The organism is Pseudomonas sp. AC247 (assembly GCF_979258015.1).
In genome coordinates this window covers 1703906-1934591 of sequence record NZ_OZ409829.1, presented here as the reverse complement: position 1 = coordinate 1934591, position 230686 = coordinate 1703906, and the positions used below count along the sequence as shown (strand labels likewise).

Sequence of the window (230686 nt, the reverse complement as noted above, 5' to 3'; positions counted from 1 at the left end):
AAGGTCACATCGTATGCCGGCGCCAGTCTCCACTGACCTTCTTTCGACATGATGTAAGAGAAGTTTTTCGGATGGTCGTCTCTGTTGTTGAACGCAACATTGAAGACGGCACGCTCGAAGGCCAGCGCCATCTCTCGCACGTCGTTGGTACAAATCTGCGTCGCCCGTATGAAATTGACGTAGTCCAAAACGCCTGGAGACCTGTAATTGGCGCCAGTGAAGGCCGCGAGACTCTGCATGGGCACGCGCATGCCGTCCTGACGATCAAAGCGCTTGCTTGCAAACGCCGCTAACCCATTTGGCAGACTAAAGTACGCCGTTTCAGGAGTCTCGATACCGCACAGACGCAGGCATTGGGCGTAGACCATTTCAATAGCACACACCTCGGCATGCTCTTCCTTGGCTGGGAACTTGACCAGCCAAGCTTCAAAGCCCGGTGTAACAGCCGTAGTAAAAGCGTCGGTTTCGCGGTTGCGATAAACCAGCGCCTTTGGCCTTGCACCTTGAGGCGAACCACCCACTAGCATCAGTGTCTGCAGGAACTCGCCACCTTCTCCGTGGAGCACGCTCTTCACTTCGGCGGCAAGCTGCTCCAACGGAATGTGGACCTCTGACTTCTGACCTTCGGGCGCCACGGGTTCAAACGTCATGGCGCCCATCGCATTGCTACCAATGTAGGCCAGCCGCTGCAGTGCGCCGATGCGCGCCGTTGAGAGATGACGACTGCGGAACATACGGTCCATCAGCAGCATGCCCCACCCGTCCGGCAACGAGTCATAAACAGGCCCTGGCAAGTCCAATTGATAGTCGGGAAAATGTTGACGCAACTGGGGGCCTTTCAACGGCAGCCTGTAGGACGATAACTCCAATCCACTTTGCTTGGCTTCGTTGCTGTACTCGAACACGATCTTTGGGCGACCGGTCAAAGTTGTAGACACCAGCGTGCCCCAATGCCATCGCTCTCCCCAGCCCTCGTAAAAGACATTCACTTGTTCAAGCAAGACCAGGACTCCTCTTCACACGCATACGCTTGGCACTGGTCTCATAGCGCTTGATGTCCTCGATGCTCTCCAGCTTCGGCAAGAACAGGCTTTCAAGCTCTTTGGTTCGACCAAGGGCGATGGCGATCCGGACAACGTTCTCAAACCCGACATTGCGCCCGGCTTCCAGGTTGGACACGGTGTTGGCTGCAATGCCAGCACGCCCGGCTAAGTCGGCTTGAGTCATGTCCAGCGCCAGGCGCTCTGTGCGCAAGCGATCGCAGAGGCGCTTCACGACCTCGCTCGGCTTACTAAAGCTTAAATCCAACATAGTGTGCATCCAACCCAATAAATGGCAGTCAGTAACCGAATCATAGGTTTTATGCGCAATCCAATCAATGAGCCCAATACCAATATAATAGGTCTTATGGCGAATTAATCCAGCCAAAACCACAAGATAATGGAGTTATGTTGGGCTTCTCGTTCCAGTCGCCGGCTCGACTGAATGCGGTTCAGATAACCGTAGATGTAGATCTTCAGGAGGACAGCGGGATGGTAAGCCGGCCTGCCAGTATCTGCCGGCATGGCGCCTTCAAAACCCAGTTTGATCAGGTCAAGTTCGTCGACAAAAACGTCGAGTACGCGCACCGGATTGGTATCCGTGACGTAATCGTCGAGGCACTCTGGATGGACGTTGCTTTGGCCTCGATGCTCACCTTGGATAAAGCGCTTCATGGGCGATCCTTGCGATGAAATCCTCAGAAGTCATAGCAAGGTTTGCGAAGCCTTTTTTACACACTCTTGGCCACCAAGGGTCAAGCCTTTTTGCAAAACAAACCTTGAGGCGAGCCATTCTCGAACGTTACATCGCACGCTTCAACGTATCCCTCTACAGGCGCAAGAGGAGTAACTTCGAAGGTCAATACAAGCCTACCTTCCTTAAACTCCCCTTTTTTTAATTCAACCTCAGAATACCCATCAATTAAATTTTTTCCATCTATAGAGCAAAACTCTTTTTCTTTAAATATTTTTCCGTCACCACCAGGAATAAACGTTTGCACCGTGACACACGGAGTAGCAAAAGATGTCAAATACCTGACTATATATTTATCTACCTTGCCGGTATCTGCTCGATACACTTGCTTATAGTCAAACTCAGCAGCAATTGCGCCACTCAAACAAGACGGCAGGAACGATATAAAAATCACTAAGAAAACAGACTTCATCACTGACCCTCCAAGTAACGAACCCTTTCGGAGAATCTCTCCGACGGCACGCTTTCCCAATTACTTTTTCTGGAAATCTCTTGCTTGATCTTCTCCAGATCATTTTCAACAAATGGCTTCTGAATAAACTTTCGGGACGGCTTGTGATAGTCGCCGCGATATCGTAAATCGATGATTATATCTTGTATTTTTTTACTAACCGAATCCCAAGACAAAATACCGTAATCCTTCTGATTGACTCCTCCTCGGGATATACTCAGAACGCTTTGCTTCATAACCTCGTAGACACTAATAAAAAGTTTATATTGCTGTTTTCGAGTAATAGTATGAAGCCTGATTTCTTTGCTGGCATTGTTCAGATAGGCCTTTGCAGCTTGCCCCTGCTTTCCTTTAGCCCCAACCAGCCACGACAGCAACGGTTCCCTTACGCCGGCATTGGCAAGATCGGTCTTTGGATCAGCTTGTTGACCCAGATCGTATCCACGACCGATTGTCACTCCAGAAACGCCCCCTGGCCAGTGAACTATTCGACTGAAATATCGATGTGAAGGATGGCTAGCGTCCTCAAAGTCGTTCCCTTCCACGTCAAACGTCAACTGACCATAAGGCACATCAAGCCACTTCAAATCGTTCTCATCGGCTGGGTATGTGAAATTGCCAAGCAATCCCATCAGGTGAAAGTGCCAAGCTTTCCCATCGCTTGGTAAGCCGGACTCTTTCCACCACGATAATTTTTCAATCCTTTTTTTCTCATTAGCCCAGTCCAAATTAGGCTCCAAGGGCGTGTGATTCAGAAGCAGATCGAGTTCATTCCACTTTTCAGCATCCCAAAACCATTCACTTTCATACCGCGTTATAAGTTGCGATATCGATTGTGCGTGCCAGAGTTTACCCAACGCAGAGTGAATCTCCTTGAGGCTGAATTTCTTGTCTTTGTCGGTATCTATGATGTCGTAGAGTCTTTGCTTGAGCGGGCCTGTATCCGCCTGGCTAATTTTGACGCGATAATTTTCACGCTCTTCATCATTGAGCAGACGGCGTGCATCAAGAAGATGGGCTAGGTGATCGACAGGCTTACCATTCTCTTCAATAAAGTCGAAGCCCTCCCAATCCCACGGGCTGTGACGGGTGGTGATCAGATCTTGCTCTGCTAGCCAACCATTTATGGGGTTACCCTTTTCGTCCTCCAGCAAGTTATCCAGCCGCCACCATTGAGTGGCTTGCGCTGCCGAGCCTGAGGCAAAGGTCTTGGTGTCAGTTAACTGATGAGAAGCTGGCAGATCTTCCAAGACTCGTTGAGGAACGATAAGGTCGACACCGACGATAGAACCTTTCTTGCAAATGTCAGGTGGTTTTTTGGCACTGATGTCGTCCTTGTGCTCAATCAGACGACTCGCACCTTTATGGATCTTCAGCAACGGCTTCTGCTTTTCTTCCATGCCCTTCGCATGGCTTCGACTTTTACCTATGAAGGCTGGCACGTCATCGCAGCTAAAGATCTCCAGATGCAACAGCGATCTGACGTCACTATCTTTGGCATTTTGATAAGGCCCCAGATGCCCGACGACTTCTCCGGCCTTGATGTCATATGGCTTAGGCAATAAGTAAAAGGTATCGGTTACAGGCTTGCTGGGTTGGGCCTGTAACGCGCTAAAAGCCACATATCCATGGATATTTTTCGCAATTTCAGCAGTCAACGGCGGCGTATTCGTGCCCTCGCTCAACGTACTGATTTTTCGATATTCACCGCTGCCTTCATCCAACGTCAGCTTCACACCTTGGGGAAGAACAGCCGTGACTGAGTGTTTTTGCTTGCCCTTCGCAGTTTTGTATACGTTCAAACCTTTACCGGGCAACAGTTCGGCATTGGAGTCATCGGCTTGTACGGAAACTACATAAGTATCCGGACCAACAGACTCCAGCTCTCCGGTATTCACCCATGCATCACCGATCGTTTGAGGAAAGGAACGGCCATCGAGAATGCTGCTCAACCTCTTCCACTTGCTGTTGGATGTCGGAGCGGATTCAGCTGTTTGGATTTTGGTACCTTTGGGTAGCAAGCCATTCTTTACCCGATGCGCCGGTGTTCCCGGAGCTCCCGCTCTGGTGCTCAATCCGAGGAAATCATCGACCGCTTTCTGTGCCTTGAGGCCATAGGACTTTGGACCGAAGAATGCGGGAGTCTCTAAGGCATCGTTTTTGAGGTAGCCAGCCCAATCAAGCAAATGCATGTAAAGACTGTAAAACGTCAGCTCACCTACCGGAGGCTTATCTTTGGCTTGACCGCTATCGTTGCCAGGTATTTCAAGTCGATGCCTGACCAATACAAGCCCTGTGGAATAAGGGGCATGCACTACACGCATATGCTCACCAAAGCATTCTGTAGTGGGGGCATGCTCATCTACCCGGTACGCAATGACCTGCCCATCGGCAATACAGCGTACGGAGGACTGATCGAGAAACTTACCCGTCTCGTTATCGAAATGAACGCCCCCATGCCAAGAGCCATTAGTACCCACTGGATAGAAACCACCAAGGGCCTTCGCTAATGCTTCGTGATATTGCCGGGGATCCTGAGCCTCAGAGGCTTGTGAACTCCCACTCTTCAGTTTGAAAGGGTATGCCCAATGCTCAACTTTTTTCTGCTTTTCCATGACCCAAACCTGCTATCCGTGTCCTTTTGCCTGCCTGCTGAATTATCCAGTCGCGTTGGCCCTTGCTTGCGAGAAGCGCGCAGATAGTAGAGTCCATGGAAGCTCCAATCAAGTAATCGCACCCATCGGTAGCAGGCGATCTGCCAGTATGAAGAGTCCACGTACTGAAGGATCAGGGCATTAGGTTTTTCCTGAGGCTTATTGAACGACCGCTATTGGTGCAGATTGTGTAAAAACGCCTTCGCGGATACGAGCTAAGTCAGCTAATACCAGATATTACGAGGAGAATGCTGACAATTTAGTTGAGAGAACTGGAGACTGACGGGGTCACTCACTCGCGCCATTGGTGGGTGCAATGCGAGAATGGGGAGCAGTGCATGAGCGCACGATCCTGGAGCTCAGACGTTCTACCGAATGTGACGAAAAGTCAGAATCTCTGGCTTGAGTTTTAACGCAGGGCGACGCTGGGTTGGCTCACAACCCAAGGTTCACGCGGGGATGATGTAGTTCCGCGCGACCCTCACTCGAAGAATCGTAGAATCCAGGAAACACACACGCACACTTTCTTCAAACGTATTGATTACCAAGCTGATTGAACGAGTACCGCCCTAAGTAGCCAGGGCGCAATGCCCTGGCAGACAGCAGAGACTACTTTTTCTTCTTCGCCGGTTTTTCGGCCTTCTCTGATTTCTCAGATTTCTTGGCCTTTTCGGGCTTGCTATCAGCTTTCTTGGCAGACTTTTTCGGTTCGGCGTCTTTTTTCTTGTCTTTCTTATCCTTGTCGGAGGATTTCGAAAGAGCCGAAGCGGCCGCAGCCTTCTTCGTCGGTGATGACTTCTTGTCTTTCAATTCCTTACTGGCTTTGGAAGCTTCACCTTTGCTTTTCTTATCGTCTTTAGCCACGTTGACCACCTCTCGGAGCATGCCGGTATTGGCAGATCGCCTGTGGAATTATCCATGGGCTAATCATTAGGTGAGCGTGCCCGGGAGCGGTTCAAATTGTTTTGCGGCGTGTTGACGTGAGTGCGTCGTTCGGAGATGAGTGACTGACTCCGACTATTTTGCCGCCGAATGCCAGCACCTAGTCCTTGGCCAGCCGCTTCTGCCAATCGCCGCCCTGAATGTTCTGACACTCTTACTCCGAGTCGAAGCGGACATTGCGATCGGTAAGCTTCAGCTCGATACCAGCCTCGTTCAACGCGATAGCCGTCAGCTCGAAGATCCGCTCTTTCGCCTCAATTTGGGCGAGCTGTCTGTCGGCCAGCGTTTCAAACACCCAGATCACTTTCAGGGTGTGAGCCACTGCATTCAGGTCACCCGTGTGGGTAAGCCAGGTAAAGCCTTTGATTTCACCTTTTGCTGTTTCGCACGCCTCGGTCAGCGTGGTGATCAGCAGGCGCTCCAACCGCGCCAGTTCACGTTTGCCTGCAGGCATTGCAAGTTCCTTCCAAAGATCAACAAGGGAAGCGGCATCCCAGGTTTTCTGATCGAGGAGTATACCGACGATATCCCTCATCAACGTTGATGCCCGCGGGCTGAATACTGCCCTCCAGACCAACCTGCTAATCTCTCTCCATGAAAACCGCCATCATCTCCGACACCCACGGCCTCCTCCGCCCCGAGGCGCTGACCGCGATCCAGGGCGTTGAACTCATCCTCCACGCCGGCGACATTGGCAGCGCGGAGATCCTCAGCCAATTGGCGCAAATCGCCCCAGTCCACGCCGTGCGCGGCAACAACGATCTGGATCTGCCTTGGGCAAATGACCTCCCCGACCACCTCGCCCTCGACCTCAACGGCTGGCAAACCCTACTCATCCACGACATCGCCGACGTCCCCGCCCTCCTCGACAACCATACCCGACTGATCATCACCGGCCATTCCCACAAGCCCTTGATCGAATGGCGTGGTGAGCGGCTTTACCTGAACCCGGGCAGCGCCGGTCGCCGTCGTTTCAAATTGCCGGTGACGCTCGCCCTGCTCGACGTGGGCGCTGATGCTCTGCAAGCACAACTGATCCACCTCCTGCCCTGACCCGCCAATTCGGATGTGCCTTGGCGCGCTCGCACATCATCGTTTTCCGAGCCAAAATTGCCCCACTCCCCAATCAACCCCAGGAAAGCCACGACCGAACATGAGCGAACTCCCCCGATCCAACGCGAGGCATGACGCGGCGAAACGAAAGAAAATCCACGCAGCGGTCACGGCGAGAAAATTGGCAAGTGCGGCGAACACAACCAAGTGGGATGAACTGATCGACCATTTCCGCAGGCTTGAGGGCTGGCGTCCGTCCTATCGATCCAAGTACGTCAACGGATATATCTCGGAATGGGACGTCGAGTGGTTCTACCATTTGCCGTTTCCCTTTGCGGGCGTCGAATGGTTCGACATCGGCTTATGGGAACTGGCCCCCTCGGAAGGACGACTGCTGGCACGCAAGATCATCGACCACACCGACGAGATATCGAAGGCTGTGGCGCACATTGGATTCGAGTTTGAAGTACGCGCAGACATCCTGAGAATCTGGGGATACTTGCCCAAATCCTATGACGACTTTCCTAGTGCTCCAGCGTCTTCGCCATGATGATCGTGCGCTCCGCCTGATGGTACTCATCCCGGACTTTCGTGAAGCCCAGCGCCGCGTAAAAGCCTTCGGCAGTAATCGACGAGGGCACACGCAGCAGGTCGATACCTGCGCTCAGGGCGGCTGTTTGAAGCTGCTCCATGAGGTGTCTGCCGACCGCCAGCCCTTGATGGCGTGGATCGACAAACACGCTGCGAACAACGTCGTGATCAAGGCTCGCGGTGGCCACGACATGACCGTCGAGCGTGGTCACGAAGACCTGACGCCGGGCCAACAAGTCCAGGACTGCTCGCGGCGAGAAACTTTGCTCCACCTGATCAATGATGTCAGATGAGTAGTCCAGCGCGTTGGACTCGCGAAGCGTATGGATAATGACCCGGCTGATCGCCGAGGCATCTGCGGGTGTCGCGGTGCGAATCAGGTAATCCATTCTGATAAGTCCTCCCAATCATTGGCGAGACGAGTGCCGCGCAGCCAAATGACAGCCATTACAGCGGTTTAGTCTGTAATCACAAAACCAGCGTTGAGCCCGTGCTACGGCTGATATAAAACATTTTGGCAGCATTTTGCGCCATTGCTCATTTCTTACCTGCCGTGAAACTTTTCCGCCCCATCCGGCCTGATCACCTAACCTCTTAGGTTGTGTGTTAATCGAGAGTCGGCCTGCCCCATGCGCCACACCCTGAAGTCGTTGTTTCTTATCGTTTTCATGCTGCTCGCCGCCGGCAGTCCATCGCTGTGGGCCGCCGATCTGCCGGCGCCTGCCGCGACCGCTGCCGCCCCGCTCCCGGTGATCTCGCAAAGTGACTTGCAGGCCCTGCAACAGCGCCTCGATGGCCTCAAACAGCAAATCTCCGCCGCGAACAATTACAACCAGCTCGAAGGCCCGCAGGATCGGGTGCAGGCGTTTATTCTGGACGTCGACAAATTGTCGGCGGCGTTGCTGCCGCAGCAGGCGCAGTTGGCGGTGCAATTGGGCGTGCTGGGCGCGGCGCCAGATACGGAAATCGCCGCCGAGCAAGCGGACATCGTCGCGCAGCGTGCGGCGTTGACGGAGCAAAAGAACAAGGTTGATGGGACGCTGAAAAGTCTGGCGGCGCTGAAGCAGAGTGCGGCGGATCTGATTACGCAAATCGCCGGGATTCGGCGCACGTTGCTGGAGAGCGAACTGACGCTGGGCACGCAGAGTGTGCTGAACCCGGACTTCTGGACGCCACTGGTCAAGCCTTCGCTGGACGATCGTCAGCGCTTCGGCTTTTTCGTCGATCAAGTGGCCCAAACCTGGGCCACGGTGTGGGCACCGGGGCGCTATTTCTTCACCTTAGTGCTGGTGTTGCTGGCGCTGGTGGTGTGGACGTTCGGCCGGCGTCTGGCCGAGCGCGGGCTGACCTGGCTTTGCATTCATCGCGTGCCCGAGGGGCGCTTGCGCCGCAGTGCACTGGCGTTTGCTTCGGCGCTGGCGACGATTGCGACCACCGCCCTCGCCCTGCATTTGCTGTTTTACGCGCTGACTCGCCACGCGCCGCTGACGCCCGTGCTGTCGACGTTTTCCGAAGAGTTCGAAAAGGCTGTGTATGCCTGCGTGCTGATCACCGGGCTGAGTCGTGCGTTGTTGTCGATCGATCATCCTTCATGGCGGCTGCCGGCGATTCATGATCAGGTGGCGCAAGCGCTGAAACGCTTCCCGCGTATTCTCTCCGGCACGTTGCTGGTGCTGGTGACGCTGGTGCAGGTATGCAACGCCACCGGCATGAGCAGTCAGATCGTGCTCGCCGGGCGCGGTGTGACGTCGATGGTGGTGATGGTCATCGTCGTGACGCTGCTGTTGCGCGTCGGCAAAGTGCGCAAGGCGTTGGTGGCCGGCAATGACCCGCAAGCGAACAGTACGTTTGCCGGGGTGATGTACACCATTGCCAGTATCGCGATGTTTGTCTCGGCGATTGCACTGCTCACCGGCTACGTGTCGCTGGCGCGCTTCATCACCTATGAAGTGGTCTGGGCCTACATTGTGCTGTCGGGCTTCTACCTGCTGATCCAGGTGATCAAGGACGGCTGCGAGTACGCTTTTTCGCCCAAACACGCGAGCGGCAAGGCGCTCAAGCAGTTACTTGGCATCGGCGATCGGCGTCTCGATCAGATCTCGATTCTGTTGTCCGGATTCAGCCGCGCCGCCCTGTTGCTGCTGGCGGTGATTGCGTTGTTCGTCGGTGGCATCGGCACCACGCTCGGGCAGTTGGCGAGCAACATCATGGCCATCCTCGGTGGCGCCGGGTTGCGCAAATTCAACATCGTCCCGGCGCATCTGCTCAACGCAGTGCTGGCGCTGATGATCGGCATCTGGCTGATCCGCGCCTTGCGCCGTTGGCTCGACAATGAATTCTTGCCCAAGACCGACATGGACCCGGGCATGTGCGCGTCGTTGAGCACGCTGTTTTCCAACATCGGCTATGCCTTTGTGATCCTGCTGACGCTGTCGTCGCTGGGCGTGCAGTGGACCAACCTGGCGTGGATTGTCAGTGCGCTGTCGGTGGGCATTGGTTTCGGTTTGCAGGAGATCGTGAAGAACTTCGTTTCGGGTCTGATTCTGCTGACTGAGCGGCCGGTGAAGGTCGGTGATTTGATCAGCATCAGTGGTGTCGAAGGCGATATCCGGCGGATCAACGTGCGCGCCACGGAGATCCAGCTCAGCGACCGCTCGATCGTGATCGTGCCGAACTCGCAACTGATCTCGCAGAACCTGCGCAACGTTACGCTGGGTGGCAGTGCTCAGGGCGTGGCGTCACTGGAGTTGATGTTTCCGCTGGATATCGACCCTGAAGAAGTGAAGGAACTGCTGTTGGGCACCTACCGCGAGAACGAAACCATCCTCGATAAACCGGCGCCGTTTGTACGGTTCAGCAAACTGTCGCCGGACGGGATCACGTTGACGGTGACCGGGTACGTGGGCAGCCCGAGGATTGTCGGTGTGACCAAAAGTGATCTGCTGTTCGAGATTCTCAAGCGTTTGGGCACGGCGGGGATTGCGCTGGCCAAGCCGCCGAGTGCGTAGCAGACACAAATCCCTGTGGAGCGGGCTTGCCCGCGAAGGGGCCAACCCATTCAAAATCTCCAGCGACAGACACACCGCTATCGCTGGCAAGCCAGACTCCCACAGGTCATGCGGCGTGAATGCAATCTCCTACAGGTCATGCGCTGTGAATGCAATCTGTGCCACGCCACAAATCCCCTGTAGGAGTGAGCCTGCTCGCGATGGCGCCGTGTCAGCTAATAATGAGTTGGCTGACACACCGCTATCGCGAGCAGGCTCACTCCTACAGGGGGGGGTGTGAATCAGTTATGCCCGAAGCGCCTATCAGGCTGCTTTTTAGGTCTTTATTGACGATCAATGGGCAACCTTATACTCGCCATGTTCACCCACCGTTCAATAAGGATGTTCCATGCCTCAACGTCTTTTGCTGGCGGCACTGTTCCTCGCAGTCGCCGGTTGCGCCAGCCCTCCTCCTGTGTCCGTTCACACCCATGATCCCGCCAGCTCAACCCTGCAAGGCGACGCCGCACGACCGGCGCAGGCGCAATGGTTGCGCACCGAGTTGTACTTCTCGGTGGGGTCGATTGATGGCAAGGACGGTGCAGTCAACCCGGCGCGCTGGCGTGAGTTTCTCGACAAGGAAGTGACGCCGCGCTTTCCCGACGGCTTCAGTGTGCTGGACGCGTATGGTCAATGGCGGGACAAAGGCGCGAAAGAGCCTGAGCGGCTGAGCACCAAAGTCATTGTGATCTTGCATGAGAACAGTGCGAAAAACGGCGACAACATCGAAGCGATTCGACTGGCGTACAAACGCATCACCGGCGACCTTTCGGTCCTCCGGCTGTCGCAACCGGCGCGGGTTTCGTTCTAGTCCGAAAGCGGTTCAGGAGCTTGCCGAGGCGTCAACGCCACGCGACTCAACCCCACAAGAATCAACGCGCCCACCAGCAACACGCCAATCCCCAGAAAAGCCCCATACCCGACCACAGTCACGCTGGAATACAGCATGTACAGGCACAACCCAAAAAACAGCAACGGCAACAGCGGATACAACGGCACCCTCACCGGCCTCGGCACCAGCGGAAAGCGCCGGCGCAAAATGATCAACGCGACACTGCTCAAACTCAAAAACAACCAATACACCGGGGTCAGGTACTCGACCATGGTGTTGAAGCCGCTCTGGGTAAAACTGCCAAACAACACCAGCAACAACGCCACCGCGCCTTCGGCCAGCAACGCCTTGCGCGGCACGCCATGACGATCATCCCAATCCCCAAAACTGCGCAACTGCGGCACATCGCGAGCAGCAGCGTAGGTGGTGCGAGCACCCACCAGCAGCGTCGAGTTGATGGTGGCGATGGCGGCAATGCCCACCATCAGCAAAATCAACATAACCCCCGGAGCGCCAAAAGCGCGGTTCAGCAGCTCCACTGCCGGCGCATTGCTCGCCGCCAGCCCGGCGAATCCCAGGCCTTGGACGAACGCCCAATTGAGCGCCAGGTAGATGATCATCAACACGCTCAGCGCCCCCAGCATGGCGATGAAAATCCCCCGCCGACCGTCACGCACTTCCGCCGATAACGTTGCCGCATCGCTCCAGCCACCAAACGCCAGAAACACGAAAATCATCGCCGCCGAAAACCCGGCCATACCGCTGTTTTCAGGCAGCACCGACACGTTGGGCACCGGCGGTTCAATACCTTGCCAGGCCAGAAACACACCGGCGCTGGCGATGCTCAAGAAACCCAGTGCAAGCAATCCCACCAGCAATGTCTGCGTGATGAACCCGATGTGTTTCCCCGTCAGATTCAGCAGCACCAACGCCGCTATCACCGCACCAGCAAACAGTCCCGAGCCATACTGTCCCAACGGCACAACCGCATTGAAGTAATCGGCAAACATGAACGCCGACAGCGCAATCCAGCCCGTGTGCATCACCGAAAACCGCGACCAGGCAAACAGAAACCCCATGCGTTCGCCATACGCCGTGCGCAGAAAATGGTAGTCGCCACCCGGATGCGGAAACGCCGTGGCCATTTCGGCAAAACACAGCGCGCCAATCATCGACGCCACACCGCCGAGCACCCACACCAGGTAGAAATGCTCCGGCCCGACGTTGAGCGCCACGGTCGGCGCGGTTTTCAGGATATCGGTGGTGATCACCATGCCCAGCGTGATCAGCAGCGCCTGAAAAACCGGCAGATGCCGCCCCGGCCCCGCGTTAGAAACCATAGGTGGCGCGGGCGTAGTAGTAAGCACCGTTGGTGCCGATCGGTGAGAGCACGTCGTACGGCAGGTTGCCGCCGTAGTTGATCGCCGAACCGGAACGCTCCGGGTAATTGTCGGTGAGGTTGTTGCCGCCCACGGCGATGTTGAATTTCGGCGTGAATTTGTAGGCCACCTCGGCATCCAGCTGCCACACCGCGCCGTAGGTTTGCTCCGGTTGCGAATCACCGAAATCAAACACCCGAGTGGTCTCGCCCTGACGCGTCAGGCGCCCGAGCAAACCCCAATGCTCGCTGGCCCAGTTGGCGGAAAAGATGAAGCGGTCCTTCGGCGCCGCGTCGGTCAGGGTGTTGGTTTCTTCGACGCCAACCAGTGCGTCATTGCCGATGCCCAACGCCGTCAGTTGCGATGGCGTGCCCTTGGTGCTGGTGACTTTGGTGTGGTTATAGGTGTACGCCGTGGTCAAGCCGAGTTGCCCTTCATAGAACGGCTGATGATAGTTGAGCACCAGTTCGGCGCCGTGGGTGCTGGTGTCGGCGGCGTTGGTGAAGAAGTTGACGTCGTGCACGCCGGCCACGCCGAAGTTGTCGTTGATGTAGTTTTCCAGCGCATCGCTGCCAATACGTTGCGACAGGGTGATGCGGTCTTTGACGTCGATGCGGAACACGTCCAGCGACGCATCAAAGCGCTCATTCAACTGGAAGGTCAGGCCCAGGCTGAAGTTCTTCGAGGTTTCCGGATCGAGCTTTTCCGCGCCCAGTGCGCGGGCGATCGGGTCGTTCACCGAGAGCACACGAATGTCAGTCAACGTGCCGCCGTCACCAAAGTTGCTGGTGGTGTTCTGGAAGCCACTCTGCGCCAGGGACGGCGCGCGGAAGTTGTTCGAGACCGCACCGCGCAGGGCCCATTGCTCGGTCAGTTTGTAGCGACCGCTGAGTTTGCCGGTGAGTTTGCTTCCGGCGTCGTCGTAATGCTCCCAACGCGTGGCGGCGTCGACGAAGAAGCGGTCGGTGAGATCGCCGGACAATTCGGCGTAAGTGCCGAACACATTGCGATCCAGATCCGACTCTTCGCTCGGGCGCAGGCCGTTGGCACCATCGGCGCCGGAGCCGATGTAAGAAGCTTCGTCGCCGGCGTAGGTCAGGTAATTCTCGTAGCGATATTCACCGCCGACCGCGAGCACAAACGAGCGCTCGCCGAGGCGCAATTCGCGGCTGAAATCGAGGTTGGAGGTGGTCTGGCGCAGCTCGTAATCGCCGGTATCGAACTTGGTCGGCGAGTCTTCGCCGAGGCTGACGTTGAGGGTGCGTCGGGTCGATCCATCAAAGCGGTTGCGACCATGGGTGACGCTACTGTCGAAGTCCCAGTCGTCGCCGATCATGCCTTTGAAACCGGCGGTGGCCGAGACGTCCTTGTTGTCGCCGAGCGATTGCGGCAGGTAGCCGTTGGGGTAGAACTGTGGCTGTTCGTAGGGGTAGCGATAGAATTCGGCGCCGGTGGTGTGGCGCTGGTTGTAGGTGCCGAAGCTGTAGGCCTTGCCGCCGGCCAGCGGCAGCTCGCTGTTGAACCAAAGGTTGACGTCCCGCGCGAGGCCGTCGCCCATCACGTAGTTGCGCTGGTTCGGGGTGTCGTCGAAGCCATCAAAACCGGCGCGGTTGGTCGGGTTGCGATCCTTGTACTCGGTGCCGCCACGAATGAAGCCGCCCTCTTCGCCCAGGCGCGTACCGATCTTGGCGGTGGTCACGCTGTTCTGGCCGTCGGTGGTGGTTTTGCCGATAGCGTCCTGATGGGTGTGAAAGGCGCCGTAACTGGTGGTCACTTCGCCGCCTTCAGGGGCGTCGTCGAGGATGATATTGATCACCCCGGCAATTGCATCGGAGCCGTATTGCGCGCCGGCACCGTCACGCAGCACTTCGATGCGTTTGATCGCGCTGATGGGGATTGAGTTGAAGTCGACCGGCGCGGTGCCCCGACCGATTTTCGAGGAGTCGTTGACCACCGCCGAGGTGTGGCGGCGTTTACCGTTGACCAGCACCAGCACCTGATCCGGGCTCATGCCACGCAGTTGTGCGGCGCGCACGTGATCGGCGCCGCCGGAGTTGGACTGGCGCGGCAGGCTGAAGGACGGCAGCAGTGTCTGCAAGGCCGCGCCCAGTTCACCGTCGGCAGCGCCGGCGGATTTGAGGTCTTCGGCGGTCAGCACATCGACTGGTACCGGCGAATCGAGCACGGTGCGCGCGGTGCCTCGGCTGCCGGTGACCAACACCGTGTCCAGGCGCGCGCCCTCTTCGGAACGCGCAGCGGATTCTTCGGCTTTGGCGGGCAGTTGCCAGATGGCGGTCACGACAGCGGCCGCCAGTAATGAACGGGAACGGTAATGCATGTAACAGCTCCTTGAATCGCAGCTAATACCCGGCCCCGCCCACCAAAAGTTGGTCGGCAATCAGTGCACGGCAATGTCTGCTGTAGTTTTAGAAACGCGCTAGGCAGTGCAACGGGTTAGTTGCCAGACAAGCAAGCAAGTCTCTGAACCCCAAAGTCAAAAAAACGCCCCATGAGCCCATGCTAGAGGAGCCGCGCGCCCGCTCAAAAGAACCAATAACGCTTAGGTTATATCGCCCTTGCCGACTGTATAGGGCGCAACACAAGTGTTGCTGGAGGAACACTAAAAGCAACTAAGCAGCAACTTTCAGAGAAACTGCTGGCCATAAAAAACCGGAGCCAGGCTCCGGTTTTTTTATTATCAGTGGGTTCTCATTCCCGCCGCGTACATCGCCAGTTTCAGCAGGCTTGCGACAATCGCCAGCGACGCCACGCTGCCAAACCAGATCAACAACAGCCAGCCCAGACGCTTGTACCAGCGGCTGGTTTTCACTTCACGCGAATCAATGGTAGCCATCGCCAATCCTCACTTTGCCGCGGAATACGTAGTAGCTCCAGAAGGTGTACATCAGGATCACCGGCAGGATGAACAGCGCGCCGATCAACGCGAACAACTGGCTCGATGGCGGTGACGCTGCGGCCCAGATGCTCACCGACGGAGGGATGATATTCGGCCAGATGCTCAGCGCCAGACCGATGTAACCGAGGAACATCAGCACCAGGGTGAACACGAACGGCCAGTGCGTATGACGCTGCCGCAACGAGCGCAGTAAGCCGAACACCGCCAGCAGCGCCAACACCACCAACCCGGCAAACACTTGCAGATGGCCGTGGGTCGACCAGCGCGTCGCAAGCTCCGGATGCAGTTGCAGCGTCCACACGCCAATCACCCCTACCATCGCCATCAGCAACCAGGCCAGCGGACGTGTGTAATGACGCATCCGCGATTCGAGCATGCCTTCAGTCTTGACCAGCAACCAGGTGCTGCCGAGCAACGCATACGCCACCACCAGGCCAACGCCACACACCAGCGGGAACGGCGCCAGCCAATCGAGACCGCCACCGGCAAACTGCCGATTGAGCACCGGAATCCCGGCCACGTACGCGCCGATCGCCACGCCCTGCGAGAACGTCACCAGCAGCGAGCCGCCGATGAACGCCTTGTCCCACCAGTGGCGTTTCTGCGGCGAAGACTTGAAGCGGAACTCGAACGCCACACCGCGAAAAATCAGCCCGCAGAGCATGAAGATCAGCGGCAGGTACAGCGCCTCCAGAATCACCCCGTACGCCAGCGGAAACGCGCCGTACAATGCCGCGCCACCGAGCACCAGCCACGTTTCGTTACCGTCCCAGACCGGCGCGACGGTGTTCATCATCACATCGCGTTCCTGCTCGTCCGGGATCAGCGGAAACAGGATCCCGAGGCCCAGATCGAAACCGTCCATGATCACGTACATCATCACCCCGAAGGCGATGATGACGCCCCAGATCAACGAGAGATCGATACCTTGAATACCCATGACTCAATGCTCCTTTATCAGTGGACCGAGGTCGTGGATTCGAGGGGAGTGTTCGCGGCCGAAAGCGGTCGACGCGGTGTCTGTGTCTGGTCGCCTTCAGGCGGATGTTCGTGGTGCGGCTGCGGGCCTTTTTTCACCAGTTTCATCATGTAGCCGATGCCCACGGTGAACACCGTGAAATAGATCACCACGAACAGCGCCAGCGATGTGCTCATCTGCGCCACCGAGTGATGCGAGGCGGCATCGTGAGTACGCAGCAAGCCATAAACCACCCACGGCTGACGCCCGACTTCTGTGGTAATCCAACCGGCCAGCAGCGCAATCAAGCCGCTCGGCCCCATCACCAACACCAGTCGCTGAAAGCCGCGATGACCGTAAAGCTTGCCGCCACGACGCAGCGCCAACCCCAGCAAACCAACGAGGATCATCAACATCCCCAGCCCGGCCATCACGCGAAAGCTCCAGAAGATCACGGTCGAGTTCGGGCGGTCTTCTTTCGGGAAACTCTTCAGCGCCGGGATCTGCTTGTCGAGGCTGTGAGTGAGGATCAGGCTGCCCAGGTAGGGGATTTCCAGCGCGTATCTGGTCTTCTCCGCCGCCATGTCCGGGATACCAAACAGCACCAGCGGCGTCGGGCCGTTGTCGGCGTTTTCCCAGTGGCCTTCGATGGCCGCGATCTTCGCCGGTTGATGCTCCAGCGTGTTCAAACCGTGGGCGTCACCGACCACCGCTTGAATCGGCGCAACGATTAACGCCATCCACAACGCCATGGAAAACATCTTGCGCACCGGCGCGGTGTTGTTACCGCGCAGCAAATGCCAGGCAGCGGACGCACCGACAAAAAACGATGTCGCCACGAACGCGGCAATCGCCATGTGCGCCAGACGGAACGGGAATGACGGGTTGAAGACGATGGCCAGCCAATCCAGCGGCATCACTCGGCCATCGACGATTTCGAAGCCCTGCGGCGTTTGCATCCAGCTGTTGGACGCCAGAATCCAGAAGGTCGAAATCAGCGTACCGATCGCCACCATCACTGTGGCGAAGAAGTGCAAGCCACGGCCGACGCGGTTCCAGCCGAACAGCATCACCCCGAGGAACCCCGCCTCAAGAAAGAATGCGGTCAGCACTTCATAGGTCAATAGCGGCCCGGTGATGCTCCCGGCGAAATCCGAAAAGCCGCTCCAGTTGGTGCCGAACTGGTACGCCATGACCAGCCCCGAGACCACGCCCATGCCGAAGTTGACCGCGAAAATCTTCGACCAGAAATGGTAAAGATCGCGGTAGGTGTCGTTACGGGTTTTCAGCCACAGGCCTTCGAGTACCGCGAGGAAACTCGCCAGGCCAATTGTGATCGCCGGGAAAATAATGTGGAACGAAACCGTGAACGCGAATTGAATGCGCGCCAGGTCCAGTGCCTCCAGGTTAAACATGATGATGTCCTCATCCAGGCTGAAAAGCGGCAGCACGAACCCGGGCCACCGCCAGGCGCGAACGCCTGCAGCCAGTCAAATTGCCAGTGTTTTTATGGGTTGCGGGTTACGCCGCCGACGACGGGATCAGGTTGCTGACCTTAGCGGCTTCGAGGCGGATCGCCACGAACTTGGAAGTCGGCGTGTACGTCCGCTCGCCATAGCTTTCCAGCGGCACCAACGGGTTGGTCTCCGGGTAGTACGCAGCCGCCTGCCCTGCCGGAATGTCGTAGGCGATCAGGGTAAAACCGCTGACCCGACGCTCGCGTTCGTCGTCCCACAGCGCCACCAGATCAACCTTCTGCCCCGGTTCGAAACCCAGGCGCTGAATGTCCTGCTCGTTGGCGAAGATCACGTCGCGCATGCCGTAAACCCCGCGATACCGATCATCGAGGCCGTACAGCGTGGTGTTGTACTGATCGTGGGAACGCATGGTCTGCAGGATCAGATGCGGCTTGACCGGCAGGTTGCGCACGCCTTCGCTGATCAGGTGTTCCGGCAGCACGCACGGAGTGAACTGGGCCTTGCCGCTGGCGGTGTTCCAGACTCGATCCGAGGCGTCGTTGCCGAGGTGGAAGCCACCCGGAATCAACAGTTTTTCATTGAAGTTTTCGAAGCCCGGAATCACATCGGCAATCAGGTTGCGGATGCGCCCGTAGTCGCCCACCACCCATTCCCAGTCGATCGGATGCTTGCCCAGCGTCGCGGCGGCGATCCCGGCAATGATCGCCGGCTCGGACTTCAAGTGCGCCGACTTCGGTTTCAACTGACCGAACGACAAGTGCACCATGCTGAACGTGTCTTCGACGGTCACCCCTTGCGGACCTTCGGCCTGGATATCGATGTCGGTACGCCCCAGGCATGGCAGGATCAACGCGTCGTGACCGGTGACCAAGTGGCTGCGGTTGAGCTTGGTGGCGATGTGCACCGTCAGGTCGAGTTTGCGCATGGCGGCGTGGGTGCGCGGGGTGTCCGGCGTGGCTTGGGCAAAGTTGCCGCCCAGACCGATGAACACCTTGGCTTCGCCACGTTCCATGGCGCCGATCGCCATCACCGTGTTGTGCCCGTGCATGCGTGGCACGTCGAAGTTGAAGCGTTTTTCCAGCGCGTCCATCAAGTCTGCCGGCGCCAGTTCGTTGATGCCCATGGTGCGGTCGCCCTGCACGTTGCTGTGCCCGCGCACAGGGGAAAGCCCGGCGCCCGGACGGCCGACGTTGCCGCGCAGCAGTTGCAGGTTGATGACTTCCTGCAAGGTCGCCACCGAATGCACGTGCTGGGTCAGGCCCATGGCCCAGCACATGATCACGCTTTTGGCGCGGCCATACATGCGCGCGGCCAGTTCGATGTCATGCAACGGCACGCCGGATTGTTCGAGAATATGCTCCCAAGTGGTCGCCTCGACTTCCGCCAGATAGCTGTCCAGCCCCGTGGTGTGCTCGGCAATGAACGCGTGATCGAACACCGGTTCGCCGCCAGTCGCCTGCGCTTCGCGCTCCCACTGCAGAAGGAATTTGACCATGCCGCGAATCATCGCCATGTCGCCACCCAGCGCCGGGCGGAAGTACGCGGTGTTGGTCGCTTCCCAGCCGTTGCTGAGCATTTCCAGCGGGTTTTGCGGGTTCTGGAAACGCTCCAGGCCACGCTCTTTCAGCGGGTTGATGCACACCACCTGAGCGCCGCGCTTCACCGCTTCACGCAGCGGTTCGAGCATGCGCGGGTGGTTGGTGCCGGGGTTCTGACCGATGACGAAGATTGCATCGGCGTGGTGCAGATCCTCGTAGACCACGGTGCCTTTGCCGACGCCCAAGGTCTCGTTCATGCTCACCGCACTGGCCTCGTGGCACATGTTCGAGCAGTCGGGGAAGTTGTTGGTGCCAAACGCCCGGACGAACAATTGATAGAGAAACGCCGCTTCGTTGCTGGCACGGCCCGAGGTGTAGAACTCAGCCTCATGAGGCGATTTCAGATTTTTCAGGTGGTCGGCGATCAGTGCGAAAGCGTCCTCCCAGCTGATTTCCACATAGCGGTCGACCCGCGCGTCGTAGCGCATCGGATGGGTCAGGCGGCCCTGATATTCCAGCCAGTAGTCGCTCTGCTCGGCCAGGCTCGACACCGTGTACTTGTTGAAGAATGCCGGATCGACCAAACGCCCGGTCGCTTCCCAGTTCACCGCTTTGGCGCCGTTCTCGCAGAACTTCAACATGCTCGCCCCCGGCGCCTCACCCCAGGCGCAGCCCGGGCAGTCGAAGCCGCCGTTCTGGTTGGTCTTGAGCATGGCGCGGATGTTTTTCAGGGCGTTTTCGCTGCCCAGCCAGGATTTGGTCAGGCTGATGACAGCGCCCCAACCGGCAGCGGCGCCTTTGTAGGGTTTGTAACGGTCGACTTGTGACATGGGACTCTCCATGACGATGCACACAGGTATAAACCTGATTCGGTTAAACAACGACGGCCGACTTTCAAGGGTAAAAAAGTCGTCGTTTGATTTGCCGGGGCAAGGATATGAACCGATACAAATTATTGTCTAATCGCTATTAATGACTGCACTATCGAAAACATCTATCACGCAGAAAAACCCTTTATTTACGGTACCTTGCGAAACTAAATCAGCAATTTTTCGCGAAAATAATTTCATCATCGACGGCATCAATCAGCCAGTCATTAACAGTGATTGGACGCCTTGAGAAGTTACTCATAACCTGCGCTGACTCACCCTTTTCATCCGCTGTTTTGATACTTGCGAGGCTGTCATGTCAGAGCGTGTCTTGATCGATGGTTACAACCGCCGCGTCGACTATCTGCGCATGTCGGTGACCGACCGCTGCGACTTTCGCTGCGTTTATTGCATGGCGGAAGACATGCAGTTTCTGCCACGCCAGCAAGTGCTGACGTTGGAGGAGATCTATCAACTGGCGCAGAGTTTTGTTGCCCTGGGCACCCGCAAGATTCGCCTCACCGGCGGCGAGCCGCTGATCCGTCCGGGCGTGGTCAAGCTGTGCGAGCAAATCGCCGCCCTGCCCGGCCTGCGTGAACTGTGCATGACCACCAACGGTTCGCAACTGGGCAAACTCGCGGTGCCGCTGTTCGATGCCGGGGTCAAGCGTCTGAACATCAGTCTCGACAGCCTCGACCCGCAGCGCTTCCAGCAGATGACCCGCACCGGCGATCTGGCGCAGGTGATCAACGGCATCGATGCCGCACGCAAGGCCGGTTTTACCCGCACTAAACTCAATGTCGTGGTGATGCAGGGGCGCAACGATCAGGAGATCAACGACCTGGTCAGCTTCGCGATCGACCGCCAGCTGGACGTCTCCTTCATCGAGGAAATGCCCTTGGGGATCATCAGCGAACACAGCCGTGCGGAGTCGTTTTTCTCCAGTGCGCAGGTGCGCGAAAAGATCGCCGAGCGCTACACCCTGATCGACTCTGCCGAGTCGACTCAAGGCCCGTCACGCTACTGGCGGCTGGCCGAGGCGCCGGATATTCGTCTGGGTTTCATCTCGCCGCACAGCCACAATTTTTGCGGCACCTGCAACCGCGTGCGGCTGACGGTTGAGGGTCGCCTGCTACTGTGTCTGGGTAACGAGCACTCGGTGGACTTGAAGGCCGTGTTGCGCGCGCATCCGGGGCAGCCGCAGCGGTTGGAGAAAGCCATCATCGAGGCGATGAAACTCAAGCCCTATCGGCACAATTTCGAAGTCAACGACGACGTCCAGGTCGTACGTTTCATGAACATGACCGGCGGCTGAACCGCCATTTTCCATGGGCTATCGGAACCGCACAGCATGATCATCAGACCCAAGGTCAACCAATTCGCCATTCTCTTCACCCTCAAAGGCTCGATTGCCAAGCGCATCGCCCTGCGCACCTTGATGGTCACCCTGCTGGCCTCGGCCATTGTGCTGATCGAAATCCTGCACCCGAGCAACTTCACCAAGGTCAACGCCACGCCGTTCACTTTGCTGGGGTTGTCGCTGTCGATCTTCATGAATTTTCGCAACAACGCCTGTTATGACCGCTGGTACGAAGCGCGCAAGGCCTGGGGCGAGGTGATCGTGCACATTCGCTCGGTGATCCGCGAAACCCACGTCATCCGTGAGTCTGCCGAGCGCAAGCCGTTGCTGCTCAACCTGTGCGGTTTCGCCCATGCGCTCAACGCACACCTGCGCAAAGAGAGCGAAGCCGACGCCAGCAGCGCGTGGATCACGCCCAAACCGGATGCGCAGACGCCCGATTACAGCGGGCGAATCCTGCAGACGGTCGGCCAGCAATGTTCCGATTTGCATCAAAACGGTGAACTGAGCGAGTGGCGCTACATGCTGCTGGCCAACCATCTGACCAGCCTCACCCAGGCGCAGGCGACCTGCGAACGAATCAAGAATACGCCGTTGCCCTTCCCCTACACCTTGCTGCTGCACCGGACGATTTATCTGTTCTGCATCCTGCTGCCGTTCGCCATGGCCGAACCGCTGGGCTGGCTGACGCCGCTGTTCACGGCGATTGTCAGCTACACGTTTTTTGGTCTGGATGCGATTGCCGATGAGCTGGAAGACCCGTTTGGCCGCGATGAAAACGATCTTCCGACCGATGCGCTGGTGCGCAGTATCGAGCGCGATGTCCTTGCGGAACTGGGGGCAGAGGTGCCGCCGGCGCTGAAACCGGTCGATTACGTTCTGAGTTGAGGATGTAAAAAAAGATCGCAGCCTGCGGCAGCTCCTACCTTTATCTCTGTAGGGGCTGCCGCAGGCTGCGATCTTTAGATCTGGCTATTTAAGCCGTCAGCGAATAAATCAGCGCCGAAATCGCCACCAAGCCTACCGCGGTAACAAACACGTTGGACGCCTGACCACGATAGCGTGCCATTGCCGGCACTTTACGGATGGCGTACATCGGCATCAGGAACAGAATCGCCGCGATCACCGGGCCACCGATGGTCTCGATCATGCCCAGAATGCTCGGGTTCCACGTTGCCACGATCCAGCACACCACCAGCATGAACGCTGCCACGATGCGGTCCAGCGCCTTGGCGCTCGGGCGGTTGCCGCTCTTGATGATCAGGCCTTTGAGGCCTTCGCTGGCACCGATGTAGTGACCGAGGAAGGATTTGGAGATCGCCACAAACGCAATCAACGGCGCCGCGAAGGCGATGGTCGGGTTGCTGAAGTGGTTGGCCAGGTACGACAGGATCGACAGGTTCTGCGCCTTCGCTTCCGCCAGTTGCTCAGGCGACAGGGTCAACACGCAGCTGAATACGAAGAACAGCACCATCAGCACCATCAATGCGTGGGCACGGGACAGGATCTGCGAGCTGCGCTCTTCGGCATGCACGCCATAACGACGCTTCTGATCGACCGCGAACGCCGAGATGATCGGCGAGTGGTTGAACGAGAACACCATCACCGGAATCGCCAGCCACAGCGTGTGCAGCAACGCCGACGGTGCGGGCACGTGCGAAGCGGTGGCGAGAATGCCGCCGTTCCAGTGCGGAATCAGGTACACCGCAAGGAACAGCAGCGCGACGATAAACGGATAAACCATCAGGCTCATGGCCTTGACGATCGCCTGCTCGCCGCAACGCACCACGGCCAGCAGGCCGAGGATCAGCACCAACGACAGCCAGACGCGCGGCGGCGGTGTGATGTGCAGTTGGTGTTCGAGGAAACTGGCGACCGTGTTGGTCAGGCCGACGCTGTAGATCAGCAGGATCGGGAAGATCGCGAAGAAATACAGCAGCGTGATCAGCGCACCGGCCTTGATGCCGAAATGCTCTTCGACCACATCAGTGATGTCGGCGCCTTCGCGGCCGGACAGCACAAAACGGGTCAGGCCACGGTGAGCGTAGAACGTCATCGGGAACGCCAGCAGCGCGAGGATCACCAGCGGCCAGAAGCCGCCCAGACCCGCATTGATCGGCAAAAACAGGGTGCCGGCGCCGATGGCCGTCCCAAACAGTCCCAACATCCAGGTGGTGTCCTGGCGATTCCAGCTCGACAGCTCGGCTGGTGCTGCTGCTTCAAAGCGCTGGTCGACGCTTTTGGCCTGATCATTCATCCGGTCGGATCTCCGCATTCCGGTCACTTGCCACTCGGTCAGGACGCGTCGGAAAAAACCGACAGACATGCTCCGGCCGAAACAGGGGCGCGATTCTCCGCGATAAATCAGCAGAAGCAAAGACTTAGCTGAGGAATGGTTGTACGGATCAGATCGGCGGGATGTCGTTTTTGGGAAAATGGCTGTCGGCAATGAGCACGTCAAATGTCGTTTTCAGACCCGTTTCTGTTCCCGGTCTGCTCAGGACACGTTTCAAAGCGAACGGAGCACTATCGTCCCGAGGGTGAGCACCACCAAGGCAAATAATGCGCCCATGCTGAACCTGAACAGCTCGGAACGAATTTCCGCTGGGGAAAGGTCTTGCGCTCGTTCGGCAAGTTCAACGTCCTCTCGATACAGACGTTCAATTCTGGCAACGCGTTCTTCCAGGGTCATGATCATTCTCCTCTGTGGGTTTGGTTAGAGCTTTGCCAAAAGGCTGAATACTGCGGCAATCGCGGTTAACACCCCGGTACCGACGGCAACGGGATACCAGAATTTTTCTCGCTTGAACTTGCGTTCCTCCGCCATGAGCTTGAGTCTCTCGACAACGAGTTTGCGTATTTCATTTTGCAGCCGTTCGAGTTCAAGATTTTCCCGATCATTCTGAAGCATGCGCCTTCCTTGGCTGTTGGCACTGACTGCCTTTTGCTTTGTGCCCCTCAATAGTTTCGTATTCATCACCTGCCAGATAGCGGATGAATCCGGCGGTTTTGTAGGCAATGTCCTAGAGTCAGGTAGGCCGTCTCATACGACGTTGCCATAGCCAACCATCAGCGAATCGTCTGACGTATTGCACGAAAAGAACGGTGCTGAAGGCTGCCGGCCCCATCGCTGGCAAGCCAGCTCCCACAGGATTCGGGGGTACATCCATAATCCTAGGCGACACAAAAAACCTGTGGAAGCTGGCTGCTCGCGATGAGGCCAGCCCAGCCGACATCCTCATTGGCTGAACCAACGCCATCGCGAGCAGGCTCACTCCTACAGGGTTCGGGGGGTAGATCCATAATCCTGAGCGACAGAAAAAACCTGTGGGAGCTTGCTTGCCAGCGATAGCGGTGGGTCAGATGACATCGATTCAAGCTGTGCCGACGCCTTTCCCACAATGATCAGCACTGTTGCCACAGTCTCTGCTCAAACAAATCCCTGTAGGAGTGAGCCTGCTCGCGATGAGGCCAGCCCAGCCAACATCCTCATTGGCTGAACCAACGCCATCGCGAGCAGGCTCACTCCTACAGGGTTCGGGGGTAGATCCATAATCCCCAGCGACAGCAAAAACCTGTGGAAGCTGGCATGCCAGCGATGGCGGTGGATCAGATGGCATCGATTCAAGCTATGCCGACACCTTTCCCACAATGACCATCACTGTTGCCCCTGTCTCTGCTCAAAACAAATCCCTGTAGGAGTGAGCCTGCTCGCGATGAGGCCAGCCCAGTCAACATCCTCATTGGCTGGACCAACGTCATCGCGAGCAGGCTCACTCCTACACCGTTCGGGGGTAGATCCATAATCCTGGGCGACACAAAAAACCTGTGGAAGCTGGCTTGCCAGCGATGGCGTCCGGTTGAACAGCCGACTCTTCAAATCTGGTCCAAATGGTCTAGCGTGAATGAGTCCCCTGCCCCACGGAGTTTCCACCCATGCCCCTCGTTCGCGTCGAAATCAAAAAACATCCCGATCCGACCTTCGCCAAACGCATCGGCGAGCAGATCTACGCCGCCATGCGCACAGCCATCAACGTCCCCGACCACGACAACTTCCAGATCCTCAACGAGCACGACGCCAATCACTTCATCTTCGACCCCGAATACCTCGGCATCCAGCGTACCGACCAACTGGTGATCATCCAGATCACCCTTAACGAAGGCCGAACGCTGGAGCAGAAGAAAGCCCTGTACCAAACCATCGCGCAGAACCTCAACACACAACTGTCGATCCGCCTCGAAGACGTGTTCATCAATCTGGTAGAAGTGAAAAAGGAGAACTGGTCCTTCGGCAACGGCATCGCCCAATACGCCAATTGACAGCGGCACGGCGTAAACAGCATGATCGGCCTCATGAACCTTCGCGCGCTGCACCTCACCCGTACCACCACGACCGCCACCGGCGGGTCGTGGTGTTTGCGCCTGAGGTAAATCCAGCGCAGCAAACCCAAGGCCCCGCCAGCAATGGACGGGGCCTTGTTGTTTCTCCCGTCCGTGCGGCATTTTCAGCACCCAAGGAGAAACACCATGCCCGCAGCAATGTTGATCATCGATATGCAGGTCGGCCTGTTCCATGGCCCGGAAAAACCTCACGAAGGCGAACGCAGCCTCGCCAACATCCAGCAGTTGATCAAAAAAGCGCGCCTGCAAAACGTGATGGTCTTCGCCGTACGCCACACCGGCCCGGAGGGTTCGCCGATTGCTGCCGGCAGTCCATTCTGGCAATTGCTGCCTGAACTTGGCCTGGACGCAGAAATCGATGTCCTCTTCAACAAATCCCGGCCCAACGCCTTCCACGGCACTGAACTGGCGCAGCAACTCACTGCCGCGCAGATCGACGACCTGTACATCGTCGGCATGAAAAGCCAGTTCTGCATCGACAGCACCTGCCGCGCCGCTGCCGACCTGGGCTTCAAACCGCTGCTGGTGGCCGACGCCCACACTTGCATGGACACTGCGGCGCTGCCCGCGCAAGCCATCATCGACCACCACAACGCAACCCTCGGCGGTGCGTTCGCCCGGCTGATCAACAGCGCCGACGTGACGTTCTGACGAAGCGCCCGCGCGCGCCCCGTTTCAGCTCCTACACTGGCTGATACGGGGCAGCGGCCACCCTTGCCAAACCGCTCTGGAATCAGCACTCTGACACGACTTTTCGCGACCGACACAGCGACGATCACAGGAGCCGCGCAATGCCCGCCACCGTTCTGGTACTGGTTGAAACCATCAATGATTACTTGCCGATTCTCGAACATCAGGGCTTTCACCTGATTCTGGCGCCGACACCGGCTGAACGGGCACAAGCCATCGCCACCCACGGCGCGCGCATCGATGCGGTGCTGACCCGTGGCCCGCTGGGCCTCACTGCCGAGGAAATCGCCGCCCTGCCCGCGTTGAAAATCATCACGGTGATCGGCGCCGGTTACGAGCAGGTCGATCTGCAAGCGGCCAGCGATCGCGGGATCACCGTGACCAACGGCGCCGGGGTCAACGCCTCGTCGGTGGCTGACCACGCGATGGCGATGCTGTTGGCGTTGGTGCGCGACATTCCACGGTGCGATGCCGCGGTGCGTCGGGGCGAATGGCCGAAAATCATGCGCCCGTCGCTGGCCGGCAAGCGCCTGGGGATTCTCGGGTTGGGGGCGGTGGGCATGGCGATTGCCAAACGGGCGAACCTGGGTTTCGACATGCACATCAGCTATCACAGCCGCCAGCTGCGCAGCGACGTGCCTTACGCGTTCTGCTCGACGCCGACCGAATTGGCGCGGGCCTCGGACTTTCTCATCGTCGCTACGCCGGGCGGGATCGGCACGCAGCACCTGGTGACGCGCCCAGTCCTCGACGCACTCGGCCCCAAAGGTTTCATCGTCAACATCGCCCGCGCCAGCGTGATTGCCACGGCGGACCTGATCACCGCGCTTGAACAGCGCAGAATTGCCGGCGCCGCGCTGGACGTCTTCGACCATGAGCCGCAAGTGCCCGATGCGTTGAAAACCCTGAGCAATGTGCTGCTCACCCCGCATGTGGCGGGTCTGTCACCGGAAGCCACCCAAGGCACGGTCGAGTTGGTGGGCAAGAATCTCGCGGCGTTTTTCTCCGGTCAGCCGGTGCTGACGCCAATTGCGCTGCCGCCGAAACTCAACAACCAGCGCGTGCACTAAAGCACCCCGAGCAACGTCCACAATCGTCGCGATTCGGCATCGGCCGAGATCAATTCACCGAGCAGTTCGCTCAGCGGCTTGTTGCCCCACTCGACCCCGCGCCGAATCAGATACGGCACGGGACTGTGAGGCTCGGTGCGCGCCAGATACTCAGCGATCAACAGCAATTGCCGGTAGGCCTCTTCGCGGTTGGCCGGTTCGCGAAACACCTGCGCGATCGGCGTCGCTTTCTCAGGCTGCTCTGCAGCGGCAGGCACCTCGACCCGTGGCGGTGGTGAAGCCGGTTGCTGTGGGTGCATGGCGATGAATTCCTCAACCAGTGTCAGCAGCGCTTGAATGATGTCCTGCAGCGGTCGCACGCCTGGCCCCTGTTCACCCAGGTAGGCTTCACTCCAAGTGTCGAGCCGTTGCAGGTGTTGCAGGCTCAACAACAGATTGCCCTGGGTGCGCAGCCAGAACGCCAAGGGCGTTGCGCGCACCTGATCGTTGAGTTTCTTCTGTTCGTTGCGCGCGGTTTCCGCCGAACTCTTGGCTTTCTTGCTGTCATTGGCCTGCACCTGCTGAACCTGCAAACGGCGCCAGACTTCCAGCGTACAACTCTCGAAATCGCTGTTGCGTGTACCGAACAACGGCACGCGCGTGAGCAAAATTTCACTGTAGCGACGCACCAGCCATTCCAGCGGAATCACCCGCCATGACTGATCGCCGTCCTCGGCCTGCGGATGCAGATGCTCGGGAAAGCGCTCACACAATCCGGCGATCAGCGCCAGGCTGCCGGGCAATCCATCCAGCGCCTGCAAGTGCAGCCAGGCTTCGCCGAGCCAGGCGCTGAGCATCAGGTCCTTGCTGCGTTCGAGCAACAGCTGCGTCGTGAGCTTCTCGACTTCCGACCAGTTGGCCCGCTTCAGTGTCGATTGCCAGACACCGGTTGGCAGGCTGGCGTCGTCCTCTCGGCGCAGGTCGCGCAACTGGTCGAACTCGCGCTCGTAACGCAGATCGACCCCACAGGGCGCCTGCGTGCTGATGGGCGCAAGCAATTGCTCAATCAAGTCCGGCAACGTGGTCGATGGCAGGCTCACAACCCCTCCTTCTGCGATTCAATGGCGGCGGTGCTGCTGGTCGCCTGAAACGGCGAACGCGGTGCGCGGGTGGGCAGCGGTGCAATCGACAGCGGCAATTTCGAGCCCTGACTCATCAACGACAAGCGCACGAACATCCGCGTGAATTCGCTGGTGACGCTGTCGCTGGACGCGGTCACCGGCAAACGCAAGGCCAGCGGAAACTCGGTGTAGTCCATGCTCGGCTGACGCTGCACCGAGAAATGCGCGCGCATCATGCGCAGCAGCGACCAAGGCCCGCCGTACTCCCAACCGGCTTCGAGGTCGCGCACCACCAGGTTCGGTTGCAGCGGATCGTTGACCGGGCGCTCCTTGCCGTTGCGCGCCCAGCGCAGGGTCAGGCGGATCGGCTGGCCGACCATCCAGCGCAGATTGGCTTGTTCGCCGGGCACCGGATAATTGATCTGTTGATTGCCGGCCAGCAGCCCGCCCGCGATCACTTGATCAGCGCCCTTCTCGTCATCGCGATCAGTGCGCCAGCGCACGTCCAGTTCGACGCCGAGAATGCCGCTCTTGTCGCGCACGAACAGCGGCGCCAGCCACGTACTGGCCTGCTTCAGACGATTGAGAAAGTCTGCCGCCGCCACCCGCTCCGGGGTCTGATTGGAAGCCAGTCCCGCCTGCGCCACCGGCAAGCGTTTGTCGATCAGTTCCAGTAAATACTGGACCCGCGCCGGGTCGGCATCCTGCGCCTGCACACCGTTGGCAAAAGGAAACCGATCCGCCAGGTATTGATTGAAGTAGTTGGCCAGTTCATTCCACGCGGCCGCCGCTTGTTGCACCTGGAGCAACTGGCAGCGCTGCATGGCCGTCTGTTGCAGCTCCAGTGCGCGCATTGCCAGGGTGCCGCGGCCGCCAGACAGATTGGCGGTCTGCAGCATCTGCAAGCACGTATCGGTGTCCATCTCGACGAAATCGCGGCTGACCAGTTGCTCGATCTGCGCCGGCGAGCTGGCCGGATTGGCTTCCTTGTACTTGAGCAATTCGTCGTTGAGCGCACTGAACTGCGTCACGCGTTCGTAATCGAGCGCGGACAGATTGGCCTGCTGCGTCATCAGCCACTGCAACGAGGTGGCTCGCCGCTCGATAATGCCGAGCATGGTGTTGAACTGCTGCTTGAGACTCAGTTTGAGGTCCTGCACATCGTTGGCACCGAACAATTGCAGGCCGAGGTTTTTCGCGCCGTTCCATTGGCTGATTTCAGTGCGTCCACCGAACAGCGGTTGCGCGGTGATTTCATCCAGACCATTGATGATCTGCGCCATGGCGCGGCGGTTAAGCGCGGTTTGCAGGCGCGTCGCCAGGTCCGTGCGATGGACTTCGACAAAGGCCTTTTGCAAATCCATGGCTTGTTCGGCCCGCACATTGAACACGGCATAGGGATGCGCCTGATCGTTATGATCCTTGAGGCTCATCCACATGGCCTGGGCGGCGGCGCTCTCGGCGGTTTTCATCATCGCACTGCGATAATCCGGCGGTATGCGCGGCAGCTCTTCGGCGATGTAACTGTTGTAATCGGCGAAATACTTCAGCGACTCATTAAGGTCATCGCCGTCTACGGTCTGCCCTTGCAGATTGACGTTGTCCTGGCTGTCACGCAGGGCCACCGAGACAAAATCACGCTTGAATAACCCCTGAATCGCGTTATGCAGCTTCACCACTTGCTCCTGCAACGCCAATTGCCCGCTGGCCTGTTGCACCAGCAAATTGTCCCGCGAACCGACCTGGGCGATCCATTGATCGCGAAAGCTCTGCTGCAACTGTGCCGCCTGAGTGTCGAGGTCTTGCCCGACCTGCTGCCCCAACAACGAACTCTTGCGCACCTTGTCGATGAAATCGCGATAGCCCGGCACCAGTTCCTGGCCCTTGCCGCGACTCCAAGTGGAATTGGTCAGGGCAATCGCCGCTTGCAGGTCGTCGATCAGCGCGCCCAGGTCTTCCAGTTCGCGCAGGCTATTGCCGCTGCCGGCCTGCAGTTGATTCAGGTGCAGTTTCAGGTAACCGGCGCGGCTGACAAAGTTGTCGGCGAGAAAGTACTGATCGAGCCAGCGCTGCATCAGCCCGGAAAAGTTGCTGACGATCTGCGGACGGTCGACGCTCAGGTCGAGTGCCTGCAAATTGTCGCCGTTGCTGTCGCCGGCCACGAGCAATCGATTGTAGAACGGCGCGTAGGGCAAGGTCGCGCTGTTGAGGTTCAGCGACAGCGCGCTGTTGCTCAACTGCACCAGATCATCCAGCGGCGCGTGCTGATCGGTCTGCACCTGATTGAACAATTGGTTCTGCTGCTCCAGCCGCAACGCGCGATCGACCAGATCGTTGGCTTTTTGATAATTCTGCCATTGCGCCGGGTCTTCGCTCTCGACGCTGCTGCGTCGGTCGGTGCTGCGGATCGTCTTGATGGTTGCCAGATCGGCGCTCAGCAATTGATGCAGAGGCAAGAGAATATGCCGTTGGGTCGACTGGAAGACCTCTTGCTCCAGTTGCGTGTCGAGCGAAGAAAACCACGAGGTCGGGAACACCAGCGAGACATAGTTCCAGTGCGGCGCCTTCTCCAGCACCCGCCAGAACGACTGGACGTTGCGCCGGGTCGGCTCGATGCGATGCGCCTCATCGGTGACCGCCACGTAGCTTTTCTGTGCGTTTTGCATCTGCCGCGCCAGCTCGTGCGCGTCCCTGACCGAGACATGCCAGACCCAGACCATCGCCACCGCCCAGACCACCCCGACCACCAGGGCAACGCCGGCGGTCAGCCGTTGCCAACGCTGGCGCAGACGCAGCAGGCGCGGCACGCTCTGCGCCAATCCGCGTTCCCCGACCAATCGCTGCCGCCATAACTGTCGCGCAAACGCGCTGCGCTGCAGACCGCTGTCGTCGGCGGAGAAACCATCCTGCGCATCGTCCCCGGCAATGTTGGCGGTGAAATACACACCACGAAAGCACGGTGCTTCGCCCTGTGCATTGCCCTGAAAAACCGGTTCGAGAACATTCTGCAAACCACGCCGCAATGTCTCCAAGCGATCAGGCAAAGCGTACAGATCCGCACTCAATTGCCCGCAAAGGGTGCCGATTTCGATCACCGCTTCGGCCACCGCCCGGTGCAGGCGATCCAGCGCCTGATCACTCCATTGCCCCTGCCAGACGGCGTCACGCGGGTACGGTGACGACCAGCCCAAGGTGCGTTCGCGCGCCTCTTCCGGCAGCGCGCCGATCAACTCCTGAAACCCCGGCAAATCTTCCAGGCCGGTGACAATCACGTACACCGGCACGCTCAGGCCGAAGCGTTGCAGCAAGTCGATGAAACGTCGGCGCGCGGCCAGGCCAAGACTGGTGGCCTGCTCCAGATTGCTCAGGCGACTGGCCGGCACCGTCCAGATCACCGCGTCCAGTGGCCGTTTGCTGCGCAACCGCAGGATCAGCCCGAGCAGGCGCCACCAGCCGCCGCGTTGCAGGTGCATGCCGTCATCCGGCAGAAACAGCGCCTGCGGCACCACCAGCACCGCGCCTTCGGGGTCTGACCACCAGCGGCCGAACCAGGCGGGTTTGTCGGTCGGCTGCAAGCGCCATTCGCTGACCAGTTGCGTGCCCTGGGTTTCATCGCCGAGCATCAGCAGCCACGGCATCTGATAACGATCCTGACTGCCCTGCTCCTGCTCCATGTGGCGCACCGACGCATAAAAACTACGGATCGCCGCGCCGCTCTGGGTGCGCAACCACCACACCGCCACGGCGATGATCACCAGCAGCAGTAACAGCGCAACCACCCACGCAACAATCGTCAGCGGGCTCATGAGCCTTGCTCCGGTGCGGCGACCACATCGCTGGTTTGCAATATCGGTTGCAACTCCTCGGCGATATCGCGCCACAACCAATGGCCCAGACCCGTCAGCAACAGCAGCATCGCCAGAATCCCCAAGGCCAGGCGAAAGCCGTCCGGCAGCGCCGTGCGCACCGGCAACTGCAAGGGGGTCGCCAGCGACGGCTGCACCAGACGCCGACTGACATCGTCATACGTGGCTTCGTCCTGCCAGGCAAAATTGAACAGCGCCAACCGCCACTTGGCCAATTGCGCGAGGCTGTGTTCACCGCGCAGGCGGCCATGGAAACCCAGAATCAGACATTGCAAATAGACGTTGGCCAGATCGCGAGTGATCGGTTGCTGGTCATCGAGCAGACTTTGAATCGCCGCCGGCACCTGCTCGCCCGCCTGACGACTGGCGTACAGCCGCGACTCCAGTGGTTTGTCCTGCCACGCCGCCTGCCCCGGCCATGGCTCGAACAACAGGGTTTCATCGATCAAGGCGACGAAGGCGTAAACCAGCGCCTTGACCTGCTCGGTCGCCGAATCGCCGACCCGTGAATACGCCGTGCGCCATAACCGTTGCGACGCCTGCGTCGACAGCTCGACCACGGTCTCGACCAGCGCTGTTTCGTCCTCACTGTCCTTGGGCAGATGCACCCAGTCGTGTTGCCATTGCTGCCATGCCTCGCGGAACGCGCTGCTCAACGGTGCGTCCTGCAACCCAAGGCTTGCGGCACTTCCTTGCGACATACGGCGTTCCTTGTGTGATCAGGCACTTTCACTGTTCTGGGCAATAAACAGCACTACTTGCCACGGGCTGCTGGTCAGCTTCGCAGCCGGGGCGGCGATCATCAGCGGCAGTTGCGCGTCAAACCAGGCACCTTCGGCGCTGATCACAAACAGCCGCGTATCTTCGCCGACGCTATACGCCACCTGCTCGCTGCGGCTCATCACTTGATGGCTCAAACCGCTCATGCGCTGCCGACTGAGCAAGGCAATGTGCGGTGCCGACGCGATGATCGCGCTGCGCAACCAGTCAATCGCCGCTTGTTCACTGGCGCCGTTGGGCATGCGCAGGCCGATGACCAGGCGCTGGCTCGGTTGTTCATCAGGCAGTTGAATGGAAAAACTCTGCTCGCCACGTTCGAACGGCAAGCTGCGATAGCCGGCGCGGATCAGTTCGAGGGTGGTTTCCAGCCATTGCAGGACGGCGTCATAACCGTGCTGCAACTCGACAAAGTCCAGCGGTGCGAACGCCGGCACGCCGGCCAGCGGATCAAGCGCTGACCACGCGCCGGCCACGCCCAACAGTTGCACATAGAGCGTTTGCGGCTGGGCGATGCGACTACTGAGCGTGCCTTCGACTTCCGGCAAGCGTGCCCACAGCGCGGTCAACTGGCGGCGGATTTCCAGTGCATCGTCCTGATTGCCGGCCTGTTGTGCCTGACGCAAGCGACCACCGAGGAACAGGCATTTCTCCCGCGCCCGCGCGCAGAGCCCGGCGATGCGTCGACCGAGTGCAGATTCCGGCAGCACGATTGGCGTCGGTGGTGTGTAAGCCAGCGGCAGGAAACCGCCGCCCTCCTTGCGGATTTTCAACAGCGGCAAACAGATCGAATCGGCCTTGTTCTGCTGCGTGCACAAGCGTGGGTTGGGGCGCCACACGGTAATCGATTCAGGGAATTCGCCGCTGGTGAGATCCGGCAGCGCCTCGCCGAGCACCGACTGCAAGCGGCCCTTGAGCGGCAGCAACTGGCCGGCACGCCACAGCGGACTGATCGCCAGGTACACAGTGACGGTAGCGTCGTCGCTGGCATCGATCGCCGCACTGACATCCAGCTCCAGTGTCGGCCCGACCCCGGCCTGCAAATCCACCGGCAGACCATCAGGCATGGTGCCCTGCAGCGATAACACGCGCACTACGCCGGCGCTGAGTGCCGACGGGTCGAATTCCATGTGGCTGACGCCCCAGAACCACGGATTGCATGCCTGCGCCAGATGCGCGCCCAAGGCTTCAGCCCGCAGCCCTTGCAACTGAAAATGCTGCGGCAGCAATTGCATGCCTTCGTGCCAGCAAACCGCGTCAGGTAGCAGACTCATACGACTCCCTTCGACAAGACCGCGATCCGGCGGCAGCGGTGGTATTTCAGTGCTCGGTGTTGTTCACCAGGGTCATCTCGCGACTGTCGAATTTCAGCCACGCCTCACTCTGGTCGTCGAGGCGCAATCGGTGCGCTCCGGGAGTGTTATAGCTGGCGAAGACTAAAAGTCCAGCGGCCTTCTTGCCCCCCAGCGGGAAGGGTTGACGATCGATGAATTGCCCCGGCACCAGCTCAAGCCCCCACACACTCATCAGTTGCCGATAGTCGCGCTGATACTGCTCGCGCCCGGCGAACCACTGGCTGGCGCTGATGCCCGACAGTTGCTTGAGCAGATCGGGGTCGTTGACGGCGATGAAATCCACGGCAATCGGTGTGTCGTCGTTGGCTTTGGGGGCGACATCGAGGGTGAGGCTGTCGAGGTCGACCTTCGGCCCGAAAAAGGAGCAACCGCTGAGGCACACCAGCAGCAACGTTATAAACAATCGTCTACGCAAAATGAATTTTCCTTTTCGCGAGCCTGTCCAAAAATGTTTTTGCTTGCATTTTTATAGACCTGTTCTAGCGTCTTGGGTAGTTCGGTTCCTACAGCCGAATGAGGAAGGTTTGTCAAAGGAACGACAGGTCATCTGCCTCCCTTTCTAACCTACGGTCCAGCAAGGGAAAGCGATGAACGGGCCATCCCGATGCATTGCGCCCGCTCATCGCATCGGAGTTCGCCGACATGGCAGAAAGTACTCAGCACAAGCTCGACCGGGTGCGCCCGCCCCGAGTGCAAATCACCTACGACGTCGAAATCGGCAACGCCATCGAGAAAAAGGAATTGCCGCTGGTGGTCGGGATTCTTGCCGATCTGTCGGGCAAGCCACTTGAGCCATTGGCAAAACTGAATGAGCGGCGTTTTACCGAAATCGACCGCGACAACTTCAACGAGGTGCTCGCCTCGATCAGCCCGCGCGCCACACTGCAGGTGAACAACACCCTCAGCGGCGACGACAGCAAGCTCAATATCGAACTCAACTTCAAGCACATCGACGACTTCGACCCGGTCAAGGTGGTGGAGCAAGTCACGCCGCTGCGGCGCCTGTTCGAGGCCCGCCAGCGTCTGCGTGATCTGCTGACCAAACTCGACGGCAACGATGACCTGGACAAGCTGTTGCGCGATGTCATCGCCAACACCGAAGGCCTGCAGGAAATCAAGTCGGCCCGCCCGGACACCGCTACCCCGGCAGCTGATGCCGAGGCTCCGGCCGAACCGCAAGCCTGATCGTCCACTTAATCGAGGGGAGAATTCGCCATGCCCGCTTCTGCTCAGAAACAAGCCAGCGACAGTACGACCGAGACACTTTCCCTGCTCGACCAGATCATTCTCGACGGCCGCATGGCCCACGATGACAGTCAGCAGGATTACGCCCGCGACATGCTCGCGGAATTCGCCACCCAGGTACTCGACGAAGGCATGGCCATCGACAAGGACACGGTGGCGATGATCAACGACCGCATCAGCCAGATCGACGAGCTGATCAGCGCGCAACTCAACGAGGTGCTGCACCATCCTGACCTGCAAAAACTCGAAGCCTCGTGGCGTGGCCTGCACATGCTGGTGCAGAACACCGAAACCAGCACGCGGCTGAAATTGCGCCTGCTCAACGTCACGCAGAAAGAGCTGCAGAACGACTTGGAAAAAGCCGTCGAATTCGACCAGAGCGCGCTGTTCAAGAAGATCTACGAAGAGGAATACGGCACCTTCGGTGGCCATCCGTTCAGTCTGCTCGTGGGCGATTACACCTTCGGCCGTCACCCGCAGGACATTGGCTTGCTGGAGAAACTGTCAAACGTTGCCGCCGCTGCCCACGCACCGTTCATTGCCGCCGCCAGCCCGCGCCTGTTCGACATGAACAGCTTCACTGAGCTGGCAGTGCCGCGTGATCTGTCGAAAGTCTTTGAGAGCCAGGAGCTGATCAAGTGGCGCTCGTTCCGCGAGAGCGAAGATTCGCGCTACGTCTCACTGGTGCTGCCGCACTTCCTCCTGCGCCTGCCGTATGGCCCGGACACATCGCCGGTGGAAGGCATCAACTACGTCGAAGACGTCAACGGCACCGACCACAGTAAATACCTGTGGGGTAACGCCGCGTGGGCGCTGTCGCAACGTATCACCGAGGCGTTTGCCAAGTACGGCTGGTGCGCGGCGATTCGTGGTGCTGAAGGCGGCGGCGCGGTAGAGGGTTTGCCGGCGCATACCTTCCGCACCAGTTCTGGCGACTTGTCGCTGAAATGTCCGACCGAAGTGGCGATCACCGACCGTCGTGAAAAAGAGCTCAACGACCTCGGCTTCATTGCCCTGTGCCACAAGAAAAACAGCGACGTGGCGGTGTTCTTCGGCGGCCAGAGCACCAACAAGGCGAAGGTCTACAACACCAACGAGGCCAACGCCAACGCGCGGATCTCGGCGATGTTGCCGTATGTGCTCGCGGCGTCACGTTTCGCTCATTACCTGAAGGTGATCATGCGCGACAAGGTCGGCAGTTTCATGACCCGCGACAACGTGCAGACCTACCTCAACAACTGGATCGCCGACTACGTGCTGATCAACGATAACGCCCCGCAGGAAATCAAGGCGCAGTACCCGTTGCGCGAAGCGCGGGTGGACGTCACTGAAGTGGCCGGCAAGCCGGGCGCCTATCGGGCGACGGTGTTCCTGCGGCCGCACTTCCAGTTGGAGGAGCTGACGGCGTCGATCCGCCTGGTGGCGACCTTGCCGCCACCGGTTGCCGCTTAAAGCTCAAACACAAACCCTTGGTGGTGAGGGGATTTAGCCCCGATGGGCTGCGTAGCGGCCCTGGATTTTGGGGCCGCTACGCAGCCCATCGGGGATAAATCCCCTCGCCACAGGTTCAGTACGCAGTGCTCAGTACTGAGTACTCAGTGCTCAGTACTCAGTACTCAGTACTCAGTACTCAGTGTTCAGTGTTCAGTGTTCAGTGTTCAGCGTTCAGCGTTCAGCGTTCAGTGCTCAGAACCCTGAGCCCAGTGTTCAGCCCATTTGCCTAATGTGATTTTCTTCAGGAGTTTCAAGCGATGGATGCAATCATTCTCGACCTCGGCGGCGACATCAAAGGCGACAGCCTGCTCGAAGGTTTTGCGGACAAGATCGAAGTCATGTCCTACAGCCACAACGTCGCGATGCAAGTGACCAACGACGTCAGCAACTCGGAGCGCACTTCCGGTAAACCGCACATCGGCGAGTTCACCCTGACCAAGTTCGTCGACAGCTCGACACCGTCACTCAACGAGTACTGCTGTGCCGGTAAACCGATCCCTGAAGCCACGATCACCATCGGTCGCAACGCCGCCGAAGGCAGTGGACAGTTGATGCCCTTCATCGTCTACACCCTGACCAACGTGGTGATTTCCAACGTCAGCGTCAGCGGCGGCACCGGCGGCAAACCGGTGGAAACCCTGTCGCTGAACTTCACCAAGATCAAATGGGAGCTCACCGCACAGAAAGACGACGGCACCAAGGAAGGCACGGCCGCATCGACCTGGGACATGGCCGCCAACAAGCTTGTCAGCTAAGCCGGCGTCGCGGCCATGGCAGGCACCGGCATGCTCCCCCCGCTGTTCGAACGCCTCGCTTCGAGCGAGGCCGACGACCTGCGGGCGTTCGATCGGCAGGACTTGCTCGACTCGGTACACGCCGAACTCGGGCGCCTGTTCAATACCCGGCGTGGCCCGCGTACACTGACCCAGCCACCCAGCGTGATCGACTACGGCATCGCCGACTGGAGCGCTTTGCAACAACAGCGCAGCGATGACCGTCGTCGTCTGGCGCGGGATATTCGCGAAGCCATCACCTGGTTCGAACCGCGTCTGAAACTCGGCGAAGTTCAGATCAACCCCCTGCCCGATCAGCCGCAACGCATGAGCATTCGCTTGCTCGGTGAGCTGCGCAGCGGTCAGCAACACTGGCCGGTAGCGTTTGTCATCGAGCCCGGCGGCCAAGGGCTGGAGGTGCGCCATGAGCGACTCGATTGACCCGCAACTGCTCGACTATTACCAACGCGAACTGACCTGGCTACGGCATGCCGGCAGTCAATTCGCCGAGCGCTATCCGAAAGTCGCGCGGCGCCTGGAACTGTCACCCGGTGAATGCCCCGACCCGCATGTCGAGCGTTTGCTCGAAGGTTTTGCGCTGCTGGCGGCGCGTCTGCAACGACGCCTGGATGACGACTACGCCGAGTTCAGCGATGCGCTGCTCGAACAGCTATACCCCTTGGCGATGCGTCCGCTGCCGTCGTGCGCCATCGTCCAGTTCGAACCGGACCCGAGCAAGGGCAACCTTGATGGCGGCTATCCGCTGCCCCGCGACACACCGCTGTTCGTCACCACCGACAAGGGCCAGAGCATCCACTTTCGCACCTCGGCCGCAGTGAATCTGTGGCCGATAGAGGTCAGCGAAGCGTTGCTGCTGGGCAGCGACGAGGCACAGGCCCTGACCGGCGTGGCGCAGTCGCGTTCGGCATTGCGTCTGAGTTTGCGTTGCCTGGGCGACAGCCAATGGTCAACGCTTGCCATCGAACAACTGCGCATTCATTTGGCCGCCTCGCCGGTAATCAATGCCTGCCTGTATGACCTCCTCGGCGCGCACGCGGTGCAAGTGCTGGCGGGCTCGCCGGGCAGTGTGCCGGTGGCGGTAAAAGGCTTGCCGACCATCGTCGGCTTCAGCGACGACGAGGTGCTGTTACCCGATGAGGATGGTGTGCATCCGGGCATGCGTCTGCTCGCTGAATACTTTGCCTTCCCCGACAAATTTCATTTTTTCGACCTGCCGCTGCGCGGTGTCACCAGCGACAGTCAGACGCTGTACCTGTACATCGTGTTCGACCGCGCCCCCGGCAGTCGCCTGCATTTGCAAGCCAGTGACATTGCCCTCGGTTGTGCACCGGTGATCAATCTGTTCCCACGCACCTCGGAGCCGCTGCGCCCCGACGGCACCCGCAGCGAATACCGCTTGATCGCCGACAGCCACCGCGAAAACAGCGTCGAAATTCATAGCATTCGCGGCATGCGCGCCAGCTCCAGTACCGGCGTGCAAAGGCTGCCCGCCTACTACGGCAGTCAGCACAGCGGCGGCGATCAACAGCGGTACTGGCATGCGCGGCGGGTCAACGGCATGACGCCCAACCGACTGGGCAGCGACTTGTTGGTGAGCGTGGTCGACACCCGTTTCGAGCCGCAAACCGATCTGCCCGAGTACAGCCTGACTGCCGAGCTGCTCTGCACCAACCGCCACCTCGCGCAAAGTTTGCCGGCGGGTACACCCTTGGGTTTCGAGCGCCCCGGCCCGGTCGCGTGGGCGCGTTTGCGCAACCCGCCGAGTCCGCAGAGTTTGCCGCGCCTGGACGGCGATTCACGCTGGCGCTTGGTGTCGCAGCTGACCCTCAATCACCTGTCGCTGGTTGAAGGTCCACAGGCGCTGGATGCCCTGAAAGAGATTCTGCTTCTGCACAACCTGCGCGATGAAGCCAGCGCGCTGCGGCAGATCGACGGCTTGCTGAGCCTGCGTTGCGAACGTGTGATCGGCCATGTCGGCGTCGATGCCTGGCGCGGCTGGCGCAATGGGCTTGAGGTGCAATTGCAACTCGATCCAGAGCATTTTGTCGGCAGCAGCGCGGTGCTTTTTTCCGCGGTGCTGGCGCAGTTCTTTTCGGTGTACGCCACGGCCAATCGCTTTGTGCGCACAGTCCTGATGCAGTCCGACAAGGAGGTCAAGGCATGGCAACCCCAAGCCGGCATGCCCCTGTCGCTCTGACACTGAGCCAGCGCCTGCGCCGCGATCCGCAGGCGTTCGAGTTGTTGCAGGCATTGTTGCTGCTGGAGCGCGAACAGCCGCAAGCCGATTCCCTCGGCAGCGGTACTTCGCCTCAAGCCGAAGCGGTGAAACTGCGCGGGCCATTGACGCCGATGTTTGCCGCCAGCCAGATCGAAGCCCTGCGCGAAGAACCGGGTGAACCGCTGACCCTCGACACGCCCGTGTTCGGCCTCGGTGGCCCGGACGGCCCCCTGCCCTACGCCTATCAGGAATGGCTGCAACAACGGGCGCGCGCCAAGGATCACGCGCCGGCCGAGTTCCTCGATCTGTTCCAGCATCGCTTGCTCAGCCTGCTCTACAAAGTGATGCGCAAACACCGCATCGCCCTCGGGTTTGTAACGCCGGGCGCTTCGCCGGTGCAGGCGCAATTGCGTGCGCTGACCGGGTTGTTGCCCAAATCGCTGCAGGAACGCCAGGCGATTGCCGATTGCGCGGTGCTCGCCTGCACTGCGCTGTATGCCGATGGCCGCCGCTCACTGGCCGGGTTCGCGGCGATTGTTCGCGAGCAGTTTGCGCTGCCCGTCGAACTGAGCGCTTACGAAGGTGCCTGGCGCGACATTCCGTCAGCGAGCCGCAGCGTGATGAAGGCCGGTGGACGCAACCTGCAACTGGGGCGCAGCGCCGTCGCCGGCACGCGGGTCTGGGATGAACATGCCGGTATTCGTCTGACACTGGGGCCGCTGCCCTCGACGCAGGCTGGACGATTTTTGCCGGACGGCGAAGCGCATCCGGCGCTGGCCAGCCTGGCGGCGTTGTACTTCGGCCCGGATCTGGACATCACCCTCGTGCTGCTGGTACGCGGTGCCGGGCCGATGAAACTCGGGCGTCAGGCCCCGGCGCTGCTGAGCTGGAACGGCGGGATACAGCGTCAGGCCAGTCTCGCGGTGCAACGCATCGAAACCCGTCTTCGTCAGCTGGAGATCACCTGAAATGGAACTGGCCAGCCTGATCGGACGCCTCAACCCGGACAACCGCCGCGCCCTCGAACGCGCCGCACAGCGCTGCTTGCAACGCGGCCATCACTTTGTCGAGATCGAGCATTTACTGTTGGAGTTACTCGACATCGAGGGTGGCGATTTTGCTTTTCTGCTGCCGCGTTTTGGCCTTGAGCGGGATGCGCTGACGGCGGAAATCAACAAGGCGCTGGATCTGTTCAAGGCTGGCAGCACGCGCACGCCGGCGTTGTCTGCGCACACGCTGGGATTGCTGGAAGACGCAGTGGTGCAGGCCAGTGTGCTCGGGATCGACAACATCCGCTCGGGGCTGCTGTTACTGGCGCTGATTGATCGAGATGAGCGCCGCAGTCTGTTGCTCAACAGTGCGTCGTCGCTGCTGCGAATTCCCAAGGAAGCCCTGCGCGCCAACCTGCTGGAGTGGACGGAAAACTCGCGCGAACATGTCGGCCCACGCTCAGTGTCGTCTGGCAATCCTGCGCCACGGCAAGACACCGTGCTGGATCAATACACCCAGGATCTGACCGCCGATGCCCACGCCGGACGCATCGATCCCATTGTTGGCCGCGACGGCGAGATCCGTCAGTGCATCGACATTCTTCTTCGGCGCCGGCAGAACAATCCGATTCTGGTCGGCGCACCCGGCGTTGGTAAAACCGCCGTAGTCGAAGGCCTGGCGCTGCGTATCGCCGCTGGCGACGTACCGCCGTCGTTGCAGGAAGTGAGTTTGCGCGTGCTCGACCTTGGCCTGTTGCAGGCCGGCGCCGGGGTCAAAGGCGAATTCGAACAGCGCTTGAAAGGCGTGATCGACGCGGTGCGCAGTGCCGACAAACCGATCATTCTGTTCATCGACGAAGCCCACACGCTGATTGGCGCAGGCGGTGCCGAGGGCGGCAGCGATGCGGCCAACCTTCTGAAACCAGCGCTGGCCCGTGGCGAGTTGCGCACCCTCGCTGCCACCACATGGATGGAATATAAAAAATACTTCGAGAAAGACCCGGCCCTCGCCCGCCGTTTTCAGCTGGTGCAGGTGGAGGAGCCCGACGAAATAACCGCCGTGGAAATGCTCCGTGGCGTCGCCGCCAAACTCGAACAGCACCATGGCGTGCAGGTGCTCGATGCCGCAATCCATGAAGCGGTGAAACTCTCGCATCGCTACATTTCCGGTCGCCAGTTACCCGACAAAGCCATCAGCGTGCTCGACACCGCGTGTGCCCGCGTCGCCCTCGGCCAGCACGACGTGCCGCCGCCTCTGGAAAGCCTGCGCCACCGGCAAAACAGCCTCAAGGATGAAGTCGAACGTCTGCGTCGCGAGCAGGCTACCGGCCTGGATCACAGGGAACGCATCACCCTGCTGGAAAATGAATCGAAAACCAATGTGCAAGCGATCCGCGAACTGGAAACCCGCTGGAGCGAAGAACGCGTGGCCGTGCGCGAACTGCTCGATACCCGCCGTGAGCTGCTGGCGTTGAGCGAACGTGCCGACAGCGACAAACCCGATGAAGCCACCGACAGTCGCATCGATCATCTCGCCGCCGAGCTGCTGCGTCTGGAGGCTGGACTGGACGCCATCCGCCAGGACGATCCACTGGTGCCCGAGCAAGTCGACACCAAAACCGTCGCCGCTGTCATCGCCGGCTGGACCGGCATCCCCGTCGGCAAAATGCTCGCCGACGAAGCCCACGCAGTGCGCACCCTCGGTCAGCGCATGGGCCAACGGGTGATGGGGCAAAGCACCGCGCTCAATACCATCGCGCAACGCTTGCAGGCCTATCGCGCCGGACTGACCGATCCACAGAAACCGGTGGGTGTGTTCCTGTTGGTCGGCCCTACCGGTGTCGGCAAAACCGAAACCGCTTACGCCTTGGCCGATGCCCTGTACGGCGGCGAACGCAATCTGATCAGCATCAATCTGTCGGAATATCAGGAGGCGCACACCGTCAGCCAACTCAAAGGCGCCCCACCCGGTTATGTCGGTTACGGCAGCGGCGGCGTGCTCACCGAAGCGGTTCGGCGCAAACCGTATTCGGTGGTTTTGCTGGATGAAATCGAGAAGGCCCACCCGGATGTACTGGAGGCGTTTTACAACGTTTTCGACAAAGGCTTGATGGAGGACGGCACCGGTTTGGTGGTGGACTTCAAGAACACCGTGATGCTCGCCACCAGCAATGTCGGCGCTGAGCTTTTGCTTGATACGCCAGTCGCGCAACTCGGCAGCGAAGCCTTCAACGAAGCGCTGCACAAAGTCCTCCTGCAAGCCTTTCGCCCGGCGTTTCTGGCGCGCATGACTGTGGTCGCGTATCGGCCGCTGGATGAGGCGACGCTGGAAGGGATTGTGCTGGCCAAGTTGGAGAAATTGCGTGGCCGTTATAAAGCAGCGACCGGCAAGCAGTTCGAGTTTGATTCAGGAATAGTCAAGGCAGTGCTCGCCAAGTGCAGCGCGGCCGGTGCGCGGGATGTCGAGAATGTGTTGATGACGCAAGTAACAGGGAAGTTGGCGGAGTGGGTGTTGGAGTGAACAGCACAGGCGAGATTCACGAAGCCAGCATAAAGAGATCTAGCTACAAAAAATGGAACACAGTCATGATCACAGTCAAAACCTTACACGGCGACACAATCCTTTATTCAGGAAAACAAGCTGACTTCGACGATCTGCGTAAGGGATCACCAGACCTCGACTTAGAAAGGTTTTGCAAACCTTTACAACAGTCAGCGAACGATTTCTGGGATTCAAACATCACTCCGTTACTGGAGCAATACGATCCAAACGTCACGAAGAAATTCAAGGATACTTACTATGAGTGGGTGTCCGCCCCCATCCATTTAAAACCAAAACGTGCAACAGGGATAAACATCCAGAGCGAAAAAAAAGCGCCCACGCTGCGTTTTTTCTCCATGAACTCGGACGTTCGCTTTATCCCGACGGCCGTATTGGGCCTTCACAGTACCCAAGACAAATTTTTCAGTTCACCTGAAGCATTGTTTCAAGCACTCAAAGGACATAACAAAGCGGCATTCAACAGAAAAAAAGAAGAAACGCTGGCGCTTGAAGTACTTGCCAATTTTCCGACTTTTGAGATAACTGCTATTGACGCGATCATAAACAAGATGCACAACACCAGCGTCGGCCCTTCACCCACATTCAAGAGACCGGCGAAGAATCGTTCCGCCTATGGCCTCGGTGCGAATATCGACTGGGGGTGCTCAGATACCGCCAACGTCCCCGGTACCAGCCCTCTGTTGCAGGGGATAGACGCTGGTCTACTAAAGGAACCGCTGTCTCGTCTCTATAAAAAAATAGCTGCCATTCATGACTTTTTTCAAACGAACAGTCAGCGCGCCAAAAAGCCGAGTAGCGACTCGGACACTAACGGCTCCCCTCATACAACCGTGATAGATGTAGACCGTGGCAATCACCATAAAATCAGAATCAACAAATACAGTCTGGATGAAGATGATAAAGACGTCATCAAGGACAGATTAAATGGCAATTCGATATGGGCGGGAAAATCAGGCAGCACGATAGACATAATTAGCACCGCGAAAGCGTTGGGATTTACCGAAACCGTCACTCTTGCCAGATTGGCTTATTGCACGTTTGCTTTCTTTCACTACATGCCAACTTCCGTAAGTTCCACGCACACCTACCACGAAGTCATGCGAGGAGCGATATCGGCGCATGGTGAATTACAAAATTTTTACACAGAAAACTTCGTCCCCGACCATATCCCCAGAGAACTATTCCTACAGGCAAAGTTATAAGGCAACGCTCAGCAGCTAAAAACATCTAACTGTTCAGGGAGAATAATGATGTTAGGACTCATCCCCTCCATCAATCAGTTCCAAAACCTCTACAACACGGCGATTTCGTACCTGAATCATTCACCTTTCGCCCAAGAGGTCATCTCCAGCCTCGACAACTCCCCGTTGCACATCGGGATCATGGTGATCGATCACGGCGGTTCGGAATACATTCCTCCCTACAGCCGAAAGTGCCCCCACTACCTCGACGGCGGGATGATCTGCTGGAACCACACTCAGTCGGTAGACACTACGGATTTCGCTTCTAACGACCCCCGATTGGGGCCGGGTGAAAGTCATCGCATTGATGCGCCATGGAATAGAGAGCAGCGTTGGGGCGCATGGATTCTGGAAAGCGTTTTTGGTCCACGCACACGTACGGGTTTCTTGACGCCGGCAGTGTGCCTGCTACATGAAATGGGCCATGCACTGCAGTACATATCAGACCCGGCACAGTTCCAGTTGCTGGCTCAAGGAAACATTGGCGAGCTGGAAAATCTGAATGTCAGGGCAATCGAAGCCACGGTCGTCCAAGAGTTGCGAGGCGCGGGTTTAACCGAAACCGCGCGCTGGGATTATATGCACCAAGGACACTCACCCGGCGGGAATGCCTGGCCCAACTGGCTGCGCTGGTTTTCAGGTTGATCGCGGAAATCAAGCCAGAAAAAATCGATTCCCCACACCTCGCAAACAGGAAGGCGATATGGGCATCACCTACGACAAGACCACAGATACTTTCCTCTCAGATCATTCTCGTCCCGGCTCACACTTGAATCTGGGGGTTCTGCAAGTGCTGGTTAAAGAGATCATCAACACCACACCACTTAATGACGCAGAGCAACTTTTGCTCGACACCCTCGACCCTCATTCAAAAAACAACCCCTACACAATTGCCCAGCAGATGAAAAGCAAAAAATTCCTCTCAACCTACAATTGCGCCGTTTGCCACAAAATTCCTTACTCGGCGGTTGAGAAAAGCTTTCTGAAACTTGTTCAGACTAACCCGGCGCCTCATACACCTGCCTGGTCGCACCTCGAATCGCTGCTGCAAGGGCTCTACGGACACGGTTTTGCAAGCGCCGCGGCACAGGAAGTTGCACTGTTGCAGAAAAATCTGGCCAACCCGGCAACCAAGCCACAAGTGGCGATTGAGATAACCCGGATGTTACGAGAATTCGACACGTCTACGGACAACTTGTACGTGGGCTTTGCCCAGACCAACTCCAGCATCGGTGACCGCATCGACAAGCACTACGACGTGATCTCGCCGGGCACCGCTCCGGTTGCAGCCACGCCCAGGGGCGCCAACCTGGAACAACTGCTCAACTATCTGGAAGGCAGCCTTTCGCTTGGAAAGACAAAGCCTATCCAACAGGTAGTGAAGGGTCTCAAGTGGGAGGAGTCCAGCAACGTCAGTGATATCGGCTGGTTAGTCGTCGTGTGAATGACTGCGCGATGCAAGGAACAATTTGCATTTCAATAAGGAGCCCGACATGTTGAAAGAGCGCCTGGAACGAGAGAACAAACACTTATATCTGAACATCGGCCACGCCCATGTCGCAAGAATCACAGTCGAGTTTGAAGCGATGGATCAGCTATTGAGCGCCAATCATCCCGGCCCCCATGAGGCATATTTCCTTCCATGGAAAGAGGATCAGGGGTTGTATATCGATCTGCCTGTGCCACCCACCGGCAACGATCCTGTTCTGTTCCTTACGGCAAACCTCTCGGGTTGCTGCGTTGGCGTGCAAAATTTTGGTGGGTTCATCAGAGTTCGTCATTACAACCTGGCGACGACTGAAACCGATCGACCGATTTTCATGAATGATGACTTGTTCAGATATGGAACCAATACGGCGTGGTTGCTGCCATCGGACAAATACAACGTCAGTAGCGTACCCAAGGCCCATGGCTATACCCACGCCGGGATCGGAGGAAACGAGGCTGCTTTTTGGGGAGAGTATGAGGCCAGGTATTGGCCATTTACGTCAAAATGGCACTTCTATTACCAGAACGGAGGCTTCGATACGGTCATTCATGAGTTGAACTATCAGTGAAGGCACTCCGATGACGCGCTTCAACGACAGCACTACCTCCTTATTCCTGACGGCCACCTCGCTGGCGTCGCTTTACCCTGAGTCACTCTCAGGCGACGAATCGCTCAACCTGTTGAGTTCACAAATCATCAACGGCCTCAATGACGGCGCCTCGCTCACCTTGACCAGCGCTGTCGCCAGCCACGTCACCACGACCCTGCACAACGATGCCCTGGTCCGCCCGTTCGACGCGCTGGTCGCCGAGATACGTCAACTCCCCGCCGACGCCACCGCCGAGCGCTATCAACTAATCCTGCGCCCGTGGCTCTGGTGGTTGACCCTCGCCAGCAACAACCGCGTGTTCCAGAACCTCGCCACTTCAGACATCGTCACCACGATCTTCAAGGCCCACGGTTTCAGCGATTTCAAACTCTCGCTGACCGGCAGCTACACCCCCCGCGAATACTGCGTGCAGTACGGCGAAACCGATTTCGCTTTCGTCTCGCGGCTGCTGGAAGAGGATGGCATCTTCTGGTTTTTCACCCACGACGCCGGCAAGCACACACTGGTGCTCGGCGACAGCAATGACGCCTTCGTGCAGATCCCCAACGGGCCGAAGGTCAGCTACCTGGGGCAAGGACTGGGGCAGCGCGAGTTGCACGGCATTCGCTCAGGGCAAGTCTGTTTGCAGGCGGTGGCCGGGGTGTATCGGGCGACCGATTATGAGTTCACCACGCCGACCACATCACTTTACGGTCAGGCCGAAGCGGTGGCCGGGCCGCTGTCCATCTATGAACATCCGGGTGGTTACAACGCCAAGGCTCAGGGCGATGCGCTGACCAAACAGCGAGTTGACGGCTTGCGCAGTGAAGAGAAACGCTTTGTCGGCGAAAGCGACTGTCGCTGGCTGATTCCGGGGCACTGGTTCACCCTCGACGGCCACGACGATGCGAGCCTGAATATCGATTGGGTGGTGACGCGTGTGACCCATGACGCCAGCCATGAAAGCTATCGCAATCGCTTCGAGGCCATCCCCAAAGCCACGCCGTTTCGCCCGCAACGGATGACACCGAAACCGCGCATGCACCCGCAAACCGCCATCGTCGTCGGCAAGTCCGGCGAAGAAATCTGGACCGATGAATACGGCCGTATCAAGTTGCAGTTCCCCTGGGATCGCGACGGCAAGAATGACGAAACCAGTTCCTGCTGGGTGCGTGTGGTGTTGCCGTGGAGTGGCAAGGGCTTCGGCATGCAGTTCATTCCGCGTATCGGCCAGGAAGTCATCGTAACGTTTATCGACGGCGATCCGGATCGTCCGCTGGTCACCGGGTGCGTCTACAACGGCGACAACGCCCTGCCCTACGCATTGCCGGCCAATCAGACGCAATCGGGGATCAAGACCCAGTCGTCCAAGGGTGGCGGCGGCTTCAACGAGTTGCGCTTCGAGGACAAGAAGGACGCTGAAGAGGTGTTCTTGCAGGCGCAGAAAGACCTGAAGATCAACGTGCTCAACGACACCACCGCTACGGTCGGCCATGACGAAACCCTCACCGTACAAAACGCCCGCACCCGCACGGTGAAGGACGGCGACGAGACCGTGACGCTGGAGAAAGGCAAACGCAGCGTCACCATCCAGACCGGCAGCGACAGCCTCGATGTGAAGGACACTCGCACGGTAAAAGTCGGCGCCGACCAGAACCACAGCACCGGCGGCAATTACACCGACAAGGTCACCGGCGATTACAGCCTGACGGTGGACGGCAATCTGACCATCAAGGTCAGCGGCACCCTCACCCTGCAAAGCGGCGGCAGCTTCACGATCAAGAGCGGCGCCGACCTGGCGACATCGGCCAGCACCTCGATCACGCACAAGGCCGGCACTGCCTTGACCAATCAGGCCGGCACTTCGCTGGACAACAAGGCCGGCACCACATTGACCAATGACGCCGGAATCAGCCTTACCAACAAGGGCGCCGCCTCGCAGACGGTCGATGGCGGCGGCATGCTGACCATCAAGGGCGGGCTGGTGCAGGTCAACTGACTAGGAGAAGCCATGGCGATCACACCGCTGGATCTGCAGCAGGACGACAAGCAGCTCAAGGGGCGTCTGCAGGACGGTCAACTTGACGGTGCGCTGAACATCAAGGATGACGGACGCAAACAGGCCGATCTGCATTACAGCCAGGGTGAACTGCAGGGCCTGTCGCTGCTTTATCACCCGAACGGCAAGGTCTCGGCGCAGATGCCGTTTGTGCGCGACAAGCTGCAAGGGGTCGCGAGTTTTTACGCACCCGAGGGTTTTTTACAGCGCAAGGCGACCTATCGGCGAGGATTGCTGCATGGCGAGGCGTTCAATTACTTCCCCGATGGTCAAGTAGCGGAGGCGGAGTTTTACCGCGAGGGCGTGCGTGAAGGGCGTTATCAGCGCTTTCATGCCAATGGCAAACCGGCGCTGGAAGCGCGCTATGTGAATGGCCAGTTGCTGGAGCCTGAGCAAGGGTTTGCCGAGGATGGGCGGCCGTTGGGGGCGGATGGCAAGCCGATTTCGCGGGTGCGCTGGTGGTATCGGCAGTGGGCGGATCCGCAGCAGGCCTGAAGTTTTCCGGATGTATCGACTGGCCTCATCGCGGGCAAGCCCGCTCCCACAGAGTTTGTTGGTCACCACCCCCTGTAGGAGCTGCCGAAGGCTCGGGCCGCGATCGGACGATCTTTTGATCTTGTTTTTATAAAAGCAACATCAAAAGATCGCAGCCTTCGGCAGCTCCTACAGGGGTCCAGGGGGGTCAGGGGTTCAGGGGTTCAGGGGTTCAGGGGATCAGGGGATGAGCATCTGCATTTGCCCTGGCATTGCGATTTTGATCACCCCGGCCCAGTTGCACATCAGCGTGCTGTTGGCATCGATCGCCGGCATCCCGCCGAGCAGCAAGGTCGGCGCGCCACCGGGAATCCATGGCGTGGCCGTCGCCGGAATGCACGGCATCGGTGTCAACACACCCAGCGCGGCTGCTGTCGCGGCGGCCACCATGGGATTGGCCATGCTCATGCACACACCGAACGGCAGGATGTTGACCAGCGGAATGTGATCCATGATGTTCGCCGCCGGCATCCCGCCGGTCAGCGTGCGGTTGACCGGCAGCACGTTGAGCATTGACGGCGCGGCGCCGAAGCTGCATTGCAACGTGGCCGTGGCACAGACTTGCGGACAGCCCATTTCAAAGCTCCTTTTTGCCCATGGCATACCCGCTAAACCTTAGTCTGCGCTGGCCGTTCGCGCACATTCCCCAAGGTGATTATCCGGCAACACGCTAACCTATAAGACCGCCCCGCGCTTGTGACCACCCGTGCGCGCCATTAGATTAGCCAATGATGTCTGGCCTCCAAAATAAGCAGAAGGGATAAGCATGGCGCTTACTGACCAGTCCACCCGTATCCGCTCTGGCGAAGAACTCGATGCCAGCCTGATCGATCCGTACCTCAAGGCGCACATTCCGGGCCTGAGCGGTTTGCCTGCGATCAGCCAGTTTCCTGGCGGCGCGTCGAACCTGACCTATCTGCTGGAATACCCGGAGCAGGAATTCGTCCTGCGCCGTCCGCCGTTCGGCCACAAGGCCAAATCCGCCCACGACATGGGCCGCGAATTCCGCATTCTCAATCAGCTGCGCGACGGCTTCCCGTATTGCCCGAAAGCCTATGTGCACTGCACCGATGAGTCGGTGATTGGCGCCGAGTTCTACGTGATGGAACGGGTCAAAGGGATCATCCTGCGCTCGGAGCTGCCGCCGGAGCTGGGCCTCGATTCGGCAAAAACCGAAGCGCTGTGCAAAAGCTTCATCGACCGTTTTGTCGAGCTGCACCGCGTCGATTACAACGCCTGCGGTCTTGGCGACCTGGGCAAACCAGAAGGCTACGTCGCCCGCCAGATCAAAGGCTGGAGCGAGCGCTACGAAAAAGCCCTGACCCCGGACGCACCGCACTGGGAGGCGGTGAAAACCTGGCTCAACGACAAGATGCCGGCCGACCATCCGACCTCGAGCATCGTCCATAACGACTATCGCTTCGACAACGTCATCCTCGACCCGCACAACCCGATGCAGATCATCGGCGTGCTCGATTGGGAACTGACCACCCTCGGCGATCCGCTGATGGACCTGGGCAATACTCTCGCCTATTGGATCGAGGCCGACGACCCGGCGCCGGTGCAACTGTTGCGTCGCCAGCCGAGCCACGCGCCAGGCATGCTCACCCGCCGTGAGTTCGTCGATTATTACGCCGAACGCTCGGGCATCCAGATCGACAATTTCGACTTCTACTACACCTACGGCCTGTTCCGCTTGGCCGGCATCGTGCAGCAGATCTACTACCGCTTCTACCACGGCCAGACCCAGGACAAACGCTTTGCGCAGTTCATTCACATGAACAAACTGCTGGAGCAGATGAGCCTGCAGGTCATGGCGAAATCGAGCCTCTGACGGCCCACAACCAGGAACCCTTATGTCCAAGACTCAGTTGTTCGACCTCGACGGTAAAATCGCTTTCGTTTCCGGCGCCAGCCGTGGCATCGGTGAAGCCATCGCCAAACTGTTGGCCCAGCAAGGCGCCCACGTAATCGTTTCGAGCCGCAAACTCGACGGCTGCCAGCACGTCGCCGACGCGATCATCGCCGCTGGCGGCAAAGCCACGGCGGTGGCCTGCCATATCGGTGAAATGGAGCAGATTGCCCAGGTGTTCGCCGGGATCAAGGAACAGTTCGGCCGCCTCGACATTCTGGTCAACAACGCCGCAACCAATCCGCAATTCTGCAACGTGCTGGACACCGATCTCGGTGCGTTCCAGAAGACTGTTGACGTGAACATTCGCGGTTACTTCTTCATGTCGGTGGAAGCCGGCAAGCTGATGCGTGAAAACGGTGGTGGCAGCATCATCAACGTCGCGTCGATCAACGGTATCTCGCCGGGAATCTTCCAGGGCATCTACTCGGTGACCAAGGCGGCGGTGATCAACATGACCAAGGTCTTCGCCAAGGAATGCGCGCAGTTCGGCATCCGCTGCAACGCCCTGCTGCCGGGCCTGACCGACACCAAGTTCGCCTCGGCACTGGTGAAGAACGATGCGATCCTCAAGCAGGCACTGACGCAGATCCCGCTCAAGCGCGTGGCCGATCCGAGCGAAATGGCCGGTGCGGTGTTGTACCTGGCCAGTGATGCGTCGAGCTACACCACTGGCGTTGCGCTGAATGTCGACGGTGGTTTCCTCTCCTGACCCCCACTGAAACACAACCCTGTAGGAGCTGCCGCAGGCTGCGATCTTTTGATCTGTCTTTTAACAACAAGATCAAAAGATCGCAGCCTGCGGCAGCTCCTACAGGTTGTGGGGTCAGACCTGCACTTTGGGCAGTTGCCAGCCGAAATGCACCGAGAGCAAGCGCAAGGCCAGACACGCCGCCCCCGCCAGCAAAGCCGCCGCTACCGGCGATACACCCAGCCTGCGGCCGATGATCAACACCGCCGCGCCGACAAACGCCGAACTCGCATATAAATCCGCCTGCAGCACCACCGGTATACGCGCCAGCACAATGTCGCGAATCACCCCGCCACCGACGCCAGTGACCGTGCCCATCAACATCGCCACAAACGGCGTAATTCCGAAGTTCAGTGCCTTCTGCGCCCCGGCCACGGCAAACAGCGCAAGCCCCGCCGCATCCAGCACAATCAACGTCGAACCGGACCAGCTCAGCACCTGTTCATGAAAGACGAAAGCCAGCCCGCCCATGAAAAACGCCAGGGCCGGATAGCGCCAATCCGCCACCGCATTGGGCGGCGTGGCGCCGATCAACAGATCACGAGTCACCCCGCCGCCGAGGGCGAAGATGAACGCAATCACCATGACCCCGAGCAGGTCGAGCTGACTGCGCATCGCCGCAATCGCACCCTCCACGGCAAACACTGCCGTGCCGGCCAGATCGGCCACCAACACAATCCGCTCAACCCGGGACTTACGCCCCGCCGGCGCTATTGCGTGACGCAACGCGTGGTGGTGATGTGGCGAGTGACTTGCCCGTCGACATACATATCGCCCGCGACCTCAGTGTTTTCCAGCACCTGACACGTGCGTTCGGGCGGTGGTGGAGGCGCTACGGGTGGAGGCGGTGGCGGACTGGCACAACCCGCCAACAACACAGCAAAAAAAGCCAACGGCAACACGCGTTTCCCAAGATTGTTCATAGGACGACCCGCGAGAAATGAGAGACAAACTCCCGCAATCAAACCGACCACGGGAGACCTGACCACTCATTCTTTATAGCCGAGGTGGCTGCAAGCGCCAGAAAACCGGGTGGATTGCGGGGAAGTGGCTGTCGATTTTGGGGTGGGGGGATTTGTTTGACCGTTGCGCCGCCATCGCCAGCAGGCTGGCTCCTACAATTGGATTGGGTGTATTCAGTTAAAGACTGGGCGGCTCGAAGGCCGCCATCGCTGGCGAGCCAGCTCCCACAGAACTGCAGAAGCAGAAGATCGCAGCCTTTGGCAGCTCCTACATGGGTTCGGGGTTTCGGGAGGAGCGCAGGGAATTGCTTTCGAGCTCATAACGCAGCTCTTCAATTAAAGCTTCGACAGACTCAGGTGTACGCAAGCCATTGAGTTTCAACCCGCTGATCACCAGATCTACCTGCCCTGATACCGGATGATAAAGCTTCACCGTCAGCGAATGATCACCATCCACCAGACACTCACACGCCAGCGGCGAAAAACTCTGCTCAAGCTGAGCGCGCAACTGCGCAAGATTCATCATTGAGGTTGTTCCTTTAGCTGCTTCGAAGGGACACGATCACGCAAAAAAAGACACGCACCGTACCCCACCAGACTAAGAACCACCCGCCCCCATCAGAACCTCAATTTGCACCGGATCAACTAGTGCATTTGCACCCTAGCGCTGCCCCCGCCACTCACCGGAAAACAGCCCACGCTCCCGAGCCCAGACAATCGCCTCGCTGCGGCTGTGCACATCGAGCTTGGAATACACCGTCGCCACATGGTTACGCACCGTGTTCGGCGCCAGTTTCAGCCGCGCGGCGATCTCCTTGTCCGCCAGCCCCTCACAGATAAGCCCCAGCACATCACGCTCACGCGCCGTCAGATCGGTGAACGACACACTCGGCAGTTGCGGCGAATTGACCTTCTTCACATTGGCCAGTTTTTCGATCAACGTGCGGCTGAACCATGAGGCGTCTTTCATCACCTCTTCAATGGCTGCCACCAGCTCAAGCTCGGTGCGCTTGCGCTCGGTGATGTCCATCAGCACCAGCAAATAGCACGGCACATCATGAATGTTCACCGTGTCGGCCGACAGCGCGCACTCCAGCAAGTCGGCGTCTTTGGTGCGCACCCGCACATCCACCCGATCCACCCGGCCGTTTTTCTCAAGCGCCGCGAGCAAACGCGTGCGTGCCCCGTTGTCATCGATAAAACCAATCTTCGTCACGGTCTTACCGAGTACATCGTCACTGTCAAATGTCAGCGTATCGAGAAACGCCTGATTGACGTCGAGCACCCGTTGTTCATCCGCCGTGCAGATCAGGATCGGTACCGGCGTCAGGCGAAACGCCTTGGCAAATCGCTCCTCACTCTGACGCAGCGCCACTTCGGCCTTGTGCCGCAGTTCCATGTCGACAAAGGAAAACAGCATGCAGTCTTCATCGTTGAGCAGCAGCGGTTGCCCGGCGACGATCACCTGTTTGCTGCTGCCATCGGGCAAGCGCAATTCAGCCTGCATCTGCGGAATGGTCTCGACATCGCGCAGGCGTTGAATCGCCAGATCGCGCTTCTCCGCCTGCTCGTAGATGTCGATTTCATAAGCCGACGTGCCGATCACCTGCTCGCGGGTATAACCGGTCATCTCCAGAAATCCGGGATTGACCTTGATGTAACGCAAATCGCTGATACGGCAAATCACCGCCGGCGCCGGGTTGGCATTGAAGGTCTTCTCGAAGCGCTGCTCGGCATTGGCCCAATCGGTGACGTCGCTCATGATCAGCACCAGCGACTCGGGCTGACCTTCGCGGTCGGTGAGAATCATGCTGCGCACGCTGTGTACCCAGACGCGTTCCGGATCATCCGCCGCATTCACTTCGATCAGCACATCATTGAACGCCTCGCAGCGGGCCACGCGGCTGATCGGATAATTCTCGGGCGCCAGCGTGTGGTTGTTGCGATAACGCAGGTTGAAACGCTGCGCGTATTCGGTGGCATTGTGGCCCAGCTCACCGATCCGGCTGACGCCATGCATGGCCAGCGCGGCCTCGTTGGCCCAGAGGATGCTTTGATCCCGCTCCAGCAGAATCACCCCGTCGGACAACCCGGCGATGATCTGCTGCAACTGGCGGCGATTGGTTTCGGTGGTCAGGACTTCCTGGCTCATTGGATCTCCACAAGTGATGCGCCATGTGATGAGTACGACCGCAGCCACCTCTGATCGTGCCACCCTTTTTGCACACACCAAGTCCCCCTGTAGGAGCTGCCGAAGGCTGCGATCTTTTGACTTTGATTTTAAAGATCAAGATCAAAAGATCGCAGCCTTCGGCAGCTCCTACAGGGGTTGGGGGTTTCCGTTGAGTTCGCGGAGGGTGTCGAGGAAGAGTTTCAGGACTGGGGAGGCATCATCCGCGCGGTACGTCGCGTACAACGGCACTTCCGGCAATGCCGGGGTCAGCCGCCGAAACACCAGCCCCGCCGGCGCCAACTGTTCAATGGACGCCGGCAACAGCGCCACGCCGAACCCGGCGCGCACCAGGCTCAGCAGCGTCTGCACCTCAATCACCTGCTGCCGTATCTGCGGGGTAAACCCGGCCTGAATGCAGCACTGATAGAGAAAATTGGCGAACCGCGACTGCTTCAGCTCCAGCGCCACAAATTGCTCCTGCGCCAGATCCGCCGGGGCTAGCACCTCGCGCTGCGCCAGCGGATGATCCGCCGGCATCACCACATGAATCGGCTCATAAATCAGCAGTTCATTGCGCAACAACGGATCGTCATAACCCACGCGAAACACGCAGGCATCAATGCGCTTCTCCTTCAACGCCTTGACCTGCGCCGCCGGGGTCATTTCGTGCAGGCGCCAGTTGACCTGCGGATAACGCTCACGAAACAGGTGCAAGGCCTTGGGCAGCACGCCAACCATCACCGAACTGATCATGCCTATTTCCAGTTCGCCGAGCTGACCGCGCCCGGTTTGCCGGGTCAGATCCAGCGCCCGCTCAAGTTGCTCGAACACCAGCGGCGCCTGCTCCTTGAGCATCTGCCCCGCCGCCGTCAGTTCAACCCGATGATGGCTGCGCTCGAACAATGGCGTGCCCAGTTCCTCTTCCAGCAAACGAATCTGCTGGCTCAGTGGCGGTTGGCAGATGTGCAGGCGTTCGGCGGCGCGACCGAAGTGCAACTCATCGGCCAACGCCATGAAGTACCGCAGCAGGCGCAGGTCCATAGCGATTTATCCCAGGTTCAGTGGCGTCGAACGCTGACGGACGCCGGTCAGCGCGAACAACGCATTGGCGATGGCCGGCACCACCGAAGGACTGCCCAACTCGCCGACGCCACCGGGTTTGCTCGGCTCACCGTCGAGCACGAGGATGTCGGTGGCCGGCATGTCGGACATGCGCGTGACGCGATAGTCGTGGAAATTACTCTGCACCACCCGGCCCTGTTTGATGTCGAGCCGGTCGAACAGCGCGTGGCCCAGGCCCCACATCAACCCGCCGTAGATCTGTTCTTCGACACCGCCCGGCGACACTGCCAAACCGCAATCGACCACGCAGGTGAGCTTCTCGACTTTCGGCTTGCCGTCGACTGTCGTCACGCGCGCGACCACGGCGATGAAACTGGTGTAACCCTGATTGGTCGCAATCCCCAGCGCGGTGCCCGGTGGCAACGGCTGCCCCCAACCGGCGCGCTCGGCGGCTTGCTTGAGCACCGCCACATGCCGTGGCCGCTCCTGCATGTTAGCGAGACGAAACTGCAGCGGATCGGTACCCGCCGCATGCGCCAGTTCATCCATGAAGCTTTCCACGGCAAACACGTTGGGGATGAAGCTCACCGAACGATACCAGCCGCTCGGCACCTCGCTTTCGTGCTTGACCCAGTTCAGTTCCAGATGCGGCGGACGGTAGGCGAAGTCCCACGCGGTGATCGCTTCGGTGGTGCTGTAATCCATCTTGTCCGGGCGTTCGAAGTAACCCGGTTCCCACTGTTCCGGCGAGGCCGGCGATACCGCGTGCAATTGCAGCGCGCTGAGTTTGCCTTGGGCATCGAGCGCGCCTTTGACCCGATGCAAGGTTGCCGGATGATTGAACAGCGCGTGCATTTCATCTTCGCGGCTGTTGAGCAGTTTTACCGGCACGCCGGTTTTCTGCGCCAGATACGCGACTTCAAACAACCAGTATTTGGCCTCCCGCGCACCGAAGCTGCCGCCCGAGACCAGCTCATGAATGGTCACGTTGGCCTTGTCGATCCCGCACACGGTTTGCGCCGCTTCCAGCGCCGAGGACGGCACCTGTACGCCGCCCCAATAGGTGATTGCCTTGTCCTTGACGTGCGCGGTGATGCAGATCGGTTCCAGCGGGTTTTGCACCTTGTAGGGCATGGTGTAATCCGCTTCGATCAGCTTCGCCGCACCCGCCCATTGCCCGGCGACATCACCTTGGGTCATGGCTTTGACGGTTTGCGCTTGCGGATCGCCGATGACCTTGGCTTGAGCGCTGAATAACTGCTCGCTGTCGAACCCGGCCAGCGCTGAATCGCTCCACTTGATCTCCAGCACTTTGCGGCCCTGCTGCGCAGCCCAGAACGTATCCGCCAACACCGCGACGCCTTCCAGATTGCCGCCGAGCACGTCGGGACGGCCCGGTATCGCCAGCACCTTGCGCACGCCCGGCACTTGCAAAGCTGCGACTGAATCGACGCTCAGCACTTTCGAGCCGACCACGGGCGCGCGCTGAATCACCGCCACCAGCATGTCCGGCAATTGCACGTCGATGCTGTACTTGAAGCGCCCACACACCTTGGCTGCCGCATCGCGCTTGTGGCGCAATTTGCCGATGTATTTGAACTGCGCAGGGTCTTTCAGCGTGACCTTTGCCGGGGCCGGCAGATGCGCGGCCACGCCGACCAGTTCGCCATAACCGAGGCTGCGTTTGCTCGCCGCGTGCATCACTCGACCTTCCTCGGTGATGCAACTGTCGGGGCTGACTTTCCACTGTTTCGCGGCAGCGGTGATCAACAGCGCCCGCGCCGTGGCACCGGCCATGCGCAAGCGATCGTATTCAAGGGAAACGCTGGTGCTGCCGCCGGTCGAGAAGACTTTCCAGACCGGATGAATGTAGGTTTCGAAGAACGGGTCTTCCGGGGTGATGACCTGCACGGTCATCGGGTTGACGTCCAGCTCTTCCGCCACACACGCGGCCAATGCCGTTTGCGTGCCGGTGCCGGAATCGTGCTTGTGCACTACCAGTTTCACCGTGCCGTCGGGAAAGATGCGCACCCAGGCATTCGGTTCGAACTCGTTGGCCGGCGCCATCCCTTTCGGATCCGTGGCCGCTATGCCGCCCGGCAGGTACAGGGCAATCGCCAGGCCGGAAGCAACAGTCGCCGCTTGCTTGAGAAAAACCCGTCGCGGCAGTTCAATGCGGGTGTCGTCGATGAGGCTCATCACGCCTCCTTCGGCGCATTCGCCGCGCGTTTGATCGCTTTGTTGATGCGCCCGTAGGTGCCGCAGCGGCAGATATTTCCGGACATGGCATTGCGGATCGAATCGTCGGTGACTGCCGCACCGGTGTTGAGCAGCGCGGCGGCGGACATGATCTGCCCGGATTGACAGTAGCCGCATTGCGGCACATCTTCGGCGACCCAGGCCAATTGCAACGGATGGTTCTGCGTCGGCGACAAGCCTTCGATGGTGGTGATGCTATGGCCCGCGACGGCGGCCGCCGGCAATTGGCAGGAACGCACCGCGACGCCGTCCAGATGCACGGTGCAGGCACCGCACAGGCCCATGCCGCAGCCGAACTTGGTGCCGCTGAGTTTCAGCTGATCACGCAAGACCCATAACAAGGGCATGGAGGAGGACGCTTCATCCAGCTCGCGTCGTTCGCCGTTAACCGTGAATGCAATCATTGTCAGGCTCCAAAAGAGCGGCCCGTCTTTGTGCGGGCCTGGTCACCGATTATTGGAACCCTGAGCCACACGCGGCCAGCGACGATTTCTGCCAACCGCTGTAAGCAGGACTAACAACATGTACAAGCGATACCCGTCGGTGCAGTCCATGAGCGCGTTTATCCACGCGGCGCGCAGCGGCAGTTTCTCCAGCGCTGCGCGCAAACTTGATCTGACCCATAGCGCGATCAGCCAGCAGATCCGCGCTCTGGAAGATTTCATCGGCCAGCCGTTGTTCGTGCGTGAAGGCGGCGGCAGCAATCTGACTGATGCCGGGCAGTTGTTTGCCAGTGTCTTGTCGGATGGTCTGGCGCAGATTGACCGGGCAATCTCGTCGGTGAAAAACCGTAGCGTGGCGCAGCGTTTGACCCTCGATGTCGACAGCGAACTGGCGCAGAGCTGGCTCAATCCGCGCCTGCCGCAGTTGCTTGATGGGCTGCCGGATTATGAGGTGACGCTGCTGTCGATGCCGCGCAGTGATCGCAGTACGTTTGAGCGCGTCGATCTGGCGCTGCGTTATGGCTATGGCGATTGGGATGACTGCGAGATGACGCAGATTTGTGGCGATCGGGTGTTGGCGGTGGCTTCGCCGGATTTGCTGGAACGGTATGGGTTGCAGGTGCCGTTGAGCCCGGCGCAGATTCTTCAGTTGCCGTTGTTGGGCTATACGCGAAGGTCGTGGATTCCGTGGCTGGATGCGGCAGGGATGACGCCGACCGAGCCGCCGGCACGGGTGATTTTTGATAATGCGGCGAATTTGATTGCGGCTGCCGAGGCTGGCGTTGGCGCGGGGCTGGTGCGTGGATTGTTGGCGGCTGATGCATTGCGCAGTGGGCGGTTGGTGGCGTTGAACGAGGCGCAGATTGCCGCGCATTACAACCTTTACGCCGTGTGGCCGCATGGACAGGCGGAGCGTGTGGCGCCGGTGGTTGAAGCGATCAAACAGTTGGCCCTGCGGACACAATCCTGACGACAGCGCTGGCACTACCATTGAAGATCAAAGATCGCAGCCTTCGGCAGCTCCTACATTGAACGGTGTAGGAGCTGCCGAAGGCTGCGATCTTTTGATCTCGATGCAGCCCATATCGAACGCATATCACCACCCCGCCCAATTAATATTGTACGAACCCCTCCCCCCTTTCCAATACTCGCCCTCAGCAGCCACCCACCCGGGCCGGATGCGAACAGGCGAGGGAATGCGCGAGTCTTGCGCATAGCAACGGCCGATTGCCCGGGACGTGGATGCCGAGAGCCGCAAGGCTCCCTTCCCCGCTATCAGGAGATCGACTGCAATGATCATCGATATCAGCTGCTATCCCACGGATCTCGTGGACCTCGCCTGGAGGCATGACGGTGACCCGTTCACCGGCGAGCGTCTGCTGGAGATGATGGATGGCCCGTACATGGTCAACGGCAAGCCTCGCCGCATTGACAAAGCCTTCATCCAGCCGCCGCAAGGCAACACGATTTACACTTGGACCGACGGCGACCTGACCGGCCGTGAATCCATCGACGCCTACATGGCCTACACCCTGAAAATGGTTCAGACCTATCCGGATCGTTTCATCGGCTGCTTCGTCTACAACCCGCGCTGCGGCGTAGAAAACGGCGTCGAAGCGATCGAGCGCTACGTCAAGGAACACGGTTTCGGCATGGTGCAGATGCAGGCCAACATGCACGCCTACCGTCCTGACCGTGCACTCGACTGGGTGCGCCCGTGCTTCGAGAAATGCGCCGAGCTGGGCATCCCGGTCAAGCTGCACACCGGCGACGGGCCTTACAGCATCCCGTCGGAATGGGTGCCGATGATCAAGGAATTCCCCAACGTCAATTTCATCATGGCCCACTTCGGTGTGCAGACCGGCGGCGTCTACGTGTTCGAACCGATGCAATGGGCGATGGAGTTGCCCAACGTCTACTGCGAATCCGGCTGGTGCCTGCAATCGCGGATCGTCGAGTTCGCCAAGGTCTTGCCGACGCACAAGATCCTCTTCGGCACCGACACACCGCCGAACGAGCCGGGCATGTGGCTGCGCCTGCTCGAAGTGCTCTGCCACGAACCGCCGCAAGGCCTGAACCTCGACGAGGACACCCTCGAAGACTATTTGGGCAACAACACCGCGCGGATGATCGGCCTCGAACCAACCCCGCCACCCCGTTCCGTTTCCGAAGCAGAGGCGCAACTCAAGCGTCCCGTCACCACTCAACTGGCCAGGAGCTGAACCGATGATTATCGACACCCATCTGCACCCCACCAACCTGGTCGACGAGGCCTGGCGCCACACCGGCGAACCGTTCACCGGCGAGCGCATGCTCAAGCTGATGGACGGCCCGTACATGATCAACGGCAAACCACGCCGCATCGACATGGGTTTCATCCAGCCGCCACCGGGCAACACCGGTTATCGCGACGGCAACCGCCGGGGCCGTGAAGGCGTGCGCGACTACATGTCGTACATCGCCGAACTGTGCATGAAGTACCCGGATCGCTTCATCGGCAACTTTAACTTCAACCCGCGCTGGGGACCGGAAAACGGTGCGGCGGAGCTGGAATTCCACATCAAGGAATACGGCTTCAAGATGCTCAAACTGCACGCCAACATGCACGGCTATCGCCCGGATCGCGCGCTCGACTGGCTGCGTCCGGCGATGAAAGTCTGCGCCAAGTACAACATCGTCGTGCTGATCCACACCGGCGACGGCCCGTACACGATTCCGACGATGTTCTACCCGATCATCCGCGAGTTCCCGATGGTCAATTTCATCATCGGCCACTTCGGTATCCAGACCGGCGGCAACTACTCGTTCGAAGCGTTCTGGATGGCGATGGACACGCCGAATGTGTACTGCGAATCGGGCTGGTGCTTCCAGTCGCGGATCGTCGAATTCGCCAAGGAACTGCCGCGCAACAAGATCGTGTTCGGCACGGATTCACCGCCGAACGAGCCGGGGATGTGGCTGCGGGAACTGGAGGTGTTGTGCTCGCCGGCACCGCAGGGGTTGGGGATTGATGAGGATCATCTCGAAGACTACCTGGGCAACAACATCGCAAGGTTGTGCGGGATCGAACCGACGCCACCGCCGAAGGATCTGGCCGAGGCCGACATACGTCTGACTACAACGTACCTCTAACCTTACGCAAACCCTGGTGTGGAAATGGAGTTTCCTGTGGTGAGGGGATTTATCCCCGATGGGCTGCGAAGCGGCCCCAAAACCTGCGACCGCGTTGTATCAGGCAGATCGCGTTTACTGGTTTTACGACTGCTTCGCAGCCGATCGGGGATGAATCCCCTCGCCACAAGGGATCTGTACACAGAGCACACAGCGACTTTACAGGCACGAAGATGACCCGGCGTGCGTTCGACCGGCAGGCCAACGGCTGGCCGCGCGAACGCCCTCTCACCCCTGCGTGCCTGCTTTTTACGAGGTGACACCATGACCCGTTCGACGCTCGGCGATTCTCAGGACTTTCACGTGTTCATCGACGCCTATCGCCGTGAGTACCCGGACGATGTGCTGACCGTCACTCAACCGATTTCTGCCGATCAGGACGTCACCGCCCTGGTCGATGCCCTCGCCGCCCAGGGACGCGATCCACTGCTGATCTGCGAAAACGTCGGCCACCTCGGCGTGCCGGTGGCGACCAATCTGTTCGCTTCCCGCACCCGCATCGCCCGGCTGTTCGGCGTCACCCCGGCGCAACTGCACGAAACCTTTCAAACCCGCGCCAACCAACCCATCGCTCCGCATTATGTAGAAAGCGGCCCGATTCTCGATGAAGTCTTCGAAGGCGAAGCGCTGGATCTGGCGCTGCTGCCGATGCTCAAGCATTTCGACAGCGATCGCGGCCCGTACATCACCAACGCGATCATCATCGCCGAAGACCCGCTGACCGGCATCGCCAACATGAGCTATCACCGCTCGATGCGCCACGCCCGCCAGGCCCTCGCCACCAGCCTGCATTCACGCGGCCACCTGTGGCGGATGCTGCAAACCGCGCGCGAACGCGGCGAAGAATTGCGTGTGGCCATGGTGGTTGGCGCGCACCCACTGTTCATGCTCGCCGCCGCTGCACGCTTGCCCTATGGCGCCGATGAACGCGCCGTCGCCGGAGGGCTGTTTGGTGCGCCGCTGGAACTGGTGAAAACTCCACGCTACGGCATCGGTGTGCCAGCGTATGCCGAGTTTGTTCTGGAAGGCGCGATCGACCCGGCGGCCTACGCCGAGGAAGGCCCGTTCGGCGAATTCAGCGGTTATTCCTCGGATCGCTCGACCAACAATGTGCTGCGCGTCGACACCCTGTTAAAGCGCAAAGACGCCTGGCTGGTGGACGTGATGGGCGGCCGCTATGCCGAGCATCTCACTCTCGCCCGTCTGCCGCGCGAAGCCGAGATGAGCGAAAAACTCAAAGCGCGTTTCCCCGCCATCACCGCTGTACATTACCCGAATTCCGGCACGCATTTTCACTGCTACGTGGCGCTGGATCAGAGCCGCGATGGCGAGGCGCGGCAGATCATGCTGGCCCTGCTCGGCTGGGATCCGTACCTGAAAACCGTGATCGCGGTGGACAGCGATATCGACATCAGCGATGACAGCCAAGTGTTGTGGGCGCTGGCCACGCACTTTCAGCCGCACCTGGATATTTTCACCATTGATGGTTTGCCCGGTAGTCCGCTCGATCCATCGTCGTCGGTCAATGGCACGACGTCGCGGATGGGCCTGGATGCGACTCGCGGTTCCGGGTTTGACGGGATCAAGGCGCAGCTTGATCAGGATGTACTCGAACGCGCGCGGGTTTTGCTCAAAGGACTGGAATCGTGAACCGGCAACGGATGGTCGTCGGCATCAGCGGCGCGTCCGGGTTTATCTACGGCGTGCGCTTGCTGCAATTGCTCGCTGAACTGGACATCGAAAGCCACCTGATCATCAGCCGCGCGGCGCTGCTGACCATGGCCCACGAGACCGACTACAAACTCGCCGACGTGACTGCGCTGGCCAGTCATTACCACCGCGCCGATGACGTCGCCGCCGGGATTGCCAGCGGATCGTTTCGCTGCCTCGGGATGGTGGTTGCGCCGTGTTCGATGAGGACGCTGGCGGAGATTGCCACCGGCACGTCTTCGGGGCTGATCGGCCGCGCTGCCGACGTCACGCTCAAGGAGCGTCGCACGCTGGTGCTGATGGCCCGCGAAACCCCGCTGACCCTCGCCCACCTGCGCAACATGACTGCCGTCACCGAGATGGGCGGGATCATCGCCCCGCCAGTACCGGCGTTCTACGCCCGCCCGGAGAATCTCGGGCAAATGGTCGACCACAACCTCGGCCGCGTGCTTGACCTGTTCGGCCTCGATGCGGGCGTCGCTACCCGATGGCGAGAACCTCTATCCCCTTGTAGGCCTTCGCCTGCTCGCGATAGCGGAGTATCAGTGAAGTAAATCTCAGCTGACACACCGCTATCGCGAGCAGGCGAAGGCCTACAAAAAAAAGCAGCATCACCCGAATTCAGTGTGCACCGGTCAATCAAAGGAGCCTCACCATGAACACCCCATTCAACGCCCCAACCCGCAACACCAAAATCCCCGTGACCATCCTCACCGGTTTCCTCGGTGCCGGTAAAACCACCCTGCTCAACTACATCCTCAAGGAAAACCACGGTCGCAAAATTGCCGTGATCGAAAACGAGTTCGGTGAAGTCGGCATCGACGGCGATCTGGTGCTCAGCTCGGAAACCGAAGAAATCTACGAGATGGTCAACGGCTGCGTGTGCTGCACCGCCGAGGTTCGCGAGGACTTGGTGCGCATCGTCCGCGAACTGGTCGCGCGGCCGGTGCGGCTTGATCACATCCTTATCGAGACCAGCGGCCTGGCCGATCCGTACCCGGTGGCGCAGAGCTTTTTCATCAATGACCCGATCGCCGATGAAGTCGAACTCGACGCTATCGTGACCATGGTCGATGCCAAACACATCGCCCAGCATCTGGAGGATCTGCAACTCGATGGCGTCGACAATCAGGCAGTGGATCAGATTGTCTGCGCCGACCGGATTGTGATCAACAAGGTCGATCTGGTTTCCGCAGATGAAGTTCAAATCTTGCGCGGCAAGATCCGCGGTTTGAACGCCACGGCAGATCTGGTGACTTCGACCCACGCGCAAATCGACCTGACGAAAATCCTCGGCATCGGCGCGTTCGAATGCACGCAGAAGCTGATGGAAATCGGCGCGGAACAGCACGATCACCACGACCATGAGCATCACGCTGAGCACGCTATTGAAGAGCAGGATCACCAACACGACCCAAGCGTGTCATCGGTGGGCATCGCCGTGGACGGCGCAGTCAACCTGATGGCGTTCCATCGCTGGATCAGCGAGCTGCGCTCCTCCCAGGCGGACAACCTGTACCGCATGAAAGGCGTGCTCGCCGTGGCCAATGAAGACCAGCGCTACGTGCTGCAAGGCGTGCACAGCCTGGTGGAATTTCGCGCCTCGACCGCGTGGGGCACGGAGCCGCGCTCGAGCAAAATCGTGTTCATCGGCCGCGACCTGGACCGCGCGGCGCTGAACCAGGGCTTCGCCGCCTGCCTGGCAGGCTGAAACAAGGCATCGAAGCCGGTGGATGGCGGCTTCGGGCACATGTGTACGAATGACTGATGCCACAAAACCTGTGGGAGTGAGCCTGCTCGCGATAGCGGTGTGTCATTGAGCAATGATGGTGACTGATTCACCGCTATCGCGAGCAGGCTCACTCCTACAGGGGATCTGCAGCAGGCATCAGACGAATACCCCTCTCTACCGCATAAAAACAGCCAGAGGTGTTTCCCCATGTCGTCAGCCACATCCCCATCAAAAAGCGCATCCACCGTGCACCCCGTCGACCGCGTTTTGCCGGTGCGACAGATGCTCACCCTCGGCCTGCAACACATGGCCGTCTCGTACATCGGCGCCATCGCCGTGCCGTTGATTGTCGCCAGCGCCTTGAAAATGTCTCACGCCGATACGGTGGTGCTGATCAGCACCACGCTGTTCTGTTCCGGCATCGCCACCCTCCTGCAAACCGTCGGCTTCTGGAAATTCGGCGTGCGCCTGCCGATTCTGCAAGGCGTGGCGTTCAGCAGCGTCGGCCCGGTGATCGCCATCGGCAGCAACCCCGAGGTAGGGTTCGCCGGGGTCTGCGGGGCGGTGATCGGCGCGGGGATTTTTACCATGCTGATGGCGCCCTTCGTCGGTCGATTACGGCGGTTTTTCCCGCCCGTGGTCACCGGCTGCATCGTCACCGTGATCGGTTTGCAGCTGTTCCCGATTGCTTATGAATGGGTTGGCGGCGGACGCAACGCGAGCAACTTCGGCGCGCCGGCATTCCTTGGCGTAGCAGTGGTGGTGTTGCTGACGATTCTGCTGGTCAACCGTTATGGCAGCCCGCTGCTGCGCAACATGGCGGTGTTGATCGGGATGCTGGTTGGCGCCGGTCTGGCCTACGGCCTGGGCATGGGCAGTTTTCACAGCGTCGAAGAAGCGCCGTGGCTGACCGTGCCCTACCCGTTTTATTTCGGCTTGCCGACCTTCAGCCTGATCCCCATCGCGACCATGGTGGTGGTGATGATCGTGCAGATGGTCGAGTCGATGGGGCTGTTCGTGGCCATCGGCGACATTGTCGAAAAACCGGTGGAAGATAAACAAGTCATCAACGGTCTGCGCGCCAATGGTTTGGCCAGCACCATCGCCGGGATGTTCGCCGCGTTCCCGTTTATCGCCTTCATGGAAAACGTCGGCCTGGTGATCCTCACCGGCGTGCGCAGCCGTTGGGTGGTCGCGGTCAGCGGTTTGCTGATGTGCTCGATTGCCTTGGTGCCAAAGGCCGGCGCGATCATCGCTTCGATGCCGACCGCCGCCCTCGGTGGCGCTGGCATTGCGATGTTCGGCGTGGTTGCGGCGGCGGGCATTCAGACCCTCGCCAAAGTCGATTACGAGCGCAATCGCTACAACGTCTTGATCGTCGGTTTCACCATCGCCGCCGCGCTGGTGCCGGTGCTCGCGCCAACCTTATTCAAACAACTCCCAGAGTGGTCGCAGCCGTTCCTGCACAGCAGCGTGGTTATCGCTTGCCTGGTGTCGGTGCTGCTCAACGCCGCGCTGAATGGCGTCAGCGTGCCGGAAACCACCGCCAGTAAATCCGCCTCGCACATCCTTTAGTTTGGAGCTGCCCATGACTCAACTTCAGAACATCCTGATCAAAAACCCGGTTGCGGTGATGACCGGCCTGCGCGGCCCTCGCGCGCGGGCCGGGGCCGTGGACATCCGCGTGGTCAACGGTCGCATCGCCGAAATGGCCGCGAATCTTGAACCACAACCCGGCGAACGGCTGATCGACGCGCGCAACTGCGTGGTCTATCCGGGCTGGATCAACACCCACCATCACCTGTTCCAGAACCTGCTCAAAGCCGTACCCGAAGGCCTGAATCAGGATCTGCAAGGCTGGCTGGCCAGCGTGCCCTACCCGCGCCTCAACCGCTTTACCCCGCAACTGGCGCGGATCGCCGCACGGTTGGGCATGGTCGAGTTGCTGCTGTCCGGCGTCACCACCTGCGCCGATCACCACTACCTCTACCACGCCCACGGCAGCACCGAGACCGGCGACGTACTGTTCGACATGGCCGATGAATTTGGCCTGCGTTTTGTGTTGTGCCGAGGCGGCGCGCTGGAGTCGGCGAGCGCCCACCCGGGCTTCTCGAAAACCGCGCTGCAACCGGAGAGCCTTGAGCAAATGGTCGGCGATATCGAACGGCTGAAATCGCTGTATCACCAGGACACTCCAGACGCGATGCGCCGCGTGGTTGTCGCGCCAACCACGCCAACGTTCTCGCTACCGCCAACGCTGCTGCGCGAACTCGCCCACACCGCACGCGGCCTCGGTTTGCGTCTGCATACGCACCTGTCGGAAACGCAGAACTACGTGAACTTCTGCCGCGAAAAATACAACTGCCTGCCGGTGGAATTCGTCGCCGAACACGAATGGCTCGGCCCCGACGTCTGGTTCGCCCACGCCGTGCACCTGCAACCGGGTGAAATCCGCATGCTCGCGCAGACCGGCACCGGCATCTCCCACTGCCCGGTGAGCAATGCGCGGCTGGGCAGCGGCGTCGCGCCAGTGCCGCAGATGTACGAGGCAGGTGTGCCGATTTCCCTTGGCGTTGATGGCGTAGCGTCGAATGAATCCGGAAGCATGGTCGGCGAAGCCAACACCGCATGGCTGATCCACCGTGCCGAACAAGGCGCCTCGGCGACCACCGCTGAAGACGTCATTCACTGGGGCACGGCGGGTGGCGCGCAGGTGTTGGGGCTTGGCGCGGTCGGCACACTGGAAATCGGGCAAGCGGCGGATCTGGTCGTCTACAGCCTCGATCATCCTCGGTTCTATGGCTTCCACGACAGCGCCGTCGCGCCGGTGGTCGCGGGCGAACCGATCACAGTGAAATACAGCCTGGTCGGCGGCCGAATCGTCGTCGACAACGGCGTGATCCCGGGCCTGGACATCGAACGCATGCGCGCCGAAGCCTGGCAAGGCGTCCAGCAACTCATGAACATCGACGACTAACCCGCCCCCTGTAGGAGCTGCCGAAGGCTCGGGCCGCGATCGGACGATCTTTTGATGTTGTTTTTTAAAATCAAGATCAAAAGATCGCAGCCTCCGGCAGCTCCTACAGGGATGGGTGCATTCGCGACTTCCAGGTTTGTCGGCTAAGGTTAATCCCTCATCGGATTGAGCCCCTGCCAGCGAGACCGGGCTCTTGATCAAGGAGAGACTGATGGCGTCGCGTCGCAACATCGAACAGACCTACCGCACCTGGTCCAGCCCCATTTTGCTGGAGCTGAAAAAGCGCGAACACCAAATGGCGCCGTTCGAGCGCCAGGCGCTGGAGAATGTCCTGGTGGAAAGACGGTTGCTGGATATCGGCAATCCGAAGGGCAATGATCGCCGCCAGAGCCCGACGAACAAAAACGACCAACCTGGCTAATCGCATGACTCAACTGCACGCATGAATGACTTGTAGGAGTGAGCCTGCTCGCGATGGCGGTACATCAGACAATATTGCAGTGTCTGACAGACCGTTATCGCGAGCAGGCTCACTCCTACAAATTCCATATGCGTTTTCAGGATTTGCTACAGGAGGCCACTGAAAGGCTCAGCTTCAGAAGTTCTTTGCGTAACATCGATGGCTCGACAACAGCCATTCCAGAGCACCATCCAAACTGCATCAGCCTATTGAGCTTTTGTTGACTGAGTTCGGGTTCGACCAGCAAACAACTTTTCCGGTCGCGGATGCTGATCACATTCAGCAGCCAGTCTTCGCCCTGCTCCGCCATCCATTGGCTGATCGTCAGCCGGTATTTCTGCAGCAACGCATCCGCATCCCACACGGTCATTTGCGCGAAAATCTGCGGCAGGTTGCTTTCGGGTTTCATCCGTTTCAAGTCGGCTGCCAAGGCATTGGCGAGGTCTGATTCGATGTCGGCCTGGCATTCGAGGAAGTAGTGCTCGGGCCAGTTCGTTGCGAGTTTCGCCCGAAACGCGAGGTCGGCGTAGGCGTCGATGTCCGCTGGCGTGGTCATCTGGCTGGTGAAATTCAGGGTGTTGTCGAGAATCGCGGTGGCCAACAGAGCGGCGCTTTGCTGACTGATTTTTGGTAGCAAACCTGCGGCCTGCCAGCGTTGAAACACCTGAGTCGCCGCTGCGCCGATCGGGCGGATGTCGGCGGCTGAACCGAGTTTCTTTGCCCAGTAATCTTCGTAACCTGGATGATGGTCGATGACTTCCACCACCCTGTCGAGCACCACCATTGGGTCGAAATGGTGATGGTCGGAGACGTCGACCAAGATGAATTCATCGGTCGGCGATGGTTCATGCGTTTGAAAAGCGCAGCCCCAATCAAGCACGGTTTTCGAGACACTGGCGTTGGCTGTTGCGCTGCTGACGGCGCGGGCGGGGATGCCTTGCAGGTTGAGCAGTTCTGCGTAGGCGATGCAGCAGGCGTAGGCGTCGATGTCCAGATAGGACGCGCCGGAGGTGATGATTTTCATGGGCCAGCAACGTCGCACATTTCCATGACATTGGGGTGACAGGAAAAGATCGCAGCCGCCGAAAAACCCATGTAGGAGCTGCCGAAGGCTGCGATCTTTTGATCTTCAGGCCGCGCGTTGCCCCCCAGCCACCGCCGCCGACGCCGCCAACATCGCCCGCAACAACACCGCACACCCCGCCGCCAGATCATCCGGCGCGGCGTTTTCGATTTCGTTGTGGCTGATCCCGCCTTCGCACGGCACGAAAATCATCCCCGCAGGGCCGAGTTCGGCAAGGAAAATCGCGTCATGCCCCGCGCCACTGACGATGTCCATGTGCGACAACCCCAACCCTTTCGCCGCACCGCGCACCGCTTCCACGCAGCCTTTTTCGAAATACAGCGGCGGGAAGTCAGCAGTCGGGGTCAGTTCATAAGTCAGTCCATGTTCCTCACAGGTCGCTTCGATGACTTGCTTCACCTCAGCAATCATCGAATTCAGCCGCGCCGGTTCCAGATGCCGGAAATCCAGGGTCATGCGCACTTCACCGGGGATGACGTTGCGCGAGCCGGGATAGGCTTGCAGGCAACCGACGGTGCCACAGGCGTGCGGTTGATGGCCGAGGGCTGCGCGATTGACGGCGCCAACGATTACCGAGGCGCCGACCAGTGCATCTTTACGCAGGTGCATCGGTGTTGGGCCGGCGTGCGCCTCGACGCCGCGCAGTTTGAGGTCGAACCATTTCTGCCCCAGCGCGCCAAGCACTACGCCAATGGTTTTCTGTTCATCTTCGAGGATCGGACCTTGCTCGATGTGCGCCTCGAAATAGGCGCCGACCTTATGGCCACTGACTTTGCGCGGGCCGGCGTAGCCGATGGCATTCAACGCTTCGCCAACCGTGACACCCTCGGCATCGACCTTGGCCAGTGTTTCTTCGAGGGTGAATTTCTCGGCAAATACGCCCGACCCCATCATGCACGGGGCGAAGCGCGAGCCCTCTTCGTTGGTCCAGACCACCACTTCCAGTGGCGCTTCGGTTTCCACCTTGAAGTCGTTGAGGGTACGCAGCACTTCGACACCGGCGAGTACGCCGAAGCAGCCATCAAACTTGCCGCCGGTGGGTTGCGTGTCAATGTGGCTGCCGGTCATGACGGGCGGCAGGTCGGGATTGCGCCCGGGGCGACGGGCGAAGATGTTGCCGACGGCATCGACCGTGACGCTGCATCCGGCGTCCTTGCACCATTGCACGAACAGATCGCGGGCCTGGCGGTCGAGGTCGGTCAGGGCCAGGCGACAGACCCCACCCTTGACCGTGGCGCCAAGCTGGGCCAGTTCCATGAGCGAAGCCCAGAGGCGATCGCGGTTGATGTGCTGATGGCTCGATTGCAGAACGTCTACGGCTGCGTTCATGGGGATCTCCTCAGGCTGCTTTTCTTATGGATATTGCTCGGGTGTTTTTGAGGCCGCCATCGCTGGCAAGCCAGCTCCCACAGGTTTTTTGGTTGAACACAGAATTTGTGTACGACTCGATCCCTGTGGGAGCTGGCTTGCCAGCGAAGAGGCCCTCCGTTACACCGCTGTTTTTACGACCGAAGGCTGCGCGCGCATCACGCACAACCCGTAATAAATCACTCCGCCCAGCGCCGAACCGGTGAACCAGCCGTAACTGTAAAACCAGCTGAACGCATCGCTGCCCAACGACAACAAGGTCAGCACCACCGGCACACCAAATGCGAGAAACCCGGCCCAGTTCCATGCCGGATAGACGTCATCGCGGTACAACCCGGCCAGGTCCAGTTGCTGTTTCTTGATCAGGAAGTAGTCCACCACCATGATCCCGGCAATCGGCCCGAGCAGGCTCGAATAACCCAGCAGCCAGTTCGAATACACGGTCTCCAGGCTGACATCGGAGACAATCAAACCAAGCTTTTTCAGCAACTCATGGCCCATCAGCAACAACCCGACCAACCCGGTCAGCAACACCGCTTTGGTGCGGTTGATCACCTTCGGCGCGATGTTCTGGAAGTCGTTGGTCGGCGAGACAATATTCGCGGCGGTGTTGGTCGACAACGTGGCGATGATAATCAACGCCATCGCCACCGCGACCCACACCGGGCTCTGGATATGACCGATCAGGCTGACCGGATCAGACACCGTCACGCCGACCAGTTTCACCGACGCCGCAGTCATGATCACGCCCAGCGAGGCGAACAGAAACATCGTCAGCGGCAGGCCGAAAATTTGCCCGAGGATCTGATCTTTCTGGCTCTTGGCGTAACGACTGAAGTCCGGAATGTTCAGCGACAACGTCGCCCAGAAACCCACCATCGCCGTCAGCCCGGCGGCGAAGTAACTCACCACACTGGCGCCTTCCGGACGTTTTGGCGGGATCGCCAGCAGTTCGGTCATCGACACATTGGGCATCGCCCACACCAGCAAGCCGATGCCGACCGCTACCAGCAACGGCGCGGACAAGGTTTCCAGCCACTTGATCGACTCGGCGCCGCGAATCACCACCCACAGGTTCAGTGCCCAGAAGATCATGAAACCGATCACCTCGCCGGTGCCGCCGAGGGATTTCCAGCCATCGAAAATCGAGCCGAGAAACAGGTGGATCGCCAACCCGCCAAACATCGTCTGAATGCCAAACCAGCCACACGCGACCAGTGCGCGAATCAGGCACGGCACGTTGGAGCCGAGAATGCCGAACGATGAACGCAGCAGCACCGGAAAAGGAATGCCGTACTTGGTGCCGGGAAAGGCGTTCAGCGTGAGCGGAATCAGCACAATGACGTTGGCGAACAGAATAGCCAGCAACGCCTCGCCGACGGTCAGGCCGAAATAGGCGGTGAGGACACCGCCGAGGGTGTAGGTCGGCACGCAGATCGACATGCCGACCCACAGCGCGGTGATGTGCCATTTGTTCCAGGTTCGTTCGCGCACCTTGGTCGGTGCCATGTCGTGGTTGTAACGGGGACTGTCGAGGACGTCGCTACCGGCTTCGAGTTCGAACAAGCCGTCGCGCTCGGTCACTTGCGATCTGTTCTGTTGCATGGCTGCTCCACGGTTTTTTTGATTATTTTTGCTCATCGGGCTGGTGGGCGGACGCGCCGCACACCGGGCGATGGCCGGAGTACTTGCATGTGAACACGCACTTCACGAACCGGCCTGGCTTGTCAGCGCCAGCACTCAAAAAACGTGCCGACTGTTGCGCCGAGTTTCCCGACCTGTCCGTATAGCGCTTTCAACTGTTTGATGTTTAAACGCTTTTATTCAAATTATTGGATCATGTTGCTTACTTGTTACATCCCTCAGGCAAAAGACCAGAACAAGTTACTCGAACAACCAGGTTCAAAGTGGTGCACGGTTATTTCCAGCCAGGCGTCTGGGCCGCGACTCTTTAGCGTTCAAGCAACTGATTTACCATGACAAATCTCGCTCAAATCTGGTTCCTGTCAAGTGCGTCAAAATGGTGAAAGCCCTCACCATTTTGGTGATTTAAATATTTAAACCTTATATTTCAATACTTTATGTGCGTTATAAGCTTATAAAAAATAATCTTGCTCATTCGATTAACACCAGCTAGTTTTTATTCCTGACAGCGTTGGCAGGAATATATCTTCCAGCATCGACGTCTTATAAAACATATAGAACCGGTATAAGCCGGTCATGCCTGCGAGGAAGCTGCAATGTCTCTGTTGATCCGTGGCGCCACCGTTGTTACCCATGATGAAAGTTATCGCGCCGACGTCTATTGCGCCGACGGCGTGATCAAAGCCATCGGTGAAAACCTGGATATTCCCGCCGGTGCCGAAGTGCTCGACGGCAGCGGCCAATACCTGATGCCCGGCGGCATCGATCCGCACACGCACATGCAACTGCCGTTCATGGGCACCGTGGCCAGTGAGGACTTTTACAGCGGCACCGCGGCTGGTTTGGCCGGTGGCACCACGTCGATCATCGATTTCGTCATCCCCAATTCACAACAGTCGTTGATGGAAGCATTTCATCAGTGGCGCGGCTGGGCGGAAAAATCCGCCTCCGACTACGGCTTCCACGTCGCTATCACCTGGTGGAGCGAGCAGGTGCGTGAGGAAATGGCCGAGCTGGTCAGCCAACACGGCATCAACAGCTTCAAGCATTTCATGGCCTACAAGAACGCGATCATGGCCGCCGACGACACGTTGGTAGCGAGTTTCGAGCGCTGTCTGGAGTTGGGCGCAGTGCCGACCGTGCATGCGGAAAACGGCGAGCTGGTTTATCACCTGCAACGCAAGTTGATGGCGCAAGGTATCACCGGGCCGGAAGCGCATCCGCTGTCGCGGCCTTCGCAGGTTGAAGGTGAAGCGGCAAGCCGCGCGATTCGTATTGCCGAGACCATCGGCACGCCGTTGTATCTGGTACACGTCTCGACCAAGGAAGCCCTCGACGAAATCACCTATGCGCGCAGCAAGGGCCAACCAGTTTACGGCGAAGTACTCGCCGGGCATCTGTTGCTCGACGACAGCGTCTATCAACACCCGGACTGGCAGACCGCTGCCGGTTACGTGATGAGCCCGCCGTTTCGCCCGCGCGGTCATCAAGAGGCGCTGTGGCACGGTCTGCAGAACGGCAATCTGCACACCACCGCCACTGACCACTGCTGCTTCTGCGCCGAGCAGAAAGCCGCCGGGCGCGATGACTTCAGCAAGATTCCCAACGGCACCGCTGGCATTGAAGACCGCATGGCGGTGCTGTGGGATGAAGGCGTTAACTCCGGTCGTTTGTCGATGCAGGATTTCGTCGCCCTCACCTCCACCAATACCGCGAAGATCTTCAATCTTTATCCGCGCAAAGGTGCGATTCGCGTCGGCGCCGATGCCGACCTGGTGCTGTGGGATCCGCAAGGCACGCGCACCATTTCCGCCAAGACCCACCATCAGCAGGTGGACTTCAACATCTTCGAAGGCAAGACCGTGCGCGGCGTGCCGAGCCATACCGTCAGCCAGGGCCGTTTGGTCTGGGCCGATGGCGACCTGCGCGCCGAGCGTGGCGCCGGACGGTATATCGAACGGCCGGCGTACCCGGCGGTGTTTGATTTGCTGAGCAAGCGGGCTGAGCAACATAAGCCTGTTGCTGTGAAACGCTGATAGCGGCCTTCGGCCTATCGCTGGCAAGCCAGCTCCCACATTTGCAATGCATTCCCCCTGTAGGAGCTGCCGAAGGCTGCGATCTTTTGATCTTGTTTTTTAGATCAAGATCAACAGATCGCAGCCTTCGGCAGCTCCTACACAGGGGATTTGGCCAATGCCCGATAGAGGCAGTTACTGTGAGGCAAAAAACCGTGATCGAGACCCTGAACCATCTCCCCCACCCGCACGAAAGTGCGGCCGCCCTCGCCGGCCATTTCACTGATCTGGCGCCACCGCTCAATGACCGTCAGGCGCATCTGGAAGCCTCGCGCTGCCTGTATTGCTACGACGCGCCGTGCGTGAATGCGTGCCCGAGCGAGATCGACATCCCTTCGTTCATCCGCAATGTCCATCAGGACAACGTGCCCGGTGCCGCGCAGAAAATCCTTTCGGCAAACATCCTCGGCGGCAGTTGCGCGCGGGTCTGCCCGACTGAAATTCTTTGCCAGCAAGCCTGCGTGCGCAACAACGCCCACGAATGTGCGCCAGTGCTGATCGGTCTGCTGCAACGCTACGCCGTCGACAACGCACACTTCACCGAGCACCCGTTCCAGCGTGCCGCCGCCAGCGGTAAACGCATTGCCGTGGTCGGTGCCGGTCCTGCCGGTTTGTCCTGTGCGCACCGCAGCGCCATGCACGGTCATGACGTGGTGATTTTCGAGGCGCGGGAGAAGGCTGGCGGGCTCAACGAGTACGGGATCGCCAAGTACAAACTGGTCGACGATTACGCGCAGAAGGAACTGGATTTCCTCCTGCAAATCGGCGGCATCGAAATTCGCCACGGGCAGAAGCTTGGCGAGAACCTGACCCTCAGCGAACTGCATCAACAGTTCGACGCGGTGTTTCTTGGCCTCGGCCTGAACGCCAGCAAGCAACTCGGCCTGGCCCACGAAGAGGCGCCGGGCCTGCTCGCCGCCACCGATTACATCCGCGAACTGCGCCAGGCCGATGACCTCACGCAATTGCCACTGGCAGAACGCTGCATCGTCCTCGGCGCCGGCAACACGGCGATCGACATGGCCGTGCAAATGGCCCGTCTCGGTGCTCGCGATGTCAATCTGGTGTATCGCCGAGGCGCGGCGGACATGGGCGCCACTGGCCACGAACAAGACATCGCCAAAGCCAATCAGGTACGCCTGCTGACGTGGGCACAACCGCAAGAAGTATTGCTCGACGATCAGGGCCACGTGCGCGGCATGCGTTTCGCTCGCACCGATCTGGTCGAAGGACGCCTGCAAACCACCGGTGAAACCTTCGAACTGGCCGCCGACGCAATCTTCAAAGCCATCGGCCAGTCCTTCGACAGCAGCGCCCTCGCCGACCCGCTCGCCCGTGAACTCAAGCGCCAGGGTGAACGCATTCAGGTCGACGAAAACCTGCGCACCAGCATTCCCGGCGTGTATGCCGGCGGCGACTGCACCAGCCTCGACCAAGACCTCACCGTGCAAGCTGTGCAGCACGGCAAACTCGCCGCCGAGGCGATCAACGCGCAACTGATGCTCAACGTGGAGGCTGCGTAAATGGCCGATCTCTCGATTGTCTTCGCCGGCATCAAAGCCCCGAATCCGTTCTGGCTGGCCTCCGCGCCGCCCACCGACAAGGCCTACAACGTCGTCCGCGCTTTCGAAGCGGGCTGGGGCGGCGTGGTCTGGAAAACCCTCGGTGAAGACCCGGCGGCGGTCAACGTTTCGTCGCGTTACTCAGCGCACTACGGCAACAACCGTGAAGTGCTCGGTATCAACAACATCGAGCTGATCACCGACCGCTCGCTGGAAATCAACCTGCGCGAAATCACTCAGGTGAAGAAGGACTGGCCGGATCGCGCAATCATCGTCTCGCTGATGGTGCCGTGCGTTGAGGAATCGTGGAAACACATTCTGCCGCTGGTGGAAGCCACTGGCGCTGACGGTATCGAACTGAATTTCGGTTGCCCGCATGGCATGCCCGAGCGCGGCATGGGCGCGGCGGTCGGTCAGGTGCCGGAGTACGTCGAGCAGGTGACGCGCTGGTGCAAGACTTATTGCTCGCTGCCGGTGATCGTCAAACTGACGCCGAACATCACCGACATCCGCGTTGCCGCCCGCGCCGCCCATCGCGGTGGCGCTGATGCGGTGTCGCTGATCAATACGATCAACTCGATCACCAGTGTCGATCTGGAGCACATGGTCGCCCTGCCCACCGTCGGCAGCAAAAGCACGCATGGCGGTTATTGCGGCTCGGCGGTGAAGCCGATTGCGCTGAACATGGTCGCCGAGATTGCCCGCGATCCGCAGACCCAGGGCTTGCCGATCTGCGGCATTGGCGGCATCGGCAGTTGGCGCGACGCGGCGGAATTCATGGCGTTGGGCAGCGGCGCCGTGCAGGTGTGCACGGCGGCGATGCTGCATGGTTTCCGCATTGTCGAGGAGATGAAGGATGGCCTGTCGCGGTGGATGGACAGTCAGGGTTACGCCAGCATCAGTGAGTTTTCCGGGCGTGCGGTGGGCAACACCACCGACTGGAAGTACCTCGACATCAACTATCAGGTGATCGCCAAGATTGACCAGGCGGCGTGCATCGGTTGCGGGCGCTGCCACATTGCTTGCGAGGACACTTCACATCAGGCGATCGGCAGTTTGAAGCAGGCGGACGGCACGCATAAATATGAAGTGATCGATGACGAGTGTGTGGGCTGCAACCTGTGCCAGATCACCTGCCCGGTGGCGGACTGCATCGAGATGGTGCCGATGGAAACGGGCAAGCCGTTTCTGGACTGGAATCATGATCCGCGCAATCCCTACCATGTTGCGGTTTGACTGATCGTTCCCACGCTTTGCGTGGGAATGCAGCCCGGGACGATCGGCGTCCCATTGGAACGCGGAGCGTCCTTAGAGGCATTCCCACGCAGAGCGTGGGAACGATCATGTAGGAGCTGCCGCAGGCTGCGATCTTTTGACTTAGGGTTCCAGGCCGATCCCGCGCAATATCACACTCGTCACCGTCTGCACCGCCCGCTCGAACTGCATGTCCGACAGCGGCTGATGCTCGTTGAGGATATTCACCTGATGATCAAAATCGGCGTAATGCTGCGTCGACGCCCAGATCATGTACAGCAGGCTCGAAGGCTCCACCGGCAAAATCCGCTTGTCCTCGACCCACTGGCGAATCTTCGCCTCCTTCATTTTCGCCCAGTCATACAGGCTGACATCCAGCGCCTCGCCCAGCGTCGGCGCGCCGTGGATGATTTCGTTGGCCCAGACCTTCGAGCCATAAGGCCGGCTGCGCGAGTGGTTCATCTTGGCGCGGATGTAACTGCTGAGCACCACGCGCGGGTCATCGAACATCTCGAAGCACAGCGCGTCCTGTTTCCACACTTCCAGCAGGTCGAACAGCACCGCGCTGTACAGCTCGCTTTTGGTTGAGAAGTAGTAATGCAGGTTGGAACGCGGCAGTTGCACTTCGGCGGCGATGTCAGCCATGGCGGTGCTGCCGAAACCTTTTTCGGCGAAGACTTTTTCCGCCGCCAAGAGGATTTTTTCGACGTTACTGCGACGAATCTCGATCTTGTGATTGCCCATGTGGGCTCCCTGACAACAACGTTGCCCAAGACTAGCATCCGCTCTGGTGCGCGGGCGACCGCTGCAAACAAAACTTCGTATCGCCGCGAGCGGATGGCTAAACTGACGTTTTCGATCCTGCCTCAGAGGTATCCGCGATGCTGTTCAAGAACGTCATGACCACCACTGCCCTGCTCGCCTCGCTATTCGCCGCATCTTCGGTATTTGCCCACGCCCACCTGAAAAGCCAGACCCCGGCCGCCGACAGCACCGTCGCTGCTCCAACCGATTTGCGCCTGACCTTCTCCGAAGGCGTCGAAGCCAGTTTCACCAAAGTCACCGTGACGAAGGACGGCGCGCCGGTCGCTGTCAAAGCGCTGACCACCGAAGGCGACAAGAAAACCCTGATCGTCACCCCCGCCGCACCGCTGACCGCCGGCGAATACAAAGTCGAATGGCACGCGGTGTCGGTCGACACGCACAAAAGCGAAGGCGCCTACCAGTTCAAAGTGGGCCAGTAATTCATGGGTGAAGCGCTGGTGCTGTGCCGCTTTGTGCATTTCATCGTGGTGTTGATGCTGTTCGGGGCCTGGCTGTTCAGGCCGTTGCTGCTCAAGGATGAAGCGCTGCAAGTGGACCGGCACCTGGCGCGATTGGCGCGCTGGCTGACCGCGATTGCATTGGTCAGCGGGATTGCCTGGGCGCTGTTGATTACCGCGAGCATGGCTGGTTCTGCTGCTGCCGCGTTCGATCCAGACACGGTTGCGTTGGTGCTGGGCAATACGTTTTTTGGTCAGGTTTGGCGCTGGCATCTGTTGATCAATGCCGTGCTGTTGGCGTTGCTGTTTACGCCGTGGCGCTCAAGCATGCCGCTGCGGTTGGGTTTGAGTGGCTTGCTGTTGGTGACGCTGGCCCCGGTCGGGCATGGCGCGATGCTCGATGGTTTGAGCGGGCAACTGCTGATTCTCAACCAGATCGTTCATCTGACCTGCGTGGCCGCGTGGTTGGGCGGGTTGTTGTTGCTGGTGATGATTTTGCGTCAGCCAACGGAACCTGTGCCGGTGGTTCTGCGGCGCTTCAGTGGCGTGGGTTATACGTTGGTCGCGGGACTGCTGATCACCGGGCTGATCAACGTGCGCGTGCTGACCGGTCAGTGGTGGCCGACGCCGCTGTTCAGCGGGTTTGCCTTGATTCTGATGATCAAGGCGCTGCTGGTTGTGGCCATGCTCGGTCTGGCGCTTTTCAACCGTTTGCGTATGGAAGATTGTGAACAGCGAATGGGCACCCTGCGACGCAGCGTGATGCTGGAGTGGTTGCTCGGGATTGGCGCCGTCGCCGCCGTCTCCCTGCTCGGCACCCTGCCCCCGATGATTACAACCTGAAAATCAAAAGATCGCAGCCTTCGGCAGCTCCTACAGATTATCCATGTAGGAGCTGCCGAAGGCTGCGATCTTTTGATCTTAATGGTGCTGCGTGTCACCCGCTGCAGTGTCGATGCTGACCACCACCGACATCCCCGGCCGCAAGCGTTCCTCTTCCTGTTGATCCGCATCAATCGTAATCCGCACCGGCACCCGCTGGGCAATCTTCACAAAGTTGCCCGTGGCGTTATCCGCCTGCAACAGAGCAAATTCCGACCCCGTCCCCGGCGAAATATGCTGCACGTGCCCGGTGAATTTACGGTGGTTCAACGCATCCACGGTGAAGCGCACCGGTTGCCCGACCCGCACGTTGTCCATCTGGGTTTCCTTCATGTTGGCGATCACCCATTTCTGGTTCGGCACCAACGCCATCAACTGCGCCCCGGAGTTGACGTAAGCGCCGAGGCGCACGCCGATCTGCCCGAGCTGGCCGTCACGTGGCGCGACGATGCGCGTGTTCGACAGGTCGATCCGCGCCAGTTGCACCGCCGCTTCGGCGCTGGCCACCGCCGCTTCCAGCGAGCCGCGATTGACGATCACCGTTTGCAGATCCTGGCGGGCGATTTCCAGATTGGCCTTGGCCTGCGCCACCGCTGCGACGCTTTGCGCATTGGCCGCCAGCGCCACGTCCATCTCACGCTTGGATACCGAACCGTCGCTGACCAATTCCTTGTTGCGGCGCAGATCCACCTCGCTTTTGCGCAACTGTGCTTCGCTGTCAGCCTGCACCGCTTGACGCAACTTGATGGTTGCTTCGGCGCTATTGCGTTGCTGCACGACGTTGGCCAATGCGGCCTTCTGCACCGCCAGTTGCGCCAGCGACTGGTCGAGGCGTTGCTGGTAGATACGGTCGTCGAGGCGCACCAGCAAATCGCCGGCCTTCACGTACTGGAAATCCTGCACCGGAACTTCGAAAACATAACCGGCGAGCTGCGGGCCGATGATCGTCACCTGCCCGCGAATCAACGCATTTTCGGTGGTCTCGACCGCGCTGCTGAACGGCGGCAATTGCCAGGCATAGAGCACGATCAACACGCCCACGATGGCAATCGCGGCAAAGCCCATTGAAGAGATGACCCGCACCCGCAGCGAGCGTGGCTCGGTGTTCGGCGATGACGGCGGCGCCACACCTTCAGGCGTGGCGGCAATGGCATTGGTGGTTGTGGTGGTCGGTTCGGTCATGAAGAAATGGCACCGCTCGAAGGGGTGGATGGCGCAGGGGCGACGGCTTTGGTGGTACTCATCAGCCACAGCGCACGAATGGACAGCCAGATCATGGTCAACACCGCAATCACGGCGATCAGCATGAACACGTCGTTATAGGCCAGCACGTTGGCCTCACGAGTGGCGGCGTTGGACAGGCTGCGAATACCCGCAAGGTTGCGCAGGCTCGGGTCGGCCAGCAACGGGCCATACGCCGAGCCGCCGCTTTGCACGCGCGCCGCCACCAAAGGGTCAGACAGCGTCAGGTGCTCAACGATGTGACTGGAATGAAACTTCTCCCGGACGATCTGGAAGGTGCCCAGAAGCGCCGCGCCAAGCAGACCGCCGAGGTTATTGCAGATCCCGAACAGCACGGAAAAACTCACCAGGTTGCGCGGATTGGTCAGCACGTTGCGTGTGCCGAGGACCATGGTCGGGCCGAGGAAAAACGTGCTGCCGAAGGCCAACAGGAACTGACTGAAATAGAGGTTTTCCGGGCGGGTCAGGTTGTTGGAAAAACTGTCCATCACCGCCCCGGTGGCCATCAGACCCAGCGAGATGATCAACGGCATCAGCAGGTGCTTGGGGTCGATCGTCAGCGCGCTGGTCAACAACCCCGCGACGCTGCCGATGAGCATCACCACGTACAGGCTGTGCAACTGCTCATAGCCCATGTTGAGGTTCTGCATGAATCCGACCGCACCAGTGGACTGCTCCGAGGTGACCATACGAATCAGGGTCACCGCCAGCGCCAGACGGATCATCGTCCCGCTGCCAAGCCAACGGGTCATCAGCATCGGGTTGCTGCGATTATGTTCGATGGCCAGGCCGGCGAGAATCAGCACGATGGACGACGCCAGCGCAACGCCGATCCAGTCGGCCTCCAGCCACCAATCGATGCGCCCCAACGACAGCACCGCACACAGCAATGCCACGCCGCTAGCGAGAATGGCGAAGGTGAGAAAGTCGAGTTTTTCGAAGGTTTTAAAGCGGTCGCCCGGCGGCAACTTGAGCATCAATACGCAGCCCAATGACAGCAGCGCCATGCCCAATTCGAACAGGTACAGGCCGCGCCATTCGGCGATTTGCAGCAAGTCTTCGGAGAACAGTCGCGCCAGCGGCAAGGCCAATTGCGAGGTGCCGAGACCAAGCACCAGCGCCTTCATTCGCCACTTCGCCGGGAACGCCTGGACCATGTAATACAGGCCCAGAGAGCTGAGCGCAGCACCGACCATGCCGTGCGCCGCACGTACCGCCACCGCCGAATTGAGGTCGTTGACGAACAAGTGGCCGAAGGTCACCAGCGCATACAGCACCAGGAACACTTCGGTGAACGCGCGCAAACCGAACTGCTGACGAAACTTCACCAGCAGCAGGTTCATCGACACGTTGGTCATCACGTACGCGGCCGGCAGCCAGGCCATTTCGGCGGTGGTCGCGCCGAGGGCGCCCTGCAGATACGGCAGGTTGGCGACCACCAGCGAGTTGCCCAAACCACCGGTCACCGCCACCAGCACACCGACCAGCGCATAGGCCAGGCGCTTGGGGTTGGAGTGCAACGGCGTCGAGGGAGAACCGGGCAGACTGGGCTTCTCGTGCGGCTGCCAGTGGCGCGGGGCGTATTGATCCATTGAAAGGCCTTGTGCGGAAGGTGAGTGAAGTTTGCCGCAAATTCACCGGCAACACACATCCCATGGACAACACAAATCCCTGTAGGAGCTGTCGAGTGAAACGTGGCTGCGATCTTTTGATTTTAAAAAAGCCAGATCAAAAGATCGCAGCGTGCCGCAGCTCCTACAGGGTTATCGTACAACCGAGGGTTGACATTCCCGGGAAACGTAGGAAATATCCGCACCAGCGTTGTACGACGACGTATGACGAATAATAAAAACAACAAACGTAACAGGGAGCGTCACAGTGAGCACACTCGTCTGCAATTCCGTCCGCCCTTCGCGCTTTTCCACACTTCGCCCGCGTTCCACCCTTGGCCTGATCGGCTGCAGCAGCCTCGCCCTCGCCCTGCCAATGAGCGCCGAGGCTGAAGGTTTTCTTGAAGACAGCAAAGCCACGCTGAACCTGCGCAACGCCTACTTCAATCGCAACTTCGTCAACCCGGCCAACCCGCAAGGCAAGGCTGAAGAGTGGACGCAGAACTTCATCCTCGACGCGAAATCCGGCTTCACCCAAGGCACCCTCGGTTTCGGTCTCGACATCCTCGGCATGTACTCGCAGAAACTCGACGGCGGCAAGGGTACGGGCGGCACTCAACTGCTGCCGATTCACGATGACGGGCGCCCGGCCGACAATTTCGGGCGCATGGGCGTGGCGTTGAAGGCCAAGGTATCGAAGACAGAATTGAAGGTCGGCGAGTGGATGCCGGTGCTGCCGATCCTGCGATCCGACGATGGCCGTTCCCTGCCGCAGACCTTTCGCGGCGGCCAGATCACCTCCACCGAAATCAACGGCCTGTCCGTTTACGGCGGCCAGTTCCGCGGCAACAGCCCACGCAACGACGCGAGCATGGAAGACATGTCGATGAACGGCCGCGGCGCGTTCACCTCGGATCGCTTCAACTTCGGTGGCGGTGAATACACCTTCAACGACAAGCGCACCCTGGTCGGCGTGTGGTACGCCGAACTCAGCGACATCTATCAGCAGCAGTATTTCAACCTCAGCCATAGCCAGCCGCTTGGCGACTGGACGCTGGGCGCCAACCTCGGATTCTTCACCGGTAAAGAAGACGGCAGCGCCCAGGCCGGCGACCTCGACAACAAGACTGCGTTCGCCATGCTCTCGGCCAAATACGGCGGCAACACCTTCTACGTCGGCCTGCAAAAGCTCAGCGGCGACGACGCCTGGATGCGGGTCAACGGCACCAGCGGCGGCACCCTGGCCAACGACAGCTACAACGCCAGTTATGACAACGCCAAGGAACGCTCCTGGCAGTTGCGCCACGACTACAACTTCGTCGCCCTCGGCGTCCCCGGGTTGACCATGATGAACCGTTACATCAGCGGCGATAACGTGCACACCGGGACCATCACCGACGGCAAGGAATGGGGGCGTGAGTCAGAGCTGGCCTACACCGTGCAGAGCGGGCCGCTGAAAAACCTCAACGTGAAATGGCGCAACGCGACGATCCGCCGGGACTTCAGCACCAACGAGTTTGATGAAAACCGGATCTTTATCAGTTATCCGATTTCGTTGTTGTAAGTACACCACAACCCCCCTGTAGGAGTGAGCCTGCTCGCGATAGCGGTCCATCAGCCGCCATTGTGCTGACTGATACACCGCTTTCGCGAGCAGGCTCACTCCTACAGGGGATTGCATTGCAAATTAGCCATTGGGGGGTCGAATTGCCATTTAGGCCTTCCGTCATTTACACCGAAAGTCGCGTTGACAAGTTCCGGAAATCCTACCGATACTTCAGCGCAGTCATACGACAACCTACAACAAACCTAATAACAAACGTGTAAGGGATTGCCATGACGTCTACCTCTGTTCCCCGCGCCCCGTTCAACCGTCTGCTGCTGACCGGCGCGGCCGGTGGCCTGGGCAAAGTTCTGCGCGAACGCCTGCGCCCTTATGCCAATGTCCTGCGTCTTTCCGACATTGCCGCCCTCACCCCTGCCATCAATGACCGTGAAGAAATCGTCCTCTGCGATCTGGCCGACAAACACGCCGTGCATCAACTGGTCGAAGGCGTCGACGCGATTCTGCATTTCGGCGGCGTCTCTGTTGAGCGGCCGTTCGAAGAGATCCTCGGCGCCAACATCTGCGGCGTCTTCCACATCTATGAAGCGGCGCGTCGGCATGGCGTGAAGCGGGTGATCTTCGCCAGCTCCAATCACGTCATCGGTTTCTACAAACAGGACGAGCCGCTCGACGCCAGCTCCGCCCGCCGCCCTGACGGCTACTACGGCTTGTCGAAGTCCTACGGCGAGGACATGGCGAGTTTCTACTTCGATCGCTACGGCATCGAGACCGTCAGCATTCGCATCGGCTCCTCGTTCCCCGAGCCGCAAAACCGTCGAATGATGCACACCTGGCTGAGCTTCGACGACCTCACGCAATTGCTCGAACACTCGCTGTACACGCCCAACGTCGGCCACACCATTGTCTACGGCATGTCCGACAACAAGGACGTGTGGTGGGACAACCGCTTCGCCAGCCACCTCGGTTTTGAAGCGAAGGACAGCTCCGAAGTGTTCCGCGAAAAGGTCGAGGCGCAGCCGCTGCCCGCCGCCGATGATCCGGCGCGGATCTATCAGGGCGGCGCGTTTGTCGCTGCGGGCCCGTTCGGCGACTGATCGCTGCGAAACGACACAAAGGAATGAGTATGCAAGCCGAACTGATCGTCGATGCCCGCAATGCCGTGGGCGAAAGCCCGGTGTGGGTGCCGCAGGAAAACGCGCTGTACTGGGTCGATATTGCCAACGGCGGGTTGCAACGCTGGAGCGCCGACAGCGGCCATGTCCACGCCTGGAAAACCCCGGAGATGCTCGCCTGCATCGCTCGCCACAGCCGTGGCGGCTGGGTCGCCGGCATGGAAAGTGGGTTCTTTCATCTACAGCCGCACAGCGACGGCAGCCTCGACAGTGAGCGACTCGCCAGCGTCGAGCACGGCCGCAAAGACATGCGCCTCAACGATGGTCGCTGCGATCGTCAGGGCCGTTTCTGGGCCGGCAGCATGGTCTTGAACATGGGTCTGAACGCGCCCGAAGGTCGGCTCTATCGCTACGGCGCCGGAGCGTCTGGCGTGATCGAGGCGCAACTAGACGGCTTCATTGTGCCCAACGGCCTCGGCTTCAGCCCCGACGGTAAAACCCTGTACCTGTCCGATTCGCATCCCGACGTGCAATTGATCTGGGCGTTCGATTACGACATCGATACCGGCACACCGTCGAACCGCCGCATCTTCGTCGACATGAACCACTTCCCCGGCCGCCCCGATGGCGCCGCCGTGGACGCTGAAGGTTTCTACTGGATCTGCGCCAACGACGCCGGCCTCATCCACCGTTTCGCGCCGGATGGCCGGCTCGACTTCTCGCTGGCCGTGCCGGTGAAAAAACCGACCATGTGTGCCTTCGGCGGCAGCCGGATGGACACCCTTTTCGTCACCTCGATTCGCCCCGGCGATGACCACGATCCGCAATCCCTGGCCGGCGGCGTATTCGCCCTCAACCCCGGGGTCAAAGGCCTTCACGAACCCGTGTTTGACGATTCCCTGTAACACCTGCACCGCTGCGCCTTGAACAGAAAAATAACAAGACTGGAGACTCACCCCCATGTACTTCAAACGCACCTTGCTCGCCGTCGCTTTACCGCTCGCCTTCTCCCTCGCCAACGCCGCCCAGGCGCTGGAAATCAAGTTCGCCGACATTCACCCCGCCGGTTATCCGACCGTGGTTGCTGAAGAAAGCATGGGCAAGGCCCTGACCAAGGAAACCAACGGCGACCTCACCTTCAAGTACTTCCCGGGCGGTGTGCTCGGCTCGGAAAAAGAAGTCATCGAACAGGCGCAGGTCGGCGCGATCCAGATGACCCGCGTCAGCCTCGGCATCGTCGGCCCGGTAGTGCCGGATGTGAACGTGTTCAACATGCCATTCATCTTCCGCGACCAGGCACACATGCGCGCGGTCATCGATGGCGAAGTCGGCGATGCGATTCTCGACCGCATCACCAATTCCGAATTCGGCCTGGTGGCCCTGGCCTGGATGGACGGCGGCACGCGCAACATCTACACCAAGAAACCGGTGCGCAAACTCGAAGACCTCAAGGGCATGAAAATCCGCGTGCAGGGCAACCCGATGTTCATCGAAACCATCAACGCCATGGGCGGTAACGGCATTGCCATGGACACCGGTGAAATCTTCAGCGCCTTGCAAACCGGCGTCATCGACGGCGCGGAAAACAACCCGCCAACCCTGCTTGAACACAACCACTTCCAGAACGCCAAGTTCTACAGTCTGACCGGGCACTTGATCCTGCCCGAGCCGATCGTGATGTCGAAAATCACCTGGGAAAAACTCACCCCCGACCAGCAGACCCTGGTGAAGAAGGCCGCCAAGGCTGCGCAACTTGAAGAGCGCGCGCTGTGGGATGCGAAATCCGCCAGCAGCGAAGAAAAACTCAAGGCTGCCGGCGTCGAATTCATCACCGTCGACAAGAAACCCTTCTACGAGGCCACCGCCTCGGTTCGCGAGAAATACGGCGCGCCTTACGCCGATTTGATCAAGCGCATCGAAGCGGTGCAGTAACCCTCCCAGCCCCCAATGAAAGGCCCGGCAGCGCTGGCGTCCATCGACGTTGGCGGCTGCCCGGTTACGGTGGAACCCGATGAAGAATTCGCTGCTGCGCCTCAACGATGTTCTCTACATGACCTGTATCTGGATCGCCGGCCTGTCCGTACTCGCCATCGCCCTGATCATTCCCTGGGGCGTGTTCGCCCGTTACGCCCTCGGCACCGGTTCGAGCTGGCCGGAGCCGACCGCGATCCTGCTGATGATGGTCTTCACCTTCCTCGGCGCCGCCGCCAGTTATCGCGCTGGTGCACACATGGCCGTGGCGATGGTCACCGACCGTTTGCCACCGAACCTGCGCCGAACCATGAGCATCGTTTCGCAGCTATTGATGGCGACGATCTGCCTGTTCATGACCATTTGGGGTGCCAAGCTGTGCGCCTCGACCTGGAACCAGTTCATGAGCGCCCTGCCAACCTTGCGCGTGGGCATCACCTACATGCCGATCCCGGTGGGTGGCGCGCTGACGCTGGTGTTCGTTCTGGAAAAACTGTTGTTTGGCGACCAGAGCAACCGTCGGGTTGTGCGGTTCGATCTGGTTGAAGAAAGCGAAGGGGCTGCCTGATGGACGCATTGATTCTGCTGGGCAGTTTTATCGCTTTGATCCTGATGGGCATGCCCGTCGCCTACGCCCTCGGGCTGTCGGCGCTGATTGGCGCGTGGTGGATCGACATTCCGTTTCAGGCCTTGATGATTCAGGTCGCGGGCGGGGTGAACAAATTCTCGCTGCTGGCGATTCCGTTCTTCGTGCTGGCCGGGGCGATCATGGCCGAGGGCGGCATGTCGCGGCGGCTGGTGGCGTTTGCCGGCGTGCTGGTGGGTTTCGTGCGTGGCGGCCTGTCACTGGTCAACATCATGGCCTCGACGTTTTTCGGTGCGATCTCCGGCTCGTCGGTGGCCGACACCGCGTCGGTGGGTTCGGTGCTGATCCCGGAGATGGAGCGCAAAGGCTATCCGCGCGATTTCTCCACGGCAGTGACCGTCAGCGGTTCGGTGCAGGCGTTGCTGACACCGCCGAGCCACAACTCGGTGCTCTATTCGCTGGCGGCCGGCGGCACCGTGTCCATCGCCTCGCTGTTCATGGCCGGCGTGGTTCCGGGCCTGTTGATGAGCGCGTGCCTGATGGTGCTGTGCCTGATCTTCGCGCGCAAACGCGACTACCCGAAAGGCGAAGTGATTCCGCTGCGTGAAGCCCTGAAAATCTGCGGCGAAGCGCTGTGGGGGCTGATGGCGATGGTGATCATCCTCGGCGGGATTCTCTCGGGGATCTTTACCGCGACCGAGTCGGCAGCGATTGCCGTGCTCTGGGCGTTCTTCGTGACCATGTTCATCTACCGCGACTACAAGTGGAGCGAACTGCCGAAGCTGATGCACCGCACGGTACGGACGATTTCGATCGTGATGATCCTGATCGGTTTCGCCGCGAGCTTCGGCTACATCATGACCCTGATGCAGATCCCGGCGAAAATCACCACGCTGTTCCTGACCCTGTCGGACAACCGCTACGTGATCCTGATGTGCATCAACGTCATGCTGCTGTTGCTCGGCACGGTGATGGACATGGCGCCGCTGATCCTGATCCTCACGCCAATCCTGATGCCGGTGATTCTCGGCATCGGTGTCGATCCGGTGCAGTTCGGCATGATCATGCTGGTGAACCTGGGGATCGGGCTGATAACGCCGCCGGTGGGCGCGGTGCTGTTTGTGGGTTCGGCGGTGGGCAAGGTCAGTATCGAGAGCACGGTAAAGGCGCTGCTGCCGTTTTACGCGGTGCTGTTTCTGGTGTTGATGCTGGTCACCTACATTCCCGCCATTTCCCTGTGGCTGCCGCACTTGGTGTTGTAACAACCTGAAAGATCGCAGCCTTCGGCAGCTCCTACAGAAATCGCATTCCATGTAGGAGCTGTCGGGTGAAACGAGGCTGCGATCTTTTGATCTTCAAATACTCAAGCACGCAACAACATATATCCCGCCACCACCAGACACACACTGGCAAACCCCACCTGTAACGCCCGCGCCGGCACTCGTGCGCACAGCTTGCGCCCGATGATCATGCCAACAACGCTGGCGACGATAAACGCCGCGCCCTGCTCGTCAATCCGCACCCCGGCGTGAAACGAGCCGATCACCCCGATCGCCGAAATCAGGCTGATCACCATCAACGATGTCGCGACAATCCCGCGCATCTGCACATCAGTCAGTTGCTTGAACGCCGGCACAATCAAAAACCCGCCGCCGACCCCGAGCAACCCGGAAACCACTCCGGTAATCGCGCCCAATGCGGCGAGGGTCGCGGTGCATTTGGCCGTCCAGTCAAAGCGCCCGGTTTCTTCATTGAGCATGCAGTTCTTCTGGCCCCAACTGGCGTGACCGTGATCGCTCGGCCCTTGCTGCTGGCGCTCGCGGCGCAGCATGCGCCAGGCCACCATGACCATCAGCAGGCTGAACAGAATCATCAGGATCTTCTCCGGCAACTGATGCGCGAAGTAGATCCCCAACGGCGAAAACACCGCACCCAACGCCGCAATCAACAGCGCCGCGCGATAGCGCACCAGGCCATGACGCAAGCCGTCGATAGCGCCAACCGCCGCCGCACTGCCGACGGCAAACAAGGCCACTGGCGCCGCTTGCGTCATCGTCCAGCCAAGCCCCAGCACCAACGCCGGCACCGCGAGAATGCCGCCACCGGCCCCGGTCAAGCCGAGGACCAACCCCATCACCACGCCAAACAGACTTGCCAGCAACATAGGGTTTTCTCAGTCGACCTTGGACACACGTGTCAGCCACTCACGGCCCTTGAGCATGCCGTTCCAGTAGAACCACGGCAGCAAGGTTGCCTTGAGCAACCACGCCGAACGCCGCGCCACGGTCGGGTCCAGTGGAAAGGTCGGCAGCAACTTACCGGCATACCCGAACTCGGCGAGGATCACTTTGCCCTTCTCGACCGTCAGCGGGCAGGAACCGTAACCGTCGTACTTCAGCGGCAACGGTTGTTGCTTGCGCAGGGCCAAGAGGTTTTCCGCCACCACCACGACTTGCTTGCGCACCGCCGCCGCGGTTTTCGCGTTGCTGGTGCCGCAGACATCGCCGAGGGCGAACACTTCGGGATAACGCGGATGCTGCAAGCTGTGCTGATTGACTTCGCACCAGCCGGCGGCGTCGGCCAACAGACTTTGTGCGATGAAATCCGGCGAGACCTGCGGCGGCACAACGTGGAGCAGATCGAAGGTTTTCGCCTCGCGGGTGACGTTGCCGTCGGCGTCCTTGATCTCGAACCACGCGGTTTTCGCCGGGCCATCGACCTTGACCAGGTTCGAGTTGAAGGCCAGTTGTGCGTGGTACTTTTCGATGTACTTCATCAGTGGCGGGACGAACGTCGCCACGCCGAACAGCGCGGCGCCGGCGAGATTGAATTCGACGTTGATGTTGTTCAGTACGCCGCTTTTGAGCCAGTGATCGCAGGACAGGTACAGGGCTTTTTGCGGGGCCCCGGCGCATTTGATCGGCATGGCCGGCTGAGTGAACAGCGCTTTGCCGCCGCGCAGTTTCTGCACCTGATCCCAGGTGTATTGCGCGTGCTGGTAGCTGTAGTTGGAGGTGACGCCATGCTGACCGAGGCTTTCCTGCAAGCCCTCGATTTTCTCCCAGGCCAGACGCAGGCCGGGGCAGACGATCAGGTTCTGGTAGCTGACTGTGCGTTGATCGTTGAGGGTGAGTTGGCGTTTGTCGGGATCAATGCCGGTGACGGCGGCTTGCAGCCAGTTGACCTGACGCGGCATCACTTTGGCCATGGGTCTTGCGGTGTCTTTCACGTCGTAGGCGCCGCCGCCGACCAGCGTCCACGCCGGTTGATAGTAATGGTGGGCGCTTGGTTCGATGACCGTGATGTTCAGGTGCGGATCACGCTTGAGCAGGCTGGCGACGAAGCCGATGCCGGCCGTACCGCCGCCGATGACCACGATGTCTGCACTGATGGATGGGCCCCAGTGTTGATCGTTCATTGCTTGTTCCTTTTGCTGCACGCAAGGATTTCGTCAGCCATCACACAGATCCATTGTAGGAGTGAGCCTGCTCGCGATAGCGGTGTATCAGTCGATAAATATGTTGGCTGACCCACCGCTATCGCGAGCAGGCTCACTCCTACAGGGGGGACGGTGTGAAGGCTGGCATTTATGGCTGTTCCCAGCTTTTGAGGACGGCACCGCAATAAAGCCCCGACAGGGTCTTCATCACTTGAATCACTTCGTGACTGGCGAGGCCGTAGAAAATGTACTTGCCTTCACGGCGGGTCGCGACCAGCCCCTCATCCCTCAAGATGCCCAGTTGCTGGGACAGCGTTGGCTGACGCACGCCGGTCATGGTTTCCAGTTCGCCAACGTTGCGTTCGCCCTGAGTCAGCTGACACAAAATCAACAGGCGATCTTCATTGGCCAACGCCTTGAGCAGCGCACACGCCTTGGAGGCCGAGGCACGCAGTTGGGCGACTTCACATTCGGTCAGACTGGATTGCATTTGCACGAGGCCTTCAACGTCACTTAAGCTGCGAACATTATGTTTTTAGATAAAGTGTTGCAACCCATTTCCCTTATTCAGGTTGGTGTCCATGCCCGCGCAGATTGAATCGTTCCTCGACCCCGCCTCCTCGACCTACAGCTATGTGGTCTATGAAGCCGACGGCGGGCAATGTGCAATCGTCGACCCAGTGCTCGATTACGACGGTGCCGCCGGGCGCACCTGCACCGCCCAGGCCGACAAGATCATCGCCTTCGTCCGCGCGCACAACCTGCAAGTGCAATGGCTGCTGGAAACCCACGCCCACGCCGACCACCTGTCTGCCGCGCCGTATCTGCGCCGCGAACTGGGCGGCAAGATCGCCATTGGTGAATCGATCAGTAAAGTGCAGAACGTGTTCAAGGCGCTGTTCAATCTGGAGCCGGAGTTCTGTGTCGACGGCTCGCAGTTCGATCACTTGTTCGCGCCGAACGAGTCATTCAGCATCGGCAATCTCAAAGCTACGGCGCTGCATGTACCCGGACACACGCCGGCGGACATGGCTTATTTGATCGACGGTGAGCAGATTCTGGTCGGCGACACGCTGTTCATGCCGGATGTCGGCACGGCGCGCTGCGACTTCCCGGGTGGCAACGCCCATCAGTTGTTCAATTCGATCCACAAATTGTTGGCCTTCCCGGCGAGCGTGAAGCTTTACGTTTGCCACGATTACCCGCCAGAAAGCCGCGAGTCGCAGTGCCAGACCACGGTTGGCGAGCAGCGCAAAAGCAACATTCATGTGCATGACGGGGTTGATGAGGCGGCGTTTGTCGAGATGCGCACGCAGCGTGATGCCGGGCTGGGTATGCCGACGCTGTTGCTGCCGGCGATTCAGGTGAATGTGCGGGCGGGGAATTTACCGGCGGCTGAGGACAATGGCGTGGTGTATCTGAAGATCCCGATCAATAAGCTTTAACGTCAAAAGATCGCAGTCTGCGGCAGCTCCTACAGGAGAAATTGATCGTTCCCACGCTCTGCGTGGGAATGCCCCCGGGGACGCTCCGCGTTCCGCTTCGGGAAGTGACGCAGAGCGTCACGGGCTGCATTATGCGCATCCCATGTAGGAGCTGCCGAAGGCTGCGATCTTTTGATCTTCACGTCCCCAGGGTCAAGCCATTCGCCGGCAGCGGCAGCGCCGTCTTATACCGCACCTGCTTCAACGCAAAACTCGAGCGGATATTCGCCACCCCCGGCACTTTGGTCAGAAAGTCCATCATGAAGCGCTCCAACGACTGAATCGTCGGCACCAGCACCCGGATCAGATAATCCGGATCGCCCGCCATCAGATAGCACTCCATCACCTCGGGGCGATCGGAAATCGCCTCCTCGAAATGCTGCAACGCCAACTCCACCTGTTTCTCTAGGCTGACGTGAATAAACACGTTCACGTGCAGCCCCAGCAGGTCGGCATCCAGTAGCGTCACCTGCTCGCGAATCAGGCCTAATTCTTCCATCGCTTTGACCCGGTTGAAGCACGGCGTCGGCGACAGGTTGACCGAGCGTGCGAGGTCGGCGTTGGTGATGCGCGCGTTCTCTTGAAGGCTGTTGAGAATGCCGATGTCGGTACGATCCAGTTTGCGCATGAGACAAAACCACCTGTTTTTTATGTTTATGCAGAATTTCTATCTGCAAATCGTCTCCAGCGCAACGAAACAGAGATAAATATTCTTCTTGGCCCGGCCTATGATTGTTGTAGGACAAGATTTCTTCTACCGAAGAATGACTGCCAGCTCACTACAAGAAATTCACAAGATCGAGCGTAGAAGCCATGACCCAAGCGTATGAACCGCTGCGTCTGCACGTCCCTGAACCCTCGGGCCGTCCAGGCTGCAAAACCGATTTTTCCTACCTGCATCTGACCGATGCCGGTACGGTGCGCAAACCTTCCATCGACGTCGAACCTGCCGACACCGCCGACCTGGCGCGTGGGCTGATTCGTGTGCTCGACGATCAGGGCAACGCCCTCGGCCCATGGGCTGAAAACGTGCCGGTCGAGATCCTGCGCAAAGGCATGCGCGCCATGCTCAAGACACGCATCTACGACAACCGCATGGTCGTCGCCCAGCGTCAGAAAAAGATGTCGTTCTACATGCAAAGCCTTGGCGAAGAAGCCATTGGCAGTGCTCAGGCGTTGGCGCTGAACATCGACGACATGTGCTTTCCGACCTACCGTCAGCAAAGCATTCTGATGGCCCGCGAAGTGCCACTGGTCGACCTGATCTGCCAACTGCTGTCCAACGAGCGCGATCCGCTCAAGGGCCGCCAGTTGCCGATCATGTACTCGGTTAAAGAGGCGGGTTTCTTCACCATTTCCGGCAACCTCGCGACCCAGTTCATTCAAGCGGTCGGCTGGGGCATGGCTTCGGCGATCAAGGGCGACACCAAAATCGCCTCGGCGTGGATCGGTGATGGCGCCACCGCCGAATCGGACTTCCACACCGCCCTCACCTTCGCTCACGTTTACCGCGCGCCGGTGATCCTCAACGTGGTCAACAACCAGTGGGCAATCTCGACCTTCCAGGCGATCGCCGGTGGTGAAGCCACCACCTTCGCCGGACGCGGCGTCGGTTGTGGCATCGCCTCGCTGCGCGTTGATGGTAACGACTTCTACGCTGTGTATGCGGCCTCTGCCTGGGCTGCCGAACGCGCCCGCCGCAACCTCGGCCCGACCATGATCGAATGGGTCACCTACCGCGCGGGTCCGCACTCGACCTCCGACGATCCATCGAAATACCGCCCGGCCGATGACTGGAGCCACTTCCCGCTCGGCGACCCGATTGCCCGTCTCAAACAGCACCTGATCAAGGTTGGCCACTGGTCGGACGAAGAGCACGCCGCCGTCAGCGCCGAGCTCGAAGCCGAAGTGATTGCCGCGCAGAAACAGGCCGAACAGTACGGCACCCTCGCCGGCGGCCAGATTCCAAGCGCCGCGACCATGTTCGAAGACGTCTACAAAGAGATGCCGGAGCACTTGAAGCGCCAGCGTCAGCAGTTGGGGATCTGACATGAACGATCACAACAACAATATTCAGTTGGAAACCGCCATGACCACGACCACCATGACCATGATCCAGGCCCTGCGCTCGGCCATGGATGTGATGCTTGAGCGTGACGATAACGTGGTGGTGTTCGGTCAGGACGTCGGCTACTTCGGCGGCGTGTTCCGTTGCACCGAAGGCCTGCAAACCAAATACGGCGCTTCGCGGGTATTCGACGCGCCGATCTCGGAAAGCGGTATCGTCGGCGTTGCCGTCGGCATGGGTGCCTACGGTTTGCGTCCGGTCGCCGAGATTCAATTCGCTGATTACGTTTACCCGGCGTCCGACCAGATTATTTCCGAAGCGGCGCGCCTGCGTTATCGCTCGGCTGGCGAGTTCACCGCACCGATGACCCTGCGCATGCCCTGCGGCGGCGGCATCTACGGCGGCCAGACGCACAGCCAGAGCATCGAGGCGATGTTCACTCAGGTCTGCGGTTTGCGCACCGTGATGCCATCCAACCCGTATGACGCCAAAGGCCTGCTGATCGCCTCCATCGAAAACGATGATCCGGTGATCTTCCTCGAGCCGAAACGCCTGTACAACGGCCCGTTCGACGGCCACCACGACCGTCCGGTAACGCCGTGGTCGAAACACCCGCATGCGCAGGTTCCGGACGGCTACTACACCGTACCGCTGGACGTTGCCGCCATCACTCGTCCGGGCAAGGACGTGACCGTGCTGACTTACGGCACCACCGTGTACGTCTCGCAAGTCGCTGCCGAAGAATCCGGTGTCGACGCTGAAGTCATCGACCTGCGCAGCCTGTGGCCGCTGGACCTGGAAACTATCGTCAAGTCGGTGAAGAAAACCGGCCGTTGCGTGGTGGTTCACGAAGCCACGCGCACCTGCGGTTTCGGCGCCGAACTGGTGTCGCTGGTGCAAGAGCATTGCTTCCATCACCTGGAAGCGCCGATCGAACGCGTCACCGGTTGGGACACCCCCTACCCGCACGCGCAAGAGTGGGCGTATTTCCCAGGGCCGTCCCGAGTGGGCGCGGCGTTGAAACGGGTCATGGAGGTCTGAATGGGCACGCACGTTATCAAGATGCCGGACATCGGCGAAGGCATCGCAGAAGTAGAACTGTCGCAGTGGCACGTCAAGGTCGGCGATCTGGTCGTTGAAGATCAGGTGCTGGCGGATGTGATGACCGACAAGGCGATGGTTGATATTCCATCGCCGGTACACGGCAAGGTGATTGCACTTGGTGGTCAGCCGGGGGAAGTGATGGCGGTTGGCAGTGTGCTGATCAGCATCGAGGTTGAGGGTGCCGGCAATCTGAAAGAATCGGCCGCGCCTGCTGCCGTCAAAGAAGCACCCGTTGCGCCGAAAGTTGAGGCCGTTGTTGAGAGCAAACCTGCTCCAGCCGCCCCGCGTCCGGCTGCCGTTTGCCAAGGCCCGATGGTTGCTCGCGATGCAGACGAACGCCCGCTCGCCTCGCCAGCCGTGCGCAAACATGCGCTGGATCTGGGCATTCAATTGCGTCTGGTGCGCGGTTCCGGCCCGGCCGGTCGGGTGTTGCACGAAGACCTTGAAGCCTACTTGGCGCAAGGTCAGTCGAACGCTTCGGCGCCAGTTGCTGCCGCTTACGCCCAGCGCAACGACGAAGAACAGATTCAAGTGATCGGCATGCGCCGCAAGATCGCCCAGCGCATGCAGGATGCGACTCAACGTGCCGCGCACTTCAGTTATGTCGAAGAAATCGACGTCACCGCAATAGAAGAACTGCGTGCGCACCTGAATGAAAAACACGGTGCCAGCCGTGGCAAGTTGACCTTGCTGCCGTTCCTCGTCCGCGCCTTGGTCGTCGCCCTGCGCGACTTCCCGCAGATGAATGCCCGTTACGACGACGAAGCCCAGGTCATCACTCGACTCGGCGCGGTGCATGTCGGCGTCGCCACGCAAAGCGATGTCGGCCTGATGGTGCCGGTGGTGCGTCACGCCGAGGCGCGCAGCCTGTGGGACAGCGCCATAGAAATCTCGCGCCTGGCCAACGCCGCACGCAATGGCAAGGCCAGCCGCGACGAATTGTCCGGCTCGACCATCACCCTCACCAGCCTCGGTGCGCTGGGCGGTATCGTCAGCACCCCGGTGTTGAACCTGCCGGAAGTGGCCATCGTCGGCGTCAACAAAATCGTCGAACGGCCGATGGTCGTCAAAGGCCAAGTGGTGATCCGCAAGATGATGAACCTCTCCAGCTCGTTCGATCACCGCGTGGTCGACGGCATGGACGCGGCACTCTTCATCCAGGCCATTCGCGGCTTGATCGAACAACCTGCCACTTTGTTTGTGGAGTAAGGCTCGCATGCAATCTCTGAACACTACGCTGCTGATCATCGGCGGCGGCCCTGGCGGCTATGTAACGGCGATTCGCGCCGGGCAACTGGGCATTGCGACGATTCTGGTCGAAGGCCAATCGCTGGGCGGTACGTGCCTGAATATCGGCTGCATCCCGTCGAAAGCGCTGATCCATGTCGCTGAGCAGTTTCACCAGACCCGGCATCACAGTCAGCATTCGGCGCTCGGCATCAGCGTTTCCGCGCCGACGCTCGACATCACTAAAAGTGTCGAGTGGAAGGATGGCATCGTTGATCGCCTGACCACTGGCGTGGCTGCCCTGCTGAAGAAGAACAAGGTTCAGGTCATCAATGGCTGGGCCAAAGTCATCGACGGCAAAACTGTCGAAGTCGGCGACACGCGTATTCAGTGCGAGCACCTGGTGCTGGCGACCGGTTCGACCAGCGTCAATCTGCCGATCCTGCCGATTGGCGGGCCGGTCATCTCCTCCACCGAGGCGCTGGCGCCGACATCCGTGCCGAAACGTCTGGTAGTGGTCGGCGGTGGTTACATCGGGCTGGAATTGGGCATCGCTTACCGCAAGCTCGGAGCTGACGTGAGCGTGGTCGAGGCGCAGGATCGCATCCTGCCGGCCTACGACGCTGAACTGACGCAGCCGGTGCACGAGGCGTTGAAGCAACTGGGTGTGAAGCTGTACCTGAAACACAGCGTGCTGGGTTTCGACGGCACGTTGCAGGTGCGCGACCCTGAAGGCGAAACGCTGAACCTGGAAACCGATCAGGTGCTGGTCGCCGTGGGTCGTAAGCCGAATACCCAGGGCTGGAACCTCGAAGCACTGAATCTGGACATGAACGGTTCGGCGATCAAAATCGACAGCCGCTGCCAGACCAGCATGCGCAACGTTTACGCCATCGGTGATTTGAGCGGCGAACCGATGCTCGCTCACCGCGCCATGGCCCAAGGCGAAATGGTTGCCGAGTTGATCAGCGGCAAAACCCGCGAATTCAGCCCTACGGCGATTGCTGCGGTGTGCTTTACCGATCCGGAACTGGTGGTGGTCGGCAAGACCCCGGACGAGGCCAAGGCTGCCGGTCTGGACTGCATCGTTTCCAGTTTCCCGTTCGCGGCGAATGGCCGGGCGATGACGCTAGAGTCGAAAAGCGGCTTTGTGCGCGTGGTCGCTCGTCGGGACAATCATCTGATTGTCGGTTGGCAGGCGGTGGGCGTGGGGGTTTCCGAGTTGTCGACCGCGTTTGCGCAAAGCCTGGAAATGGGCGCGCGACTGGAAGACATCGGCGGCACCATTCATGCGCATCCGACGCTGGGTGAAGCGGTGCAGGAAGCGGCGTTGCGTGCTCTCGGGCATGCGTTGCACCTGTAAAGATCAAAAGATCGTCCGATCGCGGCCCGAGCCTTCGGCAGCTCCTACAGGGGTTCGCCGATTCTGTAGGAGCTGCCGCAGGCTGCGATCTTTTCAGCGATGAACGAGGATTTTTCATAAGCAGGCTAATAAATCTGCTCATCCCTCCATCGTCCGGGCTGCGAAACCGCTCAAGAATGAAGTATTGTTGTGCCCATCCAAAAAACGTCAGAAGCCTTGAACCGTTTCGACGGTTGTTCAGTGATAGAGGGTGTCATGGGTAACGAAAGCATCAATTGGGACAAGCTGGGTTTTGACTACATCAAGACCGACAAGCGCTATCTGTCGTACTTTCGCGATGGCGAGTGGGACAAAGGCACCCTGACCGAAGACAACGTGCTGCACATCAGCGAAGGCTCGACTGCCCTTCACTATGGCCAGCAGTGCTTCGAAGGCATGAAGGCCTATCGTTGCAAGGACGGCTCGATCAACCTGTTCCGCCCGGACCAGAACGCCCTGCGTATGCAACGCAGCTGCGCGCGCCTGCTGATGCCGACAGTCGACACCGAGCAGTTCATCGAAGCCTGTAAAGCCGTGGTGCGTGCCAACGAGCGCTTCATCCCGCCATACGGCACCGGTGGCGCGCTGTACCTGCGTCCGTTCGTGATCGGCGTCGGTGACAACATCGGCGTGCGCACTGCACCCGAGTTCATCTTCTCGATCTTCTGCATTCCAGTCGGCGCCTACTTCAAGGGCGGCCTGACCCCACACAACTTCCAGATCTCCAGCTACGACCGCGCGGCCCCACAAGGCACCGGCGCAGCCAAAGTCGGCGGCAACTACGCGGCCAGCCTGATGCCGGGCTCGAAAGCCAAGAAAGCCAACTTCGCCGACGCGATCTACCTGGACCCGATGACCCACACCAAGATCGAAGAAGTCGGTTCGGCCAACTTCTTCGGGATCACCCACGACAACAAGTTCATCACCCCGAACTCGCCGTCCGTTCTGCCAGGCATCACCCGCCTGTCGCTGATCGAACTGGCGAAATCGCGTCTGGGCCTGGAAGTGGTTGAAGGCGACGTGCTGATCGACAAACTGTCGGACTTCAAGGAAGCCGGGGCTTGCGGTACCGCTGCGGTGATCACGCCGATTGGTGGCATCAGCTACAACGATCATCTGCATGTGTTCCACAGTGAGACAGAAGTCGGTCCAGTGACTCAGAAGCTTTATAAAGAGCTGACGGGTGTGCAGACCGGCGACATCGAAGCGCCAGCGGGCTGGATCGTCAAGGTTTGATTTGACGGCGGTTGATGCACAAAAACCCCCATCGAGTGATCGATGGGGGTTTTTTATGGGTTACAGCAAAATCAAAAGATCGCAGCCTTCGGCAGCTCCTACATAGATCGATGTAGGAGCTGCCGCAGGCTCGGGCCGCGATCGGACGATCTTTTGATCTTTTATTTCAAGGCAATCCTTTTTCCGGCCCGATTGGCTATCCCGCTCGCCTGCCCATCCTGCTGTTTGCCCATCCGCGCCTGCGTAATCAGTCCAGGAATCAGCTCCCCCTCCGGCAAATTCTTCCAGAATCGCACCGGCAAATGCCCTTGCATGACCTTCTCGTTCAACCGCGCCGGGTTGAAGATGTGGCTGTAATAGGTCAGCCACAGTTCGGCATGCGGATCGTCGACGTTCTGCGCCAGCTGCTGCCATTCCAGCGGGCATTGGCGCTGATGAAGCAGTTGCTCGCCATCGTAATAAACCCCGTCACGCGGCGTGGCGATCAGCCAGCGATGCTGGCCCATGCGCCCGATGAAGTGTTCGCTGGCGCTGTGCAGGATGTCGTGCGCCGGTTCGTGCCACGCGACATATTGCGGGCCGACACTGGATTTCGGCCGTTCGATGAAGCGCACAAACGCATGCAGGTGATGGGCTTCGCGACGCACTTGTTTGATTCGCCGCTGCAACTCGCTGCCCAGCTTGTCACCGGCCATCATTGCCGTGCGATCACCGTGGCTGACGCGCCACAACACTTCGTACAACAGACTCCAGCGCTGGTCACCCCGGTATTGCGCCGCTTGCTCCAAGGTATCGAGGAGCACACGCGGGATCTTCGCCATAAACGGCCCCTGCCCTTCAGGCACCGGATCATCATTATTGGCAAACAGATCACCCACGCCTTCCGAGGCCCAGCTCACCAGGCTCGGATCAATTTCATGGCTGAGCAGCCAGCGCGCCTGCTGGCGCCAGGTGTCGAACAGGTCGTCGCAGTCGAGATTGATCATCCCCATAACCCCATCTGTTGCGGCATCGGCCGGTCGCGCAGTTGCTGATAAAGCATATGACTGGTGACCTCGGCCTGCTGCGGGTGGTAGTCGCTGGTGATGATGAAGGGTTTGGCCTTGGCCAATACGCAGCGCATGCGCGCGACATCTTCGTAGCGGATCTTTCGTTGCCGGCGCAGTTCGACCAGACGTTCGGTGGTGCGCAGCCCTATGCCGGGGATGCGTGCGATCAACGACGCTTCGGCACGGTTCAGATCCAGTGGGAACACCTCGCGATTCTGCAACGCCCACGCCAGTTTCGGGTCGATGTCCAACACCAGATTGCCCGGGCCCTTGAGCAGTTCGTCGGCGCTGTAACCGTAACTGCGCAAGAGGAAATCGGCCTGGTACAAACGGTGCTCGCGCATCAGTGGTGGCGCGGCCAGTGGCACACTTTTCGGGCTGTCGGGGATCGGGCTGAACGCCGAATAATAAACACGGCGCAAGCGGTAGTTGCCGTACAGCGACTGGGCACTGTGCAAAATCGTGCTGTCGTCGGTGTCATCGGCGCCGACGATCATTTGCGTACTCTGCCCGGCGGGCGCGAACTTCGCCGAACGGGGTTCGTTGAGGACCGTTTGCACACCGGTGTAGATGGTGTTCATGGCCTGTTTGATCGAGCCAATGTCTTTCTCCGGTGCCAGGGTTTGCAGGCTGACGTCGGTGGGCAACTCGATATTGACGCTGAGGCGATCGGCGTAGCGCCCCGCTTCCTCGATCAACGCCGGGTCGGCGTCGGGAATTGTCTTGAGATGGATGTAGCCGCGAAACTCATGCTCTTCACGCAACAGCTTGGCCACGCGCACCAGTTGTTCCATGGTGTAATCCGCCGAGCGGATGATGCCGGAGCTGAGGAACAGACCGCTGACGCAGTTGCGTCGATAGAAATCCAGGGTCAGCGCCACCACCTCTTCAGGGGTGAAGCGCGCGCGGGGAACATCACTGGAACGACGATTGACGCAGTATTGGCAATCGTAGAGGCAGAAGTTGGTCAGAAGGATTTTTAACAACGAAACGCAACGCCCGTCGGGCGTGTAGCTGTGGCAGATGCCCATGCCATCGGTCGAGCCCAGGCCAGTCTTGCCCTCGGAGCTGCGCTTGGGCGCACCGCTGCTTGCGCAGGAGGCGTCGTACTTGGCGGCGTCGGCGAGGATGCTGAGCTTGTCGATAATTTGCATGGCGCGGGCCCTTTACTGTCTGGATATACAGTATAGCGTCGCGAGCTTGGGCACAAGGTTGGGCACGACCCCTCGTCGGCTTGGAGCGAAGATCAAAAGATCGCAGCCTTCGGCAGCTCCTACGTAGATTCGGGATCGGGGTTCATCGGGTGTACACACGCCCTGTAGGAGTTGCGGAACGCTGCGATCTTTTGATCTGGCTTTTATCAATCGCCAACTCAACGCCAAACCGCGCGGCGATTTCCCTGCGCCCCACCACCGTCAACGCCAGCGCCCGACTGTCCAGATCCTGCGTCACCCATTGGCGCTTCAACGCCGCTTGCAACAACGCCGCCCCGAGCGATCCACCGAGATGCGGCCGGCGCATGCTCCAGTCCAGGCACGGGCAGGCAAACTTGCGCCGCAGCGTGCTCAAATCCTGCACTCCAATGCCCAGCCCTTCGAACAACGCCGCGCCACTGTCGCTCAAGCGATACGCCTGCTCGTCGGTCTCGACCAGCCATCCCGCCTCGATCAAACGGTCATGCAGCAACACCGCCAGTGTCCCGGCCATATGGTCGTAACAGGTGCGAGCAAATTGCAGTCGATCCGGAGTATGCGGTTTGAACGTCGGCGTAGCGTTCTGGCCAATCACCATCAACGCTTCCAGCGCCTGCGCCACGCGCTGGTCGGCGAGGCTGTAATAACGGTGGCGGCCCTGTACGTGCAGGCGTATCAACGCCAGGTCCTTGAGTTTGGCCAGATGCGCGCTCGCCGTTGAAGTGCTGACCTCAGCGATAGTCGCCAACTCCGTACTGGTGCGGGCGTGACCGTCCATCAGTGAACAGAGGATTCTCGTTCGCGCCGGTTCCGCGATGGCGGCGGCCACCTGTGAAACGCCGATGTCTTGCTGTTCTGCGTGCATTCTTATCCCGCACTCATAGATGACCGTGACATTCACGGCGCCCCAATACACAACTTAGCTTATCAAGGTAAAAGAACCTCAAATTTACCTTGGATTTCATAGCTATCTCTTACACCCTTAAAAACACCGGCAAACCACTTCCCATCGGCCCCGATATTATTCAAGGTGACTGAACCGCCTGCGATGTATTCATTAGAATACATTTTAGCCCCCCTAAAAAAAACCCGAAGTCCATCCTTCTCGCCATCCAGGTTGTAAGTTCCCAACGCTGGCTTCCTGCCCAGAAAATAAAAAGCCAGCCTGATCGTCGGCTCATGCGTCTTATTCTGGATTTGCACATTTACACTGTTCGAACTGGGTGTGACGCTAACCACGTTCATATTCATAATCTCATAAGAACCAGCGGGGTATCGCAAAGCTCCCTCAAACCAACCGCTGCCCCACACCTGACTTACACTCTCTTCATCCATTTTAATTTCTCCGAAAAGACATCAGAATCGTCAATCACTCTTGAATGTTCCCCTCCAGCATCAAGTCAAATCACTTCAAATCTGGCAGCCATCACGTAACGCTCTGCAGTAACGCTCAGAACCCCCTCTATTCCCTTGCCCATTTCAAACTTCGTTATGGTCAACGATCCGCTCAGTGCGTATACCGGCAAAGTTGACTTACCCGGTTTAAAGTAAACATCCACTGCACGAAATGGCCCCGGAGTGACGGGATAGACTTTCAAACTTGGTGTTATTCTGAACCTGACAGCCAAAACTTGCTTCCTGCCGGTTTTGCCGCCGCTTATCAAAAACCACAAGAAGCCCGGACCATACGAGTAATCAACAAGCTCAGTAATTTTTACCAGTTCATACCCACCGTAGCGATTCATGATTGCGCCTTCGACCAAACAGGTCCTTCGAAGGTTGTTCTCACCCGTTTCTGAAGGGATATCGTCCACTGCGCTCTCCCTGACAATAATAAAAGAGATTCAGATTTGCTGCCCCTCTCATACAATCTGCCTACGGCGTAAACATTGGGAACCGCGCACAGATCACCGTCAACTGTCATACCTGACAGTTGACAATACAAAACACTCTAACAATCTGCGCAACCCCTCAACTATCGAACTAGACAAGTTGTGCTTCATTCAAGTTATTTGAGAGAACGTTAACAGTGACTCATCACCCATTGAGCGTAGAGGTTAAACGGCTAAAAAATCCATTCACACTTCCACAAACACATTTCGATGCACAACGAATCATCGCCCTCAAAAACGGCAGACAGTAGAAGCCCTCTCTCCCACCACAAGGCGGTAAACCATGGACCCGATCATTGCTGCGACGCATGCCGATCCTTATCCCTACTACGCGCAACTTCGCACCGCGGGCGGACTCGCCTTTCATGCCGGACTAAAAGTGTGGGTCGCCAGTAGCGCGCGGGCGGTGTGCGCGGTGTTGGCACATGCCGATTGTCGGGTGCGCCCTGCGCAGGAGCCGGTACCCAAAGCGATCGCCGAGGGCATGGCTGGCAAGGTGTTTGGTCAGTTGATGCGGATGAATGACGGCGAACGCCAACGCTGTCCGCGTGCGGCGATCGAGCCTGCGCTTGAGTTAATTGATGAGGCGCACATTCGAGCCTTGGTGGCCGCTCGATTGATCACCGTAGACGCCGACGGCTTATATAAAGCCATGTTTCGCGGCCCGGTGTGCGTGGTCGCTGCGCTGCTCGGTTTCAACCCGGCGCAGGGTCGGACGATCAGTGCACTGACCGCCGATTTTGTCGCGTGTCTGTCGCCGTTGAGCAATGACTTGCAACTCGTGGCGGCACACGGGGCGGCTGAGCAATTGCGGGGTTACTTCGTTGAGTTGCTGGCCGAGTCCGACAGCCAACTGCTGACGGCCATTCGGCAACGATTCGAAGGGGATATGGAGGCGTTGATCGCCAATCTGATCGGCCTTTGTTCGCAGACTTATGAAGCCACCGCCGGGTTGATTGGCAATGGGTTGGTGGCACTGAAGCGTCAGCCCGGATTGCGCGGGGCGTCCATGGATGCGGTGTTGGCTGAGGTGCAGCGCTTTGATCCGTCAGTGCAGAACACTCGGCGGTTTGTGGCTGCCGCTTGCGAGATCGACGGTGTGCGCGTCGAGGCCGGGGATGTGATTCTGGTGCTGCTGGCCGCGGCAAATCGCGATCCGGCGCTTAATGAACAGCCAGACAGGTTTTTGCTGGATCGGCCGAATCGGCGCAGTTTCAGCTTTGGCAGCGGGCGGCATCAGTGTCCGGGGCAAATGTTGGCGACGGAAATTGCCTGTGCGACTGTCAGGGAAATCCTCGATCACGGTGTGAATCTGGAGCGACTGGCCTGGCATTACCGGCCTTCGCTGAATGGGCGGATTCCACTGTTCAATATCGTCGGTGACTGATCGTCCGCCTTCGCGGGCAAGCCCGGCTCCTACAGAGGTTTCTTGCACACCCCGAGACACTGCAGGAGCAAAGCTTGCTCGCGAAAAGGCCCGGAAAAACAACGCATCATTTCGACATCATCCACGAGGCTACAGCGCCTTGCGCCTTTGCCTACAACTACGCCAGAATCCGCCGGCTTGTGCGACTCGGGGGTCGCCGGTAACTTGGTTCGCATCACTGAATGTTCAGTGATCGGGTTTAGTCGCTCGGTGTTTTTCCAGGTTCGCAAGCTGTCATTCAGTCAGGTATTTATACGCCTGCGCTAAATGGTAGCTGTGCGCAGGGCGCCTTCGGGTGCGCCGGTAATGCTTGGATACTGGTCGACTAACCTGCGTACAGCTGCCACCTATTGTTTAGTCGCAAGACCGTGTCAGCCTCATTGAGGTTATCCAAGTCATGTTCAAAGTAACGCCAAATCCGCCAGAAGCGGATGCCATACCCGAATCCGATCCAACATCCCCTTACTCCACCCTAGACCCGACAAAACTGAACGACGCCGCCGAACGCGCCCTCGATCACTACCTCAAACCCCACGCCCCACCGCAGCGAACACCCAGCACCATGTTCCTGGTCGCCCCGAACATGGACACCGAAACCCTCCTCGCTCACGCCTGCGAATCCATGGCCTCGGCCAGCATCATGCTCAGCGACTTCGCCGGCCTGCTCGAAACGCCCTACCGCAATACCCTGCTCGGCATTCAGCAAGTGGTGATGCTCGGCGAACTCGCCGTCAACCGCGCGCTCGACAACCTGGAGCCGCCGACCAGAAATTGAAGTGGGTTGATGAGGTGAGGGAGCGTACTTCCGCACCTCTGCTTTCTGTTACCAGATGTCTGATGGATCAAACCCAGCTTGTTTTATATCTGTTCTGATATAACCTTTGGCATGGAGACTCTTGCCATCCCTTGCAACACTCCGACGCATCACGATCGGTTCTGAGCTATTACGCTTTTCCTTTCTAACAGGAGAAGTCGATGCCCAGACACAAGGATGTGATGTTTGTCGGGAGTGCGCTCAAAGATCTGCGTGCATTCCCGCTTGATGCCCCAAGGGCTGCGGGTTTTCAGTTGGATCTTTTGCAACAGGGTGAAGAACCTTTTGATTGGCGTCCCATGAAAACCATAGGCCGTGGCGTCAACGAAATCAGGATCACTGAGGATTCAGGAGCGTTTCGGGTGTTTTATGTGGTCAATCGGCCTGAAGCCATTTATGTGCTGCACGCCATGCACAAGACCACACGAAAAACTGAAACGCGAGATATCGAACTGGCTCGCGCCAGATACCAGGAAATAGGTTAAGCCATGAAGGATCATCAAGACCCATCCCTGCGTTTTACAAGCGTCTGGGATGCACTGGAAGACACGCCGCAGGACGCAGCCAATTTGCGTCTGCGGGCCAAACTGATGCGTACGCTTTGCGAGACCATTCGCGCTTGGGAGCTTCCACAAAAGGAGGCAGCCAAGCGTCTGGGCATTACTCAGCCACGCCTCAATGATGTACTCAACGGGAAAATCGACAAGTTCTCCCTTGATGCCTTGGTCAATATTTCGGCAGCAGCAGAGTTGGAAGTAGACATCTGCTTTCCGTCCGGGCCACCGTTGCAGTGGGCCTGAGGACCACTCAGCCCGCCAAGGATTACTTCAACCCGTGCGCTGACGAAACTCCGAAAGGATAAAAGGTTTACCGGCTCTGGGTTAACCTTCGACATCCTCCAGCGCCACCAAAGGCTCGCTGGAGGACTCGACAGCGCCTGCACTCAATCCTCCCGCGTCAAAACCTCCAGCAACTCAATCTCGAAGACCAGATTCGAGTGTGGAGGAATCTTGCCCATCGTCCGCTCGCCATACCCCAAGTGCGCCGGCACCAGCAACTTACGCTTGCCGCCCACCTGCATGCCCATCAGCCCCTGATCCCAGCCCTTGATCACGCGGCCCGTGCCGATCACACACTGAAAAGGTTTGCCACGGCTGTAGGAAGAATCGAACTCGCTGCCGTCTTCCAGCCACCCGGTGTATTGCGTGGTGATCAGCGCGCCTTTGACCGCGGCTTTGCCCTCGCCCACCTGGAGATCGATTACCTGCAGTTCATCATTCATAACAATCACTCTATTGTTCAGCTGGCCGCCGTTTTCCCAGAAATGGCGGAGATTGGCAACCCGAATGCGAAGATCAACGTGGTATCCGAACCGAGTGATGAAGCATTAACATAGCCAACCGCCACTACCTCTCGGATCGATTCACCATGCTGGCAGCGCCCGAATGATTCAGCTCTGGATCGGCCTTGCCATCGGCATTGTCATGTTGGCGGTGATTGCCATGCTGATCTGGCGCGAGCGCGATTTGCGGCGCCAGCTCGCCGAATACCGTGATCTGCTCAGCCGCGCCGCTGAAGGCCGCAACATTCATCAGGACGGCGACGCCGAGCGCTTCAAACGCAGCCAATATTTTGCGCGCATCGGCACCTGGGATTGGGAAGTCGACAGCGATCGGCTGTACTGGTCGGACGCGATCTACGGCATGTTCGGCTTCAAGATCGGTGAGATCACGCCGTCCTACGCTCTGTTCTGCTCCTGCGTACACCCGGATGACCGCATTCGGGTGCGCGACGGTGAACTGCGTTGTCTGCAAACCGGTGAAAACCACGACGAGGAATATCGCGTGGTCTGGCCCGACGGCACGATTCGCTGGCTGCGCGAGACCGGCAACGTGGTGCGCAACGACCACGACGCGGTGATCAAAATGATGGGCGTGGTACGCGACATCACCGAAGAAAAGGCCTCGGCCAGTTACCTGCAACACCTCGCCCACTTCGATCCCTTGACCGGATTGCCCAATCGGCGGGTGCTGGAGCAACGGTTAGCCGAAGCACTGGATCAGGCCCGGCAGACCAACACCCGAGTCGCCCTGGTGTTTGTCGATCTCAACGGCTTCAAAAGCATCAATGATCAATACGGCCATGCGGCCGGCGACCGCGTGCTGATCACCACCGCGACCCGACTGAAACGCATCCTGCGCAGCACCGACACGGTTGCACGCATCGGCGGCGATGAGTTCGTGGTCATTCTGCAAGGCCTGGCACTGGGTCTCGACTTGCAGGACGAAGCCCGCCGCATCTGCCAGAAAATGTTCGTCGAGTTATCGCCTCCGGTGAGCATCGGCAACGACCAGCGACACATCGGCACCAGCCTCGGCGTCGCGGTGTTTCCCGACCACGCGCCGACCATGGATCGCTTGCTGCACATTGCCGATCTGGCGATGTACGAGGCCAAGCGCAGTGGCAACAATCAATATCGGTTGGGCGGTGGGCAAGTGTTGAGTCACAGCGGCTGGAATGGCCCGTTCAATTCGCAGGCTGGCCAAATGGAACGCCGTTGAAGGTGTGAGTGCAGCACTGGCAACTCGGCGTCATGTTCTCGGCCTTCAAATCGGGATCGACGATTTGCAGAAGGTTTTGCTCATCGACGTACAGGCCATTGAAGTAACTCGACTCACCCAATCGGACGATGTCCTCGCGCTCGTCTTCCTGGATGGCAACCATCCAGAACAGTGGATCGGGACGGTCGAGGCGAGCCACCGCTTCACTGAAAATCCGGTCCCAATGGCCGCCCACCCGGGACAATAAAAACCGGAACAGCGGCGTGTAATCCAGCCCGTATCGTTTGCCTGGATGCATTGAACCTCGCGATGCTTCGCGGCGGCTTTCGGCTTTGGTATTGCGTTGATCGCGGTAATGCGCGACCGATTCATGACGTCGCACACCCCGGGTGCGCGTGTTGACTTTGCGATACAGCGGTTTCTTGTCCAACCCATTGCTCCTGACATCCGGTCACTCGAGACGCCCCACGGGTTTTACCCGAATGGCGCTCGATTGCAATCAACCGTCCATGGCTAATTATTGCCGGGGTTTAACGCGGCACCGGTTTCATCTCGACGATGGTGCCGTTGGTGATCATCACCATGACGTACTGATCATTGATCTGCACCCATTGCGCCTGGTCGACAGGCTTCTTCAGGCCTTTGGCTTTCCAGTCGAGGGCTTTTTCGCTGCGTTGATAAATATCCGGGGCGCGGTCGTTGACCTTCAATTCGCGGTCGCTGACCGGGGATTGGACGGAGGGATCGCTTGAGGTTTGCGCCGCTTGAACGAGTGGGCTGATCCCGGCAATGCCGGCAACGAGGGCCAGGCTGGCGATTAGGGTTTTGCTGTTCATCGGTGAACCTCCATTGATGTGTGATACCTGAACTCGGACTGCGCGGCTCGGGAATCATTCCTTGTTTTTTGCCTGGGCGGGCTGGGGGATTGTAGTCGTCCGCCGGGCCGCCATCGCTGGCAAGCCAGCTCCCACATGGGCCAGGGTGTTAGCGAAAGTTGCGGCCCCCCGAAAACCTGTGGGAGCTGGCTTGCCAGCGATAGGGCCGATACATTCAACCTCGTCATTGCCTGATCCGCCGCTTTCGCGAGCAAACTCGGCTCCTACAAAAAGCATGCGTCGAGCACATTGATCCGCTTTGCACATCAATGCATGCCAATAATGCAATTAACATCCTGTTACACCTGAGCGACCATCCGCCTCAATAAGAACCGTGCGCTGACTCTCCGTGGCGCACGTCATAAAAGCGGTGGAGTCCTTTACTATGACAGCCTCAATCCCACACGGCGGCTCGCGGGCCGGCGCCATCTTCCGAGTGACCTCGGGCAACTTCCTCGAACAGTTCGACTTCTTTCTGTTCGGCTTCTACGCCACGCAAATCGCGTCGGTGTTCTTCCCGGCGAGCAGTGAATTCGCCTCCCTGATGATGACCTTTGCAGTATTCGGCGCGGGCTTTTTGATGCGTCCGCTGGGGGCCATCGTGCTCGGCGCGTACATCGATGACGTCGGTCGCCGTAAAGGTTTGATCGTCACATTGTCGATCATGGCCAGCGGCACGATATTGATTGTGTTGGTGCCCGGATACGAAAGCATCGGCTTGTTCGCCCCCGCGCTAGTGCTGATCGGGCGTCTGCTGCAAGGCTTCTCGGCCGGTGCCGAATTGGGCGGGGTTTCGGTGTATTTGTCCGAGATCGCCACGCCGGGCCGCAAAGGTTTCTTCACCGCCTGGCAGTCGGCCAGTCAGCAAGTGGCGATCATCGTTGCCGCCGCATTGGGCTTCGCGCTGAACGCCTGGATGGCACCCGACGTGATTGCCGATTGGGGTTGGCGGATCCCGTTTTTCGTCGGCTGCATGATCGTGCCGTTCATCTTTGTGCTGCGCCGTAACCTGGCAGAAACCGAAGAGTTCGCCGCGCGCAAACACCGCCCAAGCATGCGCGAAGTGTTCCGTACCCTTGGCCAGAATTGGGGCGTGGTCCTCGGCGGCATGTTGATGGTCGCCCTGACCACCACCGCGTTTTACCTGATCACCGTGTACGCGCCGACGTTCGGCAAAACCGTGCTGCACCTGAGCACCTCGGACGCACTGCTGGTGACTTTGCTGGTGGGCGTGTCGAACTTCTTCTGGCTGCCGATTGGAGGCATGTTGTCGGACCGCATCGGTCGTCGTCCGGTGCTGATCGCGATGTCGCTGCTGGCGCTGGCCACCACCTACCCGGCGCTGTCGTACCTGGTGCAGGCGCCGAGCTTCAGCCACATGTTGCTGTCGCTGCTGTGGTTGTCGTTCATCTACGGCATGTACAACGGCGCGATGATTCCGGCGCTGACCGAAATCATGCCGGTGGAAGTGCGCGTCGCCGGTTTCTCCCTCGCCTACAGCCTGGCCACGGCAATTTTCGGCGGCTTTACCCCAGCGATGTCGACCTTCCTGATTCAGTACACCGGCGACAAAGCCGCGCCGGGTTACTGGATGAGCATCGGCGCGCTGTGCGCGTTGTGCGCCACGCTGTACCTCTATCGCCGCGCGGGCGGCCGTCTGCAACCGGTCGCAGCATAAGGAACCATGACCATGAAAAAACTCTTTAACTTCGCCGCCATCGCCCTCTGCGCTTTCAGCGCCCTGGCACACGCTGAACAGCTGAACGTGATGACGTCGGGGGGCTTCACTGCCGCCTATAAAATCCTCGGGCCGAAATTCGCCGCCGCCAGCGGTAACACCCTCAACACCCAACTCGGCCCGTCGATGGGCAAGGCCCCGGAAGCGATCCCCAATCGCCTCGTGCGCGGTGAGCACGCCGACGTGGTGATCATGGTCGGCTACGCCCTTGATGATCTGATCAAGCAAGGCAAGGTCGACCCGGCTTCTCGCGTGGAACTGGCGGACTCGCGGATCGGCCTGGTGGTGCGCGAAGGCGCGGCGAAACCGGACATCAGCAGCGTCGACGCGCTGAAGAAAACCTTGCTCGACGCGCAGTCGGTGGCCTACTCCGACAGCGCCAGCGGCGTGTACATCCAAGAGCAATTGTTCAAGAAGCTCGGCATCGAAGATCAGCTGAAACCGAAGGCCAAGATGATTCCGAAAGTCCCGGTCGGCTCGGTGGTCGCCACCGGCGACTATCAACTGGGCTTCCAACAGGTCAGCGAATTGCTGCCGGTGCCGGGCGTGAGTTTCGTCGCGAAGATTCCGGAATCGGTGCAGTCGGTGACGCGTTTTGCTGCCGGGATTCCGGTCGGCGCGCAGCACCCGCAAGAGGCGAAAGCCTTGCTCGCCTACCTCGCCGCACCGGCTGCGCAAGCTGATGTGCAGGCCACCGGGCTGGATTCGGTCAAACGTTGATCGTTGGCGGCTGGACTTTCATTTCCACCACCAGCCGCTCCAGTTCCAATGCCGCCGGGGTCAACGTACGGCCCCGGCGCTTGATGATGCCGACACTGCGCATTACTTGCGGATTGGTCAGCGGCACCCGCGTCAGGATCGGATGATCCGGCCCCGGCAGCGCCATCAGCGGCACCGCCGCCACCCCCAACCCCGCCTCGACCAGACCGATCATGGTCGTCACGTGCTTGGTTTCACAGATGCTCTGACGCTGCGGCACCACGGTGCTCAGGGCCTGATCGAGCAAAAAACGGTTGCCGGAAGTCTTGTCCAGCGAGATGTAATCCTGCTGATAGAACTCGTCCCACGTCACGCTGCTGCGCCCGGCCAACGGGTGATCGCGGCGACAAGCGACGACGTAGCACTCCTGCACAAGCGCTTCGAAGTCGACTTTGGCATCCTGCGTGCCCAAAAAACTCAAGCCGAAATCCGCCTCGCCATTGACCACCGCGCTGAGCACATCGTGGGCGCTGGAATCGAGGACTTTGACTTTGATGCGCGGGAATTGCTGGTGATAGCGGGCGACCACCCGCGGCATGAAGTAGTACGCCGCCGAGGGCACGCAGGCAACGGTGACATGGCCCAATCGGGTTGAAGCCACTTCGCTGATGCCCAGCAATGCCACATCGAGATCATCCAGCAGACGCTCGACACTCGGCATGAAGCCGCGCCCGGCCTGAGTCAGGCTGACCTTGCGCGTGGTGCGTTCGAAGAGTTTTACGCCGAGGGCGTCTTCGAGCTTTTCGATACGTCGGCTCAACGCCGGCTGCGACAGGCGCACGGTGTCGGCGGCCTTGCGGAAACTGCCCTGCTCGACCACCGCGCGAAAGGCTTGCAGATCGTTGAGGTCGAAGTTGATGGCCATGGCAAGTCTCGGACAGATTGATACACAGGGGTTATAAATGTAACGAATTGATGCCAATTATCACAGAAACAACGAAAATCCCCTGTAGGAGCTGCCGCAGGCTGCGATCTTTTGATCTTGTTTGTTTGAACCCCAAAGCAAGATCAAAGGATCGCAGCCTCGTTGCACTCGTCAGCTCCTACAGGGGATCTTTGGTGGATCTGGAAACGATTCAGCCCTTATCCTTGTCGCCCCCGCCGTACCGCTGTCAGGAGTAAACCCATGCCCCATGAAGGCAATCTGTTGCAAGCCGCTGTCGTGTTTCTGTTCGCGGCGGTGCTCACTGTGCCTTTGGCCAAACGTCTGCAATTGGGCGCCGTGCTCGGCTATCTGTTTGCCGGGGTGATCATCGGCCCTTCAGTGCTGGGCCTGATCGGCAATCCGCAAAGCGTGGCGCATATTTCCGAATTGGGCGTGGTCTTGCTGCTGTTCATCATCGGCCTTGAGCTGTCACCGCGACGCTTGTGGGTGATGCGCAAATCGGTGTTCGGCGTCGGTCTGGCACAGGTGCTGCTGACGGCTTCGGTGATTGGTGTGTTGGCGTTGTCGGTGTTTGGCCAACCGCTGAACAGTGCGATTGTGCTGGGGCTTGGCCTGGCGCTGTCTTCCACGGCGTTTGGTCTGCAGAGCCTTGCCGAGCGCAAGGAACTGACCAGCCCGCATGGTCGCCTGGCGTTCGCCATTCTGTTGTTCCAGGACATCGCCGCGATCCCGTTGATCGCCTTGGTGCCGATGCTCGCGGGTGGCAATCACACCACCAGCACCGCTGAAGATATCAATCATGGTTTGCAGGTGCTCGGCGGTATCGCGGTGGTCGTGGTGGGTGGGCGATATTTGTTGCGTCCGGTGTTTCGCGTGGTGGCGAAAACCGGTCTGCCGGAAGTGTCCACCGCCACCGCGTTGCTGGTGGTGATCGGCACGGCGTGGCTGATGGATCTGGTTGGCGTGTCGATGGCGTTGGGGGCGTTTCTCGCCGGCCTGCTGCTGGCGGACTCGGAATATCGGCATGAGCTGGAAGCGCAGATCGAGCCGTTCAAGGGCCTGCTGCTGGGGCTGTTTTTTATTAGCGTCGGCATGGGCGCGAACCTGAGCCTGTTGCTGAGTGCACCGATCACCGTATTGGGGCTGACGCTGCTGTTGATTGGCCTGAAACTGCCGCTGCTGTTTGTGGTTGGACGTCTGGCCGGTGGGCTGAACAAGATCAGTGCCATCCGCCTCGGCATCGTCCTCGCCGCTGGGGGTGAATTTGCTTTTGTGGTGTTCAAGATCGGCCGCGATCAGGGGCTGTTCGAGCCGCGCCTGTATGACCTGCTGGTGCTGACCATCACCCTGTCGATGGCGTTGACGCCGTTGTTGCTGTTGATCTGCGCGCGCCTGGTCAGCCCGAAAGTGCAGCCGGTGGAAGTGCCGCAACAATACCGTGAGATCGACACTGACACGCCGCGCGTGGTGATTGCCGGTATGGGCCGGATGGGCCAGATCGTCGCGCGTATTCTGCGCGCGCAGAACATCAAGTTCGTCGCGCTCGACACCTCGGTGGAAACCATCGAACTGTCGCGCAGCTTTGGCGGTGTGCCGGTGTTTTACGGCGACCCGATGCGCCCGGAAATCCTCAACGCGGCCAAGGTCGGCGAGGCGGAGTATTTCGTGATTGCCACGGATGACCCGGAGACCAACATCAAGACGGCCGAGGTGGTGCGCAAGCTGTATCCGCACATGAAAATCATCGCCCGGGCACGTAACCGTCAACACGTGCACCGTTTGGTCGACGTTGGCGCTGAAGCGATTCGCGAGACGTATTATTCAAGTCTGGAAATGAGCCGGCGAACGCTGGTTGGCTTAGGGCTGACCCAAGCTCAGGCTGATGCACGCATCAAGCGCTTCAAACACCACGACGAACAGGTGCTGGAAGCGCAACACGCGATTTACGACGACGCGGCAAAAGTCCTGCAAACCGCCCAGGAAGCCCGGGCGGAACTGGCGCGGTTGTTCGAATCCGACCAACTCGAAGAACAATCACGCAAATCTTGAGCCTCATCTGATTGTTCCCACGCTCCGCGTGGGAATACAGCCGGGGACGCTCCGCGTTCCAATTCGAAAGCTGGAACGCGGAGCGTCCCTTGAGGCATTCCCACGCAGAGCGTGGGAACGATCATCTTGCCGAGGTCAGGCCAGTTCCAATTCCAATGCTGGTTTGACCGAGGTCACTTCGAAGCGGTCCGCCAGAAACGGTGTGATGTCCAGTGGCAGCGGCTCGTCGTTGACCAGTTTGTCGAGCAGTACGCCGGTGATCGCCGAGGTCAGGATGCCGGTGCGGAAGTGTCCGCAGGCATTCAGGTAACCTTCTACGCCACGCATTGGCCCGAGGATCGGCAACTCATCCGGCGACCCCGGGCGCAAGCCTGCCCAGGTGCGTTTCAGGTTGACGTCCTTGAGTTCCGGCAGACAACGCACGGCGCCCTGCACCAGCCCGGCGATTTCCGGGTAGGTGGTGGTGACGTCGAAACCTTTGTCTTCGGTGGTGCTGCCGATGAGGATCTCGCCGTTGTCCTTTTGCGCCACGTAGCAGTCGCTGGTGGTCAGGCAGCCGTTGAGGATCTTCGGCATGCGTTCGGTCAGCAGGATCTGGCCTTTGACCGGTTTCACCGGGATCCGAATCCCCGTCGCCCACTCACTCAAATCCGCCGCCCAGGCACCGCTGGCGTTGATCAGGGTCTTGCAGTGGAACACGCCCTGCTCGGCCGTCTGCACGCCGGTCACCCGCGTGCCGTGATGCAACACGCCAGTGACGTTGGTGTTGACGTAGATGTCGACGCCGTTCTGCCGCGCGCCTTCCATGTACGCGTCGGCGAGGCGGAACGGGCTGACCTGGTGGTCGCAGAGAAACTCCAGCGCCCCGCGTGCCTCATGGCTGACGCTCGGTTCGGCTTCGCGCAATTGCGCTTGATCGAGCCAGCGCACCTGATCAGCCAGATGCGGAATGCAGCCGACGATGTGTTCGGCGTAGAGCCGGTCTTCGTCGTCATAAATCACGAACTTCAGCCCGGTCTTTTCGAACTTGAAATCCATCCCGTGGTTATCTTTCAGCTCGCGGTGCAGCGCCGGGTACAGCGCGTTGGATTGCAAGGCGAAGTCAAAGAACGACTCCGGCAGGATGTGCGGCGTACTCGCGTCCACCGCCACCGCCGCGCCCTGGGTTTCACGCTTGCGATTGGCCGACATCATGCGGAAGAAAATCACCCCGCAGCCGAGGCCGACCGATTCACCGATCGCCCACAAGCCACCGGCCGAGGCACGGGTCGCGTTGCCCGGGCGCTTGGCATCGATCAACGCGACCTTGAGGTTTTTCCGTTTGGACAGTTGATAGGCGCAGGACGCGCCGATCACGCCACCACCGGCGATGACCACATCGTAGAACTTACTCATGGGAAGCGGCCTCCGTGCCGACAGAATGGAACGCGGAAAAAGGTATTGGATCAATCGGGAAACGCGGCCGCAGCCAACCGACGTCCGTGCGCCCGGTCGCCTGGCGCAGCCGGTCGCTGCAGTAGCCAACGCACATCCGCCCCTGGCAGTCGCCCATGCTCACGCGAGTGCGCATTTTCAGGCTGGCAATGTCTTGCACGCCCTGCTCCAGCGCGCGGTCGATGTCGGCACGGGTCGCGTGTTCACACCGGCAGATCACCGTGTCGGCGGCGGGCAATGCGGTCTGGCCGACGCCGCGTTCGGTGTAGCGGTCGACGGCGGCGCGGAAGCGTACGATGGCTTTGAGTTTGCTCAGGTAACGGTCGCGGCGCACACGCGCCAGTTCGTCTTCAAGCACACCGCGCTGCAACAGGATTGACGTTGCGGCGATCTTGCCCGCAAGCATCGCCGCTTCACCGCCACGAATCCCGCCCATGTCGCCGGCCAGGTGTACGTGAGGTTCGTTGCTTTGCTGCCAGAGGTTGGCATTGGCGCGCAGGTAACCGTCGTCACTGAAACCGTGATCCAGGCCCATCTGCTGACTCAGTTGCGTGCGCGGAATGAAGCCGTAACCGACCGCCAGGGTCTTCGCTTCAAAGCGTTCGATTCGCGACAGATCCGGCTCCCAGGTGGCCGAATATGGTGCGACGCTGACGCTTTTCAATTCACCCTCACCATGGGCATCGACCACTCCCCAACCGTACTGCATCGGGATGCCGTGCAGTTTCAGGTAGGCGAGCATGCTCAAACCGTCGAGAAACAGCTGCGGCTTGTTCAACAGCGCCAGGCTCTCACGGGCAATCTTGCCGAACGCACAGGCCTCGTATACGCCGGCCACGCTGACGCCCGAAGCGTGCAACTGCGTCGCCACCAACGGCAGCAACGGCCCAGTGCCGGCGATAATCACCGGCCCTTGCGGCTTGACCACGCCACTTTTGATTTGCAGTTGCAGGCCACCCAGCATGATCACCCCCGGCAACGTCCAGCCCGGGAACGGCACGCTGCGCTCATGGCAGCCGGCAGCGAGCAGCAACTGCGAATACTCGATCTCGTGCAACTGCTCGTCGCCGTCCAGCACCACCAGGGCACGGGTGCCTTCAGCACCGACCACGCGGTGGTTGAGGCGCACATCGATCAGCCCGGATTGCTCCTGAAAATCACCGTGCAGTTTGCCCAGCACCTCGGAATAACGCGGGCCCAGATAATCCAGTTGCACGCCGTCACGCAGCGGCCCGCGATAAACCACACCGCCCAGGCGCGAGGCTTCTTCCAGCAAGGTGCAGCGCACACCGTGGCGCGCCAGTTCGATGGCCGCGGCCATCCCCGCCGGGCCACCGCCGACAATCACCGGTTGCAGGTTCATATGACCTCCTGCGCGGTGATGCGGTTGACCTGGGTTTCAATCTGCATGCCGTCGCGCACCACGGTCTGGCAGGCGCGGCGTTTGTGTCGGCCGTTGATTTTCACCAGGCAGCACTGGCACACGCCCATGCCGCAGTAGGCACCGCTGATCTGATCGTGATCGTTGCGTGCGATCTGTCGCACACCGAGGGACTGGATAACGCTGAGGACGGTTTCGCCGATGGCGGCGGTCACCGCTTGGCCATTGATGTGGACGGTCATATCCGCCTGCGCCAACGGCTGGATATCGAAGGTTCTTTCTAGGCAGTGCATTGCGATGTTCATCCGTGAAATTTCGGTTGAGGTTGTGTCAGCTCCTTGCTGCACTACACCGTGTCGACGCGTTTATAGCTGTGATTGGGGCGTCGACGCAGGTACTCCGTCAGCGCAACCAAGGTGCGCGTGAAGCACTGTAGTTCATACCTCAGCAAAGGCCTGGATCATTTACGTTAGGCGATATCGCCAGGCGAAATATTGATCCAGGCCAGTGAAAACAGTCGGATTGTTCAACGATCAATTGGAGAAGACGAACTGCCCCTTGATCTTTTTCGCGCCGATAAATCCCAGGTCCGGGAACAGCAGCGATTTGACCCAACCGGCGTAGAACACGATCGCGAAGGTGATGCCGACGGCGATCACGGTCGACAGCGGATCCTCCTCATAGCCTTTGAACATGCGCGACACCTGGCTGATGTTGAGGATGATGAAGACCGTGTAGGCCGCCGCGACGTTTTTGTAGAAGCACCAGGCAAACAACAGCGGAACGCCGCCGGCGATCAACATCATGGTCAGTGCCAGGCCGGCGCTGACTTCGTAAAACAGAAAGAACCCGGACACCGCGCCGATAAACGCCTGAATACAGATCAGCACGATCAACAGCGTGACCTTGAGTGAGTGTTTTTCTCTGAGCGCCGGATCCGGCCGGGCACCGATCCACGCCGCCAACACCCGATCCTTGACCTTGCCGCCCGACAGCGCCTTGAACGTTTCGGTTTTCGAACGCCCGGCTTCGAGCATTTCCACCAACTGGCGCTTGATTTCCTTCTTGTCCAACGTGTTCATCCTTAAAGAGGTAAAAGCGGCCGATCCACTTCCGTCGGCGATTCTCGCCGCTGGCCCCCCAGAATGCAAAAAGCCGCTACCACCCGAAGGTGGCAGCGGCCGAGGCATGGGCCCCAATGGTTCGTTGAATCAGTGCACGAACAGGGCGATCAGGATGATGATCGGGATCGGTACACCGAGGAAAAACAGCAGTAATGAGCGCATGGTGATGCTCCTTGTTAACGGACTGGAGTGGTCGTGGTGTAGGTGTCGACTTCAACGTACTCAACCGCATCCCGGCGACGACCGCCGAAGGTGGCTGCGAAGCTGGCAAAGAACGCACCGGCCAACAGCGCGACGAACATCCACAGCGACGTCACGGCAGCGACTTTGGCGGCGGTGTCAGCGGCTTGTTGAGCTTTCAGCTTGGCGTCGGCAATGGCTTTCTGAGTGCGAGCGTAGATCTCGTCGACACGACGTTCAGCATCGGCCTGACTGAGGTTGGTCCGTTGCGCCACCAGTTGCGCCAGATAGGTACGATCTTCGGCGCTGAGCTGACCGTTGGCCAGGCTCTGGGCGAAGATACGCGCTACGGCACCATGCGCGGCGTCATCGCTGACAGAAGCCGGACGGTCATCGCGGAACAGGTTGTCGATGTAGTAGCCGTACTGGTTGCTGTCGGTGTTGGCCGCAGCGGTACCGGCCGCTTGGGTCATGGCACTGGCTGCGCCGCCAGCGACACTGGCACCGGCCTGCACACCACCACTGATTACACTACTGACCGAGCCCACCACCAGAATCGCAGTGACCAGCGTCGCCACACACCAGGCGAGGAAGCCATGGGCGGTATCACGGAAATACACTTCATCGCCGTGCATGTTCGCCCACTTCACCCGCAGGCGACCGGCGATGTAGCCACCCATGCCGGAAGCGATGATTTGCGTCACTGCCAGCCAGACGATTGTCGATATGCCCAGGCCCTTGGCGCTGACGCCCTCTCCGGCCCACGGTGAAACGGCAGAGAAACCCAAACCGAAACCGAGCAAAACCAAAATCATCGACAGGGCAGCGGCAGCCGCAGCACCGGCGAAAATCGCGCCCCAGGACACGCCCGAAACGCTGCTCGACTCTTCAACGGCGGGATAAAACCCATCAGGGGATCTATTCATTGTTGTTCTGCTCCAGGCATGAAAAATGGTGTTACAACTCGTCACGAGAGGAATTGCAGCGACCGTGCCAGAAACCGAAATAAAATAAATCGTTGTTATTCAGCAAGTTACAAAGAATGAACTTCCTCAGACCATGCAATTTGCAACAAGCGCCCGATAACAGCGGGTTTTATGCATTGGCACAAATGCCAGTTATTTACGTTTGTAGCTCTTGTTACCGCTTGGCGTCAGGCAATACACCCCGCCACGTGGTCCGGTACAGAATGAACCGGTACCACAGGCGCAACCCTCATCGCTCTGGAGGAAATTTTGCGGCCGTGCCTGCTGGCGCTCGCCAAACATCGCTGCGCAGCTTTTCTTCGAGCCGCTGATCGAGCCGTCATTGCACAGGAACAAGTCGCCGTCGCAGCGATCAATCCCGCCTTTCTTCCCCGAACAAGGCGTGTTGGCCGCCCAGGATGAAGCGCTGCCGAACACTAGCAACAGGCCGAACATTGGCATCCAGCCACGGCGAATCGAAGTACGCACGAAACCACTCCTGTTTTAAATTGTGGCCAGATGATATCAACGTTCGTGCAAATTAATCGCCAAGGCGCGCAAATGACAGCTACAACATGAAAGTTAATTTAAAGCGTCACGGAAAATTCTTGGCAAAATGCTGCCATTCCGTTTGAACCGATCAAGGCCTGCGCTATGACTCGTATATTGACCATCGAAGACGACGCCGTGACCGCCCGGGAAATCGTCGCCGAACTGAGCAGCCACGGGCTCGACGTCGACTGGGTCGACAATGGCCGTGAAGGCCTCGACCGCGCCGTGAGCGGCAATTACGACCTGATCACCCTCGACCGCATGTTGCCGGAGCTCGATGGTTTGGCCATCGTCACCACGCTGCGGACCATGGGCGTGGCCACGCCGATTCTGATGATCAGTGCCCTTTCCGATGTCGATGAACGCGTGCGCGGCTTGCGTGCCGGTGGCGATGACTACCTGACCAAACCGTTCGCCACCGATGAAATGGCCGCGCGGGTTGAAGTCTTGCTGCGCCGCCAGAACAGCGTCGCCACCCAGGCGACGACGTTGCAGGTCGCCGACCTTGAGCTGGATTTGATCAGCCACGAAGCGCGCCGCGCCGAGCAGGTGCTGACGCTGCTGCCGACCGAATACAAGCTGCTCGAATTCCTCATGCGCAACAGTGGCCAGATCCTCTCGCGGATGATGATTTTCGAGGAAGTCTGGGGTTATCACTTCGACCCGGGCACCAACCTCATCGACGTGCACATCGGCCGTCTGCGCAAGAAAATCGACGCGGTGGGCAACGTTCCGTTGATCCGCACGGTACGGGGCTCGGGTTATGTCATTGCCGAACCCGTCTGACGGCTGGCGCTCCTCCAGCAGCCGTTTGCTGGCGCTGTACAGTTCGCTGTTCGTGGCCTGGAGCGCGATCCTCATGGGGGTCATGTATTACGAGGTGTCCGGTTACCTCGACAACCTCGCCAAACATTCGCTGATGCAACGTCAGCATTTGTTCTCGCATTTTCGCGGTGCTCAACTGGAAGAAGCCCTCGCCGCGAGCATGACCTTCGACATTCGCGGCATCGACGCCTATGGACTATTCGATGCGCAGGGCACGTATCTGGGCGGCGCACTGCAGCAGATCCCCGAGGGCCTGCCGCTGGACGGCAAGATCCATATGCTCGCCGACTGCGCCGATTCCGATGACCCGACCCTGCCCAATGACAGCTGCGACGCCGTCGCCACACAAACCCGCGACGGCCGCTGGCTGGTGTTGCTGCGCGACAACGGTTCGTTGTTTGCGGTAACCCGGATCATTTTGCACGCGTTGTTCTGGGGTGTGTCGCTGACGATTCTGCCGGGGATTGCCGGCTGGCATTTGTTGCGGCGGCGACCGTTGCGGCGTATTCGTGCGATCCAGGCCAGTGCGCAGTCGATTGTTGCCGGCGACCTGACGCACCGATTGCCGCTGTCCAACCGTCGCGATGAACTGGACATGCTCGCGGCCATCGTCAACGCCATGCTTGAACGCATCGAACGCTTGATGAATGAGGTCAAAGGCGTCTGCGACAACATCGCGCATGATTTGCGCACCCCGCTGACCCGCTTGCGCGCGCAGTTGTATCGCATGCAGCAGCAGGCTGGCGAAGGTTCGCAGGAAGCGGCGCAACTGGATCTGGTGCTAGCGGAAGCGGATACGCTGATGGCGCGGTTTCGCGGGTTGTTGCGGATTTCCGAGCTGGAGGATCGGCAGCGGCGCTCAGGGTTCGTCGAGCTGGATCCGGTGCAACTGCTGGAAGAGCTGCATGAGTTTTACCTGCCGCTGGCCGAGGAAGGCGAGCTGCGTTTCGACTTGAACATGCCGGAGACGTTGCCTGCACTCAATGGTGATCGGGCGTTGCTGTTTGAAGCGTTGGCCAATCTGCTGAGCAACTCGATCAAGTTCACGCCACCCGGCGGCACGGTGATGCTGCGCGGGGTGAATGCCGGTGGGCAGACGCGGATTGAAGTGCACGATTCCGGCCCGGGGATTCCCGAGGCCGAGCGCGAGGCGGTGTTCCAGCGTTTCTATCGCGCCGAGGGCGGGCAACCGCAGGGTGGTTTTGGTTTGGGCCTGTCGATTGTCGCGGCGATTGCCAGCCTGCATGGCTTCAGCCTTGAAGTCGGCAGCAGCGATCTGGGCGGCGCGAAACTGCTGCTCGATTGCCGCCAGAGCCTGATCGAAAATTCCTGACCCCCACCTTGGAATGCAACCCCTGTAGGAGTGAGCCTGCTCGCGATAGCGGTGTGTCAGTCAACTTATTCGTTACTGACAGATTGCTATCGCGAGCAGGCTCACTCCTACACTGGATCGAGGTGTTCCTCAGGTTGGGTAGTTGGCGCGCAGCGCTTCTAGGCTGGTAGATGCCGTTGAACGGCGTCAGCACTTCCTCATCAGTCTGGAAGTCGGCATCCGGGTGGCGCGAACTGCTGCTCGATTGCCGCCAGAGCCTGATCGAAAATTCCTGACCTCCACCCTGGAATGCAACCCCTGTAGGAGTGAGCCTGCTCGCGATAGCGGTGTGTCAGTCAACTTATTCGTTACCGACAGATTGCTATCGCGAGCAGGCTCACTCCTACATTGGATCGAGGTGTTCCTCGATTGCCGACAGAGCATGATCGAAAATTCCTGACCCCCACCTTGGAGTGCAACCCCTGTAGGAGTGAGCCTGCTCGCGATAGCGGTGTGTCAGTCAACTTATTCGTTACCGACAGATTGCTATCGCGAGCAGGCTCACTCCTACATTGGATCGAGGTGTTCCTCAGGTTGGGTAGTTGGCGCGCAGCGCTTCCAGGCCGCCCTGGTAGATGCCGTTGAACAGCGCCACCACTTCTTCGTCACTCACGCCTTTGGCGTTGAAGCGGCCCGACCATGTGACCCGGGCGCCCTGCCCCTGGGCTTCGACCTTGATCGTTGCCAGATAATCAGTGGCCGGGAACGGCGCCTGTTCGATCGAATAGCTGTAAGTCTTCGCGGCATTGTCGAACGTTTGCAGGCGCTCGACCACCACGCCGCCATCCGCCGTTTGCAGGGTGCGCACACGCCCGCCGTCGCTCAGTTCGCTGTTGGGAATGAACGGCAGCCAGTCCGGCAGCGTGTTGAAGCCGCCGATCAATTGCCAGACCTGATCGGCCGAAGCCGGGATATCGATGGTTGCAGATGCTATAGGCATAAATAAACGTCTCTCTTGAACAATTCAGATAGTCAGGCTGTCGACCACGCCGCCGTCGACGCGCAAGGCTGCGCCAGTGGTGGCCGAAGACAGGGGCGAAGCGATGTAGGTCACCAGATGCGCGACCTCTTCTACATCCGCCACGCGCTGGATGATCGAGGTCGGGCGGGCCTTGAGCACAAAGGCGTCGGCCTCATCACGCAGGCTGCGCCCGGATTCGGCGGCGGCATCCTTGAGCATGTCTTGCAGGCCATCGGTGAAGGTCGGTCCCGGCAGGATCGCATTGACCGTCACCCCGGTGCCAGCCAGACGTTTGGCCAAGCCGTGGGACACCGCCAGATTGGCGCTTTTGGTCACGCCGTAGTTGATCATGTCAGCCGGTGTGGCAACGCCGGATTCCGAGGACAGGAAGATCACCCGACCCCAGCCCTGCTCGACCATCGCCGGCACGTAATGCCGCGCCAGGCGCACGCCGGAAATCACGTTGACTTCGTAGAAGCGTGTCCACTCGCTGTCCGGCGCTTCGAAGAAATCGACGGCGTCGAAGATGCCGAGGTTGTTCACCAGAATGTCGGCACGCGGTTCAGCGGCAAAGAGTTTTTGCGCGCCGTCGGCGGTGCCCAAATCCGCCGTCAAACCGCGCAATTGCGCACCCGGGACTTTCTCGCGGATGCTCGCCAGCGCCTGTTCGACCTTGCCGGCGTCACGGCCAATGACGACCACCGTGGCCCCCGCCTCAGCCAATGACTGGCTGATGCCCAGGCCAATGCCCGCCGTACTGCCACTGACAATCGCCAGTTTGCCACCCAAATCAATCTTCATTACACACCTCCCATGTAGGAGCTGCCGAAGGCTGCGATCTTTTGATCCGGCAACGGCGCCCGTTCAGAAACCAGTTTCGCGTCACGCAAGGCCTGCCAGAACCCGGCAGGAATGACCGCCGACAACGCCGCCACATCTTCAGCAATCCGCCCCGGCTTGCTTGCACCGGGAATCACCGCCGCGACCGCTGGGTTGGCCAGTGAAAATTGCAGTGCGGCAGCTTTTACATCGACGTTGTAGGCCGCGGCGATACGCTTGATCTGATCCACCCTGGCGATGATCTCAGGGCTGGCTTTCTGGTATTCGAAGTGCGAACCACCGGCCAGAATCCCCGAGCTGTACGGCCCGCCGACGACGATTTCAACGTTCTGCGCCAGCGCCGAATCCATCAGCCGTTGCAGGGGACGTTCGTGATCCAGCAAGGTGTAGCGACCGGCCAGCAGGAACCCGTCAGGCTGGGCTTCCGTCAGGTCGAGGGTCAGTTCACACGGCTCGACTTTGTTCACGCCCAAACCCCAGCCCTTGATCACACCTTCTTCGCGCAAACGGGTCAGCACTTTGAACGCGCCGGTGCGGGCCTGATTGAAGTATTCCAGCCATTGATCACCGTAGAAGTCCTGGGCGATGTCGTGCACCCAGACGATGTCGAGGCGATCAGTTTGCAAGCGCTTGAGACTGTCTTCGATCGAACGCATCGTCGCGTCAGCGCTGTAGTCGTTGACGATCTTGTTCGGGCGACCGTGTTCGAACACACCACTTTTTTCGCCGAGATCACGGGCAGCGGCGTCTTCGACTTCGTCGAGAATTACCCGGCCGACCTTGCTGCTGAGCACGTAGTCGTCGCGGTTGTACTGCTTCAACGCTTCGCCGAGGCGAATTTCCGACAGGCCCGAGCCGTAGAACGGCGCGGTGTCGAAGTAGCGCACGCCGGCATCCCACGCGGCATGCACGGTGGCTTGCGCTTCTTCCTCGGCAATTGCCCGGAACATATTGCCCAGTGGTGCGGTGCCGAAGCCCAGTTGGCCGGGCAGTTTGTCTTTCAAGCTCATTGGATGTTCCTCACAGGTTCTGGGTCTGCGTGACCGTTGAGCAGATCCTAGATTGCGACACCGAGACCGTCCAAGACATAATGCGCAGCACTTGAGTCCCTATAGGTCTGACATGATCGACATCCGCCAATTGCGCTACTTCGTCGCCGTCGCCGAGGAAGAACACGTCGGCCGCGCCGCCGAACGGCTGCACATTTCCCAGTCGCCCCTGAGCCGGCAGATCGCACAGCTCGAAGAACGCCTGGGCCTGACCCTGTTCGAGCGCAGCCAACAGCGCATTCGCCTGACCCGCGACGGCCAGACCTTTCTCGCCGAAACCCGCGCCCTGCTGACCCACGCCAATCGCCTCGAATCCCTCGGCAAGCGCCTGGGTCGTGGTGAAGAAGGCGGCTTGTGCATCGGCTACATCGAGAACGCCATGCATGCCGGGGTTTTGCCCAATGCCCTGCGCGTGTTGCGCGTTGATCGGTCCAATGTGCATGTCGCCTTGTACAACCTGAGTTCGGCCGAACAACTGGAAGGCCTGCGACAGCGTAGTCTCGATATTGCGTTGGTGAGTGAGCCGCCGACCGATGACGACCCGGATCTGCTGGGTTTTCAGGTGCTGGATGATCCGATGCTGCTGGCATTGCCGGAACAGCATCCGCTGGCGCAGCAAGCCGTGTTGAGCCCGCTGGACCTGGCCGGGCAGGAATGGATCGGCGTGCAGCCGCGTCAGGATGCCAGTGATGAGTTTGTCAGCGCGTGCATCCGCGCAGGCTTCACGCCGGACGTGCGCATGCAGGCGACCGAGCCGTTCACCGCGCTGGGGCTGGTGGCATCGGGGCTGGGGATTGCGATGATTCAGAAAGGCTTGAGCCATAACGCGCCACCCGGCGTGGTGCTGCGCGAAGTGCCGTGGCTGGCGTTTACCACACCGCTATGGGCAGCGTGGCACCGGATCAATTTGCGGCCCTTGGTAGAAACCTTTCGCACGGTTTTGACCGGTAGTGAGATTTCCGCTGACTGAACGGGCCTCATCGCGGGCAAGCCCGCTCCCACAGGTTCATCGGTAGGCGTACACCGGCAATCCCTGTAGGAGCTGCCGAAGGCTGCGATCTTTTGATCCTGCTTTAAAAAACGCCATCAAAAGATCGCAGCCTGCGGCAGCTCCTACACTGAATGGATCAGCAGCCTGCCGTGAGATCGCCATGAGAATGTCAGCGCAAATGACCGTGGTCGCGGTGCTCGCCACCCTCGCCTATCTGGGCCTGGCCGTGTGGGGAATCGGTGGCGTGGCGATGTTTTTCTCCCACGGCTCGCTGGTGCTGGTGGCGCTGGCGACCGTGGCCATGGTGGTGGCCTCGCTGTTTACCGAGGTCAACCTCAGTTCCGGGGAACGCGAGGACCGGGCCAATCGCTGGGTGCTTCCGGCGTTCGGGGTCATCGGTTTGATCAGTGGTTTTCTGCCGGCCTATTGCGACCGCATCAATTTTTGGACGTTTGGCGGCGAAGGCGTGCGTTGGCTGGGGGCGTTGCTGTTTATCGTCGGCGGCGCGTTGCGGCTGTGGCCGGTGTTTGTGCTGGGGCGACGGTTCAGTGGTCTGGTCGCGATCCAGCCGGGGCATCGCCTGGTGACGGACGGGATCTACCAGCATCTACGCAATCCAAGTTATCTGGGCCTGGTGGTGAATGCCGTGGGCTGGGCGCTGGCGTTTCGTTCCAGCGTCGGGCTGGTGCTGGCGGCGTTGACCTTGATTCCGTTGATCGCCCGCATTCATTCCGAAGAAGCCCTGTTGCGCGCGCAGTTCGGCGCTGAATATGACGCGTACTGCGCACGCAGCTGGCGCCTCATCCCAGGCCTCTACTGAACTCGCACAACGTACCCCATGCAGGAGCTGCCGCAGGCTGCGATCTTTTGATCTTTATTTTCAGAAGCAAGATCAAAAGATCGCAGCCTGCGGCAGCTCCCACAGATCGGGGTCAGTTGGGTTGGAGGTGGAGCTTGCCGTCGTTGTCGATTTTGACGCTGATGTCGGCGTAACTGGCCAATGTCGCGTGCGCCGTTTCAAGCGGATGCTGGTGCGTCGTGGTGATGATCATCAGCGCCGCGCCAGCCGCTTCGGCGGCCTGGATGCCGACGGTGGCGTCTTCAAAAATCAGGCAGTCGCGCGGTTCAAGCCCAAGACGTCCGGCCGCCAGCAGGTAGCCGGCCGGGTCGGGTTTACCGGCCTTGACGTCTTCCGCGGTAATCATCACGGCCGGTTCGGCAATCCCGGCGGCAGCCATTCTGCGCAGCGCCAGATCGCGCGGCGCTGAAGTCACCATCGCCCAACGATCGGCAGGCAGGCTGCGAAGAAACGCCGCCGCGCCGGGAATTTCGACGATGCCTTCAACGTCGTCGATTTCCGCCTCGGTGATGAACGCCGCTTGCGCCTCGGCGTCCACGCCCGGCAGGTTCAGCCGATTGATCGTGTCGATGGCCCGGGCACCGTGAATGGTCGGCAAAAACGTCTCGACCTCCACGCCATGGCGCACGGCCCAGGCGGACCAGATCCGCTCAGCGGCGGCGATGGAGTTGAGGACAGTGCCGTCCATGTCGAACAGAAACGCGCCGAACGCGCGGTTGAATAGAGCATCTTGAGCAGGCAAAGGGTCGCATCCTCTGGCAAGGGGCCGGGCAGTTTTGCCCGGCAATGTAGCACTTGTCAGTGCAGACGCGGCGCCTTGGATTTGAAGGCGCTGTCGACACAGTCGAGCAATTGCCCGATGGCCCAAGGCTTCTTGATGAACGCCACCGGATGCTTGACCCCTGAGGTCTCGGGCGTTTCATAGCCGGACATGACCATCACCGGCTTGTCCGGCCAGCGATCGCCGACCAGATTCGCCAGGTCGGCGCCGTTGAGGGTGCCGGGCATGGTGATGTCGGTGAGCAACAACGCCACTTCCGGCGCGTGTTCCTCAAGGTATTGTGATGCGGCGTCGGCGCTGGTCTGCGGCTCGACCTTGAAACCTTCCTCCTGAAGAATTTCGCAGAGAAACTCCAGAATCAACGGATCATCCTCAACTACCAGAATCAACCCGCCAGGAAGGTGCGCGCTCGCCGTCGGTATTGGACACATGAACTGGCACTCCCGGAATTGCATTAACGATTTAGCGGCTTGAATCCGCTGCTTATCAGGTATGAGCAGCGCGCCCTGCAGAAATTCATTTTTGATACAGCTCTTTTCCAAAAGCGTGTTTTTGCTGCGTCGCACCGAACGTTCGCGACGGCGTATTTGTGGTTAAAATGCCGGCCCTTTTGCTCGCCGACGTTGACCGATGAACCCTGAAGCCCTCGCCATCCTCCACGCCCATCTGCTGCCTGCACTGGCGGCCGCACCGAGCGAAACCCGTCGCCTGTTCCACGGACGCGGGCGCTGCTGGCCGGGGCTTGAGCAGTTGACCGTGGACTGGTTGCAGGGCGTAGTGCTGGTGTCGCTGTTCAAGGAGCCGGAACCTGAGCAGCTGGAAAACCTCAAGCGTTTGCTGCTGGACCTCACCAGTACTGAGCAATGGCAGCAGTGCGCTGCGAAGACGCTGTTGATCCAGCACCGCTACCTGCCGCAAAGCACGGCTGAATGGTTGCTGGGCGATGAGATCGACGAAATGACCATCGTCGAGGGCGGCTTGCAGTATCGCGTCGATCTGGGCCGCAAGCAGAACGCCGGGCTGTTTCTCGATATGCGTTACGGGCGCAACTGGGTGCGCGAACAGGCCGACGGCAAACGCATCCTTAACCTGTTTGCCTACACCTGCGGTTTTTCCGTGGCGGCCATCGAGGGTGGCGCCAGCCATGTGGTTAACCTCGACATGTCACGGGCAGCGCTGAGTCGCGGTCGCGACAATCACCGCTTGAATGGCCATGACTTGAGCAAAGTCAGCTTCCTCGGTCATGACCTGTTCAAATCCTGGGGCAAGGTGATCAACAGCGGCCCTTACGACCTGGTCATCATCGATCCGCCGTCGTTTCAGAAAGGCAGTTTCCTGCTGACCAAGGATTATCAGCGCGTGCTGCGCCGCCTGCCGGAATTGCTGACGGCGCAAGGTACGGTGCTCGCGTGCATGAATGACCCGGCGTTCGGCCCGGACTTTTTGATTGATGGTGTGACCGAGCAGGCGCCTGGCCTGCGCTTCGAACAGCGCCTGGAAAATCCGCCGGAATTCCCGGATGTTGATCCTGAGAGCGGCCTGAAAGCCTTGGTCTTCCAACGCATCAGCTAACCCCGTGTAGGAGCTGCCGCAGGCTGCGATCTTTTGATGTTGCTGTTAAAACACAAGATCAAAAGATCGCAGCCTCGTTTCACTCGACAGCTCCTACAGTAATCATCCATCGCGGTTTTGGCGCAGCACCACGGCGAATCATCCATCGCGGTTTTGGCGCAGCACCAGGGCGAACAATTCGCCGTGTCCGGTGACATTGAGCTTGTGGTACAGATTGCGCCGATGGACTTTGACCGTCTCCGGCGAAATGCCCATTTGCTGGGCAATCGCTTTGCTGGAGAAGCCCTGCAAAATCAACCGCGCGGTGTCGACCTCGCGCACGGTCAGGCGCGCTTCAAAGCGATCGAGCAAGGTCGCCAGATCCCCCACCACTGCTTCAGCGGCTGGCCCTTGCGGCGGCAGCAGTTGCACGTGTCGATGCATCGCTGCCAGCACCCAATCGCGCACGCACAAGAGCCGGCCCTGCTCGCTCGCGCTGAACGTCGTCGAGCGCCCCAGTGACAGGCCGAGCACGCCCGCCTCGACATTGATGATGAACTGCAATTCGTCTTCGCCCACCACCGAGCGAAAGTAACTCTGGTAGTACTCGCTGTGCAGGAACTGATCCGGCGCCACCGACGCCAGGCTGTGCAAACCATCGGCAATGCCGGTGGTCGCGGTTTGATAGAACGGATCGAGCAGGTACATGCCTGCGGTGTAACCGGCCAGTTCTTCCTGGTCGTCCGGGCGGCCCTTGCTGTCGAAGTCGATCAACAATTGCGGCGCCTGCCCCGCCGTCATCACCGCAACCAGTGCGTTGTCCAGCGGCACCAGCAGCCGCAGGGTGTCGACCAATGCGCGCCAGAAAGCATCCTGCCCGACGCTGGCAAATACCCGCGCCAGACTTTGATGCACCGGCAACTCCTGCAACAACGCGTCCACGCTCTACCCCTTTTGTATAACCCATGAAGGGAATGGGTCAGGCGCAGTCGGCCCGGTAGGCTGACCACTGTTGTTCATCACCGGCGACGCGCCAGCAGAGCCGCATCATGCGGGGGCGGTGTGGGGATATCAACCGGTGCCTGAGCTTGGTTCAGCATTTGCAAATACCGCCTGACCCTGTGGGAGCTGGCTTGCCAGCGATGGCGTCTGTTCAGCCGATACATCCGTCGGGTGAAGCACCGTCATCGCTGGCAAGCCAGCTCCCACAGGGTTGGCGATCGGCCCAATATTTTTAGAGAGACAGATATCGATGAAACCTCGCGCCCGTGACCTGAATATCCGTATCGGCCAGATGCACCCCGGCCCGCTCAACGCCATCACCGATGTGCCGGGCATCCGCGTCGGCCACAGCAATGTGCGCGGTCGCAGCAGCGCCGGGCGCGACATCTGCACCGGCGTCACGCTGATCGAGCCGCGCCCGGGTTCGACCAGCCAGCAACCGTGCTTTGCCGGGGTGCATGTGCTCAACGGCAACGGTGATGCCACCGGGCTTGAGTGGATTCGCGAGGCCGGATTGCTGACCAGCCCGATCGCGTTTACCAACACCCACAGCCTCGGCGTGGTGCGTGATGCGCTGATTGTGCTGGACCGTGAGCAGCAACCGGACGATGGCCGTCTCTACTGGAACATGCCGGTGGTGCTGGAAACTTACGACGGGCTGATCAACGACATCAACGGTTTTCACGTCAAGCCTGAACACGTCGCCGAAGCCATGCGCAACGCGGTCGCCGGCCCGGTACAGGAAGGCGCGGTAGGCGGTGGCAGCGGCATGATCTGCCATGAATTCAAGGGTGGCATCGGCACAGCATCGCGACGTTTGAGCAGTGCTCAGGGCGGCTGGACGGTGGGCGCGATCGTGCAAGCCAACCACGGCATTCGCAGTGAATTGCGGGTCGACGGTTACCCGGTCGGCCGCTACATGGAACAGGTGGATTCACCGTTCCTGCGCGCCTCGTTGCCGCATCCGGGCATGGGTTCGATTGTGGTCTGCCTGGCCACCGATGCACCGCTGCTGCCCCATCAATGCACGCGACTGGCGCAACGCGCCAGCCTCGGTCTGGCGCGCACCGGCGGCGGTAACGAGGATCACAGCGGCGACATCTTCATCGCCTTCGCCACCGGCAATGATCACGTTCCGCCGGCCGCGTATGAAGGCAAAGGCGCGTCGACCTGCGAGGGTTTGCGCATGGTCAATAACGACCACATCAGCGAGCTGTTTCTGGCCGCCACTGAAGCGGTTGAAGAGGCAATCATCAACGCGCTGCTCGCCAGCGAAAGCACCGCCGGCAATGGCCATGCTGTACCGGGGCTGGATGCGCAAACCCTGCTCGCCGCCCTCGACAAGGCCGGCTGGCCCGGCGCCCGCTAACCCCACACCTCCCCGGTAGGAGCTGACGAGTGAAACGAGGCTGCGATCTTTTGATCTTTGGAAACAAGAGCAACAGATCGCAGCCTGCGGCAGCTCCTACAGGAACGGCGTCAACCCCACACCTCCCCGGTAGGAGCTGACGAGTGAAACGAGGCTGCGATCTGTTGATCTTTGGAAACAAGAGCAACAGATCGCAGCCTTCGGCAGCTCCTACAGGGGTTAGGTGACGAGTTGTACGCGACAATCATTGCAATGGTCGAAAGAGCCGCCGCCTCACGGGCTCTACTTCGTCTCCGCCAAAGCGTTTTCAGGCTGTTTTTTGCCCTCGTAAATCAGCAGTCAGGCAGTGATTCATCGCGAATCGAGCGCCATGCCGCTTGCGCCAGCAACTCGCGATACGCCGTCGGGCTGCCCTTCACCCTGCCGGCCAGCCAGGCCCGGCAATAGCTGTCGGCCTGACCGATGATCAGCGACGGCAACAACTCGGCGGGCAACGCCTTGAGTTCGGCGGCGCGTCCGGATTCGGCCAGCCAGTCACGCAGGCGCAAATTGCGCGTCTTGTTGCGCTCGGCCAACTCCTCCTTGAACGGTCCCTTGGTCACGGCGAACCGCGCGTGGTACTGGAACCGTGCCCATTGCGGCTGCTGCTCGACCCAATCGAGGTAACTGAACACCAGCGCCTGAACGCCTTCTTCGGTAGTTTTTGCCGCGTCGAGGTAGGCGTCGCGCAGACGCGCCTGATCGTCCAGCGCGGTAAAGAACAGCGCCGCGACCAGACCTTCCTTGTTGCCGAAATGGTGGTAGATCGCCCCGACGCTGGTGCCACATTCGGCACGAATCATGTCGATGGTGGTGGCTTCGATCCCCTGCTCGTTGAACAGGCTTAGCGCCTTGCGAAAGATATCGCGCTTGAGTTCGGCGCGGCGTCCGGGGTAGCTGCGTTCCAGTAAATCGGCGGTTTCCATGCGGCTTGCGACCCGAAATCAACGAAGGGAAAAGGCACATCGTGCCCAATGCGAAAACGTGCATAGGTTGACAGAATTCCTCTGAACAGAATACCGTTCCGTTACAGAACATTATTCTGTAACGGAACATAATTCCGCAAATCACGCTCAGCGATGGATCTCCATGAGTCAGTTTCTCAGCATGTTCAACAGCGCAGGTCCGCAAGCTTTCAGCCAGATGGCCTGCCAGGTAGCGCCGTATTTCAGCACCATCAATCCGCTGGTGACGGAACTGCGAGCGAATGCGGCAACCGTGCAAGTGCCCTTTTGTCGCGAAATCACCAACCACCTCGGCACCGTCCATGCGATTGCCATGTGCAACGCCGCAGAACTGGCTGCCGGGATGATGACTGACGTGTCGATTCCGCCCGGCGCGCGCTGGATTCCCAAAGGCATGACCGTGGAGTATCTGGCCAAGGCGAAAACCGATGTCACAGCGCTAGCCACTGGCGAGGGCGTGGATTGGCAAAGCGCGGGCGACAAAATCGTCAATGTGGACATTCACGATACCGAGGGCAAAAAAGTGTTCACCGCGCGGATCACCATGAACGTCAAACTCGGCTGAATGGCGGGTACAAAAAAGCCCTTGCTGCGGGATTCCCGGCAAGGGCTTTTTTGCCGAAGTAGTATCAGTGCACCGTCAGGCGCTGGCGGACAAATTCTTCGGTATGTCGGGTGGTCTGGTCGAGATGGCGGTCGCGCTGTTTCTCCGCGTCGAGCATCGCCCGTTTGCTGTTTTTCTGCAGCAGGTAGGTGTGAATCTGCTGCACTTCCAATGATCGGTAAATCGGTGTGGTATCGATAAAACCGCGCAGGCCGTTGCTGCGGTAATGGCGGGTACTCATCAGCACTTGCGTCTCGCGCTGACCGATCACTTCAAAACCCAACGCTTCGAAGTACGGGACTTTGCCAACGGTGCAGGCCAGTTCGGCATGCGGATAACGCCCGACCATTTCGCCAATCATTGCCCGCGCCACACCTTGGCGCCGATGCCCTTCGCGCACCGCCATGTAAGCGACGCTGCACGCCTCCCAATCGCCCTGCACCGGCAGGTACAAGAGAAAGCCGATGACCTGTTCCGGATCGTCATCATCGGTGGCCACCAACAACTCCACCTCAGTGCCCTTCCCGCCGTTCAACGCCTCCAGATACAGATGCACCTCATAGCCGACCGCATACTGATAGACGTTGTACAGCAGATTGCTCGGGCCAAGACCGACCGCGCTGATATCAGTCAGGTAGTCGACAACCATCTGCAGAATCTGGCTGTTGACGCCCTCGGGGCATGGGGTTTTGTAGTGGGTGATACGTGGCATGACGAGCGACTCCGGCAAAAAACGCCCCATCATACCCTGTCCCGATACCCCCCTGTAGGAGCTGCCGAAGGCTGCGATCTTTTGATCTTGTCTTTTGAAAACAACGTCAAAAGATCGCAGCCTTCGGCAGCTCCTACATTGAGGAGAATTTCATCTGCCGGAAGCGGGATCTTTCGCCGATTCAGCGTCCATTTTTCAAGCTGCGTTCCTATTCCTCGCAGGCCTTGAGGAGTTCTGGGCGTCACTGCTGTGGCGCCACCACCTTGAACTTGATGGCGATGTCTTTCGACACCACGGTGTCCGCCCACTCCCCTGCGCCGAGGCCAAACTCGTCGCGCTTGAGCAGCAGTTCACCGTCGAAAATGCCGATGTCGCGGTCTGGTTTCAATTCCACCGGCACCTCCACCTCGCGGGTGATGCCCTTGAGGGTGAGCTGGCCGGCGATCAGGTAGCGGTGCTCGGCGACTTGGGTGAAACGGCTCGACTCAAACACTGCGACAGGGAATTTAGCCGTGTCGAACCATGCCGGTTTGACCAGTTCAGTGTTGGCGTCTTCGCTGCCGGCATCAATGCTATTAAGGTCGATGTGCAGGGTGGTGTGGGCGCTGGCGAGGTTGTCGGTGTCGAAGTCCAGCGTCGCTTCGAACTTGCCGAAGGTGCCGTACATCCGCGAGCCCATCTGGTTGTAGGTGAAACTGATCTGGCTCGCCGTGGTGTTGACCCGGTTGTATTCGACGGCCTGCGCGGCAGGGATGGCGCACAGCACACACGCGCCGGCCAGCAGCATTCGGATCGACATGGGATTCTCCGGGCGAAGCCAGCCATCAAGGGTCTCGATTGACTTAAGCAAACATCCGCCGGTTGCGCCAGTCGCTGACACTGCATCGATTCACGCCCCATGTAGGAGCTGCCGCAGGCTGCGATCTTTTGATCTTGTTTTGCAAAAGCAACATCAAAAGATCGCAGCCTGCGGCAGCTCCTACAGGGATCAGACCAGGCGTTCGATTTTCTGGTGTTGCCAGACGAGTTTGTAATACAGCGTCTGCAGCACCAGCATCGCCAGATACGCAACGGGAAACGCCATCCACACACCCTGCAAGCCATACTGGCTGTCCAGCCAATACGCCGCCGGCAACTGCACGCCCACCACGCAAATAATCGCGATGACCACCGGCACCAACACCGTGCCGCTGGCGCGCATGATCCCGCCAATAATTGCCTGGAAGCCGAACACCAACAGGCTCCACAACATGATGTGCAGCAGATGTTCCGCCATCGCCCGGGTCGAATCCTCGGTCAGGAATAACCCCAGCAGCCAGTGCGACAACAGGTAACCGAGCACGATCAAACCGCCAGTCAGACAGACGTTGATCCACAGCCCGGTGCGCAGAATCGGCCCCATGCGCTCCAACCGCCCTGCCCCGATCGCCTGCGCGCCAAGGATCGACGCGGTGATCGCAATCGACAGCGCCGGAAACTGCACGTAGTTGACGATCTGCGTCACTGCGCCGTAGGCCGCTGTCGCTTGTGAGCCATGCTGGTTGACCAGCGCCAGAATCACCAGCTCCGACAGCGACAGCACAATCATCTGCACCCCGGTTGGCAAGCCGATGCGCAGCACCTTGCCGAGAATCGCCCCGTCCAGTTTCAGGGCCGCGAAAAACTCGCGGTCCGGCGCCAACGGATGGCCCTTGCGAATCAACCGCCATGACAGCCACGCCATCGCCGACAGCGTGCCCGCCAGCCCGGCATACGCTGCGCTCTGAATGCCCATCTGCGGCAAACCGAACCAGCCGCGAATCAACGCCGGCGTCAGCGCCAGCCCGACACACGTCGACACCACCAGTGCGAGCAACGGCGACAACGTATCGCTGACCCCGCGCAACAACTGGGTGAACAGCACAAACACCAACATCGCCGGCAGTATCCACATCATCACGTGCGCATACGCCACGGCATCTTCCAGCACATCCGCCGGCGTCCCCAGACCGGTCAATGCCTGACGCGCAAACACACTGCCGAGCACGGCCGCCACCAGCCCGATCAACACCCCCAACAACAACGTCGCCCCGGCAATGGCTTTGACCATGTGCGGCTCCCGCGCGCCCCACGCCTGACCAATCAACACCCCGGCCCCCGCCCCGAGGCCGATCACCAGGGCAATGAAAAAGAACACGATAGGGAACATCCCCGACACCGCCGCCAACGCCTGAGTGCCAAGCATCTGACCAATGTAAATGCTGTTCACCGTGCCCGACATCGATTGCAGGAAGTTGGACAGCACCATAGGGGCCAGGAACAGCAGGTAGGTATGCCAGAGGGGTTTGGTGGTGCTGGGGGTTTGCATTGACTGGAGGTCCATCTCGACGGCGGAAGGGCTGATTGAGGATAGCTTCGGTGAGTTGGCGGCGCGGTGCAATTAACATTTCACATCCGCATTTATTGTCAGTAGCCGGCTGTGGTACACAGCCACCCATCCATGTTTTTTTAAGAGGCTCTGTTCATGCTCCGCTTGCCAACTTTACTGCCCTGCACGTTCCTCGTTTTATTCGCTGCGACTGTGCAAGCCGCCCCGTCCACACCACCCGAGTCCTTGAAACCATTGCTGGAAACCCTGAACGAACGGCTGAACATCGGCGACCTCGTTGCGTTGACCAAATGGGACAGTGGCAAGCCGATTCAGGACAGCCCTCGGGAGGCGCAAGTTATCGCCAATGCCCGCACGCTGGCGACGCAGTACACGCTGGACCCGGAAGAGGTGGCGCAGTTGATCGACGCGCAAATGGAGGCCAATAAACTGGTGCAGTACGGGTTGCTTGCGCAATGGCAGGCGGCGGGGGCGGCGCCGGACACGCCGCGTCCGGACTTGGGCCAGCAGATTCGGCCACGGCTGGATGAGTTGCAGAGCCGACTGCTGCAGCAGTACGCGGCGTTTGCGGCGCATCGACGGGATGCGGATTGTCCGGTCTGGCTGGCGACGGCGCGCAGTGGGGTGGCGGTGGATCGGTTGCATGAGCTGGCGTTGGTGCGGGCTACGGGGGAGTTGTGTGTTCGGGCGGCGCGTTGAGGCTGGGGCAAGATCAAAAGATCGCAGCCTGCGGCAGCTCCTACCGGGTTTGGCCACGGCGGGAGAAACAGTGGAGAACGTGGGGGCGGTTAAACATCATTGCGGTCGATGGTCACCATCACGGCAATGAAGTTCTCATAAAAAATCCTCGGCGTAACATCGGCTCCAGACAAACCCATACCCCCGGAGCACACGATCATGAAACGCCAAGCCCTTCTCAGCATCGCCTTCTCGGTTTTCGCCATTAACGCTTTTGCCGCCACCCCGACGCACACTCTGGTCGCCGAAGGCGGCTCGGACCGGTTGATTGAAAGTCGCGTGGCTGAAGGTGGCTCGGATCGTCTGATCGAACGCCGCGTTGCCGAAGGTGGTTCGGATCGTCTGATCGAACGCCGTGTTGCTGAAGGTGGTTCGGATCGTCTGATCGAACGCCGCGTTGCCGAAGGTGGCTCGGATCATCTGATCGAACGCCGCGTTGCCGAAGGTGGTTCGGATCGTCTGATCGAACGCCGCGTTGCCGAAGGTGGCTCGGATCGTCTGATCGAACGCCGTGTAGCATGAGTCTGTGGCGTCACCGCTGCCCCAATAAAAAGCCCGGCCTGATCAGTCGGGCTTTTTGCTGGTTGCCGGCGCTTATTGCGCGGTTTTCAGCTTGACCACGTCACCGGAGATTTTGGTGGTGTAGCCGGTCAGGACCCATGCCCAGAACCAGTTTTCCTGGACTTGGGTGTTGATCATTGCGTCGCCGCCCTTGGCTTTGATCGCGGCGGTCTGGGCGCGGACGAAGCGGCTGTTCTGCTGGATCGGGATGACGCCGAACAGCAGCAGGCCGGTGGCGGTGGCTTCGCTGTGGCCAAGCACGGTGTATTGGCTGCTGTCGTATTGTTGGGTGTTCATCGGGGTGCCGGTGCAACCTGCCAGAACCACACCGAACAGTGCGGCGGCGACTACTTTGCTGAGGTATTTCACTGCAAAACTCCATGGGGAAACGCCCGGGATCCATCTCTCGGGCGGCGCACACTTTACCCAAGCAGCTGGCTCATTGGTATCAACCTCGACAAGTTTCATCAAGCGCTTTACTGGCCAGCGATTGACGATGTCGCCTACCATGGCGCCACGCCAATAAGGACAGCCATCGCCCATGCTCAAAGCCAGTCTGCGAAGCCATCTCACCCTGTGGTTTGCCGGTTTGTCCTTGCTCACGCTGCTCAGCGTGGGTTTCTACGTCGGCCATATCGCCACCGAACAGATGAAGCAGGCCAGCGGCAATGCGTTGTTGAACACTGCGCGGTCGGCTGCCTCTTTGCTGGGGGAACAACTGCGCGAACGGCAGCTGGAGGTCTATCTGCTCAGTCGGGCGCCGCATCTGGAGCGTGGCGACCTGGACAATCCGGCGATATTGAAATCAATGCAACTGCGCACTCAGGCCCGCAATGAATACGCCTGGATGGGCGTGACCGATGCCGAAGGCACCGTCCACCAAGCGGTCAACGGTTTGCTGGTCGGTCAATCGGTGCAGCAGCGCCCGTGGTTTCAGGCCGGGTTGCGCGGTGAATATACCGGTGATCCGCATGAAGCCGTGCTGCTGGCGAAGTTGCTGCCAAGCACGCCGAATGGCGAGCCGCTGCGGTTCATCGATTTTGCTGCGCCGATCCACAACGCCGACGGTCAGGTGATTGGTGTGCTGGGCGCGCACGCGCACTGGAGCTGGGTCACGCGCATCGTCGAGTCGGCGGCGTTTTCGCACAAAAATTCGGCGCCGGATATCGAAGCACTGATCATCGATCACGACGGCAAGGTGTTGTATCCCGAAGCGCTGATGGGCCAGCAACTGGCGACGAATGATGCAAAGTCGCCAGGCTGGTCGGTGGGTGACGGTTACCTGACGAGCATGGTGACCGTGCCGACGCCATCCAGCACCGCGCTGACCTGGTCGATTGCGGTTCGCCAGCCACTGGAAACCGCCCTGCAGCCGGCGCGTCTGCTGCTGTACAAATTGCTCATGCTAGGGGTGTTCGCCGCAGTGCTGTTCGGGTTGGTGGCGTATTACCTGGCGCTGTACTTGAGCCGTCCCATCGAACAGCTCGCACGCTCGGCCAAACAGGTGCAGGACAACCAGCCCGGCGCGCACTTCCCGCTCCAGCATCCGGTGCGCGAAATCGCACAGTTGGGGCAATCAATCGATGCAATGACGCAATCGCTGCTCGGCAAGGAACGCGAACTGCAGGAAGCCAATGCCTCGCTGGAGGCCACGGTGGCGCAACGCACCGCCGACCTGATGCAAGCCAATGCCGAGCTGCTCAGCCTGGCCACACACGATGCGTTGACCGGCGTTTACAACCGTCGCCGCTTCGACGAAAAGATCACCGAATACAGCCTGCTGTCGCGACGCACCGGGCGCCCGTTCGCGCTGTTGCTGATCGATGCCGATTACTTCAAGCGCATCAATGACACACACGGCCATGCGGTCGGCGATGAGGTGCTCAAACAACTGGCGCAGTTGATTCAGACCAGCCTGCGCACCACCGATTTTGTCGCGCGTTACGGCGGTGAAGAGTTCGCCGTGCTGCTCCCGGAAATCGCCCAGCCCGACACCCCTGAAGTGGTCGCCGAGAAGATCCGCGCAGCCGTCGCTGACGCAGAGTTTGCCACCGTCGGCCAGGTCACGGTGAGCATCGGCGTAGGCCTGGCCGATCCGGCAGACAACAGCCCCACCGCCCTGATCAAACGCGCCGATCAACAGCTGTATCAGGCAAAAGCGGCCGGGCGCAACCAAGTCGCCTGCCACGACACCCCCAAAACCACCACCCCCCTGTAGGAGCTGCCGCAGGCTGCGATCTTTTGATCTTGATGGTAAAAAACCAGAGCAAAAGATCGCAGCCTGCGGCAACTCCTACAGGGGGACGTGTAGCAAAGGTCAGGTGTTGGTTTTCAGCTTGGTCCACAAGCGTGTCGACAGTCGGGCGATCGCCGCCGGCAGTTCTTCCACGGTGAACAGTTTTTCCATCACGCTTTTCGGCGGATAAATCGCCGTATCCTGCTGCACGTCCGCGTTGAGAAATTCATCCGCCGCACCGTTCGGGTTGGCGTAGTGAATGCTGTTGCTGATGTTGGCGATCACCTTCGGCTCAAGCAGGTAATTCATGTAGGCGTAGGCGTTCTTCTCGTGCGGCGCGCTTTTCGGCATGACCATCATGTCGAACCACAGTGTCGTGCCCTCGTCCGGGATCGAGTAAGCGATGTCGATACCATTCTTCGCTTCCTTCGCGCTCGCAGCGGCCTGGACGATGTCGCCGTTGAAACCGATCACCGCGCAGACGTTACCGTTGGCCAGATCGCTGATGTATTTCGAGGCGTGGAAATACTGGATATACGGGCGGATCTTCAACAGCGCCTGCTCGGCCTTTTTATAATCCGCCGGCTCATGGCTGTGCGGCGGCAGGCCCAGGTAGTTGAGGGTGATCGGCAGCACCTGCGTCGGGTTGTCGATGATGGCGACGCCGCACTGGCTGAGCTTCTTGATAGTGTCTTCGTCGAAGAACATTTTCCACGAGCGGGTGACGTCGGTGTTGCCGAAAATCGCCTTGATCTTCTCGACGTTATAACCAATGCCCGCAGTGCCCCACATGTACGGGTAGCCGTACTGATTGCCCGGGTCGTTGACCTCAAGCTTGTGCAGCAACACCGGATCGAGATTCTTCCAGTTCGGCAGCTGTGACTTGTCGAGCTTCTGAATCGCGCCAGCCTTGATCAGCCGCGACAGAAAGTGGTTCGACGGGCTGACCACGTCATAACCGGTGTTGCCGGTCATCAACTTCGACTCCAGCACTTCATTGCTGTCATGGATGTCGTAGGTGGTCTTGATGCCGGTCGCCTGAGTGAAATTGGCCAGGGTGTCCGGGGCGATGTAGCTGTTCCAGTTGGAGATGTTCACGGTTTCGTCGGCGTAAACCGACGCCGAGCCGGCCGCGAGCACGACCGCCAGGGAAAGTGGATGGATGCGCATGTTCTGTCACCTGAGTTGAGTGGCTTTTGTTCTTGTGCGGAATGCGAAATTTCAGATTTCTGTTCTGGCCCTGACCGCCTCCACGCGCATGCGAAGCATGGCACCGATATCAAAAAAGGGGCGCGGTGGCAGCCAGCCGGGCTCGGCCCGCTGCATCACCGATTGCAACAGCGGCGAGTCAACGCCCGAGGCCAGTTCGGCGAGCAGCCGCCCCCACAAGGATCCGCGCGCAACGCCGGAACCGTTGCAGCCAGCAACGGCGAAAACGCCCTCCTCGACCCGATCAAAAAACGCCTGGCCACTGCGCGTCGCACTCAGGTGGCCGGTCCAGGTGTACTGGATGTCCTGCTCGCCGAGGAACGGAAAGCGCCGTTGCAACCCCCGAACGTGATGCGCGCGACGGATCGCCAGTTCGCTGTGGCAAAGGTCGCGCGTACGGTATTCGGCGGTGTTGCGGATCATCACGCGCCGATCGGGCGTCAGCCGCACCGTCGCCCCCAGTGGCCGGGTCGACAGCACGCCCCACGGCTCGACGGCGCCGATGGCCTGAAACTCTTGATCGGTAAGCGGTCGGGTCAGGCTGGCGCTGAGTTCCATGGGGAAAGTCGAGCTGTCGGCGATTCCGACCCGAGGAATGAATGCATTGAGGCAGACCAGCACCTGCCGGGCCTCGATGCTGCCCGCCACGCCGTGGGCGCGCAGCCGGCCCTGACTCAGGCGCTCGAGACCGCTGATGTCGGTGTTTTCGTAAACGGTGATATTGCCCGGCAAGGCGTTGAGCAAGCCTTTGACGTACTTCGCCGGTTGCAGCAGCGCGTTGCCGTTGCCGCAGCGGATCGCGGCCTGGTAGTGCCGGGTGCCCAACTGCTGCGTCAGTGCCGCGCCTTGCACAAACTCCGCTCGCGCACCGAGCGCGCGCAGTGTCGCCAGTTTGGCGTCGACCTGATCGAGCTTGGCCCGGTCGCTCACGGCGAAGTAGTAACCGCTGTCGCGAAAGTCGCAGTCGATGGCATGCCGGGCAATTCGCTGGCGCACTTCTGCGCTGGCCGTGCGCGAAATCATCGTGTCGACTTCAAACCCGGCAAAGCCCGGCGTGCCGATCAATTCGCTGTGCGCCGGATGCTCGTGGGCCACGACAAATCCCGAGTTGCGCGCCGAGGCGCCTTGCGCCGCACGCTGGCGATCGACCACGACAATGCGGGCCTGCGGGTGCAGCTCGGCGAGTGTATGCGCGGCGCTGAGCCCGGTAATCCCGCCACCGATTACCAGCCAGTCGGCCTTTTGCGCGCCACTCAGGCGACCGCGTTCCGGCGAACTCCCGGCCTGCGCGATCCAGCCACATACGTTTTCCATGCTTCACCTCATCGACTGTCGTTCTGCGCCTTGCTTCTGCCCGTCGAGCATGCGTGAACCGCATGCACCACTTGAGAAGATCGTCGCCAAAGCTAGAATCTATTAGGTCTTGGCCTGACCGACCAACGCTATAAAATCATCGAGCCATTCTGAAAACGCATGGATAAAATTCGTCACGCCCCTTCCTTGCAAGCCCTGCAAGCGCTGGTCGAAGTTGCCCGCTGTGGCAGCTTCACCTCGGCTGCGCAAAAGCTGTGTCTGACCCAAAGCGCGATAAGCCGACAGATCCAGCAACTGGAAAGCCACTTCAAGGTCGCGCTGTTCATCCGCACCAGCCGCAGCTTGCGCCTGACGCCGGAGGGCGAGCAGGTGTTGGCCAGCGCCCGCAGCATCCTCGAACAATTGCAAACCCTCGAAGAACGTCTCGCCCCACAAAAGCGCCCCTTCCGCATCCGCCTGCATGTGTCGCTGGCGGTGCGCTGGCTGCTGCCCAGGCTCAGCGACTTTTACCTGCGCCACCCCGAGGTGTCGCTGGCGATTGAAACCGTTGCCACTGAAGTGGTTGAGCCGGCGAGCGACAGCGATGCCTACATTGTTTATCTGCCGCAGCCGAGCAGCGCTATCGATTGCCTGACGCTGTTCGAGGAAACGCTGGTGCCGGTGTGTTCACCCAACCTCGCGCACGCACCGCGCTCGATCGACGAGTTGCAGCGCTTTGCGTTGCTGCACCGCTCGGCCGATCGCCAGGCATGGATCGAATGGCTGGCGGCCAATGAGGGCAAACCGCTGGAGGATTACCGGCACATTCCGTTCAACCTCGATGAGCTGGCACTGGATGCGGCGGCGCGAGGATTGGGTGTGGCCGTGACGGACATGACGCTGGCGGCGGAGTCGATCGAGCGCGGGGTATTGGTGGTGCCGTTTGGCGAGCCTTTGAAGACCGGCGGGGTTTATTCGCTGTGCCCGCAGCCTTCAGCGGCCTCGCATCCGGCGTTTGCCGGGGTCATGCAATGGTTTGCCGATCAGGTCGAACACGCGGCAGATTGATGCGTGCAATGCGAGGCCCTGCGCCGGTCGAAACTTCAGCTATCTTTTCTGCGGTTCACCCTCTCCGGGTGGGCCCCCAAGTAAGGATGCTTTATGAACCAAGCCCGCCCTCGTCAGGGCCTGTTTGCCCTGACATTTGCCGCCGCCCTGACCGCCAGCGCTTTGCTCGCAACGCCGCTTTACGCCAGCGAAACCAGCACCATCAGTAACGTTGCCGGCCCCGTCGCCGGCACCAGGGTCACCGAACCCTATGTGCGCATGATGGCGCGCGAGGCGTACTTCTGGGGTTGGCCGATGGCCAATATTTTCAACCGTCGCCAGGCATTCAAGGACCTTCCCGAGCCGGGCTTGATGGGCGGAATTGTGCCGGTGGCGCCGATCAATCGACTGGCAATGCTCAGCGACTACATCGACCCGGCCGAGCGCCTCGTGGCTTGCCCGAATCAGGATGTGGTCTACGGTGCGGGCAGCATTGCTCTGGATCTCGAGCCGGTGGTGCTGCAGGTGCCCGATTTCGGCAGCCGCTTCTGGGTCTACCAAGTGGTGGATCTGCGCTCCGACAGTTTTGCCGAACTCGGCAAAATGTATGACACCCAACCCGGTTTCTACTTGCTGGCAGGCCCGGACTGGAAGGGCGAGGTGCCGGCCGGCATCAACAAAGTCTTCCGCGCACGCACAAACACCGGTTTTGTCATTCCCCGCGTCTTTCAGGACGACAGCGCCGCTGACCGCTCCGCGATTCAGGCTTCGCTGTCCGGCGTCGACATGTATCCGCTGTCGCAATACGACGGCAAGGTCAAACATCGCGACTGGGCAAAGTTGCCGAAATTCCCGGCACAGGCGGCTGGCAGTGGTGAGACCAAATGGGTGATGCCGGAAAAGTTCTTCGATGAACTGCCAGCCCTGCTCAACGACGCCAAACCGCTGCCGGGCGAGGAAGCACGCTACGCGCAAATGGCCGCACTCAGCGCGATTGCCAAAGCCGATCCGCAGCTCAAGGCAGCGATGATCGACGAAGCTAAAAAGGCCGACAGTGAGGTGATCGATCCACTGCTGCAATTTCGCAACTACGGCCTGCCCTTACCTGATCACTGGAGCACCGTCAGCAATGGCGCCGCCTTCGGCACGGACTACTTCAGCCGAACCGCCGTGGCGCGATCAAACATTTTCGTCAACCAACAGAAAGAGACCAAGTACTTCTATCAGGATCTCGACAAGTCCGGCACTCGCCTCAATGGCCAGAATGGCTACAGCGTGACCTTCGCCAAAGGTCAGCTGCCACCGGTCAAGGGTTTCTGGTCGCTGACGCTGTACAACGAACAGCACTTCTTCTCGCCGAACGCGCTCAAGCGCTACTCGATCGGCACCAAGAACAAGGCGCTGCAAGCCAACGCCGACGGCTCACTGACGATCTACGTGCAAAGCGATTCGCCGGGCAAGGACAAGGAAAGCAACTGGCTGCCCGCCCCCAAGGGCGCCGATTTCTCCTTGTACATCCGCGCGTACTGGCCAGAAGCGGCAGCACTGAACGGGCAATGGGTGCCACCTGCCGTTGTGAAAAACAACTGACCTGAACAAGGATGTCGCATGAACAGTATTATCAAGGCTCTGAGCCTGGCCGCCTCGATCAGCCTCAGCGCGCAAGCCGCCACGCATTATCAGCAACTGGCTGAGCTGCCTTTCGCCGGGGGTTATCCGACCCTTGAGGGCGTCGCCCGACTGAAGAATGAACTGCTGTTCCAGCGCGCCGTGCAATCGTACATCTGGGCGCTGCCGGCACTGAACATGTACGCCATGAAAGAGGGTTCGGAAAAAGCCTTCGGTGCCGGGTACAACGTATTGCCGATCTGGAAGGATCGGCTCAACGCCAAGACCCGCGTGACCACGCCCAACTCCGATGTGATCTACGCCATGGGCTATCTGGACCTGAAGCAGGACGGGCCGATGGTGATCGAAGTGCCACCGGGTTTGCAGGGCATTCTCGACGATTTTTTCCAACGGCCGATCTGCTCCGAAGGCCACATCGAGGGGCGCCAATGGTGCGGTGACGTCGGCCTGCCGGGGCCAGACAAAGGCAAAGGGGCGAAATATCTGGTGCTGCCGCCGGACTACAAGGGTGACGTGCCAACCGGCTATCTGACCTATCGTTCACGCACCTATGGCGTGTTCGTATTCTGGCGCGGCTTCTTCAAGGATCCGCAACAGCTTGAGGCGCCGGTCACGGTCATGGAGCAGACGCGCATCTATCCGTTGGGCAAACAGGCCAGCGCCAAAGCAATGCAGTTTCCCAATGCTTCGAAAACCCCGGTCAACATGCTTTACCCCACCGACGGCAGCGCGTTCGACATGCTTGCGCGGTTTATCGATCACGAATACGTCGACCCGCAGGACATGGAGATGCGCGGCATGCTCGCGGCGCTGGGCATCATCAAGGGTCAGCCGTTCCACCCGGACGCGGCGACCCGCGAACTGCTCGACAGCGCGGCGAAAACCGCGAGCAAGATCGGCCACGCCATCTCTTACACGCCACAAACCATCGTCGCCAACGGCACCTGGTACCCGGATCGCAAGTGGCTGAACGTGTTCCCCGGCAATGCAACCTTCACAGCCGACACCTTCAACTACATCGATCCACGGACAGGCTTCTTCACCAACGCCTATTCGGCCAGCCCGGGCATGGCGGTGAACATGGAAAACGTCGGCGCCAAATACCCGGCCACGTTCGTCGATGCGCAAGGCGAGTTTCTCTCCGGCAGCAACCACTACACGTTCAACCTGCCCAAAGGCATTCCGGCGGCGTTGTTCTGGTCGGTCACCGCGTATGACTCGATCACGGCGTCTGGTCTGGACAACGGCCAGCCGTTCCCGTCGCTGAACACCATGGACAAACCCGTGACCAATGCCGACGGTTCGATTGACGTGCACTTCGGTCCGCAATCACCGGGCGCCGGCAAGAACTGGATCAAAACCCTGCCGGGGCAAGGTTTCTTTGTGATCCTGCGCTTGTACGGGCCGACCAAGGCGTTCTTCGACAAGGCGTGGAAACCGGGCGATTTGCACCAGCAATAAACCGGTGAGCGCTGCTGCAGCGCTGCGATCTGTTGATGTTGTTTTTACAGGCAAGATCAACAGATCGCAGCCTTCGGCAGCGCCTACAGGGATTACTTGAAGGTTTGCAGGTAGGCCAGCAGGTTGTCGAGTTTCTCTTCGTCGCTCAGGCCCCAGAAGATCATCCGCGTGCCTGGCACCACACCTTTCGGGTCTTTCAGGTACGCCCTTAACGTTTCATCGTCCCAGGTCACGCCCGAGTTTTTCATCGCATCGGAATACACGTAGTTGGCCGATGTCCCGGCAGGTCGGCCGACAATGCCGTTGAGTTGCGGGCCGAAGCCCGGACGCGCCGACTCGCCAACCTGATGGCAGCCACCGCACAGACGCGGGAAGATTTTTGCCCCGGCCTCGGGGTCGCCTGCGGCCTGAGCAGTGGTGGTGAACAGACCTGCACCGAGGATCAGGGCGAGGATCAATGAAGCGCGGTTTTTCATCTGGATTTCCGGATCGGCATAATTCGGGCGGCGCAAGGGTAGCACTTTGTGGCGAGGAGGCTTGCGCCCTCCCCCAAGGATCGGGTTTTACAGGTAGGCGCCGATGACCTTTCTGACCGTGATCAACGCCTCGCGCAAAACCTCCAGGCTCACCGAACCCAATGCCAGACGAATCGCGTGCGGCACATGCGTCGACACCGAGAACGGTTCGGCGGTGGTGACGGAAATCTGTTCGTGCATCAACTCCACGACAATCTGATCGGCGCGTACGTCTTCCGGCAGCGGCAACCAGAGGAAATACGAAGCCGGATGGGTTATGTACGGCAGGCCCTTCAACATCTCGGCTGCCAAGGCTTGCCGCGCCTGTGCGTCACAGCGCTTTTGTTGCTCAAGCACGGCGACCGTGCCGTCATCGAGCCAGCCACACGCAATCGCGGTCATGATCCCGGGGGTGTTCCAGGTCGTGGCGCGGATGATGCGCTCCAGCGCCGGCACCGTCTGCGCCGGCGCCGCGATGAACCCGACACGCAAACCGGTGGCGATGTTTTTCGACAGGCCGCAAACGTACACCGTGCGCTCCGGCGCCATCTCCACCAGCGGGCGGGGTGGGTTTTGCACCAGAAACGCGTAGGCCGCGTCTTCGATGATCGTCAGGTCATGCCGACGGGCAATCGCCACCAATTGCTCGCGCTGCTCCAGCGGCATCACCCAGCCCAGCGGATTGTGCAGCGTCGGCATGCTGTACACAGCGCGCACCGAACGGCTGCGGCAGAGCTTTTCGAGGGCGGCGAGATCTGGCCCGTGCTCACTGACCGGGATCGCCACCACTTCCAGATGCAGCGCTTCGGCCAACACTTTGAAGCCGGAATAGGTCAGCGCGTCCGCCGCAATCACATCGCCCGGTTTGAGCAGCGCCATCAGCGTCACGGCCAGGCCTTGCTGGGCGCCGTTGACGATCAGCACTTGCTCGGACTCGACGTTTACACCGCGTGCCGACAGATGCCGCGCCACCGAAGCGCGCTCGTGGCTGCGCCCGGCGTGGGGCTGATAACGCAACAAGGCTTCGAGATCACCGGACAAGGCTAATTGGCGCAAGGCCGTGCGCAGCAGATCCGCCTGACCGGGCAGCGACGGATAGTTGAAATTGAGGTCGATCATGCCGACGGCCACGTCTTTCTGGTCAATGCCCTGCCCTGGTGACAACGACGTTTCGCGCACAAACGTGCCGCGCCCGGTTTCGCCGCTGACCAGCCCCATTGCCTCAAGCTCCGCGTAGACGCGGGTCGCCGTGACCAATGCGAGGCCTGCTTGCACCGCCAGTTGTCGATGCGTCGGCAGCCGCGTGCCGGGGGCCAGGCGCCCGGAACGGATGTCCGCCGCATACGTATCAACGATGGTCTTGTAGCGAGAGCGCGGCATGCCGGGATGTATCCATGACAATTTTTTGATTGTGCTGATTCTCGATCATAGGATTCACCCAAGGCAACCCCACTTTTGAGCGCGACCCGACATGGAACGAACCTCGAACCTGAGCAACCCGGCCTTGGAAAAAACCAGCGGCTGGATCAACGGCTTTATCGGCGTAGTCATTTTCAGCGGTTCACTGCCCGCCACACGGCTGGCGGTGCTGGAGTTCGATCCGGTGTTTCTCACCGTTGTACGCGCCGCCATTGCCGGGGTGTTGGCACTGGCCTTGTTGTGGCTGTTTCGTGAACGACGGCCGGCGCGCAATCAGTGGCTGTCACTGTTCATTGTGGCGATGGGCGTGGTGCTCGGTTTTCCGTTGCTGACCGCATTGGCGCTGCAACACGTGACGTCGGCGCATTCGATTGTGTTTGTCGGATTGCTGCCACTGGCCACGGCGATTTTCGGAGTGCTGCGCGGCGGTGAGCGGCCGCGCCCGGTGTTCTGGATTTTCTCGATTCTGGGCAGTGCGCTGGTCGTGGGTTTTGCGCTGTCACAAGGGTTGACCGCTTCACCCACCGGCGATCTGCTGATGCTCGCTGCCATCGTCGCCTGCGGCCTCGGTTACGCCGAAGGCGCCAAACTGTCGCGAACCCTCGGTGGCTGGCAGGTGATCTGCTGGGCGTTGGTGCTGTCGTTGCCGCTGATGGCGTTGCTGAGTCTGTGGCTGGCGCCCGCCTCGTTCAGCCAGGTCAGCCTGTCGGCGTGGCTGTGCCTGGCGTATGTCTCGCTGTTCAGCATGCTGATCGGCTTTGTGTTCTGGTATCGCGGCCTGGCGCAAGGTGGCATCGCCGCCGTCGGTCAGTTGCAGTTGTTGCAACCGTTTTTCGGTTTGGCGCTGGCGGCGACGCTGCTGCACGAACACGTCAGCGTCGGCATGCTGGCGGTGACCCTGGGGGTGATTCTGTGTGTGGCGGGGGCGAAGAAATTTTCCCATTAGTAAAGAAAAATCGGGTCCTTTCAAGGTTGCTCTCCTAGACTCAAGGTCTATATTTCAATCGTTATTAACTCGCATCTCTTTATCCACGGACCTTTCCAGGCTGTACGCGCAAGGAGCAATGGAATGAGCAGAACATTCATTGATTGCAAATCCGAAGTGAAAAACCGGGGACGCGCCCCGGATCCGTTTCTGAACGAACTCATTGATTGGGCGCTGACAGCGCAAGAGGAGATATTTGAAGAAAACGCTAACCACGACATCTACTCGAATATTTCTCAAACGCTCGGTCCCTTTGTCGATCTCAAGCAACGCAAGGCCGCCATGCTTGAAGCGCTTCGCGTATTGGGCGGGTTCGAAAGCAGTTGGCGTTGGACCGAGGGACGAGACACAACAAATCCCGACTCGAACCTTCCGTGTACAGAAGAGGCCGGAATTTTCCAATGTTCCGGTAACTCAATGAAATTCGATCCCAGCTTGCGTCAACTGTTGCTCGACACGGCAGGTGACAGCAGTTGCGAGCAATTTATCAGCACGACAAAAACCAATCATCGTTTTGCGATCGAGTATTGCGCCCGTCTTCTGAGATATACCGTTGACCATCATGGGCCAGTCAAACACAACAAAATCAACCCGTACTTGAGCAAGGCTGCGATGCAGGAGTTTCTGAGTTTCCTCGCGTAAACCTGCCCACAAACCAAATCACTAAAAAGATTCGACACATTCCTCCAGTTTGGCTTTCAGCTCATCGAAGCTGGCTTCTGCCAGCTGTCGTTGACTGAATTCAACAACCGCCACTGCCCTGTCGTACGCTTCCATCAGCTTAATTTGTTGAGCTGTGGCTCGCCCCGAAACTTGCGCGCGTTGCATAGCATTGCTAGTTGCTGCTCCCTTGAGAGACCTTTCTGTCGCCCGGGCCTGGTCGACTTTTTGCTGTTTGTCCAGCGTTTGCGTTTCACTTTGGCGGGTTCTGGCGAGGGCAGCTTTCAGCGCATCTACATCAGGGGCTGCTAATTTCACATCCCATTGAGCGTCGAACAATTTGGCGCGAGCCTTATTAATAATCAGGTTAACTTCCGAGACCTGGTTACTTGATAAAGCCGATGCGGAATTGACGCGAGTTCTGAGGCAAAGCATCACTTTACTCGCCCTGAAATAGTTGACCGATTGAACCTCAAATTGATAACGCTGCGAATAAATCGACGAGCCTGCAGCCAATCCGGCTCCACCATATATCGCACCTGACTTGTCAAACAAACCACCGAGCACTCCGACGACAGCACCTAAAGCGGTTGCATCCCCCGAACCATAGGATTGCCGTTTGAAGTTGATGGCCGTGTTTCTATAGCTGTCCTCATATAGCTCAAGGTTGCGCATCAAGCCCTGATAGTCGAGGGCGGGGTCCAAACCACCATCCAGCTTGTCCGGCAGCGTGTCCAGAAAGTGTTTAATGCCGGTGGAATCTATATAAGCAACTTTCTGGGAAGGCTCCTTTACCGGCAACGGATAATTCATGCACCCTGCACTGGTGAACAGAAAGAAGAGTGAAATCAAACTAATCCGCAGCACGTTTCTGGATCGCATTCCTTTGCACTCAGGTCAGTGGTCTCCACCGCAGACTAGCCGATTGCCACTACCTGTCAAAGTTGCTACCGCTGCTGCTGATTTTTTGGCCAGATTACACTTGCCTGCCTATTTGACGGTGCCTCATCACGTGCTGTCTTTATCAAGCGAGCCAGCCTTCCACTCGCGCGGACTGAGCCCGGTCTTGCGGCGAAAAGCACGGGCCAGCGCCGACGGGCTTTCATAGCCGACCTCGGCGGCAATCAGCGCAATTGGCCGGCCCTCGCGCAAGCGCTTTTGCGCGAGGCTGACCCGCCAGCTCAGCAGATAATCGGCCGGCGTCTGCCCGACCACACGGCGAAACTGCTCGGCAAAACTGGCGCGGGAAAGATTGGCGGCCATCGCCAGCTCGGCGACGCTCCACGGTTTTTGCGGTTGTTCATGCATCAGCGTCAAGGCACGGGACAAACGCGGATCGGCCAGCCCGGCGATCATTCCCGGTTGTTGTTCGCGGCTGCTGATCAGGTGACGCAGGAGCAGAATCACCAGCAACTCGAACAGCCGATCCATCACGGCGAAACGCCCGCAGTGACTGTCGAACGCCTCCTGGAACAGCCATTCCACGGTGCTGCCGAGCTGGGGAATATCAGTGAGTTTGAGCACGAGGTAATCCGGCAGCGCCGCCGCCAGCGCATTGCCCGCACCGCCGTCGAACGTCAGCGTTGCGCAGACCACTTGCGTGGCCATGGCGTCGTCGGCAGACATTCGATGGGCAAAAGGTCGGGGGAAGAAAATCAATGACGGCTCATCAAGGCGAATCTCGCGCTCATTGCCCGGTTTGAGCAACAACGCCCCGGCCTGCAATAAATGCACATGCCCGTTCGGCTCGCCATCATGAACACTGACGCCACAGAACGTGCCGCTGTGAAAGGTGCCGGCATTCACACCGAAATGGCTGAGCAAGGTTGAAAGGCGATCCATGGACGACTCCGCAGGACAACTCTGGACGATCTGTTGCATATCCTCGACGATTTGCAGCCAATGCACCAGCTGCGCTGCCTAACATGGCTTCCATTCCCGGCGCACATCGCACCGGACACCTGGAGCATCAGCATGAGCCGCATCAACACCATCAGCCTCGACACCGCCACCGACGCCACCCGCACTGTGCTCGACGGCGTGAAGAAAAAAATCGGCTTTTTGCCGAACCTGTTTGCGACGCTGGCCAACGCGCCGGTCGCCCTCGATACTTACGTACAAGCCTCGGCCATCCTCGGCAAAAGCTCGCTGAGCGCCCAGGAAAAAGAAGCGGTGTACCTCGCCACTTCGCAAGTCAACGGCTGCGACTATTGCCTGGCTGCACACACCCTGTTCGGCGGCAAGGCCGGGCTGTCGCCGCAGGACATTCTTGCGGCACGACAGGGCGAATTGAATGCCTACGCCACCCTCGCCTATCAACTGACGGAAAGCCGCGGGCACTTGAACGATGAACAAATCGCCGCCGCCCGCGCCGCCGGCATCGATGACCGCAAGATCATCGAAGTGATTGCCGTGGTAGCGGTGCAGACCTTGACCAACTACCTGAACAACGTGGCACTCACCGATATCGATTTCCCGGCAAGCGACGCCTGATCAGCATTTGCTCCTGCTGCGTTGTGTAGCGGACTTGGATTTTTGAGATGAAAAGCCAGGGTCGCTGCGCAACCCAACGGGGATAAATCCCCTCGCCACAAATGTGCAGTCTGACGCATCGTGCGTGGTGCGCAGATTCCTCCCTCCCAACAAAAAACCTGATGCAAAAAAAACACACTGCCCCCCCTGTGGCGAGGGGATTTATCCCCGATGGACTGCGCAGCAGTCCCCCACTTTCAAAGCCAGAACAAGCCCCCCCCGAAACACCCCGTCACCGGCAAATCCCCTCACCACAAAATGTTTTGTCCGACGCATCGTGCAATGATGTACAAGGCCCTGCTTCGCCAACAGGCAGGTGCGCTGAACCCGACAGCGCGCACCAGGGTCTTTCATCAGATACTGACGTCAGGAAAGCCACGCCCCCTATGACAGACTGGTTGCAAAATAACAGCGAGATGGCCGAGCTGATTCGACGGCACGACTGGACGAATACCCCGCTCGGCCCGTTGGAGCAATGGCCCGATGTGCTCAAGACCACCGTCTCGCTCAGTCTCGGCTCGCACTTTCCTCAGGCCATCGTCTGGGGGCCTGAGCTGATCACCCTGTACAACGACGCCTTCATGCCGATCCTCGGCGACAAGCCGCTCGCGTTGGGGCGGCCGTTCAGTCATATCTGGCAAGAAGCCTGGCGCGAAATCAGTCCCATCGCCACGGCGGCATACGCCGGCCAGGCGACTTACATCGAAAATTTTCCGCTGGTCGTCGAGCGCGGCAATGGCCCGGAACAGGCCTATTTCACTTTCTGCTACAGCCCGATTCGCGACCCGCAGGGCACGGTCGTCGGCCTGCTCGACACCGTCACCGAAACCACCCAGACGGTGTTTCTCAACCAGCGCCTGGCGGTGCTCGACGCCCTCGGCAACGCCGTCGCCAATGCTACTGAAGCACCAGCGATTCTCGCCGCGAGCACGCGGTTGATGGTCGAGCAATTGCACTTGTCCAACTGCGCGTACGCCGACATGGATGCCGATGAAGACGGCTTCACCATTCGCGGCGACTGGGCCGCGCCGGGCTCGCCGAGCATCGTCGGCCATTACCAGTTGCGCGACTTCGGCGAGAAGGCGGTGACTCTGCTGCGGGCCGGCAAACCGCTGATCATCCACGACAACCGCGCCGAATTGCCACCGCAAGAATCGGCGACATTTCAGGACATCGGCATTACCGCGACCATTTGTGTGCCGTTGATCAAACAAGGTCGGCTGACCGCTTTGATGGCCATTCACGACAAAGTCGCACGGGCCTGGTCGCCCTTTGAACAGGCGTTGTTGAGCGAAGTGACCGAGCGCTGCTGGGCGCACATCGAACGCGTGCGCGCCGACGCCGATGTGCGCGCGGGCCTGACGGCATTGGCGGAGTTGAACGCCACACTGGAGCAACGTGTCGAGGAGCGCAGCGTGCGCCTCGCTCACGCCGAGTCGGCATTGCGCCAGTCGCAAAAGCTCGAAGCCATCGGCCAGCTCACTGGCGGCGTCGCCCACGACTTCAACAACCTGCTGACGATCATTCGCTCATCGGTGGACTTTTTACGCTTGCCCAACCTGTCGGAAGAACGTCGCCAACGCTACATGCGCGCGATGTCGGACACGGTCGAGCGTGCCGCCAAACTCACCAGTCAGTTGCTCGCCTTCGCCCGGCGCCAGCCGTTGAACCCACAGATTATCGATGCCGGTGAGCGTCTGGCGAACATCGGCGAGATGCTCGAATCCGTCACCGGGGCGCAGATCCATGTCAGCGTCGAACTGCCCGATCAACCCTGCTACATCCACGTCGACCTGAGCCAGTTCGAAACGGCGCTGATCAACATCGCGTTGAATGCCCGTGATGCGATGGAGGGCCAGGGTTTACTCAAACTGCGTCTGCAAGGTGATCTGCCATTGCCAGTGATTCGCGGCCATGCGGGGTCGCAGAGTGCGTTTGTGGCGATCACGCTGACCGACAACGGCTCGGGGATCGACGCGAAAACCCTCGAGCATATTTTCGAGCCGTTCTTCACCACCAAGGCTGTCGGCAAAGGCACCGGCCTGGGACTCTCACAGGTGTTCGGGTTTGCCAAACAGTCGGGCGGCAACGTCGATGTGTCCAGCGTGCCAGGCCAGGGCACGGTCTTCGCCTTGTACCTGCCGCAAGTGGAAAGCGCGGCGGCGCGGGCATCGACCGAACTGGCAGACCCGGGCGAAGCGCCACCGGTGCACGCCAAACGCCGGGTGCTGGTGGTCGAGGACAATCTGGACGTCGGCCGCTTTGCCAATCAGATCCTTCAGGATCTGGGTTACGAAACAGCTTGGGCGACCAACGCCGAGCAAGCCCTGCAACTGGCCGGAACGGACGCGATGGCGTTCGACGCGGTGTTTTCCGATGTGGTCATGCCGGGCATCAGCGGCATTGCGCTGGCCCGGGAGCTGCGCCGCCGACGCGCGGATCTGCCGGTGATCCTCACGTCGGGTTACAGCGAGGAGTTGGCGCGCAGCGGTTACGACGGTTTCGAATTTCTCGCCAAACCGTATTCGGCCGAGCAGGTCTCGCGCATTCTTGCCAGGACCTGGGGCTGATCGACGCAGGCTTCAGTCGTGGGCGACACCGGCACGCTTGAGCAGTTTCTTGCAGCGTTCCGAGAGATGAAACACCTGCAAGTGCTTGCCAGCCTTGGCGTAGCGCTCACGCAGGGTTTTCAGTGCGGCGATCGCCGAGTAATCGACAAAGCTCAGATGCCGGCAATCGAGAGTCACGTGGGCCGGGTCATTGGCCGGATCGAACTGATTGAGAAACGGCGTGGTCGAGGCGAAAAACAGAGTGCCGTGCAGGCGATAGAGTTTGCTGCCGTCGGCTTCGACATGCTCATCGGCGTACAGCTCGCGCGCCTGCTGCCAGGCGAAGTTCAGCGCCGCAATGATGATGCCGCACAGCACAGCGGTGGCCAGATCGGTGAACACGGTGATGGTGGTCACGGCGATGATCACCAGCACATCGTTGAGCGGCACTTTGTTGATCACCCGCAACGACGCCCAGGCGAAGGTCTGCTGCGACACCACAAACATCACGCCGACCAGCGCCGCCAGTGGAATCCGCTCGATCAGCGGCGACAGGAACAGGATGAACAACAGAATCAGCACGCCCGCGACCACGCCGGACAAGCGCCCGCGCCCGCCGGAGCTGAGGTTGATCACGGTCTGGCCGATCATCGCGCAACCGCCCATGCCGCCGAACGCGCCGGAGACCATGTTGGCTGCGCCGAGCGCCACACATTCGCGGTCCGGGTAGCCACGGGTTTCGGTGATTTCATCGGTGAGGTTCAGCGTCAGCAGCGTTTCCAGCAGACCGACCAGCGCCATCAGGATCGCGTACGGGGCGATGATGCGCAGGGTGTCGAGTTTCCACGGGATATCGGGCAGTGCGAACGTCGGCAGGCCGCCGGCAATGTGCGCCATGTCGCCGAGGGTGCGGGTCGGCAGGCCGAACAGGTAGACCAGCAGGCCAACGCCAAGAATCGCCACCAGCGCTGGCGGCACGGCTTTGGTCAGGCGCGGCAGGATGTAGACGATGGCCATGGTCAGCGCCACCAGGCCTGCCATCAGGTACAACGGCGTGCCGCTGAGCCACTCTTCAGCGCTTTTGAAATGTTCCAGCTGCGCCAGCGCAATAATGATCGCCAGGCCGTTGACGAAGCCGAGCATCACCGAGTGCGGCACCATGCGCACCAGTTTGCCCAGGCGCAACAGTCCGAACGCCATCATGATCAGGCCGCCGAGCAACACCGTCGCCAGCAGATACTGCACGCCCTGCTGCACCACCAGCGCAACAATCACCACAGCCATCGAACCGGCCGCACCGGAGACCATGCCCGGCCGGCCGCCGAACAGCGCGGTCAGCGTACAAATGATGAACGCGCCATACAGGCCCATCAGCGGATTGAGGTGCGCCACCAGCGCGAACGCAATGCATTCGGGCAACAGGGCAAACGAGGTGGTGAGTCCGGCCAGGACATCGGCGCGCAGACGAATCGGTTTCATGGCATACCTGACTGAGCGGCCGAGGAGCTCGGTCGCCGGTGTTCGGGGGAAAAGAGGGTTGCGGATGTTACGGAATTGTCCGGGATCGGGCCAGTGATCGCTGACACTTGTCGACTCGGGCTTTATGCTGGCGCACCTGTGTATGCGTTGAGTTCGACCATGTCATCTTTTCTAAGCGCGCGCGAAGTGTGCCAGCGCCTGCGCGACGCGACACTGGGCGTATTGCCGTTCAAGGTCTGCGAGCCACCTGCCGCGAGTGGGTTGGTCGCGGTCGAAATCGAGGGTTGGCGCCTGCTGCTGGATTTTGAGGGTGGGCGACTGCATCACTGTGAACAGGCCCGCAGCGGCGACGGACAGGAGGGCGCGCTGGATAACTGGCAGCGTTACGGCACCGATCCGGTGAGTTTGCTCAGTACCTGGGAACTGGCGCAGATCGAACGGTTGTTGGCGGATTGCCTGTCAGCCCTGACGCAAGTCGAGAAGGTAGGTGTAGTAACCGCTGTCGCGCACATACCCGAGTGACTCGTACAAACGCTGTGCAGTGAAGTTGTCGATGGCGGTTTCCAGCACCAGGCCTTTGGCGCCGGTCTGCAAGGCAAAGTCGCGCGCCGTGTTCATCAGCAATCGGCCGACGCCGCGACCACGGGCAGTCGGCGCCGTGAACAAGTCGCTGAGCAGCCAGGTGCGGTGAGCGTCGATGGATGAAAACGTCGGATACAGCTGCACGAAACCCAGCGCCTCTGCCTCTTCGTCCTCAGCCAGAAAAATCGCCGACTCGTTGCCCGCCATGCGCTCGGCGATGAATGCACGCGATTGCCCGAGGTTGGAGGGCTGCTGGTAAAAGCCCCGATAAGCGTCGAACAACTGCGCAACCGCGTCCAGCTGTGGCGTGTTGGCGCGCACTACCTGAATCGTCATGGCCCTTCCTCGATCGCTCCAATCATCGATCCAGCATAGCGCTGTGCGTCGAGTCTGCTGGCTTCACCGCTATATAGTTTTGTATATTACGAAACCGAAATCGCCAGAACCTTGCCATGCCGTCCATTTATTCCGTATTTCCATGAGCGCCATAAGAGTCCGCAACGAGCAGTTGATCCTTGCCGCCGCCAGCGAAGAATTCGCCGCCAATGGCTTCGACGCCACCCAGACCCGCGACATCGCCGCCCGCGCCGGGGTGCCCAAGGCGAATCTGTATTACTACTTCCAGACCAAGGAAAACCTCTACAGCAAAGTGCTGCTGGGGTTCGTCGAACCGTTGCTGGAAGCCTCGGCGGTGCTGCGCGAAAGTGACGATCCGCTGATCGGGCTGCGCGCCTACGTCGCGGCGCGAATCCGGATTGCCCGTGAGCATCCGGCGATTGCCAAGGTGTTCAGTGGCGAGTTGCTGCTGGGTGGCCGGCAGTTGCCCGACGAGTGTCGCGACCTGCTGCACGCTGAAGCGCGGCGCAATGTCGAGTGCCTGCGCAGCTGGATCGAGCGTGGTCTGTTGGCACCGGTGGACCCGGAGCATTTGATGCTGTTCATCTGGTCGGCGACGCGCACTTACACGAATATTGGCTGGCAGATGGGCTGCATCACCGGGCGCGCCGAACCGCAGGATGAGGATTATCAGACGGCGGCGGAAACGATTACGCGGATGGTGCTGGAGGGTGTGGTGGTCGCGCCACGGGTCGGGGAGATTCGCGGGGTGTTGTTTGCGACTTGAGTTGTGTGGGGGGTTGAGGGCTGCTGTGCAGCCCGTCGGGGATGAATCCCCTCACCACAGGGGTTGTGCAGCCACAGAGGGTTGCGTCAGGGCATGAATTCGATAGGCAGATCGAGGTTGTTTTTCATGCGTTCATGCCAGGCCTGCAAAGCTACAGGCAACCGGGTTTTCCATTTCGGCACGTTGGTGTAATAGCGCGGGCGCGACTTGCCACCCTCGTATGTCACCAGCAGCACCCAGAAGCGCGCGCCGCTGGCACGCATGATGACGCCGGTCCCGCCCAGACCGCGCATCCACATTTCGGTGACCTGACTGTCCGGCACGTCGGATGAAGGTTGCGCGGTCATCAATGACCCCGACGTGCCCACCGCCCATTGGTAATCGTCTTCAAGCAGCGCGTGCAAGGCCTGGTTTTCGGCAGGCGTGCGCGCCAGGCCCAGGCTGAGCATGTCGTAATCCAGGGTCAACGGCTGCTCCGAAGCGATAAAGCGGCCGGTGTAATACACGCCCATCCCGGCGCTGCAATAGCCGCCAGCGCCCGCGTGCGAAATGTCCAGCACGCCGTTGATCGGCGTGAGCAACAGGGTGCATTCGTCTTCCGCGTAAATCGCTATGCCGTCCTTGAGCGTGGCGACGCCTTCAATATCGCCGGAGTTACCACCCTCACCCGCCTCTATGCTGATGAAAACGTGCGTGGCGTCACGGCGCTGGGTGGTCGCGGTCGCCGACGTTGTCGTGCTGGGTGGAATGAGTTGCCAGGTCGCGTCCCAACTGAAGGGTTGCGTGGCATGTTCGAGTTCGGCCAGGCGCATCAGATACTGGCGGCGCAAGCAGGCCGTCAGGTCGCCACAGCCGTTGCGATTTTTCAGCCATTGGCGTTGATCGGTCTTGAGCGCCTTGGGGTCGGGGACGTTGGCGAGCGTCGTGCGCCAACGCTCTGCGAGCTGCTCATCGAGCCGCGAAAGATCGGCATCGGCACAAATGGCTTTTTCCACTTTGCTGGCGGCGCTGGCGCAATCGAAACTGGCGGCGTGGACACTGGAGGCAAACGCGAGGGCTGTCAGCGCCAGGGCATGACGAAGGGTCAAGGCGAACATCGATAGATTCCATTCTTCGGACGGCGCGCAGTATGCCAGTGCGGCCACCGAAAATCCTCGCAGGAGCAAAGCTTGCTCGCGAAGGCGGTGCCACTGCCGGCCTTTTGGGTGGCTGGGCGGGCGCTTTCGCGAGCAAGCTTTGCTCCTGAGGGGGTTGTGGTCAGAAGGTGATGGTAGCGGCGGGTTTGACGTCGATGCGGGCGACGGAACCCGTCAGGTGGGCGAGGTCTTTGTTATGTTCGGCGATGATGTCTTCAGCGCTCATGTTGCCGTTGTCGACGGTGGAGTGCGCGTCGGCGACGAGCACCACGTCGTAACCGAGCTGATGCGCCTGGCGCACGGTGGCGTTGACGCAGTAATCGGTTTGCAGGCCGCAAATCACCAGACGCTCGAAATCCTCGCTCGGCAGCAGTTTGCGCAAGTCCGTCTGATAAAACGCATCCGCCGTGGTCTTGCGCACGCGCAGGTCTTGGCTGGCGGTTTGCAACGCTTCAGCCAGTTGCCAGCCTTCAGCGCCATGGGCTAACGGGCTGTCGGCTTCTTCGTGCTGGATCAACACGACAGGCACGCCCGCCGCGCGCGCGCGGCGGCTGAGCGGGTTGATGGTATCGATCACACGATGGATGTCATGGCACTGGTATTCGCCCGCGCAGAGCGCGCGTTGAACGTCGATGATCAGTAATGCGGTGGTCATGATGAGCCTTCCTTGATCAATCCTTGAGACAGGTGCGGGCCTGAGCCCGCACCTTTTTTACGCCCTCAGTAACCCAGTGACAACCCGGTATTGCGCCGTGGATCGTTGGCGCCGTAGAAGCGGTTTTTGCCGACCGGTTTACCGCCCAGCGACGGCGCCCCGACCAGAATCGCGGCGATGTGGTTGGCATCCTGCGGTCCGGCGAACTTGTGGCCCCAGCTCTCGAGGATTTTCTTCGTGTCGGGGCTGGCGGCGAAGTCTTCGAGGTTGGTTTCCTCCGGCATCCACTGCTGGTGGAAACGCGGCGCGTCGACCGCTTCCTGCAGGCCCATGCCGTAGTCGATGACGTTGAGCATGGTCAGCAAAGTCGCGGTGATGATCCGGCTGCCGCCAGGCGTCCCCACTACCATCACCACTTTGCCGTCCTTGGTAACGATGGTCGGGCTCATCGACGACAGCGGTGCCTTGCCCGGCGCGATGGCGTTGGCTTCGCCCTGCACCAGGCCGTACATGTTCGGCACGCCGACCTTGGAGGTGAAGTCGTCCATTTCGTCGTTGAGAATCACCCCGGTCTTGCTCGCCATCACGCCCGCGCCGAACCAGTCATTGAGGGTGTAGGTGACCGAAACCGCATTGCCCCACTTGTCGACGATCGAATAGTGCGTGGTGTTGCTGCCTTCATGTGGTGCCGTGCCGGGTTTCAGTTCCGCCGAGACGCCAGCCTTTTGCGGCTGAATCGCGTCGCGCAGCTTGGTCGCGTAGTTCTTGTCGAGCAGGTGCTCGATCGGGTTTTTCACGAAGTCCGGATCGCCGAGGTAGCTGTTGCGATCGACGTAGGCGTGGCGCATCGCTTCGATCTGATAGTGCATGCCCTGGGCCGAATGGAAGCCCAGGTCCTTCATCGGATAACCCTCGAGGATATTCATGATCTGGCAGATCACCACACCGCCGGAGCTTGGCGGTGGCGCCGAGACCACGTGGTAACCACGGTAATCACACTCCACCGGGGCCAGTTCACGGGTCTTGTATTTGTCGAGGTCGGCCTGGGTGATGATGCCTTTGTTGGCCTGGCTGGAGGTGACGATAGCGTCGGCGACCCAGCCTTTATAGAAGCCGTCGGCACCTTTTTCGGAAATGGTCCGCAGGGTCTTGCCGAGGTCCTTCTGCACCAGTTTTTGCCCGACCTGCATCGGCTCGCCGTTGTGCAGGAAGATCGAGCCGGAATCGCGCATGTCCTTCTTGAATACGTCGGTGGCGTACTCCAGCAACTCGACGTCGCCCTGCTCCAGTTCGAAGCCGTCTTCAGCCAGCTTGATCGCCGGGGCAATCATGTCCTTGCGCGGTTTGGTGCCGTACTTGCTCAGCGCCAGCTCCATACCGGACACGGTACCCGGCACGCCAACGGCCAGGTGGCCACGGGTGCTGAGGTCGGGAACGACGTTGCCTTCTTTGTCGAGGTACATGTTGGCCGTCGCCGCCAACGGGGCTTTTTCGCGGAAATCGAGGAAGGTCTTGCGCCCATCCGTCAGCTGGATGGTCATGAAACCGCCGCCACCAAGGTTGCCGGCTGCGGGATAAACCACCGCCAGCGCATAGCCGACGGCAACCGCCGCATCCACCGCGTTACCGCCGTTTTTCAAAACGTCGACACCGACATGGGTGGCCAGATGTTGTGCGGTGACCACCATGCCGTTTTCGGCGGCGACCGGTGCGACGGAGGCGGCGTGAGCCATCAGACAGCTGAGTGCCAGTGAGGTCGCTATCAGCGATTTGGCCAAAGGTTCGTACTTCATGAGTCGATCTCTTTTTTTGTTTTAGGGTCTGTGCAAAACAGAGGGGAACGCTTCAAGGGCAACAAGCAGTATGGTCGGCTTTGCGGTTTGCGCCTCCCTGATCAGGCAGTATGCTGAGCGCTGTTGCCGTACTGATCCGGAGCCCGTTGCCATGTCTTACACGTTCATTACCCTGCCCTCGCCGGTCGGCGAACTGAAGCTGGTCGCGAATGGTTCACGACTGGCGGCCATCCTCTGGGAAAACGACAAACCGAACCGGGTGCGCCTCGGCCCGATGAGCGCAGCACCGGACAACCCGATCCTGATCAAAACCGCTCGGCAACTTGAAGAATATTTTGCCGGCACGCGGGATCGCTTCGAACTTGAACTGGACTTTGCCGGCACAGCGTTTCAGCAACAGGTCTGGGCGGCGTTACTGACCATCCCGTTTGGTGAAACGCGCACCTATGGCCAGATCGCCGAGCAGATTGGCAATCCCACGGCCGTGCGGGCAGTGGGCGCCGCGAACGGACGCAATCCGATCTCCATTGTGGCGCCGTGCCATCGGGTGATTGGTGCGTCGGGGAAGCTGACCGGGTTTGCCGGGGGGCTGGAGGCGAAAGAACGGTTGCTGACGCTGGAGGGTGGGCAAGGGCCAGGGACTGGGCGTTTTGAAGGGTTTTAAGATCAAAAGATCGCAGCCTGCGGCAGCTCCTACAGGGGAATTAGTGCAGGCTGCGATCTTTGTTATCGGGAAAACAGGTTATTCATCGCTGCGTACTGCAACAGCATAATGGTCTTGGCGTCGCAGATTTCGCCACGCTGGAACGCTGCCAGCGCCTCATCGAAAGACCACTCCAGCACCTCCAGCTCTTCGGTTTCTTCCTCCAGGCCGCCACCCTCACTGACTTTCGACGCTGCGTCGTACTCGGCAATGAAAAAGTGCAGTTTCTCGGTCACCGAGCCTGGGCTCATGTAAGCCTCGAACACCTTTTTCACGTCGCTGACGCGATAGCCGGTTTCTTCTTCCGCCTCACCACGAATCCGTTGTTCCGGCGCTTCACCTTCAAGCAAGCCCGCCGCCACTTCGATCAACAGGCCGTCATGGCCGTTGACGAACACCGGCAGGCGGAATTGCCGGGTCAGCACCACGCTGCGCTTCTCGCGATTGAACAGCAGAATCGCCGCGCCATTGCCGCGGTCGTAGACTTCCCGGGTCTGGCGCTGCCAATCGCCGTTGTTGCGTTGATAGTCAAAGGTGATTTTCTTCAGCAGATACCAGTCGTGGGACAGCACCTGAGTGTCGACAATGTTGACCCGCTCAGCGGTTTTGGACATGACGCCTGATCCTTTTTTCATCACTAGGCCGCCATAGTCGAATAATCGCGCGCACAAAAAAAGCCCGGCAGCGCTACCGGGCTTTTTCACTTGCAGCTAACGTGCGGTGTTCGCCAGCGTTTGATCGTGGTCCTGCCCGAGTGAACGAGCGCCGTGAATCAGCGGCCCATAACGCCGGCTGAATTCCCAGTTGTAAGGCACATGATCCTTGCTCGCGCCGTTATCCCAGTTCACCGACCAGGTCATCAGGCCCTTGATCGGATAACCCTTGATGGCCAGGCGTTTGAGCGCGTTGCCCACCACGGTTTTGTCGATGACGTAACCGGTGGCCGCCGCATCGACGTTGGCCGGCAGACCGATGACAAACTTGTCCGGCGGGATCCTGATGAAACCACGGGTTCCGGTCACCAGACTTTCGGTCAGGTAATAGAGGAAATCCTCCTTCAGCGCATCATTGTTCTGCGCGATCCACGCGCCTGCGCCGTTGTTGGCCTCCGGCACCCAGACCCCGTCACCGCCCTGGTTATAAAACTGCGGGGCGATGAAATCGTAGTAACCCTCCAGCGCCTGCAAGTAACCGACGTATTTGCCGGCGCTGGTCAGGTACGGAAACTCCGGGGCCATGCTGATGATGAAGTGCTTGCCCTGACCGGCGTAGTGATCCTTGACCAGTTTCAGTGCCGCTGGCAGAACGGTCTTGTTGGCAGCGAAGTCAATCGCGCTCTGTTCAAGATCGATGTCCAGCCCGTCGAAGCCGTAGGTTTCCACCAGACGGATGATTTCATTGGCCAGCGGTTGTTCCTGACCGGCGCGCAGCTCGATGTGCGCATCGGCGCCACCGAGGGAGATCAACACCGCCCGCCCCTGACTGTTGAGGACAGCGACCTGCCGGCGGAACTCGGCGTCGGACACGTTGAATGGCTTGAAGGTCGGAATGCCGCTGCCTTTCATGAACGCCACCGCGACCACGTTGTACTCCTTGGGCACCTCTTCCAGCGAGAGGCTCGCGAAGCGCCCCTGACGGTAGCCGTCACTCGGCCCCGCCGGCCAGTTGTGCCAGAAGCCCATCAGAATCTTTTTGCCGGCAATGCTCGGCATCAACGAGGCTGCATCGCTCGTCGGATTCTGCATCAAAGAGAAGTCGATTTTTGACATGTTCTAATCCTTCAGAACGTGTGAATGGGGTGTCGCCGATTTATTTGAAGTCGACGTCGAAGGCCTGATAGAAGGCATTGCCAGTGTTGGCAACGATCCACATCAGCACGATGACGTGACGGCCCTTTTTGTCGTCCGGCAGTTTCACCGCGTGATTGACCTTGGCCTTCAGCTCGTTGGGATAGCTGTAATACGGCACCTGGGTGTAGAAATCCTCGAAGAACGGTTGGGCTTCCAGTTGCGCACGGGTGATGCGTTGTTTCGGGTCCCAGCCGTCCTTGGTGATCAACCAACGATAGCCGCGCGTGGTATGCGGCGCGGTGTATTCCCATTTGATCTCCAGGGCCTGCCCCGGGGTGACATTGAGCAGCGGCCAGGTGAACGGGCGACCGAGCTTCTTGCTCATTTCCTCGTCGGTGAAGTTCACGCAATCGCGGGCATCCGCCTTGCCGCCGCTGAGGATGTAGCCGTCAGCCGGTGGTGCAACGCTGGCCGAGTCGGTCCGATATGGCGCAGGAAACGGACCGGCCACCAGCGCCGGGAAGTTCTTGCCACCTTCCATTTCGTTTACCTGCCAGGCGCCGAGCAATCCTTGCTCGATGGCGACCGCACCGCGGCTCGCCGGGGAGGTCACTCGACCGTGTTTCAGTTGGGTTTGTGCTTGTACTTGATTCATGTTTTTCACTCCGTTGATTTAAGAACTCTCCCTTCCGAGGAGAGGCCTTCAACCTAACGGAGGTGGTTTTTTTGTCCATCGGCGCTTTTGTCGCAGCCAGAGCGCACACCGTTGGCAAAAACCCGAAAACACTGGATATATAAACAGTACATTGTGAGGCATCGCACTCGACGCGTAGCCAAAGGCGTACACGTCGAGACGACGAAAACCTGCAGTCAGCGGTTTAGGACAATTGTGCCTGGAACTCTTTTTCGTATTGCCCGGCGAGCTGTTCTTTCTGCTTCTCGTTGAGCAATTTGCCAGCCATCTGGAAGAACTTCTGCTCTTCTTCCTTGAGGTGGTGATGGACTTTGTCCGAGAGCTTCTTCGCGGTCGCGAGCCATGCCGGGCTGGACATCTCGGTCTCGTCGAGTTCTTCCATCATCTCGTCCATTTCATGGTGCTCGGAAATCGCGTGGCGGCTGAGGTCGACACCGTTGTCGAACTCCATCAACGGGATATAGAAATGCCGTTCTTCCGCAGTTTCGTGGGCTTGCAGTTCAGCCTTCAGTTGTTTGTAGGCCTCCACGCGTTCCGGCGTATCGCCACTGGTCTTGATCAGGGCTTTGGCGTAGCTGCGCTGGCGGTCATGGCTTTCGCGAAGGGCTTCGAAAATATTCATGGGATGTCCTCATCAACCGCGTGCTGGAATGACGCTGTAAAGCCTAGACCGCAGCGCGCGAACAGCGGTTCCACCGGTTTTTCTTAGGGGCTTGGAACACGACCGCCGGGCAGGATAGGCTGGCGACTCAGACCACAAGGAAGTCCTGCATGAACCTGCGCATCGAGTTGTCGGCAACCCCCAACGAAGAACAACGCAACGCCATCCTCGCGCCGCTGCGCGCCCACAATGTCGCCAAGGCCGGGCCGTCGAAGATGGAGCCACTGGCGCTGTTGGTGCGCGATGAGCACGACGCGATTCTCGGCGGCCTGTATGGCCACACGTTTTATCGCTGGTTGTTCATTGAGTTGCTGGCGGTGCCGGAAGAGGGGCGCGGTCAGGGCATCGGTTCGCAGCTGATGCAAATGGCCGAGGACTTTGCGCGCAAGAACGATTGCGTCGGGATCTGGCTCGACACCTTTTCATTTCAGGCGCCGGAGTTTTACAAGAAGGTCGGGTACAGCGAATGCGGCGAGATTATCGATTATCCGCTGGGGCATAAGCGGCATTTTTTCCAGAAGCGACTTATTGGTTGAATGTCAGGGCCCCTTCGCGAGCAAGCTTTTCTGCTACAAGGATGTGCCGTTCACCCATTCTTGTAGAAGCAAGGCTTGCCCGCGAAGGCGACAGCCGCTTTAACGCCTGATCAGAGGCAGGTGGCCAACGCCGCCAAGCGCCGCTTGGCCACAAAATCATCCTTCTGCGCGTAGTAATTCAGCGTCGTGCCCGAAGCCTCGGTGATGACGTCGACAAACGACTCGGCCGAACGCGTATACACCGTGGTGCCAGCCGGCTTGCGTGGCTCCAGATAGGCTGCGGCGTCCACACCGAACACTGCCTCGTCCTGCCAGCCAAACTGCACGCACTGCGCGACGACTTTCTCCGGTTTGTCCGAAGTCAAAACCTTGTAAGGGGCTTGCGTGCGAGCATCGTTCATCACCGACCCCGCGCAACCGGCCAGCAGCGTTGCCGCCAGCGCTACCATCAGCATTCGCATTGCATTCGCTCATTCAGAAAAAAGCGGACTGTATCACCGCAGCGGCCAGAATCGTTCTGCTTTACTGAATTTATAGCGCGACACGCGCGCACCGCTGCGGCAACCTAAGGTCATCAGCCTCACAAGGAAAACCCATGGCGCCTACCGATCAGCGACATGAACACGCCCTGAAAGTGTTTCTCGATGCACGCCCCGAGCTGCGCGAAAGTCTCGACCATCTCAATCCCTTGCTGGCCCAGGCCAAAGGCGAAACTCAGGCGCAATATCGCGAAGAGCGACTGCATGAAGCCTTCGAGGCCGAGGCGGAAAACCTCGGGTTATTTGCCTGGGAGCTGACTTTGCAACTGACCGCCGAGACGCCTGAGGACTATCAGGCGCAGCGCAGGGAGGTGCACCGCGAGGTCGCAGAGATGGCCGGCATGGACTGGCTGGAATATTGCGACCTGTATGGGATAGAACCTTAACCGCCGCGCAAGGATACCGTCACTGATGTTGCCCTCCGCCTCGACTCACCGCGCCAGTCCCGGCCATCTGCACACGCAAAAATGGCGCGGGCGTGTGGGTCTGGCGCTGGTTGCCAGCCTGTCGGTACTGGCCGGCATGACCGATGCGATCGGTTTTATGGCCAGCGGCGATTTCGTCTCGTTCATGAGCGGCAACACCACCCGACTGGCGGTGGCGATCAGTGATGGCGATCTCGGGCTGACCTTGCGCCTGGTGATTCTTGTCGCCACTTTTGTGCTGGGTAATGCCTTGGGCGTTGTCGTTGCGCGCTTTGGCGGGCGACGCGCGTTGCCGCTCCTGCTGTGCATCGCCACCCTGCTCTGCGCAGCGGCCGCCTGGCCGTACGACACGCAATTGCCGGCGTTGCTTGCGGCGATTGTCGCCATGGGCATGCTCAACGCGTCGGTTGAGGAAGTGAACGGTTTACCGGTCGGGCTGACCTATGTCACTGGCGCCTTGTCGCGATTTGGCCGTGGCCTGGGCCGATGGCTGCTGGGCGAACGGCGCGGCGGCTGGCGGGTGCAACTGGTGCCATGGAGCGGGATGTTTATCGGCGCGATTCTGGGCGCGGTGCTGGAACACCACTTGGGACTCAAGGCGATGTTTGTCAGCGGTCTGCTGGCCGCGCTGATCGGGTTGCTCTCCCTGAAAATCCCGCGCCGCTGGCAACTCGGCTACATGCCCCGCTAACACGAGACTGCGATCTCTTGATTCTGCCCCGCAAAATCAACATCAAAAGATCGCAGCGTGCCCCAGATCGTGTCGCCCTGTAGGAGCTGACGAGTAAAACGAGGCTGCGATCTTTTGATCCTGCCCCGCAAAATCAACATCAAAAGATCGCAGCGTGCCGCAGATCGTGTCGCCCTGTAGGAGCTGACGAGTAAAACGAGGCTGCGATCTTTTGATCCTGCCCCGCAAAATCAACATCAAAAGATCGCAGCGTGCCGCAGATCGTGTTGCCCTGTAGGAGCTGACGAGTGAAACGAGGCTGCGATCTTTTGATCCTGCCCCGCAAAATCAACATCAAAAGATCGCAGCGTGCCGCAGATCGTGTTGCCCTGTAGGAGCTGACGAGTGAAACGAGGCTGCGATCTTTTGATCCTGCCCCGCAAAATCAACGTCAAAAGATCGCAGCGTGCCGCAGCTCCTACATGGGATTGTGTGTCCCTGTAGGAACTGACGAGTGAAACGAGGCTGCGATCTTTTGATTCTGCCCCGCAAAATCAACGTCAAAAGATCGCAGCGTGCCGCAGCTCCTACATGAAAAGCAGGCGCGGGTGCTGTGCGCAATGCTTTATCATGGCCACAGTTTTGCTGATCGAGTCCGTCATGAAGTTCGCCATCGCGCTGTTTTCCGCCGCCCATGCGCCCTCCTCGCGCCGCGCCCTGCTGTTTGCGCAGGCTGCGCTGGCCGGTGGGCATGAGATTGTCCGGCTGTTTTTCTATCAGGATGGCGTCTATAACGCCTCTGACGCGGTGGTGACCCCGCAGGATGAACTGGACTTGCCCAAGCAATGGCGCAGCTTCATCACCGAGCAAAAGCTCGACGGCGTGGTGTGCATTGCCGCGGCCCTGCGCCGTGGCGCGCTGAACGCGGAAGAAGCCCAGCGCTATCAGCGTGACGCCGTCTCCGTCAGTGAGCCATGGGAATTGTCCGGTCTTGGGCAATTGCATGACGCCGTGCAAGACGCTGATCGCCTGATCTGTTTCGGAGGTGCATGAGATGGCCAAATCCCTGTTGATCATCAGCCGCCAATCGCCATGGTCCGGCCCCGGCGCCCGCGAAGCGCTGGACATCGTACTGGCCGGTGGCGCCTTCGATCTGCCGATCGGTTTGCTGTTTCTCGATGACGGCGTGTTGCAACTGGCCGCTGGGCAAAACGCCAAAGCCCTGCAACAAAAAGACCTCAGCGCCAACCTGCAAGCGCTGCCGATGTTTGGTGTAGAAGAATTGTTTTACTGCGCCGACAGCGCCAGCGCTCGTGGCCTCGAACAGCTATCGCTAGACGAAGCGCAACCGCTGGCTGCCGAGCAAATCACCGCCCTTATTGACCGTTACGACCAGGTGATCACCCTCTGATGTCGACTTTGCATGTGTTGTCTCATTCCCCTTTTGGCGATGATCGCCTGAGCAGTTGCCTGCGCATCATCGGCAGCGCGGATGCCTTGTTACTGTCCGGCGATGCGGTCTACGCGTTGCAAGCGGGCACCGCGCCGTGCACTGCGCTGCAAAGCCGCCAGATCAAACTGTTCGTCCTCAGCGAAGACGCACAGGCGCGCGCCGTGCAGGTGCCGGACTGGGCCGAAGCCATCGATTACCCGGCCTTCGTCGAACTGTCGATCCATCATGACAAGGTCAACAGCTGGCTATGAATTCCATGACCGTCGGCGCCCGCGCCATCGAACTGGACAAGGACGGCTTTCTCGTCGATCTCAGCGATTGGTCGCACGATGTCGCCAGCGCTCTCGCCGCTGCCGAAGAGATCGAGTTGACTCCTGAACACTGGGAAGTCCTCGAACTGCTGCGCAGCTTCTATGCAGAATTCCAACTGTCCCCGGCCACACGCCCGCTGATCAAGTACACCGCGCTGAAACTCGGCACGGAAAAAGGCAACAGCCTGCACCTGAACCGACTGTTCAAAGGCACCCCCGCCAAACTCGCCGCGAAACTGGCGGGCCTGCCCAAACCGACGAATTGCTTATGACCGACTTTCCAGCGCTGACCCTCGAAACGCCTGCCGAACATCCATTCGCCCAGTTCGTGCGAATCCTCGGCAAAGGCAAACGCGGCGCGCGCGATCTCACTCGCGAAGAAGCCCGGGAAGCCATGGGCATGGTGCTCGACGACAAGGTCGAGGACACCCAACTCGGTGCGTTCCTGATGTTGCTGCGACACAAGGAAGAAAGCGCAGAGGAAATGGCCGGATTCACCGAGGCTCTGCGCGCACGCTTGCAGGCGCCAGCGCTGAATGTCGATCTGGACTGGCCGACCTATGCGGGCAAAAAACGCCATCTGCCGTGGTATTTGCTGGCGGCCAAATGCCTGGCACAGAACGGCCTGCGCATCTTCATGCACGGCGGCGGCGCGCACACCGCCGGGCGCCTCTACAGCGAACAACTGCTCGGCGAATTGAACATCCCGCTGTGCCGCGACTGGCAACAGGTCGGTGCAGCGCTGGACAATGGTGGCCTGGCGTTCATGCCGCTGGTGGACTGGGCGCCGCAGTTGCAGAACATGATCGACCTGCGCAACACCCTGGGCCTGCGTTCACCGATCCATTCGCTGGCGCGGATTCTCAATCCGCTGGGCGCGCGCTGCGGGCTACAGAGCATTTTTCACCCCGGCTATCAGGCCGTGCACCGCGATGCCAGCGGATTGCTCGGCGACACAGCGATTGTGGTCAAGGGTGATGGCGGCGAAATCGAGATCAACCCCGACGCTAACAGTCACCTCTATGGCACCACGGGTGGCGAGAGCTGGGACGAAGAATGGCCGCAACTGTCGGCGCAGCGTCACGTCAAACCATCGTCACTGGATGTCGAGCACCTGAAGGCCGTGTGGCGCGGCGACGTGGTCGACAGCTATCCGCAAATGGCCCTGATTGCGACCATGGCCCTGGCCTTGCGCGGCCTCGGACAAAACCGTGAACAGGCCTTCGAAACCGCCGAGCAATACTGGGCCGCACGGAACAAATCGATTTAACCGATCATTCGCGCCCGATCTTTGCGCTTTTTGTTCGAACTCATCGGAATAGACTCGACTCCAACGATTATCGGTTTATGGAGTCTTGATCATGGGTTTACTCGTCGATGGCCACTGGCAGGACAAGTGGTATGAAAGCAGCAAGGACGGCGCGTTCCAGCGCGAACAGGCCAAGCGCCGCAATTGGGTCACCGCCAACGGCGAGCCCGGCCCCAGCGGTGAAGGTGGTTTTGCCGCCGAGGCAGGACGCTATCACCTCTACGTTTCCCTCGCCTGTCCATGGGCGCATCGCACACTGATCCTGCGCAAGCTCAAAGGTCTGGAAAGTCTGATCGACGTCTCCGTCGTAAGCTGGCTGATGCTGGAAAACGGCTGGACGTTCGACAAAGCGCTGGGCTCGACCGGCGACAAGCTCGATGATTTCGCATTCATGCACCAGCGCTACACCGCTGACACCGCCGACTACACCGGGCGCGTCACTGTGCCGGTGCTGTGGGACAAGAAACTCAAGCGCATCGTCAGTAATGAATCGGCGGAGATCATCCGCATGTTCAATAGCGCGTTCGATGGTTTGACAGGCAACGATCTGGACTTCTACCCGGCGCCGCTGCGCGGTGAAATCGATGCGCTGAACGAGCGGATTTATCCAGCCGTGAACAACGGCGTGTATCGCGCAGGCTTTGCCACGTCGCAACAGGCTTATGAAGAAGCGTTCGATGAAGTGTTTGCCGAACTCGATCACTTGGAGCGCGTGTTAGGCGCCAACCGCTATCTGACCGGGGAATACCTGACGGAAGCGGACGTGCGTCTGTTCACCACGGTGATTCGTTTTGACGCGGTGTATCACGGGCACTTCAAGTGCAATCTGCGGCGGATTGCCGATTACCCGAATCTGTCAAACTGGTTGCGTGAGCTCTATCAGATGCAGGGGATTGGCGAGACTGTGGATTTTCAGCACATCAAGAACCACTACTACGGCAGCCACAAGACCATCAACCCGACGGGGGTTGTGCCGAAGGGGCCGGAGCAGGATTTCACAGTGGCCCATGATCGGGCGCGTTTGGCTGGGAAAGGGGTTTGGCGCCGGGGTTGAGATTTGTATTGTTTTTGAGGGCCCCATCGCTGGCAAGCCAGCTCCCACAGGGATTTTGGTGATGCTGAAGATTGCAGCTTCAACACAAAACCTGTGGGAGCTGGCTTGCCAGCGATGGGGTCAACTCGGTTCTCAGGCCTGCGCCTGAGCCCCTTCAAACCAAGCCAGTTTCTCGCGCAGTTGCACCACTTCCCCAACGATCACCAAGGTCGGCGCATGCACTTCATGCTCCGCCACCAATCGCGGCAGATCCGCCAGCGTGCCGGTAAAGACTCGCTGATTGACCGTGGTGCCCTGCTGAATCAACGCCGCCGGGGTATCCGCTGAACGACCGTGCTTGATCAGTTGTTCGCAGATCACCGGCAACCCCACCAGGCCCATGTAGAACACCAGCGTCTGCGCCGGGGCGACAAGGTCTACCCATGGCAAATCGGTGGAGCCGTCCTTCAAATGCCCGGTGACAAAGCGCACCGATTGCGCGTAATCACGATGGGTCAGCGGAATCCCGGCATACGCTGCGCAACCGCTGGCTGCGGTAATACCCGGAACCACCTGGAAGGGGATGCCGTGGGCCGCCAGTTCTTCGATCTCTTCGCCGCCACGGCCGAAGATGAACGGATCACCACCCTTCAACCGCACCACACGCTTGCCGGCCTTGGCCAGATCGACCAGTTGCTGGTTGATCTGATCCTGCGGCACGGCGTGATCGGCGCGACGCTTGCCGACATACACACGTTCGGCATCGCGACGGCACAGCTCAAGAATCGCTGGCGCGACCAAGCGGTCATACAGCACCACGTCGGCTTGCTGCATCAGACGCAAGGCCTTGAAGGTCAGCAGATCCGGGTCACCCGGGCCAGCGCCGACCAAATAAACCTCACCGGTAGTGACCATCGCTTCGCCATCGATCTTGGCTTGCAACAGACGTTCGGCTTCGGCGCCCTGCCCGGCCAGTTGCCGATCGGCAATCGGCCCCTGAAATACGTCTTCCCAGAAACCACGACGCTGCTGCACATCCGGAAACAGGCTTTTCACCTGATTACGGAAACGTGCGGCGAGCCCGGCCAATTGGCCGTAAGTCGAGGGAATCCAGGTTTCGATCTTGGCGCGAATCAAGCGCGCCAGCACCGGCGCATCGCCACCGCTGGACACCGCAATGATCAATGGCGAACGGTCGACGATCGCCGGGAAGATCACGCTGCACAAGGCAGGCGCATCGACCACGTTGACCGGCACGCAACGCTTGTGAGCATCGGTGGAAACTTGTGCGTTCAGCGTTTCGTCGTCGGTGGCGGCGATGATCAGCCCGCAACCGTCCAGATCCGCTTCAACGTAACCGCGTAACAGGCATTCGCCGCCAGAGGCGACGACCAGTTCACGCAGTTGCGTTTCGATTTCAGGTGCGACCACCCGCAGCAGCGCACCGGCATCGGCCAGCAGGCGGGATTTGCGCAAGGCAATTTCCCCCCCACCGACGACCAACACACGACTGCCGCGCAGGTTGTGAAACAGCGGCAGATATTTCATTTAGCCGATGACCTCAAGGCCACCCATGTACGGCTTCAGCACGTCCGGCACACGGATCGAACCGTCGGCCTGCTGGTAGTTTTCCAGCACGGCAACCAGGGTACGACCTACAGCCAGACCGGAACCGTTCAAGGTGTGCACCAGCTCAGGTTTGCCGGTTTCCGGGTTGCGGAAACGCGCTTGCATACGACGGGCCTGGAAGTCGCCGCAGTTCGAGCACGACGAAATCTCGCGGTACTTGTCCTGGCTCGGGATCCACACTTCGAGGTCGTAAGTCTTGACCGCGCTGAAGCCCATGTCGCCGGTGCACAGCGCCAGGGTGCGGTAAGGCAGACCGAGCAGTTGCAGGACTTTTTCAGCGTTGGCGGTCAGGCCTTCCAGTGCTTCCATCGAGGTCGATGGCTCAACGATCTGGACCATTTCAACTTTGTCGAACTGGTGCTGACGGATCATGCCGCGGGTGTCGCGACCCGACGCGCCGGCTTCACTGCGGAAGCACGGGGTGTGGGCGACGAACTTGATCGGCAGCAGTTTCGAATCGACGATTTCACCGGCAACGATGTTGGTCAGCGACACTTCGGCGGTCGGGATCAGGTACAGATCGGCTTCGCCTTCGCGGGCGATCTTGAACAGGTCTTCTTCGAACTTCGGCAGTTGACCGGTGCCTTGCAGCGCCGGCGCCTGAACCAGATAAGGCGTGTAGGCCTCTTCGTAGCCGTGCTCGTTGACGTGCAGGTTGATCATGAACTGCGCCAGTGCGCGGTGCAGACGGGCGATCGGGCCGCGCAGCAGAGCGAAACGCGCGCCGGACAGCTTGGCGGCGGTTTCAAAGTCCAGCCAGCCGAACTTCTCGCCCAGGGCAACGTGGTCTTTCACTTCGAAATCGAACGCAGCCGGGGTGCCCCAGCGGCGCACTTCAACGTTGTCGTCTTCGTCTTTGCCGACCGGCACGGATTCGTGTGGCAGGTTAGGAATACCCAGCACGATCGAGTCCAGTTCGGTCTGGATTGCGTCCAGCTCGACTTTACCGGCACTCAATTCGCCCGCCATGCGCTCGACGTCCGCCATCAACGGCGCGATGTCTTCGCCGCGCTGCTTGGCCTGACCGATGGATTTGGAACGCGCGTTACGCTCAGCCTGCAGTGCTTCGGTGCGGGTCTGGACGGTCTTGCGCTGTTCTTCCAGCGCTTCGATGCGCGCGGTATCCAGGGCAAAGCCACGGGAAGCCAGGCGGTCCGCTACGTCCTGGAGGTTGCTACGTAACAGTTTGGAATCGAGCATGTCGGTTTCTCGTTATCAAAGTTTGGTCAAAGACAGGCCAGCCCACGTCGCGAGCAGCCCGCCGAATACGCTGAGTGCCGCATAGCCCAGGGCCAGCGGCACTTGCCCGCTTTCCAGCAGGCGCACCGTATCCAGTGAAAAGGATGAAAAAGTCGTCAGCCCCCCGAGGAAGCCGACCATCAACCCGGCACGCACCTCGATCGGCACTTCCGGGCGTATCAAAAACAGGCCGTACAACACGCCAATCAGCAGGCAGCCCACGATATTAACGGCCAGCGTCGCGGTATAGAAGTGCCGCGGCCAATTGGCAGTGATCCAATTGCCAGTAGCGAAGCGCAACAAAGTGCCAGCAACGCCGCCGGCAGACACCGCAATGATCAATGGAAGCACTATTTTCTCCGCTGCCGAGGGCTTAAACGGTCGAGTTGGGCGAGGTGGTTGAGCTTCTCGCCGATCTTCAACTCCAGGCCGCGCGGCACCGGTTGGTAGAACGGGATCGGCTCGAGTTCTTCCGGAAAATAGTCTTCGCCAGCGGCGTAAGCGTCCGGTTCATCATGGGCGTAGCGGTATTCGTCGCCATAACCCAATTGTTTCATCAGTTTGGTTGGAGCGTTGCGCAAGTGCAGCGGCACTTCCAGCGAACCGTGCTCGGTGGCGGCACGCAGGGCGGTTTTGAAGCCCATGTACACCGCGTTGCTTTTCGGCGCGCAGGCCAGATAGGTAATGGCTTGCGCCACCGCCAACTCACCTTCCGGACTGCCGAGGCGTTCCTGCACTTCCCACGCGGCGAGGCACAGGCTCAGGGCGCGCGGGTCGGCGTTACCGATGTCTTCGCTAGCCATGCGCACCACGCGTCGCGCGAGGTACAGCGGATCGCAACCGCCGTCGATCATCCGCGCGAACCAGTACAACGCGCCGTCAGGGTTGGAGCCACGCACTGATTTGTGCAGTGCCGATATCTGGTCGTAGAACGCTTCGCCGCCCTTGTCGAAGCGCCGACGCGTATCGCCGAGCAGACTCTGCAGCAGATCAATGCCCATCTCGCTGTTGTCGTCGGCCAGATCGGAAGCGTTTTCCAGCAGATTGAGCAACCGTCGACCATCGCCATCGGCCGCCGAGAGCAGCATCTGAAAGCCCTCATCGCTGAGGGTCAGATTGCGCTTGCCCAGGCCGCGCTCTTCGGTGAGCGCGCGGTGCACCAGTTTGCGCAGCGCCGCTTCGTCGAGGCTTTTCAGCACGTAGACACGGGCGCGCGACAACAAGGCGTTGTTGAGTTCGAATGAGGGGTTTTCGGTGGTGGCGCCGATGAAGATCAGCGTGCCGTCTTCAACGTACGGCAGGAACGCGTCCTGCTGCGACTTGTTGAAACGGTGAACTTCATCGACGAACAGAATTGTGCGTTTGCCGTATTGGCCAGCCTGTTGCTTGGCGATTTCAACCGCCTGACGGATCTCTTTGACCCCGGCGAGCACCGCCGAGACCGTTTCGAAATGCGCGTCCGAGACTTCCGCGAGCAACCGCGCCAGGGTGGTTTTACCCACGCCCGGCGGCCCCCAGAAAATCATCGAATGCAGGGCACCCTGCTCCAGCGCCTCACGCAGAGGCTTGCCGCGAGCGAGCACGTGCTCCTGACCGACGTACTCATCCAGATTGGTCGCGCGCAAACGCGCGGCCAGTGGCTGGGCAATCGGTGCACTGCGAAACAGATCCATCACGTAGCGTTGAAACCTCGAATTTTTCGAATACTGTGTGAAACCGTGTGGCGAGGGGATTTATCCCCGTTGGGCTGCGAAGCTGCCCCAAAATCGACGACTGCTGCGCAGCCGAACGGGGATAAATCCCCTCGCCACAATAGCCCCTCAATAGCAGGCCCTCACCACAAAGGCCCGGCACAAGGGGCCTGGGTTTATTCCTGGATCACGTCCGCACCCTTGGGGATGTCGAACTTGAACTTGGACGCCGGCACCGGCTCGTTAGCCTTGACCCCGGTGAACAGGATGTTGGTGCGCTGGCCGACGCTGTCGATCAGTTGCATGTCATTGAGCAGACCATTGCGGAACGACAGACGCAGGTTGTCGAACAGGGTGTCCTTGGTTTTCGGCTTGAGGGTGAAGTCGATCACGCCGCCCGCCTCTTTCGCGCTGATGTCGAAGCTCTGGCTGATTTTTGACACATCACCGGACAGCAGCAGCGCCGGGGTCTGGGTCAGACGCTCGTCGAGCTTCTTGATGGTCGCCTGTTCCAGATCCGGGTCCCACAGGGTGACTTTCTTGCCATCAGACACCATGGTCTGCTCGGCCGGCGCGTTGGTGTGCCAGTAGAACAGGCCCGGACGCTGCAGGGTCATGTCGCCGGTGGTTTCCTGCAACTGCGTACCGCTGCCGTCGAGGGTCAGCTGCGAGAAGTTCGCGCTCAGGGTCTTGGAAGTTTCCAGCAATTGGGTCAAACGAGCCACGTCCTTGTCATCGGCGTGGGCCGTGAGTGTGGTCAAAGCCAATACTGGCAGCAGCATGCGGATAAGACGCATGGGAGTCCTCTTGAATACTCGTTGGGAGAGCGGCGGCACATCATTGTCCCGCCTCTTGCTTTTTGGATCAGTCGCGTACCGGGCCCGGGGCCAGCACTTCACGCGAACCGTTGGTGTTCATCGACGTGACGACCCCGGCCATTTCCATGGCTTCGATCATCCGTGCGGCGCGGTTGTAGCCGATTTTCAGCTTGCGCTGAACGGCAGAAATCGAGGCACGACGGCTTTCCAGCACGAACTGTACGGCTTCGTCGTACAGCGCATCCGTTTCCGGATCATCGCCATCGCCGCCACCGCTGCTGCCTTCAAAGCCGCTGCCGGCTTCTTCGACACCATTGAGGATGTCGTCGTTGTACTCGGGGGCGCCGCGCAGTTTCCACGCTTCAACCACACGGTGAACCTCTTCGTCGGAAACGAACGCGCCGTGAACCCGGATCGGCAGGCTGGTGCCCGGCGGCATGTAGAGCATGTCACCGTGGCCAAGCAGTTGTTCGGCGCCACCCTGATCGATGATGGTCCGCGAGTCGATCTTGCTCGACACCTGGAACGCCATACGCGTCGGGATGTTCGCTTTGATCAGACCGGTGATCACGTCCACCGAGGGTCGCTGAGTGGCGAGGATCAAGTGAATACCCGCCGCACGCGCCTTCTGCGCAATACGGGCGATGAGCTCTTCAACCTTCTTGCCGACGATCATCATCATGTCGGCGAATTCGTCGACGACTACCACGATGGTCGGCAGCTTCTGCAACAGCGGCGCTTCGTCGTGAATGCTTTCGCGCTTGTACAGCGGATCGCTCAACGGCTCGCCGGCGTCCTGCGCTTCCTTGACCTTGGCGTTGAAGCCAGACAGGTTACGCACGCCCATTTTCGCCATCAGCTTGTAGCGGCGCTCCATCTCGGCAACGCTCCAGCGCAGGGCGTTGGCGGCGTCTTTCATGTCGGTGACGACCGGGCACAGCAGGTGCGGAATGCCTTCGTAGATCGACAATTCCAGCATTTTCGGGTCGATCATGATCAGCTTGGCGTCTTCCGGGCCGGACTTGAACAGGATCGACAGGATCATCGCGTTCACGCCCACCGACTTACCGGAACCGGTGGTACCGGCCACCAGCAAGTGCGGCATCTTCGCCAGGTCGGTGATGACCGGTTTGCCGCCGATGTCATGACCGAGCGCCAGGGTGACCGGCGATTTGAAGTTGTCGTACTCAGGCGTCGACAGCACTTCGGAGAAGCGCACGATCTGCCGGTCTTCGTTGGGAATCTCGATACCGACCGTGGTCTTGCCCGGAATCACCTCGACCACCCGCACGCTGGTCACCGCCAGCGAACGCGCGAGGTCTTTCGCCAGGTTGGCGATGCGGCTGACTTTGACGCCGGCGGCAGGCTGAATTTCGTAACGGGTAATCACCGGGCCCGGATGGATCGAGTCCACCGTGACCTCGACACCGAACTCCTTGAGCTTGATCTCCAGCAAGTGGCCGACCGCTGCCAGGGATTCCGGCGAATAATTGAGTTGTTTCTTTTCCGCAGGGTCGAGGATCGAGATCGGCGGCAAGGTGCCTTCGACGGCGCTGTCGACGAACAACGGCGCCTGTTTCTCTTTCTGCACACGCTTGCTCGGCTCCGGCGCCTTGACCGGGGCTGGGGCGATGACCGGCGGCACCTGCTTCTCGCGGTCGGACATGTGCTTGCTCAGGGCTTGCTCACGCTCGATCAGGCGTTCCTTGACCTTGGCCTGCTCGCGCTTGTCGGTGACCGTCGGCGCAACCACATCATGCACACGGACATCGACTTCACGCAGTTGCGCGACCAATTGTTTGCGTTCGGTACGTGCCGACCACCAGCGATTCAGCGCGCCCTGAAACAGTTCGAACAGGTCGAGGGTGATCTTGCCGGTGATGTCCATCACCTTGAACCACGACAGGTCGGTGAACACGGTCAGGCCGAACAGGAACAGCGCGATGAACAGCAGCGTGCTGCCCTGGATATTCAGCGCGTTCTTCGCCAGATCGCCGAGGCTTTCACCCAAAGCGCCACCGGCACCGGCCGGCAAGCCCGTCGCGGCATGAAAATGGATATGCGCCAGCGCAGCGCCCGACAGCACCAGAAACACCAGACCGATCAGGCGCCAGGAGAACAGCCAGCCGCTCCACTGCCACGGCTCGTGGCGCTGGCGGAAGATCTGATACGCCTTGATCGCCAGCAGCAACGGGAAGATATAGGCGAAGTAACCGAGCACCATGAACAGGATGTCGGCGCTGTAGGAGCCGGCCGGGCCGCCGAAATTCTGCACATCGTCGATCTTGCTGTTGTGGCTCCAGCCCGGATCGTCCTTGCCGTAGGTCAACAAAGCCATCATCAGGAACAGGCACAAGGCGCCAATGGCGATCAATGCACCTTCCTTGAGCCGGTAGTGCAACTGTTGGCGCCAGAGCGGAACGACTGTTTTAGGTGCTGCGGTGGATTTCTTCAAAACGCTACTTTTCCTGCGCCAATGGCGCGTCCATCTATTGAATGACGATAAAAAACTGCCCAATCCAGGCAGGTAACAAAGTGAACGAGCGCAACTGAGACTACTTTTAACACTGCGCCGAGGCTTTTAAAAACACGGCACAGCGCGAACATTCTGTAACAGCCCGGCATTGTACGGGTTTGTACGTGCGATGCCATGCTTCAAACCCGAGGCTAAAGCATAGTCAAGCACATAAAACCTGTGGGCCAATTTGAGCATGCATTACCTTTTGTGACAAAGGCTTATGAGGTGTATTTGATGAACGTAGCGAAGCATTCACGCTTGATCATTCTTGGCTCCGGCCCGGCCGGTTACAGCGCAGCCGTGTATGCCGCCCGTGCCAACCTCAAACCCGTGGTGATTACCGGCCTGCAGGCCGGCGGTCAACTCACTACCACCGTCGAAGTCGACAACTGGCCCGGTGACGTCGAAGGCCTGACCGGGCCGGTGCTGATGGAACGCATGCAAAAACACGCCGAACGCTTTGCCACAGAGATCGTTTACGACCACATCCACACCGCCAAGTTGCAACAGCGCCCGTTCGAACTCATCGGCGACAGTGGCACTTACACCTGCGACGCGCTGATCATCGCCACCGGCGCCTCGGCGCAGTATCTGGGCCTGCCCTCGGAAGAAGCCTTTGCCGGCAAAGGTGTTTCCGCCTGCGCCACCTGTGATGGCTTCTTTTACCGCAATCAGGTGGTCGCGGTCGTCGGCGGTGGCAACACCGCCGTCGAGGAAGCACTGTACCTGTCCAACATCGCCAAGGAAGTGCACTTGATCCACCGTCGCGACAAACTGCGCTCGGAGAAAATCCTCCAGGACAAGCTCTTTGAGAAAGCCGCCAACGGCAATGTGCGCTTGCATTGGAACCAGAATCTCGACGAGGTGTTGGGCGATGCCAGCGGCGTCACGGGCGCCCGTCTGCGTCACAGTCATACCGGCGAAACCCGCGAACTACCGTTGGCCGGGGTGTTCATCGCGATCGGCCACAAGCCCAATACCGACCTGTTTCAGGGCCAGTTGTCGATGCATGACGGTTATTTGCGGGTCAAGGGTGGCAGCGACGGTGACGCCACGTCCACCGAGATCCCCGGGGTGTTTGCTGCCGGCGACGTTGCCGACCATGTTTACCGTCAAGCGGTCACCTCCGCCGGCGCCGGCTGCATGGCCGCACTCGATGCCGAGAAGTATCTAGACGACATTCCGGTCATTTGACGGCACACTTTATCGCGGGCCAAATGGCCAGCTCTGCCCTCCCCTTCTGCAAGCCTGGATGCCATGCTGACTTGGTTACAACGTAATTCCCTGACTTTTCCTCCTTTGGAAAAGGCCATGCGCGAGCCCAACGGATTGCTTGCCGCTGGCGGCGATCTGTCTGCCGATCGTTTGGTCCAGGCGTATCGCCATGGCTGCTTTCCGTGGTTTTCCGAGGGCCAGCCAATTCTCTGGTGGTCGCCGGATCCACGCACCGTGCTGTTTCCCGACGAACTGCATGTTTCACGCAGCCTCGGCAAACTGCTGCGCCAGCAGCGCTATCAAGTGACCTTCGATCAGGACTTCGACGCGGTGATCCGCGCCTGCGCCGCGCCCCGCGACTACGCCGACGGCACCTGGATCACCGAGGCCATGCAAGACGCCTACGTCGAACTGCATCGTCGCGGCTTCGCCCATTCAGTGGAAGTCTGGGATCAAGGCGAACTGGTCGGCGGCCTGTATGGCCTGGCGATGGGCCAACTGTTTTTCGGCGAGTCGATGTTCAGCCGCGCCGACAACGCCTCGAAATTCGGCTTTGCCACCCTGGTGCGGCATCTGAAAGACTCGGGGTTCGTACTGATCGACTGCCAGATGCCGACCGATCATCTGCACAGCCTCGGCGCCCGGGCAATCCCTCGCCAACAATTCGCCGATTATCTGGCCCGACACCTGGATCAACCCAATCGTGCCACCTGGGTTTGCTGAGCGACTTTTGCGCGCGTGGCTTACACTTAATTCACCAGCTTATCCCGAGGGTTGATCATGACCGAGTTGGCGCGTTTGAAGTTCTATGCCACTCAGCCTCACTCTTGCAGCTATCTGCCGGAGGAGCAGGCCACGACCCTGTTTCTCGATCCGAGTCAGCCCATGGATGTGCATGTCTACGCAGACCTGTCGGAAATGGGTTTTCGTCGCAGCGGCGACCATCTGTATCGACCTCATTGCCAGAACTGCAATGCGTGCGTGCCTGCGCGCATTCCAGTGGCGCAGTTCACCCCCAATCGTCAGCAGAAGCGCATTTTCAAGCGCAACGCCGATTTGCAGGTGCGCCCGGCCAAGCCGCAATTCAGCGAAGAATATTTCGATCTCTACCAGCGCTACATCGAACAACGCCACGCCGACGGCGACATGTACCCGCCGAGCCGTGATCAATTCTCGACGTTTCTGGTACGCGATCTGCCCTTCTCGCGCTTTTATGAGTTTCGACTCGACGGACGGTTGCTCGCCGTGGCGGTGACCGATTTGCTGCCTAACGGCCTGTCAGCGGTGTACACCTTTTACGAACCGGATGAAGAGCGCCGCAGTCTTGGCCGTTTTGCCATCCTCTGGCAGATCGGCGAAAGCCAGCGCCTGGGGCTTGAGGCGGTGTACCTCGGTTACTGGATCAAGAATTGCAAAAAGATGAACTACAAGACCCAATATCGCCCTATCGAATTGCTGATTAATCAGCGCTGGGTCGTCCTCAACTAAACCCGAGCCCTAAACCCCTTGGCGTAAACCCCATTTTTCGGGCACAATGCACGCCGCTTTTGCCTGGCGCAGTTGCACCGGGCCATTCATTGGATACCGAGGGCTTTACTGCATGTCGAAAGAAGACAGCTTCGAAATGGAAGGCACTGTCGTCGACACCCTGCCCAACACCATGTTTCGTGTGGAGTTGGAAAATGGGCACGTCGTAACCGCGCATATTTCCGGCAAGATGCGCAAGAACTACATTCGTATTCTTACCGGTGACAAAGTGCGCGTCGAGCTGACGCCCTATGACTTGAGCAAAGGGCGCATCACTTACCGCGCTCGTTAATCAAGTCAATACAGAACGCCCGGTTTATGCCGGGCGTTTTTGTTTGTCTGCGTTTTTAGGGTTTGGGGGCATATCCGTTTTCTCGGGTGCTGCCGCTGGCGGTTTCGCTCTTACAGCGAGTCCCTTTTTCAAACGCCGGAATGCCGGCCCAGCAAAAAGGAACCAAAAGGCTTTGCCCCGGCGTACGGCACTTCGCTGAGGCTCAGTGTTCCCTCGCTACGGTGTCCATCCGGGGGCATCGCCTACGGTTTGCTTCGCTGCACCTCCTCTCGATGTATGCGGCTACGCCGCACGGCGCTGCGCGCCTACCCCCGGATGAACACCTCCGCTCGGCCTGCCGATGGGGCAAAAAATCAAAAGCCAAAGCCAAAGCCAGAGCCAGAGCCAGAGCCAGAGCCAGAGCCAGAGCCAGAGCCAGAGCCAGAGCAGATCAAAAGATCGCAGCCTTCGGCAGCTCCTACATGATTTATCGGCTGTGCTTTTTGTGGGGGCTGCACTCGCTGGCGATAGCAGGCTGGCAACCTACCAATCTTTCGATGCAATCTTCTGTAGGAGCTGCCGCAGGCTGCGATCTTTTGATCTTGCTCTTAAAAAGATCGCAGCCTGCTGGGGATGGTATGGCTAGGAGAAGCGGGCCGGCTGTCAGGCCGCCTTCGCGAGCAAGCTTTGCTCCTACGAAAATCAAAAGCCGAGCACCCTGTGCTCCTCACCACTCAACAGGATGAGCGTTAGCTCGGCTGCGGCTTTTGATCTTGATCCACGGGCGACGTCGGAAGGCTGAGTGGAGGGATTGATCCGGGGGTGGGAGCGCAGCGACCGTTTGGCGCAGCCAAACACAGCGAGAGGAGGTGCAGCGAAGCAAACCGTAGGCGCTGCGCCCGGATCAATCCCGCAGCGAAGGAATCCCGAGCCCCAGCGAGCGGGCCGCACGCAGGAGCAAGCCTTTTTGGTTACTTTTGAGGCGCTTGTCAAAAGTGACCCGCCGTAAGGGCGGAACCCTAAGCAGCCGTTACCGCAGCAACGGATATACACCCAGAATCCCCAGAAACCCCAAACACCCCAAACACCCCAAACAGCAGACAACAAAAAGGCGCCCGAAGGCGCCCTTTCATCCAACAACAACCATCAAGCCATCTCAGCAGTGGTCTCGAAATCAAAGGTCAACTCACCATCCTTGATATCGATATGCACAACCCCACCATGCTCAGCCAACTCACCAAACAAGATCTCCTCCGCCAGCGGACGCTTGATCTTGTCCTGAATCAGACGAGCCATCGGACGCGCCCCCATCGCCGCATCATAACCACCGGCCGCCAGCCAACTGCGCGCCGCGTCGGTCACTTCCAGCAACACACGCTTGTCTTCCAACTGCGCCTGAAGCTCGGTAAGGAACTTGTCCACCACACTTTTGATGACCTCATGACTGAGGCGACCAAACTGAATAATGGTATCCAGACGGTTACGGAATTCCGGCGTGAAGCTCTTCTTGATCACTTCCATCGCATCAGACGAGTGGTCCTGATGGGTGAAACCGATCGAAGCCCGCGCCGCCGTTTCGGCACCGGCGTTGGTGGTCATGATCACAATCACGTTGCGGAAGTCCGCCTTGCGCCCGTTGTTGTCGGTCAGCGTACCGTGGTCCATTACCTGCAGCAGCAGGTTGAAGACTTCCGGATGCGCCTTCTCGATTTCGTCGAGCAACAATACGCAGTGCGGCTGCTTGGTGATCGCTTCGGTCAACAGACCACCCTGGTCGAAACCGACGTAGCCCGGAGGCGCACCGATCAGACGCGATACGGTGTGGCGCTCCATGTACTCGGACATATCGAAGCGAACCAATTCAATGCCCAACGCCTTGGCCAATTGCCGCGCGGCCTCGGTTTTACCGACACCGGTCGGGCCTGCGAACAGGAACGAACCGACTGGTTTGTCAGGCGACTTGAGGCCGGCACGGGACAGTTTGATCGCAGTCGACAGCGAATCGATCGCCGCGTCCTGACCAAACACTGTCAGCTTCAAATCACGCTCAAGGTTACGCAGCAACTCTTTGTCGGAGCTGGTGACGTGCTTAGGCGGAATCCGCGCGATTTTCGCCACGATGTCTTCGACATGCGGCACTTCGATGCGCTTGGCGCGCTTCTCGACCGGCTGCAAGCGCTGATAGGCGCCCGCCTCGTCGATCACATCAATGGCTTTGTCCGGCATGTGCCGGTCATTGATGTAACGCGACGCCAGTTCAGCAGCGGCACGCAATGCTTCGTCGCTGTACTCGATGTTGTGGTGCTGTTCGAAACGCCCTTTCAGGCCGCGCAGGATACCGATGGTGTCTTCCACCGACGGCTCGACAACATCGACCTTCTGGAAGCGACGCGCCAAGGCACGATCCTTCTCAAAGATGCCACGGAATTCCTGGAACGTGGTCGAACCGATGCAGCGAATGTCGCCAGACGACAGCAGCGGCTTGAGCAGATTCGAAGCGTCCATGACGCCGCCCGACGCAGCGCCCGCACCAATAATGGTGTGGATTTCGTCGATGAACAGAATGGCTTGCGGACGTTTTTTCAGTTCATTGAGCAGCGCTTTGAAACGCTTCTCGAAGTCGCCGCGATACTTGGTGCCTGCGAGCAGAGCACCGAGATCGAGCGAATAAACGACGCTACCCGCCAGCAGATCCGGCACCTGGTTGTCGACAATACGCTTGGCCAGGCCTTCGGCAATCGCGGTTTTACCCACGCCTGCTTCGCCGACCAGCAGCGGATTGTTTTTGCGCCGACGCGCGAGAATCTGCGCGACACGCTCGACTTCCGACTCACGGCCGACCAGCGGATCGATACGACCCTGGCGCGCGAGTTCGTTGAGGTTGCTGGCATAAGCATCCAGAGGATTGCCTGAAGAAGAAGACTCACCGCCCTCGTCGTCCTGCATATCTTGTTCACCTTCAGAGTGATCGCCGTGCCCCGGCACTTTGGAAATGCCATGGGCGATGTAGTTGACGACATCGATGCGCGCAACGCTCTGCTGTTTCAGCAGGAACACTGCCTGACTCTCTTGCTCACTGAAGATTGCAACCAGCACGTTGGCGCCAGTCACTTCGCGTTTGCCCGAGCTCTGTACGTGGAAAACAGCACGTTGCAGTACACGCTGGAAGCCCAGGGTTGGCTGGGTTTCACGATCTTCGTCATGGACGGGGATCAAAGGCGTGGTGGAGTCGATGAACTCCTGCAGGTCATGCTTGAGTTTGTCGAGGTTTGCGCCGCAGGCACGCAAAACGGTGGCGGCAGCCTCATTGTCCAATAGGGCCAGCAGCAGGTGTTCGACGGTCATGAATTCATGACGTTTCGAACGAGCCTCCTTGAAGGCAAGATTGAGGGTGACTTCGAGCTCGCGGTTTAACATAGCTTCACCTCATACCCAAGTGGTCGGCGATTAACCGTCCTTCTCGATTTCACAGAGTAGCGGATGCTGGCTTTCCCTGGCGTACTGGTTGACCTGCATGGCCTTTGTCTCGGCGATGTCGCGGGTAAACACTCCACATACTGCCCGCCCTTCTGTGTGGACGGCCAGCATGACCTTGGTCGCCAGCTCGCGATTCAGGTTAAAAAACACCTCGAGCACTTCGACGACGAAATCCATCGGTGTGTAGTCATCGTTGAACAAAACCACCTTGTACATCGGCGGCGCCTGTAACGCAGGCTTTGCTTCCTGAACAGCAACGCCTGCCGAATCGTCGTCGTGCTCCTCTGGAAGATCCTTTTGGAGAAGCGGGCGATCCTGATTGAATGTTAGTCGAATCTGGCTGATTGCATGCATGGGAAAGAAAGGTTCGTCAGTTGTGCAAATACAGTGGTGGGGGCGGTTGTCCACGTTTTCAACTCCGACTGCCCGGTCACCTTGACTATCGGGAAAACGGTGTTACAACCAATAGAGCCCACAGTGGGTAAAAAAGATCCGCGGAGTCAATTCTTTTAACGGAATAGATTGCGGATGACTTGGATGATACTCCAGCGTTGGAGTCTGTTGCAGAGGGATTTGAGCATGGCTGTCGGCAAGGTGAAATGGTTCAACAATGCCAAGGGGTACGGTTTTATCGTCGAGGATGGCAAGGATGAGGACTTGTTTGCCCATTACTCGGCCATCGAAATGGAAGGCTATAAAACCCTGAAGGCAGGGCAAGCCGTCAAATTCGAGATTATCCAGGGACCAAAAGGACTGCACGCGGTCAAAATTGGCCCTGCTGCGCCTGCAGGAGAAATTGTTACACCTGCTGCCGCCCCGCAGACTGTCACGGCCTGACCCACACCCTATATTTATTCAGCCATAAAAAAACCGCCTGACTCAATTCATCGAGTCAGGCGGTTTTTCTGTGCCCGTGTTTCTTACATATGCGAAATCAACGCATCACCGAAGCCCGACGACGAAACCAGCTTGGCGCCTTCCATCAAACGTTCGAAGTCATAGGTCACCGTCTTGGCCGAGATAGCGCCATTGGTGCCTTTGATGATCAGATCCGCCGCTTCCGTCCAACCCATATGGCGCAGCATCATTTCCGCCGAGAGAATCAGCGAACCCGGGTTGACCTGATCCTTGCCAGCGTATTTCGGCGCAGTACCATGGGTAGCTTCGAACATCGCCACGGTGTCGGACAGGTTGGCGCCCGGCGCGATGCCGATACCGCCCACTTCTGCCGCCAGGGCATCGGAGAGGTAGTCACCGTTGAGGTTGAGGGTCGCGATCACATCGTATTCGGCCGGGCGCAGCAGGATCTGCTGGAGCATGGCGTCGGCGATGGCGTCTTTGACCACAACGTTCTTGCCGGTTTTCGGGTTTTTGAACTGCATCCACGGGCCGCCGTCGAGCAGGGTCGCGCCGAATTCTTCGGCGGCCACTTCGTAGGCCCACTCTTTGAAGGCACCTTCGGTGAACTTCATGATGTTGCCTTTGTGCACGATGGTCAGCGAATCGCGGTCGTTATCGACCACATATTGCAGAGCCTTTCGCGCCAGGCGTTTGGTACCTTCCAGCGAAACCGGCTTGACGCCGATGCCGCAGTTTTCGTCGAAACGGATCTTGGTGACGCCCATTTCTTCTTTAAGGAATTTGATGACCTTGGTGGCTTCCGGCGAGCCGGCCTTCCACTCAATGCCCGCGTAGATGTCTTCGGAGTTCTCGCGGAAGATGGTCATGTCGACGTCGCCAGGCTTTTTCACCGGGCTTGGCACGCCTTCGAACCAGCGCACCGGGCGCAGGCAAACGTACAGGTCGAGCTGCTGACGCAGGGCCACGTTCAGCGAACGGATGCCGCCACCGACTGGAGTGGTGAGCGGGCCTTTGATGGAAACCACGTAATCCTTGACTGCATCGAGGGTTTCCTGAGGCAGCCAGGTGTCCTGATCGTAAACCTGGGTGGCTTTTTCCCCGGCGTAGACTTCCATCCAGGAAATCTTGCGTTTACCGCCGTATGCCTTTTGAACTGCAGCATCGACAACCTTGATCATCACCGGGCTGATGTCGACACCAATGCCGTCACCTTCGATGAAGGGGATGATCGGGTTATCAGGAACATTGAGAGAATGGTCTGCATTGACGGTGATTTTGTCGCCGACGGCTGGAACCTGAATCTTCTTGTAACCCATGCTGAACTCCATTGTTTGGATTGAACATCTGGCTTGGTTCGAGCGTAACCCAGTTAAATCAACACGCAAACCCTCTGTTCGTGGCGCGGGCACATCTCGTTTCGTACAAGCCTGAAAGCAAAGGGAAAAGCGCCAAACTCAAGCATTCGCAACGACTCTACGCCGCCCCCTGCCCTGCGACCTTTAGACCAATGGACGAGATTGGTTGCATATGAACCATCGGCAGATTGCCAGCTACCTATGTATAATGCCCGCCGCTGACCACAGGGTCACGACGGCTGGCCTCTCTAGAACGAGACTTTCCGCCTGATTGGTCGGGTTGTTATCGCAGCCTGACTGCTTGACGCTCTACTGATGCACCCAACATCACCGCGAAGAATCTCGACATTCGGTTCATGGATGACTTTGAACGAACGCGCTTACCCGGCGCCCCTCGAGTTTCTGCGCACGCTTTAGCAAAGAAGAGAGAGTTAATCCGAATATGCCCACCCGCTCGAAGATCATCTATACCTTCACCGACGAAGCCCCAGCCCTCGCCACCTATTCCCTGCTGCCGATCATCGAGGCGTACACCGCTTCGGCCGATATCGCCGTGGAAACCCGCGATATCTCTCTTGCAGCACGCATTCTGGCCAGCTTCCCCGAGCAACTGGGCGACAAAGCCGTAGCCGACCACCTCGCCGAACTGGGCGACCTGGCCGTTACGCCTGAAGCCAACATCATCAAGCTGCCGAACATCAGCGCTTCGGTGCCTCAGCTGCAAGCCGCGATCAAAGAGCTGCAAGCTCAGGGTTACAACCTGCCGGACTACCCGGAAACCGTGACCAGCGACGCCGACAAAGACGCCAAGGCGCGTTACGACAAGGTCAAGGGCAGCGCCGTGAACCCGGTTCTGCGTGAAGGCAACTCCGACCGTCGCGCTCCGCTGTCGGTGAAGAACTACGCTCGCAAGCACCCGCACAAAATGGGCGCCTGGGCCAAAGACTCCAAGTCCCACGTCGCTCACATGAGCACCGGCGATTTCTACGGCAGCGAAAAAGCTGCCCTGATCGACGCCGCTGACGCCGTGAAGATCGAGCTGATCGCCAAAGACGGCACCGCGACCGTTCTGAAAGAAAAAACCACCGTTCAGGCTGGCGAGATCCTCGACTGCGCCGTGATGAGCAAAAACGCCCTGCGTGCGTTCATCGCTGCTGAAATCGACAGCGCCAAGGCCCAGGGTGTACTGCTCTCGGTGCACTTGAAAGCGACCATGATGAAGGTCTCCGACCCGATCATGTTCGGCCAGATCGTTGCCGAGTTCTATAAAGATGCGCTGACCAAGCATGCTGCCGTGCTGGCCGAGATCGGCTTCAACCTGAACAACGGCATCGGCGATCTGTACGCGCGCATCAAGGCTTTGCCTGCCGAGCAGCAAGCACAGATCGAAGCTGACATGGCCGCGGTCTACGCCGCTCGTCCGTCGCTGGCGATGGTCAACTCCGACAAAGGCATCACCAACCTGCACGTGCCGAGCGACGTTATCGTCGACGCCTCGATGCCAGCGATGATCCGTGACTCCGGCAAAATGTGGGGCACTGACGGTCAACTGCACGACACCAAGGCTGTGATCCCGGATCGTTGCTACGCAACCATCTACCAGGCCGTGATCGAAGATTGCAAAGCCAATGGCGCTTTCGACCCGACCACCATGGGCAGCGTGCCAAACGTTGGTCTGATGGCGAAGAAAGCCGAAGAGTACGGCTCGCACGACAAGACCTTCCAGATCAAGGCTGACGGCGTTGTTCGCGTAACCGACAGCAAAGGCACTCTGCTGATGGAACAGGCTGTTGAAGCCGGCGACATCTTCCGCATGTGCCAGACCAAAGACGCGCCGATCCAGGACTGGGTCAAACTGGCCGTCAACCGTGCTCGCGCCAGCAGCACGCCAGCGATCTTCTGGCTCGACCCAATGCGCGCTCACGACGGCGTAGTGATCGAGAAAGTTCAGGCTTACCTGAAGGATCACGACACGGCCGGTCTGGACATCCAGATCATGGCGCCGGTCGACGCGATGAAGTACACCCTGCAGCGCACCCGCGAAGGCAAGGACACCATTTCGGTGACCGGCAACGTACTGCGCGACTACCTGACTGACCTGTTCCCGATCATGGAACTGGGCACCAGCGCCAAGATGCTCTCGATCGTGCCGCTGATGAACGGCGGTGGCCTGTTCGAAACCGGCGCTGGCGGTTCGGCGCCGAAGCACGTGCAGCAACTGGTTGAAGAGAACTTCCTGCGCTGGGATTCGCTGGGCGAGTTCCTCGCACTGGCAGCGTCCCTTGAGCATCTGGGCGTGAACTACAACAACCCGAAAGCGCTGGTGCTGTCGAAGACTCTGGATCAGGCGACTGGCCAGTTCCTCGACAACAACAAGTCGCCATCGCGCAAAGTCGGCAACATCGACAACCGCGGCAGCCACTTCTACCTGGCGATGTACTGGGCTCAGGCCCTGGCCGCCCAGACTGAAGACGCGGCACTGCAAGCGCAGTTCGCGACCCTGGCAAAAACCCTGACCGAGAACGAAGCGACCATCGTTGCCGAGCTCAACGCCGTTCAGGGCAAGCCAGTCGACATCGGCGGTTACTACCACGCCAATGCCGAGCTGATCAGCAAGGCCATGCGCCCAAGCGCAACCCTCAACGCCGCGATTGCTGCGCTGGTTTAAGGTTGTAAAGGGAACATCACAAACCCCGGCCCAGTGCCGGGGTTTGTGTTTCCAGAGTTCACACAATTCCCTTGTAGGAGTGAGCCTGCTCGCGATAGCGGTATACCATTCAACAATTCCGGTGACTGACATTGCGCTATCGCGAGCAGGCTCACTCCTACAAGGGATTGGGTTTCAATTCAATATTTGAGGACAATTCATGGAATGGCTCCCCCACATCACCGTCGCCACCATCGTCGAGGATAACGGTCGTTTCCTGATGGTCGAAGAACACAAGGCCGGGCGTAACGTGCTCAACCAGCCCGCCGGCCATCTCGACCCGGACGAAACCCTGATCGAAGCCGCCGTGCGCGAAACCCTTGAAGAAACCGGCTGGGACGTCGAGCCCACTGGCGTCATCGGCATCTACCTGTACACCGCGCCGAGCAACGGCGTGACCTACCAGCGCGTGTGCTTCAGCGCCAAAGCGGTGAAACATCACCCGGATTACCAATTGGACGACGGCATCGTCGGCGCCAAGTGGCTGACCCGCGACGAATTAATCGCCCAGCGCGACAACTGGCGCAGTGAGCTGATCATCCGCTGCATCGACGATTATCTGGCCGGCCATCACTTCGGCCTCGAACTGATCCGCCCTTCTCTTTAGCCTTGAGGCCGCGAGCCTGATAGAATCGCGTCCTTTTTCAAGACACTCATTGAATCCCTATGCGTGATCCAGCCCCTTCTGACACATCCAAGAAGCGCGTCATTGTCGGCATGTCCGGCGGCGTGGACTCTTCCGTTTCCGCTCTCCTGCTGATCGAGCAGGGCTATGAAGTGGAAGGCCTGTTCATGAAGAACTGGGAAGAAGACGACGGAACGGAATACTGCACCGCCATGGACGACCTGGCGGATGCCCAGGCTGTCTGCGACAAAATCGGTATCAAACTGCACACCGCCAACTTCGCCGCCGAGTACTGGGACAACGTGTTCGAGCACTTCCTCGCCGAGTACAAGGCCGGTCGCACGCCGAACCCGGACATCCTCTGTAACCGCGAGATCAAGTTCAAGGCGTTCCTCGACTACGCCATGATGCTCGGTGCCGACCTGATCGCTACCGGCCACTATGTGCGCCGTCGTGACATCGATGGCCGCACCGAACTGCTCAAAGGCCTCGATCCGAACAAGGATCAGAGCTACTTCCTGCACGCCGTTGGCGGCGAACAGATCGCCAAGACCCTGTTCCCGGTTGGCGAACTGGAAAAGCCGGAAGTCCGTGCAATTGCCGAGAAATACGAGCTAGCGACCGCCAAGAAGAAGGATTCCACCGGGATCTGCTTCATCGGCGAGCGTCGTTTCAGCGACTTCCTCAAGCAATACCTGCCGGCGCAACCGGGCGAGATAAAAACCACCGAAGGCGAAGTCATCGGCCGTCACCACGGCTTGATGTACCACACCATCGGTCAGCGTCAGGGCCTCGGTATCGGCGGCCTGAAAGACGCGGGCGATGAGCCGTGGTACGTGCTGCGCAAGGATCTCGACAGCAACGAGCTGATCGTCGGCCAGGGCAACAACCATCCGTGGCTGTTCTCCGGCGCCCTGCTCGCTTCGGAAATCTATTGGGTCAACCCGATAGACCTGGGCCAGCCGCTGCGCCTGACCGCCAAGGTTCGCTATCGCCAGAGCGACCAGGCCTGCACCCTGGAAAAAACCGCCAGCGGCTACCGCGCCGTGTTCGACGAGCCGCAACGTGCAGTAACGCCGGGTCAGTCCGTGGTGTTCTATGACGGTGAAATCTGCCTCGGCGGCGGCGTGATCGAAGTGGCCGAGCCGTGGAGCGGCCAGGCATGAGCCCGACTCAGGAGCAACTGACGGCGCTGGGCGGCGTGTTTCTCGCCGCCGTGCTCGTCGACCGCATCGCCAAAAGCGGCCAGACCAGCGAAGCCGGCCTGACGTGTATGCTCGGCAGCCTGCTGGTGCGCGACCCGAAAGACACGCTGGACGTGTACGGCGGCGACGACCTCAATCTGCGCGAAGGCTACCGCGCGCTGATCGGCGCCCTCGAACGCGACCCGAGCACGTTGCAGCGTGAGCCATTGCGTTACGCCCTGTCGATGCTCGGCCTGGAGCGGCAACTGGCCAAGCGTGACGATATGCTTGACACCATCGGCAAGCGCTTGCCGCAGATTCAGTCGCAGGTCGAGCATTTCGGTCCAGCCCATGAAAACGTGATTGCCGCTTGCGGCGCGCTGTATCAGGACACCCTGAGCACCCTGCGTCAACGGATTCAGGTGCACGGCGACATGCGCAACCTGCAGCAACCGAGCAACGCCTCGAAAATTCGCGCCTTGCTCCTCGCCGGCATTCGTTCGGCGCGCTTGTGGCGGCAGTTGGGCGGCCACCGCTGGCAGTTGGTGATCAGCCGGCGCAAGCTGCTCAAAGAGCTGTATCCGTTGATGCGCAGCGAGTAAACGCCGCGCAATAAAAGCTTTGTAGTCTGTAACGCGTAATACGCCGGTCAGTTGGCAACGGACCGGCGGATTTTTTCATGTATGATACGCGCCCCATTTCGTTGCCCGACTGTCCGAGAACACCCCATGCAGCTTTCTTCGCTCACTGCGGTTTCCCCTGTTGACGGCCGCTACGCCGGCAAAACCCAGGCCCTGCGCCCGATTTTCAGCGAGTACGGTCTGATCCGTGCCCGTGTTCTGGTTGAAGTGCGCTGGCTCCAGCGCCTGGCCGCCCACGCTGGCATCCCTGAAGTGCCGGCCTTCTCCGCCGAGGCCAACGCCGTTCTCAATGAACTGGCTGAAAACTTCTCGCTGGAGCACGCCGAGCGCGTCAAAGAGATCGAGCGCACCACCAACCACGACGTCAAAGCGATCGAATACTTGCTCAAAGAGCAAGCGGCCAAGCTGCCGGAGCTGGCCAAGGTCAGCGAGTTCATCCACTTTGCCTGCACCAGCGAAGACATCAACAACCTGTCCCACGCCCTGATGCTGCGCGAAGGCCGTGACGACGTGATGCTGCCGCTGATGCGCCAGACCGCCGAAGCCATCCGCGAACTGGCCATCCGTTTCGCCGACGTGCCAATGCTGTCGCGTACTCACGGCCAACCGGCTTCTCCAACCACTCTGGGTAAAGAGCTGGCGAACGTGGTTTACCGTCTCGAGCGCCAGATCGCTCAGGTTGCTGCCGTGCCGCTGCTGGGCAAGATCAACGGCGCTGTCGGCAACTACAACGCGCACCTGTCGGCCTACCCGCAGATCGACTGGGAAGCCAATGCCCGCGCCTTCATCGAAGACGAGCTGGGCCTGGGCTTCAACCCGTACACCACGCAGATCGAACCGCACGACTACATCGCCGAGCTGTTCGACGCGATCGCGCGCTTCAACACTATCCTGATCGACTTCGACCGTGACATCTGGGGCTACATCTCCCTGGGTTACTTCAAGCAGCGCACCATCGCTGGCGAAATCGGTTCGTCGACCATGCCGCACAAGGTCAACCCGATCGACTTCGAAAACTCCGAAGGCAACCTGGGTATCGCCAACGCACTGTTCCAGCACCTGGCGAGCAAACTGCCGATCTCCCGCTGGCAGCGCGACCTGACCGACTCCACCGTCCTGCGTAACCTCGGTGTCGGCTTCGCCCACAGCGTGATCGCGTACGAAGCCAGCCTCAAAGGCATCAGCAAACTTGAGCTGAGCGCTCAGAAGATTGCCGCTGACCTCGACGCTTGCTGGGAAGTTCTGGCTGAGCCGATCCAGACCGTGATGCGCCGCTACAACATCGAAAACCCGTACGAGAAGCTGAAAGAACTGACCCGTGGCAAGGGCATCAGCCCTGAAGCCCTGCAGACTTTCATCGATGGTCTGGACATGCCTGCCGAAGCGAAAGCCGAGCTCAAGCAACTGACCCCGGCCAACTACATCGGCAACGCTGTAGCGCAAGCCAAACGCATCTGATCGACCGTTTGACCCGTTTGAGACGCCCGGCCGCGCCGGGCGTTTTTATTCCCGTCTGAAAAGTGCTTTTTTTCAATAGGTTACATATGAATCCCGATATTCCTCTTCAACTTCTGGGCGGCATCACAGCACGCGAGTTCCTGCGCGACTACTGGCAGAAAAAGCCACTGCTGATCCGCCAGGCGATTCCTGATTTCGAAAGCCCGATCGACGCCGACGAACTGGCCGGCCTGGCCCTGGAAGAAGAAGTCGAATCGCGCCTGGTGATCGAGCACGGCGAGCGCCCTTGGGAACTGCGTCGCGGCCCGTTCGCTGAAGACGAGTTCAGCAAACTGCCGGAAAAAGAGTGGACCCTGCTGGTGCAGGCGGTTGACCAGTTCGTGCCGGAAGTCAGCGAGCTGCTGGAAAACTTCCGTTTCCTGCCGAGCTGGCGCGTCGACGATGTGATGATCAGCTTCGCCGCTCCGGGTGGCAGCGTTGGTCCGCATTTCGACAACTACGATGTGTTCCTGCTGCAAGGCCACGGCAAGCGCAACTGGAAAATCGGCCAGATGTGCGATTCCGAGAGCCCACTGCTGCAACACGCGGATCTGCGCATCCTCGCCGAATTCCACGAGACCGAAGAATGGGTACTGGAACCGGGCGACATGCTTTACCTGCCGCCGCGCCTGGCTCACTGCGGTGTCGCGGTCGACAATTGCATGACCTACTCGGTCGGCTTCCGCGCGCCGAGCGCCTCTGAAGTGCTGACCCACTTCACCGATTTCCTCAGCCAGTTCCTGACTGACGAAGAGCGCTACACCGATGCTGACGCCAAGCCAGCTGTCGATCCGCACCAGATTCAGCACGATGCCCTGGATCGCCTGAAAAGCCTGCTCGCCGAACACATGAGCGACGAGCGTTTGCTGCTGACCTGGTTCGGCCAGTACATGACCGAGCCGCGCTATCCAGAGCTGGTGGTTGGCCCGGAAGACGTCGAAGAAGAAGACTTCCTCAGCGCTCTGCAGGATGGCGCTGTATTGATCCGCAACCCGAGCGCGCGTCTGGCCTGGTCGGAAGTCGATGACGACCTGCTGCTGTTCGCCAGCGGCCAGAGCCGTTATCTGCCGGGCAAACTGCGTGAACTGCTGAAGCTGATCTGCGCCGCCGACGCCCTGCACGCCGATAACCTCGGCGAGTGGCTGAATGATGAAGACGGTCGCGGCCTGCTGTGCGAACTGGTCAAGCAAGGCAGCCTGGGGTTCGCCGATGAATAAGATTCGCGTACGTGTCGCAGACTGGCAGAAGGACATCGCCGAGATCCGGCGCATTCGTGAAACGGTGTTCATTGCCGAGCAATTGGTGCCACCTGAGTTGGAATGGGACGCGGATGACGCGACCGCCGTGCATTTTCTGGCGTTTGAAGGCGACTTTCCGATTGGCACTGCGCGTCTGTTGCCTGATGGGCACATCGGCCGCGTTTCGGTGCTGAAAGACTGGCGCGGGATGAAGGTCGGAGATGCGCTGATGCAAGCGGTGATTGCTGAAGCGGAAGAACGCGGCCTGAAGCAGCAAATGCTCAGCGCGCAGGTGCAGGCCACGGCGTTCTATGAGCGCCTGGGCTTCAGCCTGGTCAGCGAGGAATTCCTCGAAGCCGGGATTCCGCATGTCGACATGCTTCGCCATTCGGCCTGAGCACTGCCCTGATCGTTCCCACGCTCGGCGTGGGAATGCCTCTCGGGACGCTCCGCGTCCCTTGCGGCATGTGACGCAGAGCGTCACTGGCTGCATTCCCACGCAGAGCGTGGGAACGATCATGCAAACCCTGTGGCGAGGGGATTTATCCCCGTTCGGCTGCGCAGCAGTCGCCAACCCGACAAACTCGGTCTACTTGATGCACCGCGTTTTCAGGATTTGGGGCTGCTTCGCAGCCCATCGGGGATAAATCCCCTCGCCACAAAAGCAGTTCTCGAAACGCCTCGGCATCCAACGATGCCGGGGCGTTTTGCTGTCCAGGATTCAACTTGCCCCACCCGAGGCCGACAAACTGGCAATATCAAGCCTTTCGAACGCGGAGATAACGGACATGTCCCTACGCACCCTGCTCACCACCCTGCTGCTCGGTTGCAGTTTTTCGGTGATGGCAGCCACAGAAATCGTGCCCCTCAAGTACCACACCAGCGCCGATATGTTGCCGGTGGCGCAGGACTTCATCGGTCAGGACGGCCAGGTCAGTGCCTACGGCAACCAGCTCATCGTGAAGGCCGAGCCGGGCAAGATTCAGGAACTCAAGGATCTGCTGTCACAACTCGACACCGCGCCCAAACGCCTGCTGATCACCGTCGACACCAACGAAAACAATGGTCGCGGCGATGAAGGCTATTCGGTCAACGGCGCCCCACCGAACCAGACCCGCATCATCAGCCGCAGCACCACCAGCCGTAACGGCGGCATCCAGCAAGTACAGGCCAGCGAGGGCGCACCGGCGCTGATTCAAGTAGGCCAAAGCGTGCCGATCACCAGCAGCCAGAGTAATTCCTACGGCGATTACAGCAACCAGACCCAATACCGCAACGTCACTCGAGGGTTTTACGTCACCGCCAGCGTCACCGGTGACACCGTTCACCTGGCGATCACTACCAACAATGACCGAATGAGCCAGGAACGTTCCGATGTAGTGAACGTACAAAGTACCGACACAACTGTCAGCGGACGCCTCGGTGAATGGATCACCCTCGCCGGCGTCAACAGCCAGACGCAAGCCGATAAACAGGGCCTGGCCCGCAGCTACTCGACTCAAGGCCGGGATGACATGACCTTGCGGGTCAAAGTCGACACGCTGGACTAAAGCACCGAAAACTGACTGATTAGTCGTATTAGACGAAAGATGTAGTGCTTAAAAAAAAGCACTACAAAACGTTTGACGAGGCAAAAAAGCGAAGGCATGATGGCCTCGCTCCCGCTAATCAGAGGCCCTGGCAAGGGCCTTCGAAGCGATGTTCGCACCTACCCCGCGAACCGCTTCGTGTCTGTACCGCCCACAAGGTGTGTTTGACGAGGTTGCCGACTGGAACGAAGTTGTCCCGAGGGACGGAAGCGTAATTAGGTAACCCGGCTCCACACTGTAGATCGTATAGAGGCCCACGACGCCCGAATGCGCCCGCAGTCCGCCACTACCTGCTCACTTCCCCTCGAGCCCATCGTCCATCCCGTCGCCTACCCCGCCGAATCCGACTTGACCACCTAAGCTTCTGGTCAGCGAGCGCAGGAATTTTCCACCGCAGAACAACTTTTCATAAAAGACGCGACGAGGTTTATCTCCATGGCACTGACACGCGAACAGCAAATTGCAGCCCTCGAAAAAGACTGGGCTGAAAACCCGCGCTGGAAAGGCGTGACACGCGCTTACTCCGCTGCTGACGTCGTCCGCCTGCGTGGCTCGGTTCAACCTGAGCACACTTTTGCAAAACTGGGCGCCGAGAAGCTGTGGAACCTGGTCACCCAGGGCGCCAAGCCGTCCTTCCGTCCTGAGAAAGATTTCGTCAACTGCATGGGCGCCCTGACCGGCGGCCAGGCTGTACAACAAGTCAAAGCCGGTATCCAGGCGATCTATCTGTCGGGCTGGCAGGTTGCTGCGGACAACAACTCCGCCGAATCGATGTACCCGGATCAGTCGCTGTACCCGGTGGATTCGGTGCCAACCGTGGTCAAGCGCATCAACAACTCGTTCCGTCGTGCTGACCAGATCCAGTGGAAAGCCGGCAAAGGCCCGGGCGACGAAGGCTACATCGACTACTTCGCGCCGATCGTGGCTGACGCTGAAGCCGGTTTCGGTGGCGTGCTGAACGCTTACGAGCTGATGAAAAGCATGATCGAAGCAGGCGCTGCCGGCGTTCACTTCGAAGACCAACTGGCTTCCGTGAAAAAATGCGGTCACATGGGCGGTAAAGTACTGGTTCCGACTCAGGAAGCCGTACAGAAGCTGACCGCTGCTCGTCTGGCTGCTGACGTTGCCGGTACCCCGACCATCATTCTGGCCCGTACCGACGCGAACGCCGCTGACCTGCTGACCTCCGATTGCGACCCGTACGACCAGCCGTTCGTGACTGGCGAGCGCACTCAGGAAGGTTTCTACAAGGTCCGTGCCGGTCTGGATCAAGCCATCGCTCGTGGTCTGGCTTACGCGCCATACGCCGACCTGATCTGGTGCGAAACCGCCAAGCCGGATCTGGACGAGGCTCGTCGCTTCGCCGAAGCGATCAAAAAGGAATACCCGGATCAACTGCTGTCGTACAACTGCTCGCCTTCCTTCAACTGGAAGAAAAACCTGGACGACGCGACCATCGCCAAGTTCCAGCGCGAACTGTCCGCCATGGGTTACAAGCACCAGTTCATCACCCTGGCCGGCATTCACAACATGTGGCACAGCATGTTCAACCTGGCGCACGACTACGCCCGCAACGACATGACTGCTTACGTGAAACTGCAAGAGCAGGAATTCGCTGACGCCGCCAAGGGTTACACCTTCGTGGCTCACCAGCAGGAAGTGGGCACCGGCTACTTCGACGACATGACCACCGTGATTCAAGGTGGCACGTCTTCGGTAACCGCACTGACCGGTTCGACTGAAGAAGAACAGTTCCACTGATCTGCTTCGCTGAGCAAACGGCCTTTGTGGATCGTATAGAAAGCTAATCGCAGAGCCGCAAAACTGACGCCCCGACTGGTTCGGGGCGTTTTTTTGTCTGGGATTTGGTGGCCGCGCATGCCTATTGCAGCCGATCTACCAACCCGCGTATGGCCGCCCGCAAGCCCCCCCCTGGAGGAGCTGCCGAAGGCTGCGATCTTTTGATTGTAAAAAAAGCAGATCAAAAGATCGCAGCCTTCGGCAGCTCCTACAGGGTGTCACTTATCAGGGGACCCAAGCCAGATCACGCTGCAGTCGCAAAGCGCCCCCTTCTGCCAGCAAGCAAAAGACAAACGCCGCCAAACAAAAGACCCACCAGCCCATACAGACTCCAGCTCAACTGGAACCCGATCCCGGCGATCAAAGAGGCGCCGATCCCCACAGACACCATCCTCGCCAACGCCAGCACCACAGGTATAAGCGAGAACAGGCTGGCCTGGGTTTGCAGGGTGGTTTTCTGCGCGATCAACGCGGTGATGTAGGTCACGCCAAGAATCTCACCCAGCGTCCAGAAGAACACGAACGAAAGAATCAGCGCGGTCTGTTCGAAAAAGGCATAGGCGCCGAATCCGATGCCGTAAAAAACCGCCGCCAGGGACAGATTGGTCAGCGCCCCGAAACGTGACGTCAAGGCAATCAGCGGCTGCGTCACCACGACCACCAGCAACGCATTGACGATACCAACCGCACCGAACAGGCCGGCGGCCTTGCCCGCCGTCACCTCATCAAGCCATAGCGGCAATTGATATTCACGTTGCGCATCCAGCACCGACAACGCAAAGAACATGGCGCCCGCAACGATGACGATCCTGGGTACATCGACCAACGCACCCATCGAGGTTTTTCTGGCTTCAGTCGCAGCGCCCTGACGTTCCGGCAGCGCAAGAAAGACACTGGCCAACAGGCACAGAACACTGGCGCCCATCGCAAACAGCACCAGATAGTGACTGTCGAGGCCGAGCAAGTAGCCACCCATCACGAACAGCAGCGCTCCCCCCAGATTAGTGGCCAGGTGCAGATAGCCAAAAGAGGCGATGCGATTGCTGTCGTTCGCCGCCAGGGACGTGAGGACACTGAATACCGGCGTGATCAGGCCCGCACACAGCATGAACAGCAGCACCATCGCAATGGAACTGACCGATGAACTGAGCACGGCAGCGAGCAACAAAAACAGTGACGAACAGGACGAGGTACAGATTAAAAGTGTCCGGAAGTTGAAACGACCGATCAGCGCCCCGCCCAACAGATTGCCCAGCAGATAAAACGCCGACATCAGTGTGATCACCAAGGCCACTGCAGAGCTGTCGAGCTGGTAATGCCGATGAAAAAACAAGGCAGCAAAAGGCCCCAACGCATTGGCCATGACGAACAGCAATCTGAGCAAAACAATGTTACGCATTCCTGCCATAAGGCGATTCCCTTTCAGCCATGTCGTCATTTGAAATTAACCTTTACGTGTTGCGGTGTTCGCAACGCAGGCCTTTGGGCAATGTGCTGCTCGATGTTCACTTCGCTCAGGCAAGCCGCACTGCCGCTGCCACGCAATACCGTCGTCAGGAATGTTTTCAGATCCGACGCCGAGGGAACGGCCACGCGCAGCACATCGCGCAACAGACCGAAACTGTGCGGGTATTGCGAACAGTCGCTTACGCGGATATTGGCCTGAGCAAAAGCGCTGGCCAGACGACCATCGTGCTCATCCTGCAGCAGCAGAAAGTTCGTATCGCTCTCATAAACGACGATTGCGTTGGCCCGACAGACGTCGATAATTTCACGTTTGATCTGCGCGAGATGATCGTGCGCTTGCTGCAACGCTTGCCGGTTCTGCAAACAGTACAGCGCCGCTTTCACCGCCACATGGTTCACATCCCAAGGGCCGCGCACTTTCATCAGCTCACGGATTGATTCCGGGCGCGTGACCACATACCCCAGGCGCAATCCGGCTAGTCCGAAGTACTTGGAAAAAGAACGAATGACAAACAATTGCCTGACCGCGCTGAACGTATCCAGACACGACTGTTGCAAATACTCGAAGTAGCATTCGTCGACGATCACCGGTTTGTCTTGCCTGACACAAGCTTCGACAAACACTCGCAATTGCTCTGGGTCGATGCGCACTCCCAGTGGATTGTTGGGGTTGCACAGGATCAACCCCTGACTGGTGTGCAAGGACTGGAGCACCGCCTCGGTGGGCAACACGAATTTGCCGGCCTGTTTTTCAAACCCCGCGATCACCGGCACCACGCCGTTGACGTCGAGCATCTGGTAATAGAAGGAAAAAACCGGAGAAGGCACCACCACCCGATCCCCTGGCGAAAACAGTAACCGAATCACCAGATCGATGGCCTGATCCGCGCCATTGGTCAGCAGCAGACTGTCGGTGGAGACCTTGCAGTACTGCGCGAGCTGGTTGAGGAGCGGGCGGTAATTGGGATAGGCAAACAGATCCTGAGGCTTCAATTCGTTGGCAATGAACCCTGCCAGAAACCGATGTAAAAACTGGTTTTCATTCAAATCCAGCAGCACCGATGAAAGATCGCGCTCTGGCGCCTTCCATGAACCGGAGCATGAGATGTGGGGGTGAAACTTCATTTGCGCATCCCTCCGTAGATCACTTGTTCGCCCAGCGCGTACATCTGCCGGACCTCCTCGTGGCTGGCGTACACCACCGACTTTCCCGTGGCGGCCGATAAACAATGACTGGTAATCAACCGGCTGATTTCGGCCGTGAATGCCACGGCGCGATGAAACGCCTCCGACAGGTCGCGGCCAAAACAGGTAATGCCATGGCTGGGCATGACAATGCAGTTGGTGTCGCTGGCACAGCGGCCAATCGCACTGATATCCAGCTCGACATTGATGCCCGCGTCGAGGATGCTCGGCGGCTTGCCCATGACCAGGGCCGTGTCGTTCGACACGTACGCCATCTCACGCCATTGCATGACAGCGAAGAAGGCAATGACGTCGTTGGGATGAAGGTGCACCGTCGCATTGATGTCGGCGCGACAACGCATGATTTCCCGATGCATCTGGTGCCCCTGACTGGGGTGGAAACGTCCGTGCAGAAGCTCATCGGATTGCATGTCCAGCACCGACAGATGCTCAAGCCCGCACTCTTCCAGAGAGATGCCGCGGTGCTTGGTGTAGATCACGTCGCGTTGCCAGTACGCACAGCGGCTGCGTACAGCGATATTGCCCAACGTGTTGACCAGCAGTTGTCGCGCCGCCAGACGCTGACCGTATTGGACAATGCTGTTGCCGATCGCCAGGTCGAACCAGGCCGGCAACCCGGCTCGGGACGGTTCAAACCCCGCACGTTTCAATTCAGGCATAGCCGTTTGCCTCCCGCGATACGCAATCGGGATTGACCACCGTGTCGACTGTTTGCCCCTGTAACAGCGCCAGCAGCGTTTGCAGGGCATTGGCTTTGAGTTGGGCCAACGAGCGCTCGCTGTAGAAAGCGGCATGCGGCGTCAATAACACCCGCTCATGCTCGATCAAGGCTTTGGGAGGTGCCGGCTCTTCCTGCACGACATCCAGCAGTGCCATGGACACAACCCCGGCCTGCAAGGCCCGCAGCAACGCATCGGTGTCGACGATGCCGCCTCGCGCGGTATTGACCAGGGTCGCGCCGTGCTTCATCCGTGAAAATGCCGCGTCGTTCATAAGATGTGCGGTGGCCGGGGTAAGCGGCAGATGCAGCGACAGCACATCGGCGGTAGCGAGCAAAGCATCCAGCGTCAGGCCCGTGGCAATGTCTTCGGCACAACGCTCGACCCCGGGATCGTAAAAGCAGATCCGGTAACCGAGCGCCGCCGCCCTGCGGGCCAATGCTCGTCCTGTTGCGCCGTAACCCACAACACCCAGAACCGTGTCGGCACAGGCTTTCACTTCGCCGCTATGGGCTCGCCAGCTCCAGCCGCCCTGGCGGGTGTGCCGGGCGTAGTCGCACAGCTTGCGCTGGGCCAAGAGGATCAACGCCAAGGCATGCTCGGCAACTTCCTCCACCCCTACAGAAACGATGTTGGCGCACACAATGCCTTGCGCGCTCAACGCCTCGACATCCACATCATCAAGGCCGATCGTTGCCTTCACCAAAGCGCGGCAACGCGGCATTCTGGCGATCAGCGGCGCGTCGATGACCACCGAATGAAAGGCAATGATGCCGTCGGCTTTGGCCAGTTGCTCATCTGAAGGGGCGGTGGTCACCTCGAGGCGATAGCGCTGATGCTGCGCTTCCCGGACATACTCCCCAGCGTCGACATAATTCACTCGCTGCGAATCGATCATCAGAATATTCATGGGCATCCTTTTCCTTCCCGAGTCGTTGGCACTGCTGATTCAAAACGTTGCGCCCGGCGAATTTCAAGCACGGAGGTAGTCGCACTGTTGGCCGATATGCCCCGCCACCGCCGCGTCATATATGCAGGCGGCAACCACCATGTCCTGGCTGGCATGGCCAACGCTGCGAAAGTAACTGAGACCTTGTTTGCGGGTGACCGGCGAAGGCTGCTCGACCACCAGGGCGCTGATCTCGCGGATGTCCTTGCGCTCAATCACCGACCACGCCAAGGCCTGGGCGATTTCGCCCGACTCGTGGCATGCGGCGTCGAGATGATCGACATGCACCTGAGCACTGCCCAGCAATCGAGGATCGATCTCGCATGCTTGCGGTGTGCTGCCGCCGATGGCATTGATATGGGCATCGGGTTTGAGCTGATGCGTCCCGATCAACGGCTGCGGACTGTCGTGGGAGGTTGTCGTGCAGACAATGTCCGCGTCAGCCAACGCATCTTCCATGCGCTCGACGGCCTCGACCGGCTGCGCAAGCTCAATGGACAGACGTTCGGCCAACGCGACACTGCGGGCCATTGAGCGGGAAAATATCCTGACCTGCCCCAACTCCCTGACAGCGGCCATCGCCTTGATATGCGCCGCCGCTTGAGCCCCGGCTCCGATCACCGCCAGATTGAGCCGCGTCTGCAGGCAGAGTTTGTCCGTCACCAACGCACTCATGGCACTGGTACGAATCGCCGTCAGGGCGGAACTGTCGAGCATCGCCAATAACCGGCCGCTGTCGACGTCGATCAGCAAAACCGCGCCATTGACCGTCGAGAGCCCCTGCTCGGCGTTGCCGGGATGAAACGACGACACCTTGATGCCCAGGGTCTGGCTCGCGGGCAAAAAGGCCGGCATGAACAACGAAAATGCCTTTTGTCGCTCGTGCAGGATGATCGAACGTGGCGGAACCACGGGGGCCGCAAGTGAAAAGCCGCGATGAGCTTTTTCGAGTACGCGCACAAGCGTCGGCAACTCGACACAACGCCTGATGTCTTCACGATTGAGCAGCAGCATGGCTTGTCCTTTTCCATCAAAGCTTTTTGAAAGTCCCGGCCATTCCCTGACCGGCAGCGTTTGCACGCTTACTCAAACCGGCGTCTAGCCGACGGGGTAGTCCTGGGAAAACCCCTGCTTTGGAACCAGAAAGGTGCGCAGGTAGCTGATGACCGGAGTGGCGTCCTGCTTGCGACCGATCACCTTGATGGTGACGATGCCCTGGCCCGGACGTGATCGGGATTCACGCTTGAAGACCACCTCGCTCTCGGCATACAGGGTGTCGCCGACGTACACCGGACTGGGCAGGCGTATTTCGTCCCAGCCCAGGTTGGCGATGGCCCGGGCGCTCATTGTCGCGACCGTCATGCCGCTGATGATCGACAAGGTCACCGAACTGTTCACCAGCAGTTTTTCGAACTCGGTGCGCTGTGCGTAAGCCACATCGATATGCGCCGGATGGTTATTCATGTTCATCAGTGACTGCCAGATGTTATCCAGTTCAGTCACCGTGCGACCGGGGCGATGCTCGAACACGTCCCCGACCACAAATTCTTCGTAATGCAGCCCATAAGACTCACGGTATCGGTTGGCAGCGATCCGTTTATGGGCCGGAATCATCGGTTCCATGCTGTTCTCCTTATAGACCCAGTTCCTGGGCGCGCTGGATGACTTTGCGGGCTTGCTTGACGAAGGGCGGCCCGACCATCAGGTGCTTCAGCCGGGTGATTTTTTCACCACTGTCTTGCGCCGCCTGCACAACGGCCAAGGCATGTTCGTACTCGGCGATCGAAGGGGTGAACGCCTCATTGATGATGGATATCTGCCTTGGGTGAATCGAGGTCTTGCCACTGAATCCCAACTCCCGGGTGTCCTGGCATTCCTTGAGTAACCCGGCGTCGTCATCGAGGTTGAAGTAAGCGGTGTCGAACGCGGGAATCCCCGCTGCGCTGGCGGCGGCAACGATGCTTGCACGGGCGTGGAGAATGTTGCTCCAGCCGCCAATGGGCACACCGAGGCTGGCCGCGTAGTCTGCCGAACCAAAGATCAGTCCGTCGGCGCTGGATGCAATGGCGTAAATATCCCGCAGGCAGGCCGGTGTTTCGACGGTGACGAGGATTTTCGGGCTGCCTCCCTGCCCCCCTACATTGGCGCGTACGACGTCTATCTCGGCCGCCGCTTCGGTCATGGCGAGGACGATGTATTCGGGGCGCTGTTCGAGGGATTGCACCAGCAACAGATCAAGCAACCCTTGGTTATCACGCAATGGGTTGATGCGCAGTGCCGTACGCTGCGCTGTAGGGGATCGATAGAACTGCTCGACACATAAGCGGGCTTCAGCTTTCCTGGCGAGCGGAACACCGTCCTCCAGATCAATCACCATGACATCCGTCAGGGCACTCTTGGCGTATTGCTCCGGGTGCAAGGCAGAGCAATACAACAGGCTTCGTGGTATCGGATGAGTCATCGCCACCTCTCAATGCTCGGCAGGATTCAGGTGCAAGCGGGCTACATCGATCTCTGCCCTGACAGCGGAGCAAAAACTGCGGACGTCTTCTTGCGACATATCTGCACGCAACATCACGCGCAAACCGGACTTGTTTCTGGCCACAATCGGAAAGAACACCGCCGAGGTGTAATAGCCTCGTTTGAACACACCTTCGGAAACGCTGATCGCCATGTCCGGGCTGTCCAATGGGATAACCCGAATCGGCAGCCCTGACCCCGCGTGCTCTGTATTGAATAAACTGTCGAATAGACGAATATTGGAATTCAGCTTCTCCTGCAAGACGCCAAGTTCAGGACTCTTATGAATATCCAGCGACGCCATGGCCGCACCGATAGCGGCCGGATTTATATATTGAGAATAAGACATCGGCCCACCAAAGCGACGAAAGACACTTTGGTAGTCGGCTTTCTCCGACATAAATATGCCGCCGCCATTGGCACCGAATGCCTTGGCCAATGAATACACCAGCAGGGTTCGAGGATTCAATTCAGGTATATACGTACGAATATAACCTTCACCCTGTTCGCCATAGGCGCTTAATGAGTGAGAGTCGTCGAAATAGAGAAACAGCCCATATTTATCCTGCAACGCTAATAGCCGCTCAATCGGTGCACTGCCTCCCATGCTATAGGCACCGTCAGCAACATAGCCGACTAGCGGGTACCGCTTGCACATATCCTCAATAAAATCGACATCGTTGTGATTGCAGGTCACCACCTGCGTTTCATCACCACAAATGGCCTTGACCTGATTCAGGGCAAAATGGGCATGCTTGTCAAAGATCAGTACGGGGCGCTGCCCCTGAGTAAACATACCAGCGGCCAGGAGCGGCAACGAGGCCACGATCCCCGCACTGCACGACGTCGCCGTGAAGGCTCGACAGTTGAAGTGCGCGGACAAGGCATCCTCAAGCTCATCGAGTTCTCGCAACCTTATCCTGATACGCGAGGTGGGCAGGTTCACCGTACCGCTATTGAGCACATAATCGGCGGCGCGGCGCGCCAGACGCGGATCGACCTCAAGCCCCAAATATGAACAAGAGCACATGTTCATGAAGGCATGACCGTTCTGATCCTGCATACGCCCCTGCTGAGTATGCTTGACACTCAAATCGGTCAACCCCGATTGTTGTGCAAAGGCCCATGACGGATTTCCAATGTCAACGGATCGGGCGGTATTAATGTACTTGTTTCGCTGCTCTGACATACACGACCTCAATATAAGTCCATATAACCGGAACAATGACCAGTGGCAATTAAGTAACACCAATGAAAATACTGCGCGCTAACAAATATCCAACATCCAACATCGCTACACCATCAAAGCTTAATTGATTACAGCCCACCTCAGCGTCACAGTCAGCGCTTTTGTAGGCATTCAAGAAAACCCCTTCAATGATTAACGAATGATCTGTAGGAACACTCTTAAAGATCATACGCACAGGCCAGATCACATTAACGGTTCCAGGTTCTAGCCGTGCGCCGCCTACAACTTCACGGCACACGCCCCACAGCCTTGTATTGCGCAGAATAATTAATCAATGGAAGATTGAGCGGTAAACCAGCGCTTATCACGGGCGCGGCCTCAGACATCGGGAGATGCGATAGCCGAAGGCGCCGATATGGTCATCGATGGAGGTCTGGGAACTCAGGTTTACGGTGGCTATGCGTGGGGCTACTTCGAGAGCGCCGGGGTTTAAAGATCAAAGAGGCAACTGACCGGGCCATCAATTTCCACCTGAGCCCCCACTCACTGAAGCTCTCAATTCCTTCCCGCAAAACCAGCAGGACCTTCCTTATTGACCCCGTCGTCGACAACACACCGCGCCGAGCCCTGTTGATGCTGCATCAGGTGATCATACTGAGTGGTCAATCGAATCCTGTTGGCCAGCGCCTGCCGCACCAGCGAACTCGCCGCGAATACCCTGTAGGAGCTGCCGCAGGCTGCGATCTTTTGATCGTAAAAAAAGCAGATCAACAGATCGCAGCCTCCGGCAGCTCCTACAGGGTGTCATTTATCCAAGGTGGCTCGATGGGATGTGTTCGGCGTTCCGGTTGATGTCCGAAACCGATGGTGGCTGGTCTGACGCTTTCGCGAGCAAGCTTTGCTCCTGCGGGGTCAAGGGCAGCCTTTGGGTGAAACATTGATCCAGAGCGGGTCGGGCGTAGGAAAAATCGGGTAAAACGGGCGCCATCGCTACTTGCAGTAACGTGCAAGTAAGACAACTTCCCAACACCTCACCCGATAAACAGTTGAAAAACCGCTCCAAACAATATTGATTATCATTTAGCAGCAACTATGTTCGTTACATTTCAAACAAAACATATTTCCCGGAAAACCGGCTAATGCCCGCAACGCATGGGCTGGCGGGGCTTGGAGGTGCGCTATGTCCTTATTCCAATAAATAATTTCGCTATAGGAATTTTACTTGCCGGGTGTTTAGCCATAAAATCAGCGCGATTGATTGCTGCGACATATCGTCACTGCCTATTTCTTTATCAAGCTCAGAGACCTTTGCTCTCTGTTAAGGATTACCAGCATGCCCGAAGCGACAGGACTCATGGCCCACAACTGGGGCTTTGCCATTTTCCTTCTGGGTGTCGTCGGCCTGTGTGCCTTCATGCTTGGCGTTTCCAGCCTCCTTGGGTCAAAAGCCTGGGGCCGCAGCAAAAACGAACCGTTCGAGTCGGGCATGCTACCTACCGGTGGCGCCCGCTTGCGGCTCTCAGCCAAATTCTATCTGGTCGCGATGCTCTTCGTGATCTTCGATATCGAAGCCCTCTTTCTCTTTGCATGGTCTGTGTCCGTCCGCGAAAGCGGCTGGACCGGATTCGTCGAAGCTCTCGTTTTCATAGCAATTCTGTTGGCAGGTCTTGTCTACCTGTTCCGAGTGGGCGCCCTTGACTGGGCTCCGGAAGCTCGTCGCAAGCGGCAGGCGAAGCTGAAACAATGAGGCTTTGGCAATGCAATACAATCTCACCAGGATCGACCCCGATGCTCCTAACGAGCAATATCCGATTGGCGAACGGGAAACCGTTTCCGATCCGTTAGAAGATCAAGTTCACAAAAACATTTTCATGGGCAAGCTGGAAGACGTGCTGAGTGGCGCGGTCAACTGGGGACGTAAGAACTCCCTGTGGCCGTACAACTTCGGCTTGTCGTGCTGCTACGTGGAAATGACCACCGCCTTCACGGCGCCCCACGACATCGCGCGCTTTGGCGCCGAGGTTATCCGGGCATCACCGCGTCAGGCCGACTTCATGGTTATCGCCGGTACCTGCTTCATCAAGATGGCGCCGATCATTCAGCGTCTCTACGAGCAGATGCTCGAGCCGAAGTGGGTGATCTCCATGGGTTCGTGCGCTAACTCCGGTGGCATGTACGACATCTACTCTGTGGTTCAAGGGGTGGACAAGTTCCTGCCCGTGGACGTCTACGTACCTGGCTGCCCTCCTCGTCCGGAAGCATTTCTGCAAGGCTTGATGCTGTTGCAGGAATCGATTGGACAGGAGCGTCGTCCGCTTTCCTGGGTCGTCGGTGATCAAGGCGTTTATCGCGCCGACATGCCTTCGCAAAAGGAACAGCGCCGCGAACAGCGAATCGCAGTCACTAACCTGCGCAGCCCTGACGAAGTCTGATCCAGATCTGTTCTGACAAAGAAACGAGAAGCTGGCTTCATTCTTTACGTTGACCGAAAGCGAAAAAATAACCATGACTACAGGCAGCGCTCTGTACATCCCGCCTTATAAGGCAGACGACCAGGATGTGGTCGTTGAATTGAACAACCGTTTTGGCGCCGAAGCGTTCACCGCTCAGTCGACCCGCACCGGCATGCCGGTGCTGTGGGTGGCGCGCGCCAAACTCGTCGAAGTCCTGACCTTCCTGCGCAACCTGCCCAAGCCGTACGTCATGCTCTATGACCTGCACGGCGTGGACGAGCGTCTGCGCACCAAGCGTCAAGGGCTGCCGAGCGACGCTGAATTCACCGTGTTCTATCACCTCATGTCGCTGGAGCGTAATAGTGACGTGATGATCAAGGTCGCCTTGTCCGAGAGCGACCTCAGCTTGCCGACCGTCACCGGTATCTGGCCGAACGCCAACTGGTACGAGCGTGAAGTCTGGGACATGTTCGGCATCGACTTCAAAGGTCACCCGCACCTGTCGCGCATCATGATGCCGCCGACCTGGGAAGGTCACCCGCTGCGCAAGGACTTCCCGGCGCGCGCCACCGAATTCGATCCGTTCAGCCTCAACCTCGCCAAGCAACAGCTTGAGGAAGAAGCCGCGCGTTTCCGCCCTGAAGACTGGGGCATGAAGCGTTCCGGGACGAACGAGGACTACATGTTCCTCAACCTCGGCCCGAACCACCCTTCGGCGCACGGTGCGTTCCGCATCATTCTGCAGCTGGACGGTGAAGAAATCGTCGACTGCGTGCCGGATGTCGGTTACCACCACCGTGGTGCCGAGAAGATGGCCGAGCGTCAGTCGTGGCACAGTTTCATCCCGTACACCGACCGTATCGATTACCTCGGCGGCGTGATGAACAACCTGCCGTACGTGCTCTCGGTCGAGAAGCTGGCCGGCATCAAGGTGCCTGAGAAGGTCGACGTCATCCGCATCATGATGGCCGAGTTCTTCCGGATCACCAGCCACCTGCTGTTCCTCGGGACATACATCCAGGACGTCGGCGCCATGACTCCGGTGTTCTTCACTTTCACCGACCGCCAGAAGGCGTACACGGTGATTGAAGCGATTACCGGTTTCCGTCTGCACCCGGCCTGGTACCGCATCGGCGGTGTTGCCCACGACCTGCCGCGCGGCTGGGACAAACTGGTGAAAGACTTCGTTGAATGGCTGCCAAAACGCCTCGACGAATACACCAAGGCTGCCCTGCAGAACAGCATCCTCAAGGGCCGTACCATCGGCGTCGCTGCCTACAACACCAAAGAAGCCCTGGAATGGGGCGTCACCGGTGCCGGCCTGCGTTCGACCGGTTGCGACTTCGACCTGCGTAAAGCGCGTCCATACTCCGGCTACGAGAACTTCGAGTTCGAAGTGCCGCTGGCTGCCAATGGCGATGCCTACGACCGCTGCATGGTGCGCGTTGAAGAGATGCGCCAAAGCATCAAGATCATCGACCAGTGCATGCGCAACATGCCGGAAGGCCCGTACAAGGCGGATCACCCGCTGACCACGCCGCCGCCGAAAGAGCGCACGCTGCAGCACATCGAAACCTTGATCACGCACTTCCTGCAAGTTTCGTGGGGCCCGGTAATGCCGGCCAACGAATCCTTCCAGATGATCGAAGCGACCAAGGGCATCAACAGTTATTACCTGACGAGCGACGGCGGCACCATGAGCTACCGTACCCGGATCCGCACTCCGAGCTTCCCGCATCTGCAACAGATCCCTTCGGTGATCAAAGGCAGCATGGTCGCGGACTTGATTGCGTACCTGGGTAGTATCGACTTCGTTATGGCCGACGTGGACCGCTAAGCATGAACAGCACGCTTATCCAGACAGACCGTTTCACCCTCAGTGAAACCGAGCGCTCGGCCATCGAGCACGAGCTGCATCACTACGAAGACCCGCGCGCGGCGTCGATCGAAGCCCTGAAGATCGTTCAGAAAGAACGCGGCTGGGTGCCGGATGGCGCCCTGTACGCAATCGGCGAGATCCTCGGCATCCCGGCCAGCGACGTTGAAGGTGTGGCGACGTTCTATAGCCAGATTTTCCGTCAGCCGGTTGGCCGTCACATCATTCGCGTCTGCGACAGCATGGTCTGCTACATCGGCGGCCACGAGTCGGTGGTCAGCGAAATCCAGAACAATCTGGGCATCGGCCTGGGTCAGACCACCACCGACGGTCGATTCACCCTGCTGCCGGTCTGCTGCCTCGGCAACTGCGACAAGGCACCGGCGCTGATGATCGACGACGACACCTTTGGTGATGTGCAGCCTGCTGGCGTCGCCAAACTGCTCGAGGGCTACGTATGACCCTGACATCTTTCGGTCCTGCCAACCGCATTCAGCGTTCGGCCGAGACTCACCCGCTGACCTGGCGTCTGCGTGACGACGGCGAAGCCGTGTGGCTCGACGAGTACCAGGCCAAGAACGGTTACGCCGCTGCGCGCAAAGCCTTCGCCGACATGGATCAGGACGCCATCGTCCAGACCGTGAAAGACGCAGGCCTTAAAGGTCGCGGCGGTGCAGGCTTCCCCACGGGCGTGAAGTGGGGCCTGATGCCCAAAGACGAATCCATCAATATCCGCTACCTGCTGTGCAACGCGGATGAAATGGAGCCGAACACCTGGAAAGACCGCATGCTGATGGAGCAACTGCCCCATCTGCTGATCGAAGGCATGCTGATCAGTGCTCGCGCACTGAAAACCTACCGTGGCTACATCTTCCTGCGTGGCGAATACACCACCGCCGCCAAGCACCTGAATCGTGCTGTGGAAGAAGCCAAGGCTGCGGGCTTGCTGGGTAAAAACATTCTGGGCAGCGGCTTCGATTTCGAGCTGTTCGTCCACACCGGTGCCGGGCGTTACATCTGCGGTGAAGAAACCGCACTGATCAACTCCCTCGAAGGCCGTCGCGCCAACCCGCGCTCCAAGCCGCCCTTCCCTGCCGCCGTCGGCGTGTGGGGCAAGCCGACTTGCGTGAACAACGTCGAAACCCTGTGCAACGTGCCGGCGATCATTGCCGACGGCGTTGACTGGTACAAATCGTTGGCCCGCGAAGGCAGCGAAGACATGGGCACCAAGCTCATGGGCTTCTCCGGCAAAGTCAAAAACCCGGGCCTGTGGGAATTGCCATTCGGCGTCACCGGTCGCGAGTTGTTCGAAGACTACGCCGGCGGCATGCGCGACGGCTTCAAGCTCAAGGCCTGGCAGCCAGGTGGCGCCGGTACCGGTTTCCTCCTGCCTGAGCACCTCGACGCACAAATGTACGCCGGCGGCATCGCCAAAGTGGGCACCCGTATGGGTACCGGCCTGGCCATGGCGGTGGATGACAGCGTCAACATGGTCTCCTTGCTGCGCAACATGGAGCAGTTCTTCGCTCGCGAGTCGTGCGGTTTCTGCACCCCTTGCCGTGATGGTTTGCCATGGAGCGTGAAGCTCTTGATGGCCATCGAAGAAGGCCGCGGTCAGCCAGGCGACATCGAGACCTTGCTGGGTCTGGTCAACTTCCTCGGCCCAGGCAAGACCTTCTGTGCTCACGCACCGGGTGCCGTGGAACCGTTGGGCAGTGCCATCAAATACTTCCGTCCAGAGTTCGAAGCCGGTATCGCGCCAGTCAGCGCCGCCGTCCCGCCTCTGGCAAGGCCGATCGTAATCGGCGCGTAAACGCTTAATAAGGTGAAGGGCCTGGGCCTTTCACCTCCTGCGATGACGCCTTTCGAGGCTGGTTTGATTCGCACGGATAACAAGATTCCATTAGCCACGCCCGCTGACACCGGGCCAACGAAGACCTTTGAACCATGGCCACTATCCACGTAGACGGCAAAGCGCTCGAAGTCGACGGGGCAGACAACCTGTTACAGGCATGTCTGTCGCTGGGCCTCGACATTCCATATTTCTGCTGGCACCCCGCGCTTGGTAGCGTCGGGGCTTGCCGCCAGTGCGCGGTCAAGCAGTACACCGACGAGAACGACACCCGTGGTCGCATCGTCATGTCCTGCATGACCCCGGCCACCGACAACACCTGGATCTCCATCGAAGATGAAGAATCCAAGGCGTTCCGCGCCAGTGTTGTTGAATGGCTGATGACCAACCACCCGCACGACTGCCCTGTGTGCGAAGAAGGCGGTCATTGCCACCTGCAAGACATGACAGTGATGACCGGCCACAACGAGCGCCGTTATCGCTTCACCAAACGCACCCACCAGAACCAGCAACTGGGCCCGTTCATTTCCCACGAAATGAACCGCTGCATCGCTTGCTACCGCTGTGTGCGTTTCTATAAGGATTACGCTGGCGGCACAGACCTCGGTGTGTTCGGCGCCCACGACAACGTGTACTTCGGTCGCGTTGAAGACGGCACCCTCGAAAGCGAGTTCTCCGGCAACCTCACCGAGGTCTGCCCGACCGGTGTGTTCACCGACAAGACTCACTCCGAGCGCTACAACCGTAAGTGGGACATGCAGTTCTCGCCGAGCATCTGCCATGGCTGCTCGAGCGGTTGCAACATCTCCCCGGGCGAGCGTTACGGTGAACTGCGTCGCATCGAAAACCGTTTCAACGGTTCGGTGAACCAGTACTTCCTGTGCGACCGTGGCCGTTTCGGTTATGGCTACGTCAACCGCACCGACCGTCCACGTCAGCCGCTGCTGGCCGACGGCACCAAGCTCGGTCTGGACGCTGCACTGGATAAAGCCGCTGACCTGCTGCGCGGTCGCAATATCGTCGGTATCGGTTCGCCGCGTGCCAGCCTCGAAAGCAACTACGCGTTGCGCGAACTGGTTGGCGCCGAGCACTTCTACTCGGGTATCGAAGCGTCCGAACTGGAACGCATCCGTCTGGTCTTGCAGGTGCTGAACGACAGCCCGCTGCCTGTGCCAAACATGCGCGACATCGAAGACCACGATGCAATCTTCGTCCTCGGTGAAGACCTGACCCAGACCGCCGCCCGTGTGGCACTGTCGCTGCGTCAATCGGTCAAGGGCAAAGCTGAAGACATGGCCGAAGCCATGCGTGTTCAGCCTTGGCTCGACGCCGCCGTGAAGAACATCGGTCAGCACGCGCTGAACCCGCTGTTCATCGCCAGCCTGGCGGAAACCAAGCTCGACGACATCGCTGAAGAATGCGTACACGCAGCTCCGGACGATCTGGCGCGCATCGGTTTCGCCGTTGCCCACGCACTGGACGCCAGCGCCCCGGCCGTTGAAGGTCTGGACGCCGAAGCACTGGAACTGGCTCAGCGCATTGCCGACGCCCTGCTCGCGGCCAAACGTCCGCTGATCATCGCCGGTACGTCGCTGGGCTCCAAAGCCCTGATCGAAGCCGCCGCGAACATCGCCAAGGCGCTGAAGCTGCGCGAGAAGAACGGTTCGATCAGCTTGATCGTGCCGGAAGCCAACAGCCTCGGTCTGGCCATGCTCGGTGGCGAATCGGTCGACGCTGCGCTGCAAGCCGTCATCGACGGCAAGGCTGATGCGATCGTTGTGCTGGAAAACGATCTGTTCACCCGCACCGCCAAAGACAAGGTCGATGCCGCACTGAACGCTGCGAAAGTGGTGATCGTTGCTGATCATCAGAAGACCGCGACCACCGACCGCGCGCACCTGGTTCTGCCAGCCGCAAGCTTCGCCGAAGGCGACGGTACGCTGGTCAGCCAGGAAGGTCGCGCCCAGCGCTTCTTCCAGGTTTTCGATCCGCAATATCTGGATGCGAGCATTCTGGTTCACGAAGGCTGGCGCTGGCTGCACGCCCTGCGCGCGACCCTGCTGAACCAGCCGATCGACTGGACGCAACTCGACCACGTCACTGCTGCCGTTGCTTCGAGCACCGCGCAACTGGCGCGTATCGTCGACGCCGCACCGTCGGCGGCGTTCCGTATCAAGGGTCTGAAACTGGCGCGTGAGCCGCTGCGTTACTCCGGTCGCACCGCAATGCGCGCCGACATCAGCGTTCACGAACCACGCACCCCACAAGACAAAGACACCGCGTTCGCCTTCTCCATGGAAGGTTACTCGGGTTCGGTTGAACCGCGTCAGCAAGTACCATTTGCATGGTCGCCGGGCTGGAACTCGCCGCAAGCGTGGAACAAGTTCCAGGACGAAGTCGGTGGTCATATCCGCGCTGGCGACCCGGGCACCCGCCTGATCGAAAGCACTGGCGACTCGCTGAACTGGTTCGCGGCAGCACCGCGTGCGTTCAGCCCGGCAGCGGGCACCTGGCAAGCCGTGCCGTTCTTCCACCTGTTCGGCAGCGAAGAAAACTCTTCGAAAGCCGCGCCGGTTCAAGAGCGTATTCCGGCCGCTTACGTCGCACTGGCGAAATCCGAAGCGGATCGTCTGGGCGTCAACGACGGTGCATTGCTGAGCCTGAACGTGGCCGGTCAGACCCTGCGTCTGCCGCTGCGTATCAATGAAGAACTGGGCGCAGGTCTGGTGGCATTGCCTGCGGGCATCGCCGGCATTCCACCGGCATTCGCCGGCGTATCCGTCGACGGTCTGCAGGAGGCAGCGCAATGACCTGGTTCACCCCTGAAGTGATCGATGTGATCCTGACGGTCATCAAAGCCATCGTGATTCTGTTGGCCGTGGTGGTCGCGGGTGCGTTGCTCAGCTTTGTCGAACGTCGCCTGCTGGGCTGGTGGCAGGACCGTTACGGTCCGAACCGCGTTGGCCCGTTTGGCATGTTCCAGATCGCCGCCGACATGCTGAAGATGTTCTTCAAGGAAGACTGGACGCCGCCGTTTGCCGACAAAGTGATCTTCACTTTGGCGCCGGTGGTGGCCATGTCCGCCTTGCTGATCGCGTTTGCGATCATCCCGATCACCCCGACCTGGGGCGTCGCGGATCTGAACATCGGCCTGCTGTTCTTCTTCGCCATGGCCGGTCTGTCGGTCTACGCGGTGTTGTTCGCCGGCTGGTCGAGTAACAACAAGTTCGCCCTGCTTGGTGCCCTGCGTGCTTCGGCGCAGACCGTGTCCTACGAAGTGTTCATGGGCCTGGCCCTGATGGGCATCGTGGTCCAGGTCGGCTCGTTCAACATGCGCGACATCGTCGAGTACCAGGCGCAGAACCTGTGGTTCATCATTCCGCAGTTCTTCGGCTTCTGTACCTTCTTCATCGCTGGCGTCGCCGTGACTCACCGTCACCCGTTCGACCAGCCGGAAGCGGAACAGGAACTGGCCGACGGTTACCACATTGAATACGCCGGTATGAAATGGGGCATGTTCTTCGTCGGTGAATACATCGGCATCATCTTGATCTCGGCGCTGCTGGTCACCCTGTTCTTCGGTGGCTGGCACGGTCCGTTCGGCATCTTGCCGCAACTGTCCTTCCTCTGGTTCGCACTGAAGACCGCGTTCTTCATCATGCTGTTCATCCTGCTGCGCGCGTCTATCCCGCGTCCGCGTTATGACCAGGTGATGGATTTCAGCTGGAAATTCTGCTTGCCACTGACCCTGATCAATTTGCTGGTGACCGCTGCGGTCGTGTTGTGGAACACGCCTGCAGTCGCGGTTCAGTGAGGATTTGACCCATGTTCAAATATATTGGCGACATCGTTAAGGGTACTGGTACCCAGTTGCGCAGCCTGGTCATGGTCTTCGGCCATGGCTTTCGCAAGCGCGACACCCTGCAATACCCGGAAGAAGCGGTCTACCTGCCACCACGCTACCGTGGTCGCATCGTCCTGACCCGTGACCCCGATGGCGAAGAGCGTTGCGTTGCCTGCAACCTGTGCGCCGTGGCTTGCCCGGTGGGTTGCATCTCGCTGCAGAAAGCTGAAACCGAAGACGGTCGCTGGTACCCGGACTTCTTCCGTATCAACTTCTCGCGCTGCATTTTCTGCGGTCTCTGCGAGGAAGCCTGTCCGACCACCGCAATCCAGCTGACACCGGATTTCGAGATGGCCGAGTTCAAACGTCAGGACCTGGTGTACGAGAAAGAAGATCTGTTGATCTCCGGCCCCGGCAAAAACCCTGATTACAACTTCTATCGTGTTGCAGGTATGGCAATCGCTGGCAAGCCGAAAGGCTCCGCACAGAACGAAGCCGAACCGATCAACGTGAAGAGCTTGCTGCCTTAAGGAAGAACGATGGAATTCGCTTTCTATTTCGCATCGGGTATCGCTGTTGTGGCCACGCTACGTGTGGTCACCAACACCAACCCTGTGCACGCCCTGCTCTACCTGATCATCTCGTTGATCGCTGTGGCCATGACCTTCTTCGCACTCGGCGCACCGTTCGCCGGCGTGCTGGAAGTGATCGCCTACGCCGGCGCCATCATGGTGCTGTTCGTGTTCGTGGTGATGATGCTCAACCTCGGCCCCGCCGCGGTTCAGCAAGAACGCGCCTGGCTCAAGCCCGGTATCTGGGCAGGGCCGGTGATTCTCGCCGGCCTGCTGCTGGCCGAACTGCTGTATGTGCTGTTCGCTCACCAGAGCGGTCAGGCCATCGGCCACACCACCGTAGACGCGAAAGCCGTGGGCATCAGCCTGTTCGGCCCGTACCTGCTGGTAGTCGAACTCGCCTCGATGCTGCTGCTTGCTGCAGCCGTCACGGCGTTCCATTTGGGCCGTAACGAGGCGAAGGAGTAAGTCATGCCTGCTATCCCTCTCGAGCATGGTCTGGCGGTTGCCGGCATCCTGTTCTGCCTTGGACTGGTCGGCCTGATGGTCCGCCGCAACATTTTGTTCGTGTTGATGAGTCTGGAAGTGATGATGAACGCCTCTGCACTGGCGTTCATTGTTGCGGGCGCCCGTTGGGGCCAGCCGGATGGACAGATCATGTTCATCCTGGTGATCAGCCTTGCAGCTGCCGAGGCCAGTATTGGTCTGGCGATCCTGCTGCAACTGTATCGCCGCTTCCATACGCTCGATATCGACGCTGCCAGTGAGATGCGCGGATGAACCTGATCTTTCTGACTTTCGTATTCCCTCTGATCGGTTTCCTGCTGCTGTCGTTCTCCCGTGGACGCTGGTCGGAAAACCTCTCGGCGCTGATCGGCGTGGGTTCCATTGGCTTGTCGGCGATCGTCGCCGCCTACGTCACCTGGCAATTCAACGTCGCACCACCCGAAGGCGGTCACTACACCCTGGTGCTGTGGAAGTGGATGGCGGTCGAAGGCTTCAAGCCTGACTTCGCCCTCTACGTCGACGGCCTATCGGTCACCATGCTTGGTGTGGTCGTTGGCGTCGGCTTCCTGATCCACCTGTTCGCGTCCTGGTACATGCGTGGCGAAGCGGGCTACTCGCGCTTCTTCTCGTACACCAACCTGTTTATCGCCAGCATGCTGTTCCTGGTGCTCGGCGATAACCTGTTGTTCCTGTACTTCGGCTGGGAAGGCGTGGGCCTGTGCTCGTACCTGTTGATCGGTTTCTACTACAGCAACCGCAACAACGGTAACGCGGCACTCAAGGCCTTCATCGTGACCCGGATCGGCGACGTGTTCATGGCCATCGGCCTGTTCATCCTGTTCCAGCAAGTGGGCACGCTGAACATCCAGGAACTGCTGGTGCTGGCACCGCAGAAATTCCAGGTCGGCGACTTCTGGATCACCTTGGCAACCTTGATGCTGCTGGGTGGTGCAGTCGGTAAATCGGCACAACTGCCACTGCAAACCTGGCTCGCGGACGCGATGGCCGGCCCGACTCCGGTTTCGGCACTGATCCACGCCGCCACCATGGTGACTGCCGGTGTGTACCTGATCGCCCGTACCCACGGTCTGTTCACCCTGGCGCCGGAAATTCTGCACCTGGTGGGCATCGTTGGCGGTGTGACCCTGGTTCTGGCAGGTTTCGCCGCGCTGGTTCAAACCGACATCAAACGTATCCTCGCCTACTCGACCATGAGCCAGATCGGCTACATGTTCCTGGCGCTGGGCGTTGGTGCATGGGATGGCGCGATTTTCCACCTGATGACCCACGCCTTCTTCAAGGCCCTGCTGTTCCTTGCTTCCGGTGCGGTGATCGTTGCCTGCCACCACGAGCAGAACATCTTCAAGATGGGCGGTCTGTGGAAAAAACTGCCATTGGCCTACGCCAGCTTCATCGTCGGCGGCGCGGCACTGGCTGCCCTGCCACTGGTCACCGCAGGCTTCTACTCCAAGGACGAAATCCTTTGGGAAGCGTTCGCCAGCGGCAACCACGGTCTGCTTTACGCAGGTCTGGTCGGCGCATTCATGACCTCGCTGTACACCTTCCGCCTGATCTTCATCACGTTCCACGGTGAAGCCAAGACTGAAGCCCACGCCGGTCACGGCATCGCTCACTGGCTGCCACTGTCGGTGCTGATCGTATTGTCCACCGCCATTGGCGCGATGATCGTTCCGCCACTGCACGGCGTACTGCCAGAAAGCGTTGGCCATGCTGGCGGCGAAGCCAAGCACAGTCTGGAAATCGCCTCGGGTGCTATTGCCCTGGCCGGTATCCTGCTGGCAGCGCTGCTGTTCCTCGGCAAGCGTCGCTTCGTCACGGCAATCGCCAACAGCGGCATCGGCCGTTTCCTTTCGGCCTGGTGGTTCGCTGCCTGGGGCTTCGACTGGATCTACGACAAACTGTTCGTCAAGCCTTACCTGGCGATCAGCCACGTACTGCGCAAAGACCCGCTCGACCAGACCATCGGTCTGATCCCGCGTATGGCCAAGGGTGGTCACACCGCCCTGAGCCGCACCGAGACCGGTCAACTGCGTTGGTACGCTGCTTCGATGGCTGCTGGTGCCGTGCTGGTTATCGGCGCCATCGTGCTGGTAGCGGTCTGATATGAACCTTGCGAATTTGCGAAAGGAAACGAGCCCGTCATGATTCTGCCTTGGCTAATCCTGATCCCCTTCATCGGCGGCCTGCTGTGCTGGATGGGTGAGCGCTTCGGCGCTACCCTCCCGCGCTGGATTGCGCTGTTGACCATGACCCTGGAACTCGCCCTCGGCCTCTGGCTGTGGGCCCACGGTGACTATTCATTTGCCCCGGCGCCTGGCGCCGATCCGACCTGGGCGCTTGAGTTCAAGCACATCTGGATCGCGCGTTTCGGCATCAGCGTGCACCTGGCCCTCGACGGCCTGTCGCTGTTGATGATCCTGCTGACCGGTCTGCTGGGTATCCTCTCGGTACTCTGCTCGTGGAAAGAGATTCAACGTCACGTTGGCTTCTTCCACCTGAACCTGATGTGGATCCTGGGCGGCGTTGTCGGCGTGTTCCTCGCCCTCGACCTGTTCATGTTCTTCTTCTTCTGGGAAATGATGCTGGTGCCGATGTACTTCCTCATCGCGCTCTGGGGTCACAGTTCTTCGGACGGCAAGAAAACCCGGATCTACGCGGCGACCAAGTTCTTCATCTTCACTCAGGCGTCCGGCCTGATCATGCTGGTGGCGATCCTCGGTCTGGTGCTGGTCAACTTCAACAACACTGGCGTGATTACTTTCAACTACGCCGATCTGTTGAAAACCAAGATGTCGATGACCACCGAGTACATCCTGATGCTCGGCTTCTTCATCGCCTTCGCGGTCAAGCTGCCGGTCGTGCCGTTCCACTCGTGGTTGCCTGATGCTCACGCCCAGGCGCCGACTGCCGGTTCCGTCGACCTCGCCGGTATCTTGCTGAAAACCGCTGCTTACGGTCTGCTGCGTTTCGCCCTGCCGCTGTTCCCGAATGCCTCGGCCGAGTTCGCGCCGATCGCCATGACCCTCGGTCTGATCGGGATCTTCTACGGTGCGTTCCTCGCGTTCGCGCAAACCGACATCAAGCGTCTGATCGCCTTCTCGTCCGTTTCCCACATGGGTTTCGTGTTGATCGGCATCTACTCCGGCAGCCAACTGGCCCTGCAAGGTGCAGTGATCCAGATGCTGGCGCACGGTGTCTCGGCAGCGGCACTGTTTATCCTCAGCGGTCAGTTGTACGAGCGTCTGCACACTCGTGACATGCGTGAGATGGGCGGTGTGTGGTCGCGTATCGCTTACCTGCCGGCAATCAGCCTGTTCTTTGCAGCCGCATCCTTGGGCTTGCCGGGTACCGGTAACTTTGTCGGTGAGTTCCTGATCCTGATCGGCTCCTTCGCGAGCTGGCCGTGGATCACTGCGATTGCCACTTCCGGTCTGGTGTTCGGTTCGGTCTACTCGCTGATCATGATCCACCGTGCCTACTTCGGCCCGGCGAAATCGGATTCGATCCTGCACGGTATGGACGCTCGCGAACTGATCATGGTGCTAGGCCTTGCGGTGTTGCTGATCTACATCGGCGTCTACCCGCAACCGTTCCTCGACACTTCTGCCGCCACGATGCATGGCGTTCAGCAGTGGCTCGGCACCGCCTTCACTCAACTCGCTTCGGCCCGGTAAGAGCGCTATGGAATTCACGATTCAACACTTTATTGCGCTTGCGCCACTGTTGATCACCAGCCTCACCATTATCGTGGTGATGCTGGCAATCGCCTGGCGCCGCAACCACTCGCAGACCTTCCTGATCTCGGTCGCCGGTCTGAACCTGGCCCTGTTGTCGATCCTGCCAGCCCTGAAAGTCGCGCCTCTGGCCGTGACTCCACTGCTGCAAATCGACACGTTCGCTTGCCTGTACATGGCGCTGATCCTGGTCGCCACCCTCGCCTGCGTCACCCTCGCCCACGCCTACTTGGGTGATGGCGGTTCGGGTTACCCGGGCAACCGTGAAGAACTGTACCTGCTGATCCTGATGGCCGCCGCCGGTGGCCTGGTTCTGGTCAGCGCGCAGCACCTGGCCGGTTTGTTCATCGGCCTGGAACTGCTCTCGGTACCGGTTTACGGTCTGGTGGCTTACGCCTTCTTCAACAAGCGATCGCTGGAAGCCGGCATCAAATACATGGTGCTGTCGGCCGCCGGTTCCGCGTTCCTGTTGTTCGGTATGGCGCTGCTGTACGCCGACTCGGGTTCGCTGAGCTTCGTCGGTATCGGTCAGGCCCTGGCTGCGACTGGCCTGCCTAGCTCGCTGGCGCAACTGGGCCTGGGCATGATGCTCATCGGTCTGGCGTTCAAGCTGTCGCTGGTACCGTTCCACCTGTGGACGCCGGACGTTTACGAAGGTGCTCCGGCACCGGTGGCTGCGTTCCTCGCAACCGCGTCGAAGGTTGCAGTGTTTGCGGTGATGGTGCGTCTGTTCCAGATCTCCCCTGCCGCCAGCAGTGGCGTACTGAGCGACGTGCTGACCGTCATCGCCATCGCCTCGATCCTGTTCGGTAACCTGCTGGCCCTGACCCAGAGCAACCTCAAGCGTCTGCTCGGTTACTCGTCCATCGCGCACTTCGGCTACCTGCTGATCGCACTGGTGGCGAGCAAAGGTCTGGCGGTGGAAGCCATCGGCGTGTACCTGGTCACCTACGTGATCACCAGCCTCGGCGCGTTCGGCGTGATCACTCTGATGTCCTCGCCGTACAACGGCCGTGACGCGGATGCCCTGTACGAATACCGCGGCCTGTTCTGGCGCCGCCCGTACCTGACCGCCGTGCTGACCGTGATGATGCTGTCCCTGGCCGGTATCCCGCTGACTGCTGGCTTCATCGGCAAGTTCTACATCATCGCTACCGGTGTTGAATCGCACCAATGGTGGCTGGTCGGCTCGCTGGTGCTGGGCAGCGCCATCGGCGTCTTCTACTACCTGCGCGTGATGGTCACCCTGTACCTGATCGAGCCAAACCTGCGTCGCCACGACGCCCAGCTGCACTGGGAACAGAAGGCAGGCGGCGTGATGCTGCTGGCCATCGCCCTGGTCGCATTCTTCCTGGGCGTGTACCCGCAGCCATTGCTGACACTGGTTCAGCAGGCGGGTCTGGCGGGCTGATAGTTCGGCTGGCTAGAAATGAAAACGGCACCTTCGGGTGCCGTTTTTGTTTTTGTGGGATTTTTACTGATGCCCTGCCCTTCCTGCTGAAAGCCCAGAAAGCTCCCGCTCAATTATCGGTTTCGTCCTACAGTCCGCATCCGGCTGTTGGAGCTATTGTGTATGTGTGAGGCAACGCGAAAACTCGAAGGCACATTGAAAGTACTTGCCGACCAACAGGGCACAAGGAAACCATATTGAACACTGACAACATCCACACCACATATGAAAAAATGTATGCATACGAAGAAGAGATAAAAAACAGCATCTCGATAAAAACTCAAATAATTTTTACCGCGATATTTGCGCTAGCTTCTGCAACCATCTACCTAGCTCGTTTTTTGGATTTCACCTTCAACCCCGAAATTGCATACATCATTTCCTTTCTAGTAGCTTTAACCCTGACAATCTCAACCATCTCTACATACTTCAACTTCAGAGCCTTTAGCGGATCTGAATTCAACAGAATGCCATACGCAGAAAAAATAAAAGAGTATTACGACAGCCAAACACAATACAACATTGAACTTGGCAAATATAACTCACAGGTATCGCAGCACGAGCAAATACCTTTGATCGATCCTGACAAAGAAACTGCAAGCTTCATTTCAAACACCTACATCAGTTGCTCCACACACAATGCGTTAGTCAATGAAGAGCGATCACGATGGGTTTTCAAGTCCATTTCAACTTTTCTGATGGCCTGCATTCCTCTTGCTATCGGTAGCTTGTTGTTTGTCCTTTTTGACATGGATACCTCCTCGCCCAGGAAAAATTTTGCAATAAAAGATATGTACGTGGGCGACCAAATATCCGACTTGAGAAAGCAGTTGCTGAATGACTCAAAAGCCGAAGGCCTAGCAGATCTGAAAAAAGGACTATAATCCTTGAGAATATACTTCTTGAAAAAGGGGCAGGGAAATTGAGCGAATCCAATAAGCCAACATCAAGTGAAAAAAAACCTTTGCCCCAAGCTCCTGTCAAACCGACTGTTCCATTTTCTAGAAGAACATACGACGATGTTAACGGCGGTGCCAATAGGGATCAGAAATGAAAGCTACTGATGATCGGTCTAAGCCACAGAATCCGACAAGACCTACACCACCAGAGAAACCTTCTGCACCGGTTGTACGTCGTATCGTTAACGAAAAAGTCATCAATAGAAAAGAGATAGCTTTAGATAACAGATGACAACGCAACTAAAGTGCTCTTGTCCTCGCAGAACTTTATAATAAAGGCGGCACCTTCAGGTGCCGCTTTCGCGTTTGTAGGATTCAGTATCAGCAGACTGCGCCAGCGCGTCCAGATGATCGCTCGCTATGCTTTCTTGGTCTTCACACTTCCACCTTTTTAAGATTTTTCCTGCAAAGCAGTGAGCAATGGCTTACATTCTGCAGAAGGTAATTGCGGTTAAATTTGAGGATCACCTATCAAGTGGAGATCCACGAACCATGAAGCGGGACATTTATTCAGAATTGATGGATGGTCTTGATGCGTTAGCCGAAGAACGCCAAGGCAGAATCACATTGAAGAAGACGCGTGTAGAACGGATCGGCGCCATGAAGGGCAAATTCACACATCCCCACGAAATTGATACCTCTCTATCAAAAGGTTTGCTGGATATCTTCAAAAGGTAAAAATCCACGCCTGCTTTCATTTGATCTATCTGACTCACCCTGACCACTGTGGGAGCAAGCTCGCTCCCACAGTTTTGTGTGGCGTTCACTCAATCCAAATAACCACATGACGAAATTGTAATTCCCCCATCACCTCCGCGTTATCCGCAGCTTGCAACGATGTGACCCGGCGACCAATGCCGGCGGGCCCTGCTCCGCCGAACAATAAAACCCACGCCGAAGCACGTTCCCGTTCTGCCGAACCCAAGGAGTGTTTGATGGTTAACCCTACAAAAATATCGATGGCCGCTTTAGCGGTGGTGGTCGGCGCCGGGCCGTCCATGGTGTTTGCAGAAGACAAGCCTGAAGGCTTTGTCGAAGGCAGCAGCCTGACGGTGCTCAACCGCAACTTTTACTTCAATCGTGATCATCGCAATGGTCAGTCCAGCTCGACCGGCAACGGTTATTCCGAAGCCTGGGCGCAGGCGGTGATCAGCAAGTTCGAATCCGGTTTCACTCAAGGCACCGTCGGCGTCGGTGTCGATGCATTTGCGATGATTGGTCTGAAACTCGATACCGGTGACGGGCGAACCGGCGGGCGCAGTTCGTTTGATGTGTTGCCGGTCAACAGTGATGGCGAGGCGCGAGACGAATACACCAAGGTCGGCGGCGCCGCGAAAATCCGGGCGTTCGATACCGTGGTCAGGGTTGGCGATGTGTTCCCGGCCACTCCAGTGGTCGCGGCGGGTGACTCGCGCTTGCTGCCGGAAAGCTTTCGCGGGGTGACGGCGAGCAACACAAGCATTGAAGGTTTATCGGTTCAGGGCGGTCGACTGCACGCGATGAGCCAACCGGTGTCGAGCGACATGCGCGAGAACTTCGCCACGTTCTACGCCGGCCCGGTCAACTCGCCGTGGATCGCTTATGGCGGCGGCGATTATGTGCTGAACAAAAACCTCAGTTTCAGCCTGTACTCCAGTCGCCTCAAGGATGCGTGGAATCAGTATTACGCCGGCACTGCCTGGACCTATCCGCTGTCGGACGACCTGTCACTGTTCGGTGGCCTGAACTATTACAAGGCCGTCGACGAAGGCAAACAACTGCTCGGCGAGTTCGACAACAACATCTGGAGCGGTCGTGTCGGCGTCAAACTCGGCGCCCACTCCGTCGCCCTCTCCCACCAACGCAACAATGGCAATGACGACTTCGATTACCTGCGCCAGTCCGATTCGATATTCCTCGACAACTCGATCCAGTACAGCGACTTCAACTCGCCGAAAGAACGTTCGTGGATGGTGCGTTATGACCTCGACATGAGCACTTACGGCGTGCCGGGCTTGTCGTTCATGACTCGCTATGCGCGCGGCACCGACGCTGATTATTCAAACGCTAATGCCGTGTATATGCGCCGCGATGCCGAGGGCAATCCGCTGACCGATCAGAAACGTTGGGAGCGCGATATCGAAGTCAAATACGTGGTGCAAAGCGGTTCGATGAAAGACCTCTCGCTGCGCTTGCGCCAAGCCACAACCCGCGCCACGGCGTTCGAGTCGGATCTGGATGAAGTGCGGGTGATTGTCGAGTATCCGTTGGCGATTCTTTGATTGCGCGGTTGATGCAAATTCACCTTTAGAAGCTCCTTGCTCCTTTGGTAAGAGGTGAATCTTTTGGCGTCCTTCGGGGCGCTTTTTTTGCGCTGCGGTCGCGACATAATCAACCCGCTATCAAGACAACCTAGCGGGTAGCTGAAAGCCAAGCTTTAGCGTAGAGGCAGCATCAGGGTTATAGGGGAAATGTCGGGGCACGGAATGAATCCCGCGTACTTGATATAAAAGCTCGACAGCCGATCATTCAAGGGATGAACAATTATTGCGCTGGATCCGATCGACTGAGACGCGTTGAGGGCTCTTTCAATCGCATCTTGCAGTAAATCGACAGCGAAACCTTGGCCCTGAGCATCGCGCGTTACCCCCATACGCCCCAATAGAGTTACCGGATGGACACTGGGCGAATTGCGTTGACTGCTTTTCGGCATGACGCTGGCACGGGCGACTGATCCGCTGGAGAGAGTGTAATAGGCCATCACATTCGACGTGCCTTTGAGGCAACTGACGTACACAACAGCCTGCTTGGTGGATTGGGCTTTTCGCGCCTTCCTCTGCAGGTAATGGTCAATGGTCACCTCACCAGAATCGAAAGCATTGAGCTCGTGTAGGTCGTTGAGCTTCTCGGGGGCGGTCAACTCCAACGTTTTGGACGTGCGAGCAGTTGGTGCAGGCATTCGTTACCTCGAGCCGGATTGGCTTCAATAGCCTGTTCGAATGCGTCAAATGCGCTGTCGTCGAGAAGGAACAGTCGTTTATCCAGAATCACCTCTTCAGCTTTTTGGCAGGCAGCTTCCAGGATAAAACTTGTGCGATCACGACCAGACATGGCGGCTGCCAAATCGATCAGATTACGTTTCTTTTCGTCCGCTCTCATGTTGATTGGAACGGGTTTGGATTTTTCAACGCTTTCAGTTGTGGACATTTTTTCTGTTTCCCATCTGGGTAGGTGATGTTGGAACTGGAGCCTCCTTATGGCGTTAGCACATCAGCTTTTGTTTACTTTTCATTTTCTGACTCCTTGAGTGGCCCGGAGAGGTTTAGGCCATGCTCTTAACGTGAGATCTAACGTTTGAGGTGCGAAGCCATGTGAGCAGCTTCGGAGTCGATTCTATACCGACCGTGTAGCTAATGCATATACGCGTATAGCTTTCAGATACACGGTCATTTTATTTAGTCTGGCGAGAAAGAGATCCTCGCCAAAG

General features: G+C 59.3%; 214 protein-coding genes and 3 pseudogenes (1 of these 217 only partly in view). 117 read left to right on the top strand and 100 right to left on the bottom strand.

The window, feature by feature from the left end; genetic code table 11:
* From ACZZ0B_RS08920 to ACZZ0B_RS08890, 7 genes and pseudogenes are all read right to left on the bottom strand, one after another.
* Positions 1–1001 carry the 5' portion of a type II toxin-antitoxin system HipA family toxin gene (locus ACZZ0B_RS08920; protein WP_463544904.1) on the bottom strand. The gene continues 283 nt to the left of window position 1, outside the view, so 1001 of the gene's 1284 nt are visible here — the first part of the coding sequence; the start codon lies at positions 999–1001; its stop codon lies off the left edge, out of view.
* Positions 994–1311, bottom strand: a complete 318-nt coding sequence (locus ACZZ0B_RS08915; protein WP_008085698.1) for a helix-turn-helix domain-containing protein — start codon at positions 1309–1311, stop codon at positions 994–996. Before ACZZ0B_RS08915 ends, ACZZ0B_RS08920 begins: the two co-directional genes overlap by 8 nt.
* 119 nt (positions 1312–1430) lie before the next feature.
* A pseudogene (locus ACZZ0B_RS08910) lies at positions 1431–1715 on the bottom strand (transposase); the annotation flags it as partial.
* Between the two features lie 80 nt (positions 1716–1795).
* Positions 1796–2206, bottom strand: coding sequence for a hypothetical protein (locus ACZZ0B_RS08905; protein WP_463544903.1), 411 nt, complete (start codon positions 2204–2206; stop codon positions 1796–1798).
* Positions 2206–4860, bottom strand: a complete 2655-nt coding sequence (locus ACZZ0B_RS08900; protein ID WP_463544902.1) for a pesticin C-terminus-like muramidase — start codon at positions 4858–4860, stop codon at positions 2206–2208. The genes ACZZ0B_RS08905 and ACZZ0B_RS08900 overlap by 1 nt, the downstream gene beginning before the upstream one ends.
* A gap of 648 nt (positions 4861–5508) precedes the next feature.
* A complete protein-coding gene (locus ACZZ0B_RS08895; RefSeq protein ID WP_178117018.1) occupies positions 5509–5772 on the bottom strand; it encodes a hypothetical protein in 264 nt (87 codons plus the stop codon).
* 223 nt (positions 5773–5995) lie between these two features.
* Complete coding sequence (locus tag ACZZ0B_RS08890; protein ID WP_463546918.1) at positions 5996–6295, bottom strand: hypothetical protein; 300 nt, start codon at positions 6293–6295, stop codon at positions 5996–5998.
* A 140-nt stretch (positions 6296–6435) separates the two neighbouring features.
* On the opposite strand from ACZZ0B_RS08890, the gene ACZZ0B_RS08885 reads away from it, so the two are divergent.
* Together ACZZ0B_RS08885 and ACZZ0B_RS08880 are read left to right on the top strand one after the other, a co-directional pair.
* Entirely contained in the window at positions 6436–6894 is a 459-nt protein-coding gene (locus ACZZ0B_RS08885) for a metallophosphoesterase family protein (protein WP_463544901.1), read from the top strand.
* A 100-nt stretch (positions 6895–6994) separates the two neighbouring features.
* Positions 6995–7444 (top strand): DUF6678 family protein, encoded by a 450-nt coding sequence (locus ACZZ0B_RS08880; protein ID WP_463544900.1) that lies wholly within the window; start codon positions 6995–6997, stop codon positions 7442–7444.
* Here the strand turns inward: ACZZ0B_RS08880 and ACZZ0B_RS08875 are convergent.
* Complete coding sequence (locus ACZZ0B_RS08875) at positions 7419–7874, bottom strand: N-acetyltransferase family protein (RefSeq protein WP_463544899.1); 456 nt, start codon at positions 7872–7874, stop codon at positions 7419–7421. The genes ACZZ0B_RS08880 and ACZZ0B_RS08875 overlap by 26 nt on opposite strands.
* Before the next feature lie 240 nt (positions 7875–8114).
* On the opposite strand from ACZZ0B_RS08875, the gene ACZZ0B_RS08870 reads away from it, so the two are divergent.
* Positions 8115–10493: a DUF3772 domain-containing protein gene (locus ACZZ0B_RS08870; RefSeq protein WP_463544898.1), complete on the top strand. Its 2379-nt coding sequence runs from the start codon at positions 8115–8117 to the stop codon at positions 10491–10493.
* A gap of 388 nt (positions 10494–10881) precedes the next feature.
* Complete coding sequence (locus tag ACZZ0B_RS08865) at positions 10882–11343, top strand: DUF3574 domain-containing protein (RefSeq protein ID WP_463544897.1); 462 nt, start codon at positions 10882–10884, stop codon at positions 11341–11343.
* On the opposite strand, the gene ACZZ0B_RS08860 is transcribed toward ACZZ0B_RS08865, so the two are convergent.
* From ACZZ0B_RS08860 to ACZZ0B_RS08835, 6 genes are all read right to left on the bottom strand, one after another.
* Entirely contained in the window at positions 11340–12704 is a 1365-nt protein-coding gene (locus ACZZ0B_RS08860) for an APC family permease (protein ID WP_463544896.1), read from the bottom strand. The genes ACZZ0B_RS08865 and ACZZ0B_RS08860 overlap by 4 nt on opposite strands.
* Positions 12694–15081 carry a TonB-dependent receptor plug domain-containing protein gene (locus ACZZ0B_RS08855; RefSeq protein ID WP_158835553.1) on the bottom strand — a complete coding sequence of 796 codons (2388 nt, stop codon included), beginning with the start codon at positions 15079–15081 and terminating at the stop codon, positions 12694–12696. The genes ACZZ0B_RS08860 and ACZZ0B_RS08855 overlap by 11 nt, the downstream gene beginning before the upstream one ends.
* Positions 15082–15441: 360 nt before the next feature.
* A complete protein-coding gene (locus tag ACZZ0B_RS08850; RefSeq protein ID WP_463544895.1) occupies positions 15442–15597 on the bottom strand; it encodes a DUF2474 domain-containing protein in 156 nt (51 codons plus the stop codon).
* Positions 15584–16600, bottom strand: coding sequence for a cytochrome d ubiquinol oxidase subunit II (cydB, locus tag ACZZ0B_RS08845; RefSeq protein ID WP_463544894.1), 1017 nt, complete (start codon positions 16598–16600; stop codon positions 15584–15586). The genes ACZZ0B_RS08850 and cydB overlap by 14 nt, the downstream gene beginning before the upstream one ends.
* Positions 16601–16617: 17 nt before the next feature.
* A complete protein-coding gene (locus ACZZ0B_RS08840) occupies positions 16618–18033 on the bottom strand; it encodes a cytochrome ubiquinol oxidase subunit I (RefSeq protein ID WP_463544893.1) in 1416 nt (471 codons plus the stop codon).
* A gap of 106 nt (positions 18034–18139) precedes the next feature.
* Positions 18140–20464 carry an FdhF/YdeP family oxidoreductase gene (locus ACZZ0B_RS08835; protein ID WP_463544892.1) on the bottom strand — a complete coding sequence of 775 codons (2325 nt, stop codon included), beginning with the start codon at positions 20462–20464 and terminating at the stop codon, positions 18140–18142.
* Positions 20465–20819: 355 nt separating this feature from the next.
* On the opposite strand from ACZZ0B_RS08835, the gene moaA reads away from it, so the two are divergent.
* Both moaA and ACZZ0B_RS08825 read left to right on the top strand, forming a co-directional pair.
* Entirely contained in the window at positions 20820–21818 is a 999-nt protein-coding gene (gene moaA, locus ACZZ0B_RS08830; protein WP_008085731.1) for a GTP 3',8-cyclase MoaA, read from the top strand.
* Between the two features lie 36 nt (positions 21819–21854).
* Positions 21855–22751, top strand: coding sequence for a bestrophin family protein (locus ACZZ0B_RS08825; RefSeq protein ID WP_463544891.1), 897 nt, complete (start codon positions 21855–21857; stop codon positions 22749–22751).
* Between the two features lie 88 nt (positions 22752–22839).
* Here ACZZ0B_RS08825 and ACZZ0B_RS08820 read toward each other — a convergent pair whose 3' ends face one another.
* The 3 genes from ACZZ0B_RS08820 to ACZZ0B_RS08810 form a co-directional block, all read right to left on the bottom strand.
* A complete protein-coding gene (locus ACZZ0B_RS08820; RefSeq protein ID WP_008085734.1) occupies positions 22840–24120 on the bottom strand; it encodes a serine/threonine transporter in 1281 nt (426 codons plus the stop codon).
* A 252-nt stretch (positions 24121–24372) separates the two neighbouring features.
* Entirely contained in the window at positions 24373–24555 is a 183-nt protein-coding gene (locus ACZZ0B_RS08815) for a hypothetical protein (RefSeq protein ID WP_008085737.1), read from the bottom strand.
* Between the two features lie 24 nt (positions 24556–24579).
* Entirely contained in the window at positions 24580–24774 is a 195-nt protein-coding gene (locus tag ACZZ0B_RS08810; protein WP_463544890.1) for a hypothetical protein, read from the bottom strand.
* 1025 nt (positions 24775–25799) lie between these two features.
* Here ACZZ0B_RS08810 and ACZZ0B_RS08805 point away from each other — a divergent pair.
* From ACZZ0B_RS08805 to ACZZ0B_RS08795, 3 genes are all read left to right on the top strand, one after another.
* Positions 25800–26183, top strand: coding sequence for a tautomerase family protein (locus tag ACZZ0B_RS08805; RefSeq protein ID WP_440095590.1), 384 nt, complete (start codon positions 25800–25802; stop codon positions 26181–26183).
* Between the two features lie 207 nt (positions 26184–26390).
* Positions 26391–26915 (top strand): cysteine hydrolase family protein, encoded by a 525-nt coding sequence (locus ACZZ0B_RS08800; RefSeq protein ID WP_463544889.1) that lies wholly within the window; start codon positions 26391–26393, stop codon positions 26913–26915.
* A 140-nt stretch (positions 26916–27055) separates the two neighbouring features.
* The gene (locus ACZZ0B_RS08795; protein ID WP_008083953.1) at positions 27056–28024 is read left to right on the top strand and encodes a 2-hydroxyacid dehydrogenase; all 969 of its coding nucleotides are present in this window, start codon (positions 27056–27058) and stop codon (positions 28022–28024) included.
* On the opposite strand, the gene tssA is transcribed toward ACZZ0B_RS08795, so the two are convergent.
* From tssA to ACZZ0B_RS08770, 5 genes are read right to left on the bottom strand one after another with little or no spacing between them, the layout of a single operon-like run.
* Positions 28021–29103, bottom strand: a complete 1083-nt coding sequence (gene tssA / locus ACZZ0B_RS08790; protein ID WP_463544888.1) for a type VI secretion system protein TssA — start codon at positions 29101–29103, stop codon at positions 28021–28023. The genes ACZZ0B_RS08795 and tssA overlap by 4 nt on opposite strands.
* Positions 29100–32930 (bottom strand): type VI secretion system protein, encoded by a 3831-nt coding sequence (locus ACZZ0B_RS08785; protein ID WP_463544887.1) that lies wholly within the window; start codon positions 32928–32930, stop codon positions 29100–29102. Before ACZZ0B_RS08785 ends, tssA begins: the two co-directional genes overlap by 4 nt.
* Positions 32927–33691: a DotU/TssL family secretion system protein gene (locus tag ACZZ0B_RS08780; RefSeq protein ID WP_463544886.1), complete on the bottom strand. Its 765-nt coding sequence runs from the start codon at positions 33689–33691 to the stop codon at positions 32927–32929. The genes ACZZ0B_RS08785 and ACZZ0B_RS08780 overlap by 4 nt, the downstream gene beginning before the upstream one ends.
* A gap of 18 nt (positions 33692–33709) precedes the next feature.
* A complete protein-coding gene (gene tssK, locus ACZZ0B_RS08775) occupies positions 33710–35041 on the bottom strand; it encodes a type VI secretion system baseplate subunit TssK (RefSeq protein ID WP_463544885.1) in 1332 nt (443 codons plus the stop codon).
* Between the two features lie 46 nt (positions 35042–35087).
* Positions 35088–35537, bottom strand: coding sequence for a type VI secretion protein (locus tag ACZZ0B_RS08770; protein WP_463544884.1), 450 nt, complete (start codon positions 35535–35537; stop codon positions 35088–35090).
* Between the two features lie 227 nt (positions 35538–35764).
* Here ACZZ0B_RS08770 and tssB point away from each other — a divergent pair, with 227 nt between their 5' ends.
* The 13 genes from tssB (at position 35765) to ACZZ0B_RS08705 (ending at position 50298) form a co-directional block, all read left to right on the top strand.
* Positions 35765–36307 (top strand): type VI secretion system contractile sheath small subunit, encoded by a 543-nt coding sequence (gene tssB, locus ACZZ0B_RS08765; RefSeq protein ID WP_008083961.1) that lies wholly within the window; start codon positions 35765–35767, stop codon positions 36305–36307.
* A 30-nt stretch (positions 36308–36337) separates the two neighbouring features.
* Entirely contained in the window at positions 36338–37819 is a 1482-nt protein-coding gene (tssC, locus tag ACZZ0B_RS08760; RefSeq protein WP_008083962.1) for a type VI secretion system contractile sheath large subunit, read from the top strand.
* Between the two features lie 299 nt (positions 37820–38118).
* Complete coding sequence (locus ACZZ0B_RS08755) at positions 38119–38616, top strand: Hcp family type VI secretion system effector (protein WP_008083964.1); 498 nt, start codon at positions 38119–38121, stop codon at positions 38614–38616.
* 15 nt (positions 38617–38631) lie between these two features.
* The gene (gene tssE / locus ACZZ0B_RS08750; protein ID WP_463544883.1) at positions 38632–39075 is read left to right on the top strand and encodes a type VI secretion system baseplate subunit TssE; all 444 of its coding nucleotides are present in this window, start codon (positions 38632–38634) and stop codon (positions 39073–39075) included.
* Positions 39059–40852, top strand: a complete 1794-nt coding sequence (tssF, locus tag ACZZ0B_RS08745) for a type VI secretion system baseplate subunit TssF (protein WP_463544882.1) — start codon at positions 39059–39061, stop codon at positions 40850–40852. The genes tssE and tssF overlap by 17 nt, the downstream gene beginning before the upstream one ends.
* On the top strand, positions 40816–41841 hold the full coding sequence (gene tssG, locus ACZZ0B_RS08740; RefSeq protein WP_463544881.1) for a type VI secretion system baseplate subunit TssG: 1026 nt from the start codon (positions 40816–40818) through the stop codon (positions 41839–41841). The genes tssF and tssG overlap by 37 nt, the downstream gene beginning before the upstream one ends.
* A 1-nt stretch (position 41842) precedes the next feature.
* Positions 41843–44383: a type VI secretion system ATPase TssH gene (tssH, locus tag ACZZ0B_RS08735; RefSeq protein ID WP_463544880.1), complete on the top strand. Its 2541-nt coding sequence runs from the start codon at positions 41843–41845 to the stop codon at positions 44381–44383.
* 65 nt (positions 44384–44448) lie between these two features.
* Positions 44449–45627: a hypothetical protein gene (locus ACZZ0B_RS08730; RefSeq protein ID WP_463544879.1), complete on the top strand. Its 1179-nt coding sequence runs from the start codon at positions 44449–44451 to the stop codon at positions 45625–45627.
* 48 nt (positions 45628–45675) lie between these two features.
* Positions 45676–46311, top strand: coding sequence for a hypothetical protein (locus ACZZ0B_RS08725; RefSeq protein ID WP_158833620.1), 636 nt, complete (start codon positions 45676–45678; stop codon positions 46309–46311).
* A gap of 58 nt (positions 46312–46369) precedes the next feature.
* A complete protein-coding gene (locus ACZZ0B_RS08720; RefSeq protein WP_440095578.1) occupies positions 46370–47110 on the top strand; it encodes a hypothetical protein in 741 nt (246 codons plus the stop codon).
* A gap of 49 nt (positions 47111–47159) precedes the next feature.
* Positions 47160–47723, top strand: a complete 564-nt coding sequence (locus ACZZ0B_RS08715) for a hypothetical protein (protein WP_463544878.1) — start codon at positions 47160–47162, stop codon at positions 47721–47723.
* Between the two features lie 10 nt (positions 47724–47733).
* Entirely contained in the window at positions 47734–49743 is a 2010-nt protein-coding gene (locus tag ACZZ0B_RS08710; RefSeq protein WP_440095576.1) for a type VI secretion system Vgr family protein, read from the top strand.
* Between the two features lie 12 nt (positions 49744–49755).
* Positions 49756–50298 (top strand): toxin-antitoxin system YwqK family antitoxin, encoded by a 543-nt coding sequence (locus tag ACZZ0B_RS08705; protein WP_008083979.1) that lies wholly within the window; start codon positions 49756–49758, stop codon positions 50296–50298.
* A 219-nt stretch (positions 50299–50517) separates the two neighbouring features.
* Here ACZZ0B_RS08705 and ACZZ0B_RS08700 read toward each other — a convergent pair whose 3' ends face one another.
* The gene (locus tag ACZZ0B_RS08700; RefSeq protein ID WP_008083980.1) at positions 50518–50913 is read right to left on the bottom strand and encodes a DUF4280 domain-containing protein; all 396 of its coding nucleotides are present in this window, start codon (positions 50911–50913) and stop codon (positions 50518–50520) included.
* Positions 50914–51103: 190 nt separating this feature from the next.
* On the opposite strand from ACZZ0B_RS08700, the gene ACZZ0B_RS08695 reads away from it, so the two are divergent.
* Together ACZZ0B_RS08695 and ACZZ0B_RS08690 are read left to right on the top strand one after the other, a co-directional pair.
* Positions 51104–52171 carry a phosphotransferase family protein gene (locus tag ACZZ0B_RS08695; protein WP_440095573.1) on the top strand — a complete coding sequence of 356 codons (1068 nt, stop codon included), beginning with the start codon at positions 51104–51106 and terminating at the stop codon, positions 52169–52171.
* A 22-nt stretch (positions 52172–52193) separates the two neighbouring features.
* Positions 52194–52961: an SDR family oxidoreductase gene (locus tag ACZZ0B_RS08690; RefSeq protein WP_007911074.1), complete on the top strand. Its 768-nt coding sequence runs from the start codon at positions 52194–52196 to the stop codon at positions 52959–52961.
* A 114-nt stretch (positions 52962–53075) separates the two neighbouring features.
* On the opposite strand, the gene ACZZ0B_RS08685 is transcribed toward ACZZ0B_RS08690, so the two are convergent.
* The 6 genes from ACZZ0B_RS08685 to ACZZ0B_RS08660 all read right to left on the bottom strand — a co-directional run bounded on the left by ACZZ0B_RS08685 (position 53076) and on the right by ACZZ0B_RS08660 (position 59860).
* Entirely contained in the window at positions 53076–53669 is a 594-nt protein-coding gene (locus tag ACZZ0B_RS08685; protein ID WP_463544877.1) for a trimeric intracellular cation channel family protein, read from the bottom strand.
* Positions 53670–54230: 561 nt separating this feature from the next.
* Positions 54231–54488, bottom strand: coding sequence for a DUF1652 domain-containing protein (locus ACZZ0B_RS08680; protein ID WP_158830790.1), 258 nt, complete (start codon positions 54486–54488; stop codon positions 54231–54233).
* A gap of 135 nt (positions 54489–54623) precedes the next feature.
* Positions 54624–56114 carry a helix-turn-helix transcriptional regulator gene (locus ACZZ0B_RS08675; RefSeq protein WP_158830791.1) on the bottom strand — a complete coding sequence of 497 codons (1491 nt, stop codon included), beginning with the start codon at positions 56112–56114 and terminating at the stop codon, positions 54624–54626.
* A gap of 168 nt (positions 56115–56282) precedes the next feature.
* Positions 56283–57176, bottom strand: a complete 894-nt coding sequence (locus tag ACZZ0B_RS08670) for a LysR substrate-binding domain-containing protein (protein WP_463544876.1) — start codon at positions 57174–57176, stop codon at positions 56283–56285.
* Positions 57177–57182: 6 nt separating this feature from the next.
* Positions 57183–59396 (bottom strand): xanthine dehydrogenase family protein molybdopterin-binding subunit, encoded by a 2214-nt coding sequence (locus ACZZ0B_RS08665; protein ID WP_463544875.1) that lies wholly within the window; start codon positions 59394–59396, stop codon positions 57183–57185.
* Positions 59396–59860 carry a (2Fe-2S)-binding protein gene (locus ACZZ0B_RS08660; RefSeq protein ID WP_463544874.1) on the bottom strand — a complete coding sequence of 155 codons (465 nt, stop codon included), beginning with the start codon at positions 59858–59860 and terminating at the stop codon, positions 59396–59398. The genes ACZZ0B_RS08665 and ACZZ0B_RS08660 overlap by 1 nt, the downstream gene beginning before the upstream one ends.
* Positions 59861–59978: 118 nt before the next feature.
* On the opposite strand from ACZZ0B_RS08660, the gene ACZZ0B_RS08655 reads away from it, so the two are divergent.
* From ACZZ0B_RS08655 to ACZZ0B_RS08615, 9 genes are all read left to right on the top strand, one after another.
* Complete coding sequence (locus ACZZ0B_RS08655; RefSeq protein ID WP_463544873.1) at positions 59979–60869, top strand: LysR substrate-binding domain-containing protein; 891 nt, start codon at positions 59979–59981, stop codon at positions 60867–60869.
* A 322-nt stretch (positions 60870–61191) separates the two neighbouring features.
* The gene (locus tag ACZZ0B_RS08650; protein WP_008081962.1) at positions 61192–62121 is read left to right on the top strand and encodes an amidohydrolase family protein; all 930 of its coding nucleotides are present in this window, start codon (positions 61192–61194) and stop codon (positions 62119–62121) included.
* A 4-nt stretch (positions 62122–62125) separates the two neighbouring features.
* Positions 62126–63031: an amidohydrolase family protein gene (locus tag ACZZ0B_RS08645; protein ID WP_008081961.1), complete on the top strand. Its 906-nt coding sequence runs from the start codon at positions 62126–62128 to the stop codon at positions 63029–63031.
* Positions 63032–63334: 303 nt separating this feature from the next.
* Positions 63335–64720: a UbiD family decarboxylase gene (locus tag ACZZ0B_RS08640; RefSeq protein ID WP_463544872.1), complete on the top strand. Its 1386-nt coding sequence runs from the start codon at positions 63335–63337 to the stop codon at positions 64718–64720.
* Positions 64721–64731: 11 nt separating this feature from the next.
* Positions 64732–65334 (top strand): UbiX family flavin prenyltransferase, encoded by a 603-nt coding sequence (locus ACZZ0B_RS08635; RefSeq protein WP_440095597.1) that lies wholly within the window; start codon positions 64732–64734, stop codon positions 65332–65334.
* 101 nt (positions 65335–65435) lie between these two features.
* Positions 65436–66491 (top strand): CobW family GTP-binding protein, encoded by a 1056-nt coding sequence (locus ACZZ0B_RS08630; RefSeq protein WP_463544871.1) that lies wholly within the window; start codon positions 65436–65438, stop codon positions 66489–66491.
* Between the two features lie 228 nt (positions 66492–66719).
* Positions 66720–68087: a nucleobase:cation symporter-2 family protein gene (locus ACZZ0B_RS08625; RefSeq protein WP_463544870.1), complete on the top strand. Its 1368-nt coding sequence runs from the start codon at positions 66720–66722 to the stop codon at positions 68085–68087.
* Between the two features lie 13 nt (positions 68088–68100).
* Positions 68101–69489, top strand: coding sequence for an amidohydrolase family protein (locus ACZZ0B_RS08620; RefSeq protein ID WP_463544869.1), 1389 nt, complete (start codon positions 68101–68103; stop codon positions 69487–69489).
* A 211-nt stretch (positions 69490–69700) separates the two neighbouring features.
* Positions 69701–69910, top strand: a complete 210-nt coding sequence (locus tag ACZZ0B_RS08615) for a hypothetical protein (RefSeq protein WP_463544868.1) — start codon at positions 69701–69703, stop codon at positions 69908–69910.
* 136 nt (positions 69911–70046) lie between these two features.
* On the opposite strand, the gene ACZZ0B_RS08610 is transcribed toward ACZZ0B_RS08615, so the two are convergent.
* The 3 genes from ACZZ0B_RS08610 to ACZZ0B_RS08600 all read right to left on the bottom strand — a co-directional run bounded on the left by ACZZ0B_RS08610 (position 70047) and on the right by ACZZ0B_RS08600 (position 74006).
* Positions 70047–70973, bottom strand: a complete 927-nt coding sequence (locus tag ACZZ0B_RS08610) for a DHH family phosphoesterase (RefSeq protein ID WP_463544867.1) — start codon at positions 70971–70973, stop codon at positions 70047–70049.
* A gap of 105 nt (positions 70974–71078) precedes the next feature.
* Entirely contained in the window at positions 71079–72362 is a 1284-nt protein-coding gene (locus ACZZ0B_RS08605) for a Zn-dependent hydrolase (RefSeq protein WP_463544866.1), read from the bottom strand.
* 159 nt (positions 72363–72521) lie between these two features.
* Complete coding sequence (locus ACZZ0B_RS08600; protein WP_463544865.1) at positions 72522–74006, bottom strand: NCS1 family nucleobase:cation symporter-1; 1485 nt, start codon at positions 74004–74006, stop codon at positions 72522–72524.
* Positions 74007–74641: 635 nt separating this feature from the next.
* On the opposite strand from ACZZ0B_RS08600, the gene hydA reads away from it, so the two are divergent.
* The 3 genes from hydA (at position 74642) to preA (ending at position 78918) form a co-directional block, all read left to right on the top strand.
* On the top strand, positions 74642–76081 hold the full coding sequence (gene hydA, locus ACZZ0B_RS08595) for a dihydropyrimidinase (protein WP_463544864.1): 1440 nt from the start codon (positions 74642–74644) through the stop codon (positions 76079–76081).
* A gap of 194 nt (positions 76082–76275) precedes the next feature.
* Positions 76276–77643, top strand: coding sequence for an NAD(P)-dependent oxidoreductase (locus ACZZ0B_RS08590; RefSeq protein ID WP_463544863.1), 1368 nt, complete (start codon positions 76276–76278; stop codon positions 77641–77643).
* Positions 77644–78918 carry an NAD-dependent dihydropyrimidine dehydrogenase subunit PreA gene (gene preA, locus ACZZ0B_RS08585; RefSeq protein WP_008081943.1) on the top strand — a complete coding sequence of 425 codons (1275 nt, stop codon included), beginning with the start codon at positions 77644–77646 and terminating at the stop codon, positions 78916–78918.
* Between the two features lie 141 nt (positions 78919–79059).
* On the opposite strand, the gene ACZZ0B_RS08580 is transcribed toward preA, so the two are convergent.
* Positions 79060–79680 carry a TetR/AcrR family transcriptional regulator gene (locus tag ACZZ0B_RS08580; protein WP_008081940.1) on the bottom strand — a complete coding sequence of 207 codons (621 nt, stop codon included), beginning with the start codon at positions 79678–79680 and terminating at the stop codon, positions 79060–79062.
* 137 nt (positions 79681–79817) lie between these two features.
* On the opposite strand from ACZZ0B_RS08580, the gene copC reads away from it, so the two are divergent.
* Together copC and copD are read left to right on the top strand one after the other, a co-directional pair.
* A complete protein-coding gene (gene copC / locus ACZZ0B_RS08575; protein WP_463544862.1) occupies positions 79818–80180 on the top strand; it encodes a copper homeostasis periplasmic binding protein CopC in 363 nt (120 codons plus the stop codon).
* Between the two features lie 3 nt (positions 80181–80183).
* Entirely contained in the window at positions 80184–81041 is an 858-nt protein-coding gene (copD, locus tag ACZZ0B_RS08570) for a copper homeostasis membrane protein CopD (RefSeq protein WP_463544861.1), read from the top strand.
* A 78-nt stretch (positions 81042–81119) separates the two neighbouring features.
* On the opposite strand, the gene ACZZ0B_RS08565 is transcribed toward copD, so the two are convergent.
* Both ACZZ0B_RS08565 and ACZZ0B_RS08560 read right to left on the bottom strand, forming a co-directional pair.
* The gene (locus ACZZ0B_RS08565) at positions 81120–82262 is read right to left on the bottom strand and encodes an HlyD family secretion protein (protein ID WP_463544860.1); all 1143 of its coding nucleotides are present in this window, start codon (positions 82260–82262) and stop codon (positions 81120–81122) included.
* A complete protein-coding gene (locus ACZZ0B_RS08560) occupies positions 82259–83914 on the bottom strand; it encodes an MFS transporter (RefSeq protein WP_440095551.1) in 1656 nt (551 codons plus the stop codon). Before ACZZ0B_RS08560 ends, ACZZ0B_RS08565 begins: the two co-directional genes overlap by 4 nt.
* A 286-nt stretch (positions 83915–84200) precedes the next feature.
* Here ACZZ0B_RS08560 and ACZZ0B_RS08555 point away from each other — a divergent pair, with 286 nt between their 5' ends.
* The 6 genes from ACZZ0B_RS08555 to ACZZ0B_RS08530 all read left to right on the top strand — a co-directional run bounded on the left by ACZZ0B_RS08555 (position 84201) and on the right by ACZZ0B_RS08530 (position 90430).
* Positions 84201–85496 carry an OprD family porin gene (locus tag ACZZ0B_RS08555; protein WP_463544859.1) on the top strand — a complete coding sequence of 432 codons (1296 nt, stop codon included), beginning with the start codon at positions 84201–84203 and terminating at the stop codon, positions 85494–85496.
* Positions 85497–85768: 272 nt separating this feature from the next.
* On the top strand, positions 85769–86593 hold the full coding sequence (locus ACZZ0B_RS08550) for an NAD-dependent epimerase/dehydratase family protein (RefSeq protein ID WP_463544858.1): 825 nt from the start codon (positions 85769–85771) through the stop codon (positions 86591–86593).
* Positions 86594–86622: 29 nt separating this feature from the next.
* The gene (locus tag ACZZ0B_RS08545) at positions 86623–87516 is read left to right on the top strand and encodes an SMP-30/gluconolactonase/LRE family protein (protein ID WP_463544857.1); all 894 of its coding nucleotides are present in this window, start codon (positions 86623–86625) and stop codon (positions 87514–87516) included.
* Between the two features lie 55 nt (positions 87517–87571).
* Positions 87572–88543: a TRAP transporter substrate-binding protein gene (locus ACZZ0B_RS08540; protein ID WP_008087215.1), complete on the top strand. Its 972-nt coding sequence runs from the start codon at positions 87572–87574 to the stop codon at positions 88541–88543.
* 79 nt (positions 88544–88622) lie between these two features.
* Positions 88623–89150, top strand: a complete 528-nt coding sequence (locus tag ACZZ0B_RS08535; protein WP_008087213.1) for a TRAP transporter small permease — start codon at positions 88623–88625, stop codon at positions 89148–89150.
* Complete coding sequence (locus tag ACZZ0B_RS08530; protein WP_008087212.1) at positions 89150–90430, top strand: TRAP transporter large permease; 1281 nt, start codon at positions 89150–89152, stop codon at positions 90428–90430. The genes ACZZ0B_RS08535 and ACZZ0B_RS08530 overlap by 1 nt, the downstream gene beginning before the upstream one ends.
* 101 nt (positions 90431–90531) lie before the next feature.
* On the opposite strand, the gene ACZZ0B_RS08525 is transcribed toward ACZZ0B_RS08530, so the two are convergent.
* The 3 genes from ACZZ0B_RS08525 to ACZZ0B_RS08515 all read right to left on the bottom strand — a co-directional run bounded on the left by ACZZ0B_RS08525 (position 90532) and on the right by ACZZ0B_RS08515 (position 93097).
* Positions 90532–91332, bottom strand: coding sequence for a sulfite exporter TauE/SafE family protein (locus ACZZ0B_RS08525; protein WP_463544856.1), 801 nt, complete (start codon positions 91330–91332; stop codon positions 90532–90534).
* A gap of 9 nt (positions 91333–91341) precedes the next feature.
* A complete protein-coding gene (locus tag ACZZ0B_RS08520; RefSeq protein ID WP_463544855.1) occupies positions 91342–92586 on the bottom strand; it encodes an NAD(P)/FAD-dependent oxidoreductase in 1245 nt (414 codons plus the stop codon).
* Between the two features lie 169 nt (positions 92587–92755).
* A complete protein-coding gene (locus tag ACZZ0B_RS08515) occupies positions 92756–93097 on the bottom strand; it encodes an ArsR/SmtB family transcription factor (RefSeq protein ID WP_008086967.1) in 342 nt (113 codons plus the stop codon).
* A 91-nt stretch (positions 93098–93188) separates the two neighbouring features.
* Here ACZZ0B_RS08515 and ACZZ0B_RS08510 point away from each other — a divergent pair, with 91 nt between their 5' ends.
* A complete protein-coding gene (locus ACZZ0B_RS08510; RefSeq protein WP_463544854.1) occupies positions 93189–94052 on the top strand; it encodes an MBL fold metallo-hydrolase in 864 nt (287 codons plus the stop codon).
* Positions 94053–94230: 178 nt separating this feature from the next.
* Here the strand turns inward: ACZZ0B_RS08510 and bkdR are convergent, their stop codons facing one another.
* Positions 94231–94719, bottom strand: coding sequence for a Bkd operon transcriptional regulator BkdR (bkdR, locus tag ACZZ0B_RS08505; protein WP_158830817.1), 489 nt, complete (start codon positions 94717–94719; stop codon positions 94231–94233).
* Positions 94720–94904: 185 nt separating this feature from the next.
* On the opposite strand from bkdR, the gene ACZZ0B_RS08500 reads away from it, so the two are divergent.
* The 5 genes from ACZZ0B_RS08500 to ACZZ0B_RS08480 all read left to right on the top strand — a co-directional run bounded on the left by ACZZ0B_RS08500 (position 94905) and on the right by ACZZ0B_RS08480 (position 101128).
* Positions 94905–96140 (top strand): 3-methyl-2-oxobutanoate dehydrogenase (2-methylpropanoyl-transferring) subunit alpha, encoded by a 1236-nt coding sequence (locus ACZZ0B_RS08500; RefSeq protein ID WP_007915086.1) that lies wholly within the window; start codon positions 94905–94907, stop codon positions 96138–96140.
* 1 nt (position 96141) lies between these two features.
* A complete protein-coding gene (locus tag ACZZ0B_RS08495) occupies positions 96142–97200 on the top strand; it encodes an alpha-ketoacid dehydrogenase subunit beta (protein ID WP_463544853.1) in 1059 nt (352 codons plus the stop codon).
* Positions 97201–98472: a dihydrolipoamide acetyltransferase family protein gene (locus ACZZ0B_RS08490; RefSeq protein WP_463544852.1), complete on the top strand. Its 1272-nt coding sequence runs from the start codon at positions 97201–97203 to the stop codon at positions 98470–98472.
* 7 nt (positions 98473–98479) lie between these two features.
* Positions 98480–99853 (top strand): dihydrolipoyl dehydrogenase, encoded by a 1374-nt coding sequence (gene lpdA, locus ACZZ0B_RS08485; RefSeq protein ID WP_463544851.1) that lies wholly within the window; start codon positions 98480–98482, stop codon positions 99851–99853.
* Between the two features lie 255 nt (positions 99854–100108).
* Positions 100109–101128 carry a branched-chain amino acid aminotransferase gene (locus ACZZ0B_RS08480; protein ID WP_008086978.1) on the top strand — a complete coding sequence of 340 codons (1020 nt, stop codon included), beginning with the start codon at positions 100109–100111 and terminating at the stop codon, positions 101126–101128.
* A gap of 161 nt (positions 101129–101289) precedes the next feature.
* Here ACZZ0B_RS08480 and ACZZ0B_RS08475 read toward each other — a convergent pair whose 3' ends face one another.
* The 5 genes from ACZZ0B_RS08475 to ACZZ0B_RS08455 form a co-directional block, all read right to left on the bottom strand.
* On the bottom strand, positions 101290–102114 hold the full coding sequence (locus tag ACZZ0B_RS08475) for a TIGR03915 family putative DNA repair protein (protein WP_463544850.1): 825 nt from the start codon (positions 102112–102114) through the stop codon (positions 101290–101292).
* Positions 102111–103331: a putative DNA modification/repair radical SAM protein gene (locus ACZZ0B_RS08470; protein ID WP_463544849.1), complete on the bottom strand. Its 1221-nt coding sequence runs from the start codon at positions 103329–103331 to the stop codon at positions 102111–102113. Before ACZZ0B_RS08470 ends, ACZZ0B_RS08475 begins: the two co-directional genes overlap by 4 nt.
* A 142-nt stretch (positions 103332–103473) precedes the next feature.
* Entirely contained in the window at positions 103474–104235 is a 762-nt protein-coding gene (locus ACZZ0B_RS08465; RefSeq protein ID WP_463544848.1) for an ArsR/SmtB family transcription factor, read from the bottom strand.
* Positions 104236–104297: 62 nt separating this feature from the next.
* The gene (locus ACZZ0B_RS08460; RefSeq protein ID WP_008082388.1) at positions 104298–104705 is read right to left on the bottom strand and encodes a hypothetical protein; all 408 of its coding nucleotides are present in this window, start codon (positions 104703–104705) and stop codon (positions 104298–104300) included.
* Between the two features lie 65 nt (positions 104706–104770).
* Positions 104771–105184 (bottom strand): hypothetical protein, encoded by a 414-nt coding sequence (locus ACZZ0B_RS08455; protein ID WP_463544847.1) that lies wholly within the window; start codon positions 105182–105184, stop codon positions 104771–104773.
* A 361-nt stretch (positions 105185–105545) separates the two neighbouring features.
* Between ACZZ0B_RS08455 and ACZZ0B_RS08450 the strand changes: the two genes are divergently transcribed.
* From ACZZ0B_RS08450 to ACZZ0B_RS08435, 4 genes are all read left to right on the top strand, one after another.
* Complete coding sequence (locus tag ACZZ0B_RS08450; protein ID WP_463544846.1) at positions 105546–106649, top strand: cytochrome P450; 1104 nt, start codon at positions 105546–105548, stop codon at positions 106647–106649.
* 436 nt (positions 106650–107085) lie between these two features.
* Positions 107086–107463, top strand: coding sequence for a DUF6124 family protein (locus ACZZ0B_RS08445; protein ID WP_158830827.1), 378 nt, complete (start codon positions 107086–107088; stop codon positions 107461–107463).
* Positions 107464–107663: 200 nt separating this feature from the next.
* Positions 107664–107987, top strand: coding sequence for a type II toxin-antitoxin system RelE/ParE family toxin (locus tag ACZZ0B_RS08440; protein ID WP_463544845.1), 324 nt, complete (start codon positions 107664–107666; stop codon positions 107985–107987).
* Positions 107988–107990: 3 nt separating this feature from the next.
* Positions 107991–108302, top strand: a complete 312-nt coding sequence (locus tag ACZZ0B_RS08435) for a helix-turn-helix domain-containing protein (protein WP_008082380.1) — start codon at positions 107991–107993, stop codon at positions 108300–108302.
* 143 nt (positions 108303–108445) lie between these two features.
* On the opposite strand, the gene ACZZ0B_RS08430 is transcribed toward ACZZ0B_RS08435, so the two are convergent.
* Positions 108446–108784 (bottom strand): FKBP-type peptidyl-prolyl cis-trans isomerase, encoded by a 339-nt coding sequence (locus tag ACZZ0B_RS08430; protein WP_008082379.1) that lies wholly within the window; start codon positions 108782–108784, stop codon positions 108446–108448.
* A gap of 163 nt (positions 108785–108947) precedes the next feature.
* On the opposite strand from ACZZ0B_RS08430, the gene ACZZ0B_RS08425 reads away from it, so the two are divergent.
* A complete protein-coding gene (locus tag ACZZ0B_RS08425) occupies positions 108948–110063 on the top strand; it encodes a diguanylate cyclase domain-containing protein (protein ID WP_463544844.1) in 1116 nt (371 codons plus the stop codon).
* On the opposite strand, the gene ACZZ0B_RS08420 is transcribed toward ACZZ0B_RS08425, so the two are convergent.
* Both ACZZ0B_RS08420 and ACZZ0B_RS08415 read right to left on the bottom strand, forming a co-directional pair.
* A complete protein-coding gene (locus ACZZ0B_RS08420) occupies positions 110029–110493 on the bottom strand; it encodes a hypothetical protein (protein ID WP_440095533.1) in 465 nt (154 codons plus the stop codon). The genes ACZZ0B_RS08425 and ACZZ0B_RS08420 overlap by 35 nt on opposite strands.
* A gap of 100 nt (positions 110494–110593) precedes the next feature.
* A complete protein-coding gene (locus ACZZ0B_RS08415) occupies positions 110594–110899 on the bottom strand; it encodes an RcnB family protein (protein WP_008082377.1) in 306 nt (101 codons plus the stop codon).
* A 424-nt stretch (positions 110900–111323) separates the two neighbouring features.
* On the opposite strand from ACZZ0B_RS08415, the gene tcuC reads away from it, so the two are divergent.
* Both tcuC and ACZZ0B_RS08405 read left to right on the top strand, forming a co-directional pair.
* Positions 111324–112616: an MFS transporter gene (tcuC, locus tag ACZZ0B_RS08410; protein ID WP_440095531.1), complete on the top strand. Its 1293-nt coding sequence runs from the start codon at positions 111324–111326 to the stop codon at positions 112614–112616.
* 12 nt (positions 112617–112628) lie between these two features.
* Entirely contained in the window at positions 112629–113396 is a 768-nt protein-coding gene (locus ACZZ0B_RS08405) for a substrate-binding domain-containing protein (protein WP_463544843.1), read from the top strand.
* Here ACZZ0B_RS08405 and ACZZ0B_RS08400 read toward each other — a convergent pair.
* Positions 113386–114300, bottom strand: a complete 915-nt coding sequence (locus ACZZ0B_RS08400) for a LysR family transcriptional regulator (RefSeq protein ID WP_008082373.1) — start codon at positions 114298–114300, stop codon at positions 113386–113388. The two genes, ACZZ0B_RS08405 and ACZZ0B_RS08400, sit on opposite strands and share 11 nt — an antisense overlap.
* Positions 114301–114561: 261 nt before the next feature.
* Between ACZZ0B_RS08400 and ACZZ0B_RS08395 the strand changes: the two genes are divergently transcribed.
* Complete coding sequence (locus tag ACZZ0B_RS08395) at positions 114562–116370, top strand: monovalent cation:proton antiporter-2 (CPA2) family protein (protein WP_008082372.1); 1809 nt, start codon at positions 114562–114564, stop codon at positions 116368–116370.
* A 135-nt stretch (positions 116371–116505) separates the two neighbouring features.
* Here ACZZ0B_RS08395 and hcnC read toward each other — a convergent pair whose 3' ends face one another.
* The 6 genes from hcnC to ACZZ0B_RS08365 form a co-directional block, all read right to left on the bottom strand.
* On the bottom strand, positions 116506–117765 hold the full coding sequence (gene hcnC / locus ACZZ0B_RS08390; protein WP_463544842.1) for a cyanide-forming glycine dehydrogenase subunit HcnC: 1260 nt from the start codon (positions 117763–117765) through the stop codon (positions 116506–116508).
* The gene (hcnB, locus tag ACZZ0B_RS08385; protein WP_463544841.1) at positions 117758–119167 is read right to left on the bottom strand and encodes a cyanide-forming glycine dehydrogenase subunit HcnB; all 1410 of its coding nucleotides are present in this window, start codon (positions 119165–119167) and stop codon (positions 117758–117760) included. Before hcnB ends, hcnC begins: the two co-directional genes overlap by 8 nt.
* On the bottom strand, positions 119164–119478 hold the full coding sequence (locus ACZZ0B_RS08380; protein WP_008082369.1) for a (2Fe-2S)-binding protein: 315 nt from the start codon (positions 119476–119478) through the stop codon (positions 119164–119166). Before ACZZ0B_RS08380 ends, hcnB begins: the two co-directional genes overlap by 4 nt.
* A gap of 240 nt (positions 119479–119718) precedes the next feature.
* A complete protein-coding gene (locus ACZZ0B_RS08375; protein ID WP_463544840.1) occupies positions 119719–120267 on the bottom strand; it encodes a hypothetical protein in 549 nt (182 codons plus the stop codon).
* Positions 120268–120485: 218 nt separating this feature from the next.
* On the bottom strand, positions 120486–121415 hold the full coding sequence (locus tag ACZZ0B_RS08370; protein WP_008082367.1) for a hypothetical protein: 930 nt from the start codon (positions 121413–121415) through the stop codon (positions 120486–120488).
* A 192-nt stretch (positions 121416–121607) separates the two neighbouring features.
* Positions 121608–121910 (bottom strand): YdcA family protein, encoded by a 303-nt coding sequence (locus ACZZ0B_RS08365; RefSeq protein ID WP_463546917.1) that lies wholly within the window; start codon positions 121908–121910, stop codon positions 121608–121610.
* A 198-nt stretch (positions 121911–122108) separates the two neighbouring features.
* Between ACZZ0B_RS08365 and ACZZ0B_RS08360 the strand changes: the two genes are divergently transcribed.
* Positions 122109–122792 (top strand): response regulator transcription factor, encoded by a 684-nt coding sequence (locus ACZZ0B_RS08360; protein WP_008082365.1) that lies wholly within the window; start codon positions 122109–122111, stop codon positions 122790–122792.
* Positions 122770–124164, top strand: a complete 1395-nt coding sequence (locus ACZZ0B_RS08355; RefSeq protein WP_463544839.1) for a sensor histidine kinase — start codon at positions 122770–122772, stop codon at positions 124162–124164. The genes ACZZ0B_RS08360 and ACZZ0B_RS08355 overlap by 23 nt, the downstream gene beginning before the upstream one ends.
* A 568-nt stretch (positions 124165–124732) precedes the next feature.
* Here ACZZ0B_RS08355 and ACZZ0B_RS08350 read toward each other — a convergent pair.
* Genes ACZZ0B_RS08350 through ACZZ0B_RS08340 form a run of 3 tightly spaced genes read right to left on the bottom strand, consistent with a single transcriptional unit; the run spans position 124733 to position 127014 of the window.
* Positions 124733–125143 (bottom strand): SRPBCC family protein, encoded by a 411-nt coding sequence (locus ACZZ0B_RS08350; RefSeq protein ID WP_463544838.1) that lies wholly within the window; start codon positions 125141–125143, stop codon positions 124733–124735.
* Between the two features lie 24 nt (positions 125144–125167).
* A complete protein-coding gene (locus tag ACZZ0B_RS08345) occupies positions 125168–125965 on the bottom strand; it encodes an SDR family NAD(P)-dependent oxidoreductase (protein ID WP_463544837.1) in 798 nt (265 codons plus the stop codon).
* Positions 125965–127014: an aldo/keto reductase gene (locus ACZZ0B_RS08340; protein WP_440095519.1), complete on the bottom strand. Its 1050-nt coding sequence runs from the start codon at positions 127012–127014 to the stop codon at positions 125965–125967. Before ACZZ0B_RS08340 ends, ACZZ0B_RS08345 begins: the two co-directional genes overlap by 1 nt.
* 112 nt (positions 127015–127126) lie before the next feature.
* Here ACZZ0B_RS08340 and ACZZ0B_RS08335 point away from each other — a divergent pair, with 112 nt between their 5' ends.
* Positions 127127–128023 (top strand): LysR substrate-binding domain-containing protein, encoded by an 897-nt coding sequence (locus tag ACZZ0B_RS08335; RefSeq protein WP_463544836.1) that lies wholly within the window; start codon positions 127127–127129, stop codon positions 128021–128023.
* A gap of 181 nt (positions 128024–128204) precedes the next feature.
* Positions 128205–128864, top strand: a complete 660-nt coding sequence (locus ACZZ0B_RS08330; protein WP_440095517.1) for a methyltransferase family protein — start codon at positions 128205–128207, stop codon at positions 128862–128864.
* 112 nt (positions 128865–128976) lie between these two features.
* Here the strand turns inward: ACZZ0B_RS08330 and ACZZ0B_RS08325 are convergent, their stop codons facing one another.
* A complete protein-coding gene (locus ACZZ0B_RS08325) occupies positions 128977–129645 on the bottom strand; it encodes an HAD-IA family hydrolase (RefSeq protein ID WP_463544835.1) in 669 nt (222 codons plus the stop codon).
* 56 nt (positions 129646–129701) lie between these two features.
* Positions 129702–130115, bottom strand: coding sequence for a response regulator (locus tag ACZZ0B_RS08320; RefSeq protein WP_008087405.1), 414 nt, complete (start codon positions 130113–130115; stop codon positions 129702–129704).
* A gap of 199 nt (positions 130116–130314) precedes the next feature.
* On the opposite strand from ACZZ0B_RS08320, the gene ACZZ0B_RS08315 reads away from it, so the two are divergent.
* Positions 130315–131256 (top strand): class I SAM-dependent methyltransferase, encoded by a 942-nt coding sequence (locus ACZZ0B_RS08315; RefSeq protein WP_463544834.1) that lies wholly within the window; start codon positions 130315–130317, stop codon positions 131254–131256.
* 138 nt (positions 131257–131394) lie between these two features.
* Here the strand turns inward: ACZZ0B_RS08315 and ACZZ0B_RS08310 are convergent, their stop codons facing one another.
* Complete coding sequence (locus ACZZ0B_RS08310; RefSeq protein WP_440095513.1) at positions 131395–132177, bottom strand: helix-turn-helix transcriptional regulator; 783 nt, start codon at positions 132175–132177, stop codon at positions 131395–131397.
* A 310-nt stretch (positions 132178–132487) separates the two neighbouring features.
* Between ACZZ0B_RS08310 and ACZZ0B_RS08305 the strand changes: the two genes are divergently transcribed.
* On the top strand, positions 132488–133606 hold the full coding sequence (locus ACZZ0B_RS08305; RefSeq protein WP_463544833.1) for a DmpA family aminopeptidase: 1119 nt from the start codon (positions 132488–132490) through the stop codon (positions 133604–133606).
* Positions 133607–133938: 332 nt separating this feature from the next.
* Here the strand turns inward: ACZZ0B_RS08305 and ACZZ0B_RS08300 are convergent, their stop codons facing one another.
* The gene (locus ACZZ0B_RS08300; protein ID WP_463544832.1) at positions 133939–134571 is read right to left on the bottom strand and encodes a TetR/AcrR family transcriptional regulator; all 633 of its coding nucleotides are present in this window, start codon (positions 134569–134571) and stop codon (positions 133939–133941) included.
* Positions 134572–134734: 163 nt separating this feature from the next.
* Between ACZZ0B_RS08300 and ACZZ0B_RS08295 the strand changes: the two genes are divergently transcribed.
* Positions 134735–135175 carry a hotdog fold domain-containing protein gene (locus tag ACZZ0B_RS08295; protein ID WP_008083085.1) on the top strand — a complete coding sequence of 147 codons (441 nt, stop codon included), beginning with the start codon at positions 134735–134737 and terminating at the stop codon, positions 135173–135175.
* Between the two features lie 64 nt (positions 135176–135239).
* On the opposite strand, the gene ACZZ0B_RS08290 is transcribed toward ACZZ0B_RS08295, so the two are convergent.
* The 3 genes from ACZZ0B_RS08290 to ACZZ0B_RS08280 form a co-directional block, all read right to left on the bottom strand.
* On the bottom strand, positions 135240–135926 hold the full coding sequence (locus ACZZ0B_RS08290) for a GNAT family N-acetyltransferase (RefSeq protein ID WP_463544831.1): 687 nt from the start codon (positions 135924–135926) through the stop codon (positions 135240–135242).
* A 241-nt stretch (positions 135927–136167) separates the two neighbouring features.
* Positions 136168–136725: a YceI family protein gene (locus ACZZ0B_RS08285; protein ID WP_463544830.1), complete on the bottom strand. Its 558-nt coding sequence runs from the start codon at positions 136723–136725 to the stop codon at positions 136168–136170.
* Between the two features lie 189 nt (positions 136726–136914).
* On the bottom strand, positions 136915–138273 hold the full coding sequence (locus ACZZ0B_RS08280) for an MATE family efflux transporter (RefSeq protein ID WP_440095507.1): 1359 nt from the start codon (positions 138271–138273) through the stop codon (positions 136915–136917).
* Positions 138274–138429: 156 nt separating this feature from the next.
* On the opposite strand from ACZZ0B_RS08280, the gene ACZZ0B_RS08275 reads away from it, so the two are divergent.
* Entirely contained in the window at positions 138430–138993 is a 564-nt protein-coding gene (locus tag ACZZ0B_RS08275) for a chorismate mutase (protein ID WP_463544829.1), read from the top strand.
* A 198-nt stretch (positions 138994–139191) separates the two neighbouring features.
* Complete coding sequence (locus ACZZ0B_RS08270; RefSeq protein WP_463544828.1) at positions 139192–139554, top strand: hypothetical protein; 363 nt, start codon at positions 139192–139194, stop codon at positions 139552–139554.
* Between the two features lie 72 nt (positions 139555–139626).
* Here ACZZ0B_RS08270 and ACZZ0B_RS08265 read toward each other — a convergent pair whose 3' ends face one another.
* Positions 139627–139962 (bottom strand): hypothetical protein, encoded by a 336-nt coding sequence (locus ACZZ0B_RS08265; RefSeq protein WP_008078105.1) that lies wholly within the window; start codon positions 139960–139962, stop codon positions 139627–139629.
* A gap of 172 nt (positions 139963–140134) precedes the next feature.
* Between ACZZ0B_RS08265 and ACZZ0B_RS08260 the strand changes: the two genes are divergently transcribed.
* Complete coding sequence (locus tag ACZZ0B_RS08260; protein WP_463544827.1) at positions 140135–141811, top strand: sensor domain-containing diguanylate cyclase; 1677 nt, start codon at positions 140135–140137, stop codon at positions 141809–141811.
* Positions 141812–141910: 99 nt separating this feature from the next.
* Here the strand turns inward: ACZZ0B_RS08260 and ACZZ0B_RS08255 are convergent, their stop codons facing one another.
* Positions 141911–142999: a polyamine ABC transporter substrate-binding protein gene (locus ACZZ0B_RS08255; RefSeq protein ID WP_440095500.1), complete on the bottom strand. Its 1089-nt coding sequence runs from the start codon at positions 142997–142999 to the stop codon at positions 141911–141913.
* 51 nt (positions 143000–143050) lie between these two features.
* Positions 143051–144352: an NAD(P)/FAD-dependent oxidoreductase gene (locus ACZZ0B_RS08250; RefSeq protein ID WP_463544826.1), complete on the bottom strand. Its 1302-nt coding sequence runs from the start codon at positions 144350–144352 to the stop codon at positions 143051–143053.
* A gap of 159 nt (positions 144353–144511) precedes the next feature.
* Between ACZZ0B_RS08250 and ACZZ0B_RS08245 the strand changes: the two genes are divergently transcribed.
* From ACZZ0B_RS08245 to ACZZ0B_RS08235, 3 genes are all read left to right on the top strand, one after another.
* Positions 144512–145399, top strand: coding sequence for a LysR substrate-binding domain-containing protein (locus tag ACZZ0B_RS08245; protein WP_463544825.1), 888 nt, complete (start codon positions 144512–144514; stop codon positions 145397–145399).
* A 93-nt stretch (positions 145400–145492) separates the two neighbouring features.
* Complete coding sequence (locus tag ACZZ0B_RS08240) at positions 145493–146968, top strand: DUF1254 domain-containing protein (protein ID WP_463544824.1); 1476 nt, start codon at positions 145493–145495, stop codon at positions 146966–146968.
* Positions 146969–146986: 18 nt separating this feature from the next.
* Entirely contained in the window at positions 146987–148468 is a 1482-nt protein-coding gene (locus tag ACZZ0B_RS08235; RefSeq protein ID WP_463544823.1) for a DUF1254 domain-containing protein, read from the top strand.
* 92 nt (positions 148469–148560) lie between these two features.
* Here ACZZ0B_RS08235 and ACZZ0B_RS08230 read toward each other — a convergent pair whose 3' ends face one another.
* Complete coding sequence (locus tag ACZZ0B_RS08230; protein WP_008086835.1) at positions 148561–148944, bottom strand: c-type cytochrome; 384 nt, start codon at positions 148942–148944, stop codon at positions 148561–148563.
* Between the two features lie 87 nt (positions 148945–149031).
* Complete coding sequence (locus tag ACZZ0B_RS08225; RefSeq protein WP_463544822.1) at positions 149032–150363, bottom strand: aminotransferase-like domain-containing protein; 1332 nt, start codon at positions 150361–150363, stop codon at positions 149032–149034.
* 91 nt (positions 150364–150454) lie between these two features.
* On the opposite strand from ACZZ0B_RS08225, the gene ACZZ0B_RS08220 reads away from it, so the two are divergent.
* Positions 150455–151348, top strand: a complete 894-nt coding sequence (locus ACZZ0B_RS08220; protein ID WP_463544821.1) for a DMT family transporter — start codon at positions 150455–150457, stop codon at positions 151346–151348.
* Positions 151349–151471: 123 nt separating this feature from the next.
* A complete protein-coding gene (locus ACZZ0B_RS08215) occupies positions 151472–152029 on the top strand; it encodes a hypothetical protein (protein WP_463544820.1) in 558 nt (185 codons plus the stop codon).
* Positions 152030–152050: 21 nt separating this feature from the next.
* On the opposite strand, the gene ACZZ0B_RS08210 is transcribed toward ACZZ0B_RS08215, so the two are convergent.
* Both ACZZ0B_RS08210 and ACZZ0B_RS08205 read right to left on the bottom strand, forming a co-directional pair.
* Positions 152051–152860 carry a hypothetical protein gene (locus ACZZ0B_RS08210; protein WP_463544819.1) on the bottom strand — a complete coding sequence of 270 codons (810 nt, stop codon included), beginning with the start codon at positions 152858–152860 and terminating at the stop codon, positions 152051–152053.
* A gap of 195 nt (positions 152861–153055) precedes the next feature.
* Positions 153056–153889 (bottom strand): cupin domain-containing protein, encoded by an 834-nt coding sequence (locus ACZZ0B_RS08205; protein ID WP_463544818.1) that lies wholly within the window; start codon positions 153887–153889, stop codon positions 153056–153058.
* A 132-nt stretch (positions 153890–154021) separates the two neighbouring features.
* Here ACZZ0B_RS08205 and ACZZ0B_RS08200 point away from each other — a divergent pair, with 132 nt between their 5' ends.
* Positions 154022–154540, top strand: a complete 519-nt coding sequence (locus tag ACZZ0B_RS08200) for a carboxymuconolactone decarboxylase family protein (protein ID WP_008086843.1) — start codon at positions 154022–154024, stop codon at positions 154538–154540.
* 425 nt (positions 154541–154965) lie between these two features.
* Positions 154966–157149 carry a GAF domain-containing hybrid sensor histidine kinase/response regulator gene (locus ACZZ0B_RS08195; RefSeq protein ID WP_463544817.1) on the top strand — a complete coding sequence of 728 codons (2184 nt, stop codon included), beginning with the start codon at positions 154966–154968 and terminating at the stop codon, positions 157147–157149.
* A 12-nt stretch (positions 157150–157161) separates the two neighbouring features.
* Here ACZZ0B_RS08195 and ACZZ0B_RS08190 read toward each other — a convergent pair whose 3' ends face one another.
* Positions 157162–158607, bottom strand: a complete 1446-nt coding sequence (locus ACZZ0B_RS08190; RefSeq protein WP_463544816.1) for a SulP family inorganic anion transporter — start codon at positions 158605–158607, stop codon at positions 157162–157164.
* Positions 158608–158766: 159 nt separating this feature from the next.
* On the opposite strand from ACZZ0B_RS08190, the gene ACZZ0B_RS08185 reads away from it, so the two are divergent.
* On the top strand, positions 158767–159129 hold the full coding sequence (locus ACZZ0B_RS08185) for a DUF7693 family protein (RefSeq protein WP_463544815.1): 363 nt from the start codon (positions 158767–158769) through the stop codon (positions 159127–159129).
* Here ACZZ0B_RS08185 and ACZZ0B_RS08180 read toward each other — a convergent pair.
* Complete coding sequence (locus tag ACZZ0B_RS08180) at positions 159067–159525, bottom strand: GNAT family N-acetyltransferase (protein WP_463544814.1); 459 nt, start codon at positions 159523–159525, stop codon at positions 159067–159069. The two genes, ACZZ0B_RS08185 and ACZZ0B_RS08180, sit on opposite strands and share 63 nt — an antisense overlap.
* A 142-nt stretch (positions 159526–159667) precedes the next feature.
* Between ACZZ0B_RS08180 and ACZZ0B_RS08175 the strand changes: the two genes are divergently transcribed.
* Positions 159668–160312, top strand: a complete 645-nt coding sequence (locus ACZZ0B_RS08175) for a TetR/AcrR family transcriptional regulator (protein WP_008086848.1) — start codon at positions 159668–159670, stop codon at positions 160310–160312.
* 86 nt (positions 160313–160398) lie between these two features.
* Here ACZZ0B_RS08175 and ACZZ0B_RS08170 read toward each other — a convergent pair whose 3' ends face one another.
* From ACZZ0B_RS08170 to ggt, 3 genes are all read right to left on the bottom strand, one after another.
* A complete protein-coding gene (locus ACZZ0B_RS08170) occupies positions 160399–161409 on the bottom strand; it encodes a lysozyme inhibitor LprI family protein (protein WP_463544813.1) in 1011 nt (336 codons plus the stop codon).
* Positions 161410–161569: 160 nt separating this feature from the next.
* The gene (locus ACZZ0B_RS08165) at positions 161570–162103 is read right to left on the bottom strand and encodes a cysteine hydrolase family protein (RefSeq protein WP_463544812.1); all 534 of its coding nucleotides are present in this window, start codon (positions 162101–162103) and stop codon (positions 161570–161572) included.
* Between the two features lie 65 nt (positions 162104–162168).
* Complete coding sequence (ggt, locus tag ACZZ0B_RS08160; RefSeq protein ID WP_463544811.1) at positions 162169–163896, bottom strand: gamma-glutamyltransferase; 1728 nt, start codon at positions 163894–163896, stop codon at positions 162169–162171.
* A gap of 151 nt (positions 163897–164047) precedes the next feature.
* Between ggt and ACZZ0B_RS08155 the strand changes: the two genes are divergently transcribed.
* Positions 164048–164560 carry a methylated-DNA--[protein]-cysteine S-methyltransferase gene (locus ACZZ0B_RS08155; protein ID WP_463544810.1) on the top strand — a complete coding sequence of 171 codons (513 nt, stop codon included), beginning with the start codon at positions 164048–164050 and terminating at the stop codon, positions 164558–164560.
* Between the two features lie 62 nt (positions 164561–164622).
* Here the strand turns inward: ACZZ0B_RS08155 and ACZZ0B_RS08150 are convergent, their stop codons facing one another.
* The 4 genes and pseudogenes from ACZZ0B_RS08150 to ACZZ0B_RS08135 all read right to left on the bottom strand — a co-directional run bounded on the left by ACZZ0B_RS08150 (position 164623) and on the right by ACZZ0B_RS08135 (position 167705).
* Entirely contained in the window at positions 164623–165213 is a 591-nt protein-coding gene (locus ACZZ0B_RS08150) for an NUDIX domain-containing protein (protein ID WP_008086856.1), read from the bottom strand.
* Positions 165214–165366: 153 nt separating this feature from the next.
* A pseudogene (locus tag ACZZ0B_RS08145) lies at positions 165367–166368 on the bottom strand (chitinase); the annotation flags it as partial.
* Between the two features lie 40 nt (positions 166369–166408).
* The gene (locus ACZZ0B_RS08140) at positions 166409–167044 is read right to left on the bottom strand and encodes a lytic polysaccharide monooxygenase auxiliary activity family 9 protein (protein WP_463544809.1); all 636 of its coding nucleotides are present in this window, start codon (positions 167042–167044) and stop codon (positions 166409–166411) included.
* 223 nt (positions 167045–167267) lie between these two features.
* A complete protein-coding gene (locus ACZZ0B_RS08135; RefSeq protein ID WP_008086859.1) occupies positions 167268–167705 on the bottom strand; it encodes a hemerythrin domain-containing protein in 438 nt (145 codons plus the stop codon).
* A 149-nt stretch (positions 167706–167854) separates the two neighbouring features.
* On the opposite strand from ACZZ0B_RS08135, the gene ACZZ0B_RS08130 reads away from it, so the two are divergent.
* Entirely contained in the window at positions 167855–168280 is a 426-nt protein-coding gene (locus ACZZ0B_RS08130; protein ID WP_463544808.1) for a GNAT family N-acetyltransferase, read from the top strand.
* 110 nt (positions 168281–168390) lie between these two features.
* On the opposite strand, the gene ACZZ0B_RS08125 is transcribed toward ACZZ0B_RS08130, so the two are convergent.
* A complete protein-coding gene (locus tag ACZZ0B_RS08125) occupies positions 168391–168741 on the bottom strand; it encodes a hypothetical protein (protein WP_008086861.1) in 351 nt (116 codons plus the stop codon).
* Positions 168742–168875: 134 nt separating this feature from the next.
* Between ACZZ0B_RS08125 and ACZZ0B_RS08120 the strand changes: the two genes are divergently transcribed.
* The 8 genes from ACZZ0B_RS08120 (at position 168876) to ACZZ0B_RS08085 (ending at position 174041) form a co-directional block, all read left to right on the top strand.
* Positions 168876–169205, top strand: coding sequence for a DUF6388 family protein (locus ACZZ0B_RS08120; RefSeq protein ID WP_008086863.1), 330 nt, complete (start codon positions 168876–168878; stop codon positions 169203–169205).
* A gap of 25 nt (positions 169206–169230) precedes the next feature.
* Positions 169231–169935, top strand: a complete 705-nt coding sequence (locus ACZZ0B_RS08115; RefSeq protein WP_158835202.1) for a YoaK family protein — start codon at positions 169231–169233, stop codon at positions 169933–169935.
* Positions 169936–170574: 639 nt separating this feature from the next.
* Positions 170575–170967, top strand: coding sequence for a sulfurtransferase complex subunit TusD (tusD, locus tag ACZZ0B_RS08110; RefSeq protein WP_008086579.1), 393 nt, complete (start codon positions 170575–170577; stop codon positions 170965–170967).
* 1 nt (position 170968) lies between these two features.
* Positions 170969–171325, top strand: coding sequence for a sulfurtransferase complex subunit TusC (gene tusC / locus ACZZ0B_RS08105; protein WP_008086577.1), 357 nt, complete (start codon positions 170969–170971; stop codon positions 171323–171325).
* A complete protein-coding gene (gene tusB / locus ACZZ0B_RS08100) occupies positions 171325–171618 on the top strand; it encodes a sulfurtransferase complex subunit TusB (RefSeq protein ID WP_008086575.1) in 294 nt (97 codons plus the stop codon). Before tusC ends, tusB begins: the two co-directional genes overlap by 1 nt.
* The gene (locus ACZZ0B_RS08095) at positions 171615–171950 is read left to right on the top strand and encodes a TusE/DsrC/DsvC family sulfur relay protein (RefSeq protein WP_463544807.1); all 336 of its coding nucleotides are present in this window, start codon (positions 171615–171617) and stop codon (positions 171948–171950) included. The genes tusB and ACZZ0B_RS08095 overlap by 4 nt, the downstream gene beginning before the upstream one ends.
* Entirely contained in the window at positions 171947–172948 is a 1002-nt protein-coding gene (locus tag ACZZ0B_RS08090; protein ID WP_440095479.1) for a glycosyl transferase family protein, read from the top strand. The genes ACZZ0B_RS08095 and ACZZ0B_RS08090 overlap by 4 nt, the downstream gene beginning before the upstream one ends.
* A gap of 91 nt (positions 172949–173039) precedes the next feature.
* Positions 173040–174041 carry a glutathione S-transferase family protein gene (locus ACZZ0B_RS08085; protein WP_463544806.1) on the top strand — a complete coding sequence of 334 codons (1002 nt, stop codon included), beginning with the start codon at positions 173040–173042 and terminating at the stop codon, positions 174039–174041.
* 132 nt (positions 174042–174173) lie between these two features.
* On the opposite strand, the gene cysG is transcribed toward ACZZ0B_RS08085, so the two are convergent.
* From cysG to ACZZ0B_RS08055, 6 genes are all read right to left on the bottom strand, one after another.
* Positions 174174–175568: a siroheme synthase CysG gene (gene cysG, locus ACZZ0B_RS08080; RefSeq protein ID WP_463544805.1), complete on the bottom strand. Its 1395-nt coding sequence runs from the start codon at positions 175566–175568 to the stop codon at positions 174174–174176.
* On the bottom strand, positions 175569–176849 hold the full coding sequence (serS, locus tag ACZZ0B_RS08075) for a serine--tRNA ligase (protein WP_008086564.1): 1281 nt from the start codon (positions 176847–176849) through the stop codon (positions 175569–175571).
* 15 nt (positions 176850–176864) lie between these two features.
* Positions 176865–177239 (bottom strand): fluoride efflux transporter CrcB, encoded by a 375-nt coding sequence (crcB, locus tag ACZZ0B_RS08070; protein WP_008086563.1) that lies wholly within the window; start codon positions 177237–177239, stop codon positions 176865–176867.
* Positions 177239–178561, bottom strand: a complete 1323-nt coding sequence (locus tag ACZZ0B_RS08065) for a replication-associated recombination protein A (protein WP_463544804.1) — start codon at positions 178559–178561, stop codon at positions 177239–177241. Before ACZZ0B_RS08065 ends, crcB begins: the two co-directional genes overlap by 1 nt.
* A gap of 194 nt (positions 178562–178755) precedes the next feature.
* Positions 178756–179376, bottom strand: a complete 621-nt coding sequence (gene lolA, locus ACZZ0B_RS08060; RefSeq protein ID WP_008087013.1) for an outer membrane lipoprotein periplasmic chaperone LolA — start codon at positions 179374–179376, stop codon at positions 178756–178758.
* 67 nt (positions 179377–179443) lie between these two features.
* A complete protein-coding gene (locus ACZZ0B_RS08055) occupies positions 179444–181852 on the bottom strand; it encodes a DNA translocase FtsK (RefSeq protein WP_081500545.1) in 2409 nt (802 codons plus the stop codon).
* Positions 181853–182149: 297 nt separating this feature from the next.
* Between ACZZ0B_RS08055 and trxB the strand changes: the two genes are divergently transcribed.
* From trxB to infA, 4 genes are all read left to right on the top strand, one after another.
* On the top strand, positions 182150–183109 hold the full coding sequence (gene trxB / locus ACZZ0B_RS08050; protein WP_463544803.1) for a thioredoxin-disulfide reductase: 960 nt from the start codon (positions 182150–182152) through the stop codon (positions 183107–183109).
* A 63-nt stretch (positions 183110–183172) separates the two neighbouring features.
* Positions 183173–183853, top strand: a complete 681-nt coding sequence (aat, locus tag ACZZ0B_RS08045) for a leucyl/phenylalanyl-tRNA--protein transferase (RefSeq protein WP_045123303.1) — start codon at positions 183173–183175, stop codon at positions 183851–183853.
* A 57-nt stretch (positions 183854–183910) separates the two neighbouring features.
* The gene (locus ACZZ0B_RS08040; protein ID WP_008087004.1) at positions 183911–184618 is read left to right on the top strand and encodes an arginyltransferase; all 708 of its coding nucleotides are present in this window, start codon (positions 183911–183913) and stop codon (positions 184616–184618) included.
* A gap of 112 nt (positions 184619–184730) precedes the next feature.
* On the top strand, positions 184731–184949 hold the full coding sequence (gene infA, locus ACZZ0B_RS08035) for a translation initiation factor IF-1 (protein ID WP_002553999.1): 219 nt from the start codon (positions 184731–184733) through the stop codon (positions 184947–184949).
* Between the two features lie 1125 nt (positions 184950–186074).
* Here infA and clpA read toward each other — a convergent pair.
* Both clpA and clpS read right to left on the bottom strand, forming a co-directional pair.
* Entirely contained in the window at positions 186075–188345 is a 2271-nt protein-coding gene (clpA, locus tag ACZZ0B_RS08030; RefSeq protein ID WP_158830265.1) for an ATP-dependent Clp protease ATP-binding subunit ClpA, read from the bottom strand.
* A gap of 30 nt (positions 188346–188375) precedes the next feature.
* A complete protein-coding gene (clpS, locus tag ACZZ0B_RS08025; RefSeq protein WP_016987405.1) occupies positions 188376–188759 on the bottom strand; it encodes an ATP-dependent Clp protease adapter ClpS in 384 nt (127 codons plus the stop codon).
* Positions 188760–188984: 225 nt separating this feature from the next.
* On the opposite strand from clpS, the gene cspD reads away from it, so the two are divergent.
* Complete coding sequence (gene cspD, locus ACZZ0B_RS08020) at positions 188985–189242, top strand: cold shock domain-containing protein CspD (protein ID WP_463544802.1); 258 nt, start codon at positions 188985–188987, stop codon at positions 189240–189242.
* Positions 189243–189325: 83 nt separating this feature from the next.
* On the opposite strand, the gene icd is transcribed toward cspD, so the two are convergent.
* Positions 189326–190582 carry an NADP-dependent isocitrate dehydrogenase gene (icd, locus tag ACZZ0B_RS08015; RefSeq protein ID WP_008087051.1) on the bottom strand — a complete coding sequence of 419 codons (1257 nt, stop codon included), beginning with the start codon at positions 190580–190582 and terminating at the stop codon, positions 189326–189328.
* Positions 190583–191063: 481 nt separating this feature from the next.
* On the opposite strand from icd, the gene ACZZ0B_RS08010 reads away from it, so the two are divergent.
* The 9 genes from ACZZ0B_RS08010 (at position 191064) to aceA (ending at position 201863) form a co-directional block, all read left to right on the top strand.
* A complete protein-coding gene (locus ACZZ0B_RS08010) occupies positions 191064–193289 on the top strand; it encodes an NADP-dependent isocitrate dehydrogenase (protein WP_463544801.1) in 2226 nt (741 codons plus the stop codon).
* Positions 193290–193488: 199 nt separating this feature from the next.
* Positions 193489–193935, top strand: coding sequence for an NUDIX hydrolase (locus tag ACZZ0B_RS08005; RefSeq protein WP_008082889.1), 447 nt, complete (start codon positions 193489–193491; stop codon positions 193933–193935).
* Positions 193936–193994: 59 nt separating this feature from the next.
* A complete protein-coding gene (gene mnmA, locus ACZZ0B_RS08000; RefSeq protein ID WP_463544800.1) occupies positions 193995–195119 on the top strand; it encodes a tRNA 2-thiouridine(34) synthase MnmA in 1125 nt (374 codons plus the stop codon).
* Positions 195116–195739 carry a high frequency lysogenization protein HflD gene (hflD, locus tag ACZZ0B_RS07995; RefSeq protein ID WP_008082887.1) on the top strand — a complete coding sequence of 208 codons (624 nt, stop codon included), beginning with the start codon at positions 195116–195118 and terminating at the stop codon, positions 195737–195739. Before mnmA ends, hflD begins: the two co-directional genes overlap by 4 nt.
* Before the next feature lie 126 nt (positions 195740–195865).
* Positions 195866–197236, top strand: a complete 1371-nt coding sequence (gene purB, locus ACZZ0B_RS07990; protein ID WP_463544799.1) for an adenylosuccinate lyase — start codon at positions 195866–195868, stop codon at positions 197234–197236.
* A gap of 86 nt (positions 197237–197322) precedes the next feature.
* On the top strand, positions 197323–198492 hold the full coding sequence (locus ACZZ0B_RS07985) for a ribosomal protein uL16 3-hydroxylase (protein ID WP_201226372.1): 1170 nt from the start codon (positions 197323–197325) through the stop codon (positions 198490–198492).
* Positions 198485–198910, top strand: a complete 426-nt coding sequence (locus ACZZ0B_RS07980; protein ID WP_463544798.1) for a GNAT family N-acetyltransferase — start codon at positions 198485–198487, stop codon at positions 198908–198910. Before ACZZ0B_RS07985 ends, ACZZ0B_RS07980 begins: the two co-directional genes overlap by 8 nt.
* Before the next feature lie 391 nt (positions 198911–199301).
* Positions 199302–200063 (top strand): secretin N-terminal domain-containing protein, encoded by a 762-nt coding sequence (locus ACZZ0B_RS07975; RefSeq protein WP_463544797.1) that lies wholly within the window; start codon positions 199302–199304, stop codon positions 200061–200063.
* A gap of 474 nt (positions 200064–200537) precedes the next feature.
* Positions 200538–201863, top strand: a complete 1326-nt coding sequence (gene aceA / locus ACZZ0B_RS07970; protein WP_053121621.1) for an isocitrate lyase — start codon at positions 200538–200540, stop codon at positions 201861–201863.
* 283 nt (positions 201864–202146) lie between these two features.
* On the opposite strand, the gene ACZZ0B_RS07965 is transcribed toward aceA, so the two are convergent.
* The 8 genes from ACZZ0B_RS07965 to ACZZ0B_RS07930 form a co-directional block, all read right to left on the bottom strand.
* Positions 202147–203310, bottom strand: a complete 1164-nt coding sequence (locus ACZZ0B_RS07965; protein ID WP_463544796.1) for an MFS transporter — start codon at positions 203308–203310, stop codon at positions 202147–202149.
* A gap of 26 nt (positions 203311–203336) precedes the next feature.
* Positions 203337–204599 (bottom strand): pyridoxal phosphate-dependent aminotransferase, encoded by a 1263-nt coding sequence (locus tag ACZZ0B_RS07960; protein WP_463544795.1) that lies wholly within the window; start codon positions 204597–204599, stop codon positions 203337–203339.
* Positions 204491–205234: a class II aldolase/adducin family protein gene (locus ACZZ0B_RS07955; protein ID WP_463544794.1), complete on the bottom strand. Its 744-nt coding sequence runs from the start codon at positions 205232–205234 to the stop codon at positions 204491–204493. Before ACZZ0B_RS07955 ends, ACZZ0B_RS07960 begins: the two co-directional genes overlap by 109 nt.
* The gene (locus tag ACZZ0B_RS07950; protein ID WP_463544793.1) at positions 205227–206204 is read right to left on the bottom strand and encodes an NAD(P)-dependent oxidoreductase; all 978 of its coding nucleotides are present in this window, start codon (positions 206202–206204) and stop codon (positions 205227–205229) included. The genes ACZZ0B_RS07955 and ACZZ0B_RS07950 overlap by 8 nt, the downstream gene beginning before the upstream one ends.
* A 63-nt stretch (positions 206205–206267) precedes the next feature.
* Positions 206268–207257: an ornithine cyclodeaminase family protein gene (locus ACZZ0B_RS07945; protein WP_463544792.1), complete on the bottom strand. Its 990-nt coding sequence runs from the start codon at positions 207255–207257 to the stop codon at positions 206268–206270.
* Positions 207258–207341: 84 nt separating this feature from the next.
* On the bottom strand, positions 207342–207866 hold the full coding sequence (locus ACZZ0B_RS07940; RefSeq protein ID WP_463544791.1) for a MaoC family dehydratase: 525 nt from the start codon (positions 207864–207866) through the stop codon (positions 207342–207344).
* A gap of 10 nt (positions 207867–207876) precedes the next feature.
* Positions 207877–208704: an HpcH/HpaI aldolase/citrate lyase family protein gene (locus tag ACZZ0B_RS07935; RefSeq protein ID WP_463544790.1), complete on the bottom strand. Its 828-nt coding sequence runs from the start codon at positions 208702–208704 to the stop codon at positions 207877–207879.
* A 9-nt stretch (positions 208705–208713) separates the two neighbouring features.
* A complete protein-coding gene (locus tag ACZZ0B_RS07930; RefSeq protein ID WP_463544789.1) occupies positions 208714–209952 on the bottom strand; it encodes an aminotransferase class I/II-fold pyridoxal phosphate-dependent enzyme in 1239 nt (412 codons plus the stop codon).
* Positions 209953–211285: 1333 nt separating this feature from the next.
* Between ACZZ0B_RS07930 and ACZZ0B_RS07925 the strand changes: the two genes are divergently transcribed.
* From ACZZ0B_RS07925 to ACZZ0B_RS07850, 16 genes and pseudogenes are all read left to right on the top strand, one after another.
* Positions 211286–211699, top strand: coding sequence for an NADH-quinone oxidoreductase subunit A (locus tag ACZZ0B_RS07925; RefSeq protein ID WP_003223812.1), 414 nt, complete (start codon positions 211286–211288; stop codon positions 211697–211699).
* Between the two features lie 10 nt (positions 211700–211709).
* Entirely contained in the window at positions 211710–212384 is a 675-nt protein-coding gene (locus ACZZ0B_RS07920; RefSeq protein ID WP_003223809.1) for a NuoB/complex I 20 kDa subunit family protein, read from the top strand.
* A 73-nt stretch (positions 212385–212457) separates the two neighbouring features.
* Complete coding sequence (gene nuoC, locus ACZZ0B_RS07915) at positions 212458–214242, top strand: NADH-quinone oxidoreductase subunit C/D (protein ID WP_008082858.1); 1785 nt, start codon at positions 212458–212460, stop codon at positions 214240–214242.
* A 2-nt stretch (positions 214243–214244) separates the two neighbouring features.
* Positions 214245–214742 carry an NADH-quinone oxidoreductase subunit NuoE gene (gene nuoE, locus ACZZ0B_RS07910; RefSeq protein WP_007920186.1) on the top strand — a complete coding sequence of 166 codons (498 nt, stop codon included), beginning with the start codon at positions 214245–214247 and terminating at the stop codon, positions 214740–214742.
* Positions 214739–216094, top strand: a complete 1356-nt coding sequence (nuoF, locus tag ACZZ0B_RS07905) for an NADH-quinone oxidoreductase subunit NuoF (protein ID WP_008082856.1) — start codon at positions 214739–214741, stop codon at positions 216092–216094. The genes nuoE and nuoF overlap by 4 nt, the downstream gene beginning before the upstream one ends.
* Positions 216095–216228: 134 nt before the next feature.
* On the top strand, positions 216229–218943 hold the full coding sequence (gene nuoG / locus ACZZ0B_RS07900) for an NADH-quinone oxidoreductase subunit NuoG (RefSeq protein ID WP_463544788.1): 2715 nt from the start codon (positions 216229–216231) through the stop codon (positions 218941–218943).
* Complete coding sequence (gene nuoH / locus ACZZ0B_RS07895) at positions 218940–219947, top strand: NADH-quinone oxidoreductase subunit NuoH (protein WP_008082852.1); 1008 nt, start codon at positions 218940–218942, stop codon at positions 219945–219947. The genes nuoG and nuoH overlap by 4 nt, the downstream gene beginning before the upstream one ends.
* An 11-nt stretch (positions 219948–219958) precedes the next feature.
* Positions 219959–220507 (top strand): NADH-quinone oxidoreductase subunit NuoI, encoded by a 549-nt coding sequence (nuoI, locus tag ACZZ0B_RS07890; RefSeq protein ID WP_007920177.1) that lies wholly within the window; start codon positions 219959–219961, stop codon positions 220505–220507.
* A gap of 9 nt (positions 220508–220516) precedes the next feature.
* The gene (gene nuoJ / locus ACZZ0B_RS07885; RefSeq protein WP_008082850.1) at positions 220517–221017 is read left to right on the top strand and encodes an NADH-quinone oxidoreductase subunit J; all 501 of its coding nucleotides are present in this window, start codon (positions 220517–220519) and stop codon (positions 221015–221017) included.
* Between the two features lie 3 nt (positions 221018–221020).
* On the top strand, positions 221021–221329 hold the full coding sequence (gene nuoK, locus ACZZ0B_RS07880; protein ID WP_003223790.1) for an NADH-quinone oxidoreductase subunit NuoK: 309 nt from the start codon (positions 221021–221023) through the stop codon (positions 221327–221329).
* Positions 221326–223179: an NADH-quinone oxidoreductase subunit L gene (gene nuoL / locus ACZZ0B_RS07875; protein WP_463544787.1), complete on the top strand. Its 1854-nt coding sequence runs from the start codon at positions 221326–221328 to the stop codon at positions 223177–223179. The genes nuoK and nuoL overlap by 4 nt, the downstream gene beginning before the upstream one ends.
* A 39-nt stretch (positions 223180–223218) precedes the next feature.
* Positions 223219–224751, top strand: a complete 1533-nt coding sequence (gene nuoM / locus ACZZ0B_RS07870) for an NADH-quinone oxidoreductase subunit M (protein WP_008082846.1) — start codon at positions 223219–223221, stop codon at positions 224749–224751.
* A gap of 7 nt (positions 224752–224758) precedes the next feature.
* On the top strand, positions 224759–226222 hold the full coding sequence (gene nuoN / locus ACZZ0B_RS07865; protein ID WP_007920173.1) for an NADH-quinone oxidoreductase subunit NuoN: 1464 nt from the start codon (positions 224759–224761) through the stop codon (positions 226220–226222).
* Positions 226223–226458: 236 nt separating this feature from the next.
* A complete protein-coding gene (locus ACZZ0B_RS07860; protein WP_440095451.1) occupies positions 226459–227145 on the top strand; it encodes a hypothetical protein in 687 nt (228 codons plus the stop codon).
* 567 nt (positions 227146–227712) lie between these two features.
* Positions 227713–227808 (top strand): annotated as a pseudogene (locus tag ACZZ0B_RS07855) (transcriptional regulator); the annotation flags it as partial.
* 347 nt (positions 227809–228155) lie between these two features.
* On the top strand, positions 228156–229481 hold the full coding sequence (locus tag ACZZ0B_RS07850) for an OprD family porin (protein ID WP_463544786.1): 1326 nt from the start codon (positions 228156–228158) through the stop codon (positions 229479–229481).
* A 155-nt stretch (positions 229482–229636) separates the two neighbouring features.
* Here ACZZ0B_RS07850 and ACZZ0B_RS07845 read toward each other — a convergent pair whose 3' ends face one another.
* Complete coding sequence (locus tag ACZZ0B_RS07845) at positions 229637–230158, bottom strand: hypothetical protein (protein WP_463544785.1); 522 nt, start codon at positions 230156–230158, stop codon at positions 229637–229639.
* Positions 230116–230406 (bottom strand): type II toxin-antitoxin system TacA family antitoxin, encoded by a 291-nt coding sequence (locus ACZZ0B_RS07840; RefSeq protein WP_041073246.1) that lies wholly within the window; start codon positions 230404–230406, stop codon positions 230116–230118. The genes ACZZ0B_RS07845 and ACZZ0B_RS07840 overlap by 43 nt, the downstream gene beginning before the upstream one ends.
* Positions 230407–230686: the final 280 nt, after the last annotated feature.

Coding starts and splice junctions, on each gene's coding strand:
- ACZZ0B_RS08915 (WP_008085698.1), bottom strand. CDS start 1,311: ATGTTGGATTTAAGCTTTAGTAAGCCGAGCGAGGTCGTGAAGCGCCTC.
- ACZZ0B_RS08905 (WP_463544903.1), bottom strand. CDS start 2,206: ATGAAGTCTGTTTTCTTAGTGATTTTTATATCGTTCCTGCCGTCTTGT.
- ACZZ0B_RS08900 (WP_463544902.1), bottom strand. CDS start 4,860: ATGGAAAAGCAGAAAAAAGTTGAGCATTGGGCATACCCTTTCAAACTG.
- ACZZ0B_RS08890 (WP_463546918.1), bottom strand. CDS start 6,295: ATGCCTGCAGGCAAACGTGAACTGGCGCGGTTGGAGCGCCTGCTGATC.
- ACZZ0B_RS08885 (WP_463544901.1), top strand. CDS start 6,436: ATGAAAACCGCCATCATCTCCGACACCCACGGCCTCCTCCGCCCCGAG.
- ACZZ0B_RS08880 (WP_463544900.1), top strand. CDS start 6,995: ATGAGCGAACTCCCCCGATCCAACGCGAGGCATGACGCGGCGAAACGA.
- ACZZ0B_RS08875 (WP_463544899.1), bottom strand. CDS start 7,874: ATGGATTACCTGATTCGCACCGCGACACCCGCAGATGCCTCGGCGATC.
- ACZZ0B_RS08870 (WP_463544898.1), top strand. CDS start 8,115: ATGCGCCACACCCTGAAGTCGTTGTTTCTTATCGTTTTCATGCTGCTC.
- ACZZ0B_RS08865 (WP_463544897.1), top strand. CDS start 10,882: ATGCCTCAACGTCTTTTGCTGGCGGCACTGTTCCTCGCAGTCGCCGGT.
- ACZZ0B_RS08860 (WP_463544896.1), bottom strand. CDS start 12,704: ATGGTTTCTAACGCGGGGCCGGGGCGGCATCTGCCGGTTTTTCAGGCG.
- ACZZ0B_RS08855 (WP_158835553.1), bottom strand. CDS start 15,081: ATGCATTACCGTTCCCGTTCATTACTGGCGGCCGCTGTCGTGACCGCC.
- ACZZ0B_RS08850 (WP_463544895.1), bottom strand. CDS start 15,597: ATGGCTACCATTGATTCGCGTGAAGTGAAAACCAGCCGCTGGTACAAG.
- cydB (WP_463544894.1), bottom strand. CDS start 16,600: ATGGGTATTCAAGGTATCGATCTCTCGTTGATCTGGGGCGTCATCATC.
- ACZZ0B_RS08840 (WP_463544893.1), bottom strand. CDS start 18,033: ATGTTTAACCTGGAGGCACTGGACCTGGCGCGCATTCAATTCGCGTTC.
- ACZZ0B_RS08835 (WP_463544892.1), bottom strand. CDS start 20,464: ATGTCACAAGTCGACCGTTACAAACCCTACAAAGGCGCCGCTGCCGGT.
- moaA (WP_008085731.1), top strand. CDS start 20,820: ATGTCAGAGCGTGTCTTGATCGATGGTTACAACCGCCGCGTCGACTAT.
- ACZZ0B_RS08825 (WP_463544891.1), top strand. CDS start 21,855: ATGATCATCAGACCCAAGGTCAACCAATTCGCCATTCTCTTCACCCTC.
- ACZZ0B_RS08820 (WP_008085734.1), bottom strand. CDS start 24,120: ATGAATGATCAGGCCAAAAGCGTCGACCAGCGCTTTGAAGCAGCAGCA.
- ACZZ0B_RS08815 (WP_008085737.1), bottom strand. CDS start 24,555: ATGACCCTGGAAGAACGCGTTGCCAGAATTGAACGTCTGTATCGAGAG.
- ACZZ0B_RS08810 (WP_463544890.1), bottom strand. CDS start 24,774: ATGCTTCAGAATGATCGGGAAAATCTTGAACTCGAACGGCTGCAAAAT.
- ACZZ0B_RS08805 (WP_440095590.1), top strand. CDS start 25,800: ATGCCCCTCGTTCGCGTCGAAATCAAAAAACATCCCGATCCGACCTTC.
- ACZZ0B_RS08800 (WP_463544889.1), top strand. CDS start 26,391: ATGCCCGCAGCAATGTTGATCATCGATATGCAGGTCGGCCTGTTCCAT.
- ACZZ0B_RS08795 (WP_008083953.1), top strand. CDS start 27,056: ATGCCCGCCACCGTTCTGGTACTGGTTGAAACCATCAATGATTACTTG.
- ACZZ0B_RS08785 (WP_463544887.1), bottom strand. CDS start 32,930: ATGAGCCCGCTGACGATTGTTGCGTGGGTGGTTGCGCTGTTACTGCTG.
- ACZZ0B_RS08780 (WP_463544886.1), bottom strand. CDS start 33,691: ATGTCGCAAGGAAGTGCCGCAAGCCTTGGGTTGCAGGACGCACCGTTG.
- tssK (WP_463544885.1), bottom strand. CDS start 35,041: ATGAGTCTGCTACCTGACGCGGTTTGCTGGCACGAAGGCATGCAATTG.
- tssB (WP_008083961.1), top strand. CDS start 35,765: ATGGCAGAAAGTACTCAGCACAAGCTCGACCGGGTGCGCCCGCCCCGA.
- tssC (WP_008083962.1), top strand. CDS start 36,338: ATGCCCGCTTCTGCTCAGAAACAAGCCAGCGACAGTACGACCGAGACA.
- ACZZ0B_RS08755 (WP_008083964.1), top strand. CDS start 38,119: ATGGATGCAATCATTCTCGACCTCGGCGGCGACATCAAAGGCGACAGC.
- tssE (WP_463544883.1), top strand. CDS start 38,632: ATGGCAGGCACCGGCATGCTCCCCCCGCTGTTCGAACGCCTCGCTTCG.
- tssF (WP_463544882.1), top strand. CDS start 39,059: ATGAGCGACTCGATTGACCCGCAACTGCTCGACTATTACCAACGCGAA.
- tssG (WP_463544881.1), top strand. CDS start 40,816: ATGGCAACCCCAAGCCGGCATGCCCCTGTCGCTCTGACACTGAGCCAG.
- tssH (WP_463544880.1), top strand. CDS start 41,843: ATGGAACTGGCCAGCCTGATCGGACGCCTCAACCCGGACAACCGCCGC.
- ACZZ0B_RS08730 (WP_463544879.1), top strand. CDS start 44,449: ATGATCACAGTCAAAACCTTACACGGCGACACAATCCTTTATTCAGGA.
- ACZZ0B_RS08725 (WP_158833620.1), top strand. CDS start 45,676: ATGTTAGGACTCATCCCCTCCATCAATCAGTTCCAAAACCTCTACAAC.
- ACZZ0B_RS08720 (WP_440095578.1), top strand. CDS start 46,370: ATGGGCATCACCTACGACAAGACCACAGATACTTTCCTCTCAGATCAT.
- ACZZ0B_RS08715 (WP_463544878.1), top strand. CDS start 47,160: ATGTTGAAAGAGCGCCTGGAACGAGAGAACAAACACTTATATCTGAAC.
- ACZZ0B_RS08710 (WP_440095576.1), top strand. CDS start 47,734: ATGACGCGCTTCAACGACAGCACTACCTCCTTATTCCTGACGGCCACC.
- ACZZ0B_RS08705 (WP_008083979.1), top strand. CDS start 49,756: ATGGCGATCACACCGCTGGATCTGCAGCAGGACGACAAGCAGCTCAAG.
- ACZZ0B_RS08700 (WP_008083980.1), bottom strand. CDS start 50,913: ATGGGCTGTCCGCAAGTCTGTGCCACGGCCACGTTGCAATGCAGCTTC.
- ACZZ0B_RS08695 (WP_440095573.1), top strand. CDS start 51,104: ATGGCGCTTACTGACCAGTCCACCCGTATCCGCTCTGGCGAAGAACTC.
- ACZZ0B_RS08690 (WP_007911074.1), top strand. CDS start 52,194: ATGTCCAAGACTCAGTTGTTCGACCTCGACGGTAAAATCGCTTTCGTT.
- ACZZ0B_RS08680 (WP_158830790.1), bottom strand. CDS start 54,488: ATGATGAATCTTGCGCAGTTGCGCGCTCAGCTTGAGCAGAGTTTTTCG.
- ACZZ0B_RS08675 (WP_158830791.1), bottom strand. CDS start 56,114: ATGAGCCAGGAAGTCCTGACCACCGAAACCAATCGCCGCCAGTTGCAG.
- ACZZ0B_RS08670 (WP_463544876.1), bottom strand. CDS start 57,176: ATGGACCTGCGCCTGCTGCGGTACTTCATGGCGTTGGCCGATGAGTTG.
- ACZZ0B_RS08665 (WP_463544875.1), bottom strand. CDS start 59,396: ATGAGCCTCATCGACGACACCCGCATTGAACTGCCGCGACGGGTTTTT.
- ACZZ0B_RS08660 (WP_463544874.1), bottom strand. CDS start 59,860: ATGATTGCATTCACGGTTAACGGCGAACGACGCGAGCTGGATGAAGCG.
- ACZZ0B_RS08655 (WP_463544873.1), top strand. CDS start 59,979: ATGTACAAGCGATACCCGTCGGTGCAGTCCATGAGCGCGTTTATCCAC.
- ACZZ0B_RS08650 (WP_008081962.1), top strand. CDS start 61,192: ATGATCATCGATATCAGCTGCTATCCCACGGATCTCGTGGACCTCGCC.
- ACZZ0B_RS08645 (WP_008081961.1), top strand. CDS start 62,126: ATGATTATCGACACCCATCTGCACCCCACCAACCTGGTCGACGAGGCC.
- ACZZ0B_RS08640 (WP_463544872.1), top strand. CDS start 63,335: ATGACCCGTTCGACGCTCGGCGATTCTCAGGACTTTCACGTGTTCATC.
- ACZZ0B_RS08635 (WP_440095597.1), top strand. CDS start 64,732: ATGGTCGTCGGCATCAGCGGCGCGTCCGGGTTTATCTACGGCGTGCGC.
- ACZZ0B_RS08630 (WP_463544871.1), top strand. CDS start 65,436: ATGAACACCCCATTCAACGCCCCAACCCGCAACACCAAAATCCCCGTG.
- ACZZ0B_RS08625 (WP_463544870.1), top strand. CDS start 66,720: ATGTCGTCAGCCACATCCCCATCAAAAAGCGCATCCACCGTGCACCCC.
- ACZZ0B_RS08620 (WP_463544869.1), top strand. CDS start 68,101: ATGACTCAACTTCAGAACATCCTGATCAAAAACCCGGTTGCGGTGATG.
- ACZZ0B_RS08615 (WP_463544868.1), top strand. CDS start 69,701: ATGGCGTCGCGTCGCAACATCGAACAGACCTACCGCACCTGGTCCAGC.
- ACZZ0B_RS08610 (WP_463544867.1), bottom strand. CDS start 70,973: ATGAAAATCATCACCTCCGGCGCGTCCTATCTGGACATCGACGCCTAC.
- ACZZ0B_RS08605 (WP_463544866.1), bottom strand. CDS start 72,362: ATGAACGCAGCCGTAGACGTTCTGCAATCGAGCCATCAGCACATCAAC.
- ACZZ0B_RS08600 (WP_463544865.1), bottom strand. CDS start 74,006: ATGCAACAGAACAGATCGCAAGTGACCGAGCGCGACGGCTTGTTCGAA.
- hydA (WP_463544864.1), top strand. CDS start 74,642: ATGTCTCTGTTGATCCGTGGCGCCACCGTTGTTACCCATGATGAAAGT.
- preA (WP_008081943.1), top strand. CDS start 77,644: ATGGCCGATCTCTCGATTGTCTTCGCCGGCATCAAAGCCCCGAATCCG.
- ACZZ0B_RS08580 (WP_008081940.1), bottom strand. CDS start 79,680: ATGGGCAATCACAAGATCGAGATTCGTCGCAGTAACGTCGAAAAAATC.
- copC (WP_463544862.1), top strand. CDS start 79,818: ATGCTGTTCAAGAACGTCATGACCACCACTGCCCTGCTCGCCTCGCTA.
- copD (WP_463544861.1), top strand. CDS start 80,184: ATGGGTGAAGCGCTGGTGCTGTGCCGCTTTGTGCATTTCATCGTGGTG.
- ACZZ0B_RS08565 (WP_463544860.1), bottom strand. CDS start 82,262: ATGACCGAACCGACCACCACAACCACCAATGCCATTGCCGCCACGCCT.
- ACZZ0B_RS08560 (WP_440095551.1), bottom strand. CDS start 83,914: ATGGATCAATACGCCCCGCGCCACTGGCAGCCGCACGAGAAGCCCAGT.
- ACZZ0B_RS08550 (WP_463544858.1), top strand. CDS start 85,769: ATGACGTCTACCTCTGTTCCCCGCGCCCCGTTCAACCGTCTGCTGCTG.
- ACZZ0B_RS08545 (WP_463544857.1), top strand. CDS start 86,623: ATGCAAGCCGAACTGATCGTCGATGCCCGCAATGCCGTGGGCGAAAGC.
- ACZZ0B_RS08540 (WP_008087215.1), top strand. CDS start 87,572: ATGTACTTCAAACGCACCTTGCTCGCCGTCGCTTTACCGCTCGCCTTC.
- ACZZ0B_RS08535 (WP_008087213.1), top strand. CDS start 88,623: ATGAAGAATTCGCTGCTGCGCCTCAACGATGTTCTCTACATGACCTGT.
- ACZZ0B_RS08530 (WP_008087212.1), top strand. CDS start 89,150: ATGGACGCATTGATTCTGCTGGGCAGTTTTATCGCTTTGATCCTGATG.
- ACZZ0B_RS08525 (WP_463544856.1), bottom strand. CDS start 91,332: ATGTTGCTGGCAAGTCTGTTTGGCGTGGTGATGGGGTTGGTCCTCGGC.
- ACZZ0B_RS08520 (WP_463544855.1), bottom strand. CDS start 92,586: ATGAACGATCAACACTGGGGCCCATCCATCAGTGCAGACATCGTGGTC.
- ACZZ0B_RS08515 (WP_008086967.1), bottom strand. CDS start 93,097: ATGCAATCCAGTCTGACCGAATGTGAAGTCGCCCAACTGCGTGCCTCG.
- ACZZ0B_RS08510 (WP_463544854.1), top strand. CDS start 93,189: ATGCCCGCGCAGATTGAATCGTTCCTCGACCCCGCCTCCTCGACCTAC.
- bkdR (WP_158830817.1), bottom strand. CDS start 94,719: ATGCGCAAACTGGATCGTACCGACATCGGCATTCTCAACAGCCTTCAA.
- ACZZ0B_RS08500 (WP_007915086.1), top strand. CDS start 94,905: ATGACCCAAGCGTATGAACCGCTGCGTCTGCACGTCCCTGAACCCTCG.
- ACZZ0B_RS08495 (WP_463544853.1), top strand. CDS start 96,142: ATGAACGATCACAACAACAATATTCAGTTGGAAACCGCCATGACCACG.
- ACZZ0B_RS08490 (WP_463544852.1), top strand. CDS start 97,201: ATGGGCACGCACGTTATCAAGATGCCGGACATCGGCGAAGGCATCGCA.
- lpdA (WP_463544851.1), top strand. CDS start 98,480: ATGCAATCTCTGAACACTACGCTGCTGATCATCGGCGGCGGCCCTGGC.
- ACZZ0B_RS08480 (WP_008086978.1), top strand. CDS start 100,109: ATGGGTAACGAAAGCATCAATTGGGACAAGCTGGGTTTTGACTACATC.
- ACZZ0B_RS08475 (WP_463544850.1), bottom strand. CDS start 102,114: ATGATCAATCTCGACTGCGACGACCTGTTCGACACCTGGCGCCAGCAG.
- ACZZ0B_RS08470 (WP_463544849.1), bottom strand. CDS start 103,331: ATGCAAATTATCGACAAGCTCAGCATCCTCGCCGACGCCGCCAAGTAC.
- ACZZ0B_RS08465 (WP_463544848.1), bottom strand. CDS start 104,235: ATGCACGCAGAACAGCAAGACATCGGCGTTTCACAGGTGGCCGCCGCC.
- ACZZ0B_RS08460 (WP_008082388.1), bottom strand. CDS start 104,705: ATGGATGAAGAGAGTGTAAGTCAGGTGTGGGGCAGCGGTTGGTTTGAG.
- ACZZ0B_RS08450 (WP_463544846.1), top strand. CDS start 105,546: ATGGACCCGATCATTGCTGCGACGCATGCCGATCCTTATCCCTACTAC.
- ACZZ0B_RS08445 (WP_158830827.1), top strand. CDS start 107,086: ATGTTCAAAGTAACGCCAAATCCGCCAGAAGCGGATGCCATACCCGAA.
- ACZZ0B_RS08440 (WP_463544845.1), top strand. CDS start 107,664: ATGCCCAGACACAAGGATGTGATGTTTGTCGGGAGTGCGCTCAAAGAT.
- ACZZ0B_RS08435 (WP_008082380.1), top strand. CDS start 107,991: ATGAAGGATCATCAAGACCCATCCCTGCGTTTTACAAGCGTCTGGGAT.
- ACZZ0B_RS08430 (WP_008082379.1), bottom strand. CDS start 108,784: ATGAATGATGAACTGCAGGTAATCGATCTCCAGGTGGGCGAGGGCAAA.
- ACZZ0B_RS08425 (WP_463544844.1), top strand. CDS start 108,948: ATGATTCAGCTCTGGATCGGCCTTGCCATCGGCATTGTCATGTTGGCG.
- ACZZ0B_RS08415 (WP_008082377.1), bottom strand. CDS start 110,899: ATGAACAGCAAAACCCTAATCGCCAGCCTGGCCCTCGTTGCCGGCATT.
- tcuC (WP_440095531.1), top strand. CDS start 111,324: ATGACAGCCTCAATCCCACACGGCGGCTCGCGGGCCGGCGCCATCTTC.
- ACZZ0B_RS08405 (WP_463544843.1), top strand. CDS start 112,629: ATGAAAAAACTCTTTAACTTCGCCGCCATCGCCCTCTGCGCTTTCAGC.
- ACZZ0B_RS08400 (WP_008082373.1), bottom strand. CDS start 114,300: ATGGCCATCAACTTCGACCTCAACGATCTGCAAGCCTTTCGCGCGGTG.
- ACZZ0B_RS08395 (WP_008082372.1), top strand. CDS start 114,562: ATGCCCCATGAAGGCAATCTGTTGCAAGCCGCTGTCGTGTTTCTGTTC.
- hcnC (WP_463544842.1), bottom strand. CDS start 117,765: ATGAGTAAGTTCTACGATGTGGTCATCGCCGGTGGTGGCGTGATCGGC.
- hcnB (WP_463544841.1), bottom strand. CDS start 119,167: ATGAACCTGCAACCGGTGATTGTCGGCGGTGGCCCGGCGGGGATGGCC.
- ACZZ0B_RS08380 (WP_008082369.1), bottom strand. CDS start 119,478: ATGCACTGCCTAGAAAGAACCTTCGATATCCAGCCGTTGGCGCAGGCG.
- ACZZ0B_RS08375 (WP_463544840.1), bottom strand. CDS start 120,267: ATGAACACGTTGGACAAGAAGGAAATCAAGCGCCAGTTGGTGGAAATG.
- ACZZ0B_RS08370 (WP_008082367.1), bottom strand. CDS start 121,415: ATGAATAGATCCCCTGATGGGTTTTATCCCGCCGTTGAAGAGTCGAGC.
- ACZZ0B_RS08365 (WP_463546917.1), bottom strand. CDS start 121,910: ATGTTCGGCCTGTTGCTAGTGTTCGGCAGCGCTTCATCCTGGGCGGCC.
- ACZZ0B_RS08360 (WP_008082365.1), top strand. CDS start 122,109: ATGACTCGTATATTGACCATCGAAGACGACGCCGTGACCGCCCGGGAA.
- ACZZ0B_RS08355 (WP_463544839.1), top strand. CDS start 122,770: ATGTCATTGCCGAACCCGTCTGACGGCTGGCGCTCCTCCAGCAGCCGT.
- ACZZ0B_RS08350 (WP_463544838.1), bottom strand. CDS start 125,143: ATGCCTATAGCATCTGCAACCATCGATATCCCGGCTTCGGCCGATCAG.
- ACZZ0B_RS08345 (WP_463544837.1), bottom strand. CDS start 125,965: ATGAAGATTGATTTGGGTGGCAAACTGGCGATTGTCAGTGGCAGTACG.
- ACZZ0B_RS08340 (WP_440095519.1), bottom strand. CDS start 127,014: ATGAGCTTGAAAGACAAACTGCCCGGCCAACTGGGCTTCGGCACCGCA.
- ACZZ0B_RS08335 (WP_463544836.1), top strand. CDS start 127,127: ATGATCGACATCCGCCAATTGCGCTACTTCGTCGCCGTCGCCGAGGAA.
- ACZZ0B_RS08330 (WP_440095517.1), top strand. CDS start 128,205: ATGAGAATGTCAGCGCAAATGACCGTGGTCGCGGTGCTCGCCACCCTC.
- ACZZ0B_RS08320 (WP_008087405.1), bottom strand. CDS start 130,115: ATGTGTCCAATACCGACGGCGAGCGCGCACCTTCCTGGCGGGTTGATT.
- ACZZ0B_RS08315 (WP_463544834.1), top strand. CDS start 130,315: ATGAACCCTGAAGCCCTCGCCATCCTCCACGCCCATCTGCTGCCTGCA.
- ACZZ0B_RS08305 (WP_463544833.1), top strand. CDS start 132,488: ATGAAACCTCGCGCCCGTGACCTGAATATCCGTATCGGCCAGATGCAC.
- ACZZ0B_RS08300 (WP_463544832.1), bottom strand. CDS start 134,571: ATGGAAACCGCCGATTTACTGGAACGCAGCTACCCCGGACGCCGCGCC.
- ACZZ0B_RS08295 (WP_008083085.1), top strand. CDS start 134,735: ATGAGTCAGTTTCTCAGCATGTTCAACAGCGCAGGTCCGCAAGCTTTC.
- ACZZ0B_RS08290 (WP_463544831.1), bottom strand. CDS start 135,926: ATGCCACGTATCACCCACTACAAAACCCCATGCCCCGAGGGCGTCAAC.
- ACZZ0B_RS08285 (WP_463544830.1), bottom strand. CDS start 136,725: ATGTCGATCCGAATGCTGCTGGCCGGCGCGTGTGTGCTGTGCGCCATC.
- ACZZ0B_RS08280 (WP_440095507.1), bottom strand. CDS start 138,273: ATGCAAACCCCCAGCACCACCAAACCCCTCTGGCATACCTACCTGCTG.
- ACZZ0B_RS08275 (WP_463544829.1), top strand. CDS start 138,430: ATGCTCCGCTTGCCAACTTTACTGCCCTGCACGTTCCTCGTTTTATTC.
- ACZZ0B_RS08270 (WP_463544828.1), top strand. CDS start 139,192: ATGAAACGCCAAGCCCTTCTCAGCATCGCCTTCTCGGTTTTCGCCATT.
- ACZZ0B_RS08260 (WP_463544827.1), top strand. CDS start 140,135: ATGCTCAAAGCCAGTCTGCGAAGCCATCTCACCCTGTGGTTTGCCGGT.
- ACZZ0B_RS08255 (WP_440095500.1), bottom strand. CDS start 142,999: ATGCGCATCCATCCACTTTCCCTGGCGGTCGTGCTCGCGGCCGGCTCG.
- ACZZ0B_RS08250 (WP_463544826.1), bottom strand. CDS start 144,352: ATGGAAAACGTATGTGGCTGGATCGCGCAGGCCGGGAGTTCGCCGGAA.
- ACZZ0B_RS08245 (WP_463544825.1), top strand. CDS start 144,512: ATGGATAAAATTCGTCACGCCCCTTCCTTGCAAGCCCTGCAAGCGCTG.
- ACZZ0B_RS08240 (WP_463544824.1), top strand. CDS start 145,493: ATGAACCAAGCCCGCCCTCGTCAGGGCCTGTTTGCCCTGACATTTGCC.
- ACZZ0B_RS08235 (WP_463544823.1), top strand. CDS start 146,987: ATGAACAGTATTATCAAGGCTCTGAGCCTGGCCGCCTCGATCAGCCTC.
- ACZZ0B_RS08230 (WP_008086835.1), bottom strand. CDS start 148,944: ATGAAAAACCGCGCTTCATTGATCCTCGCCCTGATCCTCGGTGCAGGT.
- ACZZ0B_RS08225 (WP_463544822.1), bottom strand. CDS start 150,363: ATGCCGCGCTCTCGCTACAAGACCATCGTTGATACGTATGCGGCGGAC.
- ACZZ0B_RS08220 (WP_463544821.1), top strand. CDS start 150,455: ATGGAACGAACCTCGAACCTGAGCAACCCGGCCTTGGAAAAAACCAGC.
- ACZZ0B_RS08215 (WP_463544820.1), top strand. CDS start 151,472: ATGAGCAGAACATTCATTGATTGCAAATCCGAAGTGAAAAACCGGGGA.
- ACZZ0B_RS08210 (WP_463544819.1), bottom strand. CDS start 152,860: ATGAATTATCCGTTGCCGGTAAAGGAGCCTTCCCAGAAAGTTGCTTAT.
- ACZZ0B_RS08205 (WP_463544818.1), bottom strand. CDS start 153,889: ATGGATCGCCTTTCAACCTTGCTCAGCCATTTCGGTGTGAATGCCGGC.
- ACZZ0B_RS08200 (WP_008086843.1), top strand. CDS start 154,022: ATGAGCCGCATCAACACCATCAGCCTCGACACCGCCACCGACGCCACC.
- ACZZ0B_RS08195 (WP_463544817.1), top strand. CDS start 154,966: ATGACAGACTGGTTGCAAAATAACAGCGAGATGGCCGAGCTGATTCGA.
- ACZZ0B_RS08190 (WP_463544816.1), bottom strand. CDS start 158,607: ATGAAACCGATTCGTCTGCGCGCCGATGTCCTGGCCGGACTCACCACC.
- ACZZ0B_RS08185 (WP_463544815.1), top strand. CDS start 158,767: ATGTCATCTTTTCTAAGCGCGCGCGAAGTGTGCCAGCGCCTGCGCGAC.
- ACZZ0B_RS08180 (WP_463544814.1), bottom strand. CDS start 159,525: ATGACGATTCAGGTAGTGCGCGCCAACACGCCACAGCTGGACGCGGTT.
- ACZZ0B_RS08175 (WP_008086848.1), top strand. CDS start 159,668: ATGAGCGCCATAAGAGTCCGCAACGAGCAGTTGATCCTTGCCGCCGCC.
- ACZZ0B_RS08170 (WP_463544813.1), bottom strand. CDS start 161,409: ATGTTCGCCTTGACCCTTCGTCATGCCCTGGCGCTGACAGCCCTCGCG.
- ACZZ0B_RS08165 (WP_463544812.1), bottom strand. CDS start 162,103: ATGACCACCGCATTACTGATCATCGACGTTCAACGCGCGCTCTGCGCG.
- ggt (WP_463544811.1), bottom strand. CDS start 163,896: ATGAAGTACGAACCTTTGGCCAAATCGCTGATAGCGACCTCACTGGCA.
- ACZZ0B_RS08155 (WP_463544810.1), top strand. CDS start 164,048: ATGTCTTACACGTTCATTACCCTGCCCTCGCCGGTCGGCGAACTGAAG.
- ACZZ0B_RS08150 (WP_008086856.1), bottom strand. CDS start 165,213: ATGTCCAAAACCGCTGAGCGGGTCAACATTGTCGACACTCAGGTGCTG.
- ACZZ0B_RS08140 (WP_463544809.1), bottom strand. CDS start 167,044: ATGAATCAAGTACAAGCACAAACCCAACTGAAACACGGTCGAGTGACC.
- ACZZ0B_RS08135 (WP_008086859.1), bottom strand. CDS start 167,705: ATGAATATTTTCGAAGCCCTTCGCGAAAGCCATGACCGCCAGCGCAGC.
- ACZZ0B_RS08130 (WP_463544808.1), top strand. CDS start 167,855: ATGAACCTGCGCATCGAGTTGTCGGCAACCCCCAACGAAGAACAACGC.
- ACZZ0B_RS08125 (WP_008086861.1), bottom strand. CDS start 168,741: ATGCGAATGCTGATGGTAGCGCTGGCGGCAACGCTGCTGGCCGGTTGC.
- ACZZ0B_RS08120 (WP_008086863.1), top strand. CDS start 168,876: ATGGCGCCTACCGATCAGCGACATGAACACGCCCTGAAAGTGTTTCTC.
- ACZZ0B_RS08115 (WP_158835202.1), top strand. CDS start 169,231: ATGTTGCCCTCCGCCTCGACTCACCGCGCCAGTCCCGGCCATCTGCAC.
- tusD (WP_008086579.1), top strand. CDS start 170,575: ATGAAGTTCGCCATCGCGCTGTTTTCCGCCGCCCATGCGCCCTCCTCG.
- tusC (WP_008086577.1), top strand. CDS start 170,969: ATGGCCAAATCCCTGTTGATCATCAGCCGCCAATCGCCATGGTCCGGC.
- tusB (WP_008086575.1), top strand. CDS start 171,325: ATGTCGACTTTGCATGTGTTGTCTCATTCCCCTTTTGGCGATGATCGC.
- ACZZ0B_RS08095 (WP_463544807.1), top strand. CDS start 171,615: ATGAATTCCATGACCGTCGGCGCCCGCGCCATCGAACTGGACAAGGAC.
- ACZZ0B_RS08090 (WP_440095479.1), top strand. CDS start 171,947: ATGACCGACTTTCCAGCGCTGACCCTCGAAACGCCTGCCGAACATCCA.
- ACZZ0B_RS08085 (WP_463544806.1), top strand. CDS start 173,040: ATGGGTTTACTCGTCGATGGCCACTGGCAGGACAAGTGGTATGAAAGC.
- cysG (WP_463544805.1), bottom strand. CDS start 175,568: ATGAAATATCTGCCGCTGTTTCACAACCTGCGCGGCAGTCGTGTGTTG.
- serS (WP_008086564.1), bottom strand. CDS start 176,849: ATGCTCGATTCCAAACTGTTACGTAGCAACCTCCAGGACGTAGCGGAC.
- ACZZ0B_RS08065 (WP_463544804.1), bottom strand. CDS start 178,561: ATGGATCTGTTTCGCAGTGCACCGATTGCCCAGCCACTGGCCGCGCGT.
- lolA (WP_008087013.1), bottom strand. CDS start 179,376: ATGCGTCTTATCCGCATGCTGCTGCCAGTATTGGCTTTGACCACACTC.
- trxB (WP_463544803.1), top strand. CDS start 182,150: ATGAACGTAGCGAAGCATTCACGCTTGATCATTCTTGGCTCCGGCCCG.
- aat (WP_045123303.1), top strand. CDS start 183,173: ATGCTGACTTGGTTACAACGTAATTCCCTGACTTTTCCTCCTTTGGAA.
- ACZZ0B_RS08040 (WP_008087004.1), top strand. CDS start 183,911: ATGACCGAGTTGGCGCGTTTGAAGTTCTATGCCACTCAGCCTCACTCT.
- infA (WP_002553999.1), top strand. CDS start 184,731: ATGTCGAAAGAAGACAGCTTCGAAATGGAAGGCACTGTCGTCGACACC.
- clpA (WP_158830265.1), bottom strand. CDS start 188,345: ATGTTAAACCGCGAGCTCGAAGTCACCCTCAATCTTGCCTTCAAGGAG.
- clpS (WP_016987405.1), bottom strand. CDS start 188,759: ATGCATGCAATCAGCCAGATTCGACTAACATTCAATCAGGATCGCCCG.
- cspD (WP_463544802.1), top strand. CDS start 188,985: ATGGCTGTCGGCAAGGTGAAATGGTTCAACAATGCCAAGGGGTACGGT.
- icd (WP_008087051.1), bottom strand. CDS start 190,582: ATGGGTTACAAGAAGATTCAGGTTCCAGCCGTCGGCGACAAAATCACC.
- ACZZ0B_RS08010 (WP_463544801.1), top strand. CDS start 191,064: ATGCCCACCCGCTCGAAGATCATCTATACCTTCACCGACGAAGCCCCA.
- ACZZ0B_RS08005 (WP_008082889.1), top strand. CDS start 193,489: ATGGAATGGCTCCCCCACATCACCGTCGCCACCATCGTCGAGGATAAC.
- mnmA (WP_463544800.1), top strand. CDS start 193,995: ATGCGTGATCCAGCCCCTTCTGACACATCCAAGAAGCGCGTCATTGTC.
- hflD (WP_008082887.1), top strand. CDS start 195,116: ATGAGCCCGACTCAGGAGCAACTGACGGCGCTGGGCGGCGTGTTTCTC.
- purB (WP_463544799.1), top strand. CDS start 195,866: ATGCAGCTTTCTTCGCTCACTGCGGTTTCCCCTGTTGACGGCCGCTAC.
- ACZZ0B_RS07985 (WP_201226372.1), top strand. CDS start 197,323: ATGAATCCCGATATTCCTCTTCAACTTCTGGGCGGCATCACAGCACGC.
- ACZZ0B_RS07980 (WP_463544798.1), top strand. CDS start 198,485: ATGAATAAGATTCGCGTACGTGTCGCAGACTGGCAGAAGGACATCGCC.
- ACZZ0B_RS07975 (WP_463544797.1), top strand. CDS start 199,302: ATGTCCCTACGCACCCTGCTCACCACCCTGCTGCTCGGTTGCAGTTTT.
- aceA (WP_053121621.1), top strand. CDS start 200,538: ATGGCACTGACACGCGAACAGCAAATTGCAGCCCTCGAAAAAGACTGG.
- ACZZ0B_RS07965 (WP_463544796.1), bottom strand. CDS start 203,310: ATGGCAGGAATGCGTAACATTGTTTTGCTCAGATTGCTGTTCGTCATG.
- ACZZ0B_RS07955 (WP_463544794.1), bottom strand. CDS start 205,234: ATGCCTGAATTGAAACGTGCGGGGTTTGAACCGTCCCGAGCCGGGTTG.
- ACZZ0B_RS07950 (WP_463544793.1), bottom strand. CDS start 206,204: ATGAATATTCTGATGATCGATTCGCAGCGAGTGAATTATGTCGACGCT.
- ACZZ0B_RS07945 (WP_463544792.1), bottom strand. CDS start 207,257: ATGCTGCTGCTCAATCGTGAAGACATCAGGCGTTGTGTCGAGTTGCCG.
- ACZZ0B_RS07940 (WP_463544791.1), bottom strand. CDS start 207,866: ATGGAACCGATGATTCCGGCCCATAAACGGATCGCTGCCAACCGATAC.
- ACZZ0B_RS07935 (WP_463544790.1), bottom strand. CDS start 208,704: ATGACTCATCCGATACCACGAAGCCTGTTGTATTGCTCTGCCTTGCAC.
- ACZZ0B_RS07930 (WP_463544789.1), bottom strand. CDS start 209,952: ATGTCAGAGCAGCGAAACAAGTACATTAATACCGCCCGATCCGTTGAC.
- ACZZ0B_RS07925 (WP_003223812.1), top strand. CDS start 211,286: ATGCCCGAAGCGACAGGACTCATGGCCCACAACTGGGGCTTTGCCATT.
- ACZZ0B_RS07920 (WP_003223809.1), top strand. CDS start 211,710: ATGCAATACAATCTCACCAGGATCGACCCCGATGCTCCTAACGAGCAA.
- nuoC (WP_008082858.1), top strand. CDS start 212,458: ATGACTACAGGCAGCGCTCTGTACATCCCGCCTTATAAGGCAGACGAC.
- nuoE (WP_007920186.1), top strand. CDS start 214,245: ATGAACAGCACGCTTATCCAGACAGACCGTTTCACCCTCAGTGAAACC.
- nuoF (WP_008082856.1), top strand. CDS start 214,739: ATGACCCTGACATCTTTCGGTCCTGCCAACCGCATTCAGCGTTCGGCC.
- nuoG (WP_463544788.1), top strand. CDS start 216,229: ATGGCCACTATCCACGTAGACGGCAAAGCGCTCGAAGTCGACGGGGCA.
- nuoH (WP_008082852.1), top strand. CDS start 218,940: ATGACCTGGTTCACCCCTGAAGTGATCGATGTGATCCTGACGGTCATC.
- nuoI (WP_007920177.1), top strand. CDS start 219,959: ATGTTCAAATATATTGGCGACATCGTTAAGGGTACTGGTACCCAGTTG.
- nuoJ (WP_008082850.1), top strand. CDS start 220,517: ATGGAATTCGCTTTCTATTTCGCATCGGGTATCGCTGTTGTGGCCACG.
- nuoK (WP_003223790.1), top strand. CDS start 221,021: ATGCCTGCTATCCCTCTCGAGCATGGTCTGGCGGTTGCCGGCATCCTG.
- nuoL (WP_463544787.1), top strand. CDS start 221,326: ATGAACCTGATCTTTCTGACTTTCGTATTCCCTCTGATCGGTTTCCTG.
- nuoM (WP_008082846.1), top strand. CDS start 223,219: ATGATTCTGCCTTGGCTAATCCTGATCCCCTTCATCGGCGGCCTGCTG.
- nuoN (WP_007920173.1), top strand. CDS start 224,759: ATGGAATTCACGATTCAACACTTTATTGCGCTTGCGCCACTGTTGATC.
- ACZZ0B_RS07850 (WP_463544786.1), top strand. CDS start 228,156: ATGGTTAACCCTACAAAAATATCGATGGCCGCTTTAGCGGTGGTGGTC.
- ACZZ0B_RS07845 (WP_463544785.1), bottom strand. CDS start 230,158: ATGCCTGCACCAACTGCTCGCACGTCCAAAACGTTGGAGTTGACCGCC.
- ACZZ0B_RS07840 (WP_041073246.1), bottom strand. CDS start 230,406: ATGTCCACAACTGAAAGCGTTGAAAAATCCAAACCCGTTCCAATCAAC.